The following is a 191,531-nucleotide window of genomic DNA, read 5'->3' as shown; positions in this document are numbered from 1 at the left end:
TGGCAAATCGTGCGTATCCAGCACACCGGCTTGCAGCCGCAGGCGCTGGAAGAGGAGGGGGGCAGCGGCCCCACCGTGTACCACAACGAATTCGGGGTGGTAAAAGCGAGCACCACCTGGCGGGCGTGCATCGGCAGCCCAGAGGCACCCCACAAGCCGATGGTGGATGGCCCGCAAATCGCCATGGTGGTGGGTCCGGAAGGGGAGGAGATTTACTGCGACGAGCACGGCCGGGTCAAGCTGCAATTCCCGTGGGACCGCTACGGCTCGAGTAACGATCAGAGCTCCTGCTGGGTGCGAGTCTCGCAAGGTTGGGCCGGCGGTCAGTACGGCATGATGGCGATTCCGCGCATCGGCCACGAGGTCATTGTCTCGTTCCTGGAAGGGGACCCCGACCAGCCCATTGTCACTGGTCGCACCTACCACGCCACCAACCGGTCGCCGTACGAGTTGCCGGCCAACAAGACCCGCACCGTGCTGCGCACCGAGACCCACCAGGGTGAGGGTTTCAACGAACTGCGCTTTGAAGACCAGGCGGGGCAGGAAGAGATTTATATCCACGGTCAGAAAGACCTGAACGTGCTTATCGAGAACGATGCTGCTTGGCACATCAAGCACGACCAGCATACCGATATCGACAACGAGCGGGTGACCCGCATCAAGGCCAATGACCACCTGACGGTAGAGGGTGAGAAGCGCGACCAGATAAAAGCCGACTACTCGCTGACGGTGGATGCCAGCCTGCATCAGAAGCTGGGGCAGTCCCTGCTGGTGGAAGCCGGGCAGGAAGTGCATATCAAGGTGGGCGACAAGCTGGTGCTGGAGGCGGGTTCTGAAATAACCCTCAAGGGAGGCGGCAGCTTTGTGAAAGTGGATCCTAGCGGCATCAAGCTGGTGGGCCCCGCCATCAAACTCAATGCCGGCGGCAGCGCAGGTTCAGGCTCTGGCTGGGCAGGTCAGCCTCCCATCATCCCCAAAGGCGTGGAAGTGGTGAAAGCCCCTGAACTGGTTGAACTGGTCAAGGCGATTGCCACCGAGAAGGCGATGGAAGCGTTGCTCAAGGCGCTGGAGCCCGATAGCGATTATCAGCCCTCCGCTTGATGTTCGACGAACAACTTAGGATTGAATAACAAAGATGAAAATCGTCTATCCCATGCAACTGGCTGGTGAAAACGGCTCCAGCGAGATTGCATCCATCGAAGAGTTTATCAAGAAGATCAATGGTCTCAAGAACGGTACCTTCCCGATAGGCCGCAACCGTATCTGGCACGGTGGCATCCACTTCAGTAAAAGCGGAGGCTGGCACCCGAGCGGCGCCGTACGTGCCATTGCGGACGGGGAGATCGTTGCCTACCGGTTGGCAACCAAACCGGCCAAGGCAACCCGTAGCCCCGAAGCAGGAAAACCAGGAGACGGTATTGAGCTGTATACCTCCCCTTCGTTTTGTCTGGTACGTCATCGCTACGAAGCCGGTGAGCAGAACAAGAATCGTCTGACTTTCTACAGCCTATACATGCACATCGCCTGTGAGAACAGCTACAACAGTTCCGAGGCTGCGCGAGTAATGGTTAAGGGGACAGGTGTGTCCACCTATGAACCTGTGGTCGAGGGACATCCTCCCAAGCTGACACGTCGGCTGTCTGGCGATAAACCTGTCTATGCGAAAAGGGGGGCTGAAGTGAAGTTGGTCGGCCAGGAAGTGAAGAACCTGTTTAACCACAACGATGAGCCCCACGATTACTATTTGGTGCACTACGTTGATGACCCGGACAGCCTGTTCCATATTGCGGCAAGCCAATTACAGCAGGAATTTCCACAAAAGCCGAAGTGGATGACACCACCAGAAGGCAAACCGGCTCGCCATAAGGTCCCTGGTAATACATGGCTACGTAAAACTGCTGACACCACAGTGGGTAGCATGGGGTTGCCTGCTGGCAGTGAGGTGGTGGTATCCACTGAGCCACCACAGATGGTGAACCTCAATGGCGGCACGACTGAGTTTCGTAAAGTACAGGTGTTCAAGGCGGGTAGTGGTACCGTCAAAGATAGCGCCAATCAGGTGATGACCAATGCCAGCAAAGGGGCCACCGGTTGGCTGGCAAAAAGCAAGATGGGGGCCGGACTGACCGCTGAACCTAGTATCCCTGTCGAATTCAAAGGCGATACGGTTGTTGACCGCAGCGCAAACCCGATACCGGTGCAGGCCGGAGAGATCATCGGTCATTGGGGTGAGCATGAGCTAGCTACTGCCGGAGCCAGCGGCTTCGAGAAGGATACCGACAGCAAAGCAGTGCACTTTGAGATGTTTGTTGCGAAGAATGACAAACAGGCGCTTGAAGATTGCATCAATAACAAGGCACGGGTAACTGGTGGCCAGGGCTACTTGCTAGTAAAGAAAGAGGTCACTACCTATCGCCTTACCAACGATAGTCAACATGGTTTTCACGGTGTAGCGAATTTTGGGCCACAGGTCTTACCGTTAGCGGTGAAAGAGTCTGATATTGTCACTCACGGTGCCAACAACTTTGTGAAGGTGCGTGAACGGACTGCTGCGGACGGGGAGTTGGCTGGCGAGTTCGTATTGCAGGGTAGTGATGTCGAAGTGGTCAGTCAGCACGACTGGCACAAGTTGGGTGTCAAGTTGGTCGATGGCAGTAGTGACCCCGACGGATTTTTAGATAAAGCTGATACCGAAGGTAAAGAAGGAGGCGAGTTTTTTAGCACTCTCTATGACAAGCTGGTGACAGACAGGGACAACGATGGCACCCTGAGCGGCAATGATATCAAGGCCGCGCTGGCCGATGAGGAATTGGCGGGCAAGTTGCGCATGTTGTTTATCAAGCACAAAAGCGAATGGGTAAAGCCAGGCCAGGAGTGGCCGCGCTTAAAACAGGAGTTGGCTGAGCAGCCGAAACTCTATGAATATGCCATGCAGGTACACAACAATATGGCGTGGATGGAAGATGCCAGTAAGATATTGGGTGATATCAAGCCTTGGTTTATTCATCCTGCGGGGATGATGGGGCTGGTGGCTGACCCTGTCTCTGATGATGAGATGGATGAAAAATGGTTCATAGTCACCAAGGGGCAGCTTACATTTGATGCAGAAGGAAATGATGTTGAAAATAGTACTTACTTCTCAAGAAAAATCCATTGGCCAGGTAATAGTGAATCTGGTGTAACCATTGGTCGTGGCTATGATATTGGAAGTCGCTCAAAAGAAGATGTATACCGTGATTTATCTGACTCAGGGGTCCCTGATAATATCGCCTCATTAATATCTGCTGGTGCAGGAATCAAAGGGGGGGAGGCATCTAATTTTGTTTCAGAAAATAAAGATTCAACCTTAATAACTAGGAAATCACAACATCGCTTGTTTGAAAAAATATACCCTGATTATGTTCTCAGGGCAAAATCAAACTATGAACGCTGGACTACAGCTCAAAGTATTCAGGATGCTAATATCCCAGGTGTATCTATATCTGATAAAACCAATTGGGAAAGCTTAGATGATAAGGTTAAAGATGTTATTGTTGATTTAGTTTATCAGGGTTTTACGAAAGGCCCCAGACCCATGGTCTATGGCATGTTAAATGACAGACAAAAATACGCCGATTACATCAAAAACAACCCCTCCTTGAGCCAATATGAGCCTGGGCGTAACAGAGCTAAATATCTAACTGGAGAATAACTGTGAAAAGACTATCTTTTGCTCTTTTTTTTATATCATTGAGTGTGTTTTCAAACACAGATCGTAATTGTGATATCTCTGAGCCATCTACCAATCTTGCTGCTTGTTATGAAAGTAAATCAAAACAAGCTGATGCTGAGTTAAATAAAACATATAATAATTTAAAATCTACATTGTTATCTAGCGGTTATGATAAGCAATCTAAAGAAAAATACTGGAGTCAACTGGTTCAATCCCAAAGATATTGGATTAAGCTCAGAGATGCTCAGTGTTACGCGAGGGGAGCTTTTTTTGAAGACAGTTCTATTGCTCAACTGATAGAAATTAAAAAATGCCTTATGAATGTAACAAAGGAAAGAGTGTTTTTTTTGAATAATGAGATTCAATTCATTCATGATTTACCTTGATAGGCAAGGCTGATGGCCAAGGACGGCTCTGCATCAGTTTTGTGCCCATCAGATGGTTGTGTAGCATATATTTACAAAGCAACATATTAGGCAAAAAATATAGAGGTAAGTGGCCTGTCCAAGTCGCTTCTTTAATTTTAACGGTAGTTATATTCAGTCCAGGCATCCATCATCGGGAGGCGTTGATCCAGTAAGTCCGTACGGTGGGAAAATCTGGGAACCCAATATTTTTGACTCTGCTAGATACTCAACCATTTACTCCGCAGGAGATGGGTGAAAAGTGGTATGGACGGCTTTGTCGAGATTGGCGAGGTTTTGTTGAGCAGAGTATTATAACTATAGAGTAACTTAAATGAATAAATATTTGGTCTTGGTTTATATTCTGTTTTCTTCTATTTGTCGTGCTGAAGATGTCGGCATAGACTATCGCTGCTTTGTTAGTACAGATGGTAAAATTAAAATGCGAATGATGTGGGCCTCCACTGCGGGTTGGGTTGGAGGATATGTTCAATATGGGAAAAGCAAAGATAAAATAACTATAGTTCAAGTGAATTATGAAGAAGAGACGAATGATGAAGGTCGACCATATGCTGTTAATAGTGACTGGGTTGAAATAATTGATGGCAAGGTAAGTGGACGGTATCACTTTGGTTACCAAGGTGCTAACTTTGACAATGTTTTTTATATAAATGCTAAAGGAAAGAAATTTTATTTTTCTCAGGCATTATAAAATTATGAGGATTGTTTTTGATTGCGGTGGTTGTGAAATACTGAGGCGCCTTATTCATCGGGTGTACAGATCTAGTTATCACCTGACGGCGTTGTTGCCCAAATCAACCATCAAGTCATCACTTCCCCAGCTCCGGGTGACAGTTACACTCGGGGCTTTCTGACTGGCAGGCCAGGGTATTCAGTTTGTTTATGGCGCTTACATACGCTATGACTTCCTCCACTTGGCCGTTGTAGTTACGCAGACTAATTTTCCCCGCCAGCAACTGCTTGAACCGATATTACCTAGTAGGCATTGATAATAGTGAGTGAAAATTTGTGAGGTCATAATGAGGAGGTATGGTTTTTTCATTTTAAATTTAATCTTTCCCACTTTGTTTGTGAGTGCAGCTGATTTTATTCAAGGGCCATATAGGATAAGTAATGATACAGCGAGCGTTAAAATCGAGAAAAATGATGACATAAACTGCCCATTATCTATGGTTATATATGATAAATCATCACATTATGAGTTGGATAAAATATGTGAGAACGGCGATTACCCGAATCTCAGGAGCGTTTTTTTCTTTACTCTGAAAGGTGTTAATCATATAGGAACTATAGTTTCATGGCATAATAAGCATCAGGCAGAAGGGATTGATGAGACAAATTTTGAAGTTAAGATTTATAAAAATAACGCTGGTGGAGAATATACTGTTGATAAGGTAAAGACTTTGGATCCAGTTTTAAGTGGCACAGAGGATGGGGCTGGTGATGGAACATATAAGTTTAACAATGCAATATCGGTAAAGAAGTATATGAAAGAAAGATATGGTTAAGAGTTTGGCAAGGTGCGATAGACATCCTGTGAGAATATGGGGGGGCACACCTTTTTCATAGCTGTTTAGCTGCATGTCAAAGAGTATTGCTGGCAGCTGGTAAGCTGGTAGTAGCATGCACAAATATAGTTACCACCTGATGCCGGTCTCAAACCGGTGTCTTGCTTACACCACTCTAAGAGCGCACCTTCTTCGGTACCAATTTCAGAGCCTTCTTGAGCATGCAATAAGGGGGCCTGTCCCTCCATCATTAGGCCCTGACAAGATCACTGTTTGTTGTAGTGTCCAGGTAGCTGTTCGGGTCTGTTTGAATCCTCCTGGTCGGTTCGTCCGGGTAGCGCTGATCGAGCAGGCGACTTTGCTCGTCATTGAGCACAATCGTCTGTTCTTGGTGGTTTTCTCGAGGCGCAACAAACGTCGTATCTGGAGTGCAGGTCGTGACATTGCCATTAGGCCACACACACCACCCGTACCGGCACTAATGCCTCCTTTGAGACCCATTAAAGACATTTTGCCAGCAACCATCAGGACGTAAGAAGAGAGGGTTATTTCTACTGGATTTAAACAGATAGGATTGAATGTTTTCTGAAAGGAGATAATGGGGTGGCTGATGGGGCTCGAACCCACGACAACCGGAATCACAATCCGGGACTCTACCAACTGAGCTACAGCCACCACTGAAGATATCCATCAATGCCCTGCATCGGAGAGATGCATGTCATCAATGGCGCGCCCTGCAGGATTCGAACCTGCGACCCACGGCTTAGAAGGCCGTTGCTCTATCCGACTGAGCTAAGGGCGCATTGCCTCGACAAGCCTGGCGGCATGTCGAAAAACCTGGTCGGTGATAAAGGATTCGAACCTTTGACCCTCTGGTCCCAAACCAGATGCGCTACCGGGCTGCGCTAATCACCGAAAATCTCGTCTCCAGCATAGCGACAGCGGCTGTACTGGGCAACGGGCCGGCATCATACCCAAGCGGGAAAGCCAGCGTCAACGAATTTTTCCACCAATGAATTCAAATGCCTACTTATTGCCCTCCATGCGAGAGCCGCTAACACCCGTGGCAAAAAAATGCGACAATGCGCGGCAGTTGAACACATGGTGAGTGAAGAACGATGTCTGCCAAAATCATTGATGGAAAACAGGTTGCGCAAACGATTCGCAATCAGGTCGCAGCGCAAGTCCAACAGCGGTTGGCACAAGGAAAACGGGCGCCGGGCTTGGCGGTGATCCTGGTCGGGGTGGATCCTGCCTCGCAGGTCTATGTCGGCAGCAAGCGGCGCGCCTGTGAAGAGGTGGGCTTTATCTCCCGCTCTTACGATCTGGACGCGACGGCAAGCCAGGAAGAGTTGCTGGCACTGATCGATAAGCTGAATGAAGACGCAGACGTTGACGGTATTCTGGTACAGCTCCCCTTGCCGGCTCACTGCGATACGACTCAGGTATTGGAGCGTATTCGTCCCGACAAGGACGTGGATGGTTTCCACCCCTACAACGTGGGTCGGCTGGCACAGCGTATTCCGGCACTGCGCCCCTGTACGCCCAAGGGCATCATGACGCTGATTGAAGCGACCGGTGTAAAAACGCACGGTCTGCATGCGGTGGTAGTCGGGGCATCCAACATCGTCGGTCGGCCGATGACGCTGGAGCTGCTGCTGGCAGGTTGTACTACCACCACCTGTCACCGTTTCACTCAGGATCTGGAAGATCAGGTTCGCCGTGCCGACCTGCTGGTGGTGGCGGTTGGGAAACCCAACTTCATTCCGGGTGAGTGGGTCAAACCGGGGGCACTGGTGATCGACGTGGGTATCAACCGGTTGGCGGACGGCTCTCTGGTTGGTGACGTTGAGTTTGAGACCGCGCGCAATCATGCCTCCTTCATCACGCCTGTGCCGGGTGGGGTGGGTCCCATGACGGTTGCCAGCCTGATGGAAAATACCCTGAGCGCCTGTCAGGACTATCACGACAGCGCGCAATGATCTCTTTCTAGTCTGCTCGGGGGAACGAACTTCTCCTGTAAATTGCAGCAATAAAAAAACCGGCAACTTTGCGGCTTGCCGGTTTTTTTATTTATCCAGTTCGACTCTTACATGTTCTGTGCTTCGTTTGGCACAATGACAGAGGCGTGATTGCCTTTCGGCCCCTGCTGCAGTTCAAAGTTGACTGCTTGACCTGCTTTCAACGTCTTGTAGCCTTCCATTTGTATCGTGGAGTAGTGGGCGAAGATATCTTCACCACCTCCTTCCGGACAGATAAACCCAAATCCTTTTGCGTTGTTAAACCACTTGACTGTTCCGGTTGCCATACATCTACATCCTTTTATTGATTACCTTGAAGTCGTTGAGTAACCTGCGCCAGCCCTTTATAACTAGTAACATAGCCCATAGCAGACGGGCGCCGATTAGCAAGTAACCAATCTAGTCTAACTTTTGAGCGAGTCAAGGAGTTGTTAACAACTGATGTGATCTGGTTAACAAGTCTATTGACAATCTTGTGTTAGGCGGTAGTAATCTAGAGGTACCAAAGCGCGATTATGAGCAAGCAGAAAGAACTCTTTGCTAATGAAGAGATTGCAGAAGCAGAGAAAACCAAGCTGCAACCGCCACCCATGTACAAGGTCGTCCTGAACAACGACGACTACACACCGATGGAGTTCGTGGTGGAGGTGCTGCAAAAGTTCTTTGGTATGGATTTGGACAAGGCCACTCAGGTGATGCTGAGCGTGCATTATAGTGGTAAGGGAGTCTGTGGCACGTTCACCGCCGAGATTGCCGAAACCAAAGTGGTCCAGGTCAACACCTATGCACGTAACAACGAACATCCACTGCTGTGTACCATGGAAAAGGCTTGAATCTGATGACTTGATGGCGATGACGACACCACATTGTTGCTGTACTAGGGGAGGTGCCTATGTTGAATAAAGATCTAGAAAAGACGCTGAACGAGGCTTTCAAACTGGCCCGTGACGAGCGCCACGAATTCATGACTGTCGAGCACCTGTTGTTAGCCCTGCTGGATAACAGCTCAGCCCATGAGGCGCTGAGTTCTTGTGGTGCTGACGTGGAGCTGATGCGCAAAGAGATCAGCGCATTCATCAGTCAAACAACCCCGCTTATTCCCCGTGACGATGAAGATCGTGAAACCCAGCCCACGCTGGGCTTCCAGCGGGTGCTGCAACGCGCCGTGTTCCATGTCCAATCATCGGGCAATACGGAAGTCAGTGGTGCCAACGTGCTGGTTGCCATTTTTAGCGAGCAGGAGTCCCAGGCCGCTTACTTCCTGAAAAAGGCCGAGATCAGCCGGCTGGACGTGGTCAATTTCCTCTCCCATGGCGTGCGCAAAGACAGCAAGCCGGACAACAGCAGCAACAATGCCGAGTCCGACGACGATGTGTCTGCCGCCCAGATAGAAAGCTTTGCCACCAACCTCAATCAGCTGGTGCTGGAAGGGCGTATCGATCCGCTCATCGGACGGGATCAGGAGCTCAACCGTACCATCCAGGTGCTCTGCCGTCGTCGCAAGAACAACCCCTTGTTGGTCGGTGAAGCCGGGGTGGGCAAGACGGCCATCGCCGAAGGGCTGGCCTATCGTATCGTCAAGGGCGATGTGCCCGAGGTGATTGCGGGCAGCACTATTTATTCTCTGGACATGGGCTCGCTGCTGGCGGGGACCAAATATCGCGGTGATTTCGAGAAGCGCCTCAAGGTGCTGCTCAAGCAGATCGAGCGCCAGGAAGGGGCGATCCTGTTCATCGACGAGATCCACACCATCATAGGGGCAGGGGCTGCCTCCGGTGGTCAGCTGGATGCGGCCAACCTCATCAAGCCGCTGCTCTCCAATGGCTTGCTGCGTTGTGTCGGCTCCACCACCTATCAGGAATACTCCCAGATCTTTGAGAAGGACCGTGCTCTGGCGCGTCGCTTCCAGAAGATCGATATCGTCGAGCCCAGTGTGGACGACACTACCCGCATCCTGATGGGGCTCAAGAGCCGCTATGAGGCTCACCACGGGGTGCGCTACACCGTCAAGGCCATCCGCGCAGCGGTGGAGCTCTCTGCCAAGTACATCAATGATCGCCATCTGCCTGACAAGGCGATCGACGTGATCGACGAAGCTGGTGCCGGGCAACGGCTGCTGCCGGCGAGCAAGCGTAAGAAAGTGATCAATGTGCAGGAGATCGAAGCCATTGTGGCCAAGATTGCTCGCATCCCGGAGAAATCAGTCTCGTCTTCCGACAAGGAGGTGCTGAAGAATCTGGAGCGCAATCTCAAGATGGTGGTATTTGGTCAGGACAAGGCCATCGAGGTGCTGACCGATTCCATTCGCTTGTCACGTTCGGGCTTGGGTAATGAGCGTCGCCCGGTGGGTTGCTTCCTGTTCGCCGGCCCGACCGGGGTGGGCAAGACCGAGGTCACTCAGCAGTTAGGCAAGGCACTCGGCGTCGAGGTGCTGCGCTTTGACATGTCGGAGTACATGGAACGCCACACCGTCTCCCGCCTGATCGGGGCACCTCCCGGCTATGTGGGCTTTGAGCAGGGGGGACTCCTGACCGATTCGGTACTCAAGCACCCGCACTCAGTGGTGTTGCTGGACGAGATCGAAAAAGCGCACCCGGATGTGTTCAACCTGCTGCTGCAGGTGATGGACAACGGCACCCTGACCGACAACAACGGGCGCAAGGCGGATTTTCGCAACGTGATCCTGGTGATGACCACTAACGCCGGCGTGCAGGAGACCCAGCGCAAATCCATCGGCTTCCAGCAACAGGATATGAGCCACGATGCCATGGCGGTGATCAACAAGACGTTCAGCCCGGAGTTTCGCAACCGGCTCGATCACACCATCTGGTTCAATCATCTGGATATGACTGTGATACATCAGGTGGTCGACAAGTTCATCGTCGAGTTGCAGGTACAACTGGATGCCAAGGGCGTGTCTCTTGAAGTGTCCGAGGGTGTCCGCCACTGGTTGGCCGAGAAGGGATATGACAGGGCCATGGGAGCGAGACCCATGGGGCGGGTCATCCAGGAACACCTCAAGAAACCCCTTGCCAATGAGATCCTGTTCGGATCCTTGGTCGATGGGGGGGTAGTGAAGGTTGAGTTGATAAATGACAGCCTCAGCTTTGACTATCAGGTCAATGTTGAAGCTGTTTCCCACTAAGCTTAACGCTGTTGGAAAACCACAAAAAACCCCAACCGGAAGGTTGGGGTTTTTTGCTGAATTCCTGGCTTAGCGAGAGCGGAAAACAATACGTCCCTTGGAGAGGTCGTACGGAGTCAGAGCTACCGTTACTTTGTCCCCAGTCAGGATACGGATGTAGTTTTTGCGCATCTTGCCGGAAATATGAGCGATAACCACGTGACCATTCTCCAGTTCCACACGGAACATGGTATTGGGCAGGGTTTCGAGAATAGTGCCCTGCATCTCAATACTGTCTTCTTTAGCCATTGAATCCTCTTGATAAGCCACAACAAAAAATCCGCTGGATCATGCCGGATTTAAGGCTATGTGTAAAGTTTACTCGGGCTTGCTGTCGATATTTTTCCATTCCCCCTGTATCAACCGTTCATGGGGCAGATACTGGCGCTTGTAATTCATCTTGCGGCACTCCTCCACCAGATAGCCCAGATATAGCCAGCTACGACCGGTTCTTCTAGCCAGTTCCAACTGGCTCAGAATGGCGAAGGTACCGAGGGAGCGATCGGCATGGGCCGGGTCGAAAAAGGTGTACATGGCGCTGAGGGAATGGGGCAGCAGATCCGTGGTAGCGACCCCGATCAACCGGTTATCCTTGCGCATTTCCAGATAGAGGGGCGGCATCCAGTCACAGTGCAGGAAGCCCTTGTACTGGGTACGGCTGGGGGGATACATGCTGCCGTCATGATGGCGTTCGCGAATGTAGCGCTCATAGAGCTGGTAGTACTCTGGCTTGTCGTCGTAGCTGAGTACCAGCTCGATATCCTGATTGAGCTGGCGGATCCGCTTCTGGCTGCGGCTCGGCACGAAGCGCTCGCTGTGGATGCGCAGGGACTGGCAGGCATTGCAGGCCGGGCAGTGGGGACGATAAATGTCGTTGCCGCTGCGCCGAAAGCCGGCCGTCAGCAGGCGTTCGTAGCCGCTGGCATTGAGCAGACTGTGATCCATCAAGACCAGCAATTGCTCCTGCTCATGACCCAGATAGCTGCATTGGTGCTTCGGGGTCAGCCCTACCTTGAGGATCACTTCTTCGGTCATAGCAAAATGCTCCCCGTTTGCCAGCAATTGGCCGCCAGCGGTTGTCGGCTCAGTTGTGCCAGCGTCGTCAAAAATTGGCGTCTTGGCCACTCTTCTATTCCCAGGGTGGCCAAAAAATCGTTCTGCATCTGGCAATCGATCAAGGCGCCATTATGGCAGGCGAAGTGCCGGCAGAGGGCCACCATGGCCAGTTTGGCGCCGTTGTCGATACGGCTGAACATGGACTCGCCGCAGAACACCCGGCCGAGGGAGAGACCATAGAGGCCGGCTTGCAGCTTGCCCTCCTGCCAGATCTCGATGGAGTGGGCATGGCCAAGGCGGTGCAATTGTCGATAGGCGTCGATCATGGGTGTGCTAATCCAGGTTCCACTGGCACTGCGACGGGGCGCGGCGCAGGCCGCTATAACCTCATTAAAGGCGCGATCGATGGAAATATCGAATGAGGTACCACGGATAAATTTGCGCAGGGTGCGACCGATGTGCAGCTGTTCCGGCCGGATGACGCCTCTGGGATCCGGTGACCACCACAGCAGCGGCTGGTGGGGTTCATTCCACGGGAAGATCCCCTTGTGGTAAGCTGCCAGCAAGCGGGCAGGGGAGAGATCCCCGCCGATCGCCAGCAGGCCGTTGGGTTCCTCCAGGGCATGCTCGGGGTCGGGAAACCAGCACAGCTCATCATCCAATTGGGTAAGATAGCGAGACATAAGGTAACGAGGTTCATAGATGAAGGCCATTATCCTGATAGTATCCAGCTTGTTTTGCTTTGTCACTGCGCCCGCCTTGGCTCAGGTCTACGAGCGCAATACGGCAAGGCCCGTGAATCAGGTGGTGTTTGGCCAGGTCGAGACGGTGCGCAACATCACCCAGCGCCAAATTCTGGAGTCAGAACACTCCGGCTGGAAAACCCTGGGCGGCGCCGTCCTGGGCGGGCTGCTTGGCAACCAGTTTGGTGGCGGTCATGGCCGTGAAATCGCTACTGCGGTCGGCGCATTGGCGGGGGCGGCTGCGGCGCAGCAGTATCAATCGGGCGGCAGCGTGGTGGAGAACAAGCTGGTGGAGCTGCTTATTCGCAACGAGCAAAACGGGCTAGTGAACGTCATTCAGGATTACGATCCGGCCATGGTGTTCATGAACGGCGACAAGGTGCGCATCCTCTATTTCGACGATGGTGTGCGGGTGGACAAGACCTATTGAAGCAGGCGCTGGCTCAGGCGGTCATCAAGGGGGGAGAAGTGACCCGACACGCTGCCGGCTGGGCAAGCTGTCGGGCGGGTACTACACGGAGAACATCTGGCGAGGTAACGTCAGGCCGATGAGTCCTGCGACACTATCTTGTCACGGCCGGTGTTCTTTGCCTGATAGAGCAGGCGATCCGCCTCGCTCAGTGCCTCGTCCATGGAACCGCGCCCGACCTTGATCACGCCGAAACTGGCGCGTACAAACAGCGGCGTCTCCCTGGACAGCGGTTGCTGGCGCATCTGCTGGCGCAGCCCCTCCAGCCGTTTGAGCAGCACCGGCACGGTGCAGTGGGGCACCATCAGGGCAAACTCCTCGCCACCAAAACGGGCGATCATGGCATCGGGGAAGAACTGGGTGAGCAGCCGGGTGAGGTGGCAGAGCAGCTGATCGCCGATGGCATGACCCCAGTGATCGTTGACCTGCTTGAAGTGATCCACATCGAGCACGCACAGCGCAAGCGGCGTCTCCTGACGCTGGTGCTCCTCAAACCATTTCTGTCCTTCATTGAACCAGTAGCGCCGGTTGTAGAGCCCGGTCAGGTAGTCGCGATTGGCCGACTCCTGGATGCTGTTGAACTGCTCCAGCGCTTCCAGGTTATGGCTGACCCGGCATTGCAGCTCTTCCGGTTCGAACGGCTGGTTGAGGAAGTCGTTGGCACCCTGCTTCAGGTAGCGGGCAGAGAGGCCGCGCTTGTCCGACACCGAGATGCCGATGATGGCGAGCTGCTGCTTGCTGTAACGCTCGCGCAGCATGCGCACCAGGCTGATCCCGTCAATTTCTGGCATGTAGTAGTCGACCAGCACCAGCCGAATGGCCGGGTTCTGTTCGAGCTGGGCCAGGGCCTCGCGGGCGTGGCTCGCCTCATGCACCTGCAGCAGCTGCTTGCGCAACTGGGCCATGGTGCGGTGGCGGGAGGTGCGTGAATCATCGACCACCAGTACTTCGATGCGTTGGTTGAGGTAGAGGCGATGAACCAGGCTGACGGCGTATTGCAGGGAGTGGCGTGAATCCTTCATCACATAGTCCAGTACTCCCGCCTCCAGCCAGGCTGCACGCTTCTCCTCGCTGATATCGGCAGTGAGGATCACCACCGGCAAGCCCCGCTCCAGCAACACCTTGACCGCTTCCCCGCTGGGGGCATCCGGCAGGGTCAGATCCACCAGTGCCACCACGTACTCTTCTCCCCGACAGTGGCGGGCACCCTCCAGGGTATCGAATGCATCGATCTCCAGCCCGGTTTGCTGGGCAATGGCCTGGATCAGCATCCGTCGAATGGTCAGACTGTCCTCGACTATCAATATTTTCTGTTTCATCCGGCTCCTTAAAGTAAAAAGGCATGCCTCGCGGCATGCCTTTTATATCCCTTGTGCTTATTGCGCGTCCAGATAGCGCTCGGCATCGAGGGCGGCCATACAGCCGGTGCCGGCCGAGGTGATGGCCTGGCGGTAGGTGTGGTCAGCCACGTCACCGGCGGCAAATACCCCTTCGATACTGGTCTGGGTGGCGAAGCCGTCGAGGCCGCCACGCACCTTCAGATAGCCGTTCTGCATATCCAGCTGGTCGGCGAAGATCTGGGTGTTGGGCTGGTGACCGATGGCAATGAAGACGCCCATCAGTGGCAGGTCGGTGGTGGTGTCGTTCTGGGTGTTGCGCAGACGCACACCGGTCACCCCCATGTCGTCGCCCAGCACTTCGTCCAGAGTCTGGTGGGTGTGCAGTACGATATTGCCGCTGGCCACCTTGTCGTGCAGACGCTTGATCAGGATCTTCTCGGCGCGGAACTCATCGCGACGGTGAATGAGGTGCACCTTCTTGGCGATGTTGGCCAGATAGAGCGCCTCTTCCACGGCGGTGTTGCCGCCGCCGACCACGGCTACTTCCTGATTGCGATAGAAGAAGCCGTCACAGGTGGCGCAGGCGGAGACGCCGCGGCCCTTGAAGGCCTCTTCGGAAGGCAGGCCCAGGTACTTGGCGGAGGCACCGGTGGCGATGATCAGCGCATCACAGGTGTATTCGCCGTTGTCGCCCTTGAGACGGAACGGACGCTGGGTCAGCTGCACTTCATTGATGTGATCGAACAGAATGCGGGTATCGAACTTCTCCGCATGCTCTTTCATGCGCTCCATCAGGGCCGGACCGGTCAGACCCTCGGGGTCACCGGGCCAGTTCTCCACTTCGGTGGTGGTAGTCAGCTGACCGCCTTGCTGCATGCCGGTGATGAGCAGCGGATTGAGGTTGGCACGGGCGGCATAGACGGCGGCAGTGTAGCCCGCCGGGCCTGACCCCAGGATCAGCAGTTTGCTATGAGTGACTTGGCTCATAATGTGATTTCCGAGACGTGATGAGTTTGCGCGATTGTAGGTAATTCGTGATAAGGGGTCAAAGGCCAGTGAGTCGATTGCATCAATCGGCTGGCGGGGTGGGGGGCAGGGTAAGAAAGGTCTGAAAACATGCCCTGTCGCGGAAGGCTCCACAACCGGGCTTGGCGCGCCTTGATAAGGAGCACAACGGCTCTCTCGCCATGGTGATGTGAGAGGTGGCGCTTGGTATCCGCTGGCGCTTACCGGGCGTGGCGCGCATTTCTATTGATAAGGTGGGGAAGGGCGCTTGCAGCCGCGTTTGCCAGCGGGCGCTATCCGCTCGGCTGATCCTGTCCGCTGGTGTGGCGGCGATATAAGCGCGATTGACAAGTTTTGGCGCAGTGGCCCTCGCTGTCGGCAGCTTTGCTGCACAGAGCCTCAGGCCAAGCCCGCCCCATGAGGATGGGGGGCACACATTATCAGGCTGCGCACTGACACGAGGTGGAAGCGCGTGTTGGCCGCTCTCCCGATGGGCACATTCACGATGGCGAATCCCCGTTATCCTGCAGGGCGAATGCCAAATCATTGCCGGGCAGTTGCGACGAAGACGCAGGGAAGGGGGAGTCATTATGTTTTGAGTCTGATGGATACGCTGGCCGCGGTGAAAATTGCTGCAATGCAGGACAAAATAGCGACAGTGGCAGCGTGATAATCTGCACCACCTGAATCAATGCCGCTTCCTGCGCCGCTTTGGGCGAAAACAGTATGGTTTCGTGCTGTCAGTTCACGTACACTGGCCACAGCCATGCCTACGCGGTATTCATGGTTTTTTATTTCTTTAGGTACACCGATAATCATGCTATCCCTCGACTATCGATTGGTGGTTTATGTTGCAAGCTAGTTTGGCAACATTTGCGCCTTGCATATTCAGGTATTGACAGGATTTGTGACCATAATTATAAAATGACTGGTGATTCTTACCAAAAAATAGCCAAAGGATGGAATAAATGATGGAAGCTAAGAGTCGGCTAAAGGATTTGGACAGGATTGACCGCAACATTCTGAATGAGCTGCAAAAGGATGGCAGAATTTCGAACGTTGAGTTGTCCAAACGAGTTGGCCTGAGTCCTACACCGTGTCTGGAACGGGTTCGTCGCCTCGAGCGACAAGGGTATATCGAAGGGTATGCCGCCATTCTGAACCCTCATTATCTGGACGCGTCTCTGCTGGTATTCGTGGAAATTACCCTCAATCGCGGTGCCCCCGATGTGTTTGAACAGTTCAACAAGGCTGTTCAGGTGCTCGAGGAGATCCAGGAGTGCCATCTGGTCTCCGGCGATTTCGACTATCTGCTCAAGACCCGAGTCAGCGACATGTCGGCCTATCGCCGTCTGCTGGGGGAAACCCTGCTGCGTCTGCCCGGTGTCAACGACACTCGCACCTATGTGGTGATGGAAGAGGTCAAACAGAGCAGTCGTCTGGTGATCAGCACCCGTTGAGTCGGGTTATGCTGTGGCTTGCCAGCCTTGCGACAAGTCACGACATTCAGAAACGAGCGGCCGGTCCGCTCGTTTCTTCTTATCGAGTCGGTTGTGAATATGGCCGCCACGCCAGGCACTGGCTGACAACCGGTGGGCTTTTCAGGGATACTAGGCCCCCTTATCCCCCTGCATTACATGTTTTCAGAAAGGAGCCGGAGTTTGGCCGATAAAAAGCTGTTTACTCCTTTATCAGGTACACAACGGATCTTCGAAGCCGTCTTGATCGCCATCACTCTGATGGCTGCCTATCTCTTGCTTGCCCTGTTGTCCTACCACCCCGCCGATCCCGGTTGGTCCCAGACCTCCTGGCAAGGGGAGGTGAAAAACCTCGCCGGCAGCGCGGGGGCCTGGCTCGCCGACATCACCATGTTTACCTTCGGGGCGTTTTCCTATCTGGTTCCTCCCTTGGTCGTGCTGCTGGGCTGGAGCCTGTTCTGGCGTCCAAGCCGGCTGCTCGATGTGGATTACCTCACCCTGTCGGTGCGCATCGTCGGTTTCGTGCTGACCGTGCTCGGCATGTCCGCCATCGCCAGCATGAACTTCAATGATCTGCAGAATTTTTCCGCCGGCGGCCTGGTGGGGGACGTGATCTCCTCCGCCGTGGTGCCGCTATTTGGCGGGGTCGGTGCCAACCTGATGCTGCTCTGCTTCGTGGCCACCGGCATCACCCTGTTCACCGGCTGGTCCTGGCTGACCATCGTCGAGCGGATCGGCGCTGCCTGCACCGGTTCGGTCAGCGCCGTTTACCATTTTCCCACCACCCTCGGCCGCTGGCTGACCGGTGGCTGGCGCCAGCCTCGCGTTGAGGGGCCGGATCCCTTGCTGGAAGGGGGCGTGGGTGCCATCGAACTCGATGACGAGGAAGATGAACCGCACTCCAGCTGGACCCGTCGTCCCAAGGAGAAGGCCAGCGCCAAGAGCCAGAAGGCCAAGTCCGATGAGTGGCTGCCCGAGCTTGACGAGGATACCTTCCAGTTCGACCCGCAGTTTGACGATGAAGATGACGAGCCGGCCCCGGTGGCCAAGGCCAAGCGTGCCGCCACCAACGGCGCTCGTCGTCAGCCTGCCTTGGTCACGGCCGATGACGAGGACGATGATCTCGACCTGCCCTGGGCAGAAGGGGATGAAGAGGCGCCTGCGCCGGCGGCTCCCACGCCCGGCAAGCCCAAGCGCCGCCTGCAACCTGGGCTGCCCCCCTTGCCCAGCATCGAGCTGCTGGACCGTCCGCCCGCCAAGACCCAGATGATGAGCAAGGACGAGCTGGAGCGCATGGGCCGACTGGTGGAGGCGAAACTGGCCGACTACAACGTGCAGGCCAAGGTGGTGGGCGTCTATCCGGGCCCCGTCATCACCCGTTTCGAACTGGATCTGGCGCCTGGTATGAAGGCGAGCAAGATCACCAACCTCTCCCGCGATCTGGCCCGCTCTCTGTCGGCCAGCAGCGTGCGGGTGGTGGAAGTGATCCCGGGCAAGACGTTCGTCGGGATCGAGCTGCCCAACCGGGTGCGTCAGACCGTCTATCTGCGCGAGACCCTCGATTGCGACGCCTTCCGCGATAGCCGCAACCCGCTCACCATGGGGCTGGGTCAGGACATCGCCGGCGAACCCGTGGTGGTGAACCTCGCCAAGATGCCCCACCTGCTGGTGGCCGGTACCACCGGCTCCGGTAAGTCGGTGGGGGTGAACACCATGATCATCTCCATGCTCTACAAGTCGACGCCGGACGATCTGCGCTTCATCATGATCGACCCCAAGATGCTGGAGCTGTCGGTCTACGAGGGGATCCCCCATCTGCTGACCGAGGTGGTGACCGACATGAAGGACGCCGCCAACGCCCTGCGCTGGTGCGTGGGCGAGATGGAGCGTCGCTACAAGCTGATGTCGGCGGTCGGGGTGCGCAACCTCAAGGGCTACAACGACAAGGTGCTGGCGGCCATCGAGGAGGGCGAACCCCTGCTGGATCCGCTGTGGCGGCCGGGCGACTCCATGGACCAGATGCCGCCTGAGCTGGAAAAACTGCCCCATATAGTCGTGGTGGTGGACGAGTTTGCCGACATGATGATGATCGTCGGCAAGAAGGTGGAGGAGCTGATCGCCCGTATCGCCCAGAAGGCGCGGGCGGCCGGTATTCACCTGATCCTCGCGACCCAGCGTCCGTCGGTGGATGTCATTACCGGTCTCATCAAGGCCAACATCCCGACCCGTATCTCGTTCCAGGTGTCGAGCAAGATCGACTCCCGTACCATCATCGATCAGGGCGGTGCCGAATCCCTGCTCGGCATGGGCGACATGCTCTACATGCCGGCCGGTACCTCCAACCCGACCCGGGTGCACGGCGCCTTTGTCGACGACCACGAGGTGCACAAGGTGGTGGCGGACTGGAAACTGCGCGGCGAGCCGAACTACATCGAGGAGATCCTCTCCGGTGAATCCGGCGGCGAGGGCGGCAGCGGCGAATACGGTGGTGGTGACGACGAAGAGCTCGACCCCCTGTTCGACGAGGCGGTGGCCTTCGTGGTGGAGTCGCGCCGCGGCTCGACCTCCAGCGTGCAGCGCAAGTTCAAGATTGGTTACAACCGGGCGGCCCGTCTCATCGAGCAGATGGAAAACCAGGGCATCGTCAGCGCCCCGGGCGGCAATGGTCAGCGCGACGTGCTGGCCCCGCCACCGGTACGGGACTAAGCCTCACCCCTCTATCATCCTGGCCATGCCCCTGCGGCGTGGCCTTTTATCGAGATAGCCGTTATGAAAAGCGTGATGAAAAAACAACTGTTGATGGGCACTGTGCTGCTGGTTGCCAGCAGCCAGGTGTGGGCCGACGCGGCCAGCGATCTCAAGCAGAAGCTGGCGGGGGTGAGCCTCTTCTCCGCCAAGTTTGCCCAGACCGTCTATGACAGCAAGGGCAAGGAGCTGCAGCGCGCCGGTGGCGATCTGCTGGTGCAGCGCCCTAATCGCTTCAACTGGCACACCACCTCGCCGGACGAAAGCCTGATCGTGGCCGATGGCAAGGATGTCTGGGTCTATGATCCCTTCGTCGAGCAGGTGACCGCTCTCAAGATGAAGGATGCCGTGCTCAACACCCCCTTCGTGCTGATCGCTGGCAACGACAACAGCCTCTGGAAGAACTATGACGTGACCCAGGAAGGGGATGTCTATACCGTCACCAGTCGCAATCAGGACGAGCTGATCGCCTCCTTCCGCATCACCTTCGACAGGCAGAACAACATCAGCCGCTTCGACGTGAAAGAGGCCCAGGGCCAGTGGAGCGAGTTCACCCTGAGCAACTTCAATCGCAAGCCGGTGCTCAAGGGCAACGAATTTGTCTTCAAGATCCCCAAGGGGGTCGCGCTGGACGATCAGCGCTGATGAGCAGACGGTCGCTGGATTTCTGGTCGGCCCGTCTGCCAATGGCGACGGGCGTGACGCTGGGGGTCAATACCGATGAGTAACCTCTTGTTGGATGTCTCGTCGACCCGTTTTTCCATGGCGGTATGCGTGATACTGAACGGTCAATACAGATGAGCAACTTGTCGCTGGATTTCTCGTCGGACTTTCGTCCGTTGGCGGCCCGGATGCGGCCGCAAACCCTCGAGCAGTACATAGGTCAGCAACATATTCTGGGGCCTGACAAGCCCCTGCGCAAAGCGATCCTGGCCGGCCACTGCCACTCCATGATCCTGTGGGGGCCTCCCGGTACCGGCAAGACCACGCTGGCTGAACTGATGGCGCATTACTGCCAGGCCGAGGTCGAGCGGCTCTCGGCGGTCACCTCCGGCATCAAGGAGATCCGCGCCGCCATCGACAAGGCCAAGGAGAACAGCTGGCGCGGAGTGCGCACCATCCTGTTCGTGGACGAGGTGCACCGTTTCAACAAGAGCCAGCAGGATGTGTTCCTGCCTCACATAGAAGACGGCACCATCACCTTCATCGGTGCCACCACCGAAAACCCCTCGTTTGAACTCAACAACGCGCTGCTCTCCCGGGCCCGGGTCTATCTGCTCAAACGGCTGGAGGAGGAGGACATCCTCACCCTGATCGATCAGGCGATGCAGGATGCTCGCGGGCTCAATGATCCGGCGCTGACCTTCGCCCCCGGGGTGAAGGAGGCGCTGGCCAAGGCGGTGGATGGGGACGGGCGCAAGTCCCTCAACTACCTGGAGCTGCTGGCCGACATGGCCGAGCCCGATGGCAGCGGCCACAAGCTTATTGACAGTACCCTGCTGGCCGCCGTGGTGGGGGAGCACGTGGCGCGCTTCGACAAGGGGGGCGATCACTTCTACGACCTCATCTCGGCGGTGCACAAATCCATTCGCGGCTCGGCGCCGGATGCGGCGCTCTACTGGTATGCCCGCATGGTGAGCGCCGGTTGCGATCCACTCTATATTGCCCGCCGGCTGCTGGCGATTGCCTCCGAAGATGTGGGCAATGCCGACCCCCGTGCCATGCAGGTCGCCCTGTCGGCCTGGGACTGTTTCCACCGCATCGGACCGGCGGAAGGGGAGCGGGCCATCGCCCAGGCGATCGTCTACCTCGCCTGCGCGCCCAAGAGCAATGCGGTTTACACCGCCTGGAAGGCGGCGCTTCACGATGCCAAGAATCTGCCGGATTTCGAGGTGCCGCCGCACCTGCGCAACGCACCGACCAAGCTGATGAGCGAGCTGGGCTATGGCGCCGAGTACCGTTACGCCCACGACGAGCCCGGTGCCTATGCCGCCGGCGAGCAGTACTTCCCGCCCGAGCTGGCCGGCAAGCAGTACTATCAGCCCACCGATCGCGGCCTTGAGAAGCAGATTGGCCAGAAGCTCGACTATCTGCATCAACTGGATCGGCAGAGCCCGCGGCAACGGGACAAATAGTGGTGCGGCTGGCGGCTGGTAGCGAGCCTCTCCCGGGTCTGTCTTACCGGGTTGCGCGTTAATTGGTCAGCCGATTTGATCCAGGTCGTCATCCCCCGGAAAACAGGGCAAAACGGGCGCAATAGTCCCTGTTCGGGCGGGGGGGCGGTCTGATACACTGGCCCTCTGACCCCGCTTGTCTTGGCCTGGTGCCATCTTCTTGATTTCGAAAGCCTGCTCACCATAGGCCCGATTCTGAAAGACGACAGGGGTGCGCCAACCGATGTTAACTTCCGGATCTGTTTTCCAGCCCGTCATGATGACTCAGGCCCAGATCCCATTTTAAAAAAGTAGGTAAACCATGCTGGATCCCAAATATCTGCGCAGCGATATCGCCGAAGCTGCCGCTCGTCTGGCGACACGTGGCTACGTTCTGGACGTAGCGGCTGTCAATGCTCTGGAAGAGAAACGCAAGGATCTGCAGTCCCGTACCCAGGAGCTGCAGGCCGAGCGCAACGCCCGCTCCAAATCCATCGGTGAGGCTGCCCGTCGCGGCGAAGATGTTGCCCCGCTCAAGGCCGAGGTCACCAAGATCAACGAAGAGCTCGAGACCAGCAAGGTCGAGCTGGATGCCCTGCTGGCCGAGCTGAAGGTCATCGCAGACGCCATCCCCAACCTGCCGAGCGACACCACCCCGGTCGGTCGTGACGAGAACGACAACGTGGAAGTGCGCCGCTGGGGCACCCCGCGCGAGTTCAGCTTCCCGGTACGGGATCACATCGATCTGGGTGAAGCGGCCAAGGGCGTTGACTTCAAGAACGGCGTCAAGCTCTCCGGCTCCCGCTTCGTGGTGATGAAGGGCCAGATTGCCCGTCTGCACCGTGCCCTGGCCCAGTTCATGCTGGACCTGCACACCCTGCAGCACGGTTACACCGAGTGCTATGTGCCCTATCTGGTCAACCCGGACAGCCTGTACGGTACCGGCCAGCTGCCGAAGTTCTCCCAGGACCTGTTCAATACCGGCATCGATGGCGAAGGGGAAGAAGAGGGCAAGGTACGCAAGTTCTCCCTGATCCCGACCTCCGAAGTGCCGCTCACCAACATGGCCCGCGACGAGATCTTCGACGAGCAGGAACTGCCGATCAAGATGACCGCCCACAGCCCCTGCTTCCGTTCCGAAGCCGGCTCCTACGGTCGTGACACCCGTGGCCTCATCCGCATGCACCAGTTTGACAAGGTCGAGATGGTCCAGCTGGTGCACCCGGAGAAATCCTGGGAAGCGCTGGAAGAGATGGCGGGCCATGCCGAGAAGGTGCTGCAGCTGCTGGAGCTGCCGTATCGTGTGATGGCGCTCTGTACCGGTGACATGGGCTTCTGCGCCGCCAAGACCTACGATCTGGAAGTGTGGCTGCCGGCCCAGAATACCTACCGCGAGATCTCCTCCGTCTCCAACTGCACCGACTTCCAGGCACGCCGCATGCAGGCTCGCGTGCGCATCGATGGCAAGCCGCAGCTGCTGCACACCCTGAATGGCTCCGGTCTGGCGGTGGGTCGCACCCTGGTGGCGGTGATCGAGAACTACCAGCAGGAAGACGGCCGCATCGCCATCCCGGCGGCGCTGCAATCCTACATGGGCGGCCTGACCCACATCGGGTAAGCGCTCATTGCAGACGACAACGCCATGGCATGCCATGGCGTTGTGCATTCTGGCGTCGGTCAACCGTTTCAATGGCCGTGAATGCGCTGGTTCGCCACCTGTTTGAACCGTTAACACATTTTTATCAAGCATTGCGCAATCGTTTTTGTTAGACTGCGCCGCAATTTCGCAGGACATCTTTTTCTATGGTCTGGATTGATTACGCCATCATCGGCATCGTCGGTTTCTCTGCTCTCATCAGCCTGGTGCGCGGCTTCGTCAAGGAGGCCATGTCCCTTGTCACCTGGTTCGTCGCCTTCTTCATCGCCAGCCATTTCTATTCGGATCTCGCCATCTACTTCACCTCGTTCAGCGACCCGCTGGTGCGCAACGGCCTGGCCATCGCCGCCCTGTTCGTGGCGACCCTGATCCTTGGCAGCGTGGTGAACTACGTGGTGGGGCTGCTGGTGGACAAGACGGGGCTGTCCGGCACCGATCGGGTGCTCGGCATCTGTTTTGGCGCTATTCGCGGGGTACTGATCGTCAGTGCCCTGCTTTTTTTCATGGATACCTTCACCAACCTCTCCCAGAGCGACTGGTGGACGGCGTCCAAGCTGGTGCCCGAGTTCAAGCCGGTCATCCAGTGGTTTTTCGGGTTCATGCTGAACTCATCGAGTTTTCTTAAACAGGTATAGTGACTTCGAGGTAGCAAAGACATGTGTGGTATTGTCGGTATAGTTGGCACCACCCCCGTCAATCAGGCCCTCTACGACGCCTTGACGGTGTTGCAGCACAGGGGACAGGATGCCGCCGGGATCGTGACCATTGACAGTGGAAACTTCCGGCAACGCAAGGCCAACGGCCTGGTGAAGGACGTGTTTGAAGTGCGTCACATGCAGCGCTTGAAAGGGCATATCGGCATAGGACATGTCAGATATCCCACCGCAGGCAGCTCCAGTGCCGCTGAAGCCCAACCTTTTTACGTGAACTCCCCCTACGGCATGGTGCTGGCCCACAACGGCAACCTCACCAACGCCAAGGAGCTCAAGGAGCAGCAGTTCAAGGTGGCCCGTCGCCACATCAACACCACCTCGGACTCCGAGGTGCTGCTGAACGTGCTGGCGCACGAGCTGGATCTCTGCGACAAGATGGCGCTGCGCCCGGAAGACATCTTCTCGGCGGTGCGCAAGGTGCACCAGCAGATCCGCGGTGCCTATGCCGTGGTCTCCCTGGTGATCGGCCACGGTCTCATCGGTTTTCGCGATCCCAACGGCATTCGCCCGCTGATCCTGGGTCGCCGGGTCGACGAGCAGGGGCAGGTGGAGTACATGCTTGCCTCCGAGAGCGTGGCGCTTGACGCCATCGGTTTCGAGACGGTGCGCGACGTCGCGCCGGGGGAGGCCATCTACATCACCGAGCAGGGCCAGCTCTTCTCCGAGCAGTGTGCGGAGAACCCGCAGATGAGCTCCTGCATCTTCGAATATGTCTACTTCGCTCGCCCTGATTCGTGCATCGACAAGGTGTCGGTCTATGCCGCCCGCCTCAACATGGGTCGCAAGCTGGGTCAGAAGATTGCCCGCGAGTGGGAAGATCTCGACGTGGACGTGGTCATCCCCATCCCCGAGACCTCCTGCGACGTGGCGCTGGAGATCGCCCACACCCTGGACTTGCCGTACCGGCAGGGCTTCGTGAAGAACCGCTACATCGGCCGTACCTTCATCATGCCGGGTCAGACCCAGCGCAAGAAGTCGGTGCGCCGCAAGCTCAATGCCATCAGTTCCGAGTTCAAGGGCAAGAAGGTGTTGCTGGTGGACGACAGCATAGTGCGCGGTACCACTTCCGAGCAGATCATCCAGATGGCCCGTGAAGCGGGGGCCGCCAAGGTCTACTTCGCCTCGGCGGCGCCGGAAATTCGCTTCCCCAACGTCTATGGCATCGACATGCCCACCGCCAACGAGCTCATTGCCCACGGCCGGGAAGTGGAAGAGGTGTGCAAGCTGATTGGCGCCGACGGCCTCATCTTCCAGGATCTGGAAGATCTGGAAGCGGCGGTGCGGGAGATCAACCCCGAGCTGCGCCACTTCGAGACCTCGGTGTTCAACGGTCACTACGTCACCTCCGACGTGGACCAATCCTACCTCGACCACCTCAACGCCATGCGCAGCGATGACAACAAGGCGGTGCGCGAGTGGCAGGAAGGCACCAGCAACCTGGAAATTTTTAACGAAGGCAGTTAAACGTTTTCCACGCTGGGGTGTTGCAACGAGATGGGGGCCTTGGCCCCCATTGTTGTTTCCGCTCGCCGAAAAGGGCCCGCATCTGCTTGAAAAAGCAGCGTTTGTACCAGTAGCTATGGGCAGTGGCGGCGGGATCCGCTAGCATGGGCCGCCGCCGTATCAACCCGAACAGACGAGAATTCAGATGGATGACCTGCTAGCCCCTGTGCGCCAGTTTTTGCACTGCGAGACCCCGGATGCGTGGATCGAGATGGCGCGGGATCCCGCCTGGTTGCCGACCCTGCTCATCGATCACGCCAACTGCGAAAACAAGGCCGCGCTCACCGCCCACAGCCTGGTGCGCCGCTACTGCCTGCCCAAGGGCAAGCGTCATTTGTTGCCCAAGCTGGAGTTCTATCGGGAGTTGGATGCGATTCCGGAAAAGGCCGAGATCCTGGGCAAGCGCAGCATGGGGGAGTCTGATCGCACCGTGTTCGAGGAGCTGTCCCGCAATCCGTTGCTGTTTCCCATGGTGCGGCTCATCCAGGAGGAGCTGCATCACTTCGAGCAGGTGTTGGAGATCATGCAGGCCCGCGACATTCCCTACGGCCCGGTGACCGCCTCCCGTTATGCCCGCAACCTGATGCAGCATGTGCGCACCCACGAGCCCGCCACCATCGTCGACAAGCTGATCATCGGCGCCTATATCGAGGCGCGCTCCTGCGAGCGGTTTGCCAAGCTGGCGCCCCATCTGGACGAGGAGCTGGGGCGTTTCTACGTCTCCTTGCTGCGCTCCGAGGCGCGCCACTACCAGGACTATCTGGCACTGGCAGAGCAATATGCGGGGGAGGACATCAGTGAACGGGTGGCCTTCTTCGGCCAGGTGGAGGCGGAGCTGATCCGCTCGCCGGATCCGCAGTTCCGGTTCCATAGCGGTCTTCCTGTCAGATCTGACGGTTGTTGACGGGCAGGGCGCTGCCTACCATTGCAGCGTTCCTACTACGAGCGACGCATTCATTTTTGAGCGCAATTCCCGGCCCCTGAGCCGGGATTTTTTTGTCTCTTTTTCAGGCGCGACGACGGTGGGCAAGGGCCAGTGTCGCGCCGCCGGGCGAGGATCAGCGGCGGTATTCGTTGTTGTAGTTCTGGATGAGGCGCCGGGTCACCTCATGCTGGGGATCGGCGAACACCTTGAGGGTCTTGCCGCGCTCCACTACCCGCCCTTCGTGCATCACCAGCACCTCGTCGCTGATGTGGCTCACCACCCCCAGATCGTTGGCCACCAGCACATAGCTCAGCCCCATGGTCTCCTGCATCTCCAGCAGCAGGTTGATGATCTGCGAGCGTACCGAGATATCCAGGGTGGAGAGCGCCTCGTCGGCCACCACGATCTTGGGGTTGAGGATCAGCGCCCGTGCCAGCGCCACCCGCTGCTGCTGACCGGCGGAGAGCATCTGCGGATAGAAGAGGGCGTGGTCCGCCAGCATGCCTACCATGCGCAGGGTCTGCACCACCTTGTCGCGGCGCTCCTCCTCGGTCATCTCGGTGTTGAGGCGCAGCGGCGTCTCCAGGATCTGGCCGACCCGGATCTTGCGGTTGAGGGAGGAGTTGGGGTCCTGGAAGATCATCCGCAGCAGCTTGCAGCGGGTCTGATAGTCACCGTGGATCATCGGCTGCCCCTCGATGGCGATCTCGCCACCGCTCGGCTCTATCATGCCCGCCAGAATGCGGGCCAGGGTGCTCTTGCCGGAGCCGGCCTCGCCGACGATGGCCAGGGTCTGGCCCACCTCGAGATCAAAGGAGAGCGGCTTGATGGCTTCCACCGCCCGGCGTCGAAACAGGCCGGTGCGGTTCTGATAGGTCTTGCACAGGCCCCTGACCTGCAACAGGGAGGGTTCGATCACTGTCCTGGCTCCTTGGTGAGAGGGCATGCTGCCACGCTCTGATACGGGATTGAATTCACTTTTTGGGCTCTTCCATGTTCAACGGGAAGTGGCAGCTGAACTGGTGCCCCTTGATCTTGCTCATCAGCGGGGTCTGCACGCACTGCTTCTGGGCATAGGGGCAGCGGGGGCCGAGCCGGCAACCGATGGGCAGGTGCTGCAGGGGCGGAATGACGCCGGGCAGGGTTTCCAGGCGCGACTTGTGGCGCACCAGCTTGTCAAAGTCGGGGATCGACTTGAGCAGCGCATCGGTATAGGGGTGGTGCGGCGTCTCCAGGATCTGCTCCCGGGTGCCCACCTCCACCATCTGGCCGCAATACATCACGTTGATGGTGTCGGTCAGGTTGGCGATGGCGGCGATGTCGTTGCTGATGATGAGAATGGTGGTGTTGCCCAGCTTGTTCATCTTGTCCAGCAGCCGCAGGATCTGCGAATGGGTGGTGGACTCCATGGCGCTGGTGGGCTCGTCCGCCACCAGCAGGCGCGGCTGGTTGGCAATCGCCATGGCGATCATCACCTTCTGGCACATGCCGTCCGACAGCTCGTGAGGGTAGGCCCGCATCACCTTGCGGTGATCCTTGACGCCGACCCGGTGCAGCAAGGCGATGGCCTTCTTCTTGCGCCACTGGAAGCGCTGCCAGAACTGCCCTTCGAAGGAGTCGGTCGGGATCGCCTCTTCCAGCTGGGTGCCGATCTCCTCGGAAGGGTCGAGACAGCTGATGGGGTCCTGGAAGATCATGGCGATCTCGCGGCCCATGATGCGGCGCCGCTCGCGGGGCGCCATGGTCAGCAAGTCCATGTCGTTGAAGCGCATCCGGTCGGCGCGCACCGTCCAGTTGTCCTTCTGGATGCCGACGATCACCTTGGCCACCAGGCTCTTGCCGGAGCCGGATTCGCCCACCAGGCCGCGGATCTCCCCCTCGGCCAGGGTCAGGCTCACCTTGTCTACCGCCTTGACCTTGCCCTGCGGGGTGTCGATCTCGATGGTGAGATTGCGTATGTCGAGCAGAGGCATCAGTCATTCCCTTCTTTGAGCGCTTCGCGAATACCTTCACCTACCAGGTTGGTGACCAGCACGCTGAACAGGATGGCCATGCCCGGCAGGGTCACGGTCCAGGGGGCGAGATAGATGAGATCGCTCGAGTCGGCCAGCATGGCGCCCCATTCCGGTTGCGGTGACTGAGCGCCGAGGCCGAGAAAGCCCACCGCCGAGATGTCGAGGATGGCTGCCGACAGGGTGCGGGTGGTCTGGGCCACCAGGGTCTCGACGATGTTCGGCAAAATGGCCAGCCGCATGATGCGCAAGGGGGGAGAGCCGTCGAGCCGGCTGGCGATGATGTACTCCTTCTGCATCTCGGTGTGGACCGCGTTGTAGGTGGCCCGGATGAAGGGAGGGATCAGCGCCAGGGTGATGGCGATCAGGGTGTTGAACAGACCCGGCCCCAGGATGGCCACCATGATGATGGCCAGCAGCAGGGAGGGGATGGAGAGCAGGGTATCGAGCAGGTGGTGCAGCACGCTCGACTTGAGCCCCTTGCTCATGCCGCCGAGGATGCCGATGGCGGTACCCGCCACCATGGCGATCACTACCACCAGCAGGGCGTTGCCAAAGGTGAACCTGGCGCCCACCACCAGCCGGGAGAGGATGTCGCGGCCCAGATCGTCGGTACCGAGGAAATAATCGATGTTGCCGCTGTTGGCCCAGGAGGGGGCCAGCAGCAAGCGGGCGCTGTGCTGCTCGTCGATGCCGTAGGGCACCACCAGCGGGCCGAACAGGGTGATGAGCAGCAGGATCACGAAGCACCAGAGCCCTGCCATCGCCAGCGGATTGCGGCGATAGGAGGCCCAGGTCTGCTCCAGCGGCGAGAGGATCTTGAGCTCGGGGTAGAGGCTAGTCTTGTCTTGCATAGGATTCCTGGCTCCGGGTCATGCCATGAACACGTTCAGTCTTGTTTTGCATAGAGTTCTTTGCGCCGCGCCGGGTAGATGATGGTGGTGAGCAGCTCGGTGCTGACGCTGATGAAGATGACGAAGCTGGCCACCACCAGGGTGGCACCGCGGATGGCTGCGTAGTCCTGCAGGGCGATGCTGTTGATGAGCCAGCGGCCGATGCCGTGCCACTCGAACACCACCTCGGTGATCATGGCGGAGGTGAGCACGCTGCCCAGTTGCAGGCCCAGCAGCGGCAGCACCGGCGGCAGGGCGTTCTTGAGGCCGTGACGCCAGACGATCTGGCGACGGGAGAGGCCGCGGCTGGCCGCCGCCTTGATGTAGTTCTGCTTCATCACGTCGATGAGGGAGCTGCGCACGTGGCGGATCACCTCGGTGGTGGGCACCACCGCCAGCACCAGCGAGGGCAGGATCAGGTGGCGCAGAGCGTCGTGCAGGGCGGCCTGGCGCCAGGGTTCGTGGCTCATCAGCACGTCGATGAGGGCGATGCCGGTGATGGAGGGCACGTCATAGAGCAGGCTGATCTGGCCGGAGGCGGGCAGCCAGCCCAGATCCAGCGAGAAGAACATCACCACCAGCAGCGCCAGCCAGAACACCGGCACCGCGTAGCCGATGAGGCCGGCGGTCATGATGGTGAGATCGAGCGGCTTGCCCTGGGAAAGGGCCGCCAGGGTGCCGAGCGGAATGCCCACCAGCAGCGAGATGGCGAAGGCCGCCACGCAGAGGATCAGGGTGGCGGGGAAGTAGTGACGGATCTCGTCCAGCACCGGCAGGCCGGAGACGCTGGAGAGCCCCAGATCCCCGTCCAGAATGCGGCGCAGGAAGTCGGGGTAGCCGCTCCAGAAGCTGGCCTGCTGGCCGATGAGGCGCACGTCCAGCAGGTAGGCGACGAAGGTCAGCGCCAGCAGGGTGATGAGCAGCAGATTGATGCGACGCAGGATATAGAGAAACATGCTTACTCCCGATAGGCCTGGTTGAAGACGGTGCCGCCAAAGGGCATCAGGGAGAGCCCCTCGATGTCGCTGCGGCTGACCTGGGTGCGCAGGGCATGGGCCAGCGGAATGAGCGGCATCTGCTCGTTGAGCAGGGTCTGGGCGTAGTAGTAGTTGCGCAGCCTGAATGCCAGCTGGGGCGTGGTCACCGCATCGTCCAGCAGCTGATCAAACGCCGGGCTGCACCAGCGGCTGTAGTTGTTGCCGCGCTCGACGGCGGCGCAGCTCAGCAGCTGGCGAAAGAAGTTGTCCGGATCGGCGTTGTCGGCAATCCAGCCGCTGAGCAGGCTGTCGTACTGGCCCTGGGCGAGGCGGGCCTCGATGACCGGCCACTCCTGCTGCACGATTTTGAGCTTGATGCCGACCTTGGCCAGATCGCTTCGCATCAGCTGGGCGGTTTTGAGGGCATCCGGGTTGTAGGCGCGCGAGCCCGGCTGCACCAGCACCTGCATCTCGAACCCTTGCTCCAGTCCCGCCTCCTTGAGCAGCTGACGCGCCCGCTTGAGATCCGGCTGGCGCATCGGCAGGGAGGGGTTGTAGCCCCAGGAGAGCGGCGGCAGCAGGCTGTTGGCGGGCTGGCCCGTCTCGAAATAGACCGCCTGCAGCAGGTTGTCGATGTTGATGGCGCTGGCGATGGCCTGGCGCACCTGCACCTTGTTGAACGGTGCCTTGCGGGTATTGAGGGCGAGGAAGGCGACGTTCATGCCGGACTGCACCGTCAGGCTGAGGTCGGGATCCTGGTCGATCACCGACAGCTGGCTGGCGGAGGGGGTACTCATCACGTCGCACTCGCCGGTCAGCAGCTTGGCCAGCCGCTTGGACGATTTGGGGGTGATGTCGTAGATGAGCTGCTCAATCTTGGCCTCGCCGCCCCAGTAACCGGGGTGGCGCAGGTAGCGCACGTATTCGTTGTGGCGATACTCCTTGAAGCTGAACGGCCCGGTGCCCACCGGGCGGCTGTCGATGAGCCCAGGGGTGCCGGCCTTTTGCAGCTGCCCGGCATACTCGGCGGAGAGCACGATGGCGTAGTCGCTGGCCAGGGTGGCGAGGAAGGAGGCATCCGGCCGGTTCAGCTCGAATACCACCTGATCCGTGCCCTTCTTGTAGACCCGCTTGATCAGCTGATCCAGCCCCAGGCTGTAGAAGTAGGGGTATTCGCCGCCGGAGACGTCGTGATAGGGGTGCTGCTTGTTGAGCAGCCGCTGCCAGGTGAACACCACGTCGTCGGCGTTGAGGGGGCGAGAGGGGTTGAACCAGGGCGTGTGGTGAAAGGTGACTCCCTTGCGCAAGGTCAGGGTATAGAAGAGGCCGTCTTCGCTGGTGCTCCAGCGGGTGGCGAGCCCTCCCTCCAGCGCCAAGGTGTTGGGGTTCACCTCCAGCAGACGGTCGTAGAGCGGGCGCGAGCTGGCATCCAGGGTCACCCCGGAATTGGAGACCTGGGGATTGAAGGTCTGGGGCGAGCCTTCGGCACAATAGATGAGTCCCGTCCTGGACGCGTCGTCTTGTTTCTGACAACCGGTGAGCAGCACCAGCACTCCAAGCAGCAAGGGTTTGAGCATTCTCATTGTCGAACCATGTTTTTATACGAAGTTGCCGGCGACGGGGCCGGCAAGGGGTGGGTGCCGCTCTGGGGCAGGCTGCCCGGGTGATTAATCCGCATCGTTGTCACTGTCCAGCAGCTGGTATTTGCGCAGCATGCCGCGGAACTGGTGATAGCTCAGGGCCAGCAGTTGGGCGGCTTTGCGCTGATTATACTGGGATTGCTGCAGCGCTTGCTTGAGTAAATTAATCTCGTAGCCCGCCACCGCCTGTTTGAGATCCAGCGGCAAGGCGGGGGAGTCCGGTGTCATCGTCGGCGTCTGCTCCAGCTGGAGGGGGGCCGCGACCGCCGCCTGGGCCCGGGGGCGCCAGGGGGAATCGAACGGGTTGAGCACCAGTTCGGCCAGCGGCAACTGGGGGTTGCCCTGGCGGTAGATGCTGCGCTCCACCACGTTTTTCAGCTCCCGCACGTTGCCGGGCCAGGGGTAATCCAGCAGCAACTGGGTCGCCTTGCGCGAGAAACCGGCAAACAGCGGATAGCCGAGCTCCCGGGTCATGCCGTGGGCGAAGTGCTCCGCCAGCATCAGAATATCTTCGCGCCGCTCCCGCAGCGGGGGCAGGGTGATGACGTCGAAGGCGAGCCGGTCGAGCAGGTCGTGGCGAAACTGCCCCTTGTCGGCCAGCGCCGGCAGATCCTCGTTGGTGGCGCACACCAGTCGCACATCCACCTTGAGGGGCTTGGCGCCGCCCACCCGCTCGAACTCGCCGTACTCGATGACCCGCAGCAGTTTTTCCTGCACCCGCGCGCTGGTGGTGGCCAGCTCGTCAAGGAAGAGGGTGCCGCCGTCGGCCCGCTCGAAGCGGCCCTGGTGGCGTTTGGCTGCGCCGGTGAAAGAGCCCGCCTCGTGGCCGAACAGCTCGGTCTCCAGCAGACTCTCGCTCAAGGTGGCGCAGTTGACGGTGACAAAGCTTTGATCCCAGCGCGCCGAGAGATAATGTAGGCGGTGGGCGATGAGCTCCTTGCCGGTCCCCCGTTCGCCGATGATCAGCACGGGCTTGCGCAGCGGCGCCAGGCGGGAGGCCTGCTCAATGATCTCGAGAAATGCGTTGGATTCCCCCAACAGGCTTTCCGTGGCCGTGGTCATAGTCATCCCCGTGAATCGTTGAAAGCTGGTCAATCTTACCAAAAGTTGGTGATTCTAATCATTACTTGTGTGGTGCATCTTGAAAGTCGACTTATCTGCCCCATATAAATCAACAAGTTAAATTCTGTTCCAGATTGGCACACAAGTTGCCATTGTCAATGGAGAAACAACGTATGCCAACCACAGGAGTACAATCATGAGTATTTTTTCCCGCCTGGCCGACATCATCAATTCCAACCTGACGGCCCTGCTCGACAAGGCAGAAGATCCCCAGAAGATGGTGCGCCTGATCATCCAGGAGATGGAAGACGAGCTGGTGAAGGAGCGCTCCAATCTGGCCCGCTTCCTCGCCAACCAGAAAGAGATTGGCCGCCAGGTCAGCCGCCATCAGGAGCGGGTCGCCGAGTGGCAGGGCAAGGCCGAGCTGGCCCTGAGCAAGGGACGGGAAGACTTGGCCCGCGCGGCGCTTATCGAGAAGAAGAAGCAGGCCGAGCTGGCCGACGGCCTCGAGCGCGAGCAGCAGGCGGTGGACAGCGGCATCGCCAAGCTGGGGGAGGAGATCCGTCAGCTGGAAGCCAAGCTGGAAGACGCCCGAGCCCGCCAGAAGGCGATGGCCATTCGCAGCGAAGCGGCCAGCAGCCGTCTCAACGTGCAGAGCCAGGTCGCCCGTGGCGACAGCCAGGCGGTGGTGAGCAAGTTCGAGCGCATGGAGCGCCGCATCGACGAGATGGAGGCCCGCGCCGATCTGGGACAGTCCGACAAGGCGCTGGCCCAGCAGTTTGCCGAACTGGAAGCGGACGATCAGATCAGCAAAGAGCTCGAGGCCATGCGCCAGAAGCTGGGTCAAGGCGATACCACGCCGAAACAGGGGGAGTAACAGATGGAAGATCTGCTGGGTGTATTGATGGTTCCCATGGTGGTCTTCATGGTGGTGGTGGCCCCCATCTGGCTGGTGCTGCACTACCGCGCCAAGGGACGCATTGGCGCCGGTCTTGCCGATGGCGAGCGTGAACAGCTGCAGGGGCTGCTGGTGCGTGCCGAGAAGATGCAGGAGCGGGTCGGTGCCCTGGAGTCGATTCTGGATGCGGAAGTCCCGGGCTGGAGGAACAAGGTATGACGCAGTGGAGCAAAGAGGGGCGCAACCTCTATCGTGACCCCCAGCGCGGCAAGATAGCCGGGGTCTGCGCCGGTCTGGCAGAGTACTTCGGGGTGGAGACCTGGATCGTGCGGCTGTTGGCCATCAGCGGCCTCATCTTCGCCGGTTTCATCACCTTCACCGCCTACGTGGCCGCCTGGTTTCTGCTCGACAAGCGGCCGGTCACTCTCTATGAAAACGAAGAGGGGGAGTTTGCCGAGGTGCGGATGAAGGCGCGCAGCTGGCAGGCTGGTGTCACCCCTCATCAGGCGCTGGGCCGCATCGCACAGGAGCTAGATACCCTGGAGCCGAGATTGCAGCGCATCGAGAAGCTGGTGACCTCCAAGGAGTTCACCCTGCAGCGGGAGTTCAGCAAGCTGTGACCTCTGGCCCGGGTCTCGCCGATTGAGCGAGGCCCCTCTCTTGAACGGGATCCCAAGACCCGACATGGCTGGCACACCTGAAACCGACGATCGAATTGAGGGATTGAACAAGCCTTGATACGCAACACACTGGAACAAAAGTGGTCGCTCTTGCAGCACAGGGCCACAGACGTGGTGAACCGGGTACGGGATCGCCACCTGCGGCTGGCGGTGACCGGCCTCTCCCGCAGCGGCAAGACCGCCTTTATCACGGCGCTGGTCAACCAGCTGGAACACGCGGCCATCGATGGCCGTTTGCCGTTGTGGGATGCCCTGCGTCAGGGGCGCATTCTCGGCGCCCGCCGGGTGCCACAGCAAAACGCCCATATTCCCACCTTTGCCTACGAGCGCGGCCTCGACGCCCTGTTTGGCGAGCCGCCCGCCTGGCCCGAGCCGACCCGCGGGGTGGCCGAGGTACGCCTCGAAATTCGCTATCGCACCCGCCATCCCTTGCGCAAGCATCTGGGGGAGATCTCCACCCTCTATGTGGATCTGGTGGATTACCCGGGGGAGTGGCTGCTGGACTTGCCGCTCTTGGAACTCAGTTACGAGCAGTGGAGCGAGCAGGTGCGCGACCAGTTGCGCCGCCCCGAGCTGCAGGCCCTTGCCGCTGGCTGGCTGGCGCCGGAGTGGCAGGCTGTGCAGCCTTTTGAAGAGCGACCGGTCGCACAGCTTGCCGAGCGCTACACCGACTACCTGCACGCCTGCAAGCGGGAGCTGGGGCTGCACCTCATCCAGCCCGGTCGCTTTGTGCTGCCGGGGGAGTATGCCGGCGCCCCCCTGCTGCAGTTCGTGCCCTGGGTGTGGGAGCCGCCAGTTGGCGAGCCCGCCGATGGCACCCTCTACGCCACCCTCAAGCAGCGCTTCGAGCAGTACAAGCAACACCTGGTACAGGGTTTTTATGAGCAGCACTTTGCGGGTTTCGATCGCCAGATCGTGCTGGTGGATTGCCTGCAGCCCCTCAACGCCGGGGCGGCCAGCTTTGGCGACATGCAGCAGGCCATCGCCCGCATCATGGAGAGCTTTGCCTACGGCAAGAGCAACTGGTGGCGGCGGCTCTTCTCGCCGCGCATCGACAAGCTGCTGTTCGTGGCGAGCAAGGCCGATCACGTCACCCCAGAGCAGCACGGCCCCATGGTCTCCCTGCTCCAGCATCTGGTGCGCAGCGGTCGGGGTCAGGCGCGCTTTGAGGGGATCACCACAGAGTGTCTGGCGCTCGCCGCCATCAAGGCGACCGAGGTGGGCAAGGGGGTGGCCAATGGCCGTGAGTTTCCCGCCATCCGTGGCACCAGCCTCGCCGGCGAGCCGTTATTGCTGTTTCCGGGGGAGGTGCCGCCTCATATTCCACCGGCCCAGTGGTGGAACAATCAGGGCTTTGATTTCCAGGCGTTTCGCCCCCTGCCCATGAGTGCCCATCAGGCGCTGCCTCATATCCGGCTCGACGCTGCGCTGGAGTTTCTGCTCGGGGATCACCTCGAATAACCCAGGCTGTGCGGCAATGTAGGTAGCAAGGCATGGCTGCACGGCCGCGTGGAGGAGCAAGCAAAAAGATGAACGATCAGAGAAAACCGACGGTGGCCGAACCGCCTCCGCTGCAGGGCAAGGTGATCCTGGAGCCCGCCTTGACTGTGGCCAGCGACGAGCGACAGCCTGCACCCGCCCAGCGGCTGGAAGAGGCGAGTTTCGAGTGCCTCGACGAGCTGGAGGCATTCACCGAGGTGGAGCCCGCTCTCACCATCAAGCCGCGCCGGCGGCACCGGCTGCTTGGCTGGGGACTGGGGGCGGTTGGCCTGTTGTCACTGGGCCAGTATGGCGCCTTTCTCTACGACCAGTTGCTCACCACCCCGCTCTGGGGCAGCGCCTGGTTGCTGGCCTCCGGTCTGGTGGCCGTAGGCACGGCAGGTGTGGCGGGGCGTGAGTGGCTGCGGCTGCGCACCCTCAAGCGGCGCCAGGATGTGCGCTCCCGTGCCGACGATCTGCTGGCCCGTCAGGGCGTCGGGCAGGGGCAGGCTTTTTGCGAGGCGCTCGCCGAGAAGAGTGGCGACAAGGGGCGGGAGGGGTATCGCAATTGGCTGTCACAGCTCGACGAGAGTCACAGCGATCGGGAAGTGCTGACCCTCTACAGTCAGCTGGTGCTGACCGAGCGGGACAAGCTGGCCCAGGCGCGGGTGGCCAAATGGTCGGGGGAGGCCGCCGTGCTGGTGGCCCTGAGCCCGCTCGCCACCGTCGACATGATGCTGATGTTGTGGCGCAACCTGCGGATGATCGAGGACATTGCCGACGTCTACGCCATCGAGCTCGGCTACTGGAGCCGCATTCGCCTCATTCGTCAGGTGTTTCGCAACATGCTCTACGCCGGCGCCACCGAGCTGGTGACCGAGGTGGGGATGGACTTGCTGGGGGCTGAGCTTACCGCCAAGCTCTCCGCCCGCGCTGCCCAAGGGGTAGGGGCCGGCCTGCTCACCGCTCGCCTCGGCCTGCGCACCATAGAGGCGTGTCGCCCGCTGCCCTGGTGCGCGGACGAGAAACCCAGGCTTGGTGAGCTGCGCAAGCGGCTGATCGGTCAGCTGGCGGGCTACCTCAACAAGGGGTAAACGGCAGGCCAGGGGTTCGATTGTGGTTGTCACAAATTATTTACAATTATCCGCCGCAGCCGACCCTTGGGTCGGCTGCTTTTTTGGGGGGCAAACCGTTACAGTGATCCCATCGCGCAATGGCGCCACACCGCCCGGATGGCGGGTCGCAACCCAGAGGATGGAGTCACCCATGGCAAGTCTCTACACCGCCCACCAGCCGGATGAAGCGGGCACGATCCACTACTCGGACGAGGAGCACGGCACCTGGCAGATCCTGATCGCACGCCAGCTGGCGGCGCTCGAGGGCAAGGCCTGTGACGAGTACCAGGCCGGGCTGGCGCGGCTCGACCTGCCCCGGGATCGGATCCCCCAGCTGGCCCAGATCAACGCCGTGCTGCAACCGGCCACCGGCTGGTCGGTAGCGGCGGTACCGGCGCTCATTTCCTTTGACCGCTTCTTTGCCCTGCTGGCCAACCGCCAGTTTCCGGTGGCCACCTTTATTCGCCGCCGGGACGAGCTCGATTATCTGCAGGAGCCCGACATCTTCCACGAGATCTTCGGCCACTGCGCCATGCTGACCAACCCCGCCTTCGCCCATTTCACCCATGTCTACGGCCAGCTTGGCCTGCGGGCCGGCAAGGAGGAGCGGGTCTTTCTGGCGCGGCTCTACTGGTTCACGGTGGAGTTTGGCCTGCTGGCCACGGCAGACGGGCTGCGCATCTATGGCGGCGGCATTCTCTCCTCCATCGGCGAAACCGCCTATGCTCTCGGCGGCCAACCCGTGCTGCAACCCTTTGATCCCATTGAAGTGCTGCGCACCCCGTATCGCATCGACATCATGCAGCCCACCTATTTCGTGCTGCCCGAGCTTGGCGAGCTCTATCGTCTGGCGGAGCAGGACATCATGGCCATGGTGGCCGAGGCGCGCCGTCTGGGGCTGCGTCCTCCCCGTTTTGCACCGGCCGGCGGCAAGCAGGCGAGCTGAGCCGCCCGCCGGTGTTTGATTACCCCCTTTTCATCGATACACAAGGAGAGTCCCATGTCCGAACTGGCCAGCCAGCAGTGTGAAGCGTGCCGCGCCGATGCCCCCAAGGTGAGCGAGCAGGAGCTGAGCGAACTGATGCGCCTCATCCCCGACTGGCAGCCGCTGGTGGTAAAAGGTGAGCTGCAACTGCGGCGCGAATTCACCTTTCGCAACTTCAAGGAGGCGCTCGCCTTCACCAATCGGCTGGGTGAACTGGCAGAGGCGGAGTTTCATCATCCGGCAATCCTGACCGAATGGGGGAAGGTGACCGTCAGCTGGTGGACCCACAAGATAGGTGGATTACACCGCAACGACTTCATCATGGCGGCGCGCACCGACCAGCTGCTCAAATAAACGTCTGTAGATGGCGCGGGCCTGCCCGGTGAAAACGGGGCGGGCCCGCATTTTTATGGGCTGGCGCTCGCACTGGCGGGATCGAGTCTGTATTATCCGGTCATTCATAGAGTTAGCTAGGAAGTGTGTCCCGAATGCGTCTTGAAGTCAGCTGTGAAGACCGCCTGGGCCTGACCCGGGAACTGCTCGACCGTCTGGTGGAGCACAACATCGATCTGCGCGGCATCGAAATCGATACCTCAGGCATCATCTATCTCAACTTTCCCGAGCTGGAGTTTCGTGATTTCCAGCACCTGATGCCGGAGATCCGCCGCATTCCCGGGGTCTATGACGTCAAGACCATCCCCTACATGCCCTCCGAGCGCGAGCACCACGAGATTGAGGCGCTGCTCAAGGCGCTGCCGGATCTGGTCTTCTCCCTCGATGCCAAGGGCAAGGTGACCCAGGCCAACCAATCCGCCCTCACCACCCTGGCCCTGCCGGTGGAGGAGGTGCGTGGCGCGGCGCTCGGCTCCCTGGTCAAGGGCTTCTCCTTCAGCCGCTGGCTGGAAGCGAGCGAGATCCGGCCGCAGACCTGCAAGCTCAGCATCAATGGCGAAGAGTATCTGGCGGATCTGATGCCGCTGTTCGTGGCCGAAGAGAAGGGCAGACAGGCCCTGGCCGGCGCCGTGGTGGTGCTCAAATCCGCTCGCCGGGTCGGCATGCACTTCAGCGCGCTGCACGCGGTGGAAGTGGGGGGCTTTGAGCACCTGCAGGCCGAGAGCCAGAAGATGAAACAGGTGCTGGCCCAGGCGAGCAAGCTGGCGATGCAGGATGCGCCGCTGCTCATCGTCGGCGAGACCGGTACCGGCAAGGAGCTGCTGGCCCGCGCCTGTCACGGTGCCAGCCTGCGCTCCAGCCACCCCTTCATGGCGCTGAACTGCGCGGCCATGCCGGACAACGTGGCCGAGAGCGAGCTGTTCGGTTACGCCCCCGGCGCCTTTGGCAACAACACCGAGGGCAAGCGCGGGGTGCTGGAGCTGGCGAGCGGCGGCACCCTGATGCTGGACGAGATCGGCGACATGTCCCCCCATCTGCAGACCAAGTTCCTGCGGGTGCTGCAAGATGGCGTGTTCCGCCGGGTTGGTGACGAGCAGGAGGTGAAGGTCAACGTGCGCTTCATCTGCACCACCCAGAAGCAGCTGCTGGATCTGGTGCACGAGGGCAAGTTCCGGGAAGACCTCTACTATCGCCTCAACGTGCTGAGTCTGGCGCTGCCGCCGCTGCGCGAGCGCAAGGCTGACATCATGGCGCTGGCCCAGCAATTCGTCTCGCGCTTTGCCAGCGAACTGCAGCGCCCGCGCCCGCGCTTTACCCGCAACATGGCCGAATACCTGACCGCCTACCGCTGGCCGGGCAACGTGCGCCAGCTGCGCAACTGCCTCTACCGCGCCATGACCTTGCTGGAAGGGGACGAGATCGGCCCTGAGCACGTGGATCTGCCGGTGGCGGCCGACGCCATGCCGCTCATCGACGAGTGGTTCGAAGGGGGACTGGACGAGGCGGTGAAGCGCTTCGAGAGCCGGCTGCTGGAGCGGCTCTACCCGGCATTCCCCTCCACCCGCCAGCTGGCCAAACGGCTTGGCGTGTCGCACACCGCCATCGCCAACAAGTTGCGGGAATACGGGATCAACAAGAAGTAACCCCATGAATGCACTTTATTGCAGGGCTCACGCACGGGTGGGCCCTCGTCATTATTGTGATGCCGGCCCGGTCAGCCCCTTGCTCTGTCGGCTGCGCCTTGTCATGCTGCTGACAAGTTCAATACTATTTCCATCCGGCTCACCCCTCGCGGGCAACCGCCCTTCATGGGTGCTGATGTGGGCTTAAGCGCAGGCACGATGCACTCTTTTTCACTGATCCGGATCCTGGCGTGGTTGGCGCCGCTGGTTTGCACGCTGGCCCTCTCCACCGAGCCGCCCCCCCTGACCTCGGCCGAGCTGCGAGCCGAGCAGGTGCGCCAGACCGTGCTCGACATTCTCAGCTACACCCGCTGGCCGACCGAGCCGAGCGAGCTGCGCCTGTGCGTGGCGGCGCCGACGGAGTACGCCACTGCGCTCTTCTCCATCAAGCAGCAGGCCAACGGCCGGCCGGTCACAGTCCATCGCTACGACGTCGATGACAAGGCGATCGGCCCCCAGTGTGACGTGCTCTATCTGGGGGTATTGTCCCCCGAGCGACGGCTGCCGCTGTTCGAGCGGCTGCGCGGCTACCCCATTCTCAGCATCAGCGAGCACAGCACCGAGTGCGTGGCCGACTCCGTCTTCTGCCTGCAGATCGGCAAGGAGCGGATCCGTTTTCGGGTCAATCTGGATGCCCTGGCCAGGAGCGGGGTGCGGGTACATCCCGCCGTGCTCAAGCTGGCCAAGGCCGATGAGGGGGGTTCATGATCGGCTTGTTCCGCCCCCCCAACCAGCGCCTCACCTTGCGACAGAGTCTGGGACGCACCCACCTGGTGACGTCCCTGACGGCGGTCTGCATGGCCGGTGTACTGCTGACCGGCATCGCCCTGCTGGCGCTGCGGCTCTATGCGGATCACAACCTGGAACTGGTGGCGCGGGCCATCAGTTACACCAGCGAAGCGGCCGTGGTGTTCCACGACGAAGAGGCGGCCCGCGAGGCGCTGCAGGCCATCACCACCCACGAAGATGTGGCGCGGGCCAGCATCTATCTGCCGAGCGGCCAGTTGCTGGCCAGCTGGAGCCGGGCCATGAGCACCCCCTGGTCCGGTCTTGAACAGTATCTGGCGCGGCTCATTCTGCCGGGGCCGGTGGATCAGCCCATGCTGCGGGGCGGGGTGGAGATCGCCCGCATTCATCTGGTGGGGCACGGCCAATACCTGCTGCTGTTCCTGTTGCAGACCCTGCTGGCGATGCTGCTCTGCCTGGTGCTCAGCACCCTGGGGGCGCTCTACGTGGCGCGCCGGATGCAAAACTCCCTCACGGCGCCCCTCAAGGATCTGGCCCAGGTAGCCCACAGCGTCAGCCGCCAGCGGATCCTCGCCATGCGGGTGCCCGAGGCCAACATCGCCGAGCTGCACGCGCTCGGCCAGGATTTCAACTCCCTGCTCGACGAACTGGAAGCCTGGCAGGCTCACCAGCGGCGGGAGAATGCCAGCCTGCTGCACCAGGCCACCCATGACGCCTTGACCGGCTTGCCCAATCGTGCTCTGTTTGAGGCTCGTCTGGATCAGGCAGTGACCACCGGCCGGCTGCATGATGAGCGCTTTGCACTGCTCTACCTCGATTGTGATCGCTTCAAGCAGATTAACGACACCCTGGGCCATGCCGCCGGGGATGACGTGCTGATCGCCCTGGCCAGACGGATACAACATCAGCTGCGGCCGATGGATCTGGTATGCCGTCTGGGGGGCGACGAGTTTGCCATCCTGCTGACCCCCTTGTCCCAGGTGGGCGAGGCGGAAGATGTGGTAACCCGCATCCAGCAGGCCATGGCAGACCCCGTGGTACTGGGGGATGGCAGCCAGCTGCTGGCTGCCGTCAGCATCGGGATCGCGCTGTATCCGGATCAGGGGCTGACCGCCGCCGATCTGCTGCAGCAGGCGGACCATGCCATGTACCAAGCCAAACGGCTGCGTCGGGAGCTTGCGCTCCATGACCAGCTGGAATTCGATGTCTCTGCTGAGGAAAAATAACAATGAAGATCCATGTCCTGATGAAAACCGGCTTGATCGGTCTGCTGTTGAGCGTGCTGGCGGGGTGCCAAAGCGCCCCCCACGGCCTGACCGCAGAGCAGATCGCCGTACTCAAGGAGCAAGGCTTTCGCCTGACCGACGAGGGTTGGACTCTGGACTTCTCCAACCGTGTGCTGTTTGCCAACAACGCTGGTGCCCTGACCCCCAAGACCCGTGTGGTGGTGGAAAAACTGGGCAAGACCCTGCAGGAGGTAGGCTTGAACCGGGCGCGGATCGATGGTCATACCGACTCCAACGGGGCGGCGGACTATAACGATCAGCTCTCGTACAAGCGGGCGCAGTCGGTGGCCGACGTGCTGGTCTCGGTGGGTATGCCGCAGGCCAACCTGGACATCCGGGGCCGTGGTGAACGCGATCCGATCGCCGACAACAAGACGGCTGCCGGTCGGGCCGAGAACCGCCGCGTGGCGATTGTCATCAGCAATGAATGACATGGTTGTGTAGATAAAAAAAGAGCGCCTGATGGCGCTCTTTTTTGTGGCTCACAGTTATTCCTGCTTGAGCTTTTCGCGGTCGTGGTGACTGCGCAGGCGGATGTTGATCATCTCCACCGTCAGCGAGAAGGCCATGGCGAAGTAGATGTAGCCCTTCGGAATGTGCAGATCCATCCCCTCGGCCATCAGCGCGAAACCGACCAGAGTGAGGAAGGAAAGGGCCAGCATCTTGATGGTGGGGTGGTTGTCGACGAAATCGCCGATGGCCTTGGCGGCGAACATCATGATGAAGACGGCGATCATGATGGCCAGCACCATGACCGGCACGTGATCCGCCATGCCCACGGCGGTGATGACCGAATCCAGGCTGAAGACGATGTCGAGAATGGCGATCTGGATCAGGGTGCTGATGAAGCCGGACGCGGCGGCGCTCACGCTCTCAGGCTCGGCGGCGCCCTCCAGGGTGGCGTGGATTTCGTGGGCACTCTTGCCGATGAGGAACAGACCCCCCAGCAGCAGGATGAGATCGCGGCCCGAGATGGCCTCGCCCAGCACGGTGAACAACGGCTCGGTGAGACGCATCACCCAGGCCAGGGAGAGCAGCAACAGGATGCGAGTACCCATGGCGAGACCCAGTCCCAGGATCCGCGCCTTCTGGCGCTGCGCCTCCGGCAGGCGGCCGACCAAGATGGAGATAAAGATGATGTTGTCGATGCCCAGTACGATCTCGAGCAGGGTCAGGGTGGCGAGCGCGACCCAGGCGGAGGGGTCTGCAATCCATTCCAGCATGATTGAACCTTGGTTGAACTTTGATTGAGGGTTGAAGCCGCGCATTCTAACAGGGGGTTATGGCTTGTCCCAGTGGCAGGAAAAGATAAAAATGGCGGCCATCCAACGGGAGGGACATATGTTTCGTTTAGGACTCATCATCAATCCGGTCGCCGGCATCGGCGGCGCGGTCGGACTCAAGGGCAGTGACGGCATGGTGGCCGAGGCGCTGGCCCGTGGCGCCGTCCCCAAGGCCCGCGAGCGGACCCGTCAGGCGCTGCTGCCACTGTGTGAACTGGCGGACCGCTTCGAGCTGTTGACGGTGGCGGGCGAGATGGGGGCCGAGCTTGCCGGCGAGCTCGGTCTGCCTTGCCGCATCGTCTATCAGCCCGCGGCAGCAGCCACCACGGCGGCCGATACCCGCATCGCCGCCGAACGGATGCGCGAGGCGGGCGTCGATCTGCTGCTGTTTGCTGGCGGTGACGGCACCGCGCGGGACATCTGTGCGGCGGTGGGGGAGGCGTGCCACGTGCTCGGCATTCCGGCCGGCTGCAAGATCCACTCCGGGGTCTATGGGGTGACGCCCGCTGCCAGCGGCCGAGTGGCGGCCCGGATGATCGCCGGCGAGCTGCTGAGTCTGGTGGATGCCGAGGTGATGGACATCGACGAGGAGGCGTTTCGCGCCGGCAAGGTGCGCGCCCGCCATTACGGCCAGCTGCAGGTGCCCGGCGATCTGCGCTATGTGCAGGCGGTCAAGCAGGGGGGGCGCGAGTCTGAAGAGCTGGTGCTGGCGGACATCGCCGCCGGTGTGGTCGAGCAGATGGAGCCCGATACCCTCTATCTGATGGGCTCCGGCAGCACGGTGGCGGCCTGCATGACGGAGCTCGGCCTCGAAAATACCCTGCTCGGTGTGGATCTGGTGGAAAATGGCCGGCTTATCGGGCAGGATCTGTCCGCCGCCGAGATCCTGACCCGGATCCGTGGCCGTCGCTGCCGGCTGATCATTACCCTGATCGGCGGTCAGGGACATCTGTTCGGGCGCGGAAATCAGCAACTGAGTCCAGAGGTGTTGCGGGCCGTCGGGCGGGACCAGATCCAGGTCCTGGCCACCAAAGCCAAGCTGGCGGCCCTTGCGGGCAGGCCCTTGCTGGTGGATACCGATGACCCGGCGCTGAACCGGTCGTTAAGTGGTTATCTGCGGATCACCACGGGATACAAGGATCAGGTCATCTACCCGGTGGCCAACCCGGAATAGGACATCAAGGATGCGGCTGGCCTGGCGCCAGAGAGCCGTGATCAACCGGATCGCGGTTCCACTCCCCCGAATTATTTTGCCGGCAACCCCGGAAAATGAGGCTGCGTTAAATGACGATTCATGAATTTGAGCACAAGTTGTTGGGACTGATAGACAGCATGGTGGCCACGGCGACCGAGGATGAGCTGTTTGCCGGGGGTTATCTGCGCGGCCACATCTCGCTGGCGGTGGCGCGGGCCGAGCTGGAAGGCAAGACCCTGGTACGGGATGTAAAGAGTTATGTGCTGCGCAGCCTGAACGAGGCCATCCTGCAGGGGGAACTCTCCGAGCAGGACGAGAAGCTGGTGCAGGCAATGTGGATTCGTTTGCAACAACAAGCAGAAGCTTGATCGGTTACACAGTTCAAACAGAAGTTTGAGTTTATTCTTCCCTGAAGTTAGTGAAAGGTTAATAATAAGTTTCGCCTTTTGTTTCAGGGATTAAACTATGGCTTCCTCCTCGCGTATTGCCAATAAACTGCCGCTCGAAATGCTCTACCAATGGGAGCGGCAGTGTCCTGACCGAGTCTATCTGCGTCAAACCATCAACCGCGAATACCTGGACTTCACCTGGGGTGAGGTCGCTGACGAGGCCCGCCGCATGGTGACTGCGTTGCGTCAGCTGGGGCTGGTGGCCGGCGACAAGGTGGCGCTGCTCTCCAAGAACTGCGCCCAGTGGTTCATCGCCGATCTCGCCATGCAGATGGGGCAGTACGTGAGCGTGCCCATCTACCCCACCGCCAACGTCGACACCATCGAATACGTGCTGCGTCACAGCGAGGCCAAGGCGATTTTCGTCGGCAAGCTAGATGACTGGAAGAGCCAGGAGGCGGGGGTACCCGCCGAATTGCTGCGCATCGCCTTTCCCTATGACACCATGCCGGCGGCCCACCAGTGGGACGATCTGCTGGAGCAACACGAACCCATCCCGGACAGCCCGGGGCAGGCTCCGGACTCCCTGCTGAGCCTGGTCTACACCTCCGGCAGTACCGGTAAGCCGAAAGGGGCCATGCTGAGCGTCGAGCGCTACGCCTGGTCGTGCGAGAAGCTGGTGGAGGCGGTCGGGCTGTGCGAGCAGGATCGCGGCTTCTCCTACCTGCCGCTGGCCCACATCACCGAGCGGGTCTATGTCTATGGCGGCAGCCTCTATGGCCGCGCCGAGATCGCCTTCCCCGAGTCCCTCGATACCTTCATCGAGGACGTCAAGCGCTGCCGTCCCACCGTGTTCATCTCGGTGCCACGGCTGTGGGCCATGTTCCGCATCAAGATCCACGAAAAACTGCCCCAGAAGAAACTCGAGCTGCTGCTCAAGATCCCGTTCGTGTCGGGCCTCATCAAGCGCAAGCTGCAAAAGGGGCTGGGGCTGGATCAGGCGCGGGTGCTGGGCTGTGGCTCGGCGCCGGTGGCACCGGCCCTGCTCGAGTGGTACCACAGTATCGGTATCGAGATCACCGAGGCCTGGGGCATGACCGAGAACCACGCCTTCTCCACCCTCAACTACCCGTTTAGGGCCGACAAGATAGGCACGGTCGGCAAGGCGGGGCCGGGGGTCACCATCAAGATCTCCGACGAAGGGGAGATCCTCTGTCGCTGCGAGGGGATGATGCTGGGTTATTACAAGGATCCCGAGCACAGCCGTGAAGCCATCGACGAAGAGGGCTGGCTGCACACCGGCGACATGGGCAAGCTGGATCGGGAGGGTTATCTCACCATCACCGGCCGCATGAAGGACGTGTTCAAGACTGCCAAGGGCAAGTATGTGGCGCCGGTGCCCATTGAGGGGCTGCTCGGCCAGGAGCCCATCATCGAGCAACTGTGCGTGATTGGCTACGGCATGCCGCAGCCGGTGGCGCTGGTGCAGCTGGCGGAGAGCGCCATGAAGGGGGATCGCTCCAAGATCAATGCCCAGCTGGAGGCGGCCCGCAATCGGGTCAACGAGCAGCTGGAGTCCCACGCCAAAATCCGCGGCATCCTGGTGGTGAAGAGCCCCTGGAACATCGAGAACGGGGTGCTCACCCCGACCATGAAGATCCGCCGCCACCTGCTGGAGCAGAAGTATGCCGATCTCGGCGACGCCTGGTCCTCTTCCCAGAGCATCATCTGGGAGTCCTGACGGGGCCCGGCAGGCTTGCTGCTGAACACCATAAAACAACAAGGGGAGCCACTGGCTCCCCTTGTTGTTTCAGGCAACGGCAGGTCAGACCGCCTGATACTCCAGCTCGACCGAACCGAGCGCCTTGAGGGTGGCGCGGGCGGAGTCCTGCTGGCTGATCTGGCCATCCTTGCTCTCCAGCAGCACGGCGCGGCGGATGGTAGCGAGATCTTCGCCACCCAGTACCGCGTGGGCGCAGGCCATCTGCATTGGCGGCAGGCTGGGGTTGAAGGCGGCGTTTTCGGCGTAGCGACCGCAGAAGATGCGACCGTCGGCGAACTGCAGCGCCACCGCGGCATAGCCCTGGCTGTAGGGGGCGTAGCTCTGGCGGGCGGCGGCCAGCGCGGCCTGCCACAGCGGATCGTCGCTCTCAAGCGTGAGCTCGTCGTGGGCCTGCGGGCTCATCAGCGCGTCCGTGATGTCCAGATCCGCCGGGCCGAACGAGTGGGGCAGGAAGGATTGCAGCGCGCTCAAGTCATCCGGCAGGGAGACCTTGAGGATCTTGGCGGTGCTCAGCTCGTTCATGAACTGGCGGCAGTGACCGCAAGGGGTGTAGTTGACGGTGATTTCAGAGATGCCGGTCTCGCCGCCCAGCCAGGCGTTGGAGATGGCAGACTGCTCGGCATGGACCGAGTGGAACAGCCCCTGACCGGCAAACTCCATGTTGGCGCCGAAATACCAGTTGCCGCTCAGGCCGCAGGCGATGGCACCGACGAAGAACTTGGAGATGGGGGCCACCGAGCAGGCGGCGGCCAGCGGCAGCAGGGCCAGGCGCAGGGCGCGATCGTCAAGACCGGTGGCGGCCTTCAGCGTGGCGATCTGATCCGGGGTGAAGCGAGCCTGGAAATCATCACCCAGCATGGGCAGCAGCGCCGCCTTGAGCGGGGCGGACAGGGTATCGAGTGGCTTGGCAAAACGGGGATGCATAGTGTGTCCTCAAAGGCCAATTGGGGGGCCATTGTAGGGAGCAAGCTCGGCTAAATGTGTGAGCGTGCTCACGCCCTGACGGGCAAACGGAGGGGGATGGTAATGGAAACGTTTGTCTTGTGCAAATTGTGCGGCAGGTCGCACATCGGCGGGCCCGCAGGCCCGCCATCGCGGAAAAGGGTGCTCTTCAGCTCAACCAGTGGTAAATGGCAAACAGCAGGGGGGCCACGGCGGCGGTGAGGATGCCGCACACCACCATGGCCAGCGAGGCAAAGGCCCCCTGGGTGATGCCCTGCTCGGCGGAGGTGGCGGTGCCGATGGCGTGGGCGCAGGCCCCCATGGCCAGCCCCTGGGCTTCGGGGTCGGTGACCCGCATCAGTTTGAGCAGGGGGAAGCCGATCAGGGCGCCGACGATCCCCACCACCACCACCACGGCGGCGGCGATGGCGGGAATGCCGCCCAGGGACTGGCTGACGCTCATGGCGAGCGGCGTGGTGATGGATTTGGTGGTGAGCGAGGCCAGCAATGCCGGATCGGCGCCCATAAAATGACCGATCAGCAAGGTAGTGCAGACCGAGATCAAGACCGAGCTCAGGGTACAGATTAGGATGGGCTTGAGCCTGGCCTGGATCTGGCGGGCCTGCTGATAAAGGGGCAGTGCCAGCGCCACCACCGCCGGCTCCAGCAGCGCCGTGATGGGGCGGGTGCCGCTCTCGTACTGCTCCAGCGGCAGATCGAACCAGAGCAGCAGGCCGATGATGACGGCGGTGGGCACCAGCACCGGGTTGATGATGGGCCAGGGCAGCTTGCGATAGAGGGCCCGGGTGGCGAAGTAGAGCACCAGGGTCAAGGGAATGGCCAGCCAGAAGATCATTTGTTCATCCTCTGGTAGAGGCGGCCGACGGTGCCGAGGATCAGCACGATCCCGAGCACGATGCAGAGCATGATGAGGCCGAAGGATTGACGCAGCGGCTCCAGCCAGGCCACCAGTCCGACTGCCACCGGCACGAACAGGACCCCCATGTGGCGCAGCAGCAGGCTGGCGCCGAGTTCTACCCAGTGCAGTTTCACCAGCTGCAGGGAGAGCAGCACGAACAGCAGCAGCATGCCTATGATGCTGCCGGGGAAGGCAAACGGCAGGATGGCTGCCAGGGTTTTGCCCGCCAGCAGGCAGGCGACGATGACCAGAAAGTCACGAAGGTACAGCAAGGCACGTTGCGCGATCACAGGAGCCCCATCTTGGTAACGGTGAACTAAGGAATACGCCAGTCTACCAGAGAGGCCGGGTCGCGGCATTAAAACAATAACAGCTGAAATCAGTTCGTTTGAGGCTGATTTAATTGAATATTTTCAGATAGAACCCTTTTCGAACCACAAGGAGTCGCCATGACATCTCTCTTGTCCCGCCTGCGCCAGCTGGCGGACGACCACCATCTGCCCCCTTCGTTGCTGCAAACCCGCCAGTGGGAGGGGCCCCTGTGCCGGGTGCGGCTCGACAACACCGGCCGCAGCGAGGCCCGGGTCGGGCACTGGACGCTGTTTGACGGCAAGCTCGGCCTCTCGCCTGCGTGCTCCATCTACGGCGAAGGCTTCCAGATGCTGGCCCAGACCATGGGTAGCTGGCAAGCGCCGCAGCCGGTCGGTCGCTGTCCCGATGCCGGTGTCTATCGGATCACCGATGATCAGGGTTATCACACGGTGCACAACCTGCTGCTGGTGGAGCATGACAAGGGCTGGTTGCTGCTCGCCTTTGCCAGTTGTCAGCGCTTTGGCGGGGAGTTTCGGCTCTACCCCGATGGCCGGCTGCAGATCCTGATGAACGGTGAGGGGCGTGTACTCCCGGCCGGCCAGTTCTGGCAGAGCGAGGCGCTGCTCTGCCTCGAGGGGAAAGATCGGGAGGCGCTGCTGGCTGAACTGGCGCAGCGGATCGAGGCCGAGCATGGCTCGCTGATCGGCCAGGTTGGCGAACGCCCCAGCGGCTGGTGCTCCTGGTATCACTACTACGCGGACGTGAGCGCCGCCGACATTCGCGAGAACCTGCAGGTGCGTGCCGCGCGTTTCCCGGCGCTGCGCTACGTGCAGATCGACGACGGCTATCAGGCCAAGATGGGTGACTGGCTCACCCCGTCGGCCAAGTTCGAGCAGGGGGTGGCCTCCCTGGCCGCCGAGATCAAAGGCGCCGGCTGCGAGCCCGCACTCTGGGTGGCTCCCTTTATCGCCGAACCCGGTTCGCAGGTGTTTCAGGATCACCCCCACTGGTTTGTGAAGGGGGATGACGGGCTGCCGCTGCCCTCCGAGCGGGTTACCTACGGCGGCTGGCGCTGCACCCCCTGGTATGTGCTGGATGGCACCCACCCCGAGGTGCAGGCTCACCTCGAACGGGTGTTCCGTACCCTGCGCGAACAGTGGGGCATCCACTACTTCAAGCTCGACGCCAACTTCTGGGGGGCCATCCACGGCGGCCGCTTCCACGACCCGGCCGCCACCCGGGTGGAGGCCTACCGACGCGGCATGGCCGCCATCCTGCGCGGAGCGGGCGAGGGGGCCTTCCTGCTCGGCTGCAACGCCCCCATTTGGCCAAGCCTTGGGCTGGTGCACGGCATGCGGGTGAGCGATGACGTGGAGCGCAGTGGCCATCGCTATCGCCAGATCGCTCGCGAGGCGTTCTGCCGCGCCTGGCAGAACGACCGGCTGTGGGCCCTCGACCCTGACTGCATCTGTTTGCGGGATCTGCCAAGCCAGCAGGCGAGCCCTGCCGAATACCATTTCCATCTGGCGGCGCTGGTGGCAAGCGGCGGCATGATGCTGGCCGGGGACAGGCTGCAGGATCTCGACGAGGTGCAGGCGGCGCAACTGCGCAGGCTGCTCGAGCTCTGTGCGGCGCGCGCCCCTGGCGCCCGTTTCGAGTCGATGGACTTTGCCTGTGGCGAGGTGAGCCTGCCCGAGGGCGGCACCCTGCTCTGCCTCTTCAACTGGGAGGCACAGCCTCAGGAGTTCCTGTTGCCGGCAGGGGGCGAAGATTTCTGGGATGAGGGGGCAGTCGGTACCGCGCTCACCCTACAGGGGGGCGAGGGGCGGGTGATCCGTTACCGCTGAGCAGGCTGGCAATCATGATTCAGGCTCCCACGGGAGCCTGAATGTATTGTGAAAGGCGCAGCTATACCGGAGTCAGTAACGCCACTCGAAGCCGATGGCGTAATTGGCGGCGCCATAGCCCGGGATCTCGTTGCTGGAGAGCAGGGCCTTGAAGGTGAGCTGCGCAGTGAGCGGAATGCCGAGCCCCATGCCGAGGGCGACCTCGTCGTTGGTGTTGCCCATCATGTCGGCCCGGATCATCCGATAGAGCGACATGTCCTGGCTCATGTGCACATAGCTTTGGGAGGCGCGGTTGTAGAGCTGGCCGAACACTTCCAGCTGGAAACCGGCCTGGGGGGTGATGGCCAGCGGCACGCCGACGAAGTTGTAGAGATCGGAGCGGTTGAAATAGCTGTTGGTGATCTGGGGGGTAAAGTCGGTCTGCTGATAGAGGCGGCTGAAGTTGCTTTCAATCAGCTGGTAAGTCTGCTGCGGCAACTGCAACAGATAGTCGGGGACATCAAAACGCACACCCGCCATGCTGGCCGATGGCAGCAGGGCGCAGATGAGCAAACCAAAACCGGATAATCCTGAACGCATCGGATGCGGCATCCCCAAGGGTCGATAGGCCAACCGGCCGTTAGTGCAATGTTAGCGCACAAATAATTGAAACATCAGGAGTCTTTGCTCCCCTTCCCATTATGTCGCGGGGCGGGGGAGCGTACAGTCATTTAACCGTGAGGCGGGTCACATCTCACAGATTTTCGAGGTAGTGATAGAGGCTCTTGAGGATGGCAAAGTTCCGTTCGTTACCCTGATTCTGCTCGGCCAGCGCCTCGAGGCGCGGTACATAGTCGGGCAGACGGCGGCTGAAGTAGTCGCTGCAGTGCAGGCGCCAGCGCTTTTGCTCCGCTTCGCTCAAGGTGTGCGGCCAGTTGCGGGCACGGTAGCGGAACAGCATTTCCGGCAGCCGTGAGTCGGTGAAGGCAAACTCCCGCTCACCCAGCAGATCCGCCGGGGTGGCGCGCACCAGATCCATGGTGGACTTGTCGCCGTGACCGAAGAAGCCGGCGTAGAGCTGGGTATCCGGGTCGCCGTCATTGTTGCCGGCAAACTCCTGATTGAACACTTCCACCAGTTTTTCCCGCACTTCGGGGTGGGCGCGCAGCAGATCCAGGCTCTTGCGGCACTGCTCCCGGTCGATGCCAAGCTGGTCGGCACGCTCCGCCGTCAGGGTGGCGGCCGGCGCCAGCACCGGGCACTTGTTGATGTGTACCAGCTTCACCGGAATACCGGCCAGATCCCCCAGCTCCTCTTTCTTGGTGTAGAGGCGCTCGCGGATCTCCTCGCTGGTGAGCTCGATGAGCGGGGTGGGGTCGCGGGTCAGATCCACCATGATCACCGCGTTCTGGTTGGTGGGGTGCCAGGCGAGCGGCGAGACCCAGCTTGCACACCCCAGCCAGGGGGAGAACATGCCGGAGACGTGCACCAGCGGCTTCATGGTCACCACGTCGATGAGGGCCTTCACCTTGTTCTTGTTGCGAAGGTCAAACAGGTAGCCGAACAGCTTGGGCTGGGCCTTTTTCACCAGCTTGGCCATCTCGATGGTGGCCAGCACGTCCGAGAGCGCATCGTGGGCATTGGCGTGGGCCACGCCATTGGCGACGGTGAGCTTCTCCAGCTTGAAGCTCGGCTTGCCCTCTTCGTCAAACGCCCATTCGATCCCCTCCGGGCGCAGGGCGTAGCAGGCCCGCAGCATGTCGAGGATATCCCAGCGGGAGTTGCCGTTCTGCCAGGCATAGGCATAGGGGTCATAGAAGTTGCGATAGAGGGTGTAACGGGTCACCTCGTCATCGAAACGGATGCTGTTGTAGCCCAGCACGCAGGTGCCCGGGGTGGCGAACTGCTCGTGTATCTGACGGATGAAATCCGCCTCGCACAGCCCGTCCTTCATCGCTTTTTGCGGCGTGATGCCGGTGATCAGGCACGCCTCCGGCTCCGGCAGATAGTCAGCGGGCGGCTTGCAGTAAATCACCAGCGGCTCGCCGATGAGGTTGAAATCCCCGTCGGTACGAATGCCGGCAAACTGCGCCGGTCTGTCCTTGGCCGGGCTGATGCCGAAGGTCTCGTAGTCGTGAAAGAAAAATGTGGGCTCGCTGCCGGCGTGTGCTGTTTTGCTCATGTTGCTCGAGAGGGATATCCGATGACGGTGGCGCCTGGCGCCAGGGTGGGGGTGCCATGCACCTCGGTTGCCTGCATGGTAAACCATAGCGCAGGCAGAACGAAGGGTAGACCGGTCGGCTGCCGCTTTATTGGGCAGGCCTGCATCAATGGAAGATGAAAAGGAGGGGAGCAGAGTAAAAAGAGACAGCCCCGCTGGCGGGGCTGTCCAGGTTTTCTGGTGGCGGGCTCAGTGACAGAGCTTGTAGTAGACCTCGTTCCACTGCAGGGTCTGCTTGAGTTCGGGGATGCGGGTGTGCTGGTCGATGACCACGCACTCTATGCCCATGAGGTCGGCGAAGGTACGCAGCTGCTCGATATCCACCGACTGGGTGAACACCGAGTGGTGGGCGGCTCCGGCCAGGATCCAGGCCTCGGCGCTGGTCTGCAGGTCCGGCATGGGGTTCCACAGGGCGCTGGCCACCGGCAGTTTCGGCATGGCCTCTGGCAAGTCCACCACTTCCAGCTGATTGACCACCAGCCGGAAGCGGTTGCCCAGATCGATCAGGCTGGCGTTGACCGCCTTGCCGGCGGGGGCCGCAAACAGCAGGCGGGCCGGGTCGGCCTTCTTGCCTATGCCCAGATGCTGGGCATCCAGCACGGGTTTATTGGCGGCGATGGAGGGGCACACCTCCAGCATGTGGGCCCCCAGCACCAGGTTGTTGCCCGCCTCCAGGTGGTAGGTGTAGTCCTCCATGAAGGAGGTGCCGCCCGCAAGACCGGCCCCCATCACCTTGAGGGTGCGCAGCAGGGCCGCGGTCTTCCAGTCCCCTTCTGCCCCAAAGCCGAAGCCTTGCTGCATCAGGCGCTGACAGGCCAGCCCCGGCAGCTGGTGCAGGCCGTGAAGGTCTTCAAAGGTGGTGGTGAAGGCGCCAAAGCCGCCGTCGGTGAGGAACTTTTTCATCCCCAGCTCCTGGCGCGCCGCCTCATAGAGAGAAGCGCGAAGCTCCCCACCTGCCTGCACCGCCTCGGTCAGGGTGTAGGTTTCTTCGTATTCGGCCAGCAGCACCTCGATGTCGCTTGCAGGCACGGCGTCGATCACCTTCACCAGATCGCCGACCGGGTGGTAGTTCACCTGATAGCCAAACTGGATCTGGGCCTCAATCTTGTCGCCCTCGGTGACCGCCACGTTGCGCATGTTGTCGCCAAAGCGGGCGATCTTCAGGTGGCGACTGTCGTGAATGGCGGCGGCGACCCGCATCCAGTTACCCAGCTTGCGGTGGGCCTCTTCATCCTGCCAGTGACCGACCACCACGGTGCGCGGCAGGCGCAGCCGGGCCCCCATGAAACCGAACTCACGGCCGCCGTGGGCGGTCTGGTTCAGGTTCATGAAGTCCATGTCGATCTCGCTCCACGGCAGATCCCGGTTGAACTGGGTGTGAAATTGCAGCAGGGGTTTTTGCAACTGGCTGAGGGCCGGGATCCACATCTTGGCGGGGGAGAAGGTGTGCATCCACACCATGAGCCCGATGCAGCGCTCATCGTGGTTGGCATCGCGGGCTACCGCGCTTATCTCGTCGAGGGTGGTGCCGGTGGGTTTGAGCACGATCTTGACCGGCAGGCCGGCGCGCTCGTTGAGCTGGCTGGTGATGGTGTGGGCGTGATCGGCCACCTGCTTCAGGGTGGCGGCGCCATACAGGTGCTGGCTGCCGACCAGGAACCACACTTCCAGCTGTTTCATCAATTCCATCTTGGTGTCCTCTTTATGCTTTTGTCTGGCCGTAATAGGCGTGTTTGCCATGTTTGCGCTGGTAATGCTTCTCCAGCAGGTAATCGGGCAGGGGGCGGGCCGCGGGGTTGATCTGGCCGGTGAGCCAGGCCATGCGCGCCACCTCCTCCAGCACCACGGCGTTGTGTACCGCGTCCTCGGCGCTCTTGCCCCAGCTGAAGGGGCCGTGGTTGGCCACCAGCACCCCCGGCATGGTGAGGATGGGGGTCTGCTTGAGGGTCTCGACGATGAGATGACCGGTCAGCCCCTCGTAATCCTCCTCCACTTCACCCGGGGTGAGCAGGCGCGAGCAGGGGATCTCGCCATGAAAGTAGTCGGCCTGGGTGGTGCCGAAAATGGGGATGGGGCGCCCCGCCTGGGCCCAGGCGGTGGCGTGGGTGGAGTGGGTGTGCACCACGCCGCCAAGCTCCGGATAGGCGCGATAGAGCACCAGGTGGGTGGCGGTGTCGGAGGAGGGGCGCAAGGCGCCTTCCACCTGCTTGCCGGCCAGATCCAGCACCACCATGTCTTCGAGCAGCATCCGCTCATAACTGACACCGCTCGGCTTTATCACCACCAGATTGCGCTCTCGGTCGATGCCGCTGACGTTGCCCCAGGTGAAGGTCACCAGCTCGTGGCGCGGCAGATCCAGGTTGGCGACGAGCACCTGTTCCTTGAGCATCTTGAGGTTCATGCCGGTCCCCCCCGGTTGTAGAGCGGCTCGGCGGCGGCGCCCCAGGCGAGGTAGCGCTGGTAGAGGCGCTCGTATTCGGCGACCCGCTCAGGGTCAGGCTGGTGGGTGCGCTCCACGGCGCTCGCCATGTGGTGCTGGGCCTTGGCCACATCGGCGTGGATCCCGGCCGCCACGGCGGCAAAGATGGCCGCCCCCAGGGCGCAGCACTGATCCGAGGCCACTACCTGGATGGGCCTGTTCATCACGTCGGCGCAGGTCTGCATCACGGTGGCCGATTTGCGGGCGATGCCGCCAAGGGCGATCACCTGCTCCACCGGCACCTGCTGGCTGGTCATGCACTCCATGATGCTGCGAGCCCCGAAGGCGGTGGAGGCCACCAGGGCACCGAACAGGTCGGGTGCATCGGTGCCGAGGTTGAGCCCGGTGACGGTGCCCTGCAGGCGCTGGTTGGCATAAGGGGTACGGCGACCGTTGAACCAGTCGAGCACCACCGGCAGATGGGCCAGATCGCGCTGCTGCTCCCAGGCGGCGGCGAGGCTTGGCAGCAGCTCCCGCTTGTGGGCCTCGATGGCGGTGCGCAGCTCCGGATATTGGGCTGCTAGGCTCTCCAGCGGCCAGCCGAGCTGGCGCTGATACCAGGCATAGATGTCGCCAAACGCCGATTGCCCCGCCTCCAGCCCCACCATGCCCGGCACCACGCTGCCGTCCACCTGGCCGCAGATCCCGGCAATGGCCCGATCACCTATGGTGGCTTTGTCGGCGATCAGGATGTCGCAGGTGGAGGTGCCTATTACCTTGACCAGCGCATTGTTGCCGGCCCCGGCTCCCACCGCGCCCATGTGGCAGTCAAAGGCCCCGCCGGCGATCACCACCTCGCAGGAGAGGTGCAGCCGCTCCGCCCACTCCGGGGTCAGGGTGCCGACCGGCAGATCGGCGGTCCAGCTGTCGGTAAAGAGGGGGTAGTCGAGATCCTCGGTCAACAGCGGATCCAGCGCGTTGAGAAACTCGGCGGGGGGCAGGCCGCCCCAGCTCGGGTGCCAGAGGGACTTGTGGCCAGCGGAGCAGCGCCCGCGCCGAATGTCGGCCGGGGCCTGGGTGCCGCTCAGGATGGCGGGGACCCAGTCGCACAGCTCGACCCAGTTGCAGGCGGTGGCGCGCACCGCCGCGTCACTGCGGGAGACGTGCAGGATCTTGGCCCAGAACCACTCGGAGGAGTAGACCCCGCCGATGTAGCGGCTGTAGTCGGGGAACTGGCCGCCGTGGCACAGCGCCGTGATGGCCTCGGCCTCCTCGATGGCGGTGTGATCCTTCCACAGCACGAACATGGCGTTGGGGTTGTCGGCAAACTCCGGGCGCAGGGCCAGTACACGGCCTTCCTCGTCGATGGGTGCTGGCGTGGAGCCTGTGCTGTCCACCCCGATGCCGCGCACGGCGGCGCGCTGACGCGGGGTGAGCTGGCTCACTACCGCGACCACCGCCTGCTCCATGGATTCCAGATAGTCGAGGGGGTGGTGGCGAAACTGGTTGGTGACCGGCTGACAGTAACGACCGGCCTGCCAGCGCGGGTAATAGACGACCTGGGTTGCCAGCTCGGCGCCGTCGTGGCAGCGCACGGCGAGTGCCCTGACTGAATCGCTGCCGAAATCGAGTCCGATGGTGATCTGCTCGGACCTGGGGTGCTCAGACATAAGTGCTCCTGACCATCAATGAGGGGTGACTGGGGAGGAACCATAGGAGATGGACCGGATGGGCGGTTAGCCATTGGCTGCTGGAAATATGGATTTAAACGCTATGCCGGCAAGAGGGTGACGGCCATCGAAGATCCGCTATGTGATTATTTTGCTGAAAACATAGACAAAACGGCTGCAATTTCATGGCGTGATCCTGCTCTCCATTTTTCCATGTGAAAACGATTACAACTTGGTTCGCTCAACTAGCAACAACAATAACGTCCTGTTTAAGCATGTTTTTATATGGCTGCGACTTGATTGACTCAACGAGCAGCACTGCGTGGATACATGGATTGATAGAACACCTGGAGACACTCGCATGAACAAAATCGTTAACAGCATGATCGCAATGGGGTTTGCCCTTGGTATGGCAAATTCTGCTTTCTCGGCCGAGGCGCTGAAGCTGGGCTATCTGGTCAAGCAGCCGGAGGAGCCCTGGTTCCAGACCGAATGGAACTTCGCCGACAAGGCGGGCAAGGATCTCGGTTTCGAGGTGATCAAGATCGCCGTCCCCGATGGCGAGAAGACCCTCAATGCCATCGACAGCCTGGCGGCCAACGGCGCCAAGGGCTTCGTCATCTGCACCCCTGACCCCAAGCTCGGGGCCGCCATCATGGCCAAGGCCAACAGCATGGATCTGAAGGTCATCACGGTGGACGACCAGTTCGTCAACGCCAAGGGCCAGCCCATGGAGCAGGTGCCGCTGGTGATGATGGCCGCCACCAAGATTGGTGAACGCCAGGGCCAGGAGCTCTACAAGGAGATGCAAAAACGTCAGTGGGACGTGAAGGCGACCGGGGTGCTCGCCATCACCGCCGACGAGCTCGACACCGCCCGCCGCCGGGTCGAAGGCTCCTTGAGTGCGCTCAAGGCCGCCGGTTTCCCCGAAGCGCAGATCTACCGCTCACCCACCAAGGCCAACGACATTCCGGGGGCGCTGGATGCCGCCAACTCCATGCTGGTGCAGCACCCTGAGGTGAAGAACTGGCTCATCGTCGGCATGAATGACAACACTGTGCTCGGCGGCGTGCGCGCCACCGAAGGGCAGGGCTTCAAGGCCGAGAACGTCATCGGCATCGGCATCAACGGGGTGGATGCGGTGAACGAGCTCTCCAAGTCCAGCGCCACCGGCTTCCTCGGCTCCCTGCTGCCAAGCCCGGACGTGCACGGTTACAAGAGTATCCAGATGCTCCATGACTGGGTGGTCAACGGCGCCGAACCGGCCAAGTTCACCGAAGTGACCGACGTGGTGCTCATCACCCGCGACAACTTCAAGGTCGAACTGCAGAAGAAAGGCCTGTGATTGACGCCATCTAAACCCTGATACCGAGACCGGCATGGCGCAGTGCGCCATGCCGGTCGGCTGGAGTGAAACATGAATCAGTCAGTTCCTTATCTGGAGTTTTGCGGCATCAGCAAGGAGTTTCCCGGCGTCAAGGCGCTGAAGAACGTCTCCTTCTGTTGCCAGCAGGGCACGGTGCACGCGCTGATGGGGGAAAACGGCGCGGGCAAGTCCACCCTGCTCAAGATCCTGAGCGGCTTTCAATCGCCCACCACCGGGGTGGTGAAGCTGGCCGGTCAGGAGCGGGTCTTTCAGAGCACGGTCGATGCGCTGGAGAGCGGGATCGCCATCATCTATCAGGAGTTGCACCTGGTGCCCGAGATGACGGTGGCCGAGAACATCTACCTCGGCCAGCTGCCGACCCGGCGCGGGGTCATCGATCGGGAGCAGCTCTATCAGGATGCGGCCAGGCAGCTGGCGCGCCTCGGCATGGATGTCTCCCCCGAGACGCCGCTCAAGTACCTGTCGCTCGGGCAGTGGCAGATGGTGGAGATCGCCAAGGCGCTGACCCGGGATGCCAGCGTCATCGCCTTCGACGAGCCGACCAGCAGCCTGTCGTCGCGCGAGATAGAGCAGCTGTTTCGGGTCATCCGCCAGCTGCGTGACGAGGGCAAGGTCATTCTCTACGTCTCCCATCGGATGGACGAGATCTTCGCCCTGTGCGACGCCATCACGGTATTCAAGGACGGCCAGTTCGTGCGCACCTTCGCCTCCATGGCCGAGGTGGACCGGGATCTGCTGGTCAAGACCATGGTGGGACGCGAGCTGACCGACATCTATGGCTACAGCCCAAGACCGCTTGGCGAGGCTGGCCTCAAGGTAGATAACCTGATGGGGCCTGGGCTCAAGGCGCCGTTATCGTTCGAGGTCAAACGCGGGGAGATCCTCGGTATCTTCGGGCTGGTGGGGGCCGGGCGCAGCGAGCTGATGAAGCTCATCTTCGGCGCCGACAAGATGCACAGCGGCGAGATAGCGGTGTTCGGCAAGCCGGTGGTCATCGGCAGCCCCATCGACGCCATTCGCAGCGGCATCATGCTCTGCACCGAAGACAGGAAGGCGCTCGGCATCATCCCCATCCATTCGGTGCAGGAGAACATCAACATCAGTGCCCGCCGTCACCACGCGTGGGGGGGCTTCTGGATCAACCAGCAGTGGGAGGACGAGAACGCGAGGCTGCGGATCCGCGACATGCGGGTCAAGACCCCGTCTCCCCAGCAGGCCATCATGAACCTCTCCGGTGGCAACCAGCAGAAGGCCATTCTGGGGCGCTGGCTCTCCGAGGACATGAAGGTCATCTTGCTCGACGAGCCGACCCGCGGCATCGACGTCGGGGCAAAGAACGAGATTTACAACGTGATTTACGATCTGGCCAAGGTGGGCATCGCCGTGGTGGTGGTATCCAGCGAGCTGCCGGAAGTGCTGGGCATCGCAGATCGGATCATGGTCATGCGGGAGGGGGAGATCGCCGGCGAGCTTTCCCACGACGAGGCCAACGAGGTCAAGGCGCTCAATCTGGCCATGCCGGCCCGTTGACTCGCTGACCGCAACGAGATAGCACCCGGAATTTTCAGGAGAAATACCATGACAACTACTACCTCAGTCGGCCAGGCCGCCAGCGCCGCGACGGCCAGCGGCTCCCGCCTGCAACTGGCCCGCGTCTGGGATCAATACGGCATGCTGGTGATCTTCGCCATCCTGTTCCTGCTGGCCTGCGTGCTGGTGCCCAACTTCGCCAGCCTGATCAACATGCGCGGGCTCGGGCTCGCCGTCTCCATGTCGGGCATGGTGGCCTGCGGCATGTTGTTCTGCCTCGCCTCCGGCGAGTTTGACATGTCGGTGGGCTCAGTGGTGGCCTGCTCCGGCGTCGCCTGTGCGGTCGGCATCAACGCCACCGAGAGCATCACGGTGGGCATCCTGGCCGGCATGTCGGTGGGGGTGCTGTTCGGCCTCATCAACGGCATAGTCGTGGCCAAATTCAAGATCAACGCCCTCATCACCACCCTGGCCACCATGCAGATGGCGCGCGGGGTGGGTTACATCATCTCCGACGGCAAGGCGGTGGGCATCGTCGAGGAGCGTTTCTTCGAGCTCGGCAACTCCGCCCTGCTCGGCATCCCGACCCCGGTCTGGCTGACCGCCGTCTGCTTCGTGCTGTTCGGGCTGCTGCTCAACAAGACCACCTTCGGCCGCAACACCCTGGCCATGGGGGGCAATGAGGAGGCGGCGCGCCTGGCCGGGGTCAACGTGGTGCGTACCAAGATCATCATCTTCACCATGACCGGGCTGATTGCCTCCATCGCCGGCATCATACTCGCCTCGCGCATGACCTCGGGTCAGCCCATGACCTCCATCGGCTTCGAGCTGGTGGTGATCTCCGCCTGCGTGCTGGGAGGGGTCTCCATGAAAGGGGGGATCGGCAAGATCTCCTACATCATCGCCGGTGTGCTGATCCTGGGGCTGATGGAGAACGCCATGAACCTGCTCAACATCTCCCCGTTTGCCCAGTATGTGGTGCGTGGCCTCATCCTGCTCGCCGCCGTGCTGTTCGACCGCTACAAGCAGGTACGCAAGGCGCGCATCTGATCCTGTCCGACCGGTGCAGGCCCGCGCGCTGCGGGCCTGCAGAGGGTTACCCCATGGCGCACGACACATCCCGTTGTGAGCCAGTTCACCAATTTCACACGGCGCCACGCGCCGGATAGCGCGTTCCCAAGGTGAGTCTTTACAATGGCCCAAGCCGATTTTTTTACCCAAGCGCTGTTTTCCGCCATGTCCTCGATGCAAAAAGAGAAGCCGAAACAACTCAACCCCCTGCTGCCGGGCTATGCCTTTGATGTCTTCCTGGTCTCGGGCATGACCCCCATAGAGCAGGGGAGTGCGCTCGACTTCATCATCGACCGCCCTCAGGGGATGAAGGGCTTCATCGTCAATCTGACCATCAGGGGCAAGGGGCAGATCTTTCAAGGGGAGCAGGCCTTCACCGTGGAACCCGGCGATCTGCTGTTGTTTCCGCCGGCGGCAGTGCACCATTACGGCCGGGCACCGGATGCGCAGGAGTGGTACCACCGCTGGGTCTATTTCCGGCCGCGGGCCTACTGGGCCGACTGGCTCAAGTGGCCGCAGGTGACGGAGCGGGTGGGGCGATTGCAACTGGCGGATGCCGCCTTGCTCGCCGAGTTCGATGCCCTGTTCCTCGATATCGAAGAGACCCACCAGCAGCTGCGGCCCATGTCGGAGCAGCTCGCCATGAACCTGCTGGAGCGGCTGCTCATTCGCTGCTACGAAGCCTCCTCCCTGGATGCCTATCCCGCCATCGACCACCGGGTTCACCAGGCGTGCCAGATCTTAAGCGAGTCGCTCTGCGCCGAGATCTCGGTGGAGGCGCTGGCGGAGCAGGTGTTCTTGTCCCCCTCGCGCCTCGCTCACCTGTTTCGCGAGCAGGTGGGGGTGAGCATAGTGCGCTGGCGCGAGGATCAGCGGATCATGCGGGCCAAGCTGCTGCTGCAGACCACGCCGCTGTCGGTGGCCACCATCGGCCAGCAGGTGGGCTATGACGATCAGCTCTACTTCTCGCGGGTGTTTCGAAAGCGGGTGGGGGTGAGCCCCACCGAATACCGCAAGTGTGCCACCCCGCTGTGACCCCTCTTGCCTGAGGCTGCGGCCTATCTTGTCCCTTCAGCATTCACCCCATGATGGGGTGGCTGCCTGGGGCAGGGGGCCGCTGCTTTCTTCATCACTCCTCGTCGATGGCGGTGAAGCGCTCCACCAGATAGTCGATGAGGGCCCGCACCGAGGGGAGCAGGCCGCGCCGTGAGGGGAACACGGCGTGAATGAGTTCGGGCTTAGGCTCCCAGGCGGGAACCACCTTGACCAGGGTGGCGGCGGTCAGCTGCTCCTGCACCATCAACAGCGGCAACTGCACCACCCCGACCCCGGCCAGCGCCGCACTGCGCAGCGCCACCATGTCGGTGGTGACGAAGCGGGGCTGGTGGGTGAGGTCGGCATGCGCCCCCTGCGGCCCGAACAGCGACCAGACATAGTGCTGCCGCGGCGCTCCCAACCCCATGCTGGGCCAGCCGTGCAGATCCGCCGGCGCGGCGGGCAAGCCCTGTTGTGCGACGAGTGCCGGGCTGGCCACCAGGCACTGGCGACGCTGCGCCAGTATCCGGATCACCAGCTCGCTGTCCTGCAGCGGCGGCGGCCTGACCCGGATGGCCACATCGACCCCTTCGGCGATGGGGTCGACCCGCCGATTGGTCCCTTCCAGTTCGACCCTGATCTGCGGGTGACGGGCCATGAAATCCGCCAGCATGGGGCCGACATGGGTGTGCAACAGGGCGATGGGGCAGCTCATGCGGATCAGCCCGCAGGGCTCGGCCCGGGTCATCTCGATGGCGGCCTGCGCCGCCTCGGCCTCCACCAGCATCGCCTTGCAGTGCTCGTAATAGGTGCGGCCCAGCTCGGTCACCGCAAACTGACGGGTCGAGCGCTGGAGCAGCCGCACGCCGAGCCGCTCTTCGAGCTGTGCTATCCGGCGGCTGAGGCGGGATTTGGGCATGCCGATGGCGCGGCCGGCGGGGGCAAAACCGCCGTGATCCACCACCTGGACGAAGTAGTAGAGATCGTTCAGATCCTGCATAGGGTGCTCTCATCGTTCCAAAAATAGGACGCTGATGCCCAATTTAGCAGTCTACCCACCCGTTCGTCTCGAAACTATGCTGTCTCCAGTGTTCAATTCCACCGGATATGTCAGGAGCGACAGATGAAAAAGATCCTCGGTGTTTACAGCGCACCCCGTCCTCACTGGGTAGGCGACGGCTTTCCCGTACGCTCTCTCTTCTCCTACAACAGCCACGGCAAGCAGCTGAGCCCCTTCTTGCTGCTCGACTATGCCGGTCCGGCCAACTTTACGCCGACCAGCCGGCCGCGCGGGGTGGGTGAGCATCCCCATCGCGGTTTCGAGACGGTGACCATTGTCTACAAGGGCGAAGTGGCGCACCGGGATTCGACCGGTCAGGGCGGCGTGATAGGCCCAGGCGATGTGCAGTGGATGACCGCCGGCGCCGGTATCCTGCACGAGGAATTTCACGCCCCGGCCTTCAGCGAGTCGGGCGGTGAGCTGGAGATGGTGCAGTTGTGGGTGAATCTGCCGAGCCGGCACAAGATGACGCCGCCCGGTTACCAGCCCATCCTGGCGGGCGACATTCCGACGGTGGCACTGGCCAACGACGCGGGGTCGGTGCGGGTCATCGCCGGCGAGTTTGAGGGGGGCCGTGGCCCGGCTCATACCTTCAGTCCGCTGCATGTCTGGGATCTGCATCTGGTGCAGGGCAGTGTCAGCACACTCGAGTTGTCCGAAGGCTGGACCGGCGCGCTCATCGTGCTCAAGGGGACCGTACAGGTCAACGGCAGTGCCATCGCCCGGGAGGCGCAGATGGTGGTGCTGGATCGGGCAGGGCGGCAGGTCATGATCGAGGCAAACAGTGACGTTACTGTGCTGCTGCTGAGCGGCGAGCCCATCGAGGAGCCCATTGTGGGTCACGGCCCCTTCGTGATGAACAGCCATGAGGAGATAGTGCAGGCCATTGATGATTTCAACAGCGGCAGATTCGGCGTGATGCCGGAGTGATAAATGGACAAGGCCCTCCCATGAGGGCCTTGTTTTTATGAGGCTGCGGATCAGCGCTGACGGGCCTTGAACCTGGGGTTGCTCTTGCAGATCACGAACAGCTTGCCGCGGCGGCGGACAATCTGGCAATCGGGGTGGCGCGACTTGGCCGATTTGAGGGAAGAGAGGACTTTCATGACTGCGCTTTTCCTTTGTTGAAGAACTGACCGAAACGCTGGCCGAAGCGGGCGACCTGACCTTCCTTGCTGACCTGCTTCTGCTTGCCGGTATAGAAGGGGTGTGACGCACTGGAGACATCCAGCGTCACATAGGGGTAGGTGTTGCCGTCTTCCCACAGCTTGGTGCGATCGGTCTTGAGGGTGGAACCCACCAGAAAATAGGTATTGGCGGTCAGGTCGTGGAACAGAACCTGACGGTACTCGGGGTGAATGTCGGGACGCATGATGTTGGCCTCATGATTTAATTGTTATAACATAACAAATAAATCATGCCTTTGTTGAGAATAGATATCAACAATTTTTTGTCTTGTGTGATGCAGGGGCGATAGACCGAACGAGGTTCTGCCTCTCCGGCAAGCGGGGTAACCGGTCGGGTTTGGTGATGCCGCAGCAGGGTTGGCAACAAGAGGTTGATGACGGACTTTACTTTTGATTTTTACTGTATAAAAATACAGTTATAAATCATGGAGAAGTATCCTATGCGTCTGGAAATCATCATCGACAAAAAACATCAGGTGCCCACCTCGACCATGGAGGCGCTGCGTCAGGAGCTGCTCAAGCAACTGGGCGAGAAGTTCCCCGACCTGCATGTGCGGGTCGCCCCCGGCAGCGCCATGGCGCTGACGGTCAGCCGCGCCAGCAAGGAGGACAAGGAGCTGGCAGAAGCCATGGTGCAGGAGGTGTGGGAGAATGCCGACAGCTGGATGCCGGAGAGTGTTGCCTCCTGAGCCTGGTGGCCGGGCTCTCATCCAGCGCCTCTCTTGTCGAACAAAAAACGCAGCCCACGGCTGCGTTTTTTGTTGCTGCTGGGATGAGAGCCCGAGCGGATGGTGCGTCAGCACTCAGCCTTTGATCCTCAACCGTCAAAGCCCTGCCCAGCGTTTGAGACTGTTGATCTGCACCCGCTGATCGGCCTGGGCGATGTCGCCGCTGGCACGCAGTGCCTTGAGGGCGACGGGTAGGGCGACCCGCACTTCGCTGGCCGTCATGCCGGCCTGCAGGGCCGGGTGATAGGCGAGCTTGAGCAGCACGTAATCGAGCCCGGTCGGAAAGCTGTCGATGCTGTTGTCGTTGAAGATGGAGGGGAACACCTTGTCCGAATCGTTGGGCAGTCCCATCACCTGGGTGAGCTCCTCCACCACGCAGTCGAGAAAGCGCCCCTTGGCCCGGCTGTAATCCACCGGAATGATGATGGTGGCGCGGGCCATCTCACGGCGGGTATTGGTGGTGAAGTTGGCCATGCAGAGCCCCTCTTTGAGCGCGGTCTTGACGGAGGCATCCTGCCCCATGGTGCGCTTGGCCCAGCTCGCCATCTTGGCTCGTTCAGTCATGATCAGGGTGATGTTGGGCCGCTCGCTGACCAGGACGATGGGACGGCCTATGATGCCGGCCAGATGCTGGCTCTGTACTTTGACCACCTCGCTTTGCAGCGCCTTGTCGCCAAATTCGTTGACCAGCTTGAGCCGGATGGGCTGTTCCCAGCGGGAGAAGTGCACGTTCTGTTCGTGGCCGTACTCCCGCTTCATGGCGACCTCGAAGAAACTCTCGGTGAGATAGGCATCGCTCTGCCAACGCTCGGCGGCCTGCAGCCAGGGGCTCAGCAACAGGAGCGCCCCCAGCCAGCGGCCGAGCGGCCGGCGCCGGCCTGAGTGGCGCACGGCAAGATAACGGCGCAATGAAGTCATGTCTCCTCCTTGAAACAGTCGGGATCAGCGCGTGGCCCGTTCGAGATCGCGCCAGGTGAGCCAGAGCCGCAGATCAAACTCCAGTTGATGATAGTCGGGCTCCATATGCTGACAGAGCTGATAAAAACCCTTGTTGTGATCCTTCTCCTTCAGGTGGGCCAGCTCGTGCACCACGATCATCTTCAGGAAGGCCGGGTGGGCCTCCTTGAACAGGGCGGCGATGCGGATCTCGTTTTTGGCCTTGAGCTTGCTGCCCTGTACCCGGCTCACATAGGTGTGCAGGCCGAGGGCATCCTTGATCACGTTGATCTTGCCGTCGAAGATCACCTTGGCAAGCGGCGCCGAGCTTTTCAGGTAGCGGTTCTTCAGCTCCATGGTGTAGGCGAGCAGCGCCTTGTCACTCTGGATGAGATGGGTCTCTGGATAACGCTTGGCCAGCACGTCCCCCAGCTTGCCCGCCGCGATCAGCTGTTGCACCTGGGCCTTGAGGGGCTCGGGGTAGCCACCGAGGTAGGTCAGTTCCGCCATGTCTGCATTACTCGTCATATCAAAAGAGCGCCATTGTAGTCAGCGCGTCGCCGCTTGCCTACCGTTTCGGGCCTTGCCTGCGTTGGTACAATGAAAAGGGCCGTCATCGCGGGATGACGGCCCTTTTCGGTCAAGGGGGGCTCAGCGTCTGCGATAGAGGCCCGGATCCACCTCTTCATACTGGCTCACCAGGTATTGATAGAAGGCGAGACTGGAGGGGGAGCTCGGCTTCTTGAGCTCATCGGCCACCCGATCCGGCTTGGCGATGATGAACTTGGGACTCTGGCGCTTGAGGTCGGCCAGCACCCGTTCACGCACGTCGTAGGGTGGGTTGACGTTGGCAAAGAACAGGTAGGCAGAGGCCGGCTGGCGATCGGTCCAGAGGTAATATTGTGGCTGGATGCCATCCACCCAGATCTTGTCGGTGGGGCTGGTCTCGGCCTTGATCCGATCGACCCGCACCTGGGCCGGCGGGTTGAACGGCGTGCCCTTCAGGGTGCCTTCCCAGGCGTTGTTGAGCAGCAGGGCCAGCATGGCGAGCGAAGCGAGCCAGGGGGTGGCGCTGCGCACATCCCAGGCGCGCCACAGGGGCACCAGGATGAGCACCGGCAGGGCCCACAACAGGCTGTTGCCGAGCACTTCGCGCACCCGCTCCAGCGACCACTCCTTGGTGCTCCAGCCGTAACCGAGCTGCTGGGCCAGCAGCCAGCTGGCGGTCAGCACCACCAGGGAGATGCAGAGCAGGCCGAGGCCATCGGCCTGCTGTTCGCTGCGATCCAGCAGGCAGGCGAGCGGCAACAGGGCCAGCGGCAGATAGAGCACATCGTAGTGATCGAACACGTGGCCGGAGACCGAGTTGGCGATCAGGGTGAAGATGACCCCAAACAGGGTGGCGCACAGGGCCGGCAGATACCACTCCTGACGGCGCCCCATCATCAGCACGATGAAGGCGGGCAACAGCATGATGAGACCGGTGCGCAGCAGGCCGACACTGCCCACATCCGGCGAGAAGCCGTTGCCGTAGCTCCCCTCGAAGAAGATGTCGAAGGCATAGTATTTGAATTCGGCCAGCAGGTTGTGATGCTGGAAGTAGGCCAGCAGCGGGCCGCCGACGAGTGCCAGCCCGAGCAGGCTGGAGCAGAGCAGGGAGAGGGCGCAGCGCCACTGTTCGCGCAGGCACCAGTGGCAGAACAGCACCAGATACCAGGCACCCCAGAAGGCGCCGTTGTTGGTGCGCATCCAGGCGACGATGGCAAAGGTGAGCGCGGCCACCAGCGCCGGTCCCCAGCTGCAGCGCTTGTCCAGCAGCATGGTGATGAAGGCCCACTGGGCGATGAGGGCCAGATGGAACGTCCAGTCCTCGGTCATGTTGCCGTAGTAGTAGCGGGTGCCGTAGAGCGCCAGTACCGCCAGCATGCTGCCGAGCCGGGCCCGCAGGGAGAGGCCGAGCTGACCAAACGCCTGCCAGCTGGCCAGCAGCCCCAGCCAGCAGAGTGCCCACTCCAGCAGCCAGATCCCGAAGAAGCCGCCAAGGCCGTAGCCGAGGGCGTCGAGGGCGAAGATCATGGGGCCCTTGATGTCGATCATGTCCCGGTAAAGCACGCCCCCTTCGCTCCACATCTTGCCCATCACCGCAAACAGCGAGGCGTCGAAACCTGGCGCCATGCCGTGGAACAGCGGGTTGCGCAGGCAGAACAGCAAGGCCAGCAAACCGGTGAGCAGGATCACCAGCGGCCGCAGGCCCGGATTGACGCGAGGAGGGGTAAAACGGATGGCATGATTCATGGGTGACCTGTTCCTGCTGGGAAGTCTCGAAAGCGGGCCTATCTTGCCGAGCCTGACAGCACGATGCAATGGGCGAGGGGAATGTGCTTGAAATAATTTGTAAAAGTGCCGCTTTACGGCATGAAAGCGGCACGTTTTCTGACAAAACCGGCTAAAGCGATCTGGCGGGCCACCGCCAAGGGGCCCGGCAGATCCTTACCGGGTGGATGGCCCCTGATACTCCACCAGTGCCGGCGCAGCGGCGAGCTCGGGCAGATAGCGGGCCCAGCGGATGAAGGCATCCGCCAGGGTGATGCCGAGCTCCTGGTTGTGCTGGGTCAGGGTGCGGGCCAGCGCGGTATAGCCCTCCTTGCCGGAGGCGGTGTAGGCGCTGGAAACCCCCCGATAGATGGCATTGGCCTCGACCGGCTGCCACTGGCCGGGGGCGCGCTCCCACTCCAGCCGCGTGATCCGGCGCCCCTTGGGCTGGTCCGCCTGATAACAGAAGCGCACTCCGGCGGTATAGGGGAAGCTGCCGCTGCCATTGCCCGTCACGCCGTTGTTGGTGGCGTTGTCGATGGCCCCCTCCAGCGCCTCGGCCAGCTCATGACCGTGCACCCGATAGAGGGTGAGCGGGATGGCGAAGGGCAGCAGGCGGCCGGCGATGTCCGCTTCGCTAAGCGGTCCGGGTTCGAGGGAACAGCGCACCCCGCCGGCATTGTGCAGGGCGAAGTCCACCTGACCGACCTGCTCGCGGGCCCCGGCCAGCATGGCGCTGGCCACCAGGGGGGCCACCTGGCTGCCGGCCGGCAGGCTGGCATCTGGCAGTCGCTGATGGTGCAGCGGCCCGCCAAGGCGGGTCACGATGCGCTGGGTCATGGTCTCGAGCTCGGGCCGGTAGCGTTTGGCCAGCAGTTGCTCGAGCTCTGGCGCCGGCTCGCAGAAGTGCAGCCCGGCCGGCGGCGTCGAGGCAAACGGCCAGGGCTGCCAGGGCAGCCACTCCAGCTGGCCACGGCTGCGCACTACCCGGCCGTGCTGGTCAAACGCCAGCTCGCACACTCCGAGGCAGAGGGCGCTGTGGGCGGCGTGCAGGATGGCGACGCCGTTTCGCATCAGCGGATAGCTGCCCTCGCTCGCCAGACCGAGCGGCGCCAGATCCCCGAGCAGGCTGTGGGTGTGGCCACCGATGATGAGGCTGAGCTCGGGGAAATGCTTGGCCAGCAGTTTGTCCTGCTCCAGCCCCAGGTGGCTCAGCAGAATGATGTGGCGGATGCCGGCGGCCTTGATCTCTGCCAGCGCGGCCTTCAGGGTCTGCTCGATGCCGTGAAAGCGGGTATGGGGATCGGGGCTGGCGATGGCCGCCATCTGCGGCAGCGTGATGCCGAGCAGGGCGAAAGGCACGCCGTCGATGATGCGCCGGTGCCAGGGACGGCTGGCGTCATACAACTGGGGCAGGCCGCGCAGCCGCAGCGGGGCATCGGCGGGCTCCTGACTGCTGTCGAGATTGGCGGCCAGCACCGGAAAATCGAGCTGGCGCAAAAACTCCACCAGCGGCCCGTTGCCCAGATCGAACTCGTGATTGCCGATCACCATGGCGTCCGGTCGCAGCAGGCTCAGCAGGTCGGCGTTGGCGCGCCCCTTGAAGCGGTTGAAATAGAGCGAGCCCTGGAAGGTGTCACCGCCGTGCAGGAACAGGCAGGTCTGGCCCGCCGCGTCGGCTTGTCGGCGCAAGGTGTTGAGCCGGGTCAGGATGCGGGGGTAGCCACCACACTGGGTGCGCCACTCGGACTCGCCTGCGGGGGCGAAGCGCATGGGGGCGCCATCGAAATGGGAGTGGCAGTCACTGAAGTGGGCAAGTTGAACCGTAATACTCATCTCGGTCCTCCTTAGAGAAAAAAGAGCACCGAGTCTACTCCAATGGTGGGGGGAGATACCAGCCCGGCGGCAGGCCGGGCTGGTAGCGCGAGGGAGAGGCGGGGCAGCCGCTCAGGGAGCCCCGGCCAATTTAGGCAGGCACCATGATCTGGGTGGCGAGGATCACCACCAGCAGGCCGACCGCGACCGGCACCGAGGTGCGCTTGACCACTTCGAACGGAGAGAGGTTGCCCATCCCCGCACAGGCGACCACCACTCCGGAGACCGGCGAGATGGTGCGGCCCAGGTTGGAGGCCTGCAGCATGGGGATCACCAGATAGGCGGGGTTGACGCCGAGGCTGGTGGCCAGATGGGGAATAAGCTCCACGAAGGCATAGAAGGGGGCGTTGCCGGACCCCGTGGTAAAGGCGGCCAGGGTGGTGATGACCACCAGCACCAGCATGATGACGATGCCGCCGGTACCAAAGCTCTGGGCCAGATCCAGGAGGTTTGCGATGAAGCCGAGCCCCATCAGCCCCTGGGCAAACACCCCGGCACCCACCAGCAGCATCACCACGCCGGCGAAGGCGTCGGCCATGCTGCGCCAGCACACCTGCAGCCCGTCCAGCAGCTCTTTGCCGTTGCGCTTGCGGGCCAGCTCCAGCAGGGCGGCCAGCACCAGGCAGATGACGATGATGGTAACGATGTCGAGCTTGGGCCCGAGTTTGCCGTCAAACAGCAGCACCCCGATGATGGGAGTGAAGGGCAGGATGGCGTAGAAGCCGGGGGCATCGGTGATGAGATCGCTCGGGGCGACCGCCTCGTTGTGCTCGCCGGCCTTCTGATCCAGATAACGCTGCCAGAAGAAGTGAGTCACCGCCATGGCGGCGATGGCCACCAGCGAAATGGGCAGGGTCAGCTTGAAGGCAAAATCGAGCAGCTCCATGTTGGCGGCCTGGGCAGCCATCACCACGTCCCCGGAGGTGGGGGCCAGGATGATGGCGGCCGGTGAGGCGCACACCGCCGCCGCGGCGCCACGGGAGATCCCCATGTTGACCATCAGCGGGAACAGGGTGGCCATCAAGAGCACACCAAGACCGGTGGCGGAGCTCACCGCCAGCGACATGGCGCAGGCCACCAGATAGGCGGCAACCAGCAGGATGTAGGGGGACTTGATGATGCCAAGCGGCTTGCTGGCCAGCTTCACCAAAATGGTGTTGGCGCCGATGTGGCTCATGTAGCCGGCGAAGCCGCACAGCACCATGATCAGCATGCCGAGACCACCGCCCCGATCCACCAGCAGGAAGCGCACGTATTCGAAGATGTCGGTGGCCACGTGGCCGGTGGAGGTGACGCTGGTGGGCAGTACCGCCTTGCCCATCAGGGCGGTGATCGCCAGCAGCAGCAAGCCGCCGCTGAGCAACACCCCGGTGGCCGAGTAGCCCTTGAAGATGTAGCGACCCACAGCCAGGGTGACCAGGGTGCCGATAAGGAGTTCCATCATAGAGTGAGTTCCTGAGTACGAATGAAGGTGGATGCATTCCTGGCGTCAACTTGGAGGTTAATCTGGCCAATCCCGAAATGTATCGACATAAAACTCGGCGATTATTATCCAATAAGGGGTATCTCACCATGATGTTGCGCATCACTTGTGATCTTGCTTGCAAATCAATGGCGGTGCGGGGTTGCGACTTGTCAACCTGACACTTAGGCTTTGTGACGGGAGTAGGTGACAGTCGCGGGGATCGCGGTTAATCTCCTGCTTCGAGTATTAATGCGTTGATTATTAATTAAAATAACAACCCCGCCAGCAACGAGGTCAAGGCAGCAGAGATGGGAATGGTCAGCAAAGTTTTCATGGTGGCATTGATGTTGTTCGCCGCCACGGCCGGGGCCGAGAGTTCCCATTACACCGGTATCAAGGCGGTGCCTGACATCAAGGTCGACTTTCAGTTTTATCGGGTTTCCGGACCGGACGTGGCGAGCCTGGCGCGCCAGATGACCAGCGCGGGCACTGCCCGGGCCAACGGCCACATCGGCATGGCCAGCTACCAACTCTCCTGGCAGTTGCAGACCCGTCCCGAGGCGCAGCGCTGCGAGCTGGAACAAGTCAGGGTCACCACCCGGATCAAGGTGATGGTGCCGAACTGGATGGACAAGGCCAAGGCCTCCGCTGCCGAGCGCCAGAAGTGGGACAAGCTGGTGGCCGCCATGTTTGATTACGAGAGCCGCCACAAGGATATCTTGCTGGAGAGCGTCAGCCAGCTCGGCATCCAGCTGGCGCAGCTGCCGGTGGAGCGAGACTGCGCCGCCCTGGAATATCAGGCCTGGCAACGGGGGCAGGGGGTACTGGCCAGCTCGCGCCAGCGTTTCAGCCAGTTGCAGCAGCAGACCGATCACGGTCGCAAGCTGGGCCTTAACTGGCCAAAGGGCATCTGAGCCCGACAGGATTTGATCGAACAAAAAGGGCTCCCGTCGGGGAGCCCTTTTTGTTGTTGCGCCTTGCCGAGCACCTTAGCGCTCACTGGAGCGGCTTGCCCTTGAGCAGCTTGCGTACCCAGTAGCGGGCCGGGTGGAGCGCCTCCAGCAGATCGGCCGCCAGCGGCAGCGGATCGCCACAGATCTCGCTGGCCAGCAGCTCGCCGCAAAGGGGCGCCGAGCAGAGTCCCCGCGAGCCGAGTGCCCCCAGCACATAGAGACCGGGATGCAGCGGCAACGGCGCGGCGTTTTGCTGATCGCCCTGCAGCCCGGCGTAGTGATCCGCCAGCTTGGTCAAGCTGGCGACTGGCCCCACCACCGGCAGGTGATCCCGGCTGGCACTGCGCACACCGACCCGGGCCTGATTGCCACTCACATCCACCTCGGCGGGCCAGCTCTGCTGCGGCAGGCAGGCTTGCAGCCGCGCCTGGTTCTGGGCCTGCTCGTCGGCGCGAAACCCGAGGTCGGTCTGGTTGCGGCCATAGCTGGCGCCGATGCAGTGGTGATCGTGGTGGGCCGGGGTGAGGTAGCCATCGTAGCAGAGCACGGTATTGAGCTTGCTCAAGTTCACCGAGGTCGGCACATGGCTCACCTGGCCGCGCACCGGGTAGAGCGGCAGTTCGGCAAAGGGGATGAGCGCAGGCAACTGATGGCCGGCGGCCACCACCAGATTGGGGGCTTGCCAGCGGCGCCCATCACGGCTCTCGATCAGCCAGCCATCGGCCTGTTCAGCCATGGCGACCACCTCGGTATTGAAAACCACCTCAAGCAGCCCGCTGGCCTGTGCCTCCTGGATGGCGGCGCGGGTGAGATCCGCCGGGCAGAGCCAGCCCCCCTGCGGATAGCTGACGCCGCCGTGACCGCAGGGCAGGCCGACCACTTGCTCCACCTCTGGCTCGGAAAGTACCTGCATCAGCTCGGGCGGGAAGGGGCCTTGCGCCATCTTGGCCAGCTTGGCGGCGGACTTGTCGTCATAGCCGAGCTGGGTGACGCCGCACAGCGAGAAGGCAATGGGGTGGCGCTCCGCCAAGGCCAGCAGTCGGTTTCTGGCAAAGCCGAAGGCCAGCGAATAGAAGCGCGACAGGGCATCGTGCTCGCCGTTGAGCAGCGGGTAGAGGGCTCCCTGCCGATTGCCGGAGGCGCCGGTCGCCGGCTCGCCATCCTGGCACAAGAGCGTCACCCTGCGGCCCCGCTCCACCAGCGAGAGCGCCGTCATGGCCGAGGCGATGCCGCCACCGATGATCAGCACCTCGCCCGCGCGGCCGGCAGGTCTGGCATACCAGGGGGCGATGGTCTGCTGTGGCTGTTTCTCTGCGCGCTCCCCGGCCAGCATCTCCCGCTTGCTGCCATGTCCTTTCACCTTCTGCATGGCAAAACCTGCGGCAATCAGGCCGCGGCGCACGAAGCCGGCACAGGTAAAGGTGGCGATGGTGGCGTGGGGACGCGCGAGGCGGGCCAGGCCGTCGAACAATGCTTGCGTCCACATCTCCGGGTTCTTGGCGGGGGAGAAGCCATCCAGATACCAGGCGTCCACCAGCCCGTCTGCCGGGTGGGGCACCTGGGGCAGCATCTCCTTGATGTCGCCGAACCAGAGGTCGAGCCGGATCCGCCCGCCGGCAAAGAGCAGCCGATGACAGCCTGCGACGGGCAGCGGCCACTGCGCGATGAGGGGCTGGCTGAAGGTGGCAAGCTCGGGCCAGGCGGCCAGCGCCTTGCGCAGATCCTCCCGGGTCAGCGGGTATTTTTCGAAGCTGATGAAGTGGAGGCGGGCACCGTTGCCGGATTGGGGCGCCTGTTCCAGAAAGGCGGCCATTGTCGCCAGAAAGTTAAGACCTGTGCCGAAACCTGTCTCACCTATCACGAAAATGTCACTATCGTGATGCGAAAATCGCGCTGGCAGCCGATTTTGCTGCAAAAAGACGTAGCGGGTTTCACTTAGACCGTTATCATTGGAAAAGTACACATCCCCGAACTCACTGGAGACTGGAGTTCCCGCTTCATTCCAGTCCAATCGGGCATGATGTAAGGATGTTTGACTCACGTTTTCCTCTGCTCGCGTCACAAAATCGCGGGCATTCTACGTGAAAGCAGACCAGTTTGGCAGCCGAAAGCGGGTAGACTTGGCGCCAGTTTTTCCAGACGAGATGAATTAATGAGAAGAGCAGTGATCACCGGTATCGGCGTCATCTCCAGTATCGGCAACAACAAGGAAGAAGTGCTGGCCTCCCTGAAAGCAGGCAAATCTGGCATCACCTATTCCGAGCAGTTCGAACAGTACAACCTGCGCAGCCGTGTCTGGGGTAACATCAAACTCGACCCGTCTGAACTGATCGACCGTAAAGTCATGCGTTTCATGGGCGATGCAGCGGCTTATGCCTATCTCTCCATGCAACAGGCCATCGAAGACGCCGGTTTGCCGGAAGAGATGGTGTCCAACGAGCGTTCCGGTATCGTGACCGGCTCCGGTGGCGCCTCCGGCAAGAACACCTCCGAGTCTGCGGATATCGCTCGTGAGAAGGGCGTCAAGCGTGTGGGCCCCTACATGGTGCCGCGCACCATGTCCTCCACCACCTCCGCCTGCCTGGCCACCCCGTTCAAGATCAAGGGTGTCAACTACACCATCAGCTCCGCTTGCGCCACCTCTGCCCACTGCATCGGTCACGCTCTGGAACTGATCCAGCTCGGCAAGCAGGACATCGTCTTCGCCGGCGGCGGCGAGGAGCTGGACTGGTCTTCCACTATCCAGTTCGATGCCATGGGCGCTCTGTCCACCAAGTACAACGACACCCCGGAAAAAGCTTCCCGTACTTATGATGCGGATCGCGACGGTTTCGTCATCTCCGGTGGCGGCGGCATCCTGGTGGTCGAGGAGCTGGAACACGCCCTGGCCCGTGGCGCCCACATCTATGCCGAGATCACCGGTTACGGTGCCACCTCCGATGGCTACGACATGGTTGCGCCGAGCGGTGAAGGCGCGGTGCGTTGCATGAAGATGGCGATGCAGGGTGTCGGCAAGGTGGATTACATCAACACCCACGGTACCTCCACTCCGGTCGGTGACACCAAGGAGCTGGAGGCCATCCAGACCCTGTTTGGCAGCAAGGCGCCCAAGCTCTCCGCCACCAAGGCCATGACCGGTCATGCCCTGGGGGCTGCCGGCGTGCACGAGGCCGTCTACTCCCTGCTGATGATGGAACACGGCTTCATCGCCCCCAGCATCAACATCGAGACCCTGGACGAGAAGGCCGAAGGCCTGCCCATCGTGCGCGCGTACGAAGAGGCGGATCTCAATACCGTCATGTCCAACAGCTTCGGCTTTGGCGGGACCAACGCCTCCCTGGTGTTCAGCAAGTTCAAGGTGTAAGGCTGATAACTATTTGATGTTATTGGGGTTTTTTTAGTTTTAATTTATGTCGACACCCCGTCATATACCCCAAAAAAGCCCAGCTATCACGCTGGGCTTTTTATTTAAAGTGCGACTTAGGATGGAAAGAGTTAAATGACATGCAATACATATAGCGAGTGACGTATGGACTCCGCTCCTTTATGATCAAAAAAAATGTCTGCATCGGCGCCATCACTCTGTTATGACAACTGTTTTTGGTATTTCTTCTCATTTTTGGTCAGTCGATTCCCTGTGGACCCCGAAAGGTTGGGGTAAGGCAGTTGACGATACGTTGTCCAGAAAATACATCCAATTCGACGGTGAGATCTCATTTTTTGCTGGGGATGAATTACCAATCTTGTTGGAGCAAGCTCACATTCTTGAAGTCGTCAGCGAAGAAGACTACATCGCCATCACAGCGCGCTTGTCTGAGAGTGGGGAAGAAATGGTGTACTTGGCAGTGGCCGAACATGACGGGAGCATCATTGAAACTGACGGCGCATTCTATAATCTGAGGAACTCTGCTTTCGTCCACTTGGGGACAGGTGGTAAGCATGCCTGTGACTTTTTTCACTATTTTGGTTGTCGAAAAAAGAAACTAAGTCAAAAAGGGTGTAACATCGTCGGCTCAATACAGTATGCTGCGCATAAAGACCCTAGCTCTGGTGGGGCAGTTACTCGAAAAGTTTGGCGCGCCAATCAACTTTATGGTCACTCTACAGTGGGCTATGATGTGCTGGCTCTAGATGACCAATACATAGCGTACTTACGTATGCGAACAGAACAAATGCTTAATACTATCAAAGGTGGCGATATGACACTTGCAACAGAAAGGGCTGCTTCCAACGGGGTTTTAGCTTCGACTCTGCGTGCTGGTCACAGCGAAAACTCTGACATGCGCAAAGTGACAGTGTCAGCCGCAGTTGCGCGTTCAGCTCGCCGTAAGGCTCGGAAAGCAGCTTTAGGCCAACAAGAATGATTAATGTATTCATGCTAGCGTGTCCCGATTTCTGATAGTGCAAGGCGCTCAGACTCCTATCCGATGAGCGCCTTCCCCTTCTTGTATTCCCTTATCCGATATCAATTCCCCAATACATTTCTTGTTACAGCATCAGCCAGTTGTCGTCGTCGCTGATCGGTTCCTCTGGTATCGCCACAAGTGGCGGCGGTTCGGGTTGCTCATTGATAGGTGGTAGATCGAGGGCTTCGCGCAGCTCGGCCGAAACGTGGGCGTATTCCTCCGGCGCGGGCATCTCGTGGCGATCCGCATATGCCGGGCCGTTGGGGTGGGCCGCCTCCCAAGTGCCGGCGTCATCGAGCCAGGCCCAGGCGTCTGATTGGATGCCCCGATCATCATCGCTCACGCTGACGGGTGCATGTGGGCCCTCAGCATTAACGACGACAACCGGGACAGATTCACGGCGAGCATATGGGACGGCGGCATAGTACATTTCGCTAGCCTGCGCCTCTGTCATATTGTCGATTTCGGCTTGCTCATCAGGTGACGCTTTGCGAAGCTGCCCGCGTATCCCGACTAGCTGCTTGTATATTTTGCTTGCCTGCTCGGGGGTGTCCGTGTCCAGAATCTCCGGCACAACCTCCCGTTGCGGTCTGGCTTCTTCCAACTTTGCTAATCTGCTTCTCACATTAGTGACCATCGCTTCTTCCCTCCAGCTGTTCTATGCGTCTGCTCAATTCGTCCATCTCTGCGATTCGGGCCACGCCCGCCATGGCTGTGAGAACCTGGGCGCCGACCACGGGGTCGAGGCGACCCTGCAGGATGGCGTTGCTGACCGCCAGCGCCTTCTCGGTGAGTGTCATCTCGGCGTCAGCGTCGTCAACTATCGCGACAGGTTCGACGCCAGGCTTTAACCTAGGCACTGTCCGATCTAGGACTAGACTGGCAGCCTGCAAGTCGCCCGATTTGGCTTTCTCGATCACCGCCTTGAGGGTGGGCAGGCTGGCATCCCTGAGTAACTTAGTTCGTGCACTTACGGCCCCCTTGGGCTTGCCCGCCGGGTTCCCGCTCTGCCCCGGTTTAAATTGTGCCATCGGCGGAACTCCTCTTTTGATGAAACTCTCGCAGAACTGGGCGAGTGAGCCGGGGGTGTCTGGCATGATGCTCGAGGAGGTGAAAGTGGATCACGTCCTCGAGAACTGAAGGGATAGGCCCGTCATTCAGCAACTCTTTGATCACGTCGAGGGGTATCAACAAATTCATGCCTGCATCCCTCCTGCATTTTTCAGCCATTCGCCGAACCGATGAAAGAGTCTCCACGCTTCTCTGGACGTGTCGCCACGCTTTTGAGCGAAGAGGGTTTGGGCCAAGTTGGCTTCTACCAGTGCAGCGAGCACCGGGTTACATGGCCCGCTCATTGCTTTGCTGATGGCTTCCAAGGTCATCGGGGCGAGTGTTGCAAGAGTCTCGTGCTCTGCACCACTGAGGGCCAGACGGGCGGGGCAATTGCGGTCGCTGCCAGTGGTCAGCAAGAGCGCCTCTATGGCGGCGGCGCGTGATCGGTAGCCCATCGCATCGAGGGATGAGAGGGTGCCCTCGTGCAGCCATAGGGAGGTTTGACGGTAGCCCTTCTCCGTCAGGCGCTGGCGGTAGGCGGTTATGTGATCCATGGTCGTCTCCACTTTCTCAAGGGTGTGACTACATATTAACCGCTCATTACTGTAAACCGAAATACTTATTTATTTTCAATGCGTTATAAAATTATTGAGCATGGCGGCGGCAGGGGGTGCCATTGAGATTGCATCGGGGGCACGTTGGGAGCGGGAGTCCGCCCTCAATTTGAGGGCCGCGGCGCCCAGGTTCTCACTCTTGCATTGCAGGAGTCCGCTAGCGGCTGGGTTAACGTTGGGAGCGGGAATTCACGCTTCAAATGGCAGGTTTGGCCACAGGGGAGGGGGACTTGTAGCGCTGTAGCACTTGTAGCACCAGTTCCATAAACTATTCTGTGATTCTCTATCACACTGCTAGGCACCCTCATATATAGCCCTAATAAATACTTTTTAGAAAAAAGCGCTACAAGTGCTACAAAACTAGCTGAGGCCTTATGTGGCGCGGCTTCCGTGGGATTTTCCCCGCGCTACAAAAGCGCTACTGTAGCGCTACACCCAACCCGCTAGACCGAGGCCGTTAAAGTTACGATAACTAGAATTAAAGATACGATAACTCTGTCGCCCATTGTGTGGGCTCTCATCTGCTACAAGTGCTACAAAGTGCTACAAAAAAAAGCCCGGCACAGTGGCCGGGTCTCATCATTATGCGGTGAGTGGTATCACGTTATCCGGAGCCATCGGTATCCCTCGTATCCGGACACCTTCCCAACCGCGCTTCACGCCACCATCAATTCTTATGCTTTTGCTCATCGGCCCTTTCCCCTGCAATGTCTCGGCCAGACTTTTCAGGAAAGCCCTCCGATCCATGCGCACTGTGATACCGGCCCGCACGGCCCATAACACGTATGCGGAATAGATCGCCTCGCTGCTAGCCTTACCGTCAGCCTCGATCAGTAGGCATTCCTCCACAAACTCTAGCAGGGGGCTTGCCGCACTCTCGATGCTGTCCATAGCACTAAGCGAGCTCTCGGGCAGTACGAAGCGCCCGCGAACTGCCAGCCGGCGCAGCCCTTCGACGGCCCAAGCTGCAATAGCTGGTAGCTCGGCTATTAGCTTCTCTAAAAGAGCCGGATCTTCTTTGCCAAAGAATGTTTTGCTGAACACTAGAGGGATCCATCTGCCCGCCATCGCACCCGAGTCGTCAAAATCGCCAGGCAGGCGGTTAGAGGCGGTCAATATTTTGCAAGTCGCCCGCCCTGTCCATGGGGTTTGCGTGTAAAGCATTTTTACGCTCATGGCATCCCCCGCGGTGATCTTCAAAAAGCATTCTCTCACGCCCCTCGCATCGTCGCGCTTGGGGGTGCCTGCGTCCGCATCTATGGCGACTTGGGCGTCCTTGATACTAGCCAAAGTCTTGCAGTCGTTGAGGGTGGAGAACTCAAAAGGGGAGGCCTGCTCAGGGCTAAGGAGTGCTTGCAACACGTTGAGCACAGTTCCCTTACCCGCGCGTTTTGGCCCAACAATACACATCGCCTTTTGGATGCCGAGATTGTCGTTGCACAGGCACCAGCCCATCATTTCCTGTAGTAGCTCAACGCGCTCGGGTTCACCTTCGAACAGGTCTAGTAACCATCTCTCCCATACTGCGGGGCGCACACCGGGGATGTATTCGACGGACAGTGTCGAGGTGTTGCCGTTCGCCGGGCTATGGGGGGTTATAGCACCGGTGAGCGGATCGAGAGCCCCGTTATTGAAAAATACGTTGCGGGTGATCTGAGTGCTCGGCATGGAGGGGGCAAGGATCCTGAGAACGTCGGCTGTGCCATTGATCCGACCGCTGCTGGTCTTTGCGCCTGCTCCTGTCATCGCATTAGCTATAACTCGTTTCACATGGCGATCCTCTGCTCGCTGCCAAGCCCGCCCATTCCACCATCGTAAAGCCCCCGCATTCTCGATTGCCAAGCGCCCGTGTGAAGCGGTAAGCACTGCGCGGGCGTCGATTTCGTGATCTCCAGTCCCAGCAAATCCGCATCCAGGATCGTATGTCTCGAAATCCTGTACAACAGGAGGTTGTGCCACTTTGCCGGCAGCCTCTTGAGTGCGTTTGGCTGCGTCTTGGTAAACTTCCACCTGCCACCCGATGGTTTTTCTTATGATGGTCTCTGCATAATTGCGCTCATCCCACTTGTCACGCATCAGGCCCGACTGACGGAACAGTCGATCCATGCGCTCGGCGTTGCATCCTGTCCAAAAGGCCAAGTGTTGCAGGAGCGCGGCATCGGCCCGGCTATGGTCAAACGGTTCGGTGCCTTGGTCGTGCGGGTAGGCTACGCCAAGCGCGTCCTCATCACACTCCCAAAGCTGCTTGAAAGTGACTCCGGCGCCAAAACGGCTGCGCATGGAAGCGGATCGCATCGCCATCTTGAGCAGCTCTGCGTCATCCTCTGGGCCAGACCAGTCTTCGCGTGGCCCTTCGGTCAGATCTACTTCGCTAATAACCACACGCTCGCCGAGATAGTCATCAAAGATGGCGTTGAGCTCTGTTTGCAGGTCGGTGCCATCAATGCCAGTCGCCTGAGTGCCGGTAAGGGCAACAAAGCGGTTGCCGCCCTCACCTGGGTAGATATCAAAGCCTGCAGCAGATTTACAACGACGCCCGGCTGGCGGGGTGCCAGTGCCAATAATGTGGACGCCGCGTCCGGATTGTGACACTTCGACGAATGCTCCTGGGAGGCGGGCGATCAGCTCGTTGGTGATGTCGTTCCACTTGCCGTCGTGTAGCGCGTCGTCGATATCCACGAAGAACATGCCGGTTTCTTGAGTAAACACGAAGCCGAGGCCGGCCAGGCCAGGGTTTGCCGCTAGATAGTCACAAGCCTGCTGGAATGAGCCCCAGTCCGACGGTTCGTTATTTCTGTTGGCCCCGCCCGTTATTGGGCTTATAGGCAGCTTTTTTGTCTTGCCGCCTGCTTGTGGTACTGCACGCCAGCAGACCCAATTCTGGTGGCAAAATGCGGCGACAGGCATATGCTCGGCCAGTTGGGATTCTAAGGGAAAAGAGTTGAGCATCTGGGAGTTGTTGTCCATAATGATCCTGCTTCTATGAGAGAGACGGGGTGCGACCCGTTTTTTGAATGATGGAAAGCCCGATCATTGCTGATCGGGCTTTTTGTTTGTCTGCTGAAGCTGGCGGGCTGCCATTTCGCGAATTGCTTGACGGATGATCTTGGAGGGGGTGCTGCCGGTAGCCGCCACGAGCTGATTGAGCGGATCGCGGGCTTCGTTCGGGCGGAAGGTGATTGTCTGTGCCATAGGGGTCTACTCCTCGAAGTGTGTTTGAGGAATAGTAAGACGTAGGGTAGGCCTTGGTCAATTCGTTTTTATATTTACCCTATTTTTTAATATATCATGCAGCTCCAGCAAGCGCAACTATTTTATTCCCCTGCTCTGATAATTTGTTATGACAAGCGCGGCAGCCCTCCATGCAGCGCTATCTCAGGGGTTCCATGATTTTACTCGAGCAGCTTTACCCCATTGGATACCACTCGAACGGATCATCGACCAAATAACGTGGGCGAGCGCCAGCGGGAGGCAACGCTTCTTTGAGCTCATCGGCTTTATTGAAAGAGGCTCCTATACGATAGAACGGCAGGCCGTCAGGGTGGACAATTTTGGCTGGATAGAGCTGCTTTCCATGAGGCTGGGGGCCTAATGCTGCACACTTGGGACACCCTGCGCCTCTAAGGTGGTGCGCTACTGGGTGGATATTATGCAGCACTCCATGCACTTCGCACCCGATGAGTACGTCGGTAATCCTGTCTCCATACTCCCGCAAAAAGCGATATTTCAAAAGCTGGGGGAACCAGCAAACTTGGATCGGCCCCACGGTGTGCATCGCCCGGGCCGCTTCCAGATAGCTTTCCTCGGTGTAATCAGCCAGCCCAGAGCAGCCAGGGCACCCCAACCAGTCTGTGAGCTGGCGGGTTGTGTCCACAAAGAAGCCCATCTGGTGCACTTCGCAGAATTTGTGGGCGGTGTTAACTTTGCGCCCGGTGACGATGCGGTATCGTTCGCCGAACACAAAACGGCGGGCTTTGTCGAACTCTTCTAAGGTGAAAGCCACGGTGTGCTCCTTATGCTGCCAGTTTGTAGGCTTCGGCCAGTGTGAAACCAGCCGCGATGGCCTCGAGATAGATCTGCTCCTCAACATCGCGGGGAACGGTGTCCCTGCTGGCTGCTATTCGTTGCCACACGCGCTCCCAGACAGCCACGGCGTCTAGGTCGAGAATGTCGCATACCCTGTGCCACATCTCGGGGAGATTGTCATGGCTCCATGTGCTGAAATCGCGGTAAGCGTCGAGCCCGCAGTCTCCTTTGTCCACCCGTCCGGTGTCGAATGCGGCGTTTGACGCCCCAAGCGCTATGTCATTGATCCATTGCTGGAGCACGGCGGCCCACATCTGGCGCCCGGCCCTATCAAGCTGCTGCGCGATGGTCATGAAACCTCCTAAGCCAGTTAGTAGCTGCAATATCCTCATGGTCGCCATCAGATAGGCGTAGAAAGTCGGCGCCCAAGCGTCGGGCCTGCCAGCTCACGAGGCGCCACGGGATTAGTTCGTCACGTTGCCCCGCAATGAGCAGGGCGGGACACGCCAGAGGGCGTAACGCTGGCAAGGCCGGGAGCTCGGTCACACTGGCAGCCAGGGCAAGTCGCAGAGCTCCACGCCGTGCAGCTTCGAGGCGGTGGCGCGGTTGATTGAGTCCAAGGGCTGGGCTTGTGCAAATTACAGCAGAGGGGGCACACTTCATCGCGGCGAGCCATGCGACGCTCGCTCCCAGACTGTGGCCGACAATGAGCGACGGGCGCACTCGGGCGATCTCTTCAACTAGCGCGGGGATTTCTGCCAGGGTGTAGCCGCCGAAATAATGGGTAGGCTGCCAGCCTTTTGCCTTCTCACTCCCTTGTGAGCAAGAGCCAAACCCGCCGATATATACGTTGGTCATGCTTGGCTTCTCCACAAGATTCGGGCCACTGTAGCCCAGCACCAAAAGCCCCCACGCCAAGAGAAGCATCGACCTTGTTCAGCCATGAGTAGGTTAGTTTTGATGGGGAAATCTACCGGGATGGCGAACCAGTCGCCGCGAGGCCAAGCTCTGGCCATCCACACGCCTCGGCGATATGAATGCAGGCGTCCAGCGTGTACCAGTCCGGCAGATGGTAGCGGGAGGGTAAGGGGGCCGATCCGCGCCCCCATCTTGATAGCGATTCGAGCGGCCCCCATACCGTTAACCCTCCGCAGCGGCCATCAGTGCAGGCTGTTCTGCCGCAACGATTTTGAAGGCTTCAACGTAGCTTTGGCCCGTCTTCTGGCGTCTCGCCTGCACAAGTTCGTTCAACTTCGCCGCCGCCTCTTGGCGGGCTGCGTGGTTGACCTGTGCGGCCCCTTTACTCATATCGGTGGCCGTAGTGTGGATGCCGTACAACTGGCGGCCAGTCTCACTTTTATAGACAGCATCCAGGGCTTCGCTCATGCTGCACCCGGTATCGGCGCGGCGCTGCTTAACGAGCGCATCGAGCATCGCCCCGGCGGTTTCAGCTTGCTTGCGGAACATGCCACACACATCCACACCAGCCTGCTTTTTCAGGGCAATGAGGGCCTGCTCCTGTGCCGGGTCAGTCACGAATGACAGCTCGCCCAGCTTGAACGCAACGGCGCGTTGGCGCTGCGTGCCCTCGGTGAATCGCATCTTGGCCACATCAGCCCACTTGGCCATACCTCCCACTGAATAGCCGCGGATCTGGCCAGCTTCCAGACGCTGGCGGGTACCGGCGTCCGTGGCTTCACACCCTACGATCACCCCGTATCGGTCGGTTTGGATGCCGAGCGCCTGTGCGATGCTCGGAACTAGCGGAAAGGCGAACCGAACTGCGCCGACTTGCTTCCCGCTATGCTGCTCAAGCATCGGTGCGCCAGATGCAAGAAACTCGCACCATGCACCGATCACCATGCCTTCATCATCCAGTGCTTGGTTGTCGGTATCGAAGGCCGCGGCCCCTGATGCGTCATGCGTGATCTGAGCCCAGCCCCAAAACAGGCCGGGAGTTACCCCGGCGCTAATCATGCTGCACCTCCAGTCGCTTCAAGCAGCTCTCGCTCCAGACGCTCAAAAGCGCCCCGGAAGCCAACGGACATGCCGGGAGCACCTTCACGGATGACAACCCGAGTGGGGGAAAGCAAGTATCTGACACCTGCGGCGACCAGATCGCCCTGGAGCAAATGCGGTTTGCTGCGAGGCCCTTGACCGGAATAGACGAGATCGATGCCGTAGCTGTGCTTTGCAGTGAACACGACACCGTGCCCCGCAGCGTCCATCGCTTCCATTTCCCGCTCACAAGCTGCCACCTCAAGGAGCGCAGCATGGAGGCGGGCCTCCAGAGCATCGAGCCCTTCGACGGCTGTACGGATGCGCGGCAGTTGCTCGAGGGCACCGGCCAGACGCTCGGCCTCTTTAGCCTCGATCTGACGTGCAATGGCCTGTTTGATTGCGCCGTCCAGATGTTCCAGATCCAGAGCTGCTTGCCGCTGTTCGAGGGTGGCTTGTTTCAGCTTGGCAGCCGCCGCTTCATCGCCCATGTGAGCGTCGAGGGCTACAGCTTCCGCTGCTGCCTTAGCATTATCACAGGCAGAACAAAGGGCGGCCCGCTTCTCTTGCAGTTGAGCGACAGTTGCCGCCCATTCCTGGCTGGTCTTGGTTGTTTTATTCATCGCGCAATCTCCTGAATTTTAAGGGCGTTGATGCTTTCGAGGGGGATCCGGGTGCAGCGGGTGCCTATACGAACAGCTTTAAGCTCGCCACTGTGGATAAGCGCGTAAACGGTGGTTTTGCCGATCTGTAGCGCTTCACATGTCTGCTTGATGGTCAGAAAGCGCGGCAGTTGTTCGCTCATGTTCGTTAAGGCTCCGTGTGGTTCGTGGAGCCTATTATCTCAACATGGTAAAATGATAACAAGTTATTGATTTATATAAAATAATTGCGCGAAGTGGCGTAAGTCTGGGGCTAGAGTGTCGAGGTGGTTTGCCCAGATTTGCATCATGAAGCGTCTCTCAGGCAGGTACTCGGCTCGGTTATAGACGCCTCTGATCGTGCCCGGCACGTGGGCGAGCTGGCGCTCAATCCAGTCAGGATGAAATGGGCGGTTGATCTTGGTTATGTCGCCGTATTCGTCACGCTCGAGCACTTCGTAATGACCGTTCAGCCATGAGGATGAGAAATGGCGGATTGAGTGGGGTGTGTGGCGGCCTTGTAGACCAGCCCCGCACACCGCCCCGCTGATGCTGTTCGAGCTGATCGGCCCTTCTCTGCGTTGGCTCGGGAAAAGCCAAGGGCCTCGGCGGGGCAGTGCTTTTAGGAATGCCAGAGCTTGTCGAGGTAGTGGGCGGGTGGTAGCTAGGCCCATCTTCATTCGTTCACCGGGGATCGTCCAAGTGCCGGCATCAAGGTCGAACTCATCCCAGCGGGCGCCAGCAGCTTCGCCTGGGCGGCAAAGAGTCCACCACTGCAATATGTAGGCGCCCTTCACTTCTGCCCCGGCTGGGCCGCCAAGAACAGCGCTGATAATTTCGCCGATCTCATTCTCTACAAGCTCCGGGTGTGGTTGTGGGCGCTTGGCTCCCATTTTGAACTCGGCCCCACGCAAAGGCGTATCGGACAAGTGTTCAGGGACGGCTTCGAGCAGGCAGCGGGAAACATACTGCTTGAGACGGCGGGCTAACACTGGCGCCGTGTCACTATATTTCTCAATGTGAGGTTTTATATGTCCGATCGTCAGATCTGCGAGCCTAACGTCTGCCACGCTGCCAAGGATGCGAGTAAAAGCGCTCCGAACTTGACGCACTGCTGCTGGATGAAGTGGCTGGCGGCCACCATCGCTACGTGATACGCCGCTCTTGGGGTCATCCAGCCAGCGGTAAAACCACTCCCCAAAGGTCACGCTTTCAGTTGCCGACCCGCCATTCTGGCGATATGCGCTCATGGTGGGATCTTTCCTAAAGCTCTCGCTCATCTCGTGGGCTTTATCACGAGCCGCTGCCAGTGTGGTCGCCGGATAGGAGCCAATAGTCAGAGTGGAGTCTTTGCCATTGTGGCGATAGCGCCAGCGCCACCATTTGCATAGAACCTCCCTTGTTCCGCCATCGGCTTTGTTCTGGTTGACCATGCGCGCTTCGAGAAGGAGCCCTGGGGTAGCTCCGTCTGATTTGCGGGCGAGCTTCTTACCTGCCGCAGGTTTGAGAGCGTCGCAACTTTTCGGCGTGAGGGGCATTGTGATACGGGGCATTTGGTAGTCTCCTCTGTTTAGGGGTATTTTACCCCACAGATACCCCAAAGGCTAACGACTACACCCGAACCAAGGTGAGCTATTGCGAACTACGTGCGCAACTATTTTATATGTAAATCAGTGCTTAACGTTCATTGTTGGCTTTTGGCGAACATCATTGCTTGTACTCAGCAAGTTCAAGGCTTGATGAGCCCACATGAGTTGCAAAAAAGGCGCCGCAAGGCGCCTTTTTCATTGGGTGATCGTCAGCCCCGTCGCGGCAGTGGCAGCCGCATGTAGGTAGCACCCTCGCCATATTCGGTGAGGGACTTGCGAGTACTGGCCGGCTGGAAGCCCTGCTTGCGCCAGAAGGCCGGCGCATCCTGTACCGCCACCAGACCGGCGTGCTCGAACCCTTCGTCTGCGGCAAACGCGAGGGCGGTGGCGAGCAGCCGCTGCCCTATGCCCTTGCCGCGGGCCTGCCGTGAGACGGCGAGATCGTGCAGATAGAACTCGTCGTTGCCGGCCAGGCGCTGAATGGGGACGGAGAGCGGCGGTGGCTGGTGGGCGCGCCAGGGGTGGCAGAGCAAATAGCCCAGCACCTGGCCCTGGTGTTCGGCCACCCAGCAGCAGGCGGGGGCCAGTTCGGCCTTGTTGCTCATGACTTCGATGGGCTCAGGATCCAGCTGGTGATAACACTCGTCCTGAATGGCCATGATGGCGGGCCAGTCGTTGGCCCGGGTCGTGCGGATCTTGATCATAGTGGTGGGGCATGGCTGCCCGAAAACGCTGATTAAACAATGGATTCGTCAACCAGCGTACCAGAACCGGGTCATGAACTGAACAGACATCTCCAAATGATGCCTTTTTTGATCAGCGCGCTGCCTGCTTGCTGACGACCTTGATGAGCTGGTAGCGCAGGGAAGGGGCATCTGCCGGCACATCGGTGAGCTGCTGCTTGCTGACGGTCAGCTGATAGCGGTAGCCGGCTTCAAACTGAAAGCCTTCAATCTGCTGATAGAACAGGGTCCAGGGCTGCTGCTCGTCACTGCGCACCTGCATGCACTGCATGGGACCGACACCGACGCAGTGTACCAGCTGGCTGTTGACGTAGAGGGTCTCGCCTGCAGTTGGCGTGGGGGCGCTTTGACAGGCGCTGAGCAGCAGGGCGGCAGCGGCGCTGAGGAACTGTGGTCTCATGATGAACTCCTTCGATGGAAAGGGGGGCATTAGAGCGGCAAATAAAAAGGCGGTCAATGACCGCCTTTGTAACAAAAAATCCGAAACCCGTGACTCAACGCTGGTCGAGCGGGGTGAACTCGCGTTGCGGCTGACCGGTATAGAGCTGACGCGGACGGCCGATCTTCTGATCCGGATCCGAGTGCATTTCGTTCCAGTGGGCAATCCAGCCGATGGTACGGGAGATGGCGAAGATCACGGTGAACATGGACATGGGGATGCCGATGGCCTTCATGATGATGCCGGAGTAGAAGTCCACGTTCGGGTAGAGCTTCTTCTCGATGAAGTAGGGGTCGGAGAGCGCGATGCGTTCCAGCTCCATGGCCACGTCCAGCAGCGGATCCTTGATCTGCAGCTCGGTCAGTACCTCGTGACAGGTTTCGCGCATCACGGTGGCACGGGGATCGTGGTTCTTGTAGACCCGGTGACCGAAGCCCATCAGACGGAACGGATCGTTCTTGTCCTTGGCCTTGGCGATGTACTCGGGAATGCGGTCAACGGAGCCGATCTCCTCGAGCATCTTGAGGCAGGCTTCGTTGGCACCGCCGTGGGCCGGTCCCCACAGGGAGGCGATCCCCGCGGCGATACAGGCAAACGGGTTGGCGCCGGAGGAGCCGGCCAGACGCACGGTGGAGGTGGAGGCGTTCTGCTCGTGGTCCGCATGCAGGGTGAAGATGCGGTCCATGGCGCGTTCGACGATGGGGTTGACCTTGTACTCTTCGGTCGGCACGCCAAACATCATGTGCAGGAAGTTGCCGGCATAGGAGAGGGCGTTACGCGGCTGCATGAACGGCTGACCGATGGAGTACTTGTAGCACATGGCGGCCAGGGTCGGCATCTTGGAGAGCAGACGGAAGGCGCAGATCTCGCGGTGCTCTTCGTTGTTGATGTCGAGGGCATCGTGATAGAAGGCGGAGAGCGCACTGACCACGCCGCACATGACGGCCATGGGGTGGGCATCACGACGGAAGCCGCGGAAGAAGAAGGCAATCTGCTCGTGCACCATGGTGTGGCGGGTGACCAGACGTTCGAATTCCGTGTACTGCGCCTTGGTGGGCGCCTCGCCGTACAGCAGGATGTAGCAGACTTCCAGATAGCTGGCCTGGGTGGCCAACTGGGCGATGGGGTAACCACGGTGCAGCAAGACACCCTGATCGCCATCTATGTACGTAATGGATGATTTGCAAGAACCGGTTGCCATAAAACCGGGGTCGAAGGTGAAGTACCCTTGCGCGCCCAGTTTTCTGACATCGATCACGTCGGGTCCGACAGTTCCTGACAGGATCGGGAGTTCTACCGGGTCTTTACCGGGTAGATGTAGGGTGGCTATCTTATCAGCCATAGCACGTCTCCTTTGCTCTTTTATAATTTGATTCCAGCTCTACTTTATTACGAGTTTGATGACGCTGGCAAAGGTTCTGACCCGTACCAGGGCGGCTGGAGCGCCTTATTTGAAACAGAGTTCAGGGCTGTTGTCAATTTTGCTGGATGATCATTAATGATTTGTTAAATGAGTTGTGAGATCTGGTTTACGGTTTTGGGTTTTCTTTGTAGCTAATTGATTGTCATTGGTTAAGCCCGCCGATATACTGCGCCTCGTGGGTGATGGCTGTCGGTGTTTGAAACGCTTTCGCAAAGCTAGATGTGATATTGAAAATGTTATTTTTGGCTTTCCTGAGTTGTTTTGGTAACAAAAACCTAACAAATGCCACTCCATGCCCTCATAAGCGTGTAAAAACAATAACTAACGTGCTCAATGGAGCTGAGTGGGCAAAGCCGTGAAAAATAAACAGAGACCTGTAAACCTCGACCTACAGACGATCAGCTTTCCTGTCACCGCCATCGCTTCCATCTTGCATCGTGTCTCAGGGGTCATCACCTTTGTGGCGCTCTCAATCTTGCTGTGGATGCTTGGTACTTCACTCGCCTCTCCCGAAGGATTTGAGACCGTGGTGTCCATCATGGACAACTTCCTGGTCAAATTCGTGCTGTGGGGGATCCTGACTGCGCTGGCTTACCACATTGTGGGCGGACTGCGTCACCTGGTCATGGACATGGGCTATTGGGAAGAGCTGGAATCCGGTAATCAGAGTGCCCGCGTGGCCTTCGTGATCACCGCGGTTTTGGCGGTATTGGCGGGGGTACTGGTATGGTAACCAATTCTGCAACCTTCGGGCGCAGCGGCGTTCACGATTACATCCTGATCCGCGCCACCGCCCTCATCATGACCTGTTATGTCCTCTACCTGGTGGGCTTTGTCGCGTTCAACGACATCAGCTACGAGGTGTGGACCGGCTTCTTCGCCAAAACCTTCACCAAGGTGTTCACCCTGTTGGCGCTGCTGTGCGTACTGATCCACGCCTGGATCGGTCTGTGGCAGGTGCTGACCGACTATATCAAGCCGGTGGGGTTGCGCGGTGCGCTGCAATTTGCCCTGGTAGTGGTGCTGTTCGTCTACCTGATGACCGGCTTCGTTGTACTGTGGGGGGTGTAAGGTGACTATTCCAACTCGTGAATTTGATGCGGTGGTGATCGGTGCCGGTGGCGCCGGCATGCGCGCCGCGCTGCAGATTGCCCAATCCGGCAAGAGCTGCGCTCTGTTATCCAAGGTATTCCCGACCCGTTCTCACACGGTTTCTGCCCAGGGCGGGATCACGGTTGCGCTGGGCAATGCCCACGACGACAACTGGCAGTGGCACATGTACGACACCGTCAAGGGCTCCGATTACATCGGTGATCAGGAAGCCATTGAATACATGTGCAAGACCGGCCCCGAGGCCGTTTATGAACTGGAGAACATGGGCCTGCCCTTCTCCCGCTTCGACAACGGCACCGTCTATCAGCGTCCGTTTGGCGGCCAGTCCAAGAATTTCGGTGGCGAGCAGGCGGCCCGTACCGCGGCGGCAGCCGACCGTACCGGTCACGCCCTGCTGCACACCCTCTATCAGCAAAACGTCAAGAACAAGACCACCGTCTTCTCCGAGTGGTATGCGCTGGATCTGGTGAAGAACCAGGACGGCCACATCGTCGGCTGTACCGCCATCGACATGGAGAGCGGTGAAGTCGTCTACTTCAAGGCCAAGGCCACGGTGCTCGCCACCGGCGGCGCCGGGCGCATCTACCAGTCCACCACCAACGCCCATATCAACACCGGTGATGGCGTCGGCATGGCGCTGCGCGCCGGGGTCGGCGTGCAGGACATGGAGTTCTGGCAGTTCCACCCGACCGGCATCGCCGGGGCAGGGGTGCTGGTGACCGAAGGTTGCCGCGGTGAAGGCGGCTACCTGCTCAATAAAGACGGCGAGCGCTTCATGGAGCGTTATGCGCCGAACGCCAAGGATCTGGCCGGTCGCGACGTGGTGGCCCGTTCCATCATGATCGAGATCCGCGAAGGTCGTGGCTGCGACGGTCCCTGGGGCCCGCACATCAAGCTCAAGCTGGATCACCTCGGCAAAGAGGTACTGGAATCCCGTCTGCCGGGCATCTGCGAGCTCTCTCGCACCTTCGCCCACGTGGATCCGGTCAAGGAACCCATCCCCATCATCCCGACCTGCCACTACATGATGGGCGGCGTGCCGACCAACGTGAACGGCCAGTGCCTGACCCAGGACAAGGACGGCAACGACGTGCCGGTAGTCGGTCTGTTTGCGGTGGGCGAAATCGCCTGCGTCTCGGTGCACGGTGCCAACCGTCTGGGCGGCAACTCGCTGCTGGATCTGGTGGTATTTGGCCGCGCCGCCGGCATGCATCTGGTCAACACCCTGAGCGAGATGGAGCACGGCCGCGCCGCCTCCGACGCCGATATCGACGCTGCACTGTCCCGCTTCAATCGCTGGGAAAATTGCCGTGACGGTGAAGATCCGGTGCAGATCCGCAAGGACCTGCAGCGCTGCATGCAGAACAACTTCTCCGTATTCCGGGAAGGCGATGCCATGGCCGAAGGGCTGGCCGAGCTGAAACTCATCCGCGAGCGCCTCAAGAACGCCCGTCTGGACGACACCTCCAAGGAGTTCAACACCCAGCGTATCGAGTGCCTGGAGCTGGACAACCTGATGGAGACGGCCTATGCCACCGCGGTGGCTGCCAACTTCCGTACCGAGAGCCGGGGCGCCCACAGCCGCTTCGATTTCCCGGAGCGTGACGATGAGAGCTGGCTGTGCCACAGCCTCTATCATCCGGACACCGAGTCCATGACCCGTCGCGCTGTCAACATGTCACCCAAGACCCGTGAGGCGTTCCCGCCCAAGGTCCGGACTTACTGATTGCGGAGCTAGCCCTATGAACGTCACATTCTCTGTCTACAGATACAATCCGGATGTTGATAACGTCCCTCATATGAAGGAATATCGTCTTGATATTCCTGAAGGTTCCGACATGATGGTGCTCGACGCACTGATCCAGCTCAAAGAGCTGGATCCCACGCTCGCCTTCCGCCGCTCTTGCCGCGAAGGGGTCTGTGGATCTGACGGTCTCAACATGAATGGCAAGAACGGTCTTGCCTGCATCACCCCGCTCTCCGATCTGCTGAAGAAGGGCAATAACGTCGTTATCCGCCCCTTGCCAGGCCTGCCGGTGATCCGTGATCTGGTGATCGACATGACCCAGTTCTACACCCAGTGGGAGAAGGTCAAACCCTTCCTCATCAACGACGAAAAATTGCCGCCCGTGCGTGAGCACCTGCAATCCCCCGAAGAGCGCGCCAAGCTGGATGGCCTGTACGAGTGTATTCTCTGTGCCTGCTGCTCCACCTCTTGCCCCTCCTTCTGGTGGAACCCGGACAAGTTCATCGGCCCGGCCGGTCTGCTCGCCGCCTATCGCTGGCTGGCGGACAGCCGCGATACCGCTGCTACCGATCGACTGGGTAATCTGGATGACGCCTTCAGCGTGTTCCGTTGCCACGGCATCATGAACTGCGTGAACGTCTGTCCCAAGGGCTTGAACCCGACCAAGGCCATCGGTCAGATCAAGTCGATGCTGCTCAATCGGGCTGTTTAGTATCAGGGCCAGGGCGTCACGCGCCAGGCCCGACCTCTGGATAGCCATCCGTCACCATGGCTGGATGGCTATTTAAACCCTACAAGCTGCGCTGCAGTGAACAAGATGTACAAGGGATAGAAATGCATAACGGCGTGATGAAGGCCTGGTTGGAGTCATCTCACCTGGCTGGTGCGAATGCAAGCTATATTGAGGATTTGTACGAATCCTTCCTGGAAGACCCCGAGTCCGTAGCCGAAGAGTGGCGCAGCCTGTTTAGCTCGCTGCCCCAGGTCAATGGCCATGCGATAGAACAACCTCACTCCCGAGTCCGCGATTATTTCCGTCGCCTGGCCAAGGATCCCTCCCGCTACAGTGCCCCCGTCTCCGATCCGCAAGTGGATGCCAAGCAGGTGCGGGTATTGCAGCTGATCAACGCCTTCCGCTTCCGTGGCCATCAAAACGCCAATCTGGATCCGCTCGGCCTCTGGGCGCGTGAAACCGTTGCCGAACTGGATCCCGCGTTTCACAACCTGCAGGGCGCAGACATGGAGGCCACCTTCAACGTGGGCTCCTACGCCATCGGTCGCGAGACCATGGTGCTCTCCGATCTGTATGCCTCGCTGAAGAAAACCTACTGCGGCAGCATCGGCGCCGACTACATGCACCTCACCTCCACCGAGGAGAAGCGCTGGCTGCAACAGCGTCTCGAATCCATCGAAGGGACGGGCAGCTACACCCTGGAAGAGAAGACCCGCTTCCTCGAGAGCCTGACCGCCGCCGAAGGGCTGGAAAAATACCTGGGCGCCAAATTCCCAGGGGCCAAGCGTTTCTCCCTGGAAGGGGGCGATGCCATGGTGCCTATGCTCAAAGAGCTTATTCGCCGCGCCGGTGAGCAGGGCTGCAAAGAGGCCGTCATCGGCATGGCCCACCGCGGCCGTCTCAACGTGCTGATCAACGTGCTGGGCAAGCGCGCCCAGGACCTGTTCGACGAGTTTGCAGGCAAGCACGGCGAATCCTGGGGCACGGGTGACGTGAAGTACCACATGGGCTTCTCGTCCGACTTCGCCACCCCGGGCGGCAACGTCCACCTGGCGCTCGCCTTCAACCCGTCTCACCTCGAGATCGTCAACCCTGTGGTCATCGGCTCGGTCCGTGCCCGCATGGACCGTCGTGGTGACAAGGATGGTTCGACCGTACTGCCCATCACCATCCACGGCGACTCGGCCATGGCCGGTCAGGGCGTGGTGGCCGAGACTTTCAACATGTCCCAGACCCGTGCCTATGGCGTGGGCGGGACGGTGCGTATCGTCATCAACAACCAGGTGGGTTTCACCACCTCCTATATCCGTGACCTGCGCTCCACCGAATATTGCACCGACATCGCCAAGGCGGTGCAGGCCCCCGTGCTGCATGTCAACGGTGATGACCCGGAAGCCGTGGTGCTGGTGACCCAGATTGCACTGGATTACCGCAATACCTTCAAACGCGACGTGGTGATCGAGCTGGTCTGCTACCGTCGTCACGGTCACAACGAGGCCGACGAGCCGAGTGCGACCCAGCCGCTGATGTACCAGAAGATCAAACAGCACCCGACCCCGCGCAAGATCTACGCCGACCAGCTGGTGGCGGAAGGCAGCATCAGTCAGGAGCTGGCCACTACCCTGGTCAACGAATATCGCGAGACCCTGGATCGCGGTGAGCGGGTGAGCAAGGAGTGGCGTCCGATGGAGCTGCACTCCGTCGACTGGACCCCTTATCTCGGTCACGACTGGGCCATGGCCTATGACAGCACGGTGCCGATGGATCATCTGAAGTCCCTCGGCGAGCGCATCAGCCAGTACCCGGCCACCCACGTGCTGCAGCGCCAGGTCGAGAAGATCTACGAAGACCGTCGCCTGATGGCCGCCGGCGAGAAGCTGCTGGACTGGGGCTTTGCCGAGACCCTGGCCTATGCCACCCTGGTGGACAAGGGCTCGCGCATCCGCTTCACCGGTGAAGACTCCGGCCGTGGCACCTTCTTCCACCGCCACGCCGTGCTGCACAGCCAGACCGATGCCAGCACCTACACCCCGCTGTGCAACCTGCACGACGAGCAGGGCCCGTTCGAGGTGTACGATTCCGTGCTGACCGAAAACGCGGTACTGGCGTTTGAATATGGCTACGCCAGCGCCGAGCCGGCCGGCCTCACCATCTGGGAAGCCCAGTTCGGCGACTTCGCCAACTGCGCCCAGGTGGTGGTGGATCAGTTCCTCTCCTCCGGCGAGCAGAAGTGGGGCCGGATGTGCGGCTTGACCATGCTGCTGCCGCACGGTTACGAAGGGCAGGGCCCGGAGCACTCCTCCGCCCGTCTGGAGCGCTATCTGCAGATGTGCGCCCAGCACAACATGCAGGTGTGCGTCCCGTCCACCCCGGCGCAGGTGTTCCACATGCTGCGTCGCCAGGTGGTGCGTCCGATGCGCCGTCCGCTCATCGTGATGACGCCCAAATCCCTGCTGCGCCACCCGCTGGCGGTGAGCAAGCTCGAAGAGCTGGCCGAAGGCACCTTCCAGAACGCCATCGGCGAGATCGATGCGCTGGATCCGAAGGGCGTCAAACGTGTGGTGTTCTGCTCCGGCAAGGTCTACTACGACCTGCTCGATGCCCGTCGCAAGGCCGAGCAGCAAGATGTGGCGCTGGTGCGAATTGAGCAGCTCTACCCCTTCCCGGAAGAGGAAGTGCGCGCCATCCTGGCCGACTACAGCCATGTCACCGACTTCGTCTGGTGTCAGGAAGAGCCGCAGAACCAGGGCGCCTGGTACTGCACCCGTCATCACTACGACAGCGTGCTGCCAAGCCATGCCCGTCTGCGTTATGCCGGTCGCCCGGCGTCGGCTTCACCGGCCGTCGGTTACATGTCAGTCCACGCCAAGCAGCAAAAAGCCCTGGTGGAAGACGCGCTGACCCTGGAATAAACCCGTTGCGAAGGAGAGGGCACGCCGCTGCGTCGACCCTCTCCGACTCTGGAACAAGCCTGCTGGCCAAGAAGTAACAAGGAACTGATTAGATGACTATCGAGATCAAAGTACCGGACCTGCCGGAATCAGTGGCGGATGCCACCATCGCCACCTGGCACAAGAAACCGGGTGATCTGGTTGCCCGTGATGAAGTGCTGGTCGACATCGAGACCGACAAGGTCGTGCTGGAAGTGCCGGCGCCGGAAGCCGGCGTGCTGGGCGACATCCTGCAAAGCGAAGGGGCCACTGTGCTCTCCCGCCAGCTGATCGCCATGCTCAAGCCTGCCCCGGTGGCCGGCGAAGAGACCAAGGAGAAGCCGGTTGAAGTGGTGGCCGATGACGCTGCCGATGGTCTGAGCCCCTCCGTGCGCCGCCTGGTGGCCGAGCATGACATCGACGTCGCCAAGCTGACCGGTACCGGCAAGGGCGGTCGCGTCACCAAGGAAGACGTGGAAGCCTTCATCAAGGGTGGCAACAAGCCTGCCGCCGCCCCGGTTGCCGCTGCAGCCCCGGCTGCACCGGTCGCCCCGCTGGCCGGTCGCACCGAGAAACGCGTGCCCATGACCCGTCTGCGCAAGCGCATCGCCGAGCGTCTGCTGGAGGCCAAGAACACCACCGCCATGCTGACCACCTTCAACGAGATCAACATGGCGCCCATCATGAAGCTGCGCAAGCAGTACGGCGAGATCTTCGAGAAGAAGCACGGCATCAAGCTCGGCTTCATGTCCTTCTACGTGAAGGCGGTGGTGGAATCCCTCAAGCGCTACCCGGAAGTGAACGCGGCGCTGGACGGTGACGACATCGTCTACCACAACTACTTCGACGTCAGCATCGCCGTCTCCACCCCCCGTGGTCTGGTGACCCCGGTGCTGCGTGACTGCGACAACATGAGCCTGGCCGACATCGAGAAGGCCATCAAAGACCTGGCCGGCAAGGGCCGTGACGGCAAGCTGACCGTGGATGAACTGACCGGCGGCAACTTCACCATCACCAACGGTGGCGTGTTTGGCTCCCTGATGTCCACCCCGATCATCAACCCGCCCCAGAGCGCCATTCTGGGCATGCACAAAATCCAGGACCGCCCCATGGCCGTCGACGGCAAGGTCGAGATCCTGCCGATGATGTACCTGGCGCTCTCCTACGATCACCGCATCATCGACGGCCGCGAGTCGGTGGGCTTCCTGGTCTCCATCAAGGAGCTCTTGGAAGATCCGACCCGTCTGCTGCTGGACGTCTAAAGACATCGGCCGGACCGGCAAGCCTTCGGCTTGACGGCTCGCGCCACAAGCTTGCTGCCGGACTTCCCGTTCGGCGGCAAGCGGGGGCCAAGCCGGCCTCGACGGAACGTCTGAGTGAAAGTGAAATTAGAAAGATAACGAGGGGCCGCCTTGGCCCCTTTCACAGGGGATTGAGAAACACGAGCCCCGGACGGAAATACCTACAACACGGATAGAGCATCTATGAATCTGCATGAATATCAGGCAAAACAGCTGTTTGCCGAGTATGGCCTGCCGGTCTCCGAAGGTTATGCCTGTGCCACCCCGCAGGAAGCGGCCGAAGCGGCCGACAAGATTGGCGGCAACACCTGGGTCGTCAAGTGCCAGGTCCACGCCGGTGGCCGCGGTAAAGCGGGCGGCGTCAAGCTGGCCAAGAGCAAGGACGAGATCCGTGCCTTCGCCCAGAACTGGCTCGGCAAGAACCTGGTGACCTATCAGACTGACGCCAACGGTCAGCCGGTTACCAAGATCCTGGTGGAATCTTGCACCGACATCGCCAAGGAGCTCTATCTGGGCGCCGTGGTTGACCGTGGCTCTCGCCGCGTGGTCTTCATGGCCTCTACCGAAGGTGGCGTGGAGATTGAGAAAGTCGCCCACGAAACCCCGGAACTGATTCACAAAGCCGCCATCGATCCGCTGGTTGGTCCGCAGCCTTATCAGGCCCGCGAGCTGGCCTTCAAACTGGGTCTGGTTGGCGAGCAGATCAAGCAGTTCACCAAGATCTTCATGGGTCTGGGCCAGATGTTCCTGGACTGCGACTTCGCCCTGCTGGAAATCAACCCGCTGGTGATCACCGCTCAGGGCAACCTGCACTGCCTGGACGGCAAGATCAACATCGATGCCAACGCCCTGTACCGTCAGCCCAAGCTGCGCCAGATGCACGATCCATCCCAGGATGACCCCCGCGAAGCGCACGCCGCCCAGTGGGAGCTGAACTATGTGGCGCTCGATGGCAACATCGGTTGCATGGTCAACGGCGCAGGTCTGGCCATGGGCACCATGGACATCGTCAACCTGCACGGCGGTTCACCGGCCAACTTCCTGGACGTCGGCGGCGGCGCCACCAAGGAGCGGGTGACCGAGGCGTTCAAGATCATCCTCTCCGACAGCAAGGTACAAGCCGTGCTGGTCAACATCTTCGGTGGCATCGTGCGCTGCGACATGATCGCGGAAGGCATCATCGGCGCCGTCAAGGAAGTGGGGGTGAAAGTGCCCGTGGTGGTGCGTCTGGAAGGCAACAATGCCGAACTGGGTGCCCGTAAACTGGCCGACAGCGGCCTCAATATCATCGCCGCAACGAGTCTGACTGACGCAGCTCAGCAAGTGGTAAAAGCAGCGGAGGCCAAATAATGAGCGTTCTGATCAACAAAGACACCAAGGTGATCTGCCAGGGCTTTACCGGCGGTCAGGGCACTTTCCACTCCGAACAGGCGATTGCCTACGGTACCCAGATGGTCGGCGGCGTCTCCCCGGGCAAGGGTGGCACTACCCACCTGGGCCTGCCGGTGTTCAACACCGTCCGTGACGCCGTGGAAGCCACCGGCGCCACTGCCTCCGTCATCTATGTGCCGGCCCCGTTCTGCAAGGACGCGATCCTGGAAGCCATCGATGCCGGCATCAAGCTCATCGTCACCATCACCGAAGGCATCCCGACTCTGGACATGCTGGACGTCAAGGTGAAGCTGCAGGAAACCGGCGTACGGATGATCGGCCCCAACTGCCCGGGCGTCATCACCCCGGGTGAATGCAAGATCGGCATCATGCCAGGCCACATCCACAAGCCGGGCAAGGTGGGCATCGTCTCCCGCTCCGGCACCCTGACCTATGAAGCGGTCAAGCAGACCACGGACGAGGGCTTCGGCCAGTCCACCTGCGTCGGCATCGGTGGCGACCCCATCCCGGGTTCCAACTTCATCGACATCCTGGAGATGTTCCAGAATGACCCGCAGACCGAAGCCATCGTGATGATCGGCGAGATCGGCGGCAATGCCGAGGAAGACGCGGCGGCCTACATCAAGGCCCACGTCACCAAGCCGGTGGTCTCCTACATCGCGGGCGTCACCGCCCCGGCAGGTAAGCGCATGGGTCATGCGGGCGCCATCATCGCCGGTGGTAAAGGCACCGCGGCCGAGAAATTTGCCGCCCTGGAAGATGCCGGCGTGAAAACCGTGCGCTCCCTGGCCGATATCGGCAAAGCCCTGCGTGAAGTGACCGGCTGGTAATTTCTTCCGGTCCGTTATCTCTGATTAAAATGCCGCCCAATGGGCGGCATTTTTATTTCTAATGATTTGACATTATTATCTGTTCTCGTGAATTTAAGAATGCTTTTCTATTTTGGTAAAGAGGATATATGGAAATTTCATTGCTTGCGGATAGTCCGCATGAAGTATCGACAATCGTCGACTGGTATTTCGATGAATGGGCCTCTCATGTGCCCGGTGTTACGAAAGAGATGGTACGTAGAAAGGTTGAAAGCATAGCTCTAAATAGAAACTTTCCATTTAGCTTGGTTGCACATGACGATAGAGAACTGGTTGGAACATTGGAGCTGAAAATTCAGGAAAATAAAAACCACCCTGAATATGAGTTCTGGATTGGTGGTGTCTATGTTCCTGCTGCACACCGTAGAAAAGGCATTGCCAAAAAAATGATTAATGTCGCCAGGGACATGGCCGTTTCCCGTGGTGTTGCGACACTCTACTTGCAGTGCGAAACACATAACGTTGACTTCTATCGTGAACAAGGCTTCAACGCAATACATGAATCAAATCATGGTCACTGGGAAACGACTATCATGGTATGGCACGCGGCTGTATAAAAATGGTTTATAGGGGAGGTCGCAAGATTGGTTACATTTGGCCTACCTGATTGTGAGAGTTTGCTGTAATTGGCCATTCGTATTGAATGGCTCGTAAACTACAAGCCTGTGTTTGAGACCGTATTGTTCGAGTCAACGTTGCGATTTACCACGGAAGTTTGCCTGTTTCCAAGCAAATAAAATCCCGTGAATTAACATCATCACGCTCGATCATGTCAACCAGTCTGCTTGCGGATTGCTCCGGTGTCAGCGTCGCATCGGCAGGGGCCATTTCGGTGAGCAGTGCCCCGGGGTGGACCGATATCACTTTAATACCCATGCTTTCCAAATCATCCGCCATGCAGAGTGACAACATATTCTGGGCCGCCTTCGCAATGCGATAAGAGAAAGAGCACTTAATTCCCTTGGTTGCGCCTGCTGCTTGCATGTTCAATGATCCTCTCCTTGAACTTATATTGACGATCAAGGATGGTTGCATTCTATTTGCATGGCTCAGCAGGGCGTTGACGGTAGAAAGAGCACCGACACAGTGCGTTTTAAATTCATAAATGAGTTGGTCGCCTGTGCTGCGTTTGGTATCTATACCCGGAGTGCCAGCGGAGCCAGCATTATTTATGACAATATTTATCTCCGTGTTCTCTATAAATTCGGAAAGCTGTGCCTCATAGTTTTTATGAGTTACATCAGCAACAAGCACAGAGACTCCAGGGTATGTAGCCGTCAGCATGTCATAGGCATTGACAGTTCTGACAACCGCATAAACCTGATACTTGTACTCATAAAAAGTTTGGACGAGTGCCAGCCCTAATCCTCTGCTTGCCCCCGTTATCAATACTGCCTTCATCACACCATCCATTAATCCATATGGCCAGTTTATGTTCATCCGCAGGTTCGAATAGCAGAGCATATTCGGATCTGCGGGGGAGGCTAGTATGCCACAGCTATTTCCGCCCATCAGTGGGTAGAAATGACAGCCGTTAGATGGAGATCTAACAACCTGATTATCTGGATGGGATCACATGAATCGTCGGTAATCGCATCGACCTCATACGATAGGCAAAACCTCCACCAACCTTGAAAAATCGGGCCATAGGGCGTATAACCACGCGCTTGTCAGTGTATTGAGTGAGCCAACTTTTATGCAGCAGAGTGAACCCGTGCAGAACGCCCCCTTTTGGCAGGTAAAAAGCCTGCAACAGATGACCATGATGGAGTGGGAGTCCCTGTGCGACGGCTGCGGCAAGTGCTGCCTGAACAAGCTGATCGACGAGGACACCGAGGAGCTGGTGTTCACCAACGTGGCCTGCAACCTGCTCAATACCAAGACCTGCCAGTGCTCCGACTACGGCAACCGCTTTAAAAAAGAGCCGGACTGCCTGCAGATCACCCACGACAAGATTGCCGAATATGACTGGCTGCCTTCTACCTGTGCCTATCGCCTGCTGGCGGAGGGGCAGAGTCTGCCAGAGTGGCATCCGCTTATCACCGGCAGCCGCAGCGCCATGCACCAGGCCGGTCAGTCGGTGCGCGGCAAGGTGGTGCACGAAGTGGATGCCGGCGACTGGATCGATCACATCATTACCTGGGCCAGCTAACGCCAGGCCTGTCTATCGGGCCAGTCGCAAGCCGTACCAACTGCGAAGGGGCAGGGGAGTCATCACTCTCTTGCCCCTTCGGCTTTCTGGCTCCTTACAAAGCGCTGTGAAGGCGCCTATTTATCGGCCTTGCCCGCCGCATCGGCAAGTTTGGCCAGCTGTTTTTCATACCAGGCCACCGAGCGGTTTTCATCTTCCGCCCGCTCCTTGCGCCGGATGGCATTGCGCACCGCCATGGCCCCCAGCCAGCGAAACGGCTCGGGCGGGAAGTAGCCGCGCGGGCCGCTGACCAGCGCGCAGTCGCGCCACGGCTTGTCCTCCTCCCGCACTTCATCGCGCACCAAGGCCGCCAGGATCTGGCCGCCGATCCAGCTCTGTGCCACCCCGTTGCCGGAATAGCCGAGGCCATAGACGATATTGGGCTGCCCTCGCCAGTGGCCGAAGAAGGGGAGGCCATCTACCGAGCGGTCGGAGGCGCCGCACCAGCTGGCGGCGATGGGCACCTCTTTGAGCGCCGGAAAGAAGCGGCGCAGGGTGCGGGTGAGGGGGGCAAGATAACGGCTCGGCGCATCGAACTCGGCCAGATGGCGGTTGGCAAAGGCGAAGGTGTTGCCCCCCTTGCCCAGCATCAGCCGCCCTTGCGGGGTGGAGCGGTAGTAGTGGACAAAGGTGCGGCCATCCACCACGGAGCGGCCGTGCGCAAGCTGCTGGGCAGCCAGTGCATCCGGCGCGGGGTCGGTTATCACCATGTCGGAGGAGACCAGCACGATACTGCGGCGAAACTCGCGAAAGTGCTGCACCATGGCGCTGTTGAGGGCCAGCACCACCTTGCGGGCACATACCTCACCTTGCGGCGTTTGCACCCGTGCAGGCTGGCCTGCCTCAAGCCGCTGCATGGGGGAGTGCTCATAGACCTCGACCCCCAGCTCCCGCGCCACCCGCAGCAGGCCGCGCACCAACAGTGCCGGTTGCACCGAACCCGCGTGGGGACTGTAGAGCCCCTCCAGATGAACGTGGGAGCCGCTCTGACTCGCCAGTTCATCCTCTTCAATCGCCTGCCACTGGTTAAGGTCGGCTCGCTGTAGCTCCCGTAATACCGGCTCCATCAGGCCGCGCTGCGCCTCGCTGGTGGCGGTGTAACAGGTGCCCTCGACCCTCAGCTGTGCCTCTATGTTGTGCGTTTCGCAGAAGCGTGCAATCTCGTGTACCGCCTGCTCGGATCCTTGCACCAGCCAGGCGGCCTGCTGCTCGCCAAAGAGGCGCTTTAAGGTCAGGTATTTGGCCGACCAGGTGAGCAGGCAGCCGCCGTTGCGCCCGGAGGCACCGCTGCCGCAGCGATCTTTCTCCAGCACCATGATGCGCAAGTGTGGCTCGACCTGTTTAAGGGCGATGGCGCTCCACAGCCCGGTAAAGCCGCCACCGACGATGCAGACATCGACCTCGTGGTGGCCGACGAGGGGCGTGGGCGGCACGGGCTGTTCGGCGGCGAGCGCTTCGGCCAGCCAGAAGGGGAGAGTGGACATGATGACTCCTCGACAAGGTTATGGGTGGCGCCAGCGCTGGGTGCGATCCAGCAGGGTGCGGCTCAAAAAGAGCTGGAGCAGCTTGACGGTGGCGGCGGCCAGCAGGATCAGGGTGGCCATGGCGGCGGCCGCAGCGGTGTCGCCGGAATCCTCCATATTGAGCACGGCGATGGAGGCGAGCACGCTGTCGCTCGAATAGAGGAAGATCACCGCCGAGGTGGTGGTCATGGCGTTGACGAACAGATAGATGAAGATTTCCAAGAGCGCTGGCAGGGAGGCGGGCAGGGTGACCCGCCAGAACGCCTTCCAGAGCGGAATGCGCAATGAGATGGCCACCAGCTCCAGCTCCTTGGGCAACTGCTTGAGGCTGGTCAGCGCCGTCATATGGCCCACCGTGTAGTAGTGGATGACGCAGGAGAGCACCATCAGCGGCAGAGTGCCATAGAGAGTGCCAAAGAGCGGATTGCCGTTGAAAAAGAAGATGTAACCCAGCCCCAGCACCATGCCGGGTACCGCCAGCGACAGCATGGCGAGCAGATGCAGCAACTGGCGCAGCGGCGCGAAGTGGCGCCCCTTCTCCTGTGCCCAGGCCAGCACCATCACCAGCACGGTACCGATAAGCGCGGTATAGAGGCCCAGCTGCAAGGTGTTGGTAAAGGGCTGCCAGCCATAGACACTGTTGCTGTCAAAGGCGTAGTGATCCAGCGTCAGCCCGAGGTTGTAGGGCCAGAACTGCACTAGGGAGCCGTAAACGGCCATACCCACCAGCGCCAGAAACAGCAGTGCCCAGAGCGTGCACCAGCCGAGCGCCAGCAGATCCCGCAGCCGATGGGGCGTGGGGCGATAGGGCACCGCCTTGGTGCTGCTCTGCTCCTGCATCTTGCTGCGCACCCTGTGCTCCAGCGCAAAGCTCAAGAGCGCCGGCAGCAGCAGGGTGACGCTGGCAACGGCGCCCAGCGAGAAGTTCTGCATCCCGATCACCTGTCGGTAGATGTCGGTGGCCAGCACGCTGTACTGGCCGCCAATCACCTTGGCCACCCCGAAGTCGCAGATGGTGAGGGTGAAGACGGCGATGGCGGCGCTGAGCAGGCCATAGCGGGCGGTGGGCAGGGTGACGGTGACAAAGGTGCGCCAGCCGCGGCTGCCGAGCACCCGGGAGGCTTCATAGAGGCGAGCATCGCTCTGGCCCAGCGCCGTGATAAGGATCATCAGGGCGTGGGGGAAGCACCAGAAGCCCAGACCGATGACGATGCCGATGGGGCCGTAGATGCTCTCGCCGCCGAGCAGCCCCTTGGCAACTCCCTGATTGCCAAACCAGTAGACCAGACTGATGGCGGGCAGCAGGGAGGGCATCAACAGCGGAATAAGACCGATGAGGCGAAACAGGGGCTTGCCCGGCATGCAGGTGCGGGTGAGGGCATAGGCGTAGCCAAAGGCGATGGTTACCACCAGCGCGGTGATCAGCACCCCGAGCCAGAGGGTGTTGCCGATGGTGCGCCCCAGATGAGGGGAGTCGAAATAGGCGCTGAAATTGGCAAGCCCCACCCAGAGGCCGTTCTCATCCTGCAGGCTCTTTTGCAGCATGGTGAGCAGTGGCAGCAAGAGGCCCCCCACCAGTAGAGCGATGCCGAGCAGAAGCAGGATCAGTTGCAGCAGCTGATCCCGGCTCCAGCCGCGACAAAGCCGCTGCCAGCGGGCGTCTTGCCGGGCTGGCGCTGGCGGCAACAGGGAGGAGGTCGTGAGGGGGGCTGTCATGGGCGATCTCCTTCAAACAGCTGCATCGCCCCGGCGGGCCAGTGCAGCGAGCAGCGCATGCCGCTGCGCCAGCCACCCTGTTCGTGGCGGGGCAGCTCGTGGGTCGGGCGCTCCACCAGGATCTGCTGCGGGCCCAGATAGGTGTCGGCGGTGCAGATAAGGCGCTGGGCTGCGCCGAGAAACTCCACCTGATCAATCTGTGCGTCGATGCCGTGCTGCCCAAGAGACAGCTCGCTCGGCGCACTCAGGGTGATCGCCTCGGGGCGGATCGCCACCTGCAATTTGCTGCCGGCCGCGGCCCGGTTGGCAAGTGTCAGCGGCTGCTCGTTAAGGCGCACCTGAGTGGGACTCAGCACCAGGGTCTCGAGGAAGTTCATGGTGCCGACAAAGCTTGCCACGAAGCGGCTGGCAGGCTGGTGGTAGATCGCCTGCGGGGTGCCCACCTGCACGATGCGGCCGCCCTCCATCACCACGATGCGATCGGCCATGGTCAGCGCCTCTTCCTGATCGTGGGTCACCATGATGGTGGTGATGCCAAGGCGCTGCTGCAGGGCGCGAATCTCGCTGCGAAGGTGGGTGCGCACCAGCGCATCCAGCGCACTGAGCGGTTCGTCCAACAGCAAGAGGCCAGGGGATAGGGCCAGTGCCCGGGCCAACGCCACCCGCTGCTGCTGGCCGCCGGAGATCTGGCTTGGGTATTTGTGGGACTGGGCCGTGAGATCCACCAGTCCCAGCCAGTGATCGACCCGCTCCTTGATGAGATCCCGTGCCAGCCTTTGATTCTCAAGGCCGAAGGCGATGTTCTGGGCCACCGTCAGGTTGGGAAAGAGGGCATAGGACTGAAACACGATGCCAAAGTCGCGCTGCTGGGGCGGCAGCTGGGAGATATTGCGCCCTCCTTGCCAGATCTCGCCACTGTCCGGCAGATCCAGCCCGGCGATGGCTCTGAGCAAGGTGGTCTTTCCGCAGCCTGAGGGGCCGAGAAAGCAGATAAACTCCCCCGGCTCAATGGTCAGAGAGATCCCCTTGAGGGCCTGAAAAGCACCGAACTGCTTGTTGAGATGTTGAATGTCCAGATAGGGCTGGGTCATGGTTCGACTCGCTACTGATTTGGTATATACCAGTTTACGGGCAAAATGTGACGGTCAGGTGATCGGGGGATGACAGCTTGATGACCGTCAGATGACATCGGGTCGCCAGCAAGTGGCTTGGTCGCTTGTAGATGGGTTAGGTGCCACCCATTGAGAACGACACAAACAGGGGAGGAGATGCCAAAAAGCGAAGGCCAACTTGAGTTGGCCTTCGGCAATGAATGGGTCGATGGCGACGTGCTGCCATCGCACAAACCAGCCCTCAGCGGGATTACTGCTTGGCTTCGGTCTTGCCGTCGAAGCTGGCGCTCCACTGGGCCAGGATGGCGTTGCGCTCGCGGGCAGCCCAGCCAAAGTCGTTGTCGATCATCTGGCCCTTGATGTTGGCAGGATAACCGGCTCTGGGCTTGGCCACATCCGGGATGGCAACCACAGCGAAGGACTTGTTGTAGAGGGCGTTGGCCTGTTCGGTGGCGGCAAAGTCGAGCAGCTGTTTGGCGGCCTCCAGCTTGGGGGTGCCCTTGATGATGGCGGCGGCTTCCATATCCCAGCCCGAACCCTCTTTCGGGAACACCACCTCGATGGGGGCCCCCTTGGCCTTGAGGCTGGTGGCCGGGAAATCGAAGGAGATACCGATCACCGTCTCGCCGCTGGCGGCCAGCTTGCAGGGGGCGGAGCCCGAGTGTGTGTAACGGTCGATGTTTTGGTGCAGGCCGTTCATAAATTGCCAGCCCTGCTGCTCGCCCATGGTCTGCAGCCAGCCCGCAACGCTCAGGTAACCGGTGCCGGAGGAGCTGGGGTTGGGCATGATCACCTTGCCCTTGTAGATGGGCTTGGTGAGGTCGGCCCAGCTGGTAGGAGCCGGGATCCCCTGTTTCTCGGCCTCTACCTTGTTGAAGCAGATGGCGCTGAAAAAGGCGTCCAGACCGATCCAGTGCGGCTCGGCCTTGCTGTCGCGAAAGCGGCTGTCGAGCTTCTCCAGTCCTTTCGGTGCATAGGCATTGAGCATCTGCTGCTGATCGAGCTGCATCAGGCTGGTGGCCGCCAGTCCCCATACCACATCCGCCTTGGGCTGGGCCTTTTCTGCCAGCAAGCGGGCGGTGACCACGCCGGTGGAGTCACGCACCCACTTGATGTTGATATCCGGATGCTGGCGCTCGAACGCGGTTTTCAGCTCGCCGAGCTGCTCCGGTTCGAAGGCGGTGTAGACGGTGAGATCGGTGGCGGCCAGTGCCGGGGCTGTCGTGGTGGCCAGCACGGCGGCGGCCAGCAGATGGGTTCCCTGTTTCATCCTCTTCTCCATATAAGTTGGCTTGGTATAAACCAGATTGGTCGAGAGAGAGGCTAGGGGATCTTTATGACGTGACCGTGACGGCCCCGTGACGTTTTGCCGTCCTGATTTGTCCGTGACTAATCCTGGGTATCCACCTCGATCTCCAGACTGTCGTGGCGCCAGTACTCCAGATCGAAGTCGAGCACCCGACCGTGCTGATCGAAGTTGAGTCGCTCGAGGCGCAGGGCGGGCAGACCGGCGGTGGCCCCCAGCGCCTTGGCCACTTCGTCCGGCAGGGCGGTGGGGAAGAAGCGCACCTGCATGCGGGCGTAGTGGAGATCGTAATGGGCCTGGTAGATTTCGGTCAGACTGCCGTTGAGAGCCAGCTCCAGCAGGCCGGGTACCCGCTCGGGCAGGCAGTGGTTCTCGCAGTAGCAGATGGCACGCCCGTTGGCGTAGCGCAGCCGCTTGAGCAGAAACAGGCTGTCGAACGGCTTGAGCTGCAACTGTGCCATCAGCGCGGGCGGCACCGCCTGACGGCTTTTCTCCAGCAACTCGGTGCGCGGCTCGCCCCCTTGCTCCCTCACTATCTGGTGAAAGTTGGAGGTGCGTCTGGGGTTCAAGCGAAAGCGCGGCGGGGTGACGAACCAGCCACGGCGATCCTCCCGATAGATAAGGCCGTTTGCCTCCAGTTGCACCAGTGCCTCGCGAATGGTGACCCTTGTGGTGCCATAGAGTTCCCCCAGCAACCGCTCGGAGGAGAGCTTGTCGTTGGGGGCCAGACCCCCCGCCAGGATCTGGTTGGCGAGGGCATCCTTGATCTGCAGGTATTGCGGTTTGCTCATGAAAATCCTTAGTTATGCAATGAGTGTGCAATGAGTTGGGCAATGGGCTGGGCACAGGGCTGGTCATTTGCCCGGTGGTTAAACGGCGACATCAAAATGCACTGGTAGATACCAGTGTGGCCCCTGTTGTTCAGGCTTCCTAGATTATCGCGATCCCGCCGCTGAAAATGAATTTTTTGTTGCACGTAACGCCACCCCTTTGACCTTGGCGGGGCAGTTACCCACAATGCGCTCATTCTGGTATATACCAAAAGGAGCGAAGTCATGACCCATATTCCTGCGGCCCCTGCCGCCGTCGATTACCTGCTGCTGACCCCGGGCCCTCTCTCGACCACCGCCACGGTGCGCGCCGCCATGCTGCAAGACAGCTGCACCTGGGATGCGGACTACAACCTGGGTGTGGTAGAGCCCATCCGCCGCGAGCTGGTGCGCCTCGCCACTGGCCCGGAATATGAGAGCGACTACAGCGCCGTGCTGCTGCAGGGGAGCGGCAGCTATGTGGTGGAGAGCGTGCTGGGCTCGGCGATAGGTGTCGATGAGTGTCTGCTGATCATCAACAACGGCGCCTACGGTGCCCGCATGGGGGAGATGGCCCGCTGCCTTGACCTGCGCCACCATGAGTTCGACTGCGGCGAGACAACCCGCCCCGAACCCGCCGCCATCGAGGCGATGTTGGCACGCCACCCCGAGATCACCCACTTGGCCATGGTGCACTGCGAGACCACCACCGGCATGCTCAACCCCCTTGAGGAGGTGGCTGCGCTCTGCCAGCGCCGCGGCATTCGCCTTATCGTCGATGCCATGAGCAGCTTTGGCGGTATCCCCATCGACATGGGGCGCCTTGGCATCGAGTTTCTCATCAGCTCGGCCAACAAGTGCATTCAGGGGGTACCGGGCTTTGGCTTCGTCATCGCCCGCCGCGTGGCGCTCACGGCCAGCGCCGGTCGCGCCCGCTCGGTCTCCCTCGACCTGCACGCCCAGTGGCAGACCATGGAGCTGCAGGGGGGCAAGTGGCGCTTTACCTCGCCCACCCATACCGTGCTCGCCTTTGCCCAGGCCCTGCGCGAGCTGGACGAAGAGGGGGGCATTGCCGCCCGTCATCGGCGCTACTGCGACAATCAGCGCACCCTAGTGGATGGCATGGCCGCCCTTGGCTTTGCGCCGCTGCTGCCAGAAAAATGGCAGTCTCCCATCATCACCGCCTTCTACTCTCCGGCCCACCCGGACTACCGTTTTGCCGACTTCTACCAGCGGCTCAAGGCGCAGGGCTTTGTCATCTATCCGGGCAAGGTCTCTCAGGCCGACTGCTTTCGCATCGGCAATATCGGTGACGTGACGCCAGCGCGGGTGCGCTGCTTGCTCGCCGCCATGGCCAGCGCCTGCTACTGGCAAGGGGACGCGCGATGACCAGTATGCTGGCTCACGGTTGCGATCTGCGTAGCTGCGATTTGCATGACCATAAGCTGCACGGCAGCGGTCGCGCCGACAGCGAAGGGGATATCAACCTCGGCGAGGGGCGCTCACGCTGGTGGGCGGGTCAAAACGAAGATGTACAGGCCGGATTGGCGGAGGATAGCCGCTACTTTCTCCATCAGGCGCTCTCCACCCCCTGTCTGGATCTGCTTGAGGGGGCGCAGGGGAGCTGGCTGACCAGCGTATCGGGCAAGCGTTACCTCGATTTTCACGGCAACAGCGTTCATCAGCTGGGCCACGGTCACCCCAGGGTGGTGGCCGCGGTGCAGCAGCAACTCGCCGATCTGCCGTTTGCGCCACGCCGCTACACCCATCAGGTTGCCATCGACTGTGCCCGCATCTTGGCCGAGCTGGCCCCCGGCGATCTTAACCGGGTGCTGTTTGCCCCCGGTGGCAGCGAGGTGGTGGGGATTGCCCTGAAGCTTGCCCGCTTTATTACCGGCAACAGCAAGGTGGTGTCGCTGTGGGATGCCTTTCACGGCGCCTCCCTCGATGCCATCTCGGTTGGCGGCGAAGCCTGTTTTCGCGCCGGCATGGGCCCGCTGATGGCCGGAGTGGAGCGCATCCCGCCCCCCACCCGCTATCGCGGTGTCTGGTATCGAGGCGAGGGGGATGATCTGCACTACGCCGATTATCTGGAGTACGTCATCGAGAAGGAGGGGGGGATCGGCGCCTTTATCGCCGAGCCCATCCGCAACACCGACGTGCAGGTGCCCTCGAAGGCCTACTGGCAGCGGGTGCGGGAGATCTGCGATCGCCACAAGGTGCTGCTGATCGTCGACGAGATCCCCAACGCCCTGGGGCGCACCGGCCACTGGTTCAGCTTCGAGGAGTTCGGCATCGAGCCCGACATCATCTGCCTTGGCAAGGGGCTGGGGGGCGGGGTGGTGCCGTTTGCCGCGCTCATCACCCGCGACCGTTTCAATCAGGCGGCAGCCATCTCGCTCGGTCACTACACCCACGAGAAGAGCCCCATCGGCTGCGCGGCGGCTCTCGCCACTATAGAGACAATCCGCGAAGCGGGATTGTTGGCAAAAGCGCAGGAGGATGGCCGCTTTATGGCGCGCGAGCTCGCGGTGCTTGCCGAGCGTCACCCGCTGATCGGGCAGGTGCGCGGCATTGGTCTTTTGTGGGCGCTCGATCTGGTAGTCGATCACCAGAGTCGCACCCGTAATAGCCAGGCCGCCGAGCGGCTGCTCTACCGCTGTCTGGAGCTGGGGCTCAGCTTTAAGGTTTCCCAGGGCAATGTCATCCAGCTCTCGCCGCCGCTCAATATCGCCCGCGCCGATCTGGTGCGCGCTATCACCATTCTCGATCGTGCCCTTGGCGAGATCGCACTTTCACCGAAACAGGAACATCACCATGACTGACTTGCAAATTGCCATCCAGCCGGCCACCGACGTAGAGGCGCTGATCCTCGATTGGGCTGGTACGGTTGTCGATTTCGGCTCCTTCGCCCCCACCTCCATCTTCGTCGAGGCCTTCGCCCGCGCCTATGACTTTGCTGTGACTCTGGATGAGGCGCGCCAGCCCATGGGGCTGGGCAAGTGGGATCATATCGCCGCGCTGGGCCGCCTGCCTTCGGTGGATGCGCGTTGGCAGGCCCGCTTCGGCCACCCCATGAGCCAGGCCGAGGTGGACCACCTTTATCACACCTTTATGCCGCTGCAGATTGCCGCCGTGACCCGCTTTGCTGCCCCCATCCCCGGTGTGCTGCCGGTGCTGGATGGGCTGCGAGCACAAGGGCTGCGGATCGGCTCCTGCTCCGGTTACCCCCGTCCGGTGATGGAGGCGCTGGTACCTGCTGCGGCCGCTCACGGCTATCGCCCGGATCACTGGGTCGCCACCGATGACCTCAAAGCCGGTGGTCGCCCCGGCCCCTGGATGGCGTTGGCCAACGTGATTGAGCTGGGAGTGAGCGCGGTGCATCGCTGTATCAAGGTGGATGACGCCGTGCCGGGTATCAGCGAAGGGTTGAACGCGGGCATGTGGACAGTGGGATTGTCGGTCTCCGGCAACGAATTTGGTGCCACCTGGGAAGCGTTTTCCGCCATGGGCGAAGCCGAGATCGCAGCCCGACGTGCACCGGCCGAGGCCAAACTGCGGGCGGTGGGGGCGCACTACGTTATCGACACTCTGGCGGATATCGCCCCGGTTATCGCCGATATCAACCGCCGCCTAGCGGCAGGAGAGCGGCCCTGAACAAGGCGGGATAAGAGGAGAGGAGTGCCGGCCTTGCCGGCAGGTTTGCAGGCCGATGCTCCCTGACTATCAGGCATAAAAAAACCGGCGCCTTGGCGCCGGTTTTTGCTCACCGAGACTCTATTACAGAGAAGCGGTGAAGGTACGGGTGATGACGTCTTGCTGTTGCTCTTTGGTCAAAGAGTTGAAGCGAACGGCATAACCGGATACGCGGATGGTCAACTGCGGATATTTTTCCGGGTTTTCCATGGCGTCCAGCAGCATTTCACGGTTCATCACGTTGACGTTCAGGTGCTGACCGCCTTCCAGGTTGGACTCGTGGTGGAAGTAACCATCCATCAGACCGGCCAGGTTGGCTTTCTGGGCTTCCATGTCTTTACCCAGCGCGTTCGGCACGATGGAGAAGGTATAGGAGATACCATCTTTGGCGTAAGCGAACGGCAGCTTGGCAACGGAAGTCAGGGAAGCAACGGCACCTTTCTGGTCACGACCGTGCATCGGGTTGGCACCCGGGCCGAACGGCGCACCAGCGCGACGGCCATCCGGGGTGTTACCGGTCTTCTTGCCGTACACCACGTTGGAGGTGATGGTCAGCACGGACTGGGTAGCCACGGCACCACGGTAGGTGTTCAGCTTCTGAATCTTCTTCATGAAGCGCTCAACCAGGTCACAGGCGATATCATCGACGCGAGCGTCGTTGTTACCGAACTGCGGGTACTCGCCTTCGATTTCGAAGTCGATGGCAACGCCATCTTCGTCACGAACCGGCTTGACCTTGGCGAACTTGATGGCAGACAGGGAGTCAGCGGCTACGGACAGACCGGCGATACCACACGCCATGGTGCGATATACGTCACGGTCGTGCAGCGCCATCAGAGAGGCTTCGTAGCTGTACTTGTCGTGCATGTAGTGGATGATGTTCAGCGCGGCAACGTATTGCTTGGCCAGCCAGTCCATGAAGTGATCCAGACGATCCATCACGTCGTTGTAGTCGAGGTACTCGGACTTGACCATTTCGGTCTTCGGACCGACCTGGATCTTGAGCTTCTCGTCCATACCGCCGTTAATTGCATACAGCATGGTCTTGGCCAGGTTGGCACGGGCACCGAAGAACTGCATCTGTTTGCCGACGATCATCGGGGACACACAGCAAGCGATGGCATAGTCATCGTTGTTGAAGTCCGGACGCATCAGGTCGTCGTTCTCGTACTGAACAGAAGAGGTCTCGATGGATACCTTGGCGCAGTACTTCTTGAAACCGACCGGCAGCTTCTCGGACCACAGGATGGTCAGGTTCGGCTCAGGGGACGGGCCCATGGTGTACAGGGTGTTCAGCATACGGAAGCTGTTCTTGGTGACCAGGGTACGGCCATCAACGCCCATACCAGCCAGGGTCTCGGTCGCCCACATCGGGTCGCCGGAGAACAGTGAATCGTATTCCGGGGTACGCAGGAAGCGAACCATACGCAGCTTCATGACCATGTGGTCCATCAGCTCCTGGGCTTCTTGCTCGGTGATCAGGCCTTTCTTCAGGTCACGCTCGATGTACACGTCCAGGAAGCTGGAAGTACGACCGAAGGACATGGCAGCACCGTTCTGGGACTTGACTGCCGCCAGGTAGGCGAAGTAGGTCCACTGGACGGCTTCTTTGGCGTTCTTGGCCGGTACGGAGATATCGCAACCGTACTTGGCAGCCATCACCTTCATCTGTGCCAGGGCACGGTGCTGCTCGGAGATCTCTTCGCGCAGACGGATGGTGGCTTCCAGGTTGACACCGTTTTCCAGGTCAGCCTGCAGGGACTTGAACTGGGCCAGTTTGTCGGCCATCAGGAAGTCGATACCGTACAGGGCAACACGACGGTAGTCACCGATGATACGGCCACGGCCGTAGGCATCCGGCAGACCGGTGATGACGCCGGACTTGCGGCAGTTCAGGATGTCTTTGGTGTAAACGTCAAACACGCCCTGGTTGTGAGTCTTGCGGTACTCGGTGAAGATCTTCTCGACCATCGGGTCCAGCTGACGACCGTACACTTCGCAAGAGGTCTTGACCATCTTGATACCGCCGTTGGCGATGATGGCGCGCTTGAGCGGCTTGTCGGTCTGCAGACCAACGATTTGCTCCAGGCTCTGATCGATATAGCCGGCATCGTGAGCGGTAATGGTGGAGGGCAGGTCGGTATCAAAATCGACCGGCGCGTGGGTGCGGTTCTCGATCTTGATGCCTTCCATGACCTTGTCCCACAGCTTGGTGGTAGCTTCGGTCGCGCCAGCCAGGAAGGACTCGTCACCTTCATACGGGGTGTAGTTCTTCTGGATGAAGTCACGGGTGTTGACAGAGGTCTGCCATTCACCGGCCGCGAAGCCTTCCCATGCTTTTTGGAACTGTTCGTTAAGTTCTGCCATTTTCATTACCTCACACGGTATTGATGTAGTATCCCGCAATCATCCTTAATGATGACGACGGAAGATAAACCAGTAAGTCAGACCAACCATGACGCCACCACCAATGATATTACCTATGGTGACGGGAATGAGGTTGTGTAGGACGAAGTTGGATACGGTCAGGTCGGCAAAGGTCGCCGGGTCCTGGCCGATGGCCTGCCAAAATTCCGGGCCTGCTACCGCATGGATAGCGATACCGACCGGGATCATAAACATGTTTGCGATGCTGTGCTCAAAACCGGAGGCCACGAACATGGCGACGGGGAGCAGCATGACCATCACCTTGTCGGTCGCACTGCGGGCGCCGAACGCCATCCACACGGCGAGACACACCATGAGGTTGCAGAGGATACCGAGGGCAAGGGCCTCGAAGAAGGTATGGTGGATCTTGTGCTGGGCTACCTTGAGGGCATTCAGACCCCACTGACCATCTGCCGCCATGTATTCGGCCGACATGATGATTAGGCCGACGATGATGAGGCCGCCGATGAGGTTGCCGAAGTAGACCAGTCCCCAGTTCTTGAACAGCTGGGCCCAGGTGATGCGGTTGGCCGCCTTGGCCACCAGGGTCAGGGTGGTGGAGGTGAACAGCTCGGCACCGAGCAGCACGCAGAGGATCAGACCCAGTGCGAAACAGAGACCGCCGACCAGCTTGCTGAGGCCCCAGGCCACATTGCCGGCACCGGTAGTCACCGTGATGAAGAAGACGAAAGCAATGGCGATGAAAGCGCCTGCGGTGATGGCCAGGGGGATGACCTTGTATGCAGGCTTGGTGGCCTTGGCATAGGTGATATCTTCTGCCAGTGCAGCGATGGCTTCTGGCTTGAGACAATCAAAGGGAGATTCTGCTTTCAATTCTCATGTACCTGATGTTTTGCCTGTGGAAATCATAACAAAGGGCCAGATCGTCAAAATTGACTCCGATCAAGAATTGCAGATTGTGAATGTAATTTTACTACAAAAATTTGAGTCCTCCGGCAGCGTTGCTTTACACCAGGTTTCAGCTGAAACATAAATGCTGATTTTTTAATGCAATGATTTTAAACAATTTATTTTTCATCGCCTAAAAATGGTACTGGCAAGGCATCTTTGCGTCTCCCCAGCACTCGCTACTCCTTGTTGGCAACCCCCTAAGAGGTATTTTTTGTTTTTTATTTCATCTTTGAATAACAAATGGCCGTTTGGCTGACCATAAAAGAGAAGGGGCCATCAGGGCCCCTTCGGAATGTTACCACATCAACCCCATGAATGGGCTCGTTTGGCCTTCTGCAGCTTCTCGTAGGCAGCCAGCAGTTTCTGGTGCAGCGGGAACTGGCTGAGGGAGAGATCGGCGGCAGCCAGTCCGTGGAAGCGCGCTTCACCGCTGGCGTGGGCCCAGGCCTGTGCCAGCGTTTCTTCGCCATACATGCGGGCAAACACGGCGCGGTACTGCTCGGGGTCACGATCCTCGTCCAGGAACAGCTCGACGCAGGCGCGCAGGGCACGATAGTAGTTGGCGCGATCGGCCGGGAACACCGACTGGTTGAACTCCATGGTCCAGTCGATGAGATCGAGCGCCGTGTCGAGTTCGCCGGCGGCCAGCGCCAGCATGGCTTTGAGCTCGCCTACCCGCAGGGTGTGCAGGGCGGTGCCCTTGGCGGCGGCGATGCCGAGCAGCTCGCGCACCCGGGTGCGCTCGTCGTGACCCTCTTCATCCAGCTGGTCAAACAGCGCCATGTATTGCTCCGCGTCCCACTCCAGCGCCGGCAGCGCCAGGATGGTTTCCCGCAGGTGGGCACCCATGGTGTTGTTGGCCAGCAGCAGATCTTCGGCCGGATAGATGTCGGACATGCCGGGCACCAGGATGCGGCAGGCGTAGACGCCCAGGTGCTCGTAGTCGGCGATGTAGACCGGCTGCTCCAGCTCGTGGAAGATGCCGATCAGGTGGTCGAACTCCTCCTGCGAGGTGCCGCGGAAGTCCCAGTCGGCAAACTCGAAGTCCGCATCCTGCTTGAACAGGTCCCAGCTGATGAGGCCTGAGGAGTCGATGAAGTGGGTCTCCAGGTTGTGGTGATCCGCCACCTGCTCGTTGTCAAACGAGGGTGGTACGAACACATCCAGATCCTTGAGGCTGCGGCCCTGCAGCAGCTCGGTGACGGTGCGCTCGAAGGCCACTTCGAAGCGCGGGTGGGCGCCGAAGGAGGCAAAGCAGGTGCCGTTGCTCGGGTTGAGCAGCACCACGCAGATGACCGGGTAGCGACCGCCGAGCGACGCATCGAAGCTGTAGATGGGGAAGCCTTCGGCTTCCAGCGCCTCGATGGAGGCCTTGATGCCGGGGTAACGGGCAATGACCTCGGCCGGGATCTCCGGCAGGCTCAGCGCTTCTGCGATGATCTTGTTCTTCACGTGGCGCTCGAACACCTCGGACAAGCCCTGGGTGCGGGCCTCGGTGCGGGTGTTGCCGGCGCTCATGCCGTTGGAAACATAGAGGTTGCCGATGATGTTCATCGGGATGTAGACGGTCTGGTGATCGGACTGGCGCTCGAAGGGCAGGGCGACGATGCCGCGCTCCTCGTTGCCGGATTGCAGATCCACCAGCATGTCGGCAGTCACTTCACCGTCCGGGTTGTAGAACTTGCGGGTGAAGCTGTCGAGCAGACCGGCCGGCAGCTGATCCCCCTCGATGGGGAACCACTTCTCGTTCGGGTAGTGAACGAAGTCGCCATTGGCAACCTGCTCGCCCAGATAGAAGTCGGCGAAGAAGTAGTTGGTGGAGAGACGCTCGAAATATTCGCCAAGGGCGGAGGCGAGCGCCGCCTTCTTGCTGGCACCCTTGCCGTTGGTGAAACAGAGGGAGCACTCCTTGTCCCGGATGTGCACAGACCAGACGTTGGGCACGGGGTTGAGCCAGGAGGCCTCTTCGATATCAAACCCCAGGGCTTGCAGCTTGGTCTGGAAGCGTTCGATGGAGTCTTCCAGCGCCGCGTCCTTGCCGGGAATAAAAGTGTGGTCGGTCATCACGATATCCTGATTTTTATTGGCTCATGTTTGGCCGCAGATAATAGCAGGGGTCGGCGCGTTTGGCAGGCAAAAAACGGGGCCCATGCCCCGTTTTGCTCTCCTTTCAACCGCCCAGGGTCACGGCTCAGCCGATGAATTTCAGACCCAGGATCCCGCCGATGATCAGCAGCAGGCAGAGCACCCGGGCGAGGGTGGCCGGTTCGTTGAACAGCCAGATCCCCATCAGCACGGTGCCGACTGCGCCGGTGCCGGTCCAGACCGCGTAGGCGGTGCCAAGGGGCAGCTGTTTGACCGCCATGGCGAGCAGCAGCACGCTCACCCCCATGACGATCAGGGTCAGCAGGGGGGGCAGGGGACGGCTGAAGCCGTCGGTATATTTGAGGCCGATGGCCCAGGCGACCTCGAACAGGCCGGCCAACAGCAGGAGCAACCAGGACATAGGGAAGATTCCGCAGGAAGCAGGGTCGTCCCTGCGCATCAGGAGGCCTCGGGGTCGTCCCCGAGGGGCTGCGGGGCTGCCGGTCGGTCTCAATGATGCCCCAAGTCGTGGCGGGATGCCAACCGGCTGGCCGCAGGCCGGCCAGGCTGACGGATATTGCAGCGAACGGCACAGAATATTGCGCAATTCGACTTGCGCCCGCCGTCACAATCCGTAATGTGGACAGACGCATTTTTCGCAACCCATATTTTGTGAACCGCTTGTAAACGGCCCGCGCCGGACAAGGGATCACGGTTATCACACTCGGTTTCTATAAGCAGCTATCCAGGGTAGGACATTATGAAAAAAGTAGGTTTGGTCGGTTGGCGTGGCATGGTGGGTTCGGTGTTGATGAGCCGGATGCAGGAAGAGAAGGATTTTGCCCGCATTCAGCCCACCTTCTTCACCACCTCCCAGGCCGGTGAGGCCGCCCCCAATTTCGGCGTCGATGCCGGCACCCTGCAGGATGCCTTCGACATCGAGGCGCTGGCCGCACAGGACGTCATCATCACCGCCCAGGGCGGCGACTACACCAAGGATGTCTATCCGCGCCTGAAAGCCGCCGGCTGGCAGGGTTACTGGATTGATGCCGCCTCCTCCCTGCGCATGGAGAAGGACGCGGTCATCATCCTGGATCCGGTCAACGGCGACGTCATCGAGCATGCCCTGAACAACGGCATCAAGACCTTCGTCGGTGGCAACTGCACCGTCAGCCTGATGCTGCTGGCCCTGGGTGGCCTGTTCAAGGCCGATCTGGTGGAGTGGGTGAGCGTGGCCACCTATCAGGCCGCCTCCGGTGGCGGTGCGCGCCACATGCGTGAGCTGGTCACCCAGATGGGGCTGCTGCGTGATGAAGTGGCTGTGGAGCTGGCGGATCCCGCCTCCGCCATCCTCGACATCGAGCGCAAGATCACCGAGAAGACCCGCTCCGGCACCCTGCCGGTGGACAACTTCGGCGTACCGCTGGCCGGTGGCCTCATCCCCTGGATCGACACCAAGCTCGACAACGGCCAGAGCCGCGAAGAGTGGAAGGGCCAGGCCGAGACCAACAAGATCCTGGGTATCGAAAACGCTGCCATTCCGGTGGATGGCCTGTGCGTGCGCATCGGCGCCCTGCGCTGCCACAGCCAGGCTTTCACCATCAAGCTGAAAAAGGATGTGCCGCTGGCCGAGATCGAAGCCCTGCTGGCCGCCCACAACGACTGGGTGAAAGTGATCCCCAACGATCGCGACATCACCGCCCGCGAGCTGACCCCGGCCGCCGTCACCGGCACCCTCAGCATCCCGGTCGGTCGTCTGCGCAAGCTCAACATGGGTCCGGAGTACCTGGCCGCCTTTACCGTGGGCGATCAGCTGCTGTGGGGCGCCGCCGAGCCGCTGCGCCGCATGCTCAACATCCTGCTGGACCGCGGTTGATGGCAATCGGGAACGACGACAGGGGGCTCAGGCCCCCTGTTTTTTTGGCAGGAACAGGGCAGGCTCGACGCCATTGACGCTGCAAGGCATGAGGTCTTGGTTTTGCCATGCAGTGGCACTGTTATTAACTAAATAGATATTAACTGTGACGCATCGATTATTTCCTGACTGATCAATCAGTGTCGGAAATATATTCCCGCCGCCGCCCTGGTAGCTGACTCGTTCTATTCCATCTGTACCACAAAATAGGGGGCGGTGGGCTCGCGGGATGGGCGGGATATATGCCTTGTTACAAATGAATATCCATTCAAGATATCCAGTGCGAGCCTGATTGATTACACTGACCGCCTGGCCAGGCCGATACCACGAGGCCGTGGCAGCAGGTGATCCGACGCGGCGTGGCGGCCGGCTCGCGGCAACCCCGTGGGGGGCGAAAATAATATTTATATGCTCAATAGTGCGCGTTATGCCCATGGCGTGCCGTCACCGTTTTCTCCTTGCTGCGAGACCAATGAAGGGCAGCAACGGTGACCCATAATAATGTTCAGGTTCGAGAATTGGGAAATTACATGAGAGTCGTGTGGAGTTTGCTCTATTTCTTCAGTGTCTTGGCCTTGGCCGGCCCGGTGCTGGTCAAGGAGCAGAAAAGAGTGGCCGATCCACTGATCGTGCCCTATCAGCAATATCGGCTCGACAATGGCCTGACGGTGATCCTGACCCAGGATCACTCCGATCCCCTGGTGCACGTGGCGGTCCACTACCGGGTGGGGCTGGAAGAAGAGGCTCCGGGCCAGTCCGGGCTGGCCCACCTGTTCGAGCACATGATGTTTCAGGGCTCGGCTCACGTGGGGGAGGAGGGCCATAACCGCCTGCTGCAACAGATGGGATCAAAGGATGTGAACGGCTGGACCCAGGAGGATCAGACCCGCTATTTCCAGACGCTGCCGGCCAATCAGCTGGAGAAGGTGCTCTGGCTGGAGGCGGATCGCATGGGGTTTCTGCTCGATACTCTCTATCAGCAGAAGCTGGACGTGCAGCGCGACATCATCAAGAACGAGCGCGCCAACCTGGTCGAAGATCAACCCTATGGGCGCTTCTATGAGGCGCTGAATCGCACGCTTTACCCGCCCAATCATCCCTACTTCAACACGCCGTTTGGCCGGGCTGCGGATCTGGATCGCCTCACCCTGGAGGATGTGCGCCAATTCTTCCTGCGCTGGTATGGGCCCAACAACGCCACCTTGGTGATCGGCGGTGACATTCAACCGGCCCAGACCCTGGCCTGGGTCGAGCGCTATTTCGGGGCCTTGCCCGCCACACCGGCCCAGACTCGGCCGCTGGTGCGTCCGGTGACGCTGAAGAAGAGCCGCTATCGCACCCTGACCGATCGGGTGGCCGAACCCCTGCTGGTGCTGGCCTATCCGACCGTCTCTGCCAGTGATCCCGGGGTCGAGGCTCTCGATCTGCTGGCGGATCAGCTGGGGGGCTCGGCCAGCGGCCTTCTGCAGCGAGAGCTGCAGCAAAGCGGCAGGCTGGTCTCCGTCTTTGCCAGCCATGAATGCAATGTGCTGGCATGCAAGTTGATGATCCATGCCATTCCCAATCTGGCCAAAGGGGCCGAGCTTGGCCCCATCAAGGCGGAGATCGATCGGGTCATCGGCCAGCTCGCCAGCGACGGGGTCACCCGCGAGCAGCTGGCCCACTCGGTCAATGCCCTGCGCGCCAAACGGATTTGGCCGCTGGACAGCGTGGCCGGCAAGGTGGAGCAGCTGGGCACAGGTTATACCCTGTTTCAGGATCCCAACTTCCAGTACCGCAACCTCAAGCGCCTTGCCCGGGTGACGCCGGCCGATCTGCAGCGGGCATTGACGCGCTATGTGTTGAACAAGCCCAGGGTGGTGCTGAGCGTGGTGCCGGCCGAGCATCCCGAGTGGCAGGTGGGCAACCCCAACTTCGTCGAGCCGCCCCCCTTGCCGCTGGCCCGGCCGCTGCAGACGCTGGCTCCCAGGCAGATCAAGGAGACCCTGGATCGACGCCAGGAGCCGGCCAGTGGTGGTGCCTTGCCGGTGCCCATGCCGACCCTGTGGCATGCCAAGCTGGGTGAGCGGGTCTCTCTGCTCGGTCACTACAGCGATGAAGTGCCGGCCTTTGCCATGAGCATCAACTGGCCGGGCGGTGAGCGGGCCGAGCCCGAGGGCAAGGACGGGGTCGCCACCCTGACTGATGCCATGCTCTCCCTTGGCAGCGAACAGCTGCAGGAGGCGAGCATCGAGGAGCGGGCACGCCAGCTGGGAGCCAGCATCAGATTCGAACATGGTGAGGAGCGCAGCTCCATCGAGGTCCAGGGGCTCACCTCCCATTTCGAGGAGGTGCTGGCGCTGGTACGGGAATTGGTGCTGCAGCCCGCCATGCGCAGCGCCGATTTCGAGCGCAGCCAGTTTGACTACAGTCAGTGGCTGCAACAGCTGGCTCGCGATCCCCAGTGGCAGGCGGACTGGCAGTTCGGCGCCCTGCTCAAGGGGAACAAGCCGCTGGATCCCGTGGCCAGCCTGCGGGCGCTGACCTTGGACGATGTGCGCAACTTTTATCAGTCGGTCCATCGCAGCGGGGAAGCCCAAGTGGTGGTGAGCGGGGATCTGGCTCAGGAGCGGGTGATGAAGGCCCTCGGCTTTCTGGTCGAGCCAGCGGGTCAGCCGGCGGCCCTGCGCTCTCTGGAGTGGCGTGGGCAGCAGGCCAAACGGGCCATCTATCTGCTGGACAATCCCGGGGCTGCGCTCAGCCAGATCCGGATTGGGCGGCGCGCCATGGCGGAGGATGCCTTCGGCGAGCAGTACCTGACTCGGCTGATGAATGTCTCCCTCGCCGAGCGGTTGAACATCCGGCTGCGTGAGGAGCTGGGTTACACCTACTTTATCGGCGCCGCCTTCGACGGCAACTCCGATGCGGGCCACTTCCTGCTGCAAAGCAGCGTGCGCAGCAGCGTGACCGGGGCAGCCCTGCGGCAGATCCTGCAGGAGCTCGACAAGTATCAGCGGCTGGGGCCGACCCGGCTGGAGGTGCGCACCCTGCGGGATCGGGTGCTCAATGGTCAGGCGCTCGATTACGAAACGTTGCCGCAGGAAATGGAGTACATGCTGCCCATCCTGCTCAAGGGGTGGCCGGAGGATTATGTGGAGCAGCGGGTGCAGCAGGTGAGCCGGCTCTCTCCCTTTACCCTGCGTGAGCTGGCCCGCCGCTGGCTCGATCCCGACGACATGGTGATCCTGGTGGTGGGGGATGCCAAGACGCTGGCTCCCGAGCTGGCCGCGTTGGGCTGGCCGGTGCAGCGCCTCTCTGCCACACCCTAGCGGGTTGCCCCTATCGGGTGATGGCCGCAAGCAAAACAGCCCGCCCCCTGGCAGGGGGCGGGCTGTTTTTTTGCGCTCAAAAGAGGCAAACGGTCAGATCAGGGCCAGGGCGGCGGCCAGATCGGCAATCAGATCGTCGGCGTCTTCCACCCCGATGCTGAAGCGGATGAGATCGTCATTGACCCCGGCGGCGAGGCGGCTCGCCTCGTCCATGGCAGCGTGGGTGGTGCTGGCCGGATGGCAGGCAAGACTCTCGAGATCCCCCAGGCTCACCGCCTGCACGAAGAGTTGCAGATTGTCGAGCAGGGTGGCACAGCGCTCAAACCCGCCTTCCAGCTCGATGCTCACCATGCCGCCAAAGCCGCTGGCGAAGGCGCCGAGGGCATCGTGGCCCGGATGACTGGCCAGCCCCGGGTAGATCACCTTCTTCACCGCCGGATGGGCGGCCAGGAAGTCGGCCACCTTCTGGGCGTTGTGCAGGTGGGCATCCATGCGCAGGGGCAGGGTCTTGACCCCGCGCTGCAACAGGTAGGCCTCCTGCGGGCCGATGGGGGAGCCGATGTGCTTGAGGGCCACGGTGCGAATCGACTTCATCAGCGCGTGCGAGCCCGCCACCACCCCGGCGATGATGTCGCCGTGGCCGCCCAGGTATTTGGTGCCGCTGTGCATGACGATGTCGATGCCAAGCTCGAGCGGGCGCAGCAGATAGGGGGTGAGGAAGGTGTTGTCACACACCGTAATGGCGCCCACCTTGCGGGCCGCTTCCACTACCACCCGCGGATCCACCACCTTGAGGGTGGGGTTGGTCAGGGTTTCGAACAGTACCACCTTGGTGGCGGGGCGGATGTTGGCCAGCAGATCCTGATCGCTCTCGTAGGCGGTGACCTTGATGCCGGCGCGGCTGAAAGTCTGCTTGAGAAACGCATCGGTGCCGCCGTAGAGCGGACCGATATAGGCCACTTCATCGCCGCTGTCGGCCAGCGCATACATGATGGCGCTCACCGCCGCCATGCCGCTCGCCACCACCAGCGCTTCGTCGGCCCCTTCCAGCGCCGCCAGCTTCTGCTCCAGCTCGGCGGTGGTGGGGTTGCCAAAGCGGCTGTAGATGAAGCCGGGAGCCTGACCGGCGAAGCGCTCCTTGCCCGCCTGGGCGTTGAAGTAGCTGAAGGTGCTGCTCTGGTAGAGCGGGGTGGTGAGGGCGCCGGTCTGGGGATCGATCCGCTGGCCGCTGTGCACGCTCATGGTTTTGAATTTCATTGTATTGCTCCGTCATTGCCAGGCTGTGGCCCAACTGTTTGAGTCATCTGCTTGTGTCATCTGAAGGGGGGCACCGTGGCGCCCCCCGTCTATTAGGTATGGCAGCGTCAGGCGAGTTGTGGCTCGCGCCGTTCGCGCTTTGCCATCTGTTCGCTGCTTGTCTGCGCATTGGTCGACGCCGGGGCGACGCCATAGTGGCGGGTCGCCACATCCGGGTGGGAGCGCAGCCTCCCTTTGAGCACGTTCTCCCCCACCTGATAAAAGAGCGGGTTGGTCGGGTCGCTCTCGGGCCCCTGTGCCTGCGCCGCCAGCGCGGGGGAGAGGCTGAGCAGCGGCACGGTCGCATCCAGCCGCGCCGCCATGAAGAAGGCGCAGGAGAGGCGCGATACCCCGGGCGGCGGGCTCTGCACCCGGTGCAGGGTGGCCTTGAGGTAGCCGTTGGAGGCGAGCTCCAGCAGCTCGCCGATGTTGACCACCAGGGCGCCCGGCAGGGGCGGCGCCGAGATCCAGCCGTCGGCCGTCTCCACCTCGAGCCCGGAGTGATGGTCCTGCATCACCAGGGTCAGGTAGCCGGGATCCTTGTGGGCGCCCACCCCCTGACCGCTGCCCCCTGCGGCTTGCCCCGGGTAGTGGATCAGCTTCATGTGCTGATGGGGCGCCCCGCGAATGCTGTCGTCAAACACCCCGGCCGGCTGCGCCAGCACCTCGGCGAAGGCGGCCAGCAGGGTGAGGGTGATGGCGCTCAGCCGCTCCTGCCACGCCAGCAGGTGAGATTTCATCTCGGGCAGGGCGGTCGGCCACTGGTTGGGGCCGATGAGCCGCTGCCAGGGATGCTGCAGGCTGGCGGCATCGAGGGCGGCCTCTTCGTTCATGATGTCGAACTGCTCGCGCAGATCCGGCCGCGCCCGGGTCAGCTCGGCCCCCACCTGGTTGTAGCCGCGAAAGTGGGGGGAGTGCACCATCTGCACTGCCAGCTTCTCCTGCTGTGGCAGGGCGAAGAAGCGGGCCGCCAGCGCCAGGGTTTCCTGCTGTTCTTGCTCGCTCAGGCCATGGCCGATCAGATAGAAAAAGCCCACCTCACGGGCCGCCCGGCCAAGGGTGGCCAGCATCTGGCGACGGGTCTCGGGGGCGCCGTCGAGCGCGGCGAGATCGATGATCGGCAGTGGTGAATGTTCCATGTGCACCTCCTCACTGGCCAGGGGCGGGATGCTACCCGCACACCTGACATGAAAACGACGACGCCCTGACCGATGAACCGGCCAACGCCCTGTTGCCAGGGATGGCGCCATTTGGATTGAGGGAGATGCTACTGTTCGGTGTTATAAGACGGAAACAACAAATTATTCTTAGTTATATACAAAAATCGAAATAGAATTCGCCACCCATCCGGGTGGCTGCTGATTGAGCGGCGATAATGGCAATATACCGGCGCACTTGGCACCCATGTTGGCCTGACCCGGCATGTGCCGGCTTGAGCGCAATGTGAGCGCGAGTTGGGCAAGTTGGGCAAATAGAGAGGCGAGCATCGCTGCCAGCACAGAGATGCGCAAAATGCAGAGATGCCCAAATACAGAGATGCAAAAAGGGAGGCTGATGCCTCCCTTTGTGTAACGGGCGCTGGGGCCCTGTGTGGTGCCGAGGTCAGGCTCAGTAACCCAGGGTGAAGCGCTGGCGCAGGTGGGCCGGTTTTTCCGCTTCGTTGAGCACGCCGTCGGCCAGATCGCCGACCGTGATCCCGGCCGGTTGTTCACCGCTGAACAGCACCTGATCGCCACCGAGGTGATAGCCGCCGCGCTTCTCGCCGGGTTCCAGGAACACGGGCGGGGAGACGAAACGCCAGTCGAGGGTGGTTTCACGGCGCAGGGCGGTGAGGCCGTCGCGGGCGGCCAGGGCCCCCTGTTTCCACTCGGCTGGGAATTCCGGGGTATCCACCAGTTGCACGCCGGGGGCAATTTCCAGACTGCCGGCACCGCCGACCACCAGCAGCCAGCTGTTGGCCGCGACGGCGGCGGCTACGATGGCGCTGGCCCCCTTGAGGTACTGATCGTAGATGTCCGGGACGGTCCAGCCCGGGTTGTAGGCGCTGATCACCCGATCGTGCCCCTTGAGCACCTTGGCCAGCGCCTGGCTGTCCTGGGCATCCACCGCCACGGCGGTGACCTGCGGGTGAGCGGCGACCTTGCTGACATCGCGGACGATGGCGGTGACGTGATGGCCACGGCTGACGGCTTCATTGAGGATGGCTGTACCGACAAAACCGCTGGCACCGATCAGGGCAATTTTCATGGGAGATTCTCCTTCACTGTTGGAATGGGGCTATCCTACGCCCCCGAATGTGATTTAATAATCCGTTATAAATTGCATTCACTTATAAGCTGGATTTAATAATGGAACAGCTCAAGCGTTACGCCATCTTCGCCGCCGTGGTCGAGGCGGGCAGCATGACCGGCGCCGCCAAGGCCCTCGGCATGACCCCCTCCGCCGTCAGTCAGCATATCAGCCAGCTGGAGAGCCTGCTCGGCCTCACTCTGCTGCACCGCTCCACCCGCCGCCTCAACCTGACCGAGGCGGGGGAGGTGGTGTGGCAGGGGTGCCAGTCTCTGCAGCAGACCCTCAACCAGACCGAGCTGCGCCTCTCTGAGGTGCGCGACAGCCTGCTGGGGGAGGTGCGGATCACCGCGCCGGTGGGGATGGCCGGCCAGCCGCTGGCGAGGGCACTGTCGCCGCTGCTGCAGGCCCACCCCGGCCTGTGCATTCAGATCATCGCCGACGACGAGAAGCGGGATCTCATCAAGGAGCGCATCGACGTGGCGCTGCGGGTCGGCACGCTCGAAGACTCCACCCTGGTGGCGCGCAAGCTGGGCCAGACCCGGATGCTGCTGTGTGCCTCACCCGCCTACCTGGCGCGCAAGGGCACCCCGCGCAGCCCGGAGGCGCTGCTGGATCACGACTGGCTGGCCGCCGATATGCTGAACGGCGGCCTGACCTTCTTCGACGAGAAAGGGCAGGGGCACAGGGTCAAACCCAAGCCGCGGGTGGTCTGCAACAACGTGTTGCCGCTGCGCCAGTTCACCCTGGCGGGGCAGGGGGTGTCGCTGCAGCCGGAGGGGGAGATCGCCGAAGATCTCGCCTCGGGTCGCCTGCTGGAATTGCTGCCGGGCTTTCGGGTGCCACCCATGGAGATCCACGCCATCACCCCGCAGCGGGAGATCCCGGAGAAGGTGCGCCGGGTGATCGCCGCCCTGCGCAGCCACTTCGCCGAGCCGGTGGGGGCCGCGGCGACACGTCCGTAGTCCGGGCAAGGAAGAAGGCCGTTCCGGTTGGCCGGATTAAAAAAGAGGGCAGCCCGCGGGCTGCCCTCTGTCGATGCCATGCCGGTGAGACAAGGCACGGCCTCACTTCATGTAGAGGCCGCCGTTGATGGCCAGGGTCTCGCCGGTGATATAGGCACCCGCCTCGCTGGCAAGAAACACCACGGCGGCGGCGATCTCTTCCGGCTTGGCCAGCCGGCGCATGGGGATGTCGGCCTTGATGCTGTCGAGGATGTCGGTGCGGATCGCCTCCACCATGGGGGTGGCGGTGTAGCCGGGGGCGATGGCGTTGACCGTCACCCCGAAGCGGGCTCCTTCCGCTGCCAGCGCCTTGGTGAAGCCCAGCATGCCCGCCTTGGCCGCCGAGTAGTTGACCTGGCCGAACTGCCCCTTCTGGCCATTGACCGAGGAGATGTTGATGATGCGGGCATCGCGCTGTTCGCACATGGCATCGAACAGCGGCTGGGTCACGTTGTAGAGGCTGCACAGGTTGGTGTGGATCACCTCGAACCACTGCTCCGGGGTCATCCGCTTGAAAGCCCCGTCCCGGGTGATGCCGGCATTGTTGACTAGCACGTCCACCCGCCCTTCATCCTGCAGCAATCGGCCCAGAGTGTCGCGGCACATGGCGGTGTCGGCGACGTCCAGCGCCAGCAGCCGCACCTGATCCGGCCGAAAACCCTGCTCCCCGTACCAGTCGTGCGCCGCCGCCCCGTTGGGGCTGGAGTGGGTGGCGATGATGCGATACCCCTGGGCCAGCAAGGCGGTGGTGATGGCGGATCCGATGCCGCCACGGGCTCCGGTGATCAAGGCAACTTTCTTCATCTTGGCTCTCCCTGCATAAAAGATTCGAACGAGGACTTTATGGGCTTTTTGAGGTAATTGATATATTTGTTTTCAAACAATCTGACAGGCAAACGCGTCACTTTTGTGACAGTCTGCCAAGCTGGCTTGACGCGCTGGCCTAAGGGGCAGGCAAGGCCCTGGACAAGGGGGCCGAGGTGAGCGCAGCGGCCAGCGCTTGCCGCCAAGGTCGCGGCCATGTTTAATGGGGCCCTTGCGCGCAGCGCCTTGCCGACAGCCCAGATCCGATCTCGTCATGACCATCTTGTCCCCCATTCCGGGCGCCATGCCCCAGCCGCACAGTCAGCTGACCCGCATCGAGCGGGTGCTCGACTACATCCACGCCAACCTGGATCAGCCGCTGGCGCTGGCCGAGCTGGCGGAGCAGAGCTGCTGGTCGCGCTGGCAGTTGCAGCGGGTGTTCCTCCATGAGACGGGGCTGACGGTGGCCCACTATGTGCGCGAGCTCAAGCTGAGCCAGGCGGCAGAGGCGCTGCTGTCTGGCCGCCAGCGGGTGCTGGATCTGGCGCTCTGTTACGGTTTTGGTTCCGAGGTGAGCTTCAGCCGCGCCTTCAAGCAGCAGTTTGGCTGCTCGCCGCTGGCCTATCGCAAGCGGGGCCTGCGGCTGGGGCTGCGTACTCCGCTGGTGCGGGCTACCCTGCCGCAGCCCATGCCTGCCAGGCTGGTACAGGTACGGATCGAGAGCCAGCCGGGCTTTATCCTGCACGGGGTGAAGGGGCAGATCCGCGGGCTGTTTGCCACCGCCCCCGACTTTCAGCAGACGGTGCCCGCCATCTGGCGCGCCCTGCGTACGGCGGGCGGTTTGCTACCCGGGCAGGAGCGGGTGGGGGTGGTGGATGTCCGTGGCGCTGGCGAGTCGCTCCCCTACTGGGCGGGCAGCGTGATGGAGGAGGGGGCCAGCTTGCCTGCCGGTCTGGCGCGCCTCCCGGTGCCGGCCCAGATCTACGCGGTGCTCAGCCACGTAGGCCCGGTCAGCCAGCTGGGGCAGACCCTCAACTGGTTCATCCTGCACTGGCTGCCGAGCTCCGGCTATCGCGGGGTAGACGGTTTCGAGCTGGAGCGTTACGCCCCCGATTTTGACGGCAACCAGCCGGATGCCCGCATGGAGTACTGGCTGCCCGTCTCCCCTCTCTGACAGGGCTATTCCCTTGCCCGGCGGATGCCGGGCGCTGCTATCCCTCTTTCCTTTTTGCTGCGCCAGGCTTCGATATCCATTCGACATCGCCTGTGTTGCTGCCGTCAATTGAGGTTGCCGGATGGGGCCAGCCTGGCCGCATTTTCTCCCTTTTCAGTGCCAACATGCCCCAAATTGTTAATTCAAGGGCAAAATGACCCAATAAAATGCAAATGAGATTTGTTATTATTCATTCATTGCATTCGAGGATCAGATGTACGCCACTCACCCCCCTTTGACCCTGGTCGCCGCGACCATCTCCGCCCTGTTGGCTGGCCCCGTGCAGGCCGCCGCTGCCGAGCGCCCGACACAGACCCGGGCCGACGAGACCCTGACCGTGCTCGGCGAGACCTATCGCAACACCGCGACCAAGACCCGGCTCGACCCCCTGGAGACGCCCCAGGCCATCTCGGTGGTGGAGGGTGACACCCTGGAACAGCGCGGCGTCAGTTCGGTGAGCGAGGCGCTGCGCTACGTGCCAGGCGTCAACACCGAATTGCGGGGCGGGGCGGTCAACCGGCTGGATCTGTTCAACATCCGCGGCTTTGACAACTACCAGAACTTCTACGACGGTCTGCTGCTGCAGTACAACGACTGGAACCTGCAGCCCCAGATCGATCCGGTGGCCATCGAGCAGCTGGAAGTGTTCAAGGGGCCCACCTCCGTGCTTTACGGCAGCATGCCCCCCGGCGGCATGGTCAACCTCATCGCCAAGCGCCCCCAGCGGGAGAGCAGGCACAGCGTCAGCGTGGCGAGCGGGACGGGCACCCTCAAGGAGCTGACCCTCGACAGCACCGGTGCCCTCAACGATCAGTTTGCCTATCGGCTGGTGGGGCTGGCTCGCCAGAAAGAGGGCCAGGCGGTGACCTCAGAGGAGGAGCGCTACGTGCTGGCGCCCTCTCTCGACTGGCAGTTGAGTGATCGCACCCTGCTGAACCTCAACCTCTATTACCAGAAAGACCCGCAAGCCGGCATCTACACCACGGTGCCGGCCAGCGGCTCGGTCAAGTCCAACCCGCTGGGCCAGCTGGGCAGCGATACCTTCCTTGGCGATGAAAACTGGAACCACTACAGCCGGGAGGTGACCCTGCTTGGCTACAAGCTGAGCCACGACTTCAACGCCAACTGGCAGCTGCTGCAAAACGCCCGCTACATGGATGCCTCGGCCAATCAGCAGAACACCTACAACGCGGCGCTGGCGGCCGATAACCGCACCCTGGCCCGCAACGCCTACCTGACCGATGAAGACTCTCGCGGCTTTGTCATAGACAACCAGCTGGCGGGCAAGGTGCAGACCGGCAAGGCCCAGCACAACCTGCTGCTGGGGGTCGATTACCAGTATCTGGATGCGCGCATTCTCTACCGGGATACCCTCGACTACTCTGCCCCGGCCATCGACATCTTCAACCCGAACCACCAGCAGATAGTGCCGGCAGACCTGGCCTTCAACTATCAGGACAACCGAACCATCCGCCAGTACCAGAGCGGCCTCTACCTGCAGGATCAGGTGCGCCTCGATCGGCTGGTGGCCATCGGCGGCGCCCGCTACGACCGCTACCGGATGGACACCGACAGCCGGACCCTCTATCAGGGGGCGGCGAGCAACACCCTGGCCCAGATTGATCAGGACAACCTCTCGCTGCGCCTCGGTGCCCTCTACGAGCTGGATAACGGCCTCTCGCCCTATGTGAGTTATGCCGAGAGTTTCGAACCGGTGGCGGGGGCGGACAAGCAAGGCCAGGCGTTCAAACCGGCTACCGGCCGGCAGTGGGAGGGGGGGCTCAAGTTCCTCTCCGAGGACATGAGCAAGACCTTTACCGCTTCGGTCTTCCACATCACCAAGCAAAATGCTCTGGTGACGGATCCGGATAATGTCTACGGACCCAAGCTGCAGACCGGCGAGATGGTCTCCAAGGGGGTCGAGCTGGAGGGGCGACTCGATCTCACCAGCCGCTGGGATCTGGCGCTGAGCTATACCCGTCAGGATATGGAGATCACCCGCGACACCACCAGCCTGCAGGGCAAGACCCCGGTCTGGGTGCCCAAGCAAATGGCTTCGCTGTGGAGCAACTACCTGCCGGCCGGCCCGCTGGCAGGGGCGCGCCTGGGGGCTGGCCTGCGCTACGTGGGGGAGGCCCAGCTTGATGCCGCCAACACCGACACCGTGCCGGATTACCTGCTGATGGACATGGCTGCCTCCTACGATCTGGCCCAGCTCAGCCAGCGCCTGCAAGGGGTGGCGGTGTCACTCAGCGCCAGCAACCTGTTCAACAAGACCTACTACTCCTGCTACGACCAGAACAACTGCTGGTTCGGCGCCGAGCGCAGCGTGGAGGCGCGACTCAAATACGTATTCTGACCCTGCGTCCCGGGCCGCGCCCGGGACTCTCTCACCACATGACTGGCGCCGGCCGCCGTGCCCGCACCCCGGGGGCGCGGCGCGAGCCGGATCTGCAGGCGCTGGCGGATCACGGCGCCCTGTTCGCGGCCGCCGCCGGGCTTATCCCGTCCCTCAAGGGGCGGCTGGTGGCCGCTGGCGAGGCTGCGGCGCTGTTGACGGCGACCAAGCAGGCCACGCCGGCCGAGGTGGCGGCCGCACTGCACGAGTATTGGCGGCTGGCCCATCCGGAGGCGGGCCCCGCCTACTGGCTCACCCGCAGCTGGGGCATGCTCTGCTGGCAATCCATCTATCTGGCCATGGTGGCCGTCTATCGGCTGCGGGCCGTGCCGGCGCTGGAGAGGCTGGGCCAGGGCTATCAGGATGGGCTGGTATCGGGCTTTACTCTGCCGGCCGAGCCGATGATCAAGGGAGATCTGGAGCGCTTGATCAAGACGGCGGGCGAGCGGCTGCAGGCCCATTGGCAGGCACTGTTCGCAGCGCTCGGGCAGGTGCAGCGGCTGCGACCCGGCTTCGTGCGCCCGCTCTTGGCGGACGATCTGCTGGCGGCGCTGGTGCGGGTACCGGCGTTCTTTGACGAGATAAGCCACGCCGAGGTGGCGGCCCATGCGCCGCACTGGCTTGCCGCCTGCGGCCTGCCGGCCGAGCACCTGACGGGCTGGCAGTCGGCGCCCTGGCCGCCAGCGGCCGGCTTGGTCGGTTATGTGCGCCAGCGCTGCTGCCTGCACTACAAGCGCCACGATGGTGAGCTCTGCGCCAACTGCCCGCGGCGACAGGGTGCGGCGAGCTGTGAAGAGGGTGCTTGAACAGAGAAGCCCTGCGTGATGACAAGCCGCCCTCAGGCGGCTTTTTACTGCGCTTTTACGTTGCCTATCTTGATACGAATCCGCTCGAACAGGCCCTGCTGTCTGCAGCTACAGCTGATCCTGGTCGGCGCAGCACCCTTCTCTTGCAAGTCACAGTGTTTTTACGTCGCCCATCTTGCTGCGAATGCGCTCGAACAGGCTCTGCAGGCAGGCTTGATCCCGGTCGGCGGCGCGCACGGCGCCATACATGTGGCGGCGCACTCCCTCGGCGAGCGGGCGCGCCTCGAGCAGCCCCTGACGCACAAACTCCTCGCAGGCCCAGCGCGGCAGGGCGGCGACGCCCAGGCCGGCGGCGGCCATCTGCAGCATCACGGAGGTGTTGTCCACCGGCTTGCAGCGGGTGGGCTCGATACCGGCTGGCTGCAGGAAGCGGCTGAACACGTCCATCCGCGCCCGCTCCACCGGGTAGACCAGCAGCACCTCGGGGCGCAGATCCTCAGGCTTGATGGTCTGCTGCCCACAGAGGGGGTGATCCGGCGCCATCACCAGCACCAGCTCGAAGGCGAACAGCGGCTCGAAGTGGAGATCGCCGCGCGCCTGCACGTCCGAGGTGAGCAGCAAGTCGAGCTGGCCGCCGAGCAGGGCGCTGATGGCATCAAAGCCCGGCACCGACTCCACCTCCAGATCCACTCCCGGCCACTGGCGGCGAAAATCGGGCAACAGCGGCAGCAGCCACTGGATGCAACTGTGGCAATCGAGCGCCAGGTGAAGGCGACCGGCCTCGCCGCTGTGCAGGGCCTGCAGCTGTTTCTCGGTCTGCGCCAGCGCCGGCAGCACCTGGCGGGCCAGCCCCAGCAGCTGGTTGCCGGCCGCAGTCAGCACCAGCGGCCGGCTCTTGCGCAGATAGAGCTCCAGATTGAGGCGGGTCTCCAGCTCTTTTAGCTGGTGGGAGAGGGCGGACTGGGTGAGGTTGAGGGTCAGCGCCGCACCGGCCAGCGAGCCCTGCTCGGCCAGCGCGCTCACCGTTTTCAGGTGCTTGATGTCGATCCCCGGGTTGCTTGACACCGCCATGGTATCCCTCCTTGTTGTGCCTGGGCGGCGGCTTGTTGCCCGCCTTGAGAATTTCTTGAGAGCCAGTTGAAAAGGATTCAATAGCCAACGCCACCTTATCTTGTCATTTTGGATGTGTAAACATCTGGATGGCTAAATCATCCAGTTCACCATCAGATGAATGAGCATAAGGAATGGAACCTATGACCTGCGCACACACCCTGGGCTTTCCCCGTATCGGCGCCAAGCGCGAGCTGAAATTTGCCCTCGAATCCTACTGGCGCGGCGAAACCAGCCAGGCCGAACTCATCGCCACCGGCAAGAGCCTGCGTGAGCGTCACTGGCAGGCCCAGCAACAGGCCGGTGTGACCCTGCTGCCGGTGGGTGACTTCGCCTGGTACGATCAGGTGCTCGGCACCAGCCTGCTGGTGGATGCCATCCCCGCCCGCCACCGTCATGGCGACACCGATCTCGATACCCTGTTCCGGGTCGCCCGTGGCCGTGCGCCGACCGGCCCGGCCGCCGCCGCCGCCGAGATGACCAAGTGGTTCAACACCAACTACCACTACCTGGTGCCCGAGTTCAGCCGCGACCAGCGCTTCAAACTGGGCTGGAGCCAGCTGTTTGACGAAGTGGAAGAGGCCAAGGCGCTGGGGCTACCGGTCAAGGCGGTGCTGCTGGGGCCCGTCTCCTACCTCTGGCTTGGCAAGGAGAAAGAGAGCGGCTTCTCCCGCCTCGAGCTGCTCGATCGCCTGCTCATCGTTTATCAGGAGATCCTGGCGAAACTGGCCGCTCAGGGGGTGGAGTGGGTGCAAATCGACGAGCCGGCGCTGGCGCTGGACCTGCCGGACGAGTGGCGGCTGGCCTATCTCAACGCCTATGAGCGTCTGGCCGGCCCCTGCAAGCTGCTGCTCACCACCTACTTCGGGTCCGTGGCCCATCAGCGCGACATCATCACCAGCCTGAAGGTGGATGGCCTGCACCTGGATCTGGTGGCGGCCCCCGAGCAGCTGGAGACGCTAGTCCCGCACCTGCCGGCCCAGTGGGTCATCTCGGCCGGGGTCATCAACGGTCGCAACGTCTGGCGTGCCAACCTGGCCAAGCTGGTACCGACTCTAAAATCGCTGAAGGATAAGCTTGGCGAGCGGCTCTGGGTTGGTTCCTCCTGCTCCTTGCTGCACAGCCCGGTGGACTTGACCCTCGAATTGGAGCTGGATGCCCAGACCCGCAGCTGGTTCGCCTTTGCCCTGCAAAAATGCTACGAGCTGGGGTTGCTGGCTGACCATCTCAATGGCGGGGAGCTGGACAAGATCACTGCCTACAGCCAGCCCATCGTGGATCGGGAGTCCGACAGCCGGGTGCACAAGAAGGCGGTGCAGTCACGGCTCGCCAGCCTGACCAACAGCGATTTCGATCGCCACAGCGCCTACCCGGTGCGGGCTGACGCGCAGCGCTCGGATCTCAAGCTGCCGCTGTTGCCGACCACCACCATCGGTTCCTTCCCGCAGACCTCGGAAATTCGGGTGCTGCGCCAGGATTGGCGGGCGGGTCGCATCGACGACAGTGCCTATGAGGCGGGCATTCAGGCCCAGATCAAGGATGCCATCCTGCGCCAGGAGGCCATCGGGCTGGACGTGCTGGTGCACGGCGAGGCCGAACGCAACGACATGGTGGAGTATTTCGGTGAGCTGCTGGATGGCTTTGCCATCACCCGCTTCGGCTGGGTACAGAGCTATGGCTCGCGCTGCGTCAAGCCGCCGGTGATCACCCGTGACATCGACCGGCCGACCCCCATGACCCTGGCGTGGACCCAGTTTGCCCAGAGCCTGACCGACAAGCCGGTCAAGGGCATGCTGACCGGCCCGGTGACCATCCTCTGCTGGTCCTTCCCGCGCGAAGACGTGAGCCGCGAGCAGTCCGCCCTGCAGATTGGCCTCGCCATTCGCGACGAGGTGGCAGATCTCGAAGCCGCCGGCATCAAGATCATCCAGATAGACGAGCCGGCGATCCGTGAAGGGCTGCCCCTGCGCAAACAGGATCACCAGGCTTATCTGGACTGGGCGGTGCGGGCCTTCCGTCTGAGCGCAAGCCCGGTGGCGGACAGCACCCAGATCCACACCCACATGTGTTACAGCGACTTCAACCTCATCATCGAGGCGGTGGCGGCGCTGGATGCGGACGTGATCACCATCGAGACCAGCCGCAGCCAGATGCAGCTGCTCGAAGCGTTCGAGCGCTTCAACTACCCCAACGAAATCGGCCCGGGCGTCTACGACATCCACTCGCCAAACGTGCCGAGCCAGAGCTGGATTGAAGGCCTGCTGCGCAAGGCGGCCAAGCAGATCCCGGCCGAGCGGCTGTGGGTCAACCCGGATTGCGGCCTCAAGACCCGCGGCTGGGAAGAGACCGAAGCCGCCCTCAAGGTGATGGTCGATGCCACCAAGGCGCTGCGCGCCGAGCTGGCCTGAAGAGCATCAGCAAACAACAAGAGAGTACGGGCATAACGAACGAGGGAAGGCGCAAGCCTTCCCTCTTTTTTTGTGCGCTCTGTAGCCCCTTAAAGGGTGACGACAAAGGTGCCGCTGGCAAGCCCTGGGCTCGGGACGGGCGAGGGGGCACTCGGCAGCTGCTGCGGCTGGGGCTCCCTCGCCAGCGCTTCGGCCAGCCAATGGTGATCGAGGGGGATGGCATTGCGATCACCGATCACCAGATTGAGGTGCTGGGCGCCGAGGCAGCCGTAGCGGGCGGGATCGGTCTGGGTAAAGAGACCGAGGCAGGGTACGCCGCTGGCGGCAGCCAGGTGCAGCGGCCCGGTGTCACCGCTGACGAAGAGGGAGAGGCCGCCGGCAAAGCGGGCCAGCTCGCTCAGGCTGGAGAGGGAGACCTGCACGTCCCCGAGCCGGGGCTGGGGATCGGCAGGATCCTCGAGCTGGATCAGCAGGGCACTGGGGTAGTGGCGGCGCAGATCCCCGAGCAGTCGTTGCCACTGGGGCAGAGAGAGCCCCTTGCCCTTGCGGGCGCCGGTGAAAAAGCCGATGAGCGGCCGCGCCGGGTAGTCCTGCCTGAGTGCCACCAGCCGTGGGCTGGCGCTGTGCAGCAAGCTGCCGAGCTCAATCTGATCGGCGAGATGGCCGTGCATGCCGAGCAGTTGCAGCGGCTGGTGGGCGTAATGGCAGTGCTGGTTGGGGGTGAGGGGCTGGGGGAACAGGGCGTCGCCCTTGGCATCGTCAAAGCCCAGCTTCTCGCGGGCCTTCACCCAGCCGGCGATCAGGTGATCGGTGCTGGAGGCAAAGGGCACGTAGACCCGATCGTAGTGCTGACGGCGCAGCCGCCACAGCACCGACAGGGAGGCCAGCAGCCGCTTGCCCTGCAGCTTGACCGGATGAATGCGCTGCAACTGCAGATCGGCCAGGAAGGGGAGCAGCTGACCGCCGCTGCACACCAGCTCTATCTCGGCGTGGGGGTGGGCGCTGCGCACCTTCTGCAAAAAGGGCAGCAGAAACAGGTTGTTGCCAATGCGGCAGGTACTGCGAATGACCAGGATCCGCCGGGGGGGCTGGCTGCTCGCCGGCAGTCGGCCTTGACGCGCGAGCCAGGCGAGGGCTGCCCGCTCCAGCCCGGCGGTCCAGCAGCGGCGCTGGCCGTCGAAGCGGCGAAGGGCATCTCTGATGGTGCTCATAAGTAGTGGCTCCGTGCATGAAGATGAGCTCAAGATGACACTGCGATTCTTAAGGGCGTGTTAAGAGAAGGGGGAAAGGGGGGCGTCAGCAGCTTTTTTGTAATAATTTGTTGCTGCATCACAGTTTTGTGACGAGCGCGGGGAGCAGAGGGATAGCGGTGCGACTCCCATGAGGCCGCGCGTCACCAAATAAGAGGGGCCTGGCTGCATCTGGCGGTGGTATTGGGCGAGGGGATGCCGTTAAAATTGCGCATTTGAAATAAATGTTATCCGCGCAGGAGCCCCATGCAGTTCAGGGATTTTTTTCCGGTATCCACCAATACCAGTATCAAAGAGAGTTGTTACGGCGCCCTGGGCGCCTTCGTCGGGCTGCTGGGTACTGCCCTCTTGTGTCGCTGGGGGCTGGGGCTTGAGGTCCATTGGCTGATCGCCCCCATGGGGGCCTCCGCCGTGCTGCTGTTTGCCGCGCCTGCCAGCCCGCTGGCCCAGCCCTGGTCCATCGTGGTGGGCAACGGGGTCTCGGCGCTGATGGGGGTGCTGAGTGCCAGCCTGGTGGCGGATCCGGCGCTGGCTGCGGCCCTTGCCGTGATGCTGGCCATCGCCGCCATGTTTCTCACCCGCAGCCTGCATCCGCCCGGCGGCGCCGTGGCCTTGACCGCGGTTATCGGTGGCGAGGGGATCCGCCAGCTCGGGGTCGGCTATGTGCTGCTGCCGGTGCTGCTCAATTCGCTGCTGTTGCTGCTACTGGCGCTCTGCTACAACCGGCTGCTGGGGCGCCGTTATCCCAACAGCGGCCAGGCCCAGCCCAATCGCCATCAGACCGCCGATCCTCAGCCGAGCGAGCGGGTGGCGACCCAGGCGGCGGACATCGACTTTGCGCTGGAAAAGCACGGCGAGCTGCTCGACATCAGCCGCCAGGATCTGCAGGCGCTGCTGCAGGAGGCCCAGCTGCACGCCCTGCGGGCCAGGGTGGGCACGGTGCGGGTACAGGACGTGATGTCGCGGGATCTGATCCTGATAGCGGCGCAGCAGCCGGCCATGGCGGCCTGGCAACTGCTCTCCCACCATCAGGTCAAGGCGCTGCCGGTGGTGGACGAGGCCGGCCGGCTGACCGGCATCATCACACTGCACGACCTGATGATCGACCGGGCGCTGCAACAGCCGCGAGGCGCCGCGGAGCTGGCCGAGCTGCGGGTCGCGGATCTGATGACCCGCAACGTGTCGACCGCCCGCCGCTATCAGCCGCTCTACGATCTGGTGGGCGCCTTCTCCGATGGCGGCCTGCACCACATGCCGGTGGTGGATGGCGAGCAGCTGGTGGGGATCCTGACCCAGTCGGACATGGTGGCGGCGCTGTTCAACCTGGCGCTGCACCCGGCACAGGGCGAAACCGGCGCGCCGGCCAGTCCATAAAAAAGGCCCCTCACGGGGCCTTTTTGTTGTCTGCGTCTTGGCTCAGGGGGCCGGGTAGATGGTGTTGCCCTGAAACACGGTCTGCTCGACCCGGGTGTCGGCAATCTGCTCTGGGGTGCCGGCTTCGACCAGGGCGAATAGATCCCGGTCGAGCACGATGAAGTCGGCGGATTTGCCCGCCTCGATGGAGCCGGTGATCTCCCCCTGGCGCACCGCCCTGGCACCGTTGATGGTGTAGGCGGCCAGCATCTCGGTCAGCGAGATGCGCTGGCTGGCGCGAAATGCATCGTCGCTGCCGGCCGCCCGTACGATGCCGGCGGCCATGTTCTCAAACGGACGGGGATCCCGGCTGTCGACCGGCGCGTCGCTGCCTGCCACCAGGATGGCACCCGCCTTGCGGCTGCTCTCGACCGGATAGAGGGCCTGCTGCAGATAACCCAGCTGATCGTAGAGCGCCTCGCTCAGGGACTGGCCGGCCCTGGTTGGCTGGATGAAGGGGGTGACCAGCATGTCGTAGGCAAGCTGGGGCGTGGTCCAGGCGTAGGTGAAGGTGAGGTAGAGCCCGAGCTCGCCAAGGCGGCGCTGATCGTCCGGGTGCACCACCTGCAGGTGGGCCAGGGTGTGGGGGATGCCCCGATCGCCGTTGCTGGCGCGGGCGGCAGCCAGCGCATCGAGCCCGACCCGGGTGCTGCGATCACCGATGCTGTGCATGTGAATGCCAAAACCCGCCCCGTCCAGCGCGGTGACGTAGCGCTTCAGATCCGCCTCCCGGTAGTTGACAATGCCGTTGCTGCCGGCGTCTTCGCTGTCGGCGGTGATGGTGACCCGGCCGCTGTCCGGATCCAGCGCCAGATGGGGGTTCTGGTAGTTTTCCAGCATGCCGGCGTTGGGCAGGAAAGGCGGCGCGGTGAAGGGATCCCCCTCCAGCACTCCGTCGAGGAAGATCTTGACCGCATCGGCCTTGATCAGCGGGTTGCCGGCAAAGGCGCTTCTGACCTGAGTGGCCTTGGCCAGGTGCCCCTCGATGTCCAGCTTGCCGCTGTAGTCATCCTCGTGAAAACAGGTGGCGGCGGTGATGCGCATCTGCAGCAGCCCTCGTGCCTGCATGCTGAGCAGGCGCTGGCGGATGAAGTCGGTGGCGCAGGCGTCCTGCACGCCGGTGATGCCGCGCGAGGCCATCAGGGTAGCGATGGCCGGCAGGATCTGCTCGTACTGGGCGGCGGCCCGCTCGTCGCTGGCGCTCAGCACCCCGCTGTCCGGCACCGGGATGGCGCTGCGGGCTCCCTCCCGGATGACGCCGCTGGTCAAGTCCACATAGGGGATGAACCGCTCGAACACCCCGCCCGGCGCCAATGTGCCGGGGTTGAAGCCCACCTGATTGCCATCCTGATCTTCGGCGCTGGCCAGTGCCTGCGAGTTGTAGGCACTGGCGTGACCGTCCGCCCCGAGCAGCACCACCGGGTTGTCCGGCGCCACGGCATCCAGGGCGGCCAGCAGGGTGGCATGGCTCGCGGTCGGGGTATTGCCATCATAAGGGGACCACTGATTGACCACCAGCCACTCGCCCGGCTGCCCGGCGTAGCGGGGCAGGCACGCCTTGACCTTGGCAGCCAGCTGATCGAGATCGACGGCCTGGCCATCCAGATCGCACATGGGCAGGGCCACGGTGCCGAGCAGGTGGATGTGGTTGTCGTGCAGCCCCGGCAGCACCATGCGCCCCTGCAGATCCACCTGGCGGGTGGCGTTGGTCATGAAGGATCCGGCCCCCTGGCGCGAGCCGACGTAGCGGAACTTGCCATCCTCGACCACCATGGCCTCGACCAGGCTGCGCTGGCCATCCTGGGTGTAAATTTTGCCGTTGAAGTAGAGGGTACTGGTCGGTTCCTGCGAGCGGTTGTCTTGCTGGCAGCCGCCGAGCAGGATCGTCATCAGCAGGGCGACCAGCCCCCGGCGGTGGTTGTGTTGTTTGCCATCCATTGCGTGCTCTCCTTGTATGATTGCAGTGATTACTGCAAATATGAGCACAGTTGTTTATTGCAGCTGCGCCGGAAAATGCCAGTTATTGCTGCACTTTTTTTTACTTGTGTTGAGTCTGTCTCATCATGTAGTGATGAGACTCGGTGACCATGGAGGGAGAGACGCAATGGCGGAACACGCATTGCCAGAGGGACTCAGCATGCGGCGTCAGCCGCGGCAGCAGCGCAGTCAGGAGGTGGCGACCCGCATCGAGCAGGCCACCCTGGCGCTGCTGCGGGAGCAGGGGTTTGCGGCGCTCAACACCAATGCCATTGCCGCCCGCGCCGGGGTGGGTATCAAGTCGCTCTATCACCTCTATCCCAACAAGGAGGCGATCATCTGCCGGCTGGCGATGGACTGGCTGGCGGCGGTGTGCGAGGCGCAGGCGACGATCCGCCAGCAGGCCGACAACTGGCCGCAGACCCTGGCCATGCTGGATCAGGCGCTGGATGCATTGGATGAGCGCTTCGTCGGCTACGGGGCCCTGTGGCAGGCGATGGATCTCATCCCGGCCCTGCACGGGCTCGAGCAGGAGCACGAGCGCGGTCAGCTGGCATTCTGGCACGAACGGCTGCGCCATTTTGGCTGCCGCTGGCCCGACCCCGAGCTCACCACCCTGATCCGCTACTTCTACCGGACGGCGGATGTGGTCAAGCAGTGCGCCAAGGAGCAGGGACGCCTGGGGGATCCCATCTGGCTGCTCCATCGCCATTGGCTGCAGCAACTGGTGGCGAGCGCCATCGCCGAGCCGGATCCCGCCAGAGTGTGGCAGGCGCAGCCCGCCCTGATGCCGGGCGACGCGGCGGCAGAGGCTGAATAAACCGCGCTGGGGTCAAAACAAACTGCGGTCAAAACAAACTGGGGTCAAAACAAACTGGGGTCAAAACAAGAGGGAGTGCCAGGCACTCCCTCTTTGGGATAAAACGGGAAGAGACGCAGGAGAAGGCTCAGCCGTAGCGGGCTAGGGTGAGCCCTTCGTCGCTGATGGCGGTGTCGCTGCCGCTGATGAGATCGCACAGCAGCTGGCCCGAGCCCGCCGCCATGGTCCAGCCCAGGGTGCCGTGGCCGGTGTTGAGCCAGAGCCCGGGGATGGGGCTTGGGCCCACCAGCGGGGTGCCGTCCGGCGTCATGGGGCGCAGCCCGGTCCAGAAGTCGGCGCGGCTGATGTCGCCCCCCTCGGGGAAGAGATCGCCGACCACCATGGCCAGGGTGTCGTGCCGTTTCGGGTTGAGGGCCAGGTTGTAACCTGACAGCTCCGCCATGCCGCCGACCCGGATCCGCTCGTCGAAACGGGTGATGGCCACCTTGTAGGTTTCGTCCAGCACGGTACTGCGCGGCGAGGCCTCGGCGTTGATCATCGGCAGGGTGAGGGAGTAGCCCTTGACCGGGTAGACGGGCAGATCGAGCCCGAGCGGGCGCAGGAACCCGGTGGCATAGCTGCCGAGGGCACAGACGATGGCGTCGGCCTTGAAGCGCTGCTCGCCGGCCCGCACCGCCACGGCGCGTCCCTGCGCCAGCTCGATCTCGTCGATGGCGCAGTTGAACACGAACTTGACTCCCAGTCGCTGTGCTTCCGCTGCCATGGCCTTGGTGAAGCGGAAGCAGTCGCCGGTCTCATCGCCCGGCAGGCGCAGGCCGCCCACTATCTTGCCGCGTACCCGGGCCAGCGCCGGCTCTGCCCCTTCACAGCCAGCGGCATCGAGGGACTGGTAGGGCACGCCGTATTCTTCCAGCACCTCGATGTCGCGCTTGCTGGCATCGAGCTGGGCCTGGCTGCGAAACAGCTGCAGGGTGCCGAGCTGGCGCCCTTCATAATCGATGCTCAGCTCGTCGCGCAGCAGCTTCATGCAGTCGCGGCTGTATTCGGCCAGCCGCACCATGCGCCCCTTGTTGACCGCATAGGCCGCCGGGGTGCAGTTGGCAAACATCTTCAGCATCCAGCGCAGCTGGAAGGGATCCGAGGTCGGTCGCACCGTGAAGGGGGCATGCTTTTGCAGCAGCCACTTGGCGGCCTTGAGGGGAATGCCGGGGGCCGCCCAGGGGGCCGCGTAACCGGGGGAGATCTGGCCGGCATTGGCGTGGCTGGTTTCAAGGGCCACTCCGTCACGCCGTTCCAGCAGCGTCACCTTGTGACCCGCCTTGGCCAGATACCAGGCGCTGGTCACGCCGACCACGCCACCACCGAGTACCACTATGTCCATCTTGTCTCTCCTTGACTGGGGCCCTCACCTTAATCAGCCGCCACAGGATATTCAACTGGTGTAGATATAATTGGGATATATATCTATTTACATTTATTTAACTGGTTTTCAATGTTGAAAAGTGTGGACTTGTTGGCATTAGCTGTGGCAGTCAGAACTGCTCCAGCCGGATCAGGTACTGCTCCGCCGTCGCCAGGATGGCGTGCTGCTGTTCGGCGGCCTGGCCATCCCAGTTGGCATAGGGCTGGGCGAGGCGAGGATTGTTGCCAAGCTTCTCCCGGTTGCGCCATAAAAAGTGCCAGTAGAGGCTGTTGAACGGGCAACTCCCGTCGCCGCTGCGGGCTTTGACTTGATAGTGGCATCCCTTGCAGTAGTGGCCCATTCGCTCGAGATAGGCGCCGCTGCTGGCGTAGGGCTTGCTGCCCATCAGGCCGCCATCGGCAAACTGGCTCATGCCACGGGTGTTGGGCAGCTCCACCCACTCGATGGCATCCACATAGATGCCGAGATACCAGGCATCCACCTCGTCAGGATCAAGTCCCGCCAGCAAGGCAAAGTTGCCGATCACCATCAGCCGCTGGATATGGTGGGCGTAGGCGTGCTCCAGAGACTGGCCAATGGCGTGACGCACGCAGGCCATCCTGGTTTCGCCACTCCAGAAAAAACCGGGGAGCGGCCGCTTGGCCCCCAGAAAATTGGTCTGCTGGTAGTCGGGCATCTTTTCCCAGTAGAGGGCGCGCACAAATTCGCGCCAGCCGAGGATCTGGCGGATAAAGCCTTCCACCTGCGCCAGGGTGATGGTGTCCTGATTGGCCTGCCAGTGGGCTTCGGCTGCGCGGATCACCTCGAGGGGGCGGAGCATCTTGCTGTTGAGAGAAAACGACAGGCGGCTGTGAAACAGGCTCCAGCCCCGCTCGCTCAGGGCATCCTGATAGCGGCCAAAGTGCGGCAGGCAGTGCGCCAGAAAATGGGTCAGCAACTCGCGACTCTGGCGCCGGCTGATGGGCCAGGGCAGTTTGCTGGCATCCGCCTCGCCGATGGTGCTGACCCCGTGGCGGGTCAGCATGGCATCGATGTCGCTCACCTCGTTGGCAAAGGTGAGGGGCGCCGGGATGGGTTGGCTTGCCGACAATTTGGCGCGGTTCTCATCATCAAAGTTCCAGCGCCCGCCAAGGGGCTGGCCGTGCTCATCGAGCAGCACCCTGTATTGCTTTCGCAGGGTGCGGTAGAAGAACTCCATTCTGCTGTGGGGGTAGCGCTGCCAGCCATCGCGGGGGGTGAGAAAATGTTCGCTATCCACCTCGGTGGCAGGGATGGCGAGGCCCGCCGCCCAGCTTTTCAACTGGCTGGCGAGGCGCCACTCGTCCGGGCTCTGCCAGGCAACGCTGTCGGCCTGATGCGCCGCGATCTGAGCTGCCAGCAGGGTGGGCAAGTCGGGCCAGCGGGCGCTCTCATCGAGGGTCAGGTAACAGACGCGGTGGCCCGCCTTGCCAAGGGCCGCCGCGAAGGCGCGCATGGCGGCAAAGAAGGCCAGCACCTTCTGGCGATGGTGGCGGCAGTAGTCGGTCTCCTGGCGCAGCTCCGCCATCAGATAGCAGACCGCCGGATCCGGCGTGCGAAACCAGCTGTGACCGGCGTTCAGCTGATCGCCGAGCACGAGGCGCAGCTCCATCAGGCATGCTCCCCATTATGTGGATGACTGCGGTGACGAGCGCGGCGACAGCGCTCGCTGCAGTAGCGAACCTCCTCCCAGCAATTTGCCCACTTGCGCCGCCAGCTGAAGGGGCGTTGGCAGACGGGGCAGATCTTCTCGGGCAGATGGGCTTTGCGATGCATGGGACTTCCGATGGTTGGCAAGAGGGCGGCGTGAACAGGGTCAAGTCAACGGGATAACAGCTTAACGAAGCGGGGCGCGGGTGGGATCACCGTTGCCGGTATCGAGTCGGATGAATGGACGCTTTGTGAGCAGGCGCACAGCCCGGCGGTGCGCCTCTTGTCTGCCAATTAACCTACCGTTAACGTGACGAGGCTGCCCGCTGGCAGCACTCATCAATGGATCTTAATTGGCCACCGACTGGTTACAACCGACATGGAGGGGAGTGATGCCAATCGTGACAGCTACGCCCCGGGCAGCTTGCCTGCTCGCCCACTGGTACACCCGGGATCCCATTCTGACCCTCGACTTTCCTCACCGCTGATTGGCGGCACCCGCCGTTTGAATTTGTCAGCCGGACGACCCTGATCGCCCCGGCCTCTTTGCCAATTCCAATTTCAAACACACTGGCCTTGCGCCGGTGAGGAGTCTTTTATGCGTCGTATACCCGAGCCGTTTCGTATCAAGATGGTCGAGCCCATCAAACAGACCACGGGCGCCGAGCGCCGCGCCGCCCTCGAGGCCGCTGGCTGGAACCCCTTCCTGCTGCTGGCCGAGGATGTCTATATCGATCTGCTGACCGACAGTGGCACCGGTGCCATGTCCGATCGTCAGTGGGCCGGCATCATGATGGGGGACGAAGCCTATGCGGGCAGCCGCAACTTCGTCGAGCTGGAGCGCGCGGTGCGCGAGATTTTTGGCTACCAGCATGTGATGCCCACCCACCAGGGGCGCGGGGCCGAGCAGATCCTCTTCCCCGAGCTGGTCAAGCGCTGCCAGGGCAAGGCGCCGGTCTTCATCTCCAACTACCACTTCGACACCACCAAGGCCCACGTGGAGTTGGCCGGCGCGCGGGCCATCAACCTGCTCACCCCGAAAGCCCTCGACACCACGGCCTCGTATGCCTGGAAGGGGGATTTTGATCTTCCTCGTCTGAGTGACACCATCGAGACCCTGGGGGCCGACAACGTGGCCGGCATCATCATCACGGTCACCTGCAACAGCGCCGGCGGTCAGCCGGTCTCCATGGCCAATATGGAGGCGGTCTCCGAGCTGGCCCGTCGCCACCATATTCCGGTGGTGATCGACGCCGCCCGCTTCGCCGAGAACGCCTGGTTTATCAAGGAGCGGGATCCGGCCTATGCCAAGCACAGCATCAAGGAGATCGTGCGCCAGATGTTTGCGCTGGGGGACATCTTCACCATGTCCGCCAAAAAAGACGGGCTGGTCAATATCGGCGGGCTCTGTTGCTTTAAAGAGGATCTCGAGCTGTTTCGCGCGGTGCAGGTGCGCTGCGTGGCGATGGAGGGGTTTGTCACCTATGGCGGCCTTGCCGGGCGGGACATGGCGGCGCTCGCCATTGGCCTACGCGAGGGGATGGATGAGGAGTATCTGACCTACCGCATCAGTCAGGTGGCCTATCTCGGCGAGCGGCTGGCCGAGGCGGGCATCCCGATCCAGACCCCCACCGGCGGTCATGCGGTGTTTGTCGATGCCAAGAAGCTGCTGCCCCATATTCCGGCCGAGCAGTTCCCCGCCCATGCGCTTGCTTGCGAACTCTATCTGGAAGGGGGCGTGCGCGGAGTGGAGATAGGCTCCCTGTTGCTGGGGCGCGATCCCGCCACTGGCAAGCAGGAGGCGGCGGACTTCGAGCTGTTGCGTCTCACCATTCCGCGTCGGGTCTACACCCGGGATCACATGGACTATGTGGCCGACTGCTTGATCGCGGTGAAAGCGCGGGCTAGCGACATTCGCGGGCTCACCTTTGACTACGAGCCGCCGCTGCTGCGTCACTTCACCGCGCGGCTCAAGCCGGTCTGATTGCCAGCACTTTGGCGTCGTAGCCAGCGGATTTGTTCACAAGGCTCAACAACAAAAGCCCCCGCACCTAGGTGCGGGGGCTTTTTTGACGATGATCGCCGGGCGCGTTACTGGCTGCTGAACAGCTTGGTCTGGGGGCTGGACTGGGCGGTCAGGCTCATGCGACCGGAAGTCTCCAGCCAGGATTTGATCCGTTTGGCATCGGCCACCCGGGCGTTGGGAGTGTCGGCATTGAGCAGCACCATGATCACCGGCTCGCGGTTGATCTGGGTGGCCATCACCAGGCAGCGACCCGCCTCGCGGATATAGCCGGTCTTGGAGAGGGAGATGGGCCAGCTCCCTTCGCGCACCAGCCGGTTGGAGTTGAGGTAGTGCAGCTGGCGCTTGCCGTTGCGCACCATGCGCTCCTCGGTGGAGGAGTACTGGCGAATAAGCGGATAGGTGGATGCCGCCGCCACCAGCTTGGCGAGATCGTGGGCGCTGGAGACGTTGCGAGGGGTGAGCCCGGTACTGTCGGAGAACTGGGTGCTCCACATGCCGAGCATGCGGGCCTTGGCGTTCATCGCCTCGATGAAGGCACGCTGGCCACCGGGGTAGTTTCTGGCCAGCGCCGACGCGGCGCGGTTTTCCGACGACATCAGGGCGATATGCAGCATGTCGGCCCGGCTCAGGCGCGAGCCCACCGCCAGCCGCGACCCGGTGCCCTTGAGTCTGTCCACGTCGGCCATGGTAACGGTCAGCATCTCGGAGAGCCGCTGATTGGCATCGAGCACCACCAGCGCCGTCATCAACTTGGTGATGGAGGCTATCGGCATCACCCGGTTGGCGTTGCGCTCCGACAGCACTTCACCGGTGCGCGGGTTGGCCACCACGAAGGCGGCTGAGCTCAGCGCCAGATCGTTGCGCTGCTCCAGAAAGCTGTTGGGGGAGTGAGACTGGGCTGAAAACGGATTGGCCTGGGCGCTCTCCATGCTGACGGGAACAAGGAAGGCACCGAGCAACAGGGTAAGAAAAGGGCGAGTAATCATGATTTGACGCTACCGTACGGCTGACAGGGATATTTGGCTAAGTTATATGACGGTAATTGACGCTTCACAACGTCTAATGGCCCGATATTTCAATTTTATGGGATGGCGCACCTTGAAGTAACGGTAATGGCGGCTATGGGTGGCTTCATACGAGTAATGATGGGGTGGGCAGGAGTGGGGAACCTGGTCGCGGCGCGCGGCTGGCGGCGCCCCCTGGCCGCCAGATAGTGACTTTTTTACCTCTCTCTGCTGCTTGTTTCCTTCCTCTCGCTCATTCTGGGTGATCATCTTTGCTGAAAACGGCCTGATCAGGGGCGGCAACATGTGCTGATGGCCGCCATGGCCGGATGTGGATCATCACAGGATCAAGGGGATAAGGGTAGGGCTCTTGGCATGCCCCCGCTATGGTGTCATGGCCACCCGCATCAGCGCCGAGGGGCTATTTTCGACAAAGTAGTGCCAGAGGTGATCATAGAGTGCCTGCTGGCCGGGGAAGCCCGCCAGTGCCTTGGCCTCGGCCAGGCTGCACCAGCGGTACTCGGTGTGCTCGTGATTGAGGGTCACCGCCTGCGTTGGCGGGCAGTAGACCACGAACACCGGCACCAGACCGACGGTGTTGGTGGCGTGGTCGTAAAACTGCTCCAGATACTGGCCGTTGTAGAGTTCGTGCACGGCGATGCCGGTCTCCTCGCGAAATTCGCGCACTATGGTCTGCCAACCGGTTTCCCCCGCCTCGACCGTGCCCGCCACATGACACCAGAAGCCGCCCTTGACCCGTTTCATCATCAGCAACCGGGTCTCGCCCCGGATGGTGGAGAGCGCAACGCCGGAGACGGTGTGACAGCGAATGGGGATCATGGGATAGGCTCCATAAAAAGGTTCAATAGACGCCTATTGTTCGGCCGCAGACGGGATCTTGGCAAGTGATTTCCCTGCCGGCGGCGCTTGTGCGGGCCCAACGTGACAGGGGCATTCAGCCCCAGTCACACGTCCGGTCAGCCTCCCATCATGCGGGCGGTCTGGATCGCCTCGATCAGCGCGGCCCGATTGATGCGGGGGCGTTCCTCGTCCAGCAACTGCTGCCAGAGGGCGATGGCCTGGGAGTAGCGGCCGTGCAGGAAGTGATCGGAGGCGAGCAGCATCAGGGCGCTCACCTCGCCCTTGTCCTGCTTGAGCGCGCTATCAAGCAGACGTAGCGCCTCCGGGGTGAGCTGCTGGCCTGCCTGGTAGTAGAGCACGGTAGCCTGGGCGGCCTGGGTCGCCGCGCTGGCGCCCCCCTCTTGCAGGGCGAGGCGCTGGTAGGCGAGCAGGGCGTTGGCGTACTCGTCCCGATAGAGATAGAGCTGGCCGAGCGCCGCCCAGCCGTCGAGATCGGCGGGGTTGGTTTGCAGACGCTGGTGCAGGGCGCCCAGCTCCTTGTCCTGCAGATCCCGCGGGCTCAATCCCGCCAGCGGATCGGGGCGCGACTGATAAGCCAGCCACGCCTGATAGCGGCCGGTGCCGGCATAAATGCCGGCCATCAGCGCCAGCAGCAGGGCCCCAAGCAGTATCCATGAGCGCAGCCAGGGCAGCGGACGGGCGGTGCGGTCCCTGACCAGCCGCTCGCGCAGGGCCTGTTCGGCAGGTGGGGTGGCGTTGGCGAGGCGGGCCAGCTCCAGCTCCCGGTAGAGGCGGCTGTGGGGGGCAAGCCCCGCCTGCTGCTCGGCCATGATCAGCCGGTTCAGCTCGGCTCTGGGGTCGTGGGCGAGCACCCTCTCGGCTCTGTAGCCGACAAGCGGCACCCGCGCCGGTTGCCGGCGATGCAGGCTCCTGCGCAGGCGATTGAGCGCCAGCAACAGCAAGAGGGCTGGCCCCCCCCACAGCAGCGCCGTGCTGGCCTTGAAGGGGGGATCGTAGCGCACGAAGTCGCCAAAGCGGCTGGTCATGCGGGCGATCACCTGTTCGTCGCTCTGCCCCTCATCCACCCAGCGGTAGACCTCGAGCCTCAGATCCCGGGCGATGGGGGAGTTGGACTCCACCAGGTTCTGGTTCTGGCACTGGGGGCAACGCAGGGCGCGGGCGAGATCCTGGGCGTGGCTCTGCAACTCGGGGTGCTGGAACTGATAGGTGTCGACGCCGCTGGCCAGGGCGCCCTGGCTCAGGGGCACGCCGAGTACCAGCAGGGCGCAGAGGATGATGAAGCCCTTCATAGTTTGCCCTCCTGGCGGGCGGCCTTGAGCTTTGGCACAAACTGGCGCTGCCAGATATCCGTGCTCAAGAGACCCGTATGGCGGGTGAGCAGGGTGCCATCGGCGGCAAACAGATAGGTTTCGGGCGTGCCGTAGACGCCGAGCTCCAGCGCCAACTTGCCGTCCAGATCCGCCAGCACGGCGCGATAGGGGTTGCCTGCCTCCTCAAGCCAGGCGCGGGCAGCATCGCCCTTGTCTCTGTAGTTGAGGCCATAAAGGGGCACTGTCTTGGCCAGCTCGGCGAGCAGCGGGTGCTCGGCGCGGCAGTTGGGGCACCAGCTGGCCCAGACGTTGAGCACGAAGGGCTCCCCCTTGAGCGCCTCGGTATGGATGGGGTCGCCGCCAAACAAACTCTCGCTTTGCCAGGCCGGCAAACTGCGGCCCAGGGTCGCCTCATCCTGACTGTAGGGGTTGTTGCCAAGCCCCAGCCAGAGCAGGACGCCGAGGCACAGGGTCAGCAGCAGCGGCATGAAGAGGCGCAGGCGGGCTCTCATGGTGCCTCCTTGGGGAGCAAGCCCGCGACTTGATGTGCAGCGGTCTGCGGTTGGGCTGCCAGCAATGGCTTGCGCCCCAGCAAACGCAGGGCGCCGCCCGCCATCATCAGCAGGCCGCCGAGCCAGATCCAGCGCACCAGCGGCTTGTAGTGCAGCCGCATGGCATAGGCATCTGGCCCCATCTTCTCGCCGAGCACCACATAGAGATCGCCCAACAGCCCCCACGCGATGCCCGGTTCGTTCATGTTCATGGTGCGCACGCTGTAGTGGCGCCGCTCCGGCGTCAGCCGCGCCACCTCTTTACCGTCCTTATGCACGCTAAGCGTGATGCGCTCGGCGGTATAGTTGGGGCCGATCACCGGCTCGCTCCCCTCATAGCGAAATTCATGGGCGCCGAGCCGGTAGGGCGTATCCGGACTGAGCACTGTGCCCCCCTCGAGCGAATGGTGGCTCACCTGGGCGATGCCGAGGGCGCACACCGCCACCCCGAGGTGGGCCAGCAGGCTGCCGAGCCGGTTAAGGGTGAGCTCGCGCAGCGACGTTGGTTGCAAGAGAGGGAGCAGCAGGCTGGCAATCAGCCAGAGGCTCAGCACGTTGGCCGCAAGCCCCAGCCAGCCGGCCCGCAGCGGCTCGGGGTAGGCGAGGCTTAGCAAGGTGCCCCCCAGCAGGCCGAACAGGCATGGGAGCAGCACCTTGATGCGGCGTTGGGCTGCCAGATGTTGCCAGCGCAGGCGCGGCAGCTGGGTCATCAGCGCCATCATGCAGAGGGCCAGCGGCACGAAGATGGTATTGAAATAGGGGGCACCCACCGAGAGCGACCCCAGATGCAGCGACTGGAACACCATGGGGTAGAAGGTGCCGAGCAGCACGCAGGCGCAGGCTACCGACAGCAGCAGTATGGCGGCGCCCAGCAGCCCCTCTTTTGACAGTAAGCCGAAGCGGGCGTAGGGGGCGCGGGTATCGGCCCGCAGTGCGAACAGGGTGAGCGCCGTGGTGAGCAGAAGACCGAGCAGCAGCAACAGGGTGAGGCCGCGGTTGGGATCTACCGCGAAGGCGTGCACCGAGGTGAGCACGCCGGAGCGCACCACAAAGGTGCCGAGCAGGCTTAACGAGAAGGTGAAGATGGAGAGCAGTAACACGCCGTGGCCGTAGGCGCCGCGCCGCTCGCAGACGATCAGGGCGTGGAGCAGGGCCGTGCCCAGCAGCCAGGGCAGCAGGGAGGCGTTTTCCACCGGATCCCAGAACCACCAGCCGCCCCAGCCGAGTTCGTAATAGGCCCACCAGGAGCCGAGCACGATACCGGCGGTGAGAAAAATCCAGGAGCCGAGCGCCCAGGGGCGGCTCCAGTGGGCCACGGCGCCGTCGAGCCTGCCCGAATGGAGCGCCGCCATGGCGAAGGCGAAGTTGACCGCAAAGCCGACATAGCCGAGGTAGAGCAGCGGCGGGTGAATGATAAGGCCGATATCCTGCAGCATGGGGTTGAGATCGCGCCCCTCCGGTGGCCCCGGGAACTGCCTGTCAAACGGACTGGAGAAGATCAGGGTGTAGAGGGCGAACAACCCGACGATCAATCCCATGATGGCCAGCACCCGAACGGTGATCAGCGGATCGACCCGCCTGGAGCAAAGGGCCACCAGCGCGCCCCACAGCCCCAGCGCAAACACAAAGAACAGCATGGAGCCCTCGTGGCCGCCCCACACGGCCGCTAGCTTGAAGCCAAGGGGTAGGGCGCTGTTGGCGTGCTGGGCCACATAGACCAGGGTGAAGTCATCCTGGCCAAAACAGCTGGCGAGCAGCAGCAGGGCGGCCAACAGCAGGAGCGCGACCAGGAGGGCCAGCGGTGTTGCGCAGCCGAGCAGCGGCCGTGAGGCGAGCCGCAGCCCCAGCCAGGGCAGGGTGCCTTGCAGCAGGGCGAGCCCGGTCGCCAGCAACAGTGAGAGATAGCCGAGCTCCGCCAGCACACAACCTCCAGTCAATCATTCGTCTATGTTATGCCGAAGCGTCGGCACCGTACCGGCGCTGGGGGATAACATCCACATTTCTGGCAACAATCAATCGCAACATCTCATCGCAACAAATAAGCGCCAGTCACCCGAGGGTGGCTGGCGCTGGTGATCATACCGTTATACGACAGTCATTTGACCGGCATAAAGCACGAAGTAGCGCAGCAGCAGGATCCCCACCAGGGTCAGGCTGCAGACCAGCACCAGATAGCCGTTTTTGGCCCGCAGCGGTGCGGGAGCCAGCAGGGCCAGCAACTGGGGCAGCAGCATGCCGATGCCCACCACCCCAAGCCAGAACACCTGAGCCCAGAAGCCGCTGCCGATGGCGGCCCACATGGCGGCCTCCTTCTGGCCACCACCGAAGTAGAGGCCGGTAAAGAAGCAGACCAGCAGCAACACCTCCACCGCCAGCACTGGCCGCTCGAAGCGGTGAACAAAGCTCACCCCCTGGCTGTGATGGTTCTCCTTGAACAGGGTGACCGCCAGCAAGATGGTGGAGGCGATGCCGGAGCTGACGCCGGAGATGAGGAACAGCACCGGCAGCACCGGGTTGTTCAAGAGCGGATAGGTCTTGAGCGCGGAGAGCAGAAAGCCGGTGTAGGCCCCCAACAGCACGGCAAGCAGCAACAAGAGCGGCGCCAGCAGCCGCTCGATGCGGGCAAGCCAAGCGATGAGATCATCCACAAAGGCGAACTTCTCTTGCAGCAGGTGACGGCGCAAGGTCTCGATCTCGGAGCGAAACACCACCGCCAGCCAGGCGAACAGCACCGCCATGTAGACCTGGAACAGCATGACCCCCATGGACATCACGGAGTCGAACTGATAGTGGAACATCAGCTTCCAGAAGGTCCAGGGGCGGGCCAGGTGGAAGATAAGGATCAGTAACCCCAGCACCACGCTCACCGGCGCCAGAATGGCGGTCGCCTTGATGATGCCGCTCTCGCTGCCGGCCCCCTTGCGGCGCAGCAGCACCGAGAGGGTGGTGGCCCCGGCGGAGATGCCGAGCAGAAAGAGATAGATGGCGATGGGCCAGTCCCACACCAGCGAGGAGAAGTGAAATGCGTCATGCAACATGATCCATTCCTCCTTCTGTTACTGCGGTAGATGGCGATCGGACAAATCCCCACACGAGGGAAGGGAAGTGAAATGCCTCTTGCATCGTCATGACTTTATCTCCCCTTTGGGCACGCGGTACATCTTGGGCGAGGTGCCGAGTGTCTGCTTGTAGCGATAGGTGGTCTCCTTCACCAGCCGTTTGGCGATAGGGCTGTCCGGGTCATCCAGATTGCCGAACACCAGCGCCTTGGTGGGACAGGATTCCACGCAGGCCGGCTCCTTGCCCGCCGCCAGGTTGGTCTTGCGGCAAAAGTCGCACTTGTCCGCCACCTTGGTCACAGGGTTGATAAAGCGCACCTGATAGGGGCAGGCGGCCAGACAGTACATGCAGCCAACGCAGAGATCCGGGTTGACGTCGACGATGCCATCCTCCTTGCGGATATGGGAGGCACCGGTCGGGCAGACGTGTACGCAGGGCGCGTTGTCGCAGTGCTGGCAGGACTTGCGAAAGAAGTGGTACTCGGCATCGGGGAAGGTGCCGATGGGGCCGGAGCGGATGATCTCGAGGCGCGAGACCCCCTCTGGCACCTGATTGACCTCCCGGCAGGCATCCATGCAGGCGGTACAGCCGATGCAGGCCGTCTCGTCGTGGATCATGCCGTAGCGGATCCCGTCGATGGTCTGACTGTGGGCGAGGGTGGTGGCAAGGGAGCGGGTGTTGGCACGAGCAGCCCCCGTCATCATGATGAGGGCCCCCGCGCTCATCCCCGCCATGAAGTGACGGCGAGAGCAGCTCATTGTGCCTCCTTGCCCGAGGTGGTGTTCGTCTTGGCCGCCTTGACGGCCTCATGCTGCTTGCTGTGGCAGTCGACGCAGAGCTTGATGCGGGACTTCTCCGGAATAGCCACCATGGGCTCCTTGGCCGGGTGCAGCTGGTGGCAGCTGGTGCAGGTGAGCTTGGTGGCGTGCACGTCGTGGGCCCAGAGCGCCTCGCGCAGCGGTTTGGGTTCGTGACAGCTCATACAGACCCCGTTCTGCTCGGCGATGGGGTAGCTCTCGGTACTCTGTTTGTCATTGAAGCTGTCGCTAAAGCGCATCACATCCTTGACCCCTTCCCTGTGTTTGGGGGAGGGCTGACCATGGCAGTTGGTGCAGGTGACCGGCGCCAGGTTGTTGGGGTTGGTCGCCTGGCCGTGCTTGCCGTGCATGCCGTATGCCTGCTCCTTGTGGCAGTCGGTACAGGCGGCATCGGGATTGCGCAAAAATTCCACCTCATGTGTGGCAGAGACAGGTGTGGCGGGGAGGGCCGCAGGCGCGCCGGCCGCATCGGCGGCCTGGCCCTGCAGGCTGGTCAGCAGCATGGCTGCCATCAGCATCAGTCGTAAGAAATCCATCGTTAAATCACCCATAGGAAGCCTCCATCCGGCTGCGGGCCCGACACTGCGGGCCCGCATGCCTCGTCATTGTGCGAGCCGTCCGGCCGCTTTGGCCTCGGCATCCCAGGCGGGGACTGTGGTCTTGAGGAACTGGGCCTTGTCGCTGTTCATCTGCTTCATGTCCATGCCAAGAGCGGCCTGGGCCTTCTCCTTGCTGGAGATGTCAGGAATGGCGATTTCGTGGCTGATCCCCTTGGCGGCCAGCAGACGTGCCAGCTTGGTGCGGGCATCGGCGGCCTTGTCCAGGGCGGTTCCCAGCATGCGCAGCGCCACTTCCGGGGCGTGCATCTGCACCCCGTGGGAGGCGATGGAGAAGTCCCAGCGCCATTGGGCGTGACGGATGTCCTGCAGGATGTCCTTCATCTCGGCCTCGGTGGCGCCGGCATCCCAGGCGGCCTTGGCTTCAAAGTGGGCGTGCACCAGCTGCTTCTCGACTTTGAGCTTGATCTCGGTGACGGCATCCTTGCGCTGCTTGACTACCCCTTGCAGCATCTCTTTGCTCTGGGTGTGGCAGTTGCGGCAGGTCTGGTCGAAGCGATCGAAGGGGTTGCCTACCTTGTGATCGGTGTAGACCTTGCCCTGTTCGTTCTGCACCTTGGGCATGTGGCAGTCGACGCAGGCGACGTTGTTCTGGCCGTGAATGCCGGCGCGCCAGGTCTCGTACTCGGGGTGCTGGGCTTTGAGCATGGGGGTCTTGGAGAGGGCATGGGTCCAGTCGGCAAAGCCTATTTCATCGTAATACTGCTCCATTTGCTCAACTGTGGTGCCCTTGTCCCAGGGAAATTTCACCGCCTTGGTCGGGCCGCTGAAGTAGTACTCCACGTGGCACTGGCCGCACACCTGGGACTGCTGATCGAAACGCCCCTGCTCCTTGAAGGGCTTGCCGATGGCGGTCATGGCCCGGTCGGCATAGGGACGGGAGAGGTGCAGGGCGGGTTTCCCCTCCTTGAACTCTTTCGAGGCGGTGTCGTGGCAGTCGGCGCAGCCGATGGTGTTGACGATCTCGGGGCCGCCTTTTGCCCACATCCCCTTGAAGTAACCATCCTCACCCTTCTCGTCGATGACGCGGGCCACGTCCGGGCCTTTGCAGCTCCAGCAGGCCATGGGCAGCGGACCGTCTTCGGCAGTTTTGGGGGCGCCGGTGCGTAGGGTTTCCCGCACGTCGGTCAGCGCATAGAAGTGGCCGCGCGGCTTGTTGTAATCCTTGGAGAAGGGGTAGCCGGCCCAGAGCACCACCATCTGCGGATCTTCCGCCAGGGCATCGGTGCGCTCCTTGCTCTCGCTGGTGCCTTTCCAGCTGGTGAACTGATCGGCGTGATCCTTGGCGAACAGCTCGCTGCGCGCCTCGATCTTGCCCTTGGGTTGTGCCTCGTCGGCCGCCTGTGCCCAGCCGCTGGTGCCAAGGCAGGTGGTAAGCAGCAGGGCGGCGAGGCCCAGCCTGGTCTGTCTGTTGTGTGAACTCACGATCATCACTCCCAAATCGATCTCATTGCCAAGCCTGACCGTTCCATCCTGGATGTGGGCATCAGCCCCCGCACTAGGCAGGAGCAGGCAGGCCGATTAATTGTTATTAGTGAATAAAACCCATGTATTTATGCGATTGCTCGAGCTGGATATTACCAAATGGGTAAAACGAATGATGATTTATCGGGAGCGGGATTGCGCTAGATCAATTGTCGGAGCAGGCAACAAGCGGAAATGAGATCCCGGTTAAATTATGAGGAAACTCAACTTATTGCATCATTGTTAATGCGGTGCACCACGTACCCTGGCGGCCATGGCCCGCCAGCCCGCGTCCCGCAAGGGAATGTGCGTCAAATGGCGCGAGCCGTATTTATTTAGGGGTAGAAAATTTATTTTGAATAGATATGCATTATTGAATTCAGGGAAGGGAGCCATGATGATCCCCTGATTTCCGGATTCAATCAGGGGGACTGCGGCGGCTGCGTCACCTTTTGCCATACTGGATCCGTCCGCGCAGGAAGGGATCCTGCCAGATCATCTTCATATGGAATCTTGTCTCGAAAGGGAAACGTTTTACGTGCAAAAAAGCGTATGGAATGGCTTGGATGGCACATTTTCTGTCGAAATTATGGGGGGATCCACCAGTGATATGTCGATAAAATGAGCGCTCACAAAATGACCCGACTTGGCACCGGGCCCGCTCAATATTTGCTGGAGGTTGTATGGCCGAGCTGCGTATCGAAAAACCCACCGTCATGACTCAACTGGAGGGAACCGTCTTCGTCATTCATGACGATGGCACCGTAGTGCGCGCCAGGGCCGGCGTCTTGTTGCAACCGGGCGACCGGATCCTGAGCGGCGAGGGGGGCGGCTACCAGCTGGCCGACACCGTCGAGCTCGCCCATCAGGAGGAGGCTGCGGTCGAGGTGGCGTCGTCCACCGCGCAGCCAGTCGAGCCGACAAGCGGTGGCGACAGCGAGCTGGCCGCCCTGCAGGCGGCGATCCGCGCAGGCACCGACCCCACCGCCCAGTTCGAGGCGAGCGCTGCCGGCAACCCGGCGGCAGGCGGCACGATTGGCGGCGTGGCCGGTTCCAGCTCGGGGGGCTTCGTGGTGGTCGATCGCACCAATGACGCCACCCTGGCCGAGGCCGGCTTCGATACGGATCACGCCGACATGCCCCGGGGTGATGAGCCGCTGCTGGAAGGGGAGCGGGATCTGTTTGCCGCCATCACCATCACCGAGCCGCAGACCAGCGACAACATCATCAACGCCGACGAGGCGACCGGCGTCATCATCCGCGGCACCGTGGAGGATGTGGAAGTCGGCCAGCCGGTCACCGTCACCCTGCTGGATCAGGATGGCAACCGGCTCACCGTCACTACTGTGGTGCTGCCCGGTCTGGTCTGGGAGGCCAGCTTTGGCGACCTCACCGGCAAGCTGGTGGACGGCCCTCTCATCATTCAGGCCGATACCCAGGATGCCGCCGGCAACCGGGCCAGCGATCTGGGCCAGACCCTGCTCGATACCATCACCACCATCACCCTCGATCTCGCCGATGAGAGCGACACCGGCGCCAGCCAGAGCGATGATCTGACCCGAGACAATACCCCGCTGCTGCAGGGCAAGGGGGAGCCCGGCGCCACCGTCACCCTGTCCCTTGCCGGCAAGCTGCTCGCCACTCTTACCGTCGATGGCAACGGCAACTGGCAATATCAGCTGCCCGATACGCTGGCAGACGGGGCGCATGATTTTCGGGTCGACTCGGTGGATATCGCCGGCAACCGGGCCAGCGACATCCTCACCATTGAGGTCGATACCCAGGCCGCCATCGACATCGATGATCTCGACGCGGCAGCTCTTTTTGGCAACGGCAATGCCACCTTGAGCGGCACCACCGCCAATGTGGAAGCGGGTCAGAGTGTCACCATCACCCTGGTTGACAGCAACGGGCAGGCGCTGCTCACAACCTCCGCACCGGTGGGGGCCGATGGCCGCTGGCAGGTATCAGGTCTTGATCTCTCTGGCATCACGCAATCTTTTGAGGTGCGCGCCAGCGTCACCGATCTGGCGGGCAACTCGGCCTTGGACGGGGCGCCGCTGATCGGCCAGAGCGAGACGCTCACGCTGTCCGAAGCCGGACTGGCCGATGGCCCGGTCACGGCGACCGGCAGCCTCAATACCGGTGCCGGCATCGATGGCAATCTGCAGGTCACCTTCGCCGCCGATCAGAGTGCATTGGCAGGGCTGGGGCTGGCCAGCCAGGGCGCGCCGCTTGGCTACTCCGTGAATGGCCAGACCCTGACCGCCACTGCCGGTGGGGCGACTGTCTTCACCCTGACCCTTGGCAATGACGGCAGCTATCGCATCGTCTGGAGTCAGAGCCTGGATCACGGCCAGGATAGACTGCGCCTGCCGTTCAACCTCGAATACAGCGACAGCGACGGTGATCTGGTGACAGCGCCGCTGGTGATCAATCTGCTGGACAGCAATCCACCGAGCTTCGAGATCCCGGCCATCACCCTCACCGAAGATAACGTTACCAACGGCGCCGCCGTGGTCGGGGAGAGCCGCTTCGTGGTTGGCCACACCGCCGATCCCCTGCTGGCCGACTCGCTGGTGTTCAGCAATCAGAGCGACACCCTGGCGACCCTCAATGGCTCGGGTCTGGCCAGCGATGGCCATCCGCTTGTCTTCGAATTTGCCGATGATCGCACCCTGCTGTGCTACTACCCGGGCAGCAATGGTCAGCGGGTTGAGGTGTTGCGCGCCCAGCTGCTGGCCGAACAGCAGGGCAGCGATGTGGGCGGCCGGGTGGTAGTCACCCTCACCGGCCCGCTCGATCATCAGAGCAGCGACCGCCTCTCGCTGGGGTTGCAGGTGAGCGCCAACGAGATTGATGGCGACGCCACCAGCGCCAACCTGACTCTGACCATCGACGACGGCAGTGATCCTTCGCTCGGTCTGGACAAGGGGGTCTCGCTGCAAGAGGGGGACAACCAGAGCATCGATGGTCAGCTGCCGGTCACGGTAGGCAGCGATCGACTGGTCTCTCTCACCTTTGAGGCAAGCCAGCCGGCGCTTGCAGGGCTCACCAGCGGCGGCAAGCCGACCAGCTATCAGGTGAACGGCAATCTCCTCACCCTGCTGGACGCAGAGGGCAAGGGCATCTTGACCGTCACCCTGGATCTCGATGGCAAGTACCATCTTGAGCTCAACGGCGTGCTGGATCAGCCGGTGGCCACCGACAGCATCAAGCTGGGCCTGCAGGTGGTGGGCCGCGATTTTGACGGGGACCAGAGCAACCTCGGCATCCTCAACATCACCATCATCGACGGCGTCTTGCCGCAAGTTGACCCTGTTTCCCTGACCCTCACCGAAGACAGCGACTGGCAGCTGGGCCAGACCCTTGGCGGCGAGCTTGCCATCACCGCGGGCAGCGACCCGCTGGTGAGCATCGCGTTTGATGCCAGCCAGCCGGGCCTGCAGGGGCTCAGCTCGGGCCAGCAGAGCGTGACGGTCACGGTGGCCGATCACCTCATCGAGGGGCGTACCCCCGATGGCCAGCTGGTCTTTACCCTGACTCTGGGGAGTGACGGCAAATATGGCTTTACTCTGCATCAGCCGCTAGATCAGGGCAGTGCGGATGCGCTGCTGACGGCGGGGCTGACCCTGACCGACAGCGATGGCGACAAGGTCTCTTCCACTATTACCGTGGCGGTAGGTGATGGCGCCAACCCGACCATCTCCGCCGTCACCGGCACCGCCATCACTGAGATGGCGCAAGGGGAGGCGGCCGCGGTCAGCACCATGAGCTTCGTGGTGACCCACGGCAGCGATGCTCTCGACCCTGCCTCCCTCGGTTTTGACATCGCCACCATCCAGAGCACCCTGACCGGACTCACCAGTCACGGCAGCCTGATCAGCTTCTCCCTCGATGCCAACGGCCAGCTGGTCGGCACCACGGCGGATGGCCGCGAGATCCTGCACGCCGAGCTGAGCCTGATCGAGCAAAGCGGCAACTGGAGCGTGAGCGCCAGGGTGACCCTGACGGGCGAGCTGGATCATCAAGGGATCGAATCCCTCAACCTGCCGCTGGCGGTCACTCTGGCCGACATGGATGGCGATCGCATCGGTACCACGCTGCCGCTCACCATCGCGGATGGCAAGGCGCCGAGCTTTATCCCGGGCACTGGCGTGACCCTGGATGAAGGGGGGCTCACCGGCAACAACAGTCTGAGTCAAACCGGTCACTTTGACGTGCAAGCCGGGTCGGATCGGGTCGTCGAGGTGGCCTTTGCGGATGCTAACGAACAACCTGCGCTGACCGCATTGGGTAAACCCGTGCGATACGAGCTGGTTGATGGCAACAGCGCCATTCCCGGCAGCCAGCTGCTCAAGGGCTTTGTGTTGGTCGATGGCCAACGGGTCGAGGTGTTTGAGGTACGACTGGTCGGCACGCTGGATCAGGCGGGCGAGAACGGTTTTGACTATCAGGTGACCCTCTATCAGGGGCTCCATCAGGGCGCCAACGCCGTGACCGAGTTGCCCATCAAGGTGATCGTCAACGACTACGACAAGGCGGGCGGTAACAACGACAGCACCAGCGGCACCCTCGCTATCCAGATTGGTGAAGGAGAGAAACCGACGCTGACGCTGACCGGCGTGACCCTCGGCGAAGGGCGCTTTGATGGGGCCGCCAACAACCAGACTGCGGATGACCAGCACGCTACCGGCACGATCACCATCACCGCCGATTCCGACCCCGTGGTCGATGTGCGTCTGGCCTTTGCGGGTCAGGTGGTGGACGCCAACGGCAACCCCATCACCCACAATGGCGAGGCCTTGACCTGGCAGGCGGTGGGCAGCGATGGCCACAGCTTCCAGGCGGTCACGGCCGGCGGCCTGGTGGTGATGACGGTGACTCTGGGGCAGATGCCGGCGACCATAAGCGCTCATACCAGCGCGACCATCGATTACCAGGTGACGGTGCATACCAACCTGGATCACGGCGCCGATGACCAGCTTGAGCTGACACTGCCGGTGCAGGTGACCGACAGCGATGGCAGCCAGAGCCAGGGCGCCACCACCATCAGGGTGGCGGATGGTGTGGATCCCGTCATCTCTGCCATCGACGCGGTTGCGGTGAAGGAGTCTGCCCTCGATGGCGTTGCCGGCCAGCATCCGGGCACCATGCCCTCCGATCGGGGTGAAACCGCCAGCGGCAAGGTGACCATCAGCGCCGGTTCGGATCGGGTTGCCTCCCTTGAGCTCGACGTGGCCGCCTTCAATCAGGCCAACCAGCTGACCTCCAACGGTCAGGTGGTGACGCTGGCCGCCCACAGCCCGAACTGGTACCTGGCCACTGCAGAGGGTGGCAAGGCGGTTTTCTGGATCCACCTCGATGTCAGTGGCAGCTACAGCGTCTATCTGGTGGGGCAGCTCGATCACGGCGTGCAGGGTAAAGATGATCTTGCCATCGAGGTGCCGCTCTTTGTCACCGATCACGATGGCGATCGCAGCCCCAATGTCAGCGTGACCGTGACGGTGCAGGATGACATGCCCATTGGCACCGTGCTGGCGCATACCCTGAATGAGGGGAGCGCCACCGTCAGCGGCGATCTGCTGCCAGCCGTCAACGAAGGGGCTGATGGCGCCCGGGTCGAGTCGATCACCATCAATGGCCAGATCCATGCCGTCAATGGCTCCCTCACCCAGGACGTGATGAGCCCGGATGGCAAGCAGGTGATGGGCTCTCTCACTATCTTGGCCGATGGCAGCTACCGTTTCACGCCGGCACCCGGCTTTGATCACGACAATGCCGAGCTGAGTCAGATCATCACCGCCCATCTGGTGGATGGCGACGGTGATCGGGCCGACAGCACCCTGACCCTTCATCTGCGGGACGAGCCGGTGAGCTTCACCGTCACTGCGGCTACCGGCAACGAAGATCAGGGGGCGCAGGATCCGGCCGCCGGCATCCCCATCAACATGCAGCTCGATATCGGCGATTTCGACCGGGGCGAGCATGTGGAGCAGCTCCTTGTTCAGGCACCGGCCAATGCCCATGGCACCTTCTATTACAACGGGGTTGCCCTTGCCACCACCGCGGATGGCAACTGGTTTATCGTCCCGCCAGCGGCCATGGTCACCAGCGATAACGTGCACTACAGCGCCCAGGGGGTGACCTTTGTGCCGGATGCCAACTGGTCTATCTGGAGCAACCAGGGCCAGCCGCTGCACTTCCAGGTGCAGTTGCAGGTGGGGGTGACCGAGGGGGATGCCCCGGCGGCGGTCACCGGCGATCTGGCCATCACGGTACGCGGCGTGGCCGACAAGCCGGTGTGGGATGGCGGTCACACCAGCCCGCACTACGACACCAGCGAGGACAGCAGCGGCATCAAGCTCAATGTGAAAGCGGGCCTCACCGATACGGATGGCTCCGAGACCCTGAGCTACCAGATCAAGTGGGAGGCGGGCAAGGGCACGCTGATGCTCAACGGGGCTGAGATCAAGCCAAACGCCAGCGGGCTCTACAGCGTCTCGGCCGCCAACATCAACAAGGTGACCGTGGTTCCGGCCAAGGATTTCAGCGGCGACATCAAGCTGTCGGTGACCCCGATCAGCACGGAGAAGACCCCGGTAGCACCGGGGCAGGGAACGGCGCAGGGAGAGAAGATTGAGCTGGTGATCAACGTCAATCCGCAGGCGGATGACGCCAAACTCACCGTGCGCGACATTCAGGGCAAAGAGGACACCCTGCTGGATCTGGGCAGCAAGATTGGCCTGGCTCACCTGGGTGACACCACCGATGGCTCCGAGCAGCGCTTTGTGCGCATCAGCGGCCTGCCCGCCGGGGCAACGCTGCTGTTGAGCGGCGTTGCGGTCAGCCAGCATGCTGCCGGCTATTACGAGGTGCCCTTTGAGCGCATCAACGAACTCAAGTTGCTGCCGCCGAAAAACAGCAACGTCGATTTCGATCTGACCATCAAGGGGGTGGTCAAGGACAGCGCCACCCTGACCGATGCCAATGGTCAGACCCACATCGTGGTGAACGAGAAGGAGACCGGCTCCCAGACCCTGCATGTGGATCTGGTGGGGGTGGTGGACGAGCCCCACTTCGACCTCAATACCTCCGGCTGGACCGCCGATGGCAATGGCTACACCACCACGGTTCAGGAGGATGGCCGGGCCCCGCTGGACTTCAAGCTGACCTCTGGGGAGTGGACCGACACCCCGCTGGATCATTCGGAAACCTTGAACCTGGTGCTGGAAGGGTTGCCGGAAGGGGCCCAGGTATTTGATGCCAGCGGCAAGGCGTTGACCCTCACGTTTGCCGGGCTCGACGGCAAGGGCAGCCCCCTCTATCAGGTGGACGTGTCCAGCCTTGGCAACCTGCAGATCCAGCCGCCGGCCAACAGCACCGCCGATATTCACCTCATCGGCCACGTGGTGGTGACCGAAAACGACGGCGACAGCAAGCGCTTCGATGTGCCGCTCACCATCAAGGTGGAGCCGGCCATCGATGCCACCGACTACGCCAAGACCAGCCAGGGTCTGGAAGATACGTTTACCGTGCTGGACTGGCAGCCGACCCTCACCGATGGCGCCGAAAAGGTCACGGCGCTGAGTCTCTCCGGGGTGGAAGATGGCTACCAGATCTGGCTGCGTGCCGGCGGCGTGGAGAGCCAGCTGACCGTGGTGGATGGCAAGCTCACCCTGACCGCCGCCCAGCTCGACAGCCTGCTCAACGGGGGGCAATTGCTGGTGAAGGCGCCGGAGGACAGCGATCGGGATACCACTCTCCAGAGCCACGTCACCGTGACCCAGCATGATGTGGATTCGGGGGCGGTGGCCGAGAAGGTGATCGACGGCAACCTGCACGTCGATATCCAGGCGGTGGTGGAGCCCGATGGCGTGTTGACCCAGACCGGCGGCGCACTCGTGGGGCAGGGGGGCGCCGATATCGATCTGGCAGGGCGTTTCCTCTTTACCGATCTCGACCCCTCCAGCGTGGAGGAGATCGACTATCTGGTGATCAACCTGCCGGTGTTGAACGGCGGCGCAGGGGATCAGTTCGTGGTGATCGGCGGCATCAACAACGGTGATGGCAGCTGGATCGTACCGGCCGGCAATCTCGGCAGCTTCCAGCTGCATGCGCCGGACGGGTTTGTCGGCAAGGTTCAACCGATCCGCATCGATGCCATGGTGATCGACCGGGGCGACGATGGCGATGCCAGTGCCCATGTCAAGGTGAGCCTCACCACGGAGGCGACCTTCGAGGCGACGCCGACGACCAACAAGGAGCCGGCGGCGACCGTCGATATCGACGACCACGCCGTGCTGGTGGGCAAGGAGGATATCCGGGTCGATTTCGGCGCCCAGCTCAAGGAGGTGATCCATATCGGCGCCGCCGATCAGGCCAGCGACGAGGTGACCATAGTCCTCAAGGGGCTGCCGGCGGGGGTGACCATCAGCGGGGCCGAGTACAACATCTCGACCGGTGAGTACGTCATCAAGGTGCCGCCGTCACTGGCGGGCCTCGAAGGGCTGACCCTCGGCTTGCCGCAGGACTTTGCCGGCTCGCTCAATATCGAGGTGAAGGTGGTCAACACGGATACCGCCAGTGGCGATATCAAGGTCGACAGCAGCACGGTACGGGTCGATGTGGCCCCCGTGGTCGATGTGAATGGTGGCGCTGACGGCCACCCGGAGCTGACGCTGACCGTGCAGGACACCAACCATGACAGGCAGCCGGACAATCTGGAAGACAGCGAGATCCACCTCGATCTCTCGGTGAAACTGGCCGACATCAGCCCCTCCATCGCGGGCGGCGGCCTCGAAACCGTGGAGCGGGTCACCATCACGGTGGATGCAAAATATGGCTATTTCCTTGATGACAGCGGCCAGCCGGTCAATACCCTGATCGTGAACGACATGGCGGCGCTCAAAGATCTGGTGTTTGTGCCCAAGGAGCACTTCAGCGGTCAGGTGCCGCTCGACATCCAGGTCGATATCCTCGATACCGCGCTGGTCGGTGGCCAGCTGGTGACCGACAGCGGCAGCTGGAGCGGGCAGGTCGGCTTTGAGGTGAGACCGGTCAACGACCCGGCTGTGCTCACGCTGCACGACGTGGCGGGCGACGAGGATGGCGCCATCAGCCTGGCTGGCTTTGGTGCCGCCCTCATCGACAACGATGGCTCCGAGCAGATAGTGGCGCTGCAGATCAAGGGGGTACCGGATGGTTTCACTCTTTCGGCTCCGGCGGTCAACAATGGCGGCGGTGTCTGGCAGGTTCCCGTGGGCACCGATTTTGCCAAGCTGACCCTGATCCCGCCGGCCGATTTCAGCGGCAGCGTGGATCTGTCACTCAGCGCCTTTACCCTCGATAAGGGACTCACCATTCCCCTTGAAACCAGCGGCAGCTTCACCGTGACCGTCAATCCGGTGGGGGATGCGCTCATCAGCGATCTGCTGCCCACCGCCAGCGGGGTGGAGGGGGACAGGATCCTGCTCAATCTGGGGCTGGAGACCCGCGATACCCAGGCCACCGGCGGGAGCGCGAGCAACGTGCATGAAAATGGCGCCGAGCAGGTGCGGGTGACCCTCCGCAACGTGCCGGAAGGGGCCTCCATCGCCCTGCCTGACGGGGTAGCCGGTGAGGCCATCAGACTGCCGAACGGCGACTGGCAGGTGACCACGGTGGGTGGCAACCTGGCAAATCTGGTGCTGGTGACCAACGACGTCAATGGCACCCTCACACTCGAGGTGATCGCCCAGAGCCTGGACAACGGCGCGCTGGGGCCCGAGGTGAAGGGCAACATCGATGTCACCATAGCGGCGGTCAACGACGCGCCCGAGAATATTCTGCCCACGGTGCCGCTGGTGGCCGAAGAGGATGTGCCTTATCGCATTGATGGCCTGCAGGTCAAGGATGTGGATGCGGGCAACAGCACCATAGAGGTGCGTCTCTCGGTTGGCCACGGCACCCTCACTCTGGCGGATGGCAGCGGGGTAAGCCTGACCGGCAACGGTACGGGCTCGCTGGTGCTGAGCGGCTCGCTCGATGCCATCAATGCATTGCTGGCGGGCGGCGTGACCTATCTGGGTGAGCAGGACTTCAACGGCCAGGATCAGCTCACCATGGTGACCAATGATCGCGGCAACACCGGCAGCGGCGGCCCCTTGAGCGACACCGACGTGGTGCCCATCGAGGTGCTGCCGGTCAACGATGCGCCGGTCAATCAGCTGCCCGGCAGCATGACGGTGAAAGAGGATGGCTCTCTGTCGCTATCCGTCATCAGCGTGAAGGATGTGGATGCCGGCAGTGCGCCCATGGCCATGGTGCTGCGGGTCGAGCACGGGGTGCTGACCCTGCTGGGGGCGGCGGGCGCGGTCTCGGTACAGGGAGCGGGCAGCAACGAGATGACCCTGGTGGGATCGCTGGCCGATCTCAACCAGCTGCTGGCCGGCAACCTGCACTATGAACCGGCCAGGGATTTCTGGGGCGAGGACAACCTCACCATCACCACCTCGGATCAGGGCAACAGCGGTGCAGGCGGGCCCTTGAGCGACACCGACCAGGTGACCATCACGGTGACGGCCGAACCGGATCTGCCGAGCCTGACGGTGGGGATGCACGAGATCCATGCCCTGCAGGGCACCATGGTGCCCCTCAATCTGACCGCCAGCGTGGTGAACCCGGCACCGGGCGAGCTGTCGTTGCGCATCAGCGGCCTGGCGGGGGCCCAGGTGCTGGATGAGCAGGGGCTGCCGGTCGGCCATGCCGACGGCAACGGTGACTGGCTCATTCCGGGTGGCCACTCGCTGCCGCTCTACCTGGACGGTCTGACGGCGGGAGACCATGTGCTGGGGCTGAGCGCGGAGTCGAGTACAGGGGGGGCCACCATCAGCTCCCCCCTCGATACCGTGACCATCCATACCCAGGCCGGTCATACGCTGCTGGGTTCGGATCAGGGAGATTGGTTGTTTGGCAGCGCGGGGGATGATCGTCTGCTGGGTGGCAAGGGTGACGACATCCTCACCGGCGGCGCCGGCAGCGATCTCTTCGTCTGGCAGCAGGGGGATGCGGGGAGCGCGGGCCAGCCCGCCATCGACACCATCACCGACTTCCATCCGGAAGAGGGGGATAGGATCGATCTGGCGGACCTGCTCAAGGGGGTGACCGACAGCAGCGTGGACGGCCTGCTGGGCCACCTGCAGGCGTCGGTGACCAGCGTGAGCAACGGCCTGAGCGACGTGAGCCTCTCGGTGTCGCCGGCAGGGGATGGCCAGGTGACCCAGCAGATCACCCTGAAAGGGGTGGACTTGAGCAGTTGGCAGCTTGGCAGTACCTCGTCCCACGACATCCTGCAGAGCATGCTGGATCAGCACAGCCTGATCATCCAGCACCCCTGATGGGGCGGATGTGAATAAAAAGAGCCGGCAATTGCCGGCTCTTTTTCTATCTGGTGCTTGCTTATCGGCCCCTTTGCCAGGGCGATCTGGCCCGGCATTGCAAGGGGATCAGGCCAGGGCCCGGGCCAGCAGGTGGATGGGGTGTTCACAAGGGAACGGCGTGCTCATCTCGATCTGCCATTTGCAGGTTTCGCAGTCGGTGATGACCAGATCGGGCTTGAGCCGGTTTATCTGATCAAACAGCCCTTCGCCGATGGCCTGACTGGTCTGGTAGTTCTCCGACTTGAAGCCGTAGGTGCCGGCGATGCCGCAGCACTGGGAGTCCAGCACCGTCACCTTGACCCCTGGGATGGCGCGCAGCAGCTCGAGGGTATAGATGACGCCCCCCATCTTCTCCATGTGGCAGGGGGTGTGGTAGGCGATGTGCAGATTGAGCGGCTTCATCGCCGGCTTGTTGCCCTTGTAGAACTCGTTCCACAGGAAGCGGGTCACCAGCGAGATGCGATCGCGCACCTTGTGGTTGTCCTGCTCCAGCAGGTGGGGATATTCGTCGCGCAGGGTGAAGCCGCAGGTGGAGGAGGTGGCCAGCAGTGGCATCTCGTTGCCGAGCAGGGTGTTCTCCAACTGCTTGATGTTGAAGGCCGCCTGCTGCTTGGCCTTGTCCATGAAGCCGTTGGCAATCAGCGGCACGCCGCAGCACTTCTCCCGCTCCAGCAGCTGGACGCCGATGTTCATGGCGTTGAGCACCTGCACCAGCTCCTTGCCGAGCTGCGGGTGGTTGTAGTTGACGTAGCAGCCGTGGAAGTAGGCGATCTGGCGCTCGAAGCGGGCCTGACTCGCTTTCTGCTTCTTGTACCAGCCGCGGAAGGTGCCCTGGGAGTATTTGGGCAGGTCGCGGTGGGAGGAGACCCCCAGCGCCTTGTCCAGCACCAGCTTCATCGGCTTGAGGCCGGTGGTGAAGTTGACCACCGGAGCCATCAGGGTGGACATGCTGCCCATCAGATCGGTGTGGGAGAGCACGAACTCGCGGATCCCCGGCTTGAAGCCGCTGTACTGGTGCTTGGCCTTGGCGATGATGTCGCCGATGCGCACCCCGCTCGGGCAGGCCACTTCGCAGCGCTTGCAGTTGGTGCAGTACTTGAGGGCGCTGTCAAAGAGCTCCGGGCTCTTGATGCGCAGCCGCTCGCCATCCGGGCCCGCCTGCTTGGGGCCAGGGTAGGCCGGGTTGGCCTTGGCCACCGGGCAGTAGGCGGTACAGACGGTGCATTTGATGCACTGATCGAAGGTTTGGTTGGCATGATCCAGTAGCATGTCAGTTCTCCTCCCGTTGGGTGTGAAGGCACGGGATATGGGACAAAATCATCATTGGGCTGAACTCAAAATGTGACCGGCAGCTTGCCAGCCGGTGGCAACGGCCACGCCGGAGCCGGAACCTTCTTTAATGGGGTCATAGTGCGCCAGCACGCTGCCGGCGCCGTAGAGGTTGGTGAGCGGCTTGCCACCGCGCAGCACTCTGAGCTTGTCGTCGGTCTTGACCCCGAAGCCCATGAAGGGGTGGTGGTCGAACAGGCGACGGCCAGCCCAGGCGTCCCGCTCGGGCAGGCTCAACACATCGGCGTTGAAGATGGGCTCGCGAATGCCGCGCAGGCGGGACTCCAGCCCGCGGCTGAAGAAGCTGCCGGAGGCGAGCACGAAGTGGTCTGCCTCGAACAGCTGATCGTCGCCATTCTGGCTGTGCACGCCAATCACCCGATCGCCCTCGTAACGGGCGCCCAGCACCCGCTCGCTGGTGAGGAAGGTGCCGCCAAGAGCCATGAAGCGGCGCTTGAGCGCCTCCTGCATCCGCATGCCGATCAGCGACGGCGGCATGGTGGCCACCTCCTTGATGATGCAGCCGGTGCGCTGCTCCAGCTCCGCCAGGCGCGGGCCGACCAGCCCCAGCGACAAGCAGGCGGGCAGCACCAGGTGATGGCAGCGCGGCTCACCGCTCTCTTGCACCAGGCGGCTGATCTCGCGGGCCAGATCCGTCAGCAGGTCACGCTGGTCATTGCCCTGCTTGTCGAACAGGCGGGCGATGTCGGCGGAGCGAAACTCGTGGGGATTGCGGCTGAACTCGGCCAGCTGGGGCAGGCGGAGCTCCCCGGTCAGGATGCGGCAGTGGGCGAAGCGCGTGTGGGTCGCCAGGTTGGCGGCCGCGAGCTCGGGGTGAAAGTCGCGAAATCCCTCCAGGGTGGCCAGCAGGATGGCGTCGGGGGCCGGCGCGTCGGTCACGCAGGCGCAGGTGTCGGGGGAGAGCCAGGTGGCTTTGAGGGTACCGATGGGGGTCAGCCGCTGGTGGTTGCGCTCCTGGCGAAACAGCGGCAATCCCTGCGCGGCGCAGTGGCGCTGCAGATCATCGAGGCTCGCCGCGATATGGGTCAGCCCCACCTTGTTGTAGGGATGCTCGGGGTTGGCGGCCATGAAGGCGGGCAGGGCGGCGCGGGGATCCCCTTCGCTCTCCAGCAGATCGACCGAGCCGGAGGAGAAGTGCAGGGCGCTCTGGCCGGAGGCCATCAGCAGGGTCTTCTGGCCGGCCTCGGCCAGGCGCAGGGCCGCCGAGAGGCCCGCCATGCCGCCGCCGATAACGATGCTGTCAAATTTCATGGCTGCGCTCCTTGGTGGGATTTGCGGTGCTGGCATCGAGCGGGAAGGGCGGCTCGGCCACCAGGTGGGGGGCCGTCCACTCGCCAAGGCCGAACAGCCCCTCGTAGATCCAGTAGGTAAATTCGGCTTCGCGCAGGGCATCGCCCCATAGCACCGGCCGGGTGCCCTTGTAGCGCTCCTCCAGGAACTGGCGCAGCATGACGCACGCCTGACGGCCGTCGGCCTTGCCGTACTCCTGCATCAGGCCGGCGGCGCGATAGGCGCACAGCTCCCCCTGACAGGGGCCCATGCCCAGACGGGTGCGGCGGCGCAGATCCACCAGGTTGTCCACATCCAGCTCGCGCAGGGCATATTCAATCTCGCCGGCAGTGACCATCTCGCACTCGCAGATGAGGGCGTTGGCCTTGGGATTGTCGCGGAAAAAGGCGATGACCCGCTCGCCGTGGCGGTACTGGGCCGAGCCTTCGGCCGGCACCGAGAGGCCGGGGGCGGAGACCTTCTCCGGATCCCGCGAGCCGGGCAGGCTAAGTTCGGCGGTGCGGCAGGGCTTGCTGTTGCCAAGCTTCTTGGCCAGCAGATCGGTGGCCCATTCAGCCATCAGCCGGTAGGTCATCAGTTTGCCGCCGGTGATGGTATTGAACCCCTTGAGGCCGTCACGTTCGGCGTGATCCAGCAGCACGATGCCGCGACTGATGTTGCGGCCGGTGTCGTCGCCATCCACCGCCACCAGCGGGCGCACCCCTGCGTAGGCGCGCAGCAATCGGGTGCGAGCCATGATGGGGGCAAGCTTGATCCCCTCGCGCAGCAGTACTTCCACCTCTTCGGGCTCGACGGTGAGCTGGTCAATCTTGTGGTAATCGATACGACTCGACGTGGTGCCGATGAGGGAGATGGTATCGCCCGGCACCAGGATGTCGGCGTCCGCCGGTTTGCGGGCGCGGTTGAGCACCAGCTGGTTGATGCGGTAATCCATGATGAGCAGGGAGCCTTTGGCCGGGAACATGCGGATGCCGAGATCGGCGTACTCGCAGATCTGCTGGCCCCAGATGCCGGCGGCGTTGATCACCTCCTGGCACTCCACCTCGAACGCTTCGCCGGTGCGGGTGTTGATGGCCTTGACCCCGTGCACCCGATCCTGGGTGCGCAGCAGCCCCAGCACCTTGCTGTGGGTGAAGATGCGAGCACCGTGCTCCTTGGCATCCAGCACGTTGGCGGCGGCCAGGCGGAACGGATCGACCGTGCCGTCCGGCACCTGAATGGCGCCGATCAGCGCCGGGTTGACGTTGGGTTCGAGGCGCAGCGCATCGGCGGGATCCAGCTGGCGGGCGTCGATGCCCGCCAGGGCGCAGGCGTCCATGAAGGTATTTTGAAAATTGATGTCATCTTCCGGCAGGGTAATGAAGAGGCCGCCGGTGTCCTCGACGCAGTGGCTGGCGATCCGCTTGAGGATGCGGTTCTCCTGAATGCACTCGCGGGCGGACTCCTGATCCGTCACTGCGTAGCGGGCGCCGGAGTGGAGCAGGCCGTGGTTGCGACCCGTGGTGCCGGCGGCGATGTCGTCGCGCTCAAGCAGGATGCAGTCGATACCGCGCAGTGCGCAATCGCGCATGATGCCGGCTCCGGTGGCGCCACCCCCTATGATGACGACTTGTGTGGTTATTCTTTTCATTCTTGCCCGTCTCATCTCTTCCAGATGGTGCCAGTGTGGCCTGTCTCTGGGCGAAAATGTTTGATATGGGCCAAGTTAATGTTCGCAAACGCTCAAGTTTAGGGGGTTAATGAGCAAACCGTGATTGTTGTCACACTCTAGCAACAGCAGAGGGGGCCGCTGGGCCCCCTCTGTCGACACGAGTCACGGCGCTCAGCCGCAGCACTTCTTGAACTTCTTGCCGCTGCCGCAGGGGCAGGGGTCGTTGCGCCCCACCCGCAGCGGCGCCGGATCCTGCTCGCCGTCGGTGTAGACCCAGCGCCCCTGATGGCGCACGAAGCGGGAGCGCTCATGCAGGCAGTGGCGCGCTTCACCTTCCATGAACCAGGCCTTGAACTCCACCATGCCGAGGGTGTCACCGGGGCCGCCCTGGCTGGCGATGATCTCGAGCCCGTCCCATTGAGTGTCGGTCTGGGAGAGCTGCTCCGCAGTCAGATCCCCTAGATAGTCAGGGTGCCAGCTGTGCACCAGGTACTCCCCCAATCCCAGCACGAAGGCGCTGTAGCGCGAGCGCATCAGCTGCTCCGGGGTCTGGGCGGCGGCGCCCCGGTGCAGTGATCCACAGCACAATTCGAGAGAAAGAGTTGAACCGCAAGGACATTTGTTCATGTGTCTGGCCATCAGAGTCGATAGATATAGAGGGCGGGGATTGTAGCGAAAGCGGGTCCCCGTCGACCAGCATCCTATACTGGTCTGGTAGGAACGGAACGCCCATAAAAATAGCTGCAAGGATGTGAAAGATGACGCTAAAGCAGAAAATTCTGTTGTTGGGAGCCGTCCCCGTGCTCCTGATGGCCCTGGTGGTCAATCTCAGCAACTACATGATTTCAAAGAGTGACCTGGAAGCCGATCTGGTGGTGGCGCGGGAGAATGCGATCAAGGAGCGCAAGGCGTTGCTCAGCAGCTACCTGATGCTGGCCAAGACGGCCGTCGACACTGCCTACAATCAGCCAGACACCCCGGAAGCGCGCAAGCAGGTCACCGAGATCCTGCGGCCATTGCGCTACAGCAGTGACGGCTACTTCTTCGTCTACGACTTCCAGGGCAATACGGTATTGCTGCCGACCCGCCCCGAGATGGAAGGCAAGAACCGCTGGCAGGACAAGGATGCCAAGGGCAAGCTGCTGATCCAGGAGATCGTCAAGGCGGCGCGCCAGGGGGACGGCTTCTCCGAATACTGGACCGCCAAGCCCTCCATCGGCCGGGATGCGCCCAAGCTCTCCTTTAACTTGGTGCTCGACAAGTACCAGTGGGTCATCGGCACCGGCTTTTATATCGACGACATCGACAATGAGCTGGCGGTGCTGCGCACCGAGCGTGAGAGCAACATGCACGATTCGCTGCAGAGCAGCGTGCTGCTGATCCTGGTGATCCTGGGGATCACCCTGGCGGTGACTGTGGTGATCGGCAACCGGGTCACCCGGCCACTGGCGGATGCGGTCTCGGCCCTCAACGACATTGCCGACGGGGAGGGGGATCTGACCCAGCGTCTCAAGGTGCAGAGCCATGACGAGATTGGTCAGCTGGCCACCGCCTTCAACCGCTTCGTGACGCGGATCCAGTCGGTGGTGAGCCAGGTGGGGGAGACCAGCAATCACCTGTTCAGCGCGGTGGAGAAACTGCACCACCTGAGCGAGCACTATGACCATCAGATGCACGGCCACAGCCGGGAGACCGATCAGGTGGTCACCGCGGTGACCGAGATGAGCTCCACCGCCCAGGAAGTGGCGGCCAGCGCCTCCAACGCGGCCACCGCCACCAGCGACGCGGCGCGTGAATCCGATGCGGCTCGCGGCGTGGTGGGCACCGCCATCAACAGCATCAACCGGCTGGTGGGCGAGGTGCACACCGCCTCCGGCGTCATCGAGCAGCTGGCGCAGGAGACCGCCAAGATAGGATCCGTGGTGGAGGTCATTCGCGGCATTGCCGAGCAGACCAACCTGCTGGCGCTCAACGCCGCCATCGAGGCGGCCCGGGCCGGCGAGCAGGGGCGCGGCTTTGCGGTGGTGGCGGACGAAGTCCGATCGCTCGCCGGTCGCACCCAGCAGAGCACCAAGGAGATCAACGAGATGCTGCAGCGCCTGCAGGGCGGGGTGAAGCAGGCGGTGGACGTGATGCAGGCGAGCGAGGAGCGCAGCCAGGAGACGGTGCAGGAGGCGAGCCACATCGCCACCTCCCTCGACAGCATGGTGATGGCGGTCAGCACCATCAACGACATGAACATCCAGATAGCCACTGCCGCCGAGGAGCAGCATGCGGTCTCCGAGGAGATCAACAAGAACCTGGTGGCCATTCAGCAGATCGTCAGCGAGCTGACCGACGCGGCGGTCGAGTCCAACAGCACCACCCGCGATCTCGCCAGCACCGGCGACAAACTGCGCAAGCTGGTCTCCCAGTTCCGCTACTGATGGGGTGACAAGAGGGGGATGTCCCTCACAAGATGCGGCCTGAACCCCGGTTCAGGCCGCACTTTATTTGGGGATTGACCAATAATATGTGAAAATTGGCCCCCTCTGTGTCAGCCCTTGCCCCGTACCCTATGAATGAGATCGTGAAAGGCAGTATCGATTTGATCCGTCAGCTCAACTATGGCCTGGTCTACGCCAGCCTGGAGGAGCACAAGGAGCTGTCCCGTACCGATCTCTCCCGCTTGACCGGCCTTTCGCCTGCCAGCATCACCAAGATCACCCGCGAGCTGCTCGACGGCGGTCTGGTGGTCACCTGTGGCGAGAGCTCGGTGGGGCGCGGTCGCCGCCAGATCCTGCTGCGCATCAATGAGCGCCGCTTCCAGTTTCTCTCCATGCGCCTTGGCCGCGGCTATGTGGACATGGCGCTGTTCGATCTGGCCGGTCGCTCGCTCGCCCGTCATCGCCATGTCTTCAGCGAAGGGGAGCGCGCCGACCTGCTGGCCAGCCTGGTGCGGGCCATTGAGGGCTTCTTGCCCAAGAAGGCGCTGCGCCTCGCCTGCATCGCCCTCTGCCTGCCGGGCCAGGTGGAGCGCCACTCCGGCATGGTCAAACACTTCCCCTTCTACGATCTGCGCAACTGGCCGCTCGGCCCCACCCTGCAGGAGGCCTTCGCGGTGCCCGTGCTGGTGAGTGGCGACGTGCGCACCTGGATCCAGGCCGAGCGTGAGTGGGGGGCCGCCAAGAACTGCGCCGATGCGGTACTGGTGTTCGTGCACAACGACATCGGGGTCGGCATGGTGGTCAACGGCCAGCTCATCGAGAGCGAGTCGGCCCTGCTCGGCGATCTCAGCCACCTGCAGCTTGAGCCCTACGGTCAGCGCTGCTATTGCGGCGGCTTTGGCTGTGCCTGCACGCTAGTGACCAATCAGGCGCTCGAAGCCCAGTACCGGGATCTGCGCGAGCGGATGCAGGAGTACGATCTGCCGGAGAGCGTTACCATTCGTGAGCTGTGCGAGCTGGCGCTGGCGGGCAACAGCCTCTGCCAGGACATCCTCCATCAGGCGGCGGGGCGGCTCTCCCGGGTGCTCTCCAACCTCATCTGCCTGCTCAATCCGGGCAAGCTGCTGCTGGGGGGGGAAATCACCCGCGCCGATCGGCTGCTGTTCCCCATGCTGCACCAGTCGCTGGCAAGCCAATTGCCGGCCGAATACCTGGTGCGGCTGCAGATTGAATCCACCCACTTCTACGAAGATCCCACCAAACCCACCTCGGTGCAGGTGCACAAGGCTCTGCGCGACGGCAGCCTGCTGCTCGACTTGTTGCGAGGCGACAAGGAGGCATGAAGTTGGGGTTGCAAGGACGCATCCTCCTCATGCTCTGTCTGGTCAGTCTGCTGCAGCTGGTGCTGCTGAGCGGGGCCAGTTACTACTATGTGTCCGAGCAGCGCTACCGCGAGGTGGGGGATCAGGCCCTCGACGTGGCGCGGCTGGTGGCCCGCGAGCAGGGCGTGCTGGCCGGGGTGAAGCGGGCCGACACCGCCCGTCTCAACGTGCTGGTGGAGCGGATCCGCACCGAAGTCGGCGCCAGCTACATCGTCATCGGCGACAAAGACGCGCGCCGGCTGGTGCACCCCAATGCGGATCGCATCGGCCAACCCATGATGGGGGATGATCCGAAGCGGGCGCTGCAGGGGGAGGCCTACATCTCCCGTGCGCAAGGGTCCCTCGGGGTCTCGGTGCGCGGCAAGAGCCCCATCCGCGATGAGCTCGGTCAGATCATCGGGGTGGTCTCGGTCGGTTATCTGGTGCGGGATATCGAGGCGGATCTGCAGGGGTTCCTGCGTTTCGGCCTCGCCATGACCCTGCTCATCGTGCTGCTCAACAGCCTGGCCGCCGCCTGGCTGGCCCGCCGTTACAAACGTGCCATCCTTGGCTTCGAGCCCGAGCAGATCGGCCGCCTCTATGCTGAACTCGACTGCACCCTGCGCACCGTGCGCGAGGGGATCCTCACCATCGACGAGCAGGGCCGGCTCACCTCCCTCAATCCCAATGGCATCCGCTTGCTGCGCCTTGACGAGCAGACGGCCCGGGCCGCCATCGGCCAACCCGTCACCCGGCTGCTGCCGGAGAGCCGTATGCTCTCCCTCATTCAGGATCCGCGCCCCCAGTTTGACGAGGAGATAGTGCTCAACGGCCAGTCCCTCATCGTCAACCGGCTGCCGCTGGTGCGCGATGGCAAGCTGATCGGCGCGGTATCGAGCTTTCGGCGCAAGGACGAGCTGGCCGAACTGAGCGCCCAGCTCTCTCAGGTGCAGGCCTACAGCGATCTGCTACGGGTGCAGACCCACGAACACCACAACCAGCTCGGCACCATCGCCGGGCTCATCGAGCTCGGGGCCACCCGCGAGGCGCTCGCCTTCATCGGGCGGGAGGCGGCCACCGAGCAGAGCCTGCTCAGCTTCCTGCTGCGCGCCATCGCCAAGCCCAAGGTGGCCGGCCTGCTGCTCGGCAAATACCACAGGGCTCACGAGCTGGGGCTGGTGTTGGAGGTGGACCCGGATTCGCGCCTGCACGACATTCCCCTTCGCGTCAGCGGCTCCCAGCTGGTGACGGTACTGGGCAACCTCATCGACAATGCCTTCGAGGCGACCCGTCGCCACGGTGCCCCCTACCGGCCGGTGCGGGTGGCGCTGAGCGATCTCGGCCAGGATCTCATTCTGGAGGTGGAAGACGGGGCGGGGGGGATCGATCCCGCGCTGGCGGATCGCCTGTTCGAGCGGGGCGTCAGCAGCAAGGCGGAGCCGGATCATGGCATCGGCCTCGCGCTGGTGCGCAAGACCCTGGATGCCCTGCAGGGGCAGATCACCATCGAAGCCACGGCGCAGGGGAGTTGCGTCGTCTGTTACATTCCCAAGGAGGTGTGAGTGATCAAGATCCTGATCGTCGAGGATGACCCGGCCATTGCCGAGATCCACCGCCGCTTCGTGCAGCGGCTGGCGGGTTTCGAGGTGCTGGGGGTGGCGCTCACTCTGTTCGATGCCAGGGAGCAGATAGAGATCCTCAAGCCCGAGCTGGTGCTGCTGGACGTCTGGCTGCCCGATGGCGAGGGCTTTGCCCTGCTGCGGGAGCTGCGCCAGGCGGGAGCTTCCCTCGACGTGATACTGCTCACCGCGGCGCGGGAGGCCGGCGCCCTGCAGGAGGCAATGCGGCTCGGGGTGGTGGATTTCATCCTCAAGCCCGTGGTGTTCGAGCGGCTGCGCGACACCCTCGACAAATATTGCCAGAACCGCGCTGCCCTGGCGGCGCTGGCCGACATCGATCAGCAGGCGGTGGACGCCCTGCTGGGGACGCCGTTGCAGCAGGTGGCGGCGGGCGGCCTGCCCAAGGGGATCGACGGGCTCACCCTGCAGCGGGTGCTGGCGGCGCTGGGATCGCAGGGGGCCAGCGCCGAGGAGATAGGCAACCGGGTCGGGGTGAGCCGCACCACGGCGCGCCGCTATCTGGAGTTTTTGGTGGGGCAGCAGCTGGCGAGCCCGGAGCTGGAGTACGGCACCGTGGGCCGGCCGGAGCGGCGTTATCGCCAGCCCTGAGCGAGATAGCCCCCCATCTCGTCTTGCCAATAAAAAGAGCGCCTGTCGGCGCTCTTTTGCTGTGTGGGATCCGCCAACTCAGCTCGGCTCGGATTGCAGTGTGGCGGCCGGTGCGCGGCGCGCCTGCCACCACTGCCACACCGGCAACAGCAGCATCACCAGGGTGATCAGCGTGAAGGCGAGGGTGATGGGGCGCTCCCACAGGAAGCTCAGGGAGCCGTCGTTGATCACCAGGGCCCGGCGCAGGTTGTCCTCCAGCATGCCCCCCAGGATGAAGCCGAGCAGCATGGGCGCCATGGGGAAGTCCAGCAGGCGCAGGCCGATGGCGATCAGCGCCACCAGCGCCATCACATAGATGTCCATGGTGTTGAAGGAGACCAGATAGACCCCGATCAGCGAAAACAGCAGCACCATGGGGATGAGCACGGGGCGTGGCACCTGCAGGATCTTGGCCAGATAGGGGATGAGCGGCAGATTGAGGATCAGCAGCACCACGTTGCCCAGGTACATGGAGATGATCACCGACCAGAACACGTCCGGGTGCTCCATGAACAGTCGCGGGCCCGGCTGGATGCCGTAGGCGATGAGGGCCCCCAGCATCAGCGCCGTGGTGCCGGAGCCCGGGATCCCCAGGGTCAGCAGCGGCACGAAGGCCCCGCTGGAGGCGGCGTTGTTGGCCGCTTCCGGCGCGGCGATGCCGGTCAGGCTGCCCTTGCCGAACTCCTCCTGCCTGCGCTTGCTGGCGAAGTTGCGCTCGGCGCCATAGGCCATGAAGGAGGCGATGGTGGCGCCAGCCCCCGGCAGCACGCCGATGAGAAAACCCATCACCGAGGAGCGGGCAATGGGGGGCGCGATTTCTTTGACCTCGTCCCTGCTCAGCTTGAGGGAGCCGAGCTGCTGGATCTTGCGTGCCTCCTCCTTGCTGGTGTCCTTGCCCGGGCGCAGCACCGTCATCAGGATCTCCGCCAGGGCGAAGGTGGCCATGGCCAGCAGCAGGAAGGAGAAGCCGTCGCGCAAGTCCGGCAGACCGAAGGTGAACCTGTCCACCCCGACGCTGCGATCGATGCCGACGGTGGAGAGCATGATGCCGAACAGCGCCATGATCAGCGCCTTGATCACCTGGCCCTTGCCGGCAAAGGCCGCCACAGCCGAGAGCCCCAGCACCATCAGGGCGAAGTAGTCCGCCGACTGGAACGAGAGGGAGACCTTGGCCAGCAGCGGCGCCGCCACCATCAGGAAGATGGCCGACAGGGTGCCGCCGGTGAAGGAGGCGTAGGCGGCGATGGCCAGCGCCTTGCCCGCCTGCCCCTTGCAGGCCAGCGGATAGCCGTCGATAGCGGTGATCATGCTGGCGGAGCAGCCCGGGGTGTTGATCAGGATGGAGGAGGTGGAACCGCCGAACATGGAGCCGTAATAGACCCCGGCCATCAAAATGATGCCGGAGGCGGGATCCAGCCCGTAGGTGATGGGGATCATCAGGGCGATGGCGGTGACGGGCCCAAGGCCCGGCAGCATGCCGATGAAGGTGCCGACGAAACAGCCGACGATCACCATGAAGATGTTGATGGGCATCATGGCAGTGCCCAGTCCTTGTAGAATGCCGTCTAACATGGGTTCTCCTTATCCCAGCAACTGGGTGAACAGCCGGCCCGGCTCGAGGTAGACGTTGAGCCCCTTGGTGAGCAGGGCCCAGAAGATGAGGGTGAACGGCAGGCTCACCTTGCAGGCGAAGGCGAGGCTCTGCTCGCCCATCAGCCGGATCCCGCCGATGAGAAACAGGGTGGTGGCGACCAAAAAACCGAGCCAGCCAAGGGCCAGGCCGTAAGCCAGCATCAGCAGCAACAGGGCAAACACCAGCCGCCAGTTGCCGCTCTCCCGCTGCAGCCGCTCGCCGCCCGGAAAGCAGATCAGCAGCAGGGAGAGCAGGGCGCCAGCGCCGGCCAGGGCATAGGGCAGGGTGCTGGCGGTGAAGGGTTCATATTCATCCCCGGGGTAGCCGGGGATCTGGGTGGCGTGATAGCCGTAGGCGAGGGAGAGCAGCAAAAACAGCAGCCCCCCGAGTCGCTCTTTGGTCAAATGCATGGGATGACTCCGATGGGCGGGCCAGGCCCGCCGACAGTGGGATTACTTGATGAAGCCGAGTTCGCGCATCAGGCCGCCGATCTGCTGCTCCTGCTGGATCAGAAAGGCGGTGAACTCGGGGCCGGCCTGATAGAGATTGGTCCAGTTGTTGCGGGCACGGACCGTCTCCCACTCCGGCTTGTCATACATCTGCTTGAGCAGGGCGGCGAATTCGGCCGACTTGTCGGCGCTGACGGCGGGGGAGGCGAAATAGCCGCGCCAGTTGGCAAAGACAGTGGGGTTGCCCTGCTCGCTGAAGGTGGGCACCTCGCTCGCATCCGGCATCCGGGTCGGGGCCGTCATGCCGAGGATCCGCATCTGGCCCGACTTGACCGCCTCCATCGCCTCGCCAAAGCCGGTGGAGAGCACCTGGGTTTCTCCTGCCAGCACCGCCGCCATGGCGCTGCCACCGGCGTCATAGGCCACGTAGCGCAGCTTGCCGGCATCGGCCCCGGCATTCTTGAAGGTCATGGCCGCCACCAGATGATCCAGGCTGCCACGGGCGGAACCGCCGGCAATCTTCACCTTGGCGGGGTTCTCCTGATAGGCGGCCAGCAGCTGGGGCCAGCTCTGATAGGGGGAGTCCAGCGGCACGGCCAGCGCCTGGTAGTCGGCGATGATGGCGGCCACCGGGGTGAGATCCCGGAACGATTGCGGCAGCTCCTTGGAGAGGGATTTGACGATGATGGGGGTGGAGTTGACCATCAGGGTCTTGTCGGACTGGGCCGAGGTCTCGATGAGGTGAGCGATGGCCTTGGCACCGCCACCGGCCGAGATGTTCTGGTAGGAGGCGGTGGTGATGAGGCCGGATTTGGTCAGCGCCTCGCCGGTGCCGCGGGCGGTGTTGTCCCAGCCGCCGCCGGCACCGCCCGGAATGAGGAAGTGGATTTCGTCGATCTTGGCCTGGGCGCCGAGGCTGGCGCCCAGCAGGCAGCAGAGCAACGTGCGTTTGAGGGTTCCTTGCAACATGGTGTACTCCTTGTGATTGTTGCAGGAAGGTTAATTAATCGCGATTGGTCGGCAAACAATCTGACCGTAATGGCTATTAAGGCTGTTGTGGTCATTGTGTTCATTCTGGTCACGGCAGGGTGAGGCAGGGTCATGACGGGGCTGAAGGTCGTCAGAATGGTACTGCGGTGACGGCTGAAAAGGCGCGCGGCTCCCCATCTGACGGGAGCCTCGCGGATGACGATCTGGCTTATCCCTGTGATGCGGGTGCGGCGGAGACCTGGTCGCCGCCGGTGCCCTGCTGCTTGATGGCCTCGGTCGCCTGCTGCCTGCGCTGCAACTGCTCCATCACCAGCTTGTAGGCGATGTAGTATTTGTAGATGTTGCCCACGTAGGTCACGGTTTCCGGCCCAATCTTCTCCGCCGCCACGTACTCGACGTTGTGAAACCAGACGTTGGGATCCAGCCCCCGTTTCTTGGCCTCGGTGCGCAGCCGTGCCACCCTGGCGGGGCCGGCGTTGTAGGAGGCGAATGAGAAGAGCGCCTTGTCGAGGGCCGTCATGGGCTCGTCTGCATAGTAGTGGTCGATCATCCAGCGCATGTATTTGACGCCGCCGTGGATGTTGGGCTCGAGCTGGCGGATGTCGCCCACTTTGAGCCCCTTGCCGGTGGCGGGCATGATCTGCATGATGCCGATGGCGCCGACGTGGCTGCGCGCCTTGTGATTGAGGGCCGACTCCTGATAGCCCTGGGCCGCCATCAGCAACCAGTCCACCTCGTATTTCTCGCCATATTCGCGAAACAGATCCACCACCTGCAGAAACTTCTGGCGCTCGGCGTCGGCGGCGGCGCTCTTGACGAACTTGTTCTGCTTGAGATAGCGGGCCAGGATGGCGTCACCGCTGTGTTTGCCGCGCAGGGCGGCTATCTGTTCATTGAGCATGGCCAGCAACTGCGGACTCTCCTTGCGCACCGCCCAGGCGATGACCCCCCCTTGGCGGAACACTGGCTGCTCATGGATGCGGATGGCGGGGAAGATCTTCTGCCAGAACCGGGCCTTGTGCTCATCCATGACGATGAAGGGCAGCAGGCCGGCATTGACCATCTCCACCAGATCTTCATCCTCCAGCGCCTCCGGGGCCGGCTGGATGTCGACAAGCGGCTCTCCCGCCGCCTTGCGCGCCTGGTTGTAGGCCGTGAGGCTCTCGAAGTAGCTGGAGGAGGGGCGCACATAGACCCGTTGGCCGGCGAGATCGGCGGCGCTCTCTACCTTGGGAGAGGCAGGTCCTGAGATGAGCAGTTCCCGCACGTTCTCCAGCAGAGGGTCGGTAAAGAGCACCCCCTGCAGTTTGCGCTGCTCGGTGATGGTGAGATTGGCGGCGGCGATGTCGCCCTTGCCCGCGATGAGGGCTTCCAGCAGGGCCTCGCGCGCTACCGGGATGAAGACCAGGTGCAGCTTGAGATGGCGCTTGAGGCTCTTTTGCTTGCGTAACTGCTCGTTGAGCCGCTTCTCCACCTCGATGAAGGCATCGTAGGTGACACCCCGCTGCACCCCCTTGTAGATGAAATAGCCGGTCTTGTTGTAGGTGGTGAGCACCCGGATGGTGCGCCGTGCCAGCATGGCATCCAGATCGCCGAGCAGGGACTGGGCCAGCTGATCGCTGCTAAAAGCCAGGGCGGCCGGCTCGGGCTCGGCTTCCTCTGCGGGGGAGGTTTGCGCTGGCGTGGCGGCCTGCAGCGGGCCGCACAGCAGCCAGCCCAGAAGGATCCATAACCGTATCATGACGATGCCCTCGTGTGTTTCATTGAGTGTAAGCGGCATGGGGCGGGCGCTTTAGCTCATTGGGTTTGGTCGGTGAGGGGCACATAGCACTATAGGCCCTATCCTGCGGGGGCGAGGTGGTGGGGCTTAGGCGAAAAGGAGAGCGGCATAAACGAAAAGGGGAGCCATAACGGCTCCCCTTGGGTTGGCGGGCTTGGTGCTAGACCGTTGGCGCTAGAACCAGAAGCCGATGATGAAGGAGCCCGCCAGGGTCAGCATGACGTTGGCCACCGCATAGGTGCCGGCATAGCCGAGCGCCGGGATGGAGCTGTTGGCCGCCTCGTTCACCACGTCCATGGCCGGGGCGCAGGTGCGGGCCCCCGTGATGGCGCCGAGCAGCAGGGCCGGGTTCATCTTCAGCACCCAGACCCCGAACAGGTAGCCCACCAGCACCGGCAAGGTGGTCACCAGCATGCCGGAGAAGAGCACCACGGCACCGACCTGGCTCAGGTGATCCAGAATGCCGCCGCCGGCTTTGAGGCCGGTGCTCACCATGAATACCGCCAGACCGAGATCCTTGGCCAGACGCAGGGCGCCCGGCGGCACGTAGCCAACGGTGGGGTGGTTGGCGCGCAGGTAGCCCATCAGGATCCCCGCCAGCAGCAGGCCGACGGCGTTGCCCAGCCCAAACTCCAGCTGGCCGAACACCAGGGAGACGGAGCCTATCAGCAGCCCCAGCACGAAGAAGGTGGTGAAGGCCACCAGATCCGTGGTCTGGCTGTGGATGCTGATGAAGCCGATCTTGTTGGCCAGCAGCTTGACCCGCTGCTTCTCGCCGCTGATCTGCAGCACGTCACCCTTTTGCAGCATGATGTTGCGATCAAAGGGCATCTCTATCTGGGAGCGCACCACCCGGTTGAGGAAGCAGCCCTTCTCGGTGAGGTTGAGCTCGACCAGATGGCGACCCACCACCGCATCGTTTTTCACCACTATCTCTTCGGTGACGATCTGCAGGTCAAGCAGGTTGCGGTCGAACACCTCCTTGCCGTTGCGGTAGTTGACGTCGAGCTTCTCGTGGCTCTCGGGGTAACCCACCAGGGCGATCTCGTCCCCTTCCTGGATGACGGCATCGCCATCCGGGCTCGCCAGAATGCCGTTGCGGCGGATCCGCTCCACGTAGCAGCCGGTGTGGGGGTAGATGCCGGTCTCGCGCAGGGTGCGGCCACCGATCCAGGCCGCCAGTTCCGGGCCGACCCGGTAGGCACGGATGATGGGCAGGTAGGTCTTGCGGCTCTCGTTGTCGGAGAGGCCGCGCTCGCGGGCGATCTTTTGCGCCTCGGTGTTGAGGTCGAGCCGTGCCAGTGAAGGCAGGTAGCGTACCACCAGCATCAGGCCGACCAGCCCCACCAGATAGGTCAGTGCATAGCCGATGCCCATGTTGTCGAGCACCGACTGCATGTCGGTCTGATGGGGCAGGTTGAGCAGGCCGCTGCGCAGGGCATCCTGGGCGCCCACCAGCGCCGGGGTCGAGGTGAGCGAGCCGGCCAGGATGCCGGCCGCCATGCCCGGCCCCAGGTTGAAGAACTTGGCCAGCCCCACGGTGAGGAAGAGGGCGGTCAGCAGGATCACCAGGGTGAGGGTGATGTAGTGGATGCCGTCACGCAGGAAGACGCTGAAGAAGTGCGGCCCCGCTTCTATCCCCACGCAGAAGATGAACAGCATGAAGCCGACGTTCTCCGTGGTGGCGGTGAATTCGAAGCCCATCTGGCCGAACAGTAGGGCGGTAAACAGCACGCCGATGGTGTTGCCGATCTGGAAGTTGCCGAACCTGACTTTACCGAGCAGCAGGCCGAAGGCCAGTACCACGAACAGCAGCAGGGAGTCGCTTTGATGTAGCAGTGTCACAAAATCTATGGTCATGCCCGGAAAAACCGAGGAAAAAAGTGGGGCCGATATTGTGCCGGATCCCTCACCAATAAAGAAGCGTCAAAGGAGGATTAATCGGCACTAACCCGCCACTCGCCCCGCCTGTGTGAGGGAAACTGCGGGGCGGGTCTGGTGATGACCTCTATTTCCCTCTGCCAGCCCCGCTGTCAATTAGTGATTCCTGCTATCTGTGATCCTCGTCTTTCCGCTCTGCTTGAAAATTTATTCTCTGCTGTTTGACAGGGCGGTTTCCTGGTTTTTCAGCACATCTGACTGAAGGGGGTGACATGAGTCCGTGAGCCGATAGGTGGGTGTCGAGAGGGAGTGACCCACGTTGTGCGGGATGGCGAAAAGATATCTGCAAAAGGCATCTGTCGGCGGCGATGGCAACCCATTCAGGGGGGTGACCAAAAACAGCAGAAAATCAGGTCGGCAGGGAAAAACATCGCCCGTCGCTGGCAATGGCCTGCCAGCCTAGGCCGTCATTGGCTTTGCTCTACTTACCCACAGAATCTGTGGATAACCCTGTTCATGAAACTTGGTGATTAGGCTGTATCCCGCGCCAATACTGGGCTGCAAGGACTGTTCAAAAAATACCTGAGATAAATTGTTTCTATAAAAATCAAATACTTATGCGCAGCAGAACAAAACGCTGCCGGGGCGGATGCGGAATCAAAAGGGAGGCGTCACCGCGGGAGGCGGCTTGTGCATTAAAATTGGCAGAGGAAAGCACTAAAGTGGATAACTTGCACCGAGATGGTGAGGAGATTGGCTCCCCCGACTGGACTTGAACCAGTGACATACGGATTAACAGTCCGCCGTTCTACCGACTGAACTACGGGGGAACATCAGGCAAGGAGGAGCATCATACAGAGGTCGTATTTCGAGGTCAATAGTCGCTTCTTCCGGCAGAGTGGATACCCAGTCCACCCCATCTCGGAGTACACTTCTGCTCTTGCGTTTTTTTGCCGGGAGTCGTCATGAGCAAGTTATTCCAGCTGGCCAGCCAGTTTCAACCCGCCGGGGATCAGCCAAAGGCCATCGCCCAGCTGCTCGATGGCATCGAATCCGGCCTTGCCCATCAGACCCTGCTCGGGGTGACCGGCTCGGGCAAGACCTTCACTATGGCCAACGTCATCGCCACCCTCAATCGCCCCACCATGATCCTGGCTCCCAACAAGACCCTGGCGGCCCAGCTCTATGGCGAGATGAAGGAGTTCTTCCCAGACAACTCGGTGGAGTATTTCGTCTCCTACTACGACTACTACCAGCCGGAAGCCTATGTGCCGACCACCGACACCTTCATCGAGAAGGATGCCTCCATCAACGATCACATCGAGCAGATGCGGCTGTCGGCCACCAAGGCACTGCTGGAGCGCCGCGACGTGGTGATCGTCGCCTCGGTGTCGGCCATCTATGGTCTGGGAGACCCGCAAGCCTACCTCAGCATGATGCTGCACCTGAAAGTGGGGGACCTGATCAATCAGCGGGATATCCTGCGCCGTCTCGCCGAGCTGCAGTACACCCGCAACGATATGGCCTTCCAGCGCGGCACCTTCCGGGTGCGAGGGGAGGTGATCGACATCTACCCCGCCGAATCGGACAAGCTGGCCCTGCGGGTGGAGCTGTTTGACGAGGAGGTGGAACGCCTCTCCCTGTTCGATCCGCTGACCGGCGCCATCGAGCAGACGGTGGTACGCTATACCATCTATCCCAAGACCCACTACGCTACCCCGCGCGAGACTATCCTGGGGGCCATCGAGCACATCAAGGAGGAGCTCAAGAGCCGCCGTGAGCAGCTGTTGTCGCTGGGCAAGCTGGTGGAGGAACAACGCATCAGCCAGCGCACCCAGTTCGACATCGAGATGATGCAGGAGCTGGGCTACTGCTCGGGCATCGAGAACTATAGCCGTTACCTCTCCGGTCGCGCGCCCGGCGAGCCGCCGCCCACCCTGTTTGACTATCTGCCGGGGGATGGCCTGCTCATCATCGACGAATCCCACGTCACGGTGCCGCAGATCGGCGCCATGTTCAAAGGGGACAGATCCCGCAAGGAGACCCTGGTGGAGTACGGCTTCCGACTCCCCTCGGCGCTCGACAACCGGCCGCTCAAGTTCGACGAGTTCGAGGCGCTGATGCCGCAGACGGTGTTTGTCTCGGCCACCCCCGGCCCCTACGAGCTGGAGAAGTCCGGCGGCGATGTGGTGCAGCAGGTGGTGCGCCCCACCGGCCTGCTGGACCCCGAGATCGAGGTGCGTCCGGTCACCACCCAGGTGGACGACCTGCTCTCCGAGATCCGCAAACGGGTGGCGGTGGAGGAGCGGGTGCTGGTCACCACCCTCACCAAGCGGATGGCGGAGGATCTGACCGAATACCTGGCGGATCACGAGGTGCGGGTGCGTTATCTGCACTCGGACATCGACACCGTCGAGCGGGTGGAGATCATTCGCGATCTGCGCCTCGGCAAGTTCGACGTGTTGGTGGGGATCAACCTGTTGCGGGAGGGGCTCGATATGCCGGAGGTCTCGCTGGTGGCGATCCTGGATGCGGATAAAGAGGGTTTCCTGCGCTCCACCCGCTCCCTCATCCAGACCATCGGCCGGGCGGCGCGCAACCTCAACGGCAAGGTCATTCTCTACGGGGATACCATCACCAACTCCATGCAGGTGGCGATCGAAGAGACCGAGCGGCGCCGCGCCCTGCAGCATGCCCACAACCAGGAACACGGCATCACCCCGACGGGGCTCAACAAGTCGGTGGGAGATGTGATGGACATGGGAGGCAGTCGCAGTGCGGGCAAGAGCGGGCGGGGCAGCCGCAAGGCCGCCGAGCCGCAAGGGGAGTACCATGCCCGCTCCGCCAGCGAGATCAGCAAGGAGATCAAGCGGATGGAGGAGCAGATGTTCCAGCATGCACGGGATCTGGAGTTCGAGCAGGCGGCAGCGCTGCGAGACCAGATCCAGCGGCTGCGCAACGAGTTGATCGAGAGTTGAGTGCCTTGCCGGGTGCCCGACGCTGGCTGATCTGGCGGCGTCTGCGCCGCCTCTATCGCGGTCTTCGTCACCCTGATACCCCTTGGTGGGCCAGGGGGCTGGTGATCCTGGTCCTGCTCTACGGCGTCAGCCCGCTGGATCTCATCCCCGATGTGGTGCCATTTGTTGGCTGGCTCGACGATGCGACCCTGCTGCTGCTCTTGTTGTGGGGTTGGGAGTTATGCCTGCCCGGCGCTGTGAGGGCGGCGCTCACCGAGCGGGAGTAGGCCGCCTTGGCCGTGCCCGCTGCATCTCCATCGATTTGATGAAAAGTGTCATGCCGGTTGTGTTTGGGCGTGATAAGAAAGAGCATGGTGGGGGAGATTGTGGCGCTCAATGCATTGGCGTAGACTCCACGCCGTTCACTTTATGGGTATGAGAAAATGGATCTGATCCTGTTTGCGATTGATTTTATCCTGCACGTCGATGTGCACTTGAAAGAGCTGTTTGAAAACTACGGCATCTGGGTTTACGCCATCCTGTTTCTGATCATCTTCTGCGAGACCGGACTGGTGGTAACCCCCTTCCTGCCGGGTGACTCCCTGCTGTTCGCCGCCGGTGCGCTCACCGTGGGTAGCGTGCTGGATGTGCATACCCTGGCCGCCGTGCTGATCATCGCCGCGGTACTCGGCAACGTGGTGAACTACACCATAGGTCACTTCTTCGGCGAGCAGCTGTTCCGCAATCCTGACTCCAAGATCTTTCGGCGGGATTACCTGGACAAGACTCATGCCTTCTACGCCAAGCATGGCGGCAAGACCATCATCATCACCCGCTTCCTGCCCATCGTGCGCACCTTCGCACCCTTCGTGGCGGGCATGGGTGCCATGACTTACCCGCGCTTCCTGGCGTTCAATCTGGTGGGCGGTCTGTTGTGGGTCCTTTCATTCGTCTATGCGGGCCACTTCTTCGGCAATCTGCCGGTGGTGCGTCAGAACTTTACCCTGCTCATCTTCGGCATCATCGGCATTTCGCTGCTGCCCATGGTGATCGGCATGGTGAAGGCCAGAATGAATGCCAGCAAGGCGGCTTCCTGAGCACCCTGCTGCCTGGCTGATGAAGCCGAATGACATAAAAAGGAAGGGAGCCAGTGGCTCCCTTCCTTTTTATGTACTGCTATCGGGCTTAGCTGCAGCAGCGTCCCTTGACCAGATTGCCGATGGCCACCACGACGAACACCAGCAGGTAGGCGGCGAAGATGGCCACCAGCCACTGAGGCATGGAGAAGCTCAGGAACTGCCAGGTGACCTCGCTGCAATCGCCATCCGGATAGAACATCCAGGGGATCCACTGATCCAGCGGCGCCCAGCTCGGGAAGTCGACAAAGCCTTCGCAGACGTTGAAGGGGGAGGGATTGACCTGATAATCCACATGCTTGAGCGCCAGTTTCAGGCCCCAGAAGGCACTGGAGCCCCACAGCAGCAGAGCGCTCCAGCGCACGTACCATTTCTGCGGCGCCACCATGCCGAGCAGCCCTGCGGTGAGGACTCCCAGCGTGGCGATCCGCTCATAGACGCACATGACGCAGGGGTGCAGGCCCAGCACATGCTGGAAAAAGAGGGCGCTCAACTCGAGGAACAGGGCAGAGGCTGCAAGCAGACTCCAGGCCAGGCGATGGGCGGCAATACGGCGCAGAAACTCTATCATCTGGTTGATCTCACAGAAAAAACAGTGGCTGAATTAGAGCAGAGCAGGGGCCAAAAGGAAAGGGCCCTCATGGGCCCTTATGGTATCAATGCAGGGCGGGCAGCACCGCCGGCGTGACATTGTCGAGCACCAGCCAGCCGGCCTGATAGAACCAGTCGGTGAGCGGCCCGAGCAGTATCTCCACCGAGAAGAAACCCACCAGTCCCAGCACCAGGGTATAGGGCAGCGCCATCCACACCATGCGCCCGTAGGAGAGGCGCAGCAGCGGTGCCAGCGCCGAGGTCAGCATGAACAGGAAGGCGGCCTGACCGTTGGGGGTGGCCACCGACGGCAGGTTGGTCCCGGTGTTGATGGCCACGGCCAGCAGTTCGAACTGCTCGCGGCTGATGGCGTTGTTGAGCAGCGCCGTCTTCACCTCGTTGATGTAGACGGTGCCGACGAAGACGTTGTCACTGACCATGGAGAGCAGGCCGTTGGCCAGATAGAAGAGCGCGAGCTGGGCGTCCGGCTCGGCGGCCAGCACCCACTGGATCACCGGCTTGAACAGCTGCTGATCGATGATGACGGCGACCACGCTGAAGAAGACGGCCAGCAGGGCGGTAAAGGGCAGCGCCTCCTGGAATGCCTTGCCGAGGGAGTGCTCCTCTGTGATGCCGGTGAGCGAGGTGGCCAGCACGATGACCGACAGGCCGATGAGGCCCACTGCCGCTAGGTGCATGGCCAGCCCCAGGATCAGCCAGAGGGCGATCGCTGCTTGCACTATGAGCTTGGCCTTGTCCTGGGCGGTACGTCCGGCCTCTTCATAGCGGTTGTAATCTTCCATGATGCGGCGTACCGCGTCCGGCAACTTGGCGCCGTAGCCGAACCAGCGGCACTTTTCGACCAGAACACAGGTGAGCAGGCCGCAGATGAACACCGGCACCGTGACCGGAGACATGCGAATGGCAAACTCGCCGAAGTTCCAGCCCGCCTGCTCGCCGATGATCAGGTTCTGTGGTTCTCCTACCAAGGTGCAGACACCGCCGAGGGCGGTACCGATGGCGGCATGCATCATCAGGCTGCGCAGGAAGGCGCGAAAGTCGTCCAGATGTTGGCGATTGAGTTCATTGACAGCGTCATCATCGGTATGATCGTGCGGGTTGCCGAACTCCTTGCCGGAGGAGACCTTGTGATAGATGGCGTAGAAACCGGTGGCGACGCTGATCACCACGGCGATCACGGTGAGGGCGTCAAGGAAGGCTGACAGGAAGGCGGAGACTAGACAAAATGCCAATGAAAGCAGGGTCTTGGAGTGGATCCGGATCAGCAGCTTGGTAAACACATAGAGCAGCAGCTGCTTCATGAAATAGATGCCGGCCACCATGAAGACCAGCAGCAGCAGTACCTCGATATTGGCCACCAGCTCATGTTTGACCTGCTCGGCTGAGGTCATGCCGATCAACACGGCTTCGATGGCCAGCAGGCCGCCAGGTTGCAGCGGATAGCACTTGAGCGCCATGGCCAGAGTGAAAATGAACTCGACGACCAGCAGCCAGCCGGCGATGAAGGGATCGAGGTAAAAGGCGATCGGGTTGATCAGCAGGAATAGAAGAATAGCGGCCTTGTACCACTGGGGCGCATTGCCCAGAAAGTTCCTGGCAAAGGCTTGCCCTAAGCTGATTGGCATAATAGTGGGTCTCTGTGTTGTGGTTGGTATCTGCGTCTATGCAGTCAAGACAGGCTCGACCAGAACATCCGGATGTTGTCCCTTATCAGA

At 61.7% G+C, this 191,531-nt stretch carries 158 protein-coding genes, 4 tRNA genes and 1 pseudogene; 72 read left to right on the top strand and 91 right to left on the bottom strand.

All coding sequences use genetic code 11. The features are described 5' to 3' along the window. The 4 genes from tssI to PG900_RS04705 all read left to right on the top strand — a co-directional run. Nucleotides 1-1,101 (top strand): type VI secretion system tip protein TssI/VgrG (gene tssI, locus PG900_RS04720; RefSeq protein WP_270830997.1); only part of this gene is annotated, 1,101 nt, incomplete at its 5' end. A 34-nt stretch (nt 1,102-1,135) separates the two neighbouring features. Beyond that, nucleotides 1,136-3,691 (top strand): pesticin C-terminus-like muramidase, encoded by a 2,556-nt coding sequence (locus PG900_RS04715; RefSeq protein WP_270830996.1) that lies wholly within the window; start codon nt 1,136-1,138, stop codon nt 3,689-3,691. A 2-nt stretch (nt 3,692-3,693) separates the two neighbouring features. Beyond that, nucleotides 3,694-4,098: a lysozyme inhibitor LprI family protein gene (locus tag PG900_RS04710; RefSeq protein WP_158197482.1), complete on the top strand. Its 405-nt coding sequence runs from the start codon at nt 3,694-3,696 to the stop codon at nt 4,096-4,098. Between the two features lie 352 nt (nt 4,099-4,450). Next, nucleotides 4,451-4,828: a hypothetical protein gene (locus PG900_RS04705; protein WP_270803167.1), complete on the top strand. Its 378-nt coding sequence runs from the start codon at nt 4,451-4,453 to the stop codon at nt 4,826-4,828. A gap of 143 nt (nt 4,829-4,971) precedes the next feature. Here PG900_RS04705 and PG900_RS04700 read toward each other — a convergent pair. After that, nucleotides 4,972-5,108: pseudogene (locus tag PG900_RS04700) on the bottom strand (IS5/IS1182 family transposase); the annotation flags it as partial. 27 nt (nt 5,109-5,135) lie between these two features. Between PG900_RS04700 and PG900_RS04695 the strand changes: the two are divergent. Then, a complete protein-coding gene (locus PG900_RS04695; protein ID WP_158197480.1) occupies nt 5,136-5,645 on the top strand; it encodes a hypothetical protein in 510 nt (169 codons plus the stop codon). Between the two features lie 599 nt (nt 5,646-6,244). Here the strand turns inward: PG900_RS04695 and PG900_RS04690 are convergent. The 3 genes from PG900_RS04690 to PG900_RS04680 all read right to left on the bottom strand — a co-directional run bounded on the left by PG900_RS04690 (nt 6,245) and on the right by PG900_RS04680 (nt 6,560). Continuing rightward, nucleotides 6,245-6,320, bottom strand: a tRNA-His gene (locus PG900_RS04690). Nucleotides 6,321-6,370: 50 nt separating this feature from the next. Next, a tRNA-Arg gene (locus tag PG900_RS04685) sits at nt 6,371-6,447 on the bottom strand. A gap of 36 nt (nt 6,448-6,483) precedes the next feature. Continuing rightward, nucleotides 6,484-6,560 (bottom strand) — tRNA-Pro (locus PG900_RS04680). Between the two features lie 203 nt (nt 6,561-6,763). Here PG900_RS04680 and folD point away from each other — a divergent pair. Beyond that, the gene (gene folD / locus PG900_RS04675) at nt 6,764-7,627 is read left to right on the top strand and encodes a bifunctional methylenetetrahydrofolate dehydrogenase/methenyltetrahydrofolate cyclohydrolase FolD (protein WP_043168397.1); all 864 of its coding nucleotides are present in this window, start codon (nt 6,764-6,766) and stop codon (nt 7,625-7,627) included. Between the two features lie 107 nt (nt 7,628-7,734). On the opposite strand, the gene cspD is transcribed toward folD, so the two are convergent. Beyond that, nucleotides 7,735-7,953 carry a cold shock-like protein CspD gene (gene cspD, locus PG900_RS04670; protein WP_005300025.1) on the bottom strand — a complete coding sequence of 73 codons (219 nt, stop codon included), beginning with the start codon at nt 7,951-7,953 and terminating at the stop codon, nt 7,735-7,737. A gap of 228 nt (nt 7,954-8,181) precedes the next feature. Between cspD and clpS the strand changes: the two genes are divergently transcribed. After that, nucleotides 8,182-8,499 carry an ATP-dependent Clp protease adapter ClpS gene (gene clpS, locus PG900_RS04665; RefSeq protein WP_005300028.1) on the top strand — a complete coding sequence of 106 codons (318 nt, stop codon included), beginning with the start codon at nt 8,182-8,184 and terminating at the stop codon, nt 8,497-8,499. A 59-nt stretch (nt 8,500-8,558) separates the two neighbouring features. Continuing rightward, nucleotides 8,559-10,811, top strand: coding sequence for an ATP-dependent Clp protease ATP-binding subunit ClpA (gene clpA, locus PG900_RS04660; RefSeq protein ID WP_118881399.1), 2,253 nt, complete (start codon nt 8,559-8,561; stop codon nt 10,809-10,811). A gap of 69 nt (nt 10,812-10,880) precedes the next feature. Here the strand turns inward: clpA and infA are convergent, their stop codons facing one another. The 3 genes from infA to aat form a co-directional block, all read right to left on the bottom strand. Next, the gene (infA, locus tag PG900_RS04655; protein ID WP_005300033.1) at nt 10,881-11,099 is read right to left on the bottom strand and encodes a translation initiation factor IF-1; all 219 of its coding nucleotides are present in this window, start codon (nt 11,097-11,099) and stop codon (nt 10,881-10,883) included. A gap of 69 nt (nt 11,100-11,168) precedes the next feature. Further along, on the bottom strand, nt 11,169-11,885 hold the full coding sequence (locus tag PG900_RS04650) for an arginyltransferase (protein WP_011705735.1): 717 nt from the start codon (nt 11,883-11,885) through the stop codon (nt 11,169-11,171). Further along, nucleotides 11,882-12,589: a leucyl/phenylalanyl-tRNA--protein transferase gene (aat, locus tag PG900_RS04645; protein WP_270799011.1), complete on the bottom strand. Its 708-nt coding sequence runs from the start codon at nt 12,587-12,589 to the stop codon at nt 11,882-11,884. The genes PG900_RS04650 and aat overlap by 4 nt, the downstream gene beginning before the upstream one ends. A 19-nt stretch (nt 12,590-12,608) precedes the next feature. Between aat and PG900_RS04640 the strand changes: the two genes are divergently transcribed. Further along, the gene (locus tag PG900_RS04640; protein WP_270799013.1) at nt 12,609-13,079 is read left to right on the top strand and encodes a glycine zipper 2TM domain-containing protein; all 471 of its coding nucleotides are present in this window, start codon (nt 12,609-12,611) and stop codon (nt 13,077-13,079) included. A gap of 110 nt (nt 13,080-13,189) precedes the next feature. Here PG900_RS04640 and PG900_RS04635 read toward each other — a convergent pair whose 3' ends face one another. The 3 genes from PG900_RS04635 to PG900_RS04625 all read right to left on the bottom strand — a co-directional run bounded on the left by PG900_RS04635 (nt 13,190) and on the right by PG900_RS04625 (nt 16,282). Continuing rightward, nucleotides 13,190-14,437 carry a response regulator gene (locus PG900_RS04635; protein WP_011705738.1) on the bottom strand — a complete coding sequence of 416 codons (1,248 nt, stop codon included), beginning with the start codon at nt 14,435-14,437 and terminating at the stop codon, nt 13,190-13,192. A 57-nt stretch (nt 14,438-14,494) separates the two neighbouring features. Further along, nucleotides 14,495-15,445: a thioredoxin-disulfide reductase gene (trxB, locus tag PG900_RS04630; protein WP_017409663.1), complete on the bottom strand. Its 951-nt coding sequence runs from the start codon at nt 15,443-15,445 to the stop codon at nt 14,495-14,497. A 606-nt stretch (nt 15,446-16,051) separates the two neighbouring features. Beyond that, entirely contained in the window at nt 16,052-16,282 is a 231-nt protein-coding gene (locus PG900_RS04625) for an alanine dehydrogenase (RefSeq protein WP_135354313.1), read from the bottom strand. Between the two features lie 149 nt (nt 16,283-16,431). Here PG900_RS04625 and lrp point away from each other — a divergent pair, with 149 nt between their 5' ends. The 8 genes from lrp (at nt 16,432) to miaE (ending at nt 26,616) form a co-directional block, all read left to right on the top strand. Next, entirely contained in the window at nt 16,432-16,923 is a 492-nt protein-coding gene (lrp, locus tag PG900_RS04620; RefSeq protein WP_005300047.1) for a leucine-responsive transcriptional regulator Lrp, read from the top strand. A 201-nt stretch (nt 16,924-17,124) separates the two neighbouring features. Then, nucleotides 17,125-19,647, top strand: coding sequence for a DNA translocase FtsK (locus PG900_RS04615; protein ID WP_024944039.1), 2,523 nt, complete (start codon nt 17,125-17,127; stop codon nt 19,645-19,647). Between the two features lie 75 nt (nt 19,648-19,722). Beyond that, complete coding sequence (lolA, locus tag PG900_RS04610) at nt 19,723-20,331, top strand: outer membrane lipoprotein chaperone LolA (protein ID WP_011705742.1); 609 nt, start codon at nt 19,723-19,725, stop codon at nt 20,329-20,331. Nucleotides 20,332-20,483: 152 nt separating this feature from the next. Next, nucleotides 20,484-21,821, top strand: a complete 1,338-nt coding sequence (locus PG900_RS04605; RefSeq protein ID WP_167825126.1) for a replication-associated recombination protein A — start codon at nt 20,484-20,486, stop codon at nt 21,819-21,821. Nucleotides 21,822-22,161: 340 nt separating this feature from the next. Beyond that, nucleotides 22,162-23,457, top strand: coding sequence for a serine--tRNA ligase (serS, locus tag PG900_RS04600; RefSeq protein WP_016350460.1), 1,296 nt, complete (start codon nt 22,162-22,164; stop codon nt 23,455-23,457). A 185-nt stretch (nt 23,458-23,642) separates the two neighbouring features. Next, nucleotides 23,643-24,131 carry a CvpA family protein gene (locus tag PG900_RS04595; protein ID WP_011705745.1) on the top strand — a complete coding sequence of 163 codons (489 nt, stop codon included), beginning with the start codon at nt 23,643-23,645 and terminating at the stop codon, nt 24,129-24,131. A gap of 21 nt (nt 24,132-24,152) precedes the next feature. Further along, complete coding sequence (gene purF, locus PG900_RS04590; protein ID WP_011705746.1) at nt 24,153-25,673, top strand: amidophosphoribosyltransferase; 1,521 nt, start codon at nt 24,153-24,155, stop codon at nt 25,671-25,673. 184 nt (nt 25,674-25,857) lie between these two features. Next, a complete protein-coding gene (miaE, locus tag PG900_RS04585; RefSeq protein WP_270799025.1) occupies nt 25,858-26,616 on the top strand; it encodes a tRNA isopentenyl-2-thiomethyl-A-37 hydroxylase MiaE in 759 nt (252 codons plus the stop codon). A 154-nt stretch (nt 26,617-26,770) separates the two neighbouring features. On the opposite strand, the gene PG900_RS04580 is transcribed toward miaE, so the two are convergent. The 6 genes from PG900_RS04580 to pspF all read right to left on the bottom strand — a co-directional run bounded on the left by PG900_RS04580 (nt 26,771) and on the right by pspF (nt 33,221). Next, complete coding sequence (locus PG900_RS04580) at nt 26,771-27,556, bottom strand: peptide ABC transporter ATP-binding protein (RefSeq protein WP_011705748.1); 786 nt, start codon at nt 27,554-27,556, stop codon at nt 26,771-26,773. Nucleotides 27,557-27,611: 55 nt separating this feature from the next. Then, nucleotides 27,612-28,610: a peptide ABC transporter ATP-binding protein gene (locus tag PG900_RS04575; RefSeq protein ID WP_005300065.1), complete on the bottom strand. Its 999-nt coding sequence runs from the start codon at nt 28,608-28,610 to the stop codon at nt 27,612-27,614. Beyond that, the gene (locus PG900_RS04570; RefSeq protein WP_011705750.1) at nt 28,610-29,503 is read right to left on the bottom strand and encodes an ABC transporter permease subunit; all 894 of its coding nucleotides are present in this window, start codon (nt 29,501-29,503) and stop codon (nt 28,610-28,612) included. The genes PG900_RS04575 and PG900_RS04570 overlap by 1 nt, the downstream gene beginning before the upstream one ends. Before the next feature lie 35 nt (nt 29,504-29,538). Then, nucleotides 29,539-30,498 (bottom strand): ABC transporter permease, encoded by a 960-nt coding sequence (locus tag PG900_RS04565; protein WP_011705751.1) that lies wholly within the window; start codon nt 30,496-30,498, stop codon nt 29,539-29,541. Between the two features lie 2 nt (nt 30,499-30,500). After that, nucleotides 30,501-32,096, bottom strand: a complete 1,596-nt coding sequence (sapA, locus tag PG900_RS04560) for an ABC transporter substrate-binding protein SapA (RefSeq protein WP_270799251.1) — start codon at nt 32,094-32,096, stop codon at nt 30,501-30,503. Between the two features lie 90 nt (nt 32,097-32,186). After that, a complete protein-coding gene (pspF, locus tag PG900_RS04555) occupies nt 32,187-33,221 on the bottom strand; it encodes a phage shock protein operon transcriptional activator (RefSeq protein ID WP_270799253.1) in 1,035 nt (344 codons plus the stop codon). A gap of 196 nt (nt 33,222-33,417) precedes the next feature. Here pspF and pspA point away from each other — a divergent pair, with 196 nt between their 5' ends. From pspA to PG900_RS04500, 11 genes are all read left to right on the top strand, one after another. Further along, complete coding sequence (pspA, locus tag PG900_RS04550) at nt 33,418-34,098, top strand: phage shock protein PspA (RefSeq protein ID WP_011705754.1); 681 nt, start codon at nt 33,418-33,420, stop codon at nt 34,096-34,098. A 3-nt stretch (nt 34,099-34,101) separates the two neighbouring features. Then, nucleotides 34,102-34,338 (top strand): envelope stress response membrane protein PspB, encoded by a 237-nt coding sequence (pspB, locus tag PG900_RS04545; protein ID WP_005300084.1) that lies wholly within the window; start codon nt 34,102-34,104, stop codon nt 34,336-34,338. Beyond that, entirely contained in the window at nt 34,335-34,739 is a 405-nt protein-coding gene (pspC, locus tag PG900_RS04540) for an envelope stress response membrane protein PspC (RefSeq protein WP_270799030.1), read from the top strand. The genes pspB and pspC overlap by 4 nt, the downstream gene beginning before the upstream one ends. A 114-nt stretch (nt 34,740-34,853) precedes the next feature. Continuing rightward, a complete protein-coding gene (locus PG900_RS04535; RefSeq protein ID WP_270799033.1) occupies nt 34,854-36,260 on the top strand; it encodes a YcjX family protein in 1,407 nt (468 codons plus the stop codon). 68 nt (nt 36,261-36,328) lie between these two features. Further along, entirely contained in the window at nt 36,329-37,372 is a 1,044-nt protein-coding gene (locus tag PG900_RS04530; RefSeq protein WP_270799035.1) for a YcjF family protein, read from the top strand. Nucleotides 37,373-37,544: 172 nt separating this feature from the next. Next, entirely contained in the window at nt 37,545-38,339 is a 795-nt protein-coding gene (gene phhA, locus PG900_RS04525) for a phenylalanine 4-monooxygenase (RefSeq protein ID WP_011705758.1), read from the top strand. Nucleotides 38,340-38,393: 54 nt separating this feature from the next. Further along, nucleotides 38,394-38,732 (top strand): 4a-hydroxytetrahydrobiopterin dehydratase, encoded by a 339-nt coding sequence (locus PG900_RS04520; RefSeq protein WP_029303242.1) that lies wholly within the window; start codon nt 38,394-38,396, stop codon nt 38,730-38,732. Between the two features lie 134 nt (nt 38,733-38,866). Further along, nucleotides 38,867-40,414 carry a transcriptional regulator TyrR gene (tyrR, locus tag PG900_RS04515; RefSeq protein WP_016350472.1) on the top strand — a complete coding sequence of 516 codons (1,548 nt, stop codon included), beginning with the start codon at nt 38,867-38,869 and terminating at the stop codon, nt 40,412-40,414. A gap of 165 nt (nt 40,415-40,579) precedes the next feature. Then, a complete protein-coding gene (locus PG900_RS04510) occupies nt 40,580-41,161 on the top strand; it encodes a YfiR family protein (protein ID WP_060389642.1) in 582 nt (193 codons plus the stop codon). Beyond that, on the top strand, nt 41,158-42,426 hold the full coding sequence (locus PG900_RS04505) for a diguanylate cyclase domain-containing protein (protein WP_043165233.1): 1,269 nt from the start codon (nt 41,158-41,160) through the stop codon (nt 42,424-42,426). Before PG900_RS04510 ends, PG900_RS04505 begins: the two co-directional genes overlap by 4 nt. 2 nt (nt 42,427-42,428) lie before the next feature. Next, nucleotides 42,429-42,917, top strand: coding sequence for an OmpA family protein (locus PG900_RS04500; RefSeq protein WP_017409647.1), 489 nt, complete (start codon nt 42,429-42,431; stop codon nt 42,915-42,917). 57 nt (nt 42,918-42,974) lie between these two features. Here the strand turns inward: PG900_RS04500 and PG900_RS04495 are convergent, their stop codons facing one another. After that, entirely contained in the window at nt 42,975-43,709 is a 735-nt protein-coding gene (locus PG900_RS04495; RefSeq protein WP_016350476.1) for a TerC family protein, read from the bottom strand. Nucleotides 43,710-43,827: 118 nt separating this feature from the next. On the opposite strand from PG900_RS04495, the gene PG900_RS04490 reads away from it, so the two are divergent. The 3 genes from PG900_RS04490 to PG900_RS04480 all read left to right on the top strand — a co-directional run bounded on the left by PG900_RS04490 (nt 43,828) and on the right by PG900_RS04480 (nt 47,094). Continuing rightward, nucleotides 43,828-44,943, top strand: a complete 1,116-nt coding sequence (locus PG900_RS04490) for an ATP-NAD kinase family protein (RefSeq protein WP_041216318.1) — start codon at nt 43,828-43,830, stop codon at nt 44,941-44,943. Nucleotides 44,944-45,053: 110 nt separating this feature from the next. After that, complete coding sequence (locus PG900_RS04485) at nt 45,054-45,332, top strand: YfcL family protein (protein WP_158197470.1); 279 nt, start codon at nt 45,054-45,056, stop codon at nt 45,330-45,332. Nucleotides 45,333-45,429: 97 nt separating this feature from the next. After that, nucleotides 45,430-47,094 carry an AMP-binding protein gene (locus tag PG900_RS04480; protein WP_270799041.1) on the top strand — a complete coding sequence of 555 codons (1,665 nt, stop codon included), beginning with the start codon at nt 45,430-45,432 and terminating at the stop codon, nt 47,092-47,094. Nucleotides 47,095-47,178: 84 nt separating this feature from the next. Here PG900_RS04480 and cdd read toward each other — a convergent pair whose 3' ends face one another. The 3 genes from cdd to PG900_RS04465 all read right to left on the bottom strand — a co-directional run bounded on the left by cdd (nt 47,179) and on the right by PG900_RS04465 (nt 49,287). Then, a complete protein-coding gene (cdd, locus tag PG900_RS04475; RefSeq protein ID WP_130632544.1) occupies nt 47,179-48,060 on the bottom strand; it encodes a cytidine deaminase in 882 nt (293 codons plus the stop codon). 187 nt (nt 48,061-48,247) lie between these two features. Beyond that, nucleotides 48,248-48,934, bottom strand: a complete 687-nt coding sequence (locus PG900_RS04470) for an LrgB family protein (protein WP_270799046.1) — start codon at nt 48,932-48,934, stop codon at nt 48,248-48,250. Beyond that, a complete protein-coding gene (locus PG900_RS04465; RefSeq protein WP_270799049.1) occupies nt 48,931-49,287 on the bottom strand; it encodes a CidA/LrgA family protein in 357 nt (118 codons plus the stop codon). Before PG900_RS04465 ends, PG900_RS04470 begins: the two co-directional genes overlap by 4 nt. A 159-nt stretch (nt 49,288-49,446) precedes the next feature. Between PG900_RS04465 and PG900_RS04460 the strand changes: the two genes are divergently transcribed. Beyond that, the gene (locus PG900_RS04460) at nt 49,447-51,156 is read left to right on the top strand and encodes a glycoside hydrolase family 36 protein (protein WP_270799051.1); all 1,710 of its coding nucleotides are present in this window, start codon (nt 49,447-49,449) and stop codon (nt 51,154-51,156) included. Nucleotides 51,157-51,228: 72 nt separating this feature from the next. On the opposite strand, the gene PG900_RS04455 is transcribed toward PG900_RS04460, so the two are convergent. The 5 genes from PG900_RS04455 to PG900_RS04435 all read right to left on the bottom strand — a co-directional run bounded on the left by PG900_RS04455 (nt 51,229) and on the right by PG900_RS04435 (nt 57,445). Continuing rightward, the gene (locus tag PG900_RS04455) at nt 51,229-51,735 is read right to left on the bottom strand and encodes a hypothetical protein (protein WP_039214596.1); all 507 of its coding nucleotides are present in this window, start codon (nt 51,733-51,735) and stop codon (nt 51,229-51,231) included. 154 nt (nt 51,736-51,889) lie between these two features. Continuing rightward, nucleotides 51,890-53,317, bottom strand: a complete 1,428-nt coding sequence (gene sbcB / locus PG900_RS04450) for an exodeoxyribonuclease I (protein WP_270799053.1) — start codon at nt 53,315-53,317, stop codon at nt 51,890-51,892. A gap of 228 nt (nt 53,318-53,545) precedes the next feature. Beyond that, nucleotides 53,546-55,045, bottom strand: coding sequence for an L-arabinose isomerase (araA, locus tag PG900_RS04445; RefSeq protein WP_270799055.1), 1,500 nt, complete (start codon nt 55,043-55,045; stop codon nt 53,546-53,548). Nucleotides 55,046-55,058: 13 nt separating this feature from the next. Beyond that, complete coding sequence (locus PG900_RS04440) at nt 55,059-55,757, bottom strand: L-ribulose-5-phosphate 4-epimerase (RefSeq protein WP_011705776.1); 699 nt, start codon at nt 55,755-55,757, stop codon at nt 55,059-55,061. After that, a complete protein-coding gene (locus PG900_RS04435) occupies nt 55,754-57,445 on the bottom strand; it encodes a ribulokinase (RefSeq protein WP_270830995.1) in 1,692 nt (563 codons plus the stop codon). Before PG900_RS04435 ends, PG900_RS04440 begins: the two co-directional genes overlap by 4 nt. Nucleotides 57,446-57,806: 361 nt before the next feature. Between PG900_RS04435 and PG900_RS04430 the strand changes: the two genes are divergently transcribed. The 4 genes from PG900_RS04430 (at nt 57,807) to araC (ending at nt 62,468) form a co-directional block, all read left to right on the top strand. Continuing rightward, the gene (locus tag PG900_RS04430) at nt 57,807-58,790 is read left to right on the top strand and encodes an arabinose ABC transporter substrate-binding protein (protein WP_029301096.1); all 984 of its coding nucleotides are present in this window, start codon (nt 57,807-57,809) and stop codon (nt 58,788-58,790) included. A gap of 72 nt (nt 58,791-58,862) precedes the next feature. After that, nucleotides 58,863-60,362 carry an L-arabinose ABC transporter ATP-binding protein AraG gene (araG, locus tag PG900_RS04425; RefSeq protein WP_270799060.1) on the top strand — a complete coding sequence of 500 codons (1,500 nt, stop codon included), beginning with the start codon at nt 58,863-58,865 and terminating at the stop codon, nt 60,360-60,362. A gap of 48 nt (nt 60,363-60,410) precedes the next feature. Beyond that, on the top strand, nt 60,411-61,412 hold the full coding sequence (gene araH / locus PG900_RS04420) for an L-arabinose ABC transporter permease AraH (protein ID WP_029303215.1): 1,002 nt from the start codon (nt 60,411-60,413) through the stop codon (nt 61,410-61,412). A 144-nt stretch (nt 61,413-61,556) separates the two neighbouring features. Next, on the top strand, nt 61,557-62,468 hold the full coding sequence (araC, locus tag PG900_RS04415) for an arabinose operon transcriptional regulator AraC (protein WP_044799840.1): 912 nt from the start codon (nt 61,557-61,559) through the stop codon (nt 62,466-62,468). A 94-nt stretch (nt 62,469-62,562) separates the two neighbouring features. On the opposite strand, the gene PG900_RS04410 is transcribed toward araC, so the two are convergent. Then, nucleotides 62,563-63,468 (bottom strand): LysR family transcriptional regulator, encoded by a 906-nt coding sequence (locus PG900_RS04410; RefSeq protein ID WP_270799064.1) that lies wholly within the window; start codon nt 63,466-63,468, stop codon nt 62,563-62,565. Nucleotides 63,469-63,591: 123 nt separating this feature from the next. On the opposite strand from PG900_RS04410, the gene PG900_RS04405 reads away from it, so the two are divergent. After that, a complete protein-coding gene (locus PG900_RS04405; protein WP_270799065.1) occupies nt 63,592-64,458 on the top strand; it encodes a pirin family protein in 867 nt (288 codons plus the stop codon). 50 nt (nt 64,459-64,508) lie between these two features. Here PG900_RS04405 and ykgO read toward each other — a convergent pair whose 3' ends face one another. Next, nucleotides 64,509-64,634, bottom strand: coding sequence for a type B 50S ribosomal protein L36 (gene ykgO / locus PG900_RS04400; protein ID WP_005300174.1), 126 nt, complete (start codon nt 64,632-64,634; stop codon nt 64,509-64,511). After that, nucleotides 64,631-64,900: a type B 50S ribosomal protein L31 gene (locus tag PG900_RS04395; RefSeq protein WP_010634187.1), complete on the bottom strand. Its 270-nt coding sequence runs from the start codon at nt 64,898-64,900 to the stop codon at nt 64,631-64,633. The genes ykgO and PG900_RS04395 overlap by 4 nt, the downstream gene beginning before the upstream one ends. A 255-nt stretch (nt 64,901-65,155) precedes the next feature. On the opposite strand from PG900_RS04395, the gene PG900_RS04390 reads away from it, so the two are divergent. Further along, nucleotides 65,156-65,404: a DinI family protein gene (locus tag PG900_RS04390; RefSeq protein ID WP_011705785.1), complete on the top strand. Its 249-nt coding sequence runs from the start codon at nt 65,156-65,158 to the stop codon at nt 65,402-65,404. A gap of 135 nt (nt 65,405-65,539) precedes the next feature. Here PG900_RS04390 and PG900_RS04385 read toward each other — a convergent pair whose 3' ends face one another. The 5 genes from PG900_RS04385 to dcuC form a co-directional block, all read right to left on the bottom strand. Further along, complete coding sequence (locus PG900_RS04385; RefSeq protein ID WP_270799067.1) at nt 65,540-66,361, bottom strand: DUF2927 domain-containing protein; 822 nt, start codon at nt 66,359-66,361, stop codon at nt 65,540-65,542. 24 nt (nt 66,362-66,385) lie between these two features. Then, nucleotides 66,386-66,889: a M48 family metallopeptidase gene (locus PG900_RS04380; RefSeq protein ID WP_041217502.1), complete on the bottom strand. Its 504-nt coding sequence runs from the start codon at nt 66,887-66,889 to the stop codon at nt 66,386-66,388. A 141-nt stretch (nt 66,890-67,030) separates the two neighbouring features. Beyond that, nucleotides 67,031-68,674 (bottom strand): hypothetical protein, encoded by a 1,644-nt coding sequence (locus PG900_RS04375; RefSeq protein ID WP_029303209.1) that lies wholly within the window; start codon nt 68,672-68,674, stop codon nt 67,031-67,033. Nucleotides 68,675-68,869: 195 nt separating this feature from the next. Continuing rightward, nucleotides 68,870-70,528, bottom strand: coding sequence for a bifunctional metallophosphatase/5'-nucleotidase (locus PG900_RS04370; protein WP_270799070.1), 1,659 nt, complete (start codon nt 70,526-70,528; stop codon nt 68,870-68,872). Between the two features lie 130 nt (nt 70,529-70,658). After that, a complete protein-coding gene (gene dcuC, locus PG900_RS04365; protein ID WP_016350497.1) occupies nt 70,659-72,011 on the bottom strand; it encodes an anaerobic C4-dicarboxylate transporter DcuC in 1,353 nt (450 codons plus the stop codon). Nucleotides 72,012-72,346: 335 nt separating this feature from the next. Between dcuC and PG900_RS04360 the strand changes: the two genes are divergently transcribed. Next, nucleotides 72,347-72,946: a DUF922 domain-containing Zn-dependent protease gene (locus PG900_RS04360; RefSeq protein ID WP_161785100.1), complete on the top strand. Its 600-nt coding sequence runs from the start codon at nt 72,347-72,349 to the stop codon at nt 72,944-72,946. Between the two features lie 82 nt (nt 72,947-73,028). Here the strand turns inward: PG900_RS04360 and mnmC are convergent, their stop codons facing one another. Continuing rightward, entirely contained in the window at nt 73,029-75,047 is a 2,019-nt protein-coding gene (gene mnmC, locus PG900_RS04355) for a bifunctional tRNA (5-methylaminomethyl-2-thiouridine)(34)-methyltransferase MnmD/FAD-dependent 5-carboxymethylaminomethyl-2-thiouridine(34) oxidoreductase MnmC (RefSeq protein WP_270830994.1), read from the bottom strand. A 90-nt stretch (nt 75,048-75,137) separates the two neighbouring features. Here mnmC and fabB point away from each other — a divergent pair, with 90 nt between their 5' ends. Together fabB and PG900_RS04345 are read left to right on the top strand one after the other, a co-directional pair. Beyond that, nucleotides 75,138-76,349 (top strand): beta-ketoacyl-ACP synthase I, encoded by a 1,212-nt coding sequence (gene fabB / locus PG900_RS04350; RefSeq protein WP_270830993.1) that lies wholly within the window; start codon nt 75,138-75,140, stop codon nt 76,347-76,349. A gap of 223 nt (nt 76,350-76,572) precedes the next feature. Next, nucleotides 76,573-77,349 carry a hypothetical protein gene (locus PG900_RS04345; RefSeq protein ID WP_270830992.1) on the top strand — a complete coding sequence of 259 codons (777 nt, stop codon included), beginning with the start codon at nt 76,573-76,575 and terminating at the stop codon, nt 77,347-77,349. Nucleotides 77,350-77,473: 124 nt separating this feature from the next. Here PG900_RS04345 and PG900_RS04340 read toward each other — a convergent pair whose 3' ends face one another. From PG900_RS04340 to PG900_RS04275, 14 genes are all read right to left on the bottom strand, one after another. Continuing rightward, nucleotides 77,474-78,028: a hypothetical protein gene (locus tag PG900_RS04340; RefSeq protein ID WP_270830991.1), complete on the bottom strand. Its 555-nt coding sequence runs from the start codon at nt 78,026-78,028 to the stop codon at nt 77,474-77,476. Next, nucleotides 78,018-78,422 (bottom strand): DUF5681 domain-containing protein, encoded by a 405-nt coding sequence (locus tag PG900_RS04335; RefSeq protein WP_270830990.1) that lies wholly within the window; start codon nt 78,420-78,422, stop codon nt 78,018-78,020. The genes PG900_RS04340 and PG900_RS04335 overlap by 11 nt, the downstream gene beginning before the upstream one ends. 165 nt (nt 78,423-78,587) lie before the next feature. Next, nucleotides 78,588-78,998 carry a hypothetical protein gene (locus tag PG900_RS04330; RefSeq protein WP_270830989.1) on the bottom strand — a complete coding sequence of 137 codons (411 nt, stop codon included), beginning with the start codon at nt 78,996-78,998 and terminating at the stop codon, nt 78,588-78,590. Between the two features lie 642 nt (nt 78,999-79,640). Then, entirely contained in the window at nt 79,641-82,025 is a 2,385-nt protein-coding gene (locus PG900_RS04325; protein WP_270830988.1) for a phage/plasmid primase, P4 family, read from the bottom strand. A gap of 63 nt (nt 82,026-82,088) precedes the next feature. Next, the gene (locus PG900_RS04320) at nt 82,089-82,250 is read right to left on the bottom strand and encodes a hypothetical protein (protein WP_270830987.1); all 162 of its coding nucleotides are present in this window, start codon (nt 82,248-82,250) and stop codon (nt 82,089-82,091) included. A 214-nt stretch (nt 82,251-82,464) separates the two neighbouring features. Then, a complete protein-coding gene (locus PG900_RS04315; RefSeq protein ID WP_270830986.1) occupies nt 82,465-83,061 on the bottom strand; it encodes a hypothetical protein in 597 nt (198 codons plus the stop codon). 10 nt (nt 83,062-83,071) lie between these two features. After that, on the bottom strand, nt 83,072-83,437 hold the full coding sequence (locus PG900_RS04310; RefSeq protein WP_270830985.1) for a hypothetical protein: 366 nt from the start codon (nt 83,435-83,437) through the stop codon (nt 83,072-83,074). A gap of 787 nt (nt 83,438-84,224) precedes the next feature. Beyond that, nucleotides 84,225-85,061, bottom strand: a complete 837-nt coding sequence (locus PG900_RS04305) for a hypothetical protein (protein WP_270830984.1) — start codon at nt 85,059-85,061, stop codon at nt 84,225-84,227. Beyond that, a complete protein-coding gene (locus PG900_RS04300; RefSeq protein ID WP_270830983.1) occupies nt 85,058-85,705 on the bottom strand; it encodes a hypothetical protein in 648 nt (215 codons plus the stop codon). The genes PG900_RS04305 and PG900_RS04300 overlap by 4 nt, the downstream gene beginning before the upstream one ends. Further along, nucleotides 85,702-85,887, bottom strand: a complete 186-nt coding sequence (locus PG900_RS04295; RefSeq protein WP_270830982.1) for a helix-turn-helix transcriptional regulator — start codon at nt 85,885-85,887, stop codon at nt 85,702-85,704. The genes PG900_RS04300 and PG900_RS04295 overlap by 4 nt, the downstream gene beginning before the upstream one ends. 63 nt (nt 85,888-85,950) lie before the next feature. Further along, a complete protein-coding gene (locus tag PG900_RS04290; protein WP_270830981.1) occupies nt 85,951-87,276 on the bottom strand; it encodes a site-specific integrase in 1,326 nt (441 codons plus the stop codon). A gap of 245 nt (nt 87,277-87,521) precedes the next feature. After that, the gene (locus tag PG900_RS04285) at nt 87,522-88,016 is read right to left on the bottom strand and encodes a GNAT family N-acetyltransferase (RefSeq protein ID WP_270830980.1); all 495 of its coding nucleotides are present in this window, start codon (nt 88,014-88,016) and stop codon (nt 87,522-87,524) included. A gap of 112 nt (nt 88,017-88,128) precedes the next feature. After that, nucleotides 88,129-88,455, bottom strand: coding sequence for a DUF4377 domain-containing protein (locus PG900_RS04280; RefSeq protein ID WP_270799079.1), 327 nt, complete (start codon nt 88,453-88,455; stop codon nt 88,129-88,131). A 94-nt stretch (nt 88,456-88,549) separates the two neighbouring features. Further along, entirely contained in the window at nt 88,550-89,836 is a 1,287-nt protein-coding gene (locus PG900_RS04275) for a citrate synthase (RefSeq protein ID WP_005300205.1), read from the bottom strand. Between the two features lie 424 nt (nt 89,837-90,260). Here PG900_RS04275 and sdhC point away from each other — a divergent pair, with 424 nt between their 5' ends. The 9 genes from sdhC (at nt 90,261) to PG900_RS04230 (ending at nt 100,559) form a co-directional block, all read left to right on the top strand. Next, on the top strand, nt 90,261-90,650 hold the full coding sequence (gene sdhC, locus PG900_RS04270) for a succinate dehydrogenase cytochrome b556 subunit (RefSeq protein WP_011705795.1): 390 nt from the start codon (nt 90,261-90,263) through the stop codon (nt 90,648-90,650). Then, a complete protein-coding gene (gene sdhD / locus PG900_RS04265) occupies nt 90,644-90,988 on the top strand; it encodes a succinate dehydrogenase, hydrophobic membrane anchor protein (protein WP_011705796.1) in 345 nt (114 codons plus the stop codon). The genes sdhC and sdhD overlap by 7 nt, the downstream gene beginning before the upstream one ends. Nucleotide 90,989: 1 nt before the next feature. Further along, on the top strand, nt 90,990-92,756 hold the full coding sequence (gene sdhA / locus PG900_RS04260; protein ID WP_011705797.1) for a succinate dehydrogenase flavoprotein subunit: 1,767 nt from the start codon (nt 90,990-90,992) through the stop codon (nt 92,754-92,756). Between the two features lie 16 nt (nt 92,757-92,772). Next, a complete protein-coding gene (locus PG900_RS04255) occupies nt 92,773-93,489 on the top strand; it encodes a succinate dehydrogenase iron-sulfur subunit (RefSeq protein ID WP_011705798.1) in 717 nt (238 codons plus the stop codon). Nucleotides 93,490-93,611: 122 nt separating this feature from the next. Next, on the top strand, nt 93,612-96,422 hold the full coding sequence (gene sucA / locus PG900_RS04250; RefSeq protein WP_043162312.1) for a 2-oxoglutarate dehydrogenase E1 component: 2,811 nt from the start codon (nt 93,612-93,614) through the stop codon (nt 96,420-96,422). Nucleotides 96,423-96,514: 92 nt separating this feature from the next. Next, the gene (odhB, locus tag PG900_RS04245; RefSeq protein ID WP_146061808.1) at nt 96,515-97,702 is read left to right on the top strand and encodes a 2-oxoglutarate dehydrogenase complex dihydrolipoyllysine-residue succinyltransferase; all 1,188 of its coding nucleotides are present in this window, start codon (nt 96,515-96,517) and stop codon (nt 97,700-97,702) included. Nucleotides 97,703-97,924: 222 nt separating this feature from the next. Next, the gene (gene sucC, locus PG900_RS04240) at nt 97,925-99,091 is read left to right on the top strand and encodes an ADP-forming succinate--CoA ligase subunit beta (RefSeq protein ID WP_016350506.1); all 1,167 of its coding nucleotides are present in this window, start codon (nt 97,925-97,927) and stop codon (nt 99,089-99,091) included. Further along, nucleotides 99,091-99,963: a succinate--CoA ligase subunit alpha gene (sucD, locus tag PG900_RS04235; protein ID WP_005300222.1), complete on the top strand. Its 873-nt coding sequence runs from the start codon at nt 99,091-99,093 to the stop codon at nt 99,961-99,963. Before sucC ends, sucD begins: the two co-directional genes overlap by 1 nt. Nucleotides 99,964-100,091: 128 nt before the next feature. Further along, nucleotides 100,092-100,559 (top strand): GNAT family N-acetyltransferase, encoded by a 468-nt coding sequence (locus PG900_RS04230; protein ID WP_135354320.1) that lies wholly within the window; start codon nt 100,092-100,094, stop codon nt 100,557-100,559. 145 nt (nt 100,560-100,704) lie between these two features. On the opposite strand, the gene PG900_RS04225 is transcribed toward PG900_RS04230, so the two are convergent. Beyond that, entirely contained in the window at nt 100,705-101,403 is a 699-nt protein-coding gene (locus tag PG900_RS04225) for an SDR family NAD(P)-dependent oxidoreductase (protein WP_197918148.1), read from the bottom strand. Between the two features lie 295 nt (nt 101,404-101,698). On the opposite strand from PG900_RS04225, the gene PG900_RS04220 reads away from it, so the two are divergent. Then, on the top strand, nt 101,699-102,154 hold the full coding sequence (locus tag PG900_RS04220; RefSeq protein WP_045525058.1) for a YcgN family cysteine cluster protein: 456 nt from the start codon (nt 101,699-101,701) through the stop codon (nt 102,152-102,154). A 116-nt stretch (nt 102,155-102,270) separates the two neighbouring features. On the opposite strand, the gene PG900_RS04215 is transcribed toward PG900_RS04220, so the two are convergent. From PG900_RS04215 to phnR, 5 genes are all read right to left on the bottom strand, one after another. Beyond that, nucleotides 102,271-103,677 carry an FAD-dependent oxidoreductase gene (locus PG900_RS04215; RefSeq protein WP_270799093.1) on the bottom strand — a complete coding sequence of 469 codons (1,407 nt, stop codon included), beginning with the start codon at nt 103,675-103,677 and terminating at the stop codon, nt 102,271-102,273. An 18-nt stretch (nt 103,678-103,695) separates the two neighbouring features. After that, a complete protein-coding gene (locus tag PG900_RS04210; protein WP_270830979.1) occupies nt 103,696-105,432 on the bottom strand; it encodes a putative 2-aminoethylphosphonate ABC transporter permease subunit in 1,737 nt (578 codons plus the stop codon). Further along, nucleotides 105,429-106,523 carry a putative 2-aminoethylphosphonate ABC transporter ATP-binding protein gene (locus tag PG900_RS04205; RefSeq protein WP_270799097.1) on the bottom strand — a complete coding sequence of 365 codons (1,095 nt, stop codon included), beginning with the start codon at nt 106,521-106,523 and terminating at the stop codon, nt 105,429-105,431. Before PG900_RS04205 ends, PG900_RS04210 begins: the two co-directional genes overlap by 4 nt. Before the next feature lie 271 nt (nt 106,524-106,794). Continuing rightward, entirely contained in the window at nt 106,795-107,814 is a 1,020-nt protein-coding gene (locus tag PG900_RS04200) for a putative 2-aminoethylphosphonate ABC transporter substrate-binding protein (RefSeq protein WP_270799099.1), read from the bottom strand. A 119-nt stretch (nt 107,815-107,933) separates the two neighbouring features. Beyond that, the gene (phnR, locus tag PG900_RS04195) at nt 107,934-108,641 is read right to left on the bottom strand and encodes a phosphonate utilization transcriptional regulator PhnR (protein ID WP_270830978.1); all 708 of its coding nucleotides are present in this window, start codon (nt 108,639-108,641) and stop codon (nt 107,934-107,936) included. Nucleotides 108,642-108,905: 264 nt separating this feature from the next. On the opposite strand from phnR, the gene phnW reads away from it, so the two are divergent. From phnW to phnX, 3 genes are read left to right on the top strand one after another with little or no spacing between them, the layout of a single operon-like run. Continuing rightward, entirely contained in the window at nt 108,906-110,048 is a 1,143-nt protein-coding gene (gene phnW / locus PG900_RS04190; RefSeq protein ID WP_270799103.1) for a 2-aminoethylphosphonate--pyruvate transaminase, read from the top strand. Further along, nucleotides 110,045-111,484 carry an aspartate aminotransferase family protein gene (locus tag PG900_RS04185; protein ID WP_270799105.1) on the top strand — a complete coding sequence of 480 codons (1,440 nt, stop codon included), beginning with the start codon at nt 110,045-110,047 and terminating at the stop codon, nt 111,482-111,484. Before phnW ends, PG900_RS04185 begins: the two co-directional genes overlap by 4 nt. Next, the gene (gene phnX, locus PG900_RS04180; RefSeq protein WP_270799107.1) at nt 111,477-112,316 is read left to right on the top strand and encodes a phosphonoacetaldehyde hydrolase; all 840 of its coding nucleotides are present in this window, start codon (nt 111,477-111,479) and stop codon (nt 112,314-112,316) included. Before PG900_RS04185 ends, phnX begins: the two co-directional genes overlap by 8 nt. 123 nt (nt 112,317-112,439) lie before the next feature. Here phnX and pflB read toward each other — a convergent pair whose 3' ends face one another. From pflB to sugE, 4 genes are all read right to left on the bottom strand, one after another. Then, complete coding sequence (pflB, locus tag PG900_RS04175; RefSeq protein WP_016350517.1) at nt 112,440-114,722, bottom strand: formate C-acetyltransferase; 2,283 nt, start codon at nt 114,720-114,722, stop codon at nt 112,440-112,442. Nucleotides 114,723-114,767: 45 nt separating this feature from the next. Then, nucleotides 114,768-115,616: a formate transporter FocA gene (focA, locus tag PG900_RS04170; protein ID WP_011705812.1), complete on the bottom strand. Its 849-nt coding sequence runs from the start codon at nt 115,614-115,616 to the stop codon at nt 114,768-114,770. A gap of 381 nt (nt 115,617-115,997) precedes the next feature. Beyond that, nucleotides 115,998-117,758, bottom strand: a complete 1,761-nt coding sequence (gene ycaO, locus PG900_RS04165) for a 30S ribosomal protein S12 methylthiotransferase accessory factor YcaO (protein ID WP_270830977.1) — start codon at nt 117,756-117,758, stop codon at nt 115,998-116,000. A 127-nt stretch (nt 117,759-117,885) separates the two neighbouring features. Then, complete coding sequence (gene sugE, locus PG900_RS04160) at nt 117,886-118,200, bottom strand: quaternary ammonium compound efflux SMR transporter SugE (protein WP_270830976.1); 315 nt, start codon at nt 118,198-118,200, stop codon at nt 117,886-117,888. Between the two features lie 339 nt (nt 118,201-118,539). On the opposite strand from sugE, the gene asd reads away from it, so the two are divergent. Further along, entirely contained in the window at nt 118,540-119,655 is a 1,116-nt protein-coding gene (gene asd, locus PG900_RS04155) for an aspartate-semialdehyde dehydrogenase (protein ID WP_017779952.1), read from the top strand. A 569-nt stretch (nt 119,656-120,224) separates the two neighbouring features. Further along, nucleotides 120,225-123,002, top strand: coding sequence for a M16 family metallopeptidase (locus PG900_RS04150; protein WP_270830975.1), 2,778 nt, complete (start codon nt 120,225-120,227; stop codon nt 123,000-123,002). A gap of 93 nt (nt 123,003-123,095) precedes the next feature. Here the strand turns inward: PG900_RS04150 and PG900_RS04145 are convergent, their stop codons facing one another. The 3 genes from PG900_RS04145 to PG900_RS04135 form a co-directional block, all read right to left on the bottom strand. Further along, on the bottom strand, nt 123,096-124,259 hold the full coding sequence (locus tag PG900_RS04145) for a trans-sulfuration enzyme family protein (RefSeq protein ID WP_010634163.1): 1,164 nt from the start codon (nt 124,257-124,259) through the stop codon (nt 123,096-123,098). A 107-nt stretch (nt 124,260-124,366) separates the two neighbouring features. After that, a complete protein-coding gene (locus PG900_RS04140) occupies nt 124,367-125,437 on the bottom strand; it encodes an isopenicillin N synthase family dioxygenase (protein WP_270799117.1) in 1,071 nt (356 codons plus the stop codon). Nucleotides 125,438-125,906: 469 nt separating this feature from the next. Further along, nucleotides 125,907-126,545 carry an NAD(P)-dependent oxidoreductase gene (locus tag PG900_RS04135; RefSeq protein WP_270799119.1) on the bottom strand — a complete coding sequence of 213 codons (639 nt, stop codon included), beginning with the start codon at nt 126,543-126,545 and terminating at the stop codon, nt 125,907-125,909. 101 nt (nt 126,546-126,646) lie between these two features. Between PG900_RS04135 and PG900_RS04130 the strand changes: the two genes are divergently transcribed. Beyond that, nucleotides 126,647-127,552 carry a LysR family transcriptional regulator gene (locus tag PG900_RS04130; protein WP_270830974.1) on the top strand — a complete coding sequence of 302 codons (906 nt, stop codon included), beginning with the start codon at nt 126,647-126,649 and terminating at the stop codon, nt 127,550-127,552. A 102-nt stretch (nt 127,553-127,654) separates the two neighbouring features. Here the strand turns inward: PG900_RS04130 and PG900_RS04125 are convergent, their stop codons facing one another. Beyond that, nucleotides 127,655-128,395, bottom strand: a complete 741-nt coding sequence (locus PG900_RS04125; protein WP_011705821.1) for an SDR family oxidoreductase — start codon at nt 128,393-128,395, stop codon at nt 127,655-127,657. A 196-nt stretch (nt 128,396-128,591) separates the two neighbouring features. On the opposite strand from PG900_RS04125, the gene PG900_RS04120 reads away from it, so the two are divergent. The 3 genes from PG900_RS04120 (at nt 128,592) to PG900_RS04110 (ending at nt 132,812) form a co-directional block, all read left to right on the top strand. Then, nucleotides 128,592-129,569, top strand: a complete 978-nt coding sequence (locus tag PG900_RS04120; RefSeq protein WP_270830973.1) for an AraC family transcriptional regulator — start codon at nt 128,592-128,594, stop codon at nt 129,567-129,569. Nucleotides 129,570-129,822: 253 nt separating this feature from the next. Next, on the top strand, nt 129,823-131,967 hold the full coding sequence (locus PG900_RS04115; RefSeq protein ID WP_270830972.1) for a TonB-dependent siderophore receptor: 2,145 nt from the start codon (nt 129,823-129,825) through the stop codon (nt 131,965-131,967). Between the two features lie 38 nt (nt 131,968-132,005). After that, on the top strand, nt 132,006-132,812 hold the full coding sequence (locus tag PG900_RS04110) for a siderophore ferric iron reductase (protein WP_270830971.1): 807 nt from the start codon (nt 132,006-132,008) through the stop codon (nt 132,810-132,812). Nucleotides 132,813-132,962: 150 nt separating this feature from the next. On the opposite strand, the gene PG900_RS04105 is transcribed toward PG900_RS04110, so the two are convergent. Next, nucleotides 132,963-133,883 carry a LysR substrate-binding domain-containing protein gene (locus PG900_RS04105; RefSeq protein ID WP_270830970.1) on the bottom strand — a complete coding sequence of 307 codons (921 nt, stop codon included), beginning with the start codon at nt 133,881-133,883 and terminating at the stop codon, nt 132,963-132,965. Nucleotides 133,884-134,065: 182 nt separating this feature from the next. Here PG900_RS04105 and metE point away from each other — a divergent pair, with 182 nt between their 5' ends. After that, nucleotides 134,066-136,330, top strand: a complete 2,265-nt coding sequence (gene metE / locus PG900_RS04100; protein ID WP_270830969.1) for a 5-methyltetrahydropteroyltriglutamate--homocysteine S-methyltransferase — start codon at nt 134,066-134,068, stop codon at nt 136,328-136,330. A gap of 89 nt (nt 136,331-136,419) precedes the next feature. On the opposite strand, the gene PG900_RS04095 is transcribed toward metE, so the two are convergent. Continuing rightward, on the bottom strand, nt 136,420-137,541 hold the full coding sequence (locus tag PG900_RS04095) for a glycosyltransferase family 9 protein (RefSeq protein WP_270830968.1): 1,122 nt from the start codon (nt 137,539-137,541) through the stop codon (nt 136,420-136,422). A gap of 285 nt (nt 137,542-137,826) precedes the next feature. Between PG900_RS04095 and PG900_RS04090 the strand changes: the two genes are divergently transcribed. Further along, nucleotides 137,827-138,954, top strand: coding sequence for an HPP family protein (locus PG900_RS04090; RefSeq protein ID WP_270830967.1), 1,128 nt, complete (start codon nt 137,827-137,829; stop codon nt 138,952-138,954). A gap of 42 nt (nt 138,955-138,996) precedes the next feature. Here PG900_RS04090 and PG900_RS04085 read toward each other — a convergent pair whose 3' ends face one another. Continuing rightward, nucleotides 138,997-140,931: an amidohydrolase gene (locus PG900_RS04085; RefSeq protein ID WP_270799139.1), complete on the bottom strand. Its 1,935-nt coding sequence runs from the start codon at nt 140,929-140,931 to the stop codon at nt 138,997-138,999. 166 nt (nt 140,932-141,097) lie between these two features. On the opposite strand from PG900_RS04085, the gene PG900_RS04080 reads away from it, so the two are divergent. Beyond that, nucleotides 141,098-141,790 (top strand): TetR/AcrR family transcriptional regulator, encoded by a 693-nt coding sequence (locus PG900_RS04080; protein WP_270799141.1) that lies wholly within the window; start codon nt 141,098-141,100, stop codon nt 141,788-141,790. Nucleotides 141,791-141,917: 127 nt separating this feature from the next. On the opposite strand, the gene PG900_RS04075 is transcribed toward PG900_RS04080, so the two are convergent. From PG900_RS04075 to PG900_RS04065, 3 genes are all read right to left on the bottom strand, one after another. After that, nucleotides 141,918-143,171 carry a D-amino acid dehydrogenase gene (locus PG900_RS04075; protein ID WP_011705831.1) on the bottom strand — a complete coding sequence of 418 codons (1,254 nt, stop codon included), beginning with the start codon at nt 143,169-143,171 and terminating at the stop codon, nt 141,918-141,920. 151 nt (nt 143,172-143,322) lie between these two features. Next, nucleotides 143,323-144,843: a cryptochrome/photolyase family protein gene (locus PG900_RS04070; protein WP_270830966.1), complete on the bottom strand. Its 1,521-nt coding sequence runs from the start codon at nt 144,841-144,843 to the stop codon at nt 143,323-143,325. Further along, on the bottom strand, nt 144,843-145,007 hold the full coding sequence (locus PG900_RS04065; protein WP_124252454.1) for a DUF2256 domain-containing protein: 165 nt from the start codon (nt 145,005-145,007) through the stop codon (nt 144,843-144,845). The genes PG900_RS04070 and PG900_RS04065 overlap by 1 nt, the downstream gene beginning before the upstream one ends. Nucleotides 145,008-145,479: 472 nt before the next feature. Between PG900_RS04065 and PG900_RS04060 the strand changes: the two genes are divergently transcribed. Beyond that, complete coding sequence (locus PG900_RS04060) at nt 145,480-146,865, top strand: tryptophanase (RefSeq protein ID WP_270799149.1); 1,386 nt, start codon at nt 145,480-145,482, stop codon at nt 146,863-146,865. 107 nt (nt 146,866-146,972) lie between these two features. Here PG900_RS04060 and pbpG read toward each other — a convergent pair whose 3' ends face one another. From pbpG to PG900_RS04010, 10 genes are all read right to left on the bottom strand, one after another. After that, nucleotides 146,973-147,893 carry a D-alanyl-D-alanine endopeptidase gene (gene pbpG, locus PG900_RS04055; RefSeq protein ID WP_005300287.1) on the bottom strand — a complete coding sequence of 307 codons (921 nt, stop codon included), beginning with the start codon at nt 147,891-147,893 and terminating at the stop codon, nt 146,973-146,975. A gap of 402 nt (nt 147,894-148,295) precedes the next feature. Next, nucleotides 148,296-148,751: an NUDIX hydrolase gene (locus PG900_RS04050; protein ID WP_270799151.1), complete on the bottom strand. Its 456-nt coding sequence runs from the start codon at nt 148,749-148,751 to the stop codon at nt 148,296-148,298. 137 nt (nt 148,752-148,888) lie between these two features. Further along, nucleotides 148,889-150,082, bottom strand: a complete 1,194-nt coding sequence (gene nrfF / locus PG900_RS04045; RefSeq protein ID WP_270799154.1) for a heme lyase NrfEFG subunit NrfF — start codon at nt 150,080-150,082, stop codon at nt 148,889-148,891. Further along, nucleotides 150,079-150,615, bottom strand: coding sequence for a DsbE family thiol:disulfide interchange protein (locus tag PG900_RS04040; protein WP_270799156.1), 537 nt, complete (start codon nt 150,613-150,615; stop codon nt 150,079-150,081). The genes nrfF and PG900_RS04040 overlap by 4 nt, the downstream gene beginning before the upstream one ends. Beyond that, nucleotides 150,612-152,576, bottom strand: a complete 1,965-nt coding sequence (gene nrfE / locus PG900_RS04035) for a heme lyase NrfEFG subunit NrfE (protein ID WP_270830965.1) — start codon at nt 152,574-152,576, stop codon at nt 150,612-150,614. The genes PG900_RS04040 and nrfE overlap by 4 nt, the downstream gene beginning before the upstream one ends. A 162-nt stretch (nt 152,577-152,738) precedes the next feature. Then, on the bottom strand, nt 152,739-153,692 hold the full coding sequence (gene nrfD, locus PG900_RS04030) for a cytochrome c nitrite reductase subunit NrfD (protein ID WP_017409582.1): 954 nt from the start codon (nt 153,690-153,692) through the stop codon (nt 152,739-152,741). Nucleotides 153,693-153,779: 87 nt separating this feature from the next. Beyond that, on the bottom strand, nt 153,780-154,472 hold the full coding sequence (nrfC, locus tag PG900_RS04025; RefSeq protein ID WP_270830964.1) for a cytochrome c nitrite reductase Fe-S protein: 693 nt from the start codon (nt 154,470-154,472) through the stop codon (nt 153,780-153,782). Next, on the bottom strand, nt 154,469-155,083 hold the full coding sequence (nrfB, locus tag PG900_RS04020) for a cytochrome c nitrite reductase pentaheme subunit (protein ID WP_270830963.1): 615 nt from the start codon (nt 155,081-155,083) through the stop codon (nt 154,469-154,471). The genes nrfC and nrfB overlap by 4 nt, the downstream gene beginning before the upstream one ends. A 51-nt stretch (nt 155,084-155,134) precedes the next feature. Continuing rightward, nucleotides 155,135-156,580, bottom strand: a complete 1,446-nt coding sequence (gene nrfA / locus PG900_RS04015) for an ammonia-forming nitrite reductase cytochrome c552 subunit (protein WP_049048700.1) — start codon at nt 156,578-156,580, stop codon at nt 155,135-155,137. 276 nt (nt 156,581-156,856) lie between these two features. Then, on the bottom strand, nt 156,857-157,072 hold the full coding sequence (locus PG900_RS04010; RefSeq protein WP_270830962.1) for a hypothetical protein: 216 nt from the start codon (nt 157,070-157,072) through the stop codon (nt 156,857-156,859). Between the two features lie 224 nt (nt 157,073-157,296). Here PG900_RS04010 and PG900_RS04005 point away from each other — a divergent pair, with 224 nt between their 5' ends. Then, nucleotides 157,297-167,991, top strand: a complete 10,695-nt coding sequence (locus tag PG900_RS04005; RefSeq protein ID WP_270830961.1) for a retention module-containing protein — start codon at nt 157,297-157,299, stop codon at nt 167,989-167,991. A 108-nt stretch (nt 167,992-168,099) separates the two neighbouring features. Here PG900_RS04005 and glpC read toward each other — a convergent pair whose 3' ends face one another. The 4 genes from glpC to PG900_RS03985 form a co-directional block, all read right to left on the bottom strand. After that, nucleotides 168,100-169,302 (bottom strand): anaerobic glycerol-3-phosphate dehydrogenase subunit GlpC, encoded by a 1,203-nt coding sequence (gene glpC / locus PG900_RS04000; RefSeq protein ID WP_011706293.1) that lies wholly within the window; start codon nt 169,300-169,302, stop codon nt 168,100-168,102. A gap of 51 nt (nt 169,303-169,353) precedes the next feature. Continuing rightward, on the bottom strand, nt 169,354-170,634 hold the full coding sequence (gene glpB / locus PG900_RS03995) for a glycerol-3-phosphate dehydrogenase subunit GlpB (protein WP_270830960.1): 1,281 nt from the start codon (nt 170,632-170,634) through the stop codon (nt 169,354-169,356). Beyond that, nucleotides 170,624-172,303 (bottom strand): anaerobic glycerol-3-phosphate dehydrogenase subunit A, encoded by a 1,680-nt coding sequence (gene glpA, locus PG900_RS03990; RefSeq protein WP_270830959.1) that lies wholly within the window; start codon nt 172,301-172,303, stop codon nt 170,624-170,626. Before glpA ends, glpB begins: the two co-directional genes overlap by 11 nt. Nucleotides 172,304-172,495: 192 nt before the next feature. Further along, entirely contained in the window at nt 172,496-172,951 is a 456-nt protein-coding gene (locus PG900_RS03985) for a YchJ family protein (protein ID WP_127908180.1), read from the bottom strand. 131 nt (nt 172,952-173,082) lie between these two features. Here PG900_RS03985 and PG900_RS03980 point away from each other — a divergent pair, with 131 nt between their 5' ends. From PG900_RS03980 to PG900_RS03965, 4 genes are all read left to right on the top strand, one after another. Next, nucleotides 173,083-174,750 (top strand): methyl-accepting chemotaxis protein, encoded by a 1,668-nt coding sequence (locus PG900_RS03980; RefSeq protein ID WP_270830958.1) that lies wholly within the window; start codon nt 173,083-173,085, stop codon nt 174,748-174,750. A 131-nt stretch (nt 174,751-174,881) separates the two neighbouring features. Further along, nucleotides 174,882-176,093, top strand: a complete 1,212-nt coding sequence (locus PG900_RS03975; RefSeq protein WP_270799178.1) for an ROK family transcriptional regulator — start codon at nt 174,882-174,884, stop codon at nt 176,091-176,093. Continuing rightward, nucleotides 176,090-177,673, top strand: coding sequence for an ATP-binding protein (locus PG900_RS03970; RefSeq protein ID WP_270799180.1), 1,584 nt, complete (start codon nt 176,090-176,092; stop codon nt 177,671-177,673). Before PG900_RS03975 ends, PG900_RS03970 begins: the two co-directional genes overlap by 4 nt. Beyond that, on the top strand, nt 177,674-178,339 hold the full coding sequence (locus PG900_RS03965) for a response regulator (RefSeq protein ID WP_270799182.1): 666 nt from the start codon (nt 177,674-177,676) through the stop codon (nt 178,337-178,339). It abuts the gene before it with no gap. A 78-nt stretch (nt 178,340-178,417) separates the two neighbouring features. Here the strand turns inward: PG900_RS03965 and PG900_RS03960 are convergent, their stop codons facing one another. The 6 genes from PG900_RS03960 to PG900_RS03935 all read right to left on the bottom strand — a co-directional run bounded on the left by PG900_RS03960 (nt 178,418) and on the right by PG900_RS03935 (nt 185,941). Then, nucleotides 178,418-179,950 (bottom strand): tripartite tricarboxylate transporter permease, encoded by a 1,533-nt coding sequence (locus PG900_RS03960; RefSeq protein ID WP_270830957.1) that lies wholly within the window; start codon nt 179,948-179,950, stop codon nt 178,418-178,420. A 9-nt stretch (nt 179,951-179,959) separates the two neighbouring features. Further along, on the bottom strand, nt 179,960-180,421 hold the full coding sequence (locus PG900_RS03955) for a tripartite tricarboxylate transporter TctB family protein (RefSeq protein ID WP_010634132.1): 462 nt from the start codon (nt 180,419-180,421) through the stop codon (nt 179,960-179,962). 42 nt (nt 180,422-180,463) lie between these two features. Further along, entirely contained in the window at nt 180,464-181,429 is a 966-nt protein-coding gene (locus PG900_RS03950) for a tripartite tricarboxylate transporter substrate binding protein (protein WP_029301042.1), read from the bottom strand. A 229-nt stretch (nt 181,430-181,658) separates the two neighbouring features. Beyond that, complete coding sequence (locus tag PG900_RS03945) at nt 181,659-183,191, bottom strand: lytic transglycosylase F (RefSeq protein ID WP_270830956.1); 1,533 nt, start codon at nt 183,189-183,191, stop codon at nt 181,659-181,661. Between the two features lie 213 nt (nt 183,192-183,404). After that, the gene (locus PG900_RS03940) at nt 183,405-185,090 is read right to left on the bottom strand and encodes an aspartate:alanine antiporter (RefSeq protein WP_011706282.1); all 1,686 of its coding nucleotides are present in this window, start codon (nt 185,088-185,090) and stop codon (nt 183,405-183,407) included. A 775-nt stretch (nt 185,091-185,865) separates the two neighbouring features. Further along, nucleotides 185,866-185,941, bottom strand: a tRNA-Asn gene (locus PG900_RS03935). A gap of 135 nt (nt 185,942-186,076) precedes the next feature. On the opposite strand from PG900_RS03935, the gene uvrB reads away from it, so the two are divergent. The 3 genes from uvrB (at nt 186,077) to PG900_RS03920 (ending at nt 189,165) form a co-directional block, all read left to right on the top strand. Then, nucleotides 186,077-188,089 carry an excinuclease ABC subunit UvrB gene (gene uvrB / locus PG900_RS03930; RefSeq protein WP_270830955.1) on the top strand — a complete coding sequence of 671 codons (2,013 nt, stop codon included), beginning with the start codon at nt 186,077-186,079 and terminating at the stop codon, nt 188,087-188,089. Then, on the top strand, nt 188,086-188,355 hold the full coding sequence (locus PG900_RS03925; RefSeq protein WP_270830954.1) for a YkvA family protein: 270 nt from the start codon (nt 188,086-188,088) through the stop codon (nt 188,353-188,355). Before uvrB ends, PG900_RS03925 begins: the two co-directional genes overlap by 4 nt. Before the next feature lie 156 nt (nt 188,356-188,511). Further along, on the top strand, nt 188,512-189,165 hold the full coding sequence (locus PG900_RS03920; RefSeq protein ID WP_011706279.1) for a DedA family protein: 654 nt from the start codon (nt 188,512-188,514) through the stop codon (nt 189,163-189,165). A gap of 88 nt (nt 189,166-189,253) precedes the next feature. Here the strand turns inward: PG900_RS03920 and dsbB are convergent, their stop codons facing one another. Together dsbB and nhaB are read right to left on the bottom strand one after the other, a co-directional pair. After that, nucleotides 189,254-189,775 (bottom strand): disulfide bond formation protein DsbB, encoded by a 522-nt coding sequence (gene dsbB, locus PG900_RS03915; protein WP_016350563.1) that lies wholly within the window; start codon nt 189,773-189,775, stop codon nt 189,254-189,256. Nucleotides 189,776-189,860: 85 nt separating this feature from the next. Continuing rightward, nucleotides 189,861-191,441, bottom strand: coding sequence for a Na(+)/H(+) antiporter NhaB (gene nhaB / locus PG900_RS03910; protein ID WP_016350564.1), 1,581 nt, complete (start codon nt 191,439-191,441; stop codon nt 189,861-189,863). Between the last annotated feature and the right edge of the window lie 90 nt (nt 191,442-191,531).

The organism is Aeromonas sp. QDB03 (assembly GCF_027707985.1).
Lineage (GTDB): Bacteria > Pseudomonadota > Gammaproteobacteria > Enterobacterales > Aeromonadaceae > Aeromonas > Aeromonas hydrophila.
This window is presented reverse-complemented; position numbering and strand designations above follow the sequence as displayed.

Coding starts and splice junctions, on each gene's coding strand:
- PG900_RS04650 (WP_011705735.1), bottom strand. CDS start 11,885: ATGACCGAAGAAGTGATCCTCAAGGTAGGGCTGACCCCGAAGCACCAA.
- PG900_RS04215 (WP_270799093.1), bottom strand. CDS start 103,677: ATGTCCACTCTCCCCTTCTGGCTGGCCGAAGCGCTCGCCGCCGAACAG.
- pspF (WP_270799253.1), bottom strand. CDS start 33,221: ATGACCACGGCCACGGAAAGCCTGTTGGGGGAATCCAACGCATTTCTC.
- PG900_RS04150 (WP_270830975.1), top strand. CDS start 120,225: ATGAGAGTCGTGTGGAGTTTGCTCTATTTCTTCAGTGTCTTGGCCTTG.
- PG900_RS04635 (WP_011705738.1), bottom strand. CDS start 14,437: ATGAAACAGAAAATATTGATAGTCGAGGACAGTCTGACCATTCGACGG.
- PG900_RS04375 (WP_029303209.1), bottom strand. CDS start 68,674: ATGAATCATGCCATCCGTTTTACCCCTCCTCGCGTCAATCCGGGCCTG.
- PG900_RS04145 (WP_010634163.1), bottom strand. CDS start 124,259: ATGAAATTCAAAACCATGAGCGTGCACAGCGGCCAGCGGATCGATCCC.
- PG900_RS04115 (WP_270830972.1), top strand. CDS start 129,823: ATGTACGCCACTCACCCCCCTTTGACCCTGGTCGCCGCGACCATCTCC.
- PG900_RS04385 (WP_270799067.1), bottom strand. CDS start 66,361: ATGACTTCATTGCGCCGTTATCTTGCCGTGCGCCACTCAGGCCGGCGC.
- PG900_RS03955 (WP_010634132.1), bottom strand. CDS start 180,421: ATGCATTTGACCAAAGAGCGACTCGGGGGGCTGCTGTTTTTGCTGCTC.
- PG900_RS04330 (WP_270830989.1), bottom strand. CDS start 78,998: ATGGATCACATAACCGCCTACCGCCAGCGCCTGACGGAGAAGGGCTAC.
- pspC (WP_270799030.1), top strand. CDS start 34,335: ATGACGCAGTGGAGCAAAGAGGGGCGCAACCTCTATCGTGACCCCCAG.
- cspD (WP_005300025.1), bottom strand. CDS start 7,953: ATGGCAACCGGAACAGTCAAGTGGTTTAACAACGCAAAAGGATTTGGG.
- PG900_RS04090 (WP_270830967.1), top strand. CDS start 137,827: ATGCAGTTCAGGGATTTTTTTCCGGTATCCACCAATACCAGTATCAAA.
- PG900_RS04575 (WP_005300065.1), bottom strand. CDS start 28,610: ATGCCTCTGCTCGACATACGCAATCTCACCATCGAGATCGACACCCCG.
- PG900_RS03945 (WP_270830956.1), bottom strand. CDS start 183,191: ATGATACGGTTATGGATCCTTCTGGGCTGGCTGCTGTGCGGCCCGCTG.
- PG900_RS04380 (WP_041217502.1), bottom strand. CDS start 66,889: ATGGCGGAACTGACCTACCTCGGTGGCTACCCCGAGCCCCTCAAGGCC.
- PG900_RS04390 (WP_011705785.1), top strand. CDS start 65,156: ATGCGTCTGGAAATCATCATCGACAAAAAACATCAGGTGCCCACCTCG.
- ycaO (WP_270830977.1), bottom strand. CDS start 117,758: ATGACCGACCACACTTTTATTCCCGGCAAGGACGCGGCGCTGGAAGAC.
- PG900_RS04705 (WP_270803167.1), top strand. CDS start 4,451: ATGAATAAATATTTGGTCTTGGTTTATATTCTGTTTTCTTCTATTTGT.
- PG900_RS04305 (WP_270830984.1), bottom strand. CDS start 85,061: ATGATTAGCGCCGGGGTAACTCCCGGCCTGTTTTGGGGCTGGGCTCAG.
- sucD (WP_005300222.1), top strand. CDS start 99,091: ATGAGCGTTCTGATCAACAAAGACACCAAGGTGATCTGCCAGGGCTTT.
- PG900_RS04405 (WP_270799065.1), top strand. CDS start 63,592: ATGAAAAAGATCCTCGGTGTTTACAGCGCACCCCGTCCTCACTGGGTA.
- PG900_RS03920 (WP_011706279.1), top strand. CDS start 188,512: ATGGATCTGATCCTGTTTGCGATTGATTTTATCCTGCACGTCGATGTG.
- PG900_RS04220 (WP_045525058.1), top strand. CDS start 101,699: ATGCAGCAGAGTGAACCCGTGCAGAACGCCCCCTTTTGGCAGGTAAAA.
- infA (WP_005300033.1), bottom strand. CDS start 11,099: ATGGCTAAAGAAGACAGTATTGAGATGCAGGGCACTATTCTCGAAACC.
- PG900_RS04500 (WP_017409647.1), top strand. CDS start 42,429: ATGAAGATCCATGTCCTGATGAAAACCGGCTTGATCGGTCTGCTGTTG.
- PG900_RS04520 (WP_029303242.1), top strand. CDS start 38,394: ATGTCCGAACTGGCCAGCCAGCAGTGTGAAGCGTGCCGCGCCGATGCC.
- PG900_RS04085 (WP_270799139.1), bottom strand. CDS start 140,931: ATGGATGGCAAACAACACAACCACCGCCGGGGGCTGGTCGCCCTGCTG.
- PG900_RS04530 (WP_270799035.1), top strand. CDS start 36,329: ATGAACGATCAGAGAAAACCGACGGTGGCCGAACCGCCTCCGCTGCAG.
- PG900_RS04470 (WP_270799046.1), bottom strand. CDS start 48,934: ATGATCTTCTGGCTGGCCATTCCCTTGACCCTGGTGCTCTACTTCGCC.
- PG900_RS04435 (WP_270830995.1), bottom strand. CDS start 57,445: ATGTCTGAGCACCCCAGGTCCGAGCAGATCACCATCGGACTCGATTTC.
- PG900_RS03975 (WP_270799178.1), top strand. CDS start 174,882: ATGAATGAGATCGTGAAAGGCAGTATCGATTTGATCCGTCAGCTCAAC.
- PG900_RS04065 (WP_124252454.1), bottom strand. CDS start 145,007: ATGCATCGCAAAGCCCATCTGCCCGAGAAGATCTGCCCCGTCTGCCAA.
- PG900_RS04050 (WP_270799151.1), bottom strand. CDS start 148,751: ATGATCCCCATTCGCTGTCACACCGTCTCCGGCGTTGCGCTCTCCACC.
- dcuC (WP_016350497.1), bottom strand. CDS start 72,011: ATGATGGAACTCCTTATCGGCACCCTGGTCACCCTGGCTGTGGGTCGC.
- lolA (WP_011705742.1), top strand. CDS start 19,723: ATGAAAAAACAACTGTTGATGGGCACTGTGCTGCTGGTTGCCAGCAGC.
- PG900_RS04185 (WP_270799105.1), top strand. CDS start 110,045: ATGACCAGTATGCTGGCTCACGGTTGCGATCTGCGTAGCTGCGATTTG.
- PG900_RS04255 (WP_011705798.1), top strand. CDS start 92,773: ATGAACGTCACATTCTCTGTCTACAGATACAATCCGGATGTTGATAAC.
- PG900_RS04570 (WP_011705750.1), bottom strand. CDS start 29,503: ATGCAAGACAAGACTAGCCTCTACCCCGAGCTCAAGATCCTCTCGCCG.
- metE (WP_270830969.1), top strand. CDS start 134,066: ATGACCTGCGCACACACCCTGGGCTTTCCCCGTATCGGCGCCAAGCGC.
- PG900_RS04310 (WP_270830985.1), bottom strand. CDS start 83,437: ATGACCATCGCGCAGCAGCTTGATAGGGCCGGGCGCCAGATGTGGGCC.
- araG (WP_270799060.1), top strand. CDS start 58,863: ATGAATCAGTCAGTTCCTTATCTGGAGTTTTGCGGCATCAGCAAGGAG.
- PG900_RS03980 (WP_270830958.1), top strand. CDS start 173,083: ATGACGCTAAAGCAGAAAATTCTGTTGTTGGGAGCCGTCCCCGTGCTC.
- clpS (WP_005300028.1), top strand. CDS start 8,182: ATGAGCAAGCAGAAAGAACTCTTTGCTAATGAAGAGATTGCAGAAGCA.
- PG900_RS04125 (WP_011705821.1), bottom strand. CDS start 128,395: ATGAAGAAAGTTGCCTTGATCACCGGAGCCCGTGGCGGCATCGGATCC.
- sbcB (WP_270799053.1), bottom strand. CDS start 53,317: ATGAGCAAAACAGCACACGCCGGCAGCGAGCCCACATTTTTCTTTCAC.
- cdd (WP_130632544.1), bottom strand. CDS start 48,060: ATGCATCCCCGTTTTGCCAAGCCACTCGATACCCTGTCCGCCCCGCTC.
- PG900_RS04110 (WP_270830971.1), top strand. CDS start 132,006: ATGACTGGCGCCGGCCGCCGTGCCCGCACCCCGGGGGCGCGGCGCGAG.
- purF (WP_011705746.1), top strand. CDS start 24,153: ATGTGTGGTATTGTCGGTATAGTTGGCACCACCCCCGTCAATCAGGCC.
- PG900_RS04715 (WP_270830996.1), top strand. CDS start 1,136: ATGAAAATCGTCTATCCCATGCAACTGGCTGGTGAAAACGGCTCCAGC.
- PG900_RS04325 (WP_270830988.1), bottom strand. CDS start 82,025: ATGGACAACAACTCCCAGATGCTCAACTCTTTTCCCTTAGAATCCCAA.
- nrfD (WP_017409582.1), bottom strand. CDS start 153,692: ATGTTGCATGACGCATTTCACTTCTCCTCGCTGGTGTGGGACTGGCCC.
- PG900_RS04460 (WP_270799051.1), top strand. CDS start 49,447: ATGACATCTCTCTTGTCCCGCCTGCGCCAGCTGGCGGACGACCACCAT.
- PG900_RS04010 (WP_270830962.1), bottom strand. CDS start 157,072: ATGGCAAAAGGTGACGCAGCCGCCGCAGTCCCCCTGATTGAATCCGGA.
- PG900_RS04335 (WP_270830990.1), bottom strand. CDS start 78,422: ATGGCACAATTTAAACCGGGGCAGAGCGGGAACCCGGCGGGCAAGCCC.
- sugE (WP_270830976.1), bottom strand. CDS start 118,200: ATGTCCTGGTTGCTCCTGCTGTTGGCCGGCCTGTTCGAGGTCGCCTGG.
- PG900_RS04485 (WP_158197470.1), top strand. CDS start 45,054: ATGACGATTCATGAATTTGAGCACAAGTTGTTGGGACTGATAGACAGC.
- phnR (WP_270830978.1), bottom strand. CDS start 108,641: ATGAGCAAACCGCAATACCTGCAGATCAAGGATGCCCTCGCCAACCAG.
- glpA (WP_270830959.1), bottom strand. CDS start 172,303: ATGAAAAGAATAACCACACAAGTCGTCATCATAGGGGGTGGCGCCACC.
- PG900_RS04370 (WP_270799070.1), bottom strand. CDS start 70,528: ATGAGTATTACGGTTCAACTTGCCCACTTCAGTGACTGCCACTCCCAT.
- PG900_RS03985 (WP_127908180.1), bottom strand. CDS start 172,951: ATGAACAAATGTCCTTGCGGTTCAACTCTTTCTCTCGAATTGTGCTGT.
- PG900_RS04410 (WP_270799064.1), bottom strand. CDS start 63,468: ATGCAGGATCTGAACGATCTCTACTACTTCGTCCAGGTGGTGGATCAC.
- nrfF (WP_270799154.1), bottom strand. CDS start 150,082: ATGAAGGGCTTCATCATCCTCTGCGCCCTGCTGGTACTCGGCGTGCCC.
- asd (WP_017779952.1), top strand. CDS start 118,540: ATGAAAAAAGTAGGTTTGGTCGGTTGGCGTGGCATGGTGGGTTCGGTG.
- miaE (WP_270799025.1), top strand. CDS start 25,858: ATGGATGACCTGCTAGCCCCTGTGCGCCAGTTTTTGCACTGCGAGACC.
- fabB (WP_270830993.1), top strand. CDS start 75,138: ATGAGAAGAGCAGTGATCACCGGTATCGGCGTCATCTCCAGTATCGGC.
- PG900_RS04105 (WP_270830970.1), bottom strand. CDS start 133,883: ATGGCGGTGTCAAGCAACCCGGGGATCGACATCAAGCACCTGAAAACG.
- PG900_RS04640 (WP_270799013.1), top strand. CDS start 12,609: ATGAAGGCCATTATCCTGATAGTATCCAGCTTGTTTTGCTTTGTCACT.
- PG900_RS04395 (WP_010634187.1), bottom strand. CDS start 64,900: ATGCGTCCCGACATTCACCCCGAGTACCGTCAGGTTCTGTTCCACGAC.
- nrfB (WP_270830963.1), bottom strand. CDS start 155,083: ATGGGTGATTTAACGATGGATTTCTTACGACTGATGCTGATGGCAGCC.
- glpB (WP_270830960.1), bottom strand. CDS start 170,634: ATGAAATTTGACAGCATCGTTATCGGCGGCGGCATGGCGGGCCTCTCG.
- sdhD (WP_011705796.1), top strand. CDS start 90,644: ATGGTAACCAATTCTGCAACCTTCGGGCGCAGCGGCGTTCACGATTAC.
- PG900_RS04295 (WP_270830982.1), bottom strand. CDS start 85,887: ATGAGCGAACAACTGCCGCGCTTTCTGACCATCAAGCAGACATGTGAA.
- phhA (WP_011705758.1), top strand. CDS start 37,545: ATGGCAAGTCTCTACACCGCCCACCAGCCGGATGAAGCGGGCACGATC.
- PG900_RS04230 (WP_135354320.1), top strand. CDS start 100,092: ATGGAAATTTCATTGCTTGCGGATAGTCCGCATGAAGTATCGACAATC.
- PG900_RS04210 (WP_270830979.1), bottom strand. CDS start 105,432: ATGACAGCCCCCCTCACGACCTCCTCCCTGTTGCCGCCAGCGCCAGCC.
- ykgO (WP_005300174.1), bottom strand. CDS start 64,634: ATGAAAGTCCTCTCTTCCCTCAAATCGGCCAAGTCGCGCCACCCCGAT.
- clpA (WP_118881399.1), top strand. CDS start 8,559: ATGTTGAATAAAGATCTAGAAAAGACGCTGAACGAGGCTTTCAAACTG.
- pspB (WP_005300084.1), top strand. CDS start 34,102: ATGGAAGATCTGCTGGGTGTATTGATGGTTCCCATGGTGGTCTTCATG.
- PG900_RS04005 (WP_270830961.1), top strand. CDS start 157,297: ATGGCCGAGCTGCGTATCGAAAAACCCACCGTCATGACTCAACTGGAG.
- PG900_RS04200 (WP_270799099.1), bottom strand. CDS start 107,814: ATGAAACAGGGAACCCATCTGCTGGCCGCCGCCGTGCTGGCCACCACG.
- PG900_RS03940 (WP_011706282.1), bottom strand. CDS start 185,090: ATGACCATAGATTTTGTGACACTGCTACATCAAAGCGACTCCCTGCTG.
- PG900_RS04205 (WP_270799097.1), bottom strand. CDS start 106,523: ATGACCCAGCCCTATCTGGACATTCAACATCTCAACAAGCAGTTCGGT.
- uvrB (WP_270830955.1), top strand. CDS start 186,077: ATGAGCAAGTTATTCCAGCTGGCCAGCCAGTTTCAACCCGCCGGGGAT.
- PG900_RS04320 (WP_270830987.1), bottom strand. CDS start 82,250: ATGGCACAGACAATCACCTTCCGCCCGAACGAAGCCCGCGATCCGCTC.
- PG900_RS04430 (WP_029301096.1), top strand. CDS start 57,807: ATGAACAAAATCGTTAACAGCATGATCGCAATGGGGTTTGCCCTTGGT.
- sucA (WP_043162312.1), top strand. CDS start 93,612: ATGCATAACGGCGTGATGAAGGCCTGGTTGGAGTCATCTCACCTGGCT.
- PG900_RS04360 (WP_161785100.1), top strand. CDS start 72,347: ATGGTCAGCAAAGTTTTCATGGTGGCATTGATGTTGTTCGCCGCCACG.
- araC (WP_044799840.1), top strand. CDS start 61,557: ATGGCCCAAGCCGATTTTTTTACCCAAGCGCTGTTTTCCGCCATGTCC.
- PG900_RS04565 (WP_011705751.1), bottom strand. CDS start 30,498: ATGTTTCTCTATATCCTGCGTCGCATCAATCTGCTGCTCATCACCCTG.
- PG900_RS03950 (WP_029301042.1), bottom strand. CDS start 181,429: ATGTTGCAAGGAACCCTCAAACGCACGTTGCTCTGCTGCCTGCTGGGC.
- PG900_RS04505 (WP_043165233.1), top strand. CDS start 41,158: ATGATCGGCTTGTTCCGCCCCCCCAACCAGCGCCTCACCTTGCGACAG.
- PG900_RS04480 (WP_270799041.1), top strand. CDS start 45,430: ATGGCTTCCTCCTCGCGTATTGCCAATAAACTGCCGCTCGAAATGCTC.
- sapA (WP_270799251.1), bottom strand. CDS start 32,096: ATGCTCAAACCCTTGCTGCTTGGAGTGCTGGTGCTGCTCACCGGTTGT.
- PG900_RS04510 (WP_060389642.1), top strand. CDS start 40,580: ATGGGTGCTGATGTGGGCTTAAGCGCAGGCACGATGCACTCTTTTTCA.
- PG900_RS04345 (WP_270830992.1), top strand. CDS start 76,573: ATGACAACTGTTTTTGGTATTTCTTCTCATTTTTGGTCAGTCGATTCC.
- trxB (WP_017409663.1), bottom strand. CDS start 15,445: ATGAGCCAAGTCACTCATAGCAAACTGCTGATCCTGGGGTCAGGCCCG.
- nhaB (WP_016350564.1), bottom strand. CDS start 191,441: ATGCCAATCAGCTTAGGGCAAGCCTTTGCCAGGAACTTTCTGGGCAAT.
- PG900_RS04495 (WP_016350476.1), bottom strand. CDS start 43,709: ATGCTGGAATGGATTGCAGACCCCTCCGCCTGGGTCGCGCTCGCCACC.
- PG900_RS04095 (WP_270830968.1), bottom strand. CDS start 137,541: ATGAGCACCATCAGAGATGCCCTTCGCCGCTTCGACGGCCAGCGCCGC.
- PG900_RS04040 (WP_270799156.1), bottom strand. CDS start 150,615: ATGAGAGCCCGCCTGCGCCTCTTCATGCCGCTGCTGCTGACCCTGTGC.
- PG900_RS04135 (WP_270799119.1), bottom strand. CDS start 126,545: ATGAAAATTGCCCTGATCGGTGCCAGCGGTTTTGTCGGTACAGCCATC.
- PG900_RS04455 (WP_039214596.1), bottom strand. CDS start 51,735: ATGCGTTCAGGATTATCCGGTTTTGGTTTGCTCATCTGCGCCCTGCTG.
- PG900_RS04340 (WP_270830991.1), bottom strand. CDS start 78,028: ATGGTCACTAATGTGAGAAGCAGATTAGCAAAGTTGGAAGAAGCCAGA.
- PG900_RS04440 (WP_011705776.1), bottom strand. CDS start 55,757: ATGAACCTCAAGATGCTCAAGGAACAGGTGCTCGTCGCCAACCTGGAT.
- pspA (WP_011705754.1), top strand. CDS start 33,418: ATGAGTATTTTTTCCCGCCTGGCCGACATCATCAATTCCAACCTGACG.
- PG900_RS04080 (WP_270799141.1), top strand. CDS start 141,098: ATGGCGGAACACGCATTGCCAGAGGGACTCAGCATGCGGCGTCAGCCG.
- PG900_RS04595 (WP_011705745.1), top strand. CDS start 23,643: ATGGTCTGGATTGATTACGCCATCATCGGCATCGTCGGTTTCTCTGCT.
- araA (WP_270799055.1), bottom strand. CDS start 55,045: ATGGAATTGATGAAACAGCTGGAAGTGTGGTTCCTGGTCGGCAGCCAG.
- PG900_RS04075 (WP_011705831.1), bottom strand. CDS start 143,171: ATGGACATAGTGGTACTCGGTGGTGGCGTGGTCGGCGTGACCAGCGCC.
- PG900_RS04130 (WP_270830974.1), top strand. CDS start 126,647: ATGGAACAGCTCAAGCGTTACGCCATCTTCGCCGCCGTGGTCGAGGCG.
- PG900_RS04280 (WP_270799079.1), bottom strand. CDS start 88,455: ATGAGACCACAGTTCCTCAGCGCCGCTGCCGCCCTGCTGCTCAGCGCC.
- sucC (WP_016350506.1), top strand. CDS start 97,925: ATGAATCTGCATGAATATCAGGCAAAACAGCTGTTTGCCGAGTATGGC.
- phnX (WP_270799107.1), top strand. CDS start 111,477: ATGACTGACTTGCAAATTGCCATCCAGCCGGCCACCGACGTAGAGGCG.
- serS (WP_016350460.1), top strand. CDS start 22,162: ATGCTGGATCCCAAATATCTGCGCAGCGATATCGCCGAAGCTGCCGCT.
- glpC (WP_011706293.1), bottom strand. CDS start 169,302: ATGCTACTGGATCATGCCAACCAAACCTTCGATCAGTGCATCAAATGC.
- PG900_RS04290 (WP_270830981.1), bottom strand. CDS start 87,276: ATGCCCCGTATCACAATGCCCCTCACGCCGAAAAGTTGCGACGCTCTC.
- dsbB (WP_016350563.1), bottom strand. CDS start 189,775: ATGATAGAGTTTCTGCGCCGTATTGCCGCCCATCGCCTGGCCTGGAGT.
- PG900_RS03970 (WP_270799180.1), top strand. CDS start 176,090: ATGAAGTTGGGGTTGCAAGGACGCATCCTCCTCATGCTCTGTCTGGTC.
- araH (WP_029303215.1), top strand. CDS start 60,411: ATGACAACTACTACCTCAGTCGGCCAGGCCGCCAGCGCCGCGACGGCC.
- tyrR (WP_016350472.1), top strand. CDS start 38,867: ATGCGTCTTGAAGTCAGCTGTGAAGACCGCCTGGGCCTGACCCGGGAA.
- PG900_RS04060 (WP_270799149.1), top strand. CDS start 145,480: ATGCGTCGTATACCCGAGCCGTTTCGTATCAAGATGGTCGAGCCCATC.
- PG900_RS04300 (WP_270830983.1), bottom strand. CDS start 85,705: ATGAATAAAACAACCAAGACCAGCCAGGAATGGGCGGCAACTGTCGCT.
- PG900_RS04275 (WP_005300205.1), bottom strand. CDS start 89,836: ATGGCTGATAAGATAGCCACCCTACATCTACCCGGTAAAGACCCGGTA.
- pflB (WP_016350517.1), bottom strand. CDS start 114,722: ATGGCAGAACTTAACGAACAGTTCCAAAAAGCATGGGAAGGCTTCGCG.
- PG900_RS04140 (WP_270799117.1), bottom strand. CDS start 125,437: ATGGAACATTCACCACTGCCGATCATCGATCTCGCCGCGCTCGACGGC.
- pbpG (WP_005300287.1), bottom strand. CDS start 147,893: ATGATTACTCGCCCTTTTCTTACCCTGTTGCTCGGTGCCTTCCTTGTT.
- folD (WP_043168397.1), top strand. CDS start 6,764: ATGTCTGCCAAAATCATTGATGGAAAACAGGTTGCGCAAACGATTCGC.
- odhB (WP_146061808.1), top strand. CDS start 96,515: ATGACTATCGAGATCAAAGTACCGGACCTGCCGGAATCAGTGGCGGAT.
- nrfA (WP_049048700.1), bottom strand. CDS start 156,580: ATGATCGTGAGTTCACACAACAGACAGACCAGGCTGGGCCTCGCCGCC.
- aat (WP_270799011.1), bottom strand. CDS start 12,589: ATGTCTCGCTATCTTACCCAATTGGATGATGAGCTGTGCTGGTTTCCC.
- PG900_RS04285 (WP_270830980.1), bottom strand. CDS start 88,016: ATGATCAAGATCCGCACGACCCGGGCCAACGACTGGCCCGCCATCATG.
- lrp (WP_005300047.1), top strand. CDS start 16,432: ATGATGGAAGCTAAGAGTCGGCTAAAGGATTTGGACAGGATTGACCGC.
- PG900_RS04070 (WP_270830966.1), bottom strand. CDS start 144,843: ATGGAGCTGCGCCTCGTGCTCGGCGATCAGCTGAACGCCGGTCACAGC.
- PG900_RS03960 (WP_270830957.1), bottom strand. CDS start 179,950: ATGTTAGACGGCATTCTACAAGGACTGGGCACTGCCATGATGCCCATC.
- phnW (WP_270799103.1), top strand. CDS start 108,906: ATGACCCATATTCCTGCGGCCCCTGCCGCCGTCGATTACCTGCTGCTG.
- PG900_RS04490 (WP_041216318.1), top strand. CDS start 43,828: ATGTTTCGTTTAGGACTCATCATCAATCCGGTCGCCGGCATCGGCGGC.
- PG900_RS04625 (WP_135354313.1), bottom strand. CDS start 16,282: ATGATTATCGGTGTACCTAAAGAAATAAAAAACCATGAATACCGCGTA.
- PG900_RS04605 (WP_167825126.1), top strand. CDS start 20,484: ATGAGCAACTTGTCGCTGGATTTCTCGTCGGACTTTCGTCCGTTGGCG.
- nrfC (WP_270830964.1), bottom strand. CDS start 154,472: ATGAGCTGCTCTCGCCGTCACTTCATGGCGGGGATGAGCGCGGGGGCC.
- PG900_RS04225 (WP_197918148.1), bottom strand. CDS start 101,403: ATGAAGGCAGTATTGATAACGGGGGCAAGCAGAGGATTAGGGCTGGCA.